Genomic DNA, 230686 nt, shown 5'->3' with positions numbered 1-230686 from the left:
ACCAATATTGCTTCCAGAAGATTTTCAAGGGTTAAAACTATAATTTTCGCTTAAGGCTCACCCAACCGCCACCATTAGTAGCCTCAATATTATGCAGATTCAAAAATTTTGCAGCTTTTGCCGAACGCACGCCACTGGCACAACATACTATAAAGGGCTTTTCTAAAGATTTAAGTTCGTCCACATGATTTTGTAAATCATTAAGGGGAATATGTCTGGCACCTTCAATATGGCCATGGTCCCACTCCCGTTGCGTTCTCACATCAAGAATTTCAGCACCATTTTCCATATAAAATTGTACCTGCCTCTTTTTAGCTCCAAACAAAAAATCTAAAAATCCCATAATCCTCCTTTTTACTTAAATTTACAATAAAATTATAGAATATAAAATTGAGGCAAGAAACAAGAAGAGAAGAAATCATCAATACAGCGGCTAAACTTTTTAAAGAAAAAGGCTATAGCGCTGTTACTATGAGGGATTTAGCTGCAGAAATGGGTATCAAAGCAGCCAGTCTTTACAATCATATTAGCTCTAAACAGGAAATTTTAAAGGAGATCATTATTTCTTTAGCTGAAAATTTCACGAAAGGCATGCAAAATATCAAGCAGGCTAATATTTCCAATATTGACAAATTGGAAAAGGTTGTCCAGCTACACGTTGATATTACGGCTAATAATACCTATGGTATGGCATCGCTGAATAATGACTGGATGCATTTAGAAGAAAAAAGAGATTACTATCTGGCTTTGCGTGCGGCCTATGAAAATGATTTTAGAAATGTTTTGATTGACGGTGTCAATAAAGGTGAAATTGTTAATGTCAACATTGAAGTTATGCTGTTTTCGGTCCTATCAACCTTACGCTCATTGTATCTTTGGATACCTAAAAAAGAAGATTTAGATACCCAATTACTATCGTCTCAATTGAGTAAGGTCTTGATAAACGGTATTAACATCTAAATTGAAAATTATTTTGTAAATTTGTCAAGCAAACTAACAAGTGTTAGTTTAATGGTTTTTTTAATTTGTATGGCAGACTTTCATAAAATAAAAATTAAAGATATTTACAAAGAGACAAAAGATACTTCGGTAGTAACTTTTGATATCCCGGAAGATTTAAAAGAGACTTTTAAATACGCACAAGGTCAACATTTAACGTTGCGAACCCTTATAGATGGTGAAGATTTAAGACGATCCTATTCCTTATGTTCAAGCCCTATGGAAGACCAATGGAAAGTGGCTGTAAAGCAAATTCCAGGAGGTAAATTCTCTACCTATGTCAATACCACACTTAAAAAAGGTGACGTGCTCGATATTATGGAACCGAGTGGTACATTTGGAGTAAAAACGAATACCACAAATGCTAAAAATTATTTGTTTTTTGCTGCTGGCAGTGGTATTACACCAATCATGTCCATGATTAAAACACATTTAGCAGCTGAACCTAATTCTACATGCAAGCTGTTTTATGTGAATAAGACCGCAAAATCCATTATCTTTAAGGAAGAACTAGAGCAATTACGAAACACCTATTTTGGGCGATTGGAAATCTATTATTTCCTAACTAAAGAAAGACGTGATATAGAACTTTTCAACGGTCGTTTTGATGATGAAAAAATGAAAGTTCTTACGGGAACATTTATTGATATTCCGGATACTAGCGAGGTGTTTTTATGTGGTCCGGAAGATATGGTCAATTACGTGAGTAATTATTTAGCCAATGCCGGTTTGCCAAAAGAGTTAATTCACTTTGAGTTATTTGTTAAAGGGCTGACTGAAGAAGACATAAAAAGGGCTGAACGTCTCTCACAACAAAATGTAGAAGGTACTCAAGTAACCATAATTGATGGTGGTAAAGAGTTTTTATTTACCATGACCAAGGAATATGATAATATTTTAGATGCTGCTTTAGGTGCAGGGGCCGATTTGCCTTTTGCTTGTAAAGGAGGGGTGTGTAGCACCTGTAAATGTCAAGTTAAGGAAGGAGCGGTAGAAATGAAAATTAATTATGCCCTAGAAGATAAGGAAGTGGCTCAAAACTATGTATTGAGTTGCCAAGCGGTGCCAACATCAGATAAAGTAGTCGTTGATTTCGATGTTTAAATAAAAAGATTTGTCATTCTCCACGGACATTGAGGTGCTCGAAATGTGATGTGGAATCTAAATACTGAATTATGAGTGAAGAACAAATAAAAAATTTAGAAGAACAATTTGAAGCGCGAATTTTACGTGATGATAAAATTGAACCTAAAGATTGGATGCCTGAAAAATACAGGCAAACCCACATTCGTCAGATTTCGCAGCATGCCCATTCTGAAATTGTGGGAATGCTACCAGAAGGTAACTGGATAACCAGAGCACCTTCTTTAAGACGAAAAGTGGCGCTTCTGGCAAAAGTTCAGGATGAAGGCGGACATGGTCTGTATCTCTATAGTGCAGCTGAAACATTAGGTATTTCACGTGATGAAATGTTTGATCAATTGCATACAGGTAAGGCTAAATATTCGTCCATATTCAATTATCCAGCCTTAACATGGGCTGATATGGGAGCTATTGGTTGGTTGGTTGATGGCGCAGCAATTATTAATCAAGTGGCGTTATGTGGAACATCTTATGGGCCATATGCCAGAGCTATGGTCAGAATTTGTAAGGAAGAAAGTTTTCATCAAAGACAAGGCTATGAAATCATGCTAAAATTAGCTAACGGAGCGCCAGAGCAAAAGGACATGGCGCAAGACGCATTAAATCGTTTTTGGTGGCCATCTTTAATGATGTTCGGTCCTAAAGATGATGAATCACCACATACGGCTCAATCCATGAAGTGGAAACTAAAAAGAAAAACAAATGATGACTTGCGTCAACAATTTATTGACCAAACAGTACCTCAAGCCGACATATTAGGATTGACAATTCCGGATCCGGATTTAAAATGGAATGAAGCCAAGCAAGGTTATGACTTTGGTGAAATTGATTGGGATGAGTTTTGGCAAGTGGTAAAAGGTCATGGTCCATGTAATAAAGAGCGTATGAAAGCAAGAGTTAATGCTTGGGAAAATGGCGCTTGGGTAAGAGATGCTGCCATGGCTTATGCCGATAAAAAGAGTGAATTAAAAAATAAACAAGCGGTTTAGATATGTCAGATAAAAAGAACTGGCCTCTATGGGAGGTATTTGTGAGAAGTAAAAATGGATTAGAACACCGTCATTTTGGAAGTCTTCATGCGGCTGATGCAGAAATGGCTCTTGAAAATGCTCGTGACGTCTACACGCGTCGTAATGAAGGCGTCAGTATTTGGGTAGTTGAATCAAAGCATATTACAGCTTCAAACCCAGAACACAATGGAGAATTGTTTGAGCCAGCTCAAGATAAGGTATATCGTCACCCAACGTTTTATGATTTACCAGATGAAGTAAAACATATGTAATGAAAAACGAAAATTTATACAATTATATTCTTGGTATTGCTGACAATAATCTGATTTTAGGTCAGCGTTTAGGTGAATTATGTGGGCATGGTCCAACTTTGGAAACAGATATTGCATGTACTAATATCTCTCTGGATTTGTTAGGTCAAGTGCGAAGCTTTTATCAATATGCTGCTAAAATTGCTGGAGATGGGCGAAAAGAAGATGACATCGCTATGCTACGAAAAGAGCGTGATTATTTAAATGTACTATTAGTAGAACAGCCCAATACGGATTTTGGCTATACCATAGCTAGACAATTTTTGTTTGATGTTTATCATTTCTTAATGCTAACGGAACTTGAAAAAAGTCAAGATTTAACACTTTCAGCCATTGCAACTAAATCACTAAAGGAAGTTAGTTATCATAAACGATTTTCTTCAGATTGGATCAAACGTTTGGGTGATGGGACATCAGAAAGTCATGACCGTATTCAAATGGCCATAAATGATTTATGGACATATACCGATGAGTTATTTCATCAAACAGAAGCCGATAAAGTCATGGTAGCTGAAGGTATAGGTGTAGATGTTACGAAGTTAAAAGATGACTATTACAATCAAGTTGGGAATATCTTGGAAGAAGCTACCTTGGAAATTCCAGAGAGGAAATATTTTCAAAAAGGCGGCAAACAAGGTATTCACACCGAACATTTAGGCTATTTATTGGCTGAATTACAATATATGCAACGGGCATATCCCAATATGGAATGGTAACCAATTCCTGTGTATACAGGAATCTTATAAAAAAATGTCACCTCGAGCCTAGTCGAGAGGTCTCAAAATGGTAACACAAGAACAACATATAGACGAAAACTTAATTCCAATTTTGGAACAAGTGTCAGACCCTGAAATTCCTGTGCTTTCTATTATGGATATGGGTGTTGTACGTTCAGCTGTTATCGAAAATAATCTAGTGAAAATTGAAATCACACCAACCTACAGTGGTTGCCCAGCCATGGATGTTATTGGTGATGATATTAAAAAGGCTTTAAAAGATGCTGGTTATGAGTCTGAAATTGATTTAATTCTGCATCCTGCTTGGACAACCGATTGGATTACACCAAAAGGAAGGGAAGCATTGGAAAAATATGGTATAGCGGCTCCATTGGAAGCTGAAGCTGATAAAGATGTTTTGCTTCATGGTAAGAAATTAGTGAAATGCCCTCAATGTGGAAGTAAAAACACTAAAATGGTCAGTCAATTTGGTTCAACAGCGTGCAAGGCACAATTTCAGTGTGAAGACTGCCAAGAGCCATTTGATTATTTTAAATGTTTAAAATAAAGATTTGTCATTCTGAACTAGTTTCAGAATCTAAAAATAAATAAAAGGTATGAGTAGCAATTCAATTGCATTAAAAATTGAAGACAACATAGCGTACATAACACTTAACCGACCTGAAGTTTTTAACAGTTTCAATCGTGAAATGGCTTTAAGGTTACAGACAGTTTTTGATGATTGTGAATCAAATAAAGAAGTTAGAGCCATTGTTTTAACTGGAAATGGAAAAGCGTTTTGCGCTGGTCAAGATTTAAAAGAAGTCACAACTCCAGAATTGAATCCAGGGTTTAAAAAGATATTGGAGGAGCATTACAATCCGATTATTACAAGAATAAGGAATATAAAAAAACCTGTAATTGGAGCAATAAATGGTGTGGCTGCTGGAGCTGGAGCAAATATTGCCCTAGCTTGTGATGTTGTTGTGGCCCACGAAAATGTCAGTTTTATTCAAGCCTTTAGTCTTATAGGACTGATACCTGATAGTGCGGGTACATTTTTCTTACCGCGTTTAATTGGGTTTCAAAAAGCATCAGCATTAGCTATGTTAGGAGATAAGGTTTCGGCAGAAGAAGCTGAAAAAATGGGAATGATTTATAAAGTCATTCCGTTTGATAGTTTTCAAGAGGAAGTGAACAAGTTAGCACTTAAAATGGCCAATATGCCAACATTGGCATTAGGAAAAATAAAAGAAGCCTTCAACCAATCGTTGACTAATAATTTGGAGCAGCAATTGGCGTTGGAATCAAAATTACAAATCGAAGCGGCTCAAACAGATGATTACACCGAAGGTGTTTCGGCATTTGTTGAAAAACGCAAGCCAACTTTTAAAGGAAAATAATGAATGTAGGAATCATCGGTTCTGGAACTATGGGAAGTGGCATTGCGCAAGTGGCTGCCACTGCAGGTTGCCAGGTCAAATTATACGATACCAACCAAGCGGCTTTAGATAAAGCCAAAGATAGTTTAGAAAAAATATTGAGTCGATTAGTGGAAAAGGGACGTATCGATTCTGATGAAAAATCAAGAATACAAGGACATATTACCTATGTGGATAGCTTAAAGGATTTAGGAGATTCCAACTTGACCATTGAAGCCATTATCGAAAACCTAGATATAAAAAAGAAAGTTTTTTCTGAATTGGAAAGCTATGTTGCAGACGAATGCATTATCGCATCAAACACGTCGAGTTTGTCAATAGCTTCAATAGCTTCATCATTGCAAAAACCGGAACGCTGTATCGGTATACACTTTTTCAATCCAGCACCATTAATGAAATTGGTTGAGGTCATTCCAGCTGTGCAAACCTCAAAGACGGTTTTAGATAAATCAGTTGATATCATTAAAAACTGGAAAAAAACAGTGGCTGTAGCCAAAGATACTCCCGGGTTTATTGTCAATAGAGTTGCAAGGCCGTTTTATGGTGAATCCCTCCGTATCTATGAAGAAGGTATAGCTGATTTTGCAACGATAGACCATAGTTTAAAAACTCTCGGTGGTTTTAGAATGGGACCATTTGAACTAATGGATTTCATAGGGAACGATGTTAATTATACAGTAACAGAAACTGTGTTTACGGCGTTCTATTTCGATCCAAGGTATAAACCAAGCTTTACTCAAAAACGATTTGCAGAAGCAGGTTATTTAGGACGAAAATCTGGAAAAGGCTATTATGACTATTCAGAAGCTGCGACTAAACCTGAACCAACGCAAGACCATGAATTATCACAATCAATTTTTGACCGTGTGTTAGTAATGCTTATTAATGAGGCGGCAGATGCCTTGTTTTTGAATATTGCTTCTGCTGAAGATATTGATAATGCCATGACAAAAGGGGTTAACTATCCTAAAGGCTTATTAGCATGGGCTGATGAAAAAGGTATTGATTGGTGTGTTGCAAAACTAGATGAGTTGTATAACGAGTATCACGAAGACCGCTATCGTTGTAGTCCGATGTTACGGGAAATGAATAGAGAAAATAAAACATTTTTTAACTAGCGTCAGTTCGATTGCGAAGCGTATCGAGAACAAGCGAAACTTCTCGATACAATTTTCTTTCGAAAATCACTCGAAGTGACAAATTCAAATATGAAAGGAGAATTAATTCCACATAAAATGTTGAGTCTAGATCCATTCAGCACATGGTTGGGTATAGAAATATTGGAATGTGAAATTGGTCGTTGCCGTGTTGCAATGACTGTCAGGAATGATATGTTAAATAGTATGGGGAAAGCTCATGGCGGCATTAGTTATGCATTAGCTGACACCGCTTTTGGATTTGCAGCCAATACACATGGTAAATTTGCAGTATCCATCGAAACTAGTATTAATCATATTGAAGCATTGGAAGAAGGTGATTATTTGGTTGCCGAATCAGTCATTGAAAAGGTTAATACTAAATTAGGATTTAATATCATAGAAGTCAAACGCGATGATGAATTGGTAGCCCTTTTTAAGGGAGTGGTTTATCGCACTCAAAAAGATTGGGAATAATGAATAGATTTTTTAAAGTTTTAATATGTCTATTTTTCGTTACAAATAGTTATTTGTCATTGGGTCAAAACGAGATATCTTTTGAAATAAATAGAAATGTATTTAAGGATCTAGGAGAGTTTCTAATCACGGAGGATGGAGCCATGCTGAAAACGATGATAGTCCCAGGTGATTTTCAAAATTTGATAAATGAAGCTAAAGGTGATAAATCCTTTGGAGAAAATGTTGAAATGGGATTCATTGAGGGAACTAAAATTTTCTTTATTCAAGAAGTTGAGCAAAAAAACGAAGAAGTTGTTTTTACATTATTGATAATGAAAAAAGCTGGAGAAAATCAAATAATAAATTTGATGGCATTCATGCCAAATGATAAAAAAGAGAATTATTATCAGATGATTGTTGAAGCTGCAAAATCTGCTAAAATAATAGAAGAATGAAAGAAGCATATATAATAGATGGTATCAGAACACCTATAGGAAATTACAAAGGGACCTTATCAGTCGTTCGTACAGATGATTTAGGAGCATTGGTCATTAAAGAAATTGTAAAGCGCAATCCTAATATCCCAAAAGAGGCTTATGACGATGTTATTTTAGGCTGTGCCAATCAAGCAGGTGAGGATAACCGTAACGTGGCACGTATGTGCTCGCTATTGGCAGGATTACCATATACCGTTCCTGGTGAAACTGTTAATCGCTTATGTAGTTCAGGATTATCAGCTATCATTCACGCTAATAGAGCTATTAAAGCCGGAGATGGCGATCTTTTTATTTCAGGAGGTGTGGAAAATATGACCAGAGGCCCATATGTCATTGCAAAAGCGTCAAGTGCCTTTGGTACAGATGCTAAAATGTATGACAGTAGTTTTGGCTGGCGTTTTATAAATCCGATGATGGAAAAAATGTATGGTACAGATGGCATGGGAAACACGGCTGAAAACTTGGTGGAAATTCATAATATTTCACGTGAAGATCAGGACGCATTTGCCTATTGGAGTCAAATGAAAGCAACCAAAGCGCAGGAAAATGGACGGTTAGCTAAGGAGATTGTTCCAGTGACCATTCCGCAACGTAAAAAAGACCCCATCGTGTTTTCAAAAGATGAATTTGTTAAACCAACAACCACAAAAGATATCTTAGCAAAATTACGCCCTGCTTTTAAAAGCGAAGGCGGAAGTGTGACTGCTGGTAATTCATCAGGATTGAATGATGGTGCAGTAGCTACCATTATTGCATCAGACGAAGCGGTTAAAAAATATAACTTAAAACCATTGGCAAGAATCGTTAGTTCCGCTGTGGTTGGGGTAGAACCCAGAATTATGGGCATAGGTCCTGTTGAAGCTTCAAACAAAGCATTGGCAAAAGCGGGTCTAACGATGGACGATATAGATATCATTGAGCTTAACGAAGCTTTTGCAGCACAAGCTTTGGCATGTACTAGAGCTTGGGGATTAGCCGATGATGATCCTAGATTAAATCCAAATGGAGGATCCATTGCTATTGGTCATCCATTGGGTGTTACAGGGGCAAGAATTGCTTATTCGGCTGCTTTAGAATTACAAGAACAAAATAAACGTTATGCTTTGGTCACAATGTGTGTAGGTGTTGGGCAAGGTTATGCTGCAATTATTGAAAATGTAAATATTAAATGATTTGTCATTCCACGTTTGATGTGGAGTCTACTATAAAGTTTCAAGTATGAACAAAATAAAACATTATGTCCAAGGACAATGGACTGAAGGCAAAGAAGAAGGTATGCCTATTTATGATGCCATAACGGGTGAACATTTTACTAACTGGGCAGTAGAAGGATTGGATATTCCGGAGGTTCTTAATTATGGACGAACAAAAGGAGGAGAGGAACTTCGTAAGATGACTTTTCAAGAGCGTGGAAACATGCTTAAGAGTCTCGCGTTATATTTGACCAAACGAAAGGAGGCTTTTTACGAATTAAGTTATCGCACAGGTGCGACAAAAGTAGATAGTTGGATAGATATTGAAGGTGGTTTCGGTAACTTGTTCGCCAATGCATCCTTAAGAAAGTTATTCCCCAACCAACCCTATCATGTTGAAGGTGATCCTATTGATTTATCACGTGGCGGACGATTTATGGCGCATCACATCATGGTCCCTAAAAAAGGGGTTGCTGTGCACATCAATGCATTTAACTTCCCAGTTTGGGGAATGCTAGAAAAGTGTGCGGTTAACTGGATGGCCGGAGTGCCAGCAATTGTTTTGCCAGCACCTTCGTCATCATATTTGGCAGAAGCTGTTGCAAGAGAAATTATTAATTCGGGTATCTTACCAGAAGGCGCTTTACAAATAATTAATGGTACGGTGACTTCTATATTAGATACAGTTGAATCTCAAGATGTTGTGACTTTTACTGGTTCTGCTTCTACAGGAAGATTATTAAAAGCGCATCCAAGATTAATTCAGGAATCCGTGCCATTTACTATGGAAGCTGATTCCTTAAATGCGGCTGTTTTAGGTGAAGATGCGGTTCCTGGAACACCTGAATTTGATCTCTTTATTAAAGAGATTAGAAAAGAAATGACGGTTAAAGCTGGTCAAAAATGTACTGCTATCCGACGTATTATTGTTCCGGAAAATTTAGTTGAAGATGTTCAGATTGCTTTAGGGAAAGAATTGGATAAAGTAACTATCGGTGACCCGCGATTAAAAGAGGTTCGCATGGGATCTTTAGTAAGTAAACAACAAGTCGAAGCCGTTAGAAATTCTATTTCAGATATCGCCAAAGAGGCTGAAATAGTATATGGCAATTTAGATAAATTGGAGACCATTGGTGCTGATGCTAATAAAGGCGCGTTCATAAGCCCAGTATTATTTAGAACAAATGAACCCTTTAAAAGTCACGCGGTTCATGAAAGAGAAGCTTTTGGTCCAGTAAGTACCATTATGCCGTACAAAACTCTGGATGAGGCAGTTCAATTAGCGCAAATGGGTAAAGGATCTTTAGTTTCATCAATCGCAACTTTTGATGATAAAATTGCAACCGAATATGTTGTAAATGCAGCGAGTCATCATGGACGTATTTTGGTGATTAATCGTGAAATGGCAAAAGAAAGTACAGGACATGGCTCACCACTACCTTATTTGGTTCATGGTGGTCCCGGACGCGCAGGTGGTGGTGAAGAAATGGGTGGATTGCGTGGTATAAAACACTATTTACAACGTACAGCTATTCAAGGTACGCCTTCAACTATTACTAAAATTACTGGTATTTATCAGCAAAACGCCAAGTATAAAGATGCCGAGGATCATCTGTTTAAATATCACTGGGAGGATATTCAACCAGGAATGTCTTTAAAAACGCACAAGCGTACACTAACAGATTCCGATATACAAAATTTTGCCAATTTAACTTGGGATCATTTTTATGCACATACCGATATTACATCACTGGATGGCAGTATTTTTGAAAAACGTACGGCTCATGGTTACTTCATTATTTCAGCTGCGGCTGGTTTATTTGTTTATCCCAACAAGGGTCCTGTCGCAGCAAATTATGGTTTGGATTCCATCCGATTTTTAAGACCCTTATATCACAACGACACCATTTATGTGCGATTGACCTGTAAAGAAAAAGTTGATAGAGATGTTAACGGTAAAGAACATCCAAGTGGTATTGTCAAGTGGCATGTTGAGGTATTCGATGCAAATTTTGAGAATAGGCCAGCAAGTCAAAAGACGGATAAGGATAGTCCATTAGTAGCAGTGGCTACAATATTAACCATGGTCGAGAAAAAGCAACAGACTTTTGTTGAAATGACTAATGATAAAATCCATGAATGCCTAAACAAATTAACAGAAGATTCTAAACCGCTATGGGGAACCATGACGCCACAACAAATGGTCGAACATTTAGAATATACCTATAGAATTGCATCGGGTGACATTCAAGATTTTGATATAGCAACACCAGAAAAGATATTGGAAAAAGTTCATGCGACTTTATACAATTATGATAAAATGCCGCGTCAATATGATTTTCCATTAGCCGAAAAATCAAAGATAAAAGAAACCAAATATGATAGTTTGGAAGCCGCCAAATCCAAACTAATCGAATCTCGCGAAGCCTATTTGGAGTTTTTTAAAGAACAGCCAGAGGCAGTATTGAAAAATGCGGTGTTTGGCAACATGAACCGATATGAATGGTATTTATTGGAGCGTAAGCACTTGAATCACCATTTTGAACAATTTGGATTAATATAATAAACTTAAATAATAATTGATAGTATGAGTGATCCTTACGTAAAGTTGGATATTGTAAATGAAGTAGGCTATATAGAATTTTTTCATCCTGCACATAATTCCTTGCCAGGTGATGTTTTGGCAGAATTAGCCCAAACCATAACCGATGCGGGAACAAATGATGCTATAAAAGTCATCGTATTAAAAAGTGGCGGAGACAGAACATTTTGTGCTGGGGCCAGTTTTAAAGAATTAATTAATATAAATGATGATGCCACAGGTAAAGTGTTTTTCTCTGGTTTTGCTAATGTCATTAATGCCATGCGAAAATGTTCCAAATTTATTATTGGCCGTATTCAAGGCAAAACGGTTGGAGGTGGAGTAGGATTGGCAGCCGCTACAGATTATTGCATGGCAACCAAGTTTGCAGCTATAAAATTAAGCGAATTGAATATTGGTATAGGACCGTTTGTAGTTGGTCCAGCTATTGAGCGTAAAATGGGGTTAAGTGCCATGTCTCAAATAGCCATTGATGCGAATACCTTTTATCCAGCCGAATGGGCAAAAGAAAAAGGTTTGTTTACGCAAGTATTTGAAAGTACCGAAGCATTGGACGAAGCTGTCAAGACTGCTGCAGAACATTTATGTACTTACAATCCTGAAGCCATGCAAGAGATGAAAGCCATTTTTTGGAAAGGCACTGAAGATTGGGATAACTTATTAGCTGAACGTGCTGCCATTAGTGGTCGTTTGGTATTAAGTGAATTTACAAAAGAGACCTTAAAACGATTTAAATGATAAGAGTGTAGCGGGTAGAGAATAGTTTTTTTTAGAAATAAATAAATGAAAAGTAAATATCATTTTAATTTTGAAGAGTTAAAAGTGTATCAAAAAGCTATTGAGTATGGTGAGTTAGTGCATCAACAGCTTAATGATTTTCCAAAAATTGAAGATTATAGGCTATCATCACAATTTGCGCGAGCAGCTGATTCTATTGCCTTTAATATTGCAGAAGGTTCAGGAAGTTCAGATGCAGTTTTTTTGAATTATTTAAGAATTGCAAGAGATAGTTCAAAAGAATGTGTAGCTGCTACCACAAAGGCATATTTGAGAGGTTACATTTCTTTTGAACAAAGCGAAAGTAACAGAGAGGTTTTAGTAGAAATCAATAAAATGTTATCTGCTTTGATGAAACATTTAAAAAGCAAATCTAAATGAAATACTACCCTCTACTAACTAGTTTCTACCAGCTATGATATATTCATTTAAAGATTACATACCAGTTGTTCACGAAAGTAGTTTTGTTCACCCATTGGCGGCAATTACAGGAAATGTAATTATTGGTAAAAACTGTTACATAGGTCCTGGAGCTGCTATTCGTGGTGATTGGGGACAGATCATTCTGGAAGATGGTGTAAACGTTCAAGAAAACTGTACCGTTCATATGTTTCCGGGTAAATCAATTACATTAAAAGAAAGTGCCCATGTTGGTCATGGTGCCATTATTCATGGTGCCAATTTGGGAAGGAATTGCTTGATTGGTATGAACTCGGTTATTATGGACGATGCTGAAATAGGTGATGAAAGTATAGTGGGAGCCATGGCTTTTGTAAAAGCCGAAACCAAAATTCCAAAGCGAAGTTTAGTGGTTGGTAATCCAGCTAAAGTAGTAAAAGAAGTGAGTGATGATATGATTGCATGGAAAACTAAAGGAACACAATTGTATCAACAGTTGCCTAAAGATTGTCATGCGAGTTTAAAGGAAGTAGAACCATTACGCGAGGTTCCAAAAAAAATGAAAATACAAGAAGGAGCTTATGATACCCTTCGCGATTTTATGAAACAATAAAGAATGTCAAAATTCGAATTTAAAATGCCCAAATTGGGTGAAAGTATAACCGAAGCCGCCATTATAACTTGGTTTAAGAATGTTGGTGATACGGTTGAGCAAGACGAAATGCTATTGGAAGTTGCCACAGATAAAGTAGATTCCGAGGTGCCTTCAAGCGTTACAGGTGTTGTTGAGGAAATTCGGTATAAGGCGAATGAGGTTATTAAAATAGGCGAGACTATTGCAATTATCAAAACAGACGGTAAAGTTTCTGCATCTAAAAAGAAAGAAACACCTTTGAAGGTTGAAGAAAAGCCTCAAGTAAAACAAAAGGAAAATAAGAAAAGAACAGTATCAAAGCCGTCTATAAGCATGCCTTCGAGCGGCACGTCATTTACAGTTTCTAACGAAGATCGATTCTTTTCACCATTGGTCATTTCAATTGCCAAACAACACCATATTAGTTTTGAAGAATTAGCTCGAATTCCAGCAACAGGAAAGGAAGGACGTTTACGAAAAAGTGATGTATTCAATTATATAGAAGAAGGTCGTCCGTATCAATTTGCCCAACCAATGCTTCAAGACCCTACGGCATATCGTATTCCACAGTTAAATTTTGATAAAGGCAAAGGTAAAATTGTGGAAATGGACAGAATGCGTCAAATGATAGCCGATCATATGGTGTACTCCAAGCACACATCACCACATGTAACGGCCTATGTGGAAGCCGATTTGACGAATATGGTTAACTGGCGAAATAAACATAAAAAGGCCTTTCAGGAAAAATATGGCGAACGTTTAACCTTCACACCGTTATTTGTTGAGGCTGTTGCCAAAGCCATAAAAGATTTCCCAAATATCAATGCTTCTGTAGATGGAAAAAATATCATTGTTAAAGATGATATCAATATTGGTATGGCGACCGCTTTGCCAAGTGGTAATCTTATAGTGCCAGTGGTCAGGAATGCGGATTCCAAAAATCTTCAGGAATTAGCTGCTAATGTCAATGATCTAGCTGAAAAAGCGCGTGATAATAACCTGAAAGCAGATGATATTCAAGGTAGTACATTCACTATTTCTAACGTTGGAACGTTTGGAAGTGTTATGGGTACGCCAATTATTAACCAACCAGAAGTGGCTATTTTGGCTTTGGGCATTATTAAAAAACGACCAGAAGTGATTGAAACTGAAAAAGGTGATGAAATTGCTATTCGTAGTATGATGTATTTATCCTTGTCTTTTGATCATCGTGTGGTGGATGGATTTCTTGGAGGTAGTTTTGTACGACGGGTAGCCGATTATTTTGAACAATTTGATGTAGATAGAAAGATATGAACAAAACAATATTAAAGAAGGCATTTACAAATTTGGTTACTGCCAAAACCATGGCGGAATTATACGAAGCTAATTTTAAAGTGGTGTCTAAATATGTGCATGCCACGTCTCGAGGACATGAAGCCATTCAAACTGCCTTGGGCATGCAATTACTTCCGCAGGATTACGCTTTCCCTTATTATCGAGATGATGCCATGCTTCTGGCTTTTGGTATGCGTCCACATGATTTAATGCTTCAAGTGTTAGCCAAAAAAGACGATCCGTTTTCTGGTGGTCGAACTTACTATGCTCACCCCAGTTTAAAAGATACCGATAAACCAAAAATCCCGCATCAATCTTCGGCTACAGGAATGCAAGCTATTCCAGCAACAGGTGTTGCCATGGGTATGCAATATTTAGAAAAGAAGAACCTAAAAAACCCAAATTTGAGTGATGCTAATTTATCTTCGGATTTACCAATTACGGTATGTAGTTTGGGAGATGCTTCTGTTACGGAAGGTGAAATTGCGGAGGCATTTCAAATGGCTGCTTTAAAGCAAATGCCCATTTTATATTTAGTGCAAGATAATGGTTGGGATATTTCGGCAAATGAAGCTGAAACTAGGGCACAAAATGCAGCTGAATATGCAAAAGGGTTTCACGGATTAGAAGCTATTTCTATAGATGGCGCTAATTTTATGGAAAGTTATATGGCACTTGAGAAAGTCATAAAAACCATTCGTAAGGAACGTCGTCCGTTTTTAGTTCACGCAAAAGTTCCCTTATTAAATCACCATACATCTGGTGTGCGCATGGAATGGTATCGTGACGATTTGGAAGAAGCTAAATCACGTGATCCATACCCGGTTTTAAAACAGCAATTATTGGATAATGGTTTTACACAAAAAGATATAAATAAGATTGAAGCTGATGTAAAAACGTTAGTAGAAAATGATTTTAAAAAAGCGTTAAAAGCGGAAGATCCAAAACCTGAAGATTTATTTACACATGATTTTGCTCCAACACCTATTTTAGAAGAAACAGGTGAGCGTTCACCAAAAGGAGCTGATAAGGTAGTGATGGTTGACTGTGCTTTATTTGCTGTTGAAGAACTTATGAAAGAATACCCAGAGTGTTTGTTGTATGGTCAAGACGTAGGAGGGAGACTTGGAGGTGTCTTTCGTGAAGCGGCAACACTGGCACAAAAGTTTGGCGATGACCGCGTTTTTAATACACCCATTCAAGAAGCGTTTATTATTGGCTCTACAGTTGGGATGAGTGCTGTTGGATTAAAACCAATTGTTGAGGTCCAATTTGCGGATTACATTTGGCCAGGACTAAACCAATTATTTACTGAAGTAAGTCGTAGCTGCTATTTAAGTAATGGCAAATGGCCAGTCAGTATGATTTTACGTGTGCCAATTGGTGCGTATGGTAGTGGCGGACCTTATCACTCATCTTCAGTTGAAAGTGTTGTGACAAATATTAGAGGTGTAAAAATAGCCTATCCAAGTAATGGAGCTGATTTGAAAGGCTTGATGAAGGCTGCCTATCATGATCCTAATCCAGTCGTGATTTTTGAGCATAAAGGTTTATATTGGTCTAAAGTTCCAGGAACACAAGGGGCTACGTCCGTGGAACCTGCAGAAGATTATGTGTTGCCTTTTGGAAAAGCTTGGTTGTTACAGGAAATCTGGAAACAGGAAGATGTAGAAACCTGTACGATTGTTACATACGGAATGGGTGTACACTGGGCTTATAATGCTTCGGGAGAATTAAATTTGAGGGATCAAATTGAGATTATTGATTTGAGAACATTGTATCCATTGGACGAGGATACCGTCATGAAGTCTGTTAAGAAAACAGGAAAATGTTTAGTTGTTACTGAAGAGCCTAGTAATAATAGTTTTGCAAGAGCTTTGGCAGGTAAAATTCAAGAAGAATGTTTCCAATATTTGGATGCGCCTGTTATGACTATAGGTAGTGAAAACATGCCGGCAATTCCGTTAAATTCTACATTGGAACAAACCATGATTCCTTCAACAGCAAAAGTGAAAAAGAAGATAGAAGATTTATTGAACTATTGAGTTTAAGTTTATCGATTTAGTATGGGCTATTGTTAGCATTGGTGTACTTTACCCGATATTTTGGTAGTATGAGGAATATTAAATATGTTCTTAATGTAATAGTGATATATTTTGTATATTCAACATCTTAAAATCAATAAAACAAAAAGTTATCATGAAAAAATACATTACATTATTTAGTGTTATTGCCTTGTTTTTTGTGGGAATGCAAAATTCAGTAGCGCAAGAAAAAAAACAGAGACCTGAAGAAATTGCTAAAATTAAAACACATGATCTTCACCAATTGGTAGATTTAACTGGTGAGCAACAAGGAGAGATTTTTAAGGTTTTTGTTGATGCTGAAAGTAACATGTCTGCAATTAGTTCACAAGGTCAAAATATACAGGCATCTCAAAAAACTAAATCAGCTGTTCTAGAAAATACAAATACTAGAATAAAGGCTATTTTAAATCCAGAGCAGTATGCTATTTATTTAAAATCGCTGGAAAAAGAAAAAGATAAGGTAAAAAAATAAGTTTGAGTTAACTACTAAAAAAGCGGCTTTAAGCCGCTTTTTTTATTTATTGTTTTTGAGGTGGATATTTTTCAAGTATCGTATTTACAAATTCCTTGATTCGCGCTTCTTTTTTATCTATGTTGTTAGAAACACTTAAGTAGCCTACACCTTGTCCTTGCCAAACCAGCTCCTTTTTATTCGCATCAATCAAATCAATGTATAAAACCCCTTCTGTTGAAGTAGATACAGTATTGTAATTACCGTAAAAATAAGGGTTCCAACCCCAACCCCAACCAGGGCCATAGAAATTGTTGTAAACATCAATTTTTTCTCGTGATGAGGCTATAATACTTACCAGTAAATCTGGATTTTCAGATTTCGTAAATCCTTTTGCCAATAATTCAGACTCAATGGCTTTTAAAATACGTCTTTTGTCCAAATCACTTATTTCAGCTTTGTCAATTCCGGTTTTGTAAAAAGCAAATGTTTGATAATTATCAAAATTCACTTGTTTATCGTAATCTGCAATAACCCTAACAGAACTACAAGATGTTATAAAAAGGGTCAAGACAACCAAGATAGGCAGGTTATAAAATTTATTTTTCATAGCGTTTGTTTTAAATTAAATTATAACGAGTTTAGTAAATCCTTGTCTACAATATTTGGTAACGTAACTTTTAAATCTGGATTGCTTTCCATAGCACGTTTTAAAGCGAAAATAGCACCTTCATTTTTTGCCCAACTTCTACGAGATATACCATTGTTAACATCCCAGAAAAGCATCGATTTTAAACGTCTTTGCGCATCATTACTACCATCAAGAACCATGCCGAACCCACCATTTATAACCTCTCCCCAACCTACGCCACCACCATTATGAATACTCACCCAGGTAGCTCCTCTAAAACTATCACCAATGACGTTATGAATGGCCATATCGGCTGTAAAACGTGAACCATCATAAATATTACTGGTTTCTCTGTAAGGAGAATCGGTTCCTGATACATCGTGATGATCACGACCAAGCACTACATAACCAATATCGCCTTTTGCTATAGCGTCATTGAAGGCTTTAGCAATTTTCATACGTCCTTCGGCATCAGCATACAAGATGCGTGCTTGTGAGCCTACAACCAATTTATTTTCTTGAGCGCCCTTTATCCATTGAATGTTATCGGCCATTTGCTGCTGAATTTCATTTGGAGAATTCTTCATAATATCCTCCAAAACACTACATGCAATGGCATCTGTTTTAGCTAAATCTTCTGATTTACCAGATGCACATACCCAACGAAAAGGACCAAAACCATAATCAAAACACATGGGTCCCATAATGTCTTGAACATAACTTGGGTATTTAAATTCACGCCCAATGGTTGGATTATCAGACATGACATCTGCTCCGGCTCGAGAGGCTTCCAGTAAAAAGGCGTTTCCGTAGTCAAAGAAATAGGTGCCCTTTTCTGTATGTTTATTGATAGCTGCCGCATGACGACGAAGACTTTCTTGAACTTTGGTTTTAAAAAGTTCTGGATTGTTAACCATCAAATCATTGGATTCTTCAAATGATAAACCCACTGGATAGTAGCCACCAGCCCAGGGGTTATGTAAGGACGTTTGATCACTTCCTAAATCAATATGGATATTAGCTTCATTAAATTTTTCCCAAACCTCAACGACATTGCCTAAATAGGCTATGGAAACTGTTTCACTATTTCTTTGTGCTGTATTCACACGTTCAACCAACTGATCCAAATCAGTTATTTTTTCATCTATCCAACCTTGATCTAAACGTATTTGAGTGATTTTAGGATTCACCTCGGCACAGATTGTAATGCAACCTGCAATATTACCGGCTTTGGGTTGTGCACCAGACATACCTCCCAAACCAGAAGTAACAAATATGTTCCCTTTGGGTGATTTATTTATTTTTCTAAAACCATTTAAGACGGTTATGGTTGTCCCATGGACAATTCCTTGTGGCCCAATGTACATATAACTGCCTGCAGTCATTTGACCATATTGGGTAACCCCAAGTGCATTGAATTTTTCCCAATCATCAGGTTTGGAATAATTTGGAATCATCATCCCATTCGTAACGACTACACGAGGTGCATCTTTATGAGATGGAAATAATCCCATTGGATGTCCAGAATACATCACTAACGTTTGCTCATTGGTCATGGTAGCCAAGTATTGCATGGTTAACAAATATTGCGCCCAATTGGAGAAAACGGCACCATTACCACCATAGGTAATCAATTCATGAGGGTGCTGGGCTACAGCATAATCCAAGTTATTTTGAATCATGAGCATGATTGCTGCAGCTTGTTTGCTTTTTGCAGGATATTCTTCTATAGGTCTCGCATACATTTTGTAATCTGGACGGAAACGATACATATAAATACGGCCAAATGTTTCGAGTTCTTTTTTAAACTCGGGAAGTAATGTAGCATGGTGTTTTGATTCAAAGTAGCGCAAGGCGTTTTGTAACGCTAATTTTTTCTCTTCATCAGAAAGGATATCCTTTCGTTTTGGTGCATGGTTGATGGTTGCATCAAAAGGTTTTTTATTGGGTAATATTTCAGGTATACCCTGAAGTATATGTTCTTGAAATGTCATTTAATTTGTGTTTTTATCAATATTATCATCTAAATTTTATGTCTGAATTTAGATAGAAACTAAGGATAGCGAATATCAACACGATGATGTGTGTTGGCAACTTTAATACGGTATGTCATTAAAAGAATGTCCAAATTCTTTATTGTGAATTCGTTTTTTTATTGTAGCCATACGGACAATGTCTACAACCACTTTCGCAACAATAACCACGTTTTAAATGGTATTGTTCGGTGAAACAACGATACCCTTCAGGTGTCCAATAAAAATCACCTTCTTCAATAGGTATTATTTTTTTCATACCACAAAGATAATGTAATTTGGATTGATTTTTGATTGTTGTAAAATATGATTTTGATTTCAAAATATCTGGTACCTAGAGGCTATATTGGAATTTCATTATTTCCATTTATCATCCTAAAATATCACACAAATAAACAGGATAGGGTATTGATTAATCATGAACGGATTCATTTACGTCAACAATTGGAATTACTTATTGTATTGTTTTATGTTTGGTATGTTATAGAGTTTTTAATTAGGTTTTTTCACTGTAAGAATTGGCGTTTAGCTTATCTTAATATTTCATTTGAAAGAGAAGCATATCAACATGAAAAAGACCTTGATTATTTAAAGTCAAGGTCCTTTTGGGCATTTAAAAAATATTTATGATTTTTATTTCAATACAACTTTTTGAATTTTTTGACTACCGTCCATCAAAGTAACTTTAATCAGTAAAACATTTCCTTGTCCGATATGATTTATTTTTAATTCATTCAGGTTTAGTTGTTTTTTATCAAGTAAGGTTCTGCCTAAAAGGTTATAAATAGTTACTTTATCAATAGTACTTGTGTTAGAGACAATTTTAATATACTCACTTTTAGGAGCGGAAATTGTCAATCCAGCTATATCATTAATGCTTTCAGTAGAAAGGGAATTGTTAGTATATCGCAAGACAAAACGGTCATGACGACCAGGTTCAACAGTAAAAGTATAAGGTTGTTCCCTTAAGTTATGAATAATGCCTAATTCTAAATCTTCCAAATAAATGGCTTGATTATCATTATCAAAAAGACCATCCACGCCATTAATAGCAATAGTATGTATACCGGAAACTTTAGTTATTACTCCCATAGGAACAAGGTCATTTGTATTAAAAGGCAAACTTCGTCCTTGAATGACCATGCGGTCATTATCAATCAATGAGTAAATGTTCATGCTATTTATTTGATTGGTTTCGGCGTCATATAATCTATCTTTTCCCATAGTTGCATTTTCGGTGTATGCTACAAGTGTTCCAAAAACCTGTTCTGAAGGAGAAATCAAACTTAACCATATACGATGGCGTTCCTCTGAACCACTATGGGAAGAATTGGAAGTTCTATAAAATTGGTTATTTCCATAATGGGTATATGGCGAAACACCAAAATAGCGCATACTGTTATCGAATGTAACTGTTCCATTATTAGGATATGAAGGGCCAACATGATTCATTAGTATCATAAACCCTTGCCCTGAAGCAATATTACCATGAAATCCATTTTGGATTTGAGGACCAGAGCCATTATAAGCTATGTAATCTGAAACAGAATAATTTTGTCCAAAATCATAATAAAAAGGATCATCAGTATCTCCTATTGGTGTTCCATGCGTCCAGATGTTTATGTAACCAGCGATATTGGTGTTGGTGCTTAAAAAATCGCTAGCACTAATAGAAGATGGATAAGGATTGCCAATTAAGTTCCAGTTATCATCATCAAAAGTTGCATTGGTGGTACTACCGCTTGTATTATAAGGACCTCCCGTATAACTTCCACTCGAAATAGGAGTGCTTATATTACCATTGTTAAGGTTGTTGTTTGTACCCGTAAATGTCGTTGTGATACTAGGCGTTGTTGATGCACGTTTGATGTATCCTTTTCCTACCTGCATAGCACCAGAAGCTCCTGCCCAATCACCATGATTTCCTATACCATATCCATTTATGGTAGGCGTCCATTGATAGGTTAAATCTCCAGGAATACTACCAACATTGAAACCAGCAATAGGTGTTGACCAATAAACATAATCTGAAGCATCATTGATAATGCTTTCTCTAACGACATTAGTGATTCCAGATCCAATATTAGCTACATTATCAATCTGAACCAAACTAGCATCATCTTGAATATTTAAGGTGCCATTATTATTTATGACATTTTGAATGGTTAATGTTGAAGCAGTTGGACTACCACTAAACGGAGGAGAAGAAGCTGTATCACCTTCTAATGTTAAAATAGCATCCGTAGCAATATACAAATTAAGTCCATATCCAGAATCCCCATCATATATAATTGGATCATAAGGTCTATCAGGAATAATTACACAGTCTGATATGGTAGGCACGGAATTACCTAACCAGTTTTCTGGATTCATCCAATCCTCTGGATCTGTATTACCACCAATAGTGGTGTCTCCACCCAACCATATTTTACCAGAAGGATTAACAGTCACTTCATCTGTAACTGTAATAGTGGATGCATCGCATAGTGTGTAGGTTATTGCTGCCGTGTAGGTGGTTGGTACTAAAGGTGAAACAGTAATGATATCAGTTGATCCCAAATTAGGGCCACTAGTACCAGAACCCTCGTACCATGTTAAGTTTGTTATGCTTCCACCATCTGGTGTAAATCGATAAGCTTCGTCGGTTGCTGTCCAATTAGCATCTTGCGTATTTCTTCCTGGTGCTGCTAAACCATCACTACCATTGGCATTTTGGATAGCAATAGTTGCATTTCCTTCATTCCAAATGACACCTGGGCTGGTTTCATCATCTAAAACTTTTTCTTTGATATAGACCTCAATGACATTCGTATCCTCGTAAAGGACGATCATGCCAGTATAGCGTTTTGACAAATCACCCGCGTTAGCATTTAGGAAATAAGGCACTTCATTCCAAGAGGCAACTAACGCACGACATCCTGTATCTAGAGTAATAAGTTCCCAACCAACTTCACCGCCAAAACGCGGATCAATATCATTATGTGCACCAAAAATTGAAGGACCATAATGAAATTGATATAAAAATGGAAAAACTACTTCATACGCATTCTCTGTCGGATGTGGAACATTTTCATAGGTTGCCCACGCTGAATATTGATTAGCTAAAGCGGTATCGAAACTAATAACTCCATTGGATCCAATAACACAAGAGTTATAGGTTTGTCCATAGAAACAGAAATTAAATGGTAAGCTAATGCTTGAAGACCAAACATCATCTTGATCTAAACTCACCTGATTGGCTAAACATCCAAAATCAAAAGGTGGGTCTGTCCCAGAAATATCAGTAACATTATAAGATGTGGTGTCGCCTAAATCCAGATAGGTTGCTTCTAAATTCACACTTGTGGCACCACTGCAATAATCTAAATTAACAGGATTGTTTCCTGTTATAGATTCAGCTGAAATAACTGAAGGACAAGCCAAATCAGAATGATTAGGCGTACTGGTAGGATTACAAGTATCTACACAAGTTCTTGAGATAGTAAAATCACCCGTGAATGTGGAACTGGCACCTGCAAAATAATCAGCGACATAAATATAATAATTGGTGCCATTAACGGTATCAAAGGTGTAAGATTCTACTTCACCATCAAGATTGTCATCTTCACAAGTAACTTGAGTAAAAGTTCCAGAACAATCACTACTGGAACTCATAATGGCCATTTCAGGATCAAATCCAGTTTCCGGTGTTACAATGATAGTCGTTTGGTTTCCATCACCAACAAACGTGTACCAAACACCGTAGTTACTTAAAGAACATGGTGTGTTTTCAGGTGTGTTTGATGTGCCAACCGTAGTTCCTGGAATATTGACATCATTACAATTTAATGTTGTGGCATCAGTACATAAGTCGTTTGAAAGAGGCGTGGGAGCCGTTATACAGATATCAAAAGTTCCTTGATCAATTCCATTACCCCAACTAAATACCCGAATATAATAGGTTACACCAACTGTAAATCCTGTGATGTCGCCCACTTCATCCGTACCGCCAAAAAAGTTGTCAACACATAAAGCACTTGTCAAACCACCACAAGATCCGACAAAAATCTCAAAAACAATATCGTTAATGGTGCCTTCTGAAACGGTGATGATATGGTCTGTATTTGTTGCTGTAAAGGAATACCAGACATCATCATCCGATGTCCCAGAACAACCAGCAGGCCCAGAATAGGTAGCACCAACTGTTGTGCCTGCTGTTGTAACACAAGTGGCATTGGGTGTCAGGGTAATAGCACCACTACAGTTGTCATTTGATGGTGGAGGTGTTGAATTGTATACACAAATGGTACCAGTCATATTATTATTTGAATTGTAACGCTGAATGCGTACAATATAAACTGTACCAATTGTTGTAGCATAATTTATTGTTTCCGTACCACCTGCAACAAAATTATCAGCACACGCTAAACTAGTCATATTGACATTACATGCACCGGTAAATAATGTTAAGATAGCATCTTGACTAGAGGTATAAGAAATGGTTGTATTGGTGCTTGTGGCGGTAAACCATCCCCAAGCATCATCTCGGTCTTGTGCATTACATCCAGAGGCGCCATTCCAGTAATCAGTACTGTTAGTACTGTTAAAGGAAACAGGCGTGCAGCTAGACCCAACGGTTAGTTCAAATCCTGTAGCAAGAGACGTATCACAATCATTAGATTGAGAATACCCCAAAAAAGGAATAAAAAAAGTTAAAAAAAGGTACTTAAGAAAGTTACCAGCAAATGTATTTTTCTTCATATTCCACCTCAATTGATTAATAGCTCATTTAAATTACTAAAAATTAAGCGTTTAAGCTAATTTTGTTAACAATTTTATGTAATTAATTCTCAAATAAAAATCAAATTCGGTGAACGACTAAAATTTTATTTGTAATACCATTTGTTGCTGAAAATCAACTATATAAAAAAAGGACCTTAAAATTTCAAGGCCCTTTTGAGGGAATTATGGATTAATTAGTATGTTATTGTCTTAACACTAATTTTTGGATTTTCTGTGCACCATTAGCCAAGGTTACTTTAACCATCAGTACACCATCACTCAAGGAACTATTTTCAATAATAAGTTCTTGCTCATTAACTTTATCAAAACTCATTAAGTTGCGGCCTAAAATATCATAGACTACAACCGAATCAATAACATCAGTAGTTGAATTGATTTTAATATAATCGCTATTTGGCGCAATTATCGATATAATGGTATCAGACGTAAATTCATCAACACCTAAAGAATTTGTTGTGAATCGAATTCTGAAACGATCAGTAAATTCTCCCATTTCAGTTGGTGTAAAGAAATAAGGTGATTCCTTAATATTATGGATAATACCTAAATCTAAATCTTCAATAAAGATGTTCTGAGAAAGTTCCATATCAAACAATCCATCAACATCTTCCAGATTTATGGCATATTCACCTTCTTGGTCAATAATTATTCCTAACGGAATAGTGTCTGACTCATCAAAAGGTAACGCTCTACCTTGAATGACATATTTTTTCTCATCATCATTAATGATAGAATATAGTTTTCTGCTACTGCCACTCATGAGACCAGCATCAAACATTCTATCTTTTTCCATGGTAGCACCTTCAATATATCCAACTAGAAGCGTGCTAACATTGTCAGAAGGTTGCACCAAACTTAACCAAATTCTATGACGTTCTAAATCGGAAGGTCTTTGAATTCTGTTTCTGTCAGGATTAGATTGTCTGAAGTACATTTCATCAGATCCCACACGCATACTATTGTTGAATGTAACCGTGCCGTCAAATTGGTTGCCATTTGGAGAACCATGACTATCTTCCATATATACAAAGAATCCTTGACCTGATCCAATTGTGCCATTAAAACCACCAGTTGAGCCAGAATAGTTGTAAGCTAAATAATCAGCTTCATCATAGGTAAATACGAAGTCACCAAAGAATGGACTATTCCCTCTTCTAATCTGAAGACCATGTTGCCATAAATAAACCACACCATCAATTCGAACATTGGAAACTGCATTTTCAAAAAGAAAATCATCAGCACTTAACCCAGAAGGGTAGGGGTTACCTAATAAATTCCAGTTATCATCTTCTGCGGTAGCATCTTCATCACCAGGATCACCATTGTTATTTCCATTTGAAGTACCAGATGTAAACGTACCTCTTGAAACAGTTGGTTGATATATACCATTATGAGGAACACCAGTAAATGAGGCCGAATTCCAGGTGCCTAAAATTGGAGTATTACCATTTCCACTTGGCCCACGTATAATATAACCTTTGCCGGGATCCATGATAGTATTAGTTGCTGAACTCCAATTTCCGAATTGGGTAGTTGCATTTGTGTAAATTGTTGGTATCCATTCATAAATATAGGGCGTAGTATAAATAGATGATGTATTCCAGTTTTCAACTGGTGATGACCAATAGACATAATCTCGTGATCTAACATATACGTGTCTTTCTATAGTGATTTCTCCAGAATTAGTGGCCGAATCATCATTTTGTATCAGGTTAGCGGTCAAACTTGAGTCAAATGTAGTTTGGTTACCACTTGTCGTTCCTGAAGCACCGGCTACTCCTTCCAATTCCAAAATAGCTTCATTTTCAACAATAACGTCATTATTAACAGTCAATGTACCACCAGCTAAAATTAACAGGCTACCATAATCGGTACCACCAGGAACGGTTGGTCCTTGAATGGTTAGCGTACCAGCTTGTGCATTATCATAGGTGCCGTCAATAATTGGGTATCTGGATAGTCCTTGAGGAATTAAAACACAATCCGTCAAATCTGGTTCAGCAGCAGGTGTCCAGTTATTGGCATCAGTCCATGCCGTACTAACTGAACCATTCCATAATTTCAATGAACTTGATGTCACTACAATATCATCAGTTAATGTCACCGTATTTCCACAAATAGTATATTCAGAAGTAGCTGTATAGGTATCTGCAGTAGTTACGCTTAATGTTGTTCCTGATCCAACAGAAGCACCACTGCTTGCAGCAACCCAATCTACAGAGTTTGGTGCAATAACTGCTCCGTCTGGAGTAAAACGCCACGCCTCGTTAAAGGTTTCCCAGTTTGGATCTAATGAATTACGGCAAGGGGCTACAACATATTCATTGGCAGGATTACCAGGGTTAGAATCCACATTATTACCTTGAATGGCTACTATAGCATTACCATCATTCCAAGGGCTCACATTACCATTCTCAATGAGTTTTTGTTCGATAAATACTTCAATAATGTTCGTGGTTTCATGCAATACTATCATACCTGTATATGTTCTGGATGAATCGCCAAACATGGGTATATCATGATATGTAATTTGGAATTGCCTGCATGGTGCTGTACCAATTGTTCTCGTTTTTACTGAATTTGAGGGTGCGCCTACGGGATAAATATCATGCATAACACCGAAAATTGTGTACTCGAGTAGTTTTGGAGAAAAGCCATTATCATGTCTTCCTGGCAAATTACTGTCAATTACCCAATCATGACCTGTGCCAGCAAAATTATTGGCTAAATCAAAGGTTACCATTCCATTTGCTCCCACAAGCAAATTAGAGTAACAGTTACCATAAAACTGGAAATCAAAACCAATGCTTGTAGTAGTACCTGCCCAAGTGTCATCAGAGGTATTTAATCCTTGATTAGTACCAGTCCCAAGACCATCTGTGAATTCATAATTAGGTGGAGTAGTTGGGTATTGTATTTGTTCAACAATATAATCTGTGGTTTCCCTCAAGTTAGCGTGCGCTTCTAGAGTCACGGCACTACTGTTACAATCTATAAATGCTGTTGGATCAGCATCAAATGGATCTGCATTAAAAGGGTCATTTCCAGCCTCATCTACAATAATTCCACAAAGTGTTGGTGTACTTACAGTTGTGGTACAACCGGTACTAAAAGTAGAACTTTGCCAGAGACCTTGATCTGTACCGTTACAATCACCTCTTACAAACACGTAATAAGTAGTTCCTGCTGAAAGCCCTGTTATCGTAACACTCGTAGAAAATGTTGTACCAGTAATATCTCCGCCTGGTGTGTTTGGGGTATTATCCAATGAAACAATGTATTCATAACCATTTCCTGGTGGTGGTGCGGGTGCCGTCCAACTAATGGTGCCCGAAGTTGGGGAGGTAGCCGATGCAACCACAGAAATAGGGTCAGCAGTACAATTCAAAGGAGAAACCCTTAATGTATAGTCATGGGTTTCGCTACGATCATTATCAAAGCACGAATTAGGATTTGTTGTATTTTCATCAGATCTTACACGCATTCTATAATCGCCTGCTACCGCACTGGCTAAAACTGTAAAGGAACCAGCTGTCGGGTTGCTATATCCTGTAGTTTGAAATACCAATTCATTGGCATCGTTAAAATCTAAATCATTGTTCCAGTCCACCCAAATATTAGTTTCAAAAGTACCACCAACAAAGGTCATATTAAAGTTAACATTACTAGCTGGCAGTTGTGTAACAACCATGCCAGTAAAATCACCATAACCAATTCCTGAAAAGCCTGAATTAGTATGCGTAATATTGGTAGAGCCACCTGAAGTTGTGAAGTCATCAATATAATATGATGAAGCGTTGGTAGTCGATTCTGGTATACAATAAGTGGGTATTATTGTTGTAGCACTACTACTTAAAGGCGGTGTGCTATACAGAGGTCCACCACCACAGTTGTCATTATTGAAAGCAAAAACGTAGAAGAAATAAGTTGTATTTTGAGTTAAGCCTGTTGCGGTAAAATTCACGTTACTATCATCATCAATTACGGTAGCACCTAATGATGTGTCTCCCACTGGATACAACACCCCATCTGTTGGTTGGATTGGAGGTGTTCCAGTAGTATTAATTAAAACCAAGTAATTGTCAGCAGCAGGAACGGATGGTGGAAATGTTCCATCTATTAGCGAGTCCGTTATGGTTCCAAATGTTATAGGTGCCGCTGGGGTGATAGGGGTTGTACAAGCAGGTGGTGTTCCTACACAAATATCAAAGGTTGTATTTTGGCCTCCTATCGATGTCCAGGTATACACTTGAACGTAATAGGTGTTTCCCGGAGTCAACCCAGTTAGATCAGATGTATTAGGATCACTACAAATAATAGGAGCAGCTAAACTACCACATCCTGGCGCAGCGTCATAAACTGCGTGGTACATATCGGTAGTAGAACCACTAACGTTTAATATAGATACTCTATGAGAGGTTGAGGTTGCAACAAAACTGTACCATACATCATCATCTTCAGTACCACCACAATTAGCGACGCCAGAAGGCGTAGCATACTCTACCGTGCCAGCAGTAACCGTTGTACAAGAATAATCTGGGTTAACCGTTAATGACGTTGCAGTTGTACACACATTGTTGCTAGGAGGAGGGGGAGGAGTCCCTATACAAATATCAAAATCAGATGTTTGAGCTATAGAAGACCAAGAATATATCTGTACGTAATAAGTTGCTCCTGGTGTAAATCCTGTAACAACAATATTTTCATCGTCCGAACATAAAAGTGCCGTATCAGGTCCTGAACAAGGATCACTACCATAAATGGCGATATACAGGTCGGAAGTACTTCCCACTATATTTAATAAATCAATGGTATGCGATGCACTAGTTGCTGTAAAGGTATACCAAACGTCGTCATCATCTGTACCACCACAAGCAGAGCTAATTCCTGAATTTGTTGCACTGTCAATGGTTCCTGAAGTTACCACACTACAACTTTCATCTGGGTTTACGGTTAAGACTTCGGCATTAGCACATTCATCATTAGGTGGAGCAAAACTAATGGTATAAGTTATTCTTATTTGACCATTGGCACCAGCGCCACCGGTTCTATTACCACCTTGTCTAATGGCACCACCACCACCACCACCAGGCGGCAATCCAGGATTTCCATTCCCACTTGTTGCACCAGCACCTCCAGCACCACCATTCGCACCATCACCACCATTACCACCATTGCCAGTAGTTCCTAATATACCTGGCTGCCCAACGGCATTAGTTGAACCTCCTGTAGCCGTTCCACCAGCACCTGGAGTCCCCATATTAGCACCACCACCAGCGCCACCATTGGCAGCTAGATTAAATGGAGCATTTACTGTCGTATTAGTACCAGCTCCACCAGCTGCTTGTGAAGCACCAGCACCACCAGATCCTACTCTATATGTCACTACTTGGCCAACAGTCACAGTAAAGGTGTTTATGGTGTAGCCACCACCACCACCGCCAGAACCACCGGAGCTACCACTCGAACTACCACCACCAGCACCACCAGCACCCCAACATTCTATAGTGATGGAAGATACTCCAGCAGGCACAGTCCATGTTTCTGCTGCTGCTTGAGGGGTATTATCTGTAAAAGTCTGTCCAAAACCCTGAAGGGAGAAAAACAGCATAAATACAGCGGACAATAATAGGTTAAAAAATAATGTTGTTTTAGTAAACGTGGCAAGCTTGTAATTGTGGCTCATTGTATTGTTAATTAAAAACGATATACTCGTTTTAGGGTTGCTAAAAATTAATTCTGACAAAAAATGTCATGTATAACAATAGTGGTTAAACCGATGTGTAGATTTTGGGGAAATCTATAATAAATTCGCAATCAAACGAATAAGGCAATAAAGTTACGAAAAATAGCAATTTTATTCTCTAAAAGATAACAATTTATTATTGATTTTACGCAAATTTATTAACATAAAAATATTATAGATTTTTGAATATACATACTAGTTCGGCAACAAATCGATATATGGACTATAATATTAGTTGAATAACTTTTCTATTTTGATAATCAGTAGTTTGTAGGATTTTTACAGCAATTAAAAGAAAGATAAAAAAAAGAAAAGCTGGACAGTTTTAACTGTCCAGCTTTTTTATTAATCAAACGATAAGAACCGATTGATTGATATTTATTTACAATTCCTAGTTGTTGGCTATCATTAACTTTTTAGTTGATACACCAGAAGGCGTTGCTACACGAACAAAGTACATGCCATAAGCCATACCTGACGTGCTTAAACGATATCTAGGAGTTTGTAAGTTTGGTTCATCTTTGTTAACCAATACTTTACCAGAGAAGTCCATCATTTGGATGCTAACATCTTGGTTTAAGTAATTGGAAAGATCTAATTGCACCTCACCGTTTGTTGCTGGGTTAGGATATAAGCTCCAGTCTGCCGTTGAACTAGAAATAGTTCGATTAGAAGAGCCACAAGTTATATCAGCAACCCAACCAGTTTCATTTACAGAACTATCAGAATCAAAAACAATCGTTAAGGCTCCAGAAGGATCTGTAGATGTAAATGACATCCCAACAGATAATAAACTACTTGCATTTGAAGGTGCACCACCATCACCACTTTCCTCACCACAAAGCGTTTGGGCTAAAACAGGAGAAGAAGTACTTGGTCCATTGTAAATTGTTAAGAAATCCCAACAACTATTAGTACCATTACCAAAAGAAGACGATTCAATATCAACGTATGTAAAAGTTATAGTCACTGCTTCGCCAGCAACATCTGGTGAAATTGTAGTCGTTCTAAGTTCGTTAGTCGAATAATTTCCTAAAACACCACCTGAATCTACATAAATTCCACCACATACATCTTCAGGAGCTGGAGGTTCTGAGCAAGTGACAGTTAAGTCAAATGTTCCAATATCACCAGAGTTAAACCCGGTTACATAAATGAAATATGTGGTTCCTGCTTCAGTTGGGAAGGCCACTTCTGAAGTACCTCCTGAACAACCTGAACTATCGTCATTTCCTGCTACACAAGTAAATAATGCGCAATCATCAGATGTGAATACACCTATTTTAGTGTCAAATCCGCTGCTTGCTGCATTACATGTACTAGCAATCAACAATTCACCTGTACCTTCAATTTTATAGAATACTCCTGGTGCGTTATTTGTGCTAAAATTAGTAGTACAAGTACCTAAATCATTAAAAACTGCACCACCTGCGTTAGTACCAGAAAGTGTTTGACCACATTCAATACTAGTAGCTGCCTCACAAGCTGGTAATACTGGTGGTGGGCCTGCACATGTTAAATTCAACGTAAATGGGCCTCTACCAGAAGTAGTTGGGCTGAAAGATGTTACAAAAACATAATATGTAGCACCTTCAGTTGTAGGAATCGTTGATGTAGAAGCTAGTGAAGAACCAGAACCTCCAAATGGACATCCGTCGTCATCAACATCTACACAATTAAGTGATGAGCAATCACCTTCATAAATACCAAGTGTTGTATCCCATGTAGCACCGCACAAGCTTACTTCAACATCGTATCCTGTACCAGTAAATGAATACCAAACACCTGGTGCATCGTTGATACTTGTAAATGAAGAACCTCCGCAAGAAGTTAAATAACTGTTTATTTCACCGTCATTAACATTTCCATCGGTTGAGCTATTACAATCAATAGGAGTTGCTACACACCATGGTCCAGATTCCGTTGTGAAGTAAGAAGATTCACAAGATTCACCAACACCAATGTTATTATAAGGTACAATTGTTACATGATAAGTCGTGTTGAAATCTAATAGACCATCTAAACTGTAATCTAATACATAACCAACATCTACAGCATTTAATACATCAGTACCACCTGCAGTTGTTCCAACACTTAAGAGGTAACCTTGAACATAACCTGTTGCCGCACCCCAAGAAATTTCAATAGATGCATCTACATCTGTTGCCATTGGAGCAGGTACTTTTAAACGAGCATCACATAATGGTATCGTGTTACAATCTACTAAATCATCACAAGCACCTAGTGAATCACCATGATTTAAGTGCGCTTGCACTGCATTGGTAGATACACATAATGGTTCACCATCATGGCATACATTAACTTTAGCATTATTTGGATTGCCATTGTCTTGACAAGAAATATCTTGAACAAGTACAGTAGTATTAATTACTTGAGTGCAACCAGCAGCATCAGTAACTGTTACCATATAATCAGTTTGAGAAGTTGGTGCTACATTTATTGTAGCTGTAGTTTCTCCTGTACTCCACTCATAGGTGTAAGGCGCCAAACCAAATTGACCAACAGCAGTTAAATCAGTGCTAGACGTTGGACCATATCCAGTGAATAATTTTACGCACTCACCCTGTTCAATATAAGCATCACAAATACAGTCAATAGAAATAACATAATCTCCAGAAGAAAAACTGCTAAAACCTGTTACATAAACATAGTATGTGGTTCCCATTACTGATCCAAAAGTCAATCTAGAATCCAAACCAGTTCCACCATCATCATCAGAAGCCTCACAAACTAATGCGCCACAACTTCCAGAGAATATAGCTAATTTGGTATCAAAATCAGATCCAGATAAGTCTACAACAATATCACCGCCTGTACCAACAAGTGAGTACCAAACACCATTTCCAGAAGAAATTCCTAAACCATCACAATCAGCAAGAGACTCGCTGTTTGCATATTCTGTTGAACCTGTTTTAACATCACCACAAACAATAGCTTCAGCATAGCCACAAGTATCATTAGGTGGTGGGCAGTTATAAACAAACTCTCCTAAATTGATATTACATTCTGCATCAGAGTGTACCACAGTTAATGTAACTGGTGTACCACTTGCAAATGGTCCTACTTGGTTGTTTCCTGTACTTAAAATAGGGAAGTTACTAACACCATCAGTAATTGAAACGGCATCAGCACCTTGCTGAACATCTACATTCACAAAGAAAACAGGGTTTTCTGGGTTACAATCAGGTTGAATTGTTGTATCTCCTATAGTAGCTGGCTGACATAAAGGTTCAATAATTTCAATAGCAGCATCTACAGTTACACCCCAGTTGCCATCGTAGCATGGGTCACCGTTGTAATAACCTGGAAAATCACCAGTTCCAATACGCATGGTGTGTGATCCTAAATCTCCTGGGAAAGTGAATGATGCATTAAACGTACCATTACCATTACCATCTGGCACAACCCCATCAAAGAATTGTTCGCTAGAATCAAATGTAAAATCATCGTTAACATCAATCCAGATGTCAACATCATACTCATATGAGCCAGTTGCAAATGTAATTATGACATTGCCTTGAAGACCTGCTTGGAATACAACTGGTGTTCCAGTTAAATCATAATAAGCAGCATCGGTTGAACTTAAGTCAAACGATTCAGATCCTAAGTCAAGAGCAGTAATACCTTGACCATCGGTTAGGTTACCTGGATCACGCTCGCAGTACGATGTTGCTACTGCACATACTGCTGTTGCAGAAACACCAGATTGAGCAGCACTTGCTACTGCATTACCAGTGTTATCCAAAATTCTGTAAGAAGTTTCATAGCCATATGATCCTCCACCGTTCCATACAACAGTAATTGCATCACCAGTGGTAACGCCAAAATTTAATGTTGCTTGATAGTTGCCAAAGCCACTAAACGTAGCATTATCCAGAACTAGTCCACCATTGACAAACAAATCAAGACTGTTTCCATTCCAACCATCGCCATACGAGTCATTCATTTCTAATGTAAAATTACATTGTGAAAAACCCGACAGCGCAAACATAGAGAACAGCACAAATGCAATCCCTCTAAAAAATGTGTTGATTTTTTTCATAAAAAAATAATTAATAGTTAATAAATTAGGTTAACGTAACAATTTGGGTAACAACATGTTAGGAATAAAATTTATTAAACGTAGCTTGGGGGGAGACGTTAAATATATAGATATTTTAACACAATGTTAAATTATTGATAAAAAATTCGACAAAATGCAAATTTTTAGTATCACATGTTTTAAATTTTTTTCATTTCGATTTTATGGTATTCGTTTTTAGTTAGTTATGGTTTAGTAGTTTCATTATTTTAAAATAACCCGTTGCTTTTTCTGTTTACCATTTTGTAAATTAACCGTTACTAGATAAACACCATTAGAAAAACTTTGGGTATTTGGTCTATAATTTAATTTATTGATGTTTCTGTTTTGAACCAACTCTCTTCCTAACATATCATAAATACTCACAGAATCAATTGGACTATTGCTCGATAGAATAGAAATGAATTCCGAACGTGGCGCTGTAATTAAAATATCGTTAGTAGTAACCAATTCCTCAACACCTAATGATTGCGAAGTATAACGCAATATGAAACGATCGTTAAACTCACCTTGATCGGTATTAAATTCATAAGGGGTAAGCCTTAAGTCATGGATTATATTTAAATAGGTGTCTTCTAAAAATATAGCTTGTTCTTCAGATTCGAATAAGCCATCTACCTTATTAATGGCTATGCTATAATGTCCACTTTGAGAAACTTCTATACCCAATGGAATTATATCGGTATCCATAAAAGGAAGTGCCTTACCTTGAATGGCCATTTTTTCATCTCCAATTAAAGAATAAAAGCTAGTGCTGGTTTCATTGAAATCTAAACCATCAAATAAGCGATCTTTTTGATTAGTAGCTCCTTCAATATAGCCAACCAATAAAGACGTTGCCATATTATTACTCGCAATGAGATCAATCCATATTCGGTGGTGTTCAGGTTCTCCTTCTGTTGTTCTATAAAATTGATCATTTCGATGGGTTTCATGACGCATGGAGTTTCCAAAAGTAACTTGACTTGATGCAGTTGGCGAATTATGATCCATCAAAATGAAAAAAGCTTGGCCAGCGCCAATATAACCTGAAAAACCAGCAGGTGATGACCCTGTGTGATTGAATTTTATATAATCATTTGGGTTGTAATTGTACCCAAAATCACCATAAAAAGGATCATCTATTGAAATACTAGGAGCACTTAAATGGCGCCACAAGTAAACTGTTCCCATAATACTCGCACTAACATCATCTGATAAGTCTAGGGCATTGGCTGTAATAAAATCTCTGGCCGATATAGATGAAGGATATGGGTTTCCAATTAAATTCCAGTTATCGTCATGAGCCGTGGCCATTGAAGAGCCTGCTCCAGGGTAGTCTATACCATTATATGTACCTCTTTGAATCGGGACATTTATTTTCCCATTGTTAGCTTTTCCACTAAATTCAGTAGTAAAGGCTGCTGCGGGTGGTGTTGGTGATGTGCCTGAAAGTCCTCGTATAATATAACCTTTTCCAGTGGTCATTCTTTCACCAGTTGGTATCCATTCACCATAATTACCAACACCATTTCCAGATTGCGTTGGAATCCATTTGTATATGCGATTCGATCCTGGTGAAACATCATTAACATCAAATCGATCAACAGGACTAGACCAGTAAACGTAATCTAAATTAGAGACACCACCAGGCACTGTGCGTTGCATTTTAATGTTTCCAGTGTTGTTATTAACGGTTACATTAGTAATTTGAATCAAGTTGGCACTATCTCTTATTAAAAATTCTGCAGTACTTGAAACATTAATCCAATCGGTAACGGTTAATGAAGTGCCTGAGGACAATTCTACTGAAGCGTTGGCACCTACTGTAAAGTTTTTGGCAAAGGCAGGTGTTGGCGGTATTGGAGCATTTGGATATGTTAAAACTGCTGAATTGGGTCCATTTTCTATAAAAACACAGTCATTTGCTGTTGGCTTACCAATGGGCTTCCAATTGTTAATGTTATTCCAGTCAGAATCAACAGTACCTTTCCAAATTTTTCCTATGGTAAATTCAGCTTTCACACGAGGCCCTGAACTACCGGGACAAGTTACCCAATAGGAGTAAACACCTGGTGTATTGGTGTCTGGCAAATTGGAACCACTAACGCCAACAGGGTTGAATGTAGCTCCAGATGCTATGGGGGAGCCACCAGTTTCAGTAGTATACCAGTCCACATCGGTAGGTGGCCCTAAAACATTCCATTGGTAAGGACCTACATGTGAAGTATCTTGAAAAGCAAATTTAGTAGTCACCAGAGTATATTGTACGCCAGCCGTAAGAGTTGCGGTTATTTGGGGGTTTAATGAAGGTCCATCGTCATCATCACCTGCAATAAAAATACCTGTGGCACATGATCCAGGGTTAAAATTACCATTATTAACATAGATATAACCCATAGCATCAAAAAATGGAGCTGGAGTATTCATAGTAAACACGTAAGTTCCTGTGGTTGTTACGGTAAAGTCAATAGATGAATAATTAGATGTATTGTCTGTGTCAAAACTGCATGGGTCTGAACTTGAAATAAAAATAATTGGTTGTAAAGCTACAGGATCAGAACTTTGCATTATACCACTTAACGTGTTTCCAAGATTAGTAGTTCCAGTACAGGCAAGTGTCGCATATAAAGGCTCACTTGGATTGCCAGGGCAGGTTAAAGTAACATCTATGGTATCTTCATTTGTGGGTGAGGTGACACAAATACCAAAAGTACCATTGTTGTCATTACCTTCCTCCCAAACTCGAATATAGATAATCTCACCAGGGGTTAATCCAGTTCTGGTAATTGATGGCATTAGTCCATTAGCACTACTATTGTCATCGCAATCTAATAGTGATAGAGCACTACAACTATTACCGCTATAAATGGCCATACCGCCATTAGTCATGTCTAGATCTTCTGTGTCAATCGTTATTTCTCCAGTGTCATCAACAACCACATAAAACCAAACATCTCCTCCTAAATAATTTGCACAACCTGGATTTGGTACACCAGTTGTTGCTGCCGCACCTGCATTGGTAAAGGTTTGATAGTTACATATAGGTGATACTGGTAAACCAATGGCGCTTGAGCAATAATTATTTGGTGGTGGATCAGGTGTAGTACTCACACAAATGTTAAAATTTACTTGAGCGGCATTTGGGCTGGCATCAAAGCCGTAAACTCTAATAAAATAAGTATCACCTACATTGAGTCCGTTTATTGTTAATGTTTGAGAATTGATACTAGTTACCAAATTGAGAGAAGAACAGTTAGTTGAAGGACTATTATAAACACCTATCCCCATATTAGTATTTGATCCAATTACAGGATTGACATCTAATAATGAGACTTGATGGTTGGTGTTGGTTGCAACAAACGAAAACCAAACATCATTATCAGGAACACCCACAACATTGTCGGGTTGTGGAGATTGTGTAGCAAAAGCAGTTGACCCAAAGGTAACATCATTACAAATTAGAGAAGGATTTACTACTAATCCAATAGCATTTGAACACTCATCATTACTTGGTGGTGGTGGTGGTGGTGTAACGCAAATACCAAAAGTGCCATTATTGTTGTTGCCATTTTCCCATACTCTAATATAGACTGTTTGTCCAGGGGTTAAATTAGTAACCATGATTTGAGGCATAAGACCATTAGAACTGGTATTGTCATCACAACTTAAAAGTGTTAACGAACCGCAAGTTCCAGAATACAATGCCATGCCACCATCGGTCATTTCATCTATTTGAGTATCTACAATAATCCCACCGCTGGCTGGGACTACGGTTCTAAACCAGACATCAGATCCACCATAATTTGCGCAACCTGGATTTGGTACAGAACTTGTGTCAGATGCACCATAATTGGTGTAATAGCTGTAAGTACAATTAGAATTTGATGATAAAAGAATAGCATTGCATGGTTCGTCATTAACCGGTATGGGTGGGAAATCTGATATTATTGAGATGTCATCAATAGCAGCTGGTGGATCTGCACCCGTATTATCATCATTAGCCCACTCCACTACAAATCTGAATGTTGTTCCAGCATAACTTCTAGGAATAGTTAGTGTGGGAGAAGCTGACCAAGTACTACTGCCACTGTAATTACCTCCTAATCTTATTCGATCTGCAGCAGGCGTAATTTCTGTACCATAGATTGGAGCGTAAGTAATTGGCACTATCCAAATACGCATACGGTCTCTAATGCTTTGGCCTTGACCAATCCATTTAAAGTCGACTGTTATTTCGCTTTCTCCAGCAGGAACAGAAATATCTCTATAAATATGTGCCACTCTTGCCGGACTGTATGTATACTTATGAGGAGGGACAGCAAATCCTGCATTGTTAGTTATGTAGGCACAGCCACGACCTGTAAAACCAGGCTCTGCACCTGCATTACTAACCCATTGATTATAAGTTTCTTCTCTATCACTTGTAACCCGCCACCCAAGATTATCAAAACTCAGGCTCTCAAAGCCACCACCACCCGTTGGTGATAATAATACTGTTTGCCCAAAACTTACATTTATGGCAAATGCAAAGACTACCAACAATACGAACTTGACCATAGGATTATGATAAGGAAGTATTTTTTCTTGTAAAAGAGTAAAGTTTAATTGCAGCATTTAAGCTTTTGAGTTTTTTTAAATGTATCCTTATAATAGCATTAAAAATGTATGAATTTCATACTTTCGTTAGGGTGTTAAATTATCACAATTTTAGAAAATGTGTAAGTATCTGTTTTTAAATTCGTTAAAATGATGAAAATCATAGACCAATTAAATATTAAAATTGATGAAAATCTATTTTTGAAGCCAGAATACAAAACAGACACGCAGATTTCTGGAAATAAGTATCGGAAATTAAAGTATAATTTGCTTGAAGCTCAAGCTAATAATTGTAAGACTTTATTGACTTTTGGAGGTGCTTATTCAAATCATATTGCCGCTGTGGCATATGCTGGCAAAAAGTATGGATTTGAGACCATTGGAGTTATAAGGGGAGAGGAGTTAATGAATAAATGGCATGATAATCCAACCTTATTTTCAGCTCAAAAGCATGGTATGAAATTAAAATTTGTATCTCGAGATGTGTATAGAAATAAAGCGAACAACGATTTTGTTGAAACTTTAAAAAAAGAGTTTGGAGATTTTAATCTTATTGCAGAAGGCGGTACTAATAACTTGGCAGTTAAAGGTTGTGAAGAAATATTAACATCGGTTGATTCAGAGTTTGATTTTATCTGTTGCCCTGTTGGTACTGGAGGTACTATTTCGGGTTTGATTAATTCGAGCAAGTCTCATCAGAAAATTTTAGGATTTCCGGCTCTTAAAGGTGATTTTTTAAAGCAAGATATTCGTAAATTTGCAAAAAAAAATAATTGGGATTTGATAAATGACTATCATTTTGGAGGCTATGCCAAAATAAATGAAGAATTAATCTGTTTTATAAATAGTTTTAAAGAAAAAAATGACATTCCATTGGATCCTATTTATACGGGAAAAATGATGTATGGTATTTTTGATTTGATGAAAAATGGTTACTTTCCTGAAAACTCCAAAATATTAGCAATCCATACTGGCGGTTTACAGGGAATAGAAGGTATGAATAAAAAGTTGGAACGAAATAAAATGACCCTTATATTGTGAAAAGAAGCATACTAATTTTTAGTTTGACATTGTTGATTTTAAGCTGTGGCTCCAAAAAAAGAGCAGTGAGTCAATCAAATAAAAATAAGACAAGAACGGAGCGTGTTGTTAAGCGCACACAAGAGCCTAATAGTCAAATAGGGAATGAGCCTATACAAACAAACAATTCAACAAAATTAACAGGGACTCCAACGGAGCAGTATATTCAATTATATGGGCCCATTGCTCAAAATGAAATGCGTTTATATGGTATTCCAGCGAGTATTACTTTGGCACAAGGTATTTTAGAATCTGGTTCAGGTCAGGGGCGTCTCTCAAAGGAAGCCAATAACCATTTTGGTATAAAATGTCACGAATGGACTGGAGCAAAAATCTATCATGACGATGATGCACACCAAGAGTGTTTTAGAAAGTATAACGACCCGAGATATTCGTTTAGAGACCACTCCTTATTTTTAAAAGAACGAAAACGGTATTATAAATTATTTGAATTAAAACCAGATGATTATAAGGGTTGGGCAAGAGAATTACGTGCAGCTGGTTATGCTACTGATAGAAAATATCCAGACAAATTAATCAGCTTGATTGAACGCTATGAGTTATATAAGTTTGACCAAGCTATTTTGGGCTATGAGTCTCCAACTGTAGATTCTGTAAAAATGGCTTTGACGCATCAAATTATCAAAGGGGATACCCTGTATTCGCTTTCTAAACGATATAATACTACTGTTGATGAGCTTAAGCGATTGAATAATTTAAAATCTAATGATTTGACCATTGGTAATGTTTTGGTAGTCAAATCACAATAATCTATTATATATGAATTATCAAAGAAGTAGTGCTTTATTTACTGAAGCTGAACTTGTAATTCCTGGCGGCGTGAATTCGCCAGTAAGGGCATTTAAGGCTGTTGGAGGCACTCCCATTTTTATAGAAAAAGCCAAAGGCCCTTATTTATTTGATGTAGATGGAAATCAATATATTGATTATATTAATTCTTGGGGTCCTATGATTTTAGGGCATGGTTATGAGCCAGTGGTTAAAGCTATTATAGATAAAACAAAATCGGGCACATCATTCGGGACGCCAACAGAGATTGAGACAAAAATCGCCGAATTAGCGGTTTCTATGGTTCCTAATATTGATAAAATCCGTTTTGTCAATTCTGGAACCGAGGCTTGCATGAGTGCTGTTAGGCTAGCTAGAGGTTATACGGGTAAAGAAAAGATAATCAAGTTTTCGGGTTGCTATCATGGACATAGTGACAGCTTCCTGATACAAGCGGGAAGTGGTGCTGTAACTTTTGGATCGCCCAATAGCCCAGGAGTAACTGAAGGAACAGCAAAAGATACGTTATTGGCTAAGTACAACGATATTGAGCATGTTGAAGAAATTTTAAATGCCAATAAACAAGCAGTTGCATGCATTATTCTAGAGCCTGTTGCAGGCAATATGGGATGTATTCCGCCTAAAAAGGATTTTCTGAATCAATTAAGAAATCTATGTGATAAGCATAAAGTGCTTTTAATTTTTGATGAAGTAATGACTGGTTTCAGATTGGCAAGAGGCGGTGCCCAAGAATTGTATGATGTTTCAGCTGATATTGTTTGTTTTGGTAAGGTCATTGGAGGTGGTTTACCAGTTGGTGCATTTGCAGCCCGTAACGACATTATGAATCATTTAGCACCATTGGGTTCTGTATATCAAGCAGGCACCTTAAGTGGGAATCCTTTGGCCATGGCGGCAGGATTGGCTATGCTTGAAGAGTTGAATGGCGATTCGGAAATTTATAATCGATTAGAAGAAAAAACAAAATATCTTCATGACGGACTGACTAAAGTTTTGAGTGCAAATGATGTTCAGCATACGATCAACAGAGTTGGTTCTATGATTTCGGTTCATTTTTGCGATACAGAAGTTATGGATTTTGAAACGGCTGCACTTGGAAATAATGAAACTTTCAAGAAGTTTTTTCATGGTATGTTAAAGGAAGGTATTTACATTGCACCTAGCGCGTTTGAGACCTGGTTTATTGCTGATGCCTTATCTTATGAGGATTTAGATAAAACCATAGATGCTTGTAATAAAGTAGCAAAAAGTTTATAAAATAAAAGCGGGTTGAACGCTTATTGCCCAACCCGCTTCAACAAACTAACCAATCTAACTAACTCAAATTATTTTCTAGACATCATTTGCTTTTTTTGATGACGACCTTTGCTCATTTTTTCTTTTGCCATAGCTTCCCACTTTTCATATTGTTCTTTGTTTAGAACTTCTTTCATTTGCTTTTTCATTTCAATTTTCCGATCAAGCATATCATTTTTCAGTTTTAACTTTTCCTCTTTAGAAATTGCTTTGACCTCTTTGTTCTCCTCCATGCGTGCTTTTCTGGCTTCCATCATAGCTTTTCTTGATTGGGCATTTTTAAGATTGATGGCCATAATTTGCTTTTGCTGGGCTTCGGTTAAGTCTAAATCCAAAGTCATTTTTTTGGTTTGCAGTTGCGCCATTTCTTCTGGGGTGTATTCGCTCATGCGTTCGGCACGTTCCATTTTTTGTTTTCTCTCATAGTCTCTTTTTTCTTGTGCTGTCATTTGTAGGCTAACAAATGCCAGAGCTATTAGGAATATTTTTTTCATCGTTGTTTTTTTTAAATGATTTATACGATTAGGACTTTGGAAAATGATTTTAGTTTAATCCATAGGATGATTTTAACCTGACATTAACATTTAAACTCATTTGATTTTAGAATCCCATATTGAAGTTGTTTTATTAAAATCCTTAACGTTTTGTATTCGAGATTCTTAACAAAAGCATAAAGTATTCTGCATCAGTGTTAAAGATTTCAAAATAGCTGTAACGATTTGAAATAAAATCAGTCACTTCAATATAAATTAAACTATTAAATCTTTACCACTATGAAACTAGTATTTTTTATGAGCAGCTTGATACTTGCAGCAAGTTCAGCTGTAGCCGATTCAATCATCGATGAACCAGACGATTATGCGTCTAATAAAACAGAAACTGTTTTAAGCGAGAAAAGTTACTTGGAGACTGTCTTATTTCACAATCCTGATAGTGAACCTGTTGCTATTGAAGACATTCAGGTATTGGAGTTAGAGGAAGATGTTTGTTTGCCTTTTGAGATTAGCAAGTACTTGCCAAAAAACTTTAATCCTTTAAAGGGAAAAGATGATTTAGATTGGAGTAAAATTACCCTGATTGAGTTGGAGGAGGACGTCAACTTGGGTTTTGATACGCGAAATTATCTTCCAAAACATTTTAATCCTTACAAAGGGATGCTAAAGCCATCCACATATATTAAATAAAAACAATATGGAGCAGAAAAAAGAATAAATCCAGTGATTTGAATTCAAATCACTGGATTTATTAATTATTGTAACGTTTGTAAATAAGATCTAATTAAAGAATACCCCTTGTCATGCACCATGGTTGTACCAATTAAAGGCATCGTGTATGGTGGGTTATAGGTACTCATTCGGGTATCTATTTGATCTCTCACTTCAAATATGTAAGAATCTGCAAACGGTGTTTCATAAGGTAAACGCAGTAAGGTTTGTACTTCACAAAAACCACCATCAGAATGGCAATGCGCACAGTTTACGTCCATGTAAGCTCTTGCACGTTCTTCAAGTGTGTAACTTTCATCCAACCAATTTGGCAATACAGAAACGGTATTGGGATCGGTTAAATTAGTTAAATGACCAGCGTCAATAAAATTTTGAAGCTGATTGTTGAAGTTCATGGTTCGTAGTTTAGGACCAATAGGTGTTACCTCGTCATAGCTGTTATGACAATCAAAACATTGATTTGCTGAAGGAATTACATAGTTAATATCAAAACTCTCACCATCGGCATCAATAAAACTCACAGGAACTGTTCCAGTAGTATTATCTAAAACTGCAACTGTTTGATCATCGTTCCATTTGTAGTTGCCAAGTTCCCAAACACCATCATTTTTAATTAATATTCTGGTTTCAATAATTTTCTTACCTAATGACTCATCGCGTTCATCATTGAAATAGTAAAATGTTTTAGCGATAACCGTTTTGTTTGGGAAATCAGGAAAACCATCATCAACATACTCCATGGTCGTGCCTTGAGGTAGTGCAATAATTCGCTGTTTGTGAGCAAAATCTGTAAACAACGGTGTGCTCAATTCATATTCAAAGGCATATGGGCTAGGCGTTAAGTCTTCAATATCTCCAATAAACAAATTAAGTTCAGACAATGTTGGCATAAACTCGGGTACAACCAAAGGCGCCGCAGTTGTAAAGCTGAATGCATCAGTGTACATACTGGTGTTTGATGAACTGCAATTGGCCATTACATAAACATCATAAGTGGTATTTGCTGTTAACCCCATTAAAGATAAATTATTTGTATTGGAATTGGTCGAATTACCCATACCTAAACTAAACCCTGAAGGGCCAAATTCAACAGTATAAGAGGTAGCATTCGTATCATCCCAAGACAGAGAAGCACTTTCATAAGTTATATTGCTAGCCGAAACATTGGTTGGTTTGGCACATTGCGGAACGGTTATGATGGTATTATCATCATCACTCGAGCAAGACATGACTAAAAACAGCATGAATGCTGAAAAAAGTAAGGATTTCATTATAGATTCGAATTTTAAGAGGTGTGAAAATAATAATTTTAGTTCAATACACCGTAAAAAAATCGGTAAAAATCTGATTCATAAGATTTAATGATGCTTATGGTTTTGCAAAAAATAGGAACTTTCGCTATTTTTTTGGAAGAAATAATGTCATATTATCAATTTCCAGAGCGTCCAAATGACCCATTTTTTGCTCGTCTTTAGTTACAAGATGCATGTGCAAAAATGAATCATGATGGGTGAAAATACCCTGATGTTCGGTTGAGAAAAACCCAATGATTTCTACTGTTTCATTTTTTAGTTTGTAATTGGTTTGACCTTGGTGAGCTTCATCAGGCGATGACACTTTTGTGCCTTTGGGTAAATTCTGAACGTGGATTATGGCATCTGAAACTTGACCAACTAATTTAAAGGTAAAAGGTCTTTTAAGATCCATTGTTTGCTGGTCAACAAATGTTTCTAATTCCTGGATGGTCTTTATGTTTTCTGGCAATTCAATGTTGTGCCATTCTTTCACATGACTATACACAAAGAAAGGCGCAGAAACATCATATCGTTTCTCAACAGTCATAGTCGAGTCCGAAGTTACTTTGGACAAATAGCTCACGCCATTGTTAATCATTAGTTCACCTGTTAAATAGCTTGTTGGTCCAAGCCCATAAAGATTAGATTTATTCATGATGGTGTCCAAATCAATGCTACTGCCCAATTCGCCTTTCCACATCACATGTTTCATGGCACCAACAACCTGAATGTCAGGATATGTTGTGCTTTCTTTTTTTTGTGATTGACAAGCTAAAGTTGTAAACGCCAAAACCACAATACCTACAAATAAAGGATGCTTATTTTTCTTGATTTCCATAAACCACATTAGTTTTTTCGTGTTCCAGTCCAAGGTGCGGTAAACTGTCGGTTCGGGCAGTAGGTCATACCATACAGTTTGTCATCTAATAAATAGCCGGAATGATAATACACATTACTCTGGTCTTTGGTGCTAAAGGCAAAATAGAGTTTGTCCCATTTGTTATTAATAAGGCCTTGCTCTAAACTACTGCCATAAAAAGTTCCAGTAAATGTGTTGTCGGATATGGATTGCACGACAAAATCTTGAAAATATCCTTCCGATTGTGGGGTGGGACGCAAGTCAATGAGCCATTCCCCAATAAGCTGACTGTTAGGAGATGTATCTACGCTGGTTTCTTGATTTTGAGCTTGACTATTTATGCCCATTAAGAGTAAAAACATAACGGAAGTGACAATCTTTTTCATAATTGTTTAAGTTCTAAATTTATGTGAGTAAGGTATTAATTAAATTCTTTGGAAACACGCCAAAATGTAATATCTGGAGGTCCAGCTAGAAAGTTATTAGAGCTGGCCATAAACGCTTTAATGTACTCCGTTTCCATGTGTTCATTATTGTAGTAGTCAACATCTTCCCATTCTTCGTAAAGTAAGATATTGGTATCATCATTGGGGTCCACATGAAGCGTAATACCTTTAAAGTAGGGTTCATGCTTTACCTGTTCAATCAATTTGGTTAATGCCGTTATGGTTTCGGAACTCTTATTAGGTTGGGTCTTAAACTTTAATAATACAATAGTGTTTGTTGTATTGTTACTAGCATTGTTTGTGTTTTTCTCACAGCCTAATGTCATTACAAACAAAGTTATCATGAGAATAAGATTCTTGATGCTTTTCATGGAAATGTGGTTTGATTAATTGGTTTATTTAACCACAAGTAGAGTTAAAGGTTTTTGGGAAGCGAATCCTAAAATTTACAAAATTTAAAATGGATGAGGAATTTTGGTTTAAAGAATCAGATTTAATACCCTGCAAATGTTGTTGTAAAAAGTGTTTTTTTCAATTATTTAGTAGAAAGAGAATCAATATCAAGAGAACGACTGACACAAAAATATAAACCAAAGCAACTTTTTTTGCTTCTTTCTTTGCACGAAGACGTATATCAGTTTTAATTCTTTTCAATTCTTCAGGAGTAACTTCTTTAAATTCAAGTTCAGTCTTTCCTGAATGGTATTTCATCAATGCTTTTGTGTCTTTAAATTTCCGACGCTTGAGTAATTTTCGATTTTCTCTACTGCTAACAACGGCATGAGCCATGCTTCCCTCTCCACCCATAATTCATTTTTTGGTTAACTTACTGTTCATCATTGATTTCATTGTTTGCAACGGTTGGTGTATGGTACGTATCCCAAAGGGTATGCACTATACACAGTGTTGGCAAACGTTTTTATTCTTTTAAATTGCTCAAAAATCAAAAAATAATTATTCCATCTTAATTTGATTTTTCAACTTCGGGAACCAAATAATCACCACTTAAAACTTCTTCTCCTGGCAGGTAAACTCTTAATAAAAAATTCCAACCTTCAGGAGCATCTAAACGGTTTGTAACATCGCCACAAACATCTTTTGATCCATAATGTACGGTAAAGGTGCCATCTCCGTTTAGTTGAACATTGGAATTATTTAACAGACAATTCTCTGTTTTGATATAACCGTCTTCTCCGTAAACGGTAATAGACCAAAACCCTTTATTCTCTGGTACTTTATAAGTGGCTTTGTAGCACTCTGAAGCAATTATTTCTTTTGGCTTATAATTTAAATAGGTTGCAGCTTCTTCAGGCAACAAGCCCCATGCAGCTGCTGCAGCAATGTGTCTTGTCTTTTCATTTACTTCACCTCTTTTTCCCATCATACCTTCCCAGCTAGAAAACTTTGCACTTTCCTCATTGTAGACTGCTCTTAAAGAATCCAGAGACTCTAAACTCCATTTAAATTCTGGAAACTCTTGTGCGGACTTGGACTTTACAATAAATTGACCTTGAAGATCATTGAGTTTTTCAATTTCTTCATTGTCATCTGCATTTAAGACCTGAAGTCTTATTATAATGTAAAGAAAATCAGTGTTGCCCTCTATTTTGTATTGACCAGGTTGATAAATCAAATCTTGTACGTAGTGGTCATTATCAATGATGAAAATAGATGCATATCGATCATCTGGCATTTCAGGAAATGTAATATCCAAGCCATCACTTGCATCAAACACTCCTCCTGAATATAGTACATCTCTATTCATACGAATCACTGTTTGCTTGTCTAACGGTGTTGGTTTTCGAAAGTGGAAAAACTTGTTAGTTTGTCCCGCATTTTTAATCATTTCCATGAAGGCACGATCCGTTTCGGCTCGAATAAATGTTTCCGGAGTAACCATTACTGGCTCATTTGCAGCTTTGGTTTTTTTCGGGTTTGATTTCTTGCTTTGATTGCATGCCAGCAGGGAGATGATTACAATAATAAATAATACTTTTTTCATATCGTCTTCTTTTAATGTTTGCCAACAATTGGATAAACGCAATGGCGTTTATTCCCATTATGTTTACATCTTTAAAAATAGCTAAAATTATGACTTTTCTCGAAGTTTAACCTATAAATTCCTGAACAAAAAACTGTAAGTTTGCAGTATGCAAGCACACCTACATCAGCACATACCTCAAGCAGCCATACAACAGCTGGAAAGCCTGCTGGATCATGACCATGTTAGTGTCCAAGTCAAACGGGAGCGTAAAACCCGACATGGTGACTACAGACGCTTGCCCAATGGGTGGCACCAAATTACTATCAACGCCAATCTCAATCCCTATCGGTTTTTAATCACCTTGGTACATGAGGTGGCGCATTTGGAAGCTTATCTAAAATTTGGGAGAGCCATCAAGCCACATGGCAAGGAGTGGAAGCGTACGTTTCAACGACTCATGTTGCCCTTTCTAAACCCACAGGTATTTCCGCAGGATTTATTACCATTACTGGCCAGACATTTTAAAAATCCCAAGGCGTCTAGCGACACCGACGTTCAATTGGCTTGGGCCCTCAAACAGTTTGATGCTCCCAATGATAAAACCTTTGTTTTCGAAGTCCCTTTGGGGCAAACTTTTAAGTTATATAATGGGCGAATATTCAAAAAAGGTGAAAAGCGTGTAAAACGTTATGAATGTGTTGAGGTTGCATCAGGAAAATTGTATCTTTTCAACCCCAATGCCGAGGTAGAACTAGTAAATTAAATTATGAATAAAAACTATTATGCCATACTCATGGCAGGTGGTGTGGGCTCAAGATTTTGGCCAGTAAGCACCCAAGACTTTCCAAAGCAGTTTCACGATATGTTGGGAACGGGCGAAACCCTGATTCAAAAAACCTTTAGCAGGTTGGCCAACATGATCCCCAAAGAAAATATATTCATTCTTACCAATGCGCGTTACAACGATTTGGTTTTGCAACAATTGCCAGATATTTCTCAACGTCAGGTAGTACTGGAACCAGCTATGCGTAATACAGCACCTTGCATTTTGTATGCATCACTTAAAATCCAAAAGGAAAATCCCAATGCGGTCATGATTGTAGCGCCTAGTGATCATTGGATTGAAGATGAGCAAGCCTTTACCCAAAACGTACAGCAAGCCTTCGATTTTTGTACGCAAAATAATACACTAATGACTTTGGGTATCCAACCCACTTTCCCCAATACGGGTTATGGTTACATTGAATATGATAAAAATAACAGTGAAGCAATAAAACCTGTAGCACAGTTTCGAGAAAAACCCGATTATGAAACCGCCAAACAGTTTATAGCCCAAGGTAATTTTTTATGGAATGCTGGTATTTTTATGTGGAGTGTCCACAGTGTTATTGAAGCTTTTAAGGGTAATCAACCCGAATTATTTCAGCTTTTTGAAAAAGGGATTGCTACTTATAATACATCAGACGAAGCAAACTTTATTGCCGAGAATTATGCTAAAGCCGAAAATATATCGGTAGATTATGCCATTATGGAAGCTTCCCAAAACGTGTTTGTGCTTCCGGCTAATTTTGATTGGAATGATCTAGGTACTTGGGGAAGTCTCTATGATAAAATAGACAAAGATGATCAAAATAATGCGGTGGTGAATGCTCAAGTTTTAATCCAGGATGCATCGGGAAACATGATCAGGACTCCTAAAAATAAGGTTGTGGTTTTAGATGGTATAAATGATTACATCATTGTTGATAAAAAGGAAGTTTTGCTTATCTTTCCTAAAGCAAAAGAGCAGGATATTAAAAAGATACTGCAGGGTGTGAAAGATAAGTTTGGTGATAATTTAGCCTAGATTATGGAAGAAAATAAATTCAATTTCTCTGACGAAGAAGAAAAAAAGCAGACATCAGCCGACGAAGCCAAAAAAGATGCGGCTGTTGAAGAATCTAAAAAAGCAGTTCAGAAAGATGCTAAAGGTTTATTTCAAAACATACGCAAATTCCTGAATGAACTGTTAGATTTTAGGGAAGATACTGATCGCGATGAAACTATAGAAGCCATAAAAAAAGACATTCCTTTTAAAGGTGCCACAGCCTGGATTTTGGTGTGTTCAATTTTTGTAGCCTCCATTGGATTAAATGCCAACTCCACGGCTGTAGTTATTGGAGCCATGTTAATTTCGCCCCTAATGGGACCTATTTTGGGTATTGGCTTGTCGGTAGCGGTAAATGATATTGATACCATGCGGAAGTCATTAATCAATTTGGCTACCATGATTGTATTGAGTTTATTAACTGCCTATTTATTCTTTTGGCTATTTCCTTTGAGTGAAGATACCTCCGAACTTTTGGGAAGAGTAAAACCTGATATTCGTGATGTTTTGATAGCCTTTTTTGGTGGATCGGCATTGATTATTGCCAAAACTAAAAAAGGAACAATTGCGTCGGTTATTTTTGGTGTGGCCATTGCTACAGCCTTAATGCCGCCCTTGTGTACGGCTGGTTATGGATTGGCAAAGGCTAACTGGACGTACTTTTTAGGCGCCATGTATTTATTCATAATCAATACTATTTTTATTGCATTAGCAACTTTTATTGTATTGAAGGCTTTACGCTTTCCGATGCTTAAATATGCCAATTCAAAAAAGCGCAAGCGTATTGCCAGAATTGCCTCATTATTAGCCATTATTGTGATGGTTCCTGCAGTCTGGACTTTTTGGTCGGTACTAAAAGAAAGTAATTTCAACACGGCAGCCAAATCATTCATTGACACCGAACTAAAAGGGTTAGCCCAATATGAATATATCAAAAAGAATGCATCTTATAATTTTAATGATGGGGACTCATACATAACCTTCAATACCTATGGTCTTGAAGAAATTCCAGAAACGACGATCAATTTATTGAGAAATAGAAAGTCAGCCTATCCTGCATTGGAAAATACACGCGTTGTCTTTAACCAAAGTCGTACGGAAGGTTTTGACAACTTAAAATATATGGAGCAGCTTCGATACCGTGATTCGATAGATTTAATTAGACAAAATCAAAAAATAGCCTATTTAGAAGAGCGCGAAAAGCAACTGACTGCTTTGGAGAAAAAAATGATTCCATTTAATCAGGTTTCCAAGGAAGTTCAAATTAATTACGAAGCACTATCAAGTTTTAGTTATGCCAATGAAATGACAACCAATTTTGAAAAAGCTGATACCTTATCGGTATTTACAGTTCAATGGGATATGTCTAAAATTAATGAACGCGATATTCCTACAGAAACCGATAAGTTGAGTCGCTGGTTAAAGGTGAAGCTGAACCTAGATACGCTTGTGGTAAGGCGTCAACGTTAAAGTTGTTAGATTTCTGAAGAATTATTGCCGTTCCTCAATATACATTTGACGCACCTTTTTAAATAACTCCGAAGAATACACAAAGTTTGTGACCGCTTCATTATCGGTTTTAAAAATGGTTTCATTGGAACCTTCCCAGGCTTTGTAGCCATCTTTTAAGAACACAATTTTTTCACCGATTTCCATCACGGAGTTCATGTCATGAGAATTGATGACTGTAGTGATGTTATATTCGTCTGTAATCTCTTGAATCAGGTTGTCAATGACTGTCGCGGTTTTTGGGTCTAAACCCGAATTGGGTTCGTCACAAAACAAGTACTTGGGTTTGTTTACTATGGCTCTGGCAATAGCTACCCGTTTTTGCATGCCACCAGAAGCCTCACTGGGCATTTTATTATGGGCATCGGCTAGGTTAACGCGTTTTAATACAAAATCCACTCGATCCATCATTTCACTTTTGCTTTGTTTGGTAAACATCCGCAGTGGGAACATAACATTTTGGGCTATGGTCATAGAGTCGAATAAGGCACTTCCTTGAAATACCATACCCATTTCGGCACGTAGTTCCCTTTTTTGATCTCTGGATAATTCAGAATATATTTTCCCATCATAAGAAATAGTTCCTTTTTCAGGGTGAAATAATCCTAACAAACATTTTAAAAATACAGTTTTTCCAGAACCACTTTGACCAATGACCAAGCTGGTTTTACCTTTTTCAAAAGTAGTCGAAATGCCTTTTAAAATATGGGCATCTCCAAACGATTTATGTAAATCTTTAACTTCAATCATTAGCTTAACATCAATTGTGTTAAAATATAATTTAACAATATAATCATCACACTGGTCCAAACAAAGGAGGTGGTACTGGCCTTTCCTACTTCCAGTGCACCGCCTTTCATATAATAACCATAATATGATGGAATGGTTGCCAGCAAAAATGCAAAAACAAATGTTTTGATAAAAGCATAGGTGATGTGGAATGGTATAAAATCCATTTGAACACCTGTTATATAATCTTCTAGAGTGCTAAATCCACCATAAATACAAGCTGCCATACCACCTAAAATTCCTAAAAACATGGCTATGGAAATAACAAATGGATAAAGCATCATAGCCACGAATTTCGGGAAAACCAAATAATTAATGGTATTGATTCCCATTACTTCTAAAGCATCAATTTGCTCTGTAACACGCATGGTACCAATGCTCGATGTTATGAATGATCCTACTTTACCAGCCATAATAATGGAAATAAAGGTGGGTGCAAATTCTAAAATGACCGATTGTCTGGTAGCAAACCCAACCAAGTATTTTGGTATTAATGGATTCGAGATGTTTAATGCCGTTTGAATGGTTACAACGCCACCAACAAAGAATGAAATAAAGGCAACAATACCCAAAGAGCCCATGATTAAATCATCAACATCCTTAAAAATCAAACTTTTCATAACCGACCATTTGGTAGGTTTGCGAAACATCTCCTTAATCATTAAGAAATAGGTTCCAATATTATGAAGGTAGGTCATAGATTTTATTGTTCACGCTAAAATAAAAAACTAAAACGTATTTAACCGTAATTTTAAATAGCGATATTTAAAAATGAGTATTTTTGAGGCCTAATTGTGTTAAGTCATTATGAAAAAGATTTTTTTGTCCCTTATTTTTAGTATCAGTCTAGTTTCTTGTAAAGCCCAGAATACGGTTTTAAACCAAAATGAACAATTCACTGAAGTTGATTCTAATCGACCCAAATTAGTCATAGGAATAGTGGTGGACCAAATGCGCTATGATTTTTTAACACGTTTTATGGATCGCTATGGAGAGGGTGGTTTTAAGCGTATGATTCGGGAAGGATTTAACTGTCAAAACAATCATTTCAATTACATTCCAACCAAGACAGGGCCAGGGCATGCTTCCATTTTCACAGGAACGACGCCTAAATATCATGGTATAATTGGTAATAATTGGTTTGATAAACAATTGGGAGAAGACGTTAACTGTGTTCAAGATGACAATGTTAAACCCATAGGAACGGAAAGCAAGGACGGTATGAAGTCGCCTATACGCATGTTGAATACCACATTTGCAGATGAGAATCGATTGTTTACACAAATGAAAGGGAAAACAGTGGGGATTTCATTAAAGCACAGAGGCGCCATTTTGCCTGCTGGACATACGGCCAATGCGGCCTACTGGTTTGATTATGATCACGATGGCACTGGTAATTGGATTTCAAGTTCGTTTTATATGGATGATTTGCCAGAATGGGTTAAGAATTTTAACGAATCTGATAAGGCTGAATCTTATTTTAAAGTTTGGAATACTTTGTACGACATCAAATCTTATTTAGCGAGTGGTACAGATTTAAATACGTTTGAAAGAATATTTAAAGGAAAGGAAACGGCAACATTTTCTTATGACCTAAAAGCCTTAAAAGACTATAATGGTGGGTTTAAGATTATTGCCGAATCACCATTTGGCAATAGTTTAACAACAGATTTTACAATTAAGGCCATTGAAGCCGAAGGTTTAGGAACAGATGCTATTACAGATGTTCTTACCGTAAGTTATTCTAGTACGGATAAAGTAGGCCATGATTTTGGCCCAAATTCAGTTGAGGTTGAAGATACCTATTTGCGATTGGATTTGGAATTGGAACGTTTGTTTAGTGCCCTAGATAAGAAGATAGGCAATGGTGAGTATGTTGTCTTTTTAACGTCAGACCATGCGGCCCCTAATGTACCATCATATTTGTTGTCCCAAAGAATTCCTGCTGGACTTTTTGATGAAAGTGCCATGAGAAAGGAAATGAATGATTATTTGTTACAGAAGTACCAACAGTCCAATTTAATTTTAAGTAGAATAAATAATCAATTGTTTTTGAACCATAACAAAATAAATGAGTCTGGGTTAAATCTTGAAATACTTAAAAATGATATAGCCAATAAATTATTGAACTACCCTTTAATTGATAAGGTTTATGTCACATCGCCTATCAATCAATTTATGGGGCCGGAAGGGTATTTGGAAACCTTGCTACGCAATGGCCATAATCAAAAACGTTCGGGCGATATTCTGTTTGTTTATGAACCAGCAGTATTTAAGGATACACCATGGAACAGAACAGGAACCGATCATCATTCGGGTATGAATTATGACACGCATGTACCGTTACTATTTTTTGGTAAAGGAATTGCACACGGTAGTACCTTGAAGCGTACTGAAATTACGGACATAGCCCCAACGATATCAGCATTGTTAGGTATTAGTTTTCCAAATGGGTCTATTGGCACACCACTTGAGTTTGTAATTAAGAATTAATTCTTATTTGCGGTACAGAAAATAGTTATTTACTAAATCAATGTAAGTTCTTTTGGCCTCTTCCTGCGAAATGTTTTTTACTTGAAACAGGGCATTGGTTTTAAAGGCATTGATTATAGGTTTTCGGCTACTGGGCCTGCCGTAATTATTAGTTGCCTTTTTATAGTAGGCATACAGACGTAATAAGAAATCAGCAGGAAATGGCTCTGTGTGCGCGTTGATGCGCTCAACGGCCTCTTCAAAAGCGATATCTAATTCTTCAGAAGTCATTTTTCAGCTATAATACTTTCGCCTCCTCGAACCTTGTCGTTAAGAGCTACTTTGATATTTGAATCTAAAGGTAAAAATAAATCAACTCTGGAGCCAAATTTAATAAATCCAGAATCACTTCCCTGGACTACCTGTTCTCCTTCAATAGCATAATTTACGATACGTTTGGCTAAAGCGCCCGCAATTTGCCGATATAACACCTTGCCAAATCCATGATTCTCGACAACAACGGTTGTTCGTTCATTTTCTTCGCTAGCTTTGGGATGCCATGCTACCAGATATTTTCCGGGATGGTACTTACTATATAGAATTTTGCCGCCAACTGGATAGCGAGTGACATGCACATTAATTGGAGACATAAACACACTGACTTGGATACATTTTTCTTTTAGATATTCCTTTTCAAAAACTTCTTCAATAACAACCACTTTTCCATCAACGGGAGACACCACATTATCATCATTAATGTGAACAAAGCGTTTTGGATTTCTGAAGAATTGTAAAATAAGCACTAAAAATACTAATAGTGCTATCATAACGGAAGTTTTAATCCATGAAGCTAGATTGAAGCCATCAATCAATAAAAACAAGCCAACAACTATAATAAGTGTTCCTAAAATTATTTTATGGCCTTCTTTGTGAAACATAGTTATAGAATTTGTAAGTACAGGTAAATAAATGGTGAAGCAAAAATAATACTGTCCAATCGATCTAAAAGACCACCATGACCGGGCATTATAATACCACTATCCTTAACATTCGCCTGACGCTTAAATTTGGACTCTATTAAATCGCCCAAAGTGCCAAACACACTAATAATAATGGCTAAAATAAGCCATTGATTAAAATGAAGTGTTTCTGTAAAGGTAGCAATAAAATAACTTGCTACACATGAAAAAAAGAGTCCGCCCAAAAATCCTTCAACGGTTTTTTTAGGTGATATTTTCGAGAATAACTTTTGCTTACCAAAATTCTTGCCCACTAAAAACGCAAAAGTATCATTGGTCCATACCAATATAAAGGACCCCAAAAGGATTAAAGGTTCGAAATTATGTTTAGGATTGGCAATGAGGATTAAAAAGACAAAGCTACTAGAAAGGTAAAACGTGGTGATAATAAACCGTTTCGAGATAAACAACGGAATTGTTTTCTCCGTAAACAAATCTTTAATGAGAAACAATTGAACAAAAATAGTGATGACTTGTAAAATTCTTGTGGCTTCTTCCAAGCCATTGTGGGAATTCATAAAAAACTGCCAATATCCAAAGACCAGATAAAGAACCGTAAAAATTATAAATGGGATTAGCGATTTGTAATCAATGAGTTTTTTAAATTCTGCCAGACATATCAATCCAAAAGCATAGAACAAGACAATTAAGGCATGCTCGTTTAAAAGAGAAACCATTAAAAGGCTTATGTAGAGTAATCCAGTAAATGATCGGGTGAGGATTTCTTTCATTTTAAAGATCTTCTAATAGCAACAAATATAGGTTTTTGGAGCTGCTACCATAAGTCATAAAATCTTTTTCTTCAATAGATTTGAAATGTTTGATAGTGGTAATGTTCGTTGGTATTTTTTTTCTGTTTTTAGATTTAATACCACGTAATCCCTCACCAATGTTGGCAGTAATCTGACTGGTTGTAGCAAATACTATAAAGTTATCAGGAAATTCCTTTAATTTTTTTTCGGCAATTTGGTTTGAAGAAATTAATAGAGAGCCATCGTCCGCTATCAAATTTTCACAAGTTGTAAAAAAATAGACAGATTCAGAAACTGTGTTGGTGGAAGTGATTTCAGAATCGCTAAAACGGTCTTTTAGGTTTTTATCTAGTATTAAACCTTTTTTTTCGTGCCAGTCATTTTCAGAAAGAATATTGTTGAATGATTCAAATACTTCATCCAGGTTTTCACAATACAAGAACTTGCCGCCATTAGCCTTAAAGTTTATTGTAAACCGTTCGTCTATAGGCAGTTTGATTTCAGGCATGTATTTACTACGTTCCCCTGATTTTACTTCTTCCTCTTTGTCATCAGATTTGGAACCAAAAAGTTTTCTAAACAGACTCATGTATTAAATAGCTATTAATCTGTGTAATTTAGGTGTTTTTCAAATATAAAAAATCTTAAACGAACCTTTAGGTTTATTTAAGATTTTTAGTTAAAGTTAACAGAATAAAAGATTATTCTTCTTCGTCAGTATCCGTATCATTTGATTTAAAAGGTCTTTTGCCAAATATTTTTTCAAGATTGTCTTTGAAAATAACCTCTTTTTCAAGTAATACCTCTGCCAATTGGGTTAATTTATCTTTGTTAGCTTCTAGCAGGCTAATAGCACGTTGATATTGCTCTTCAATGATGCTTGATATTTCTTTATCAATCAATTCGGCTGTTTGCTCACTGTAAGGTTTTGTGAAACCATATTCACTTTGTCCAGACGAATCGTAATAGGTTAAGTTTCCTACCTTGTCACTCAACCCATAGATGGTTACCATAGCACGGGCTTGTTTGGTAACTTTTTCCAAATCACTTAAAGCTCCCGTTGAAATTTTATTGAAAATGACCTTTTCAGCAGCACGACCACCAAGAGCAGCACACATCTCGTCCAGCATTTGTTCAGGTCTCACAATCAAGCGTTCTTCAGGTAAGTACCAAGCAGCACCCAATGAACGTCCTCTAGGTACAATGGTGACTTTTACAAGTGGCGCGGCATGTTCCAACATCCAACTGACAGTGGCATGGCCAGCTTCATGATAGGCAACTGCTTTCTTTTCATCTGGTGTGATGATTTTATTCTTCTTTTCCAATCCACCAACAATTCGGTCAACAGCGTCCAAGAAGTCTTGTTTGTCAACCGATTTTTTACCTTGTCTGGCAGCAATTAGTGCGGCTTCATTACAGACATTGGCTATATCGGCACCTGAAAATCCAGGAGTTTGTTTTGACAAGAAATCTATATCCAAGCCTTTGGCTTTTTTAAGCGGTCTTAAGTGAACCTCAAAAATCTCTTTACGCTCACGAACATCTGGAAGATCGACAAAAATTTGTCTATCAAAACGTCCGGCACGCATTAAGGCCTTATCTAAAATATCAGCACGATTGGTTGCAGCCAGAACAATCACATTGGTGTTGGTTCCAAAACCATCCATTTCTGTCAATAACTGATTCAAGGTATTCTCACGTTCATCATTACTTCCAGACATGGCATTCTTTCCTCTAGCACGACCAATAGCATCAATTTCATCTATAAAAATGATAGCTGGTGATTTTTCTTTTGCCTGTTTGAATAAATCACGAACTCTGGAAGCACCAACACCAACAAACATCTCCACAAAGTCAGAACCAGACAATGAGAAAAAAGGTACTTTAGCTTCACCAGCTACGGCTTTGGCCAATAAGGTTTTACCAGTCCCTGGAGGTCCTACCAGCAAGGCACCTTTTGGAATTTTACCTCCCAAAGACGTATATTTTTCTGGATTTTTTAGGAAATCAACAATTTCCTGAACTTCTTCTTTAGCGCCTTCCAATCCAGCAACATCTTTGAAAGTCGTTTTAACTTCGGTGTTTTGGTCAAATAGTTTGGCTTTAGATTTTCCAATATTGAAAATCTGCCCTCCAGCACCACCGCCAGCACCACCTGACATACGTCGCATGATGAATATCCAAACACCAATCAATAATATAAAAGGCAGGATTCCTATCAAGAAATCGCCCCAAAGGTTTTGTTCTGTTTTATATTCTATACGTGGTTTGGGATCTAAATTTTCAGAGTTGACAATTTGTGCAATGTCATCTTCAAAATTCTGTAGGTCTCCAAATTCAAAAGTGTAGTTTGGCAGTCTTGTTGCACTTGGCAAAAAGTTGGTAGGCTTTGACTTTTTATGCACATCTTTAGATTCGGCTTCTTTGGTCAAATAAACTTTAGCCTCACGTCTGTTTACTATTTCAACCTTTTCAACATCGCCATCCCTTAAATAATTCATAAATTGAGAAGGCGTTGTAGGATTGGCGTCCTGAAAACCACTACCGCCTAAAATGTTCAATATTAAGAATATACCAATAATGCCAGCGTAAATCCAATAGGGGCTAAACTTGGGTTTTTTATTTTTAGGTTTTTTGTTATCGTTTGTCATTAATCTGCTTAATAATTTGTTTCAATCACAGTTGTTTTGGCATCTCCCCAAAGACTTTCAATATCATAGTATTCACGAATATGCTTTTGAAATACGTGTACCACTACATTAACATAGTCCATAAGCACCCATTCGGCATTATCTTCTCCTTCAATGTGCCAAGGTTTGTCTTTAAGTTCTTTACTTACTTTTTTCTGAATGGAATTAACAATGGCATTTACTTGTGTGTTTGAGGTTCCTTCGCAAACAATAAAGTAGTCGCAAACCGTATTCTCAATTTCCCGTAAATCTAGAATGTTTATTTCCCTTCCCTTTACATCTTCAATCCCGCTTAATATAGAAGTTATTAATTGGTCTGCATTAGAATGTTTTTTCGCCATTAACTTGATTTAATTTGTGCAAAGTTATTATTTTTTAGTTCTTTATAGTGTAAAAAAATCATAAGATTTTACCTCTACGTAAGATTACAATTATATGCATATCATCAAACTTAATGCCACCGATTCCACGAATTCATATTTAAGGCATTTAAGTAATACTGAAACTTTAGAGGATTACACGGTTGTTGTAGCAGAATTTCAAGAGTCCGGTCGTGGACAAATGGGAACAGTTTGGGAGTCGGAACCAGGTAAAAACCTGATGTTTAGCGTATTGAAAGATGTTTCTTTTCTAAAGATACAGTCTAATTTTTACATTAGTAGGGTAGTGTCACTGGCATTAATAAAATCGTTACAGCAATTTTCTGTTCCCAAATTAAGTATCAAATGGCCTAACGACATTTTGTCAGAAAACAGCAAAATTTGTGGTGTTTTAATTGAGAATATGCTTAAGCAGGATTCTTTAAAATCAACAATTATTGGAATTGGAATGAATGTTAATCAAGTTAATTTTAATGATTTGCCTAGAGCTTCATCGTTGAAGCTTATTCTGGGAACCCAATTTGATTTGGATGAGTTACTCATTGCTGTTGTCAAGAACCTAAAGTACTATTTTAAAAAATTGGAAAAACAGCAATTCCATGTTCTAAAAACAGAGTATGAAAATTATTTGTTCAGAAAAGATAGGCCCTCCACTTTTCAGGATGTTCACGGGAATTTATTTTCTGGATATATCAAACAAGTCACTGAATCTGGATGTCTTCAAGTTCTTTTGGAGGATGATAAATTATCCGATTTCGATTTAAAAGAAATTACCTTACTTTATTAAATAGCACTTGGAATATTGGTTGATAAGGTCTCAATAAATTTTGATATTGGCCCTTTAATCATCATGGCCATCATAGGGTTGAAATCACCATTGAAAACTAATTGAACCGCACTTTTATCAGATTCAATTTCAGTAATATTGCCGACCAATGAAAAATCTATTTTACCACCAGCAGCTCCCAGAACTATTTGGTTTGGAGGAATGGTTTCTTTCTTTTTAAGGACAATTTCAGGCATCCCTTTCAAAGCAAACAAAAATGTGTCATCACTCAATACTTCAAATTTACTAATGTTTTCAGGCATTAATTTTTCAAAGTTCTTGACATCGGAAAGAAAATCAAATACCTCTTGTGGTGATTTTTTGACAGTTGTTTGCGGAGATTCTAAATTCATAAGTTTTGTATTGTTTTCTATTGGAATATCAATTAGCGTTCCATTCTGCAGGATTGGCATTCCAAGATGCTAAAATGTCTTGTTCTTTGCTGGAAATATAATTGGTGTGTTGAGCCTGTTCTAATAGTGATTCGTAATCACTCAATGTTAACAAGTGTACGTTTTCTTTTTCGAAATTGTCTTTGGCAACCTGAAAATCGTAAGAGAAAATAGCTATCATTCCCTTGACATTGGCATTATTTGCTCTAATGGCTTTAACGGCATTCAAGCTGCTTTTCCCGGTACTGATTAAATCTTCAACGACTACCACGTTTTGTCCACCTTCGAGATGACCTTCAATTTGATTTTGTCGACCGTGACTTTTAGCTTCAGGTCTTACATAAATAAAAGGCAAGCCTAAATACTCCGCCACAAGCATGCCTATTCCAATCGCACCAGTAGCAACCCCAGCAATAACATCCGGTCTTCCGTATTGTTTTTCAATTTGTTTAGCCATGGTTTCACGAATATAATTGCGAATAGGTGGGTAGGATAGTACAATTCTATTGTCACAGTATATAGGTGATTTCCAACCAGATGCCCAAGTAAAGGGATTTTTTGGTTGCAGTTTAATGGCATTAACCTGAAGTAAGACTTCAGCGGTTTTTCTGGCGGTGTGTTTGTTGAAGATCATGTAGGCAAAATTACATTTTTTTTGAAAATCTCCGTTTCAAAAAAGGAGATAAAATTATTTTTTAAAGTCTTTGCAGTGATTTAAAAATTGATATTTTTACAGAACTTAATTAAGATAAGTCTTAAGGTATGTATAAAGTTTTTGTTAATGATAAACCTATTATCTTAACAACAGAGGTTGAAAAAGAAAGTAAATTCAAAAACTATCTTTTAAAATCTGTAGATATTAGGAAAGTAATAAAAGAACTGAATACAACTTCAATCAAAGAGGTGCGACTCGTGCATCACAAAGAAGACAAACTTTTAAAACTATTTCTCAAAAAATTACCCAATGTTGTAGCTGGTGGCGGTAAAGTCATTAACAAAAAAGGAGAGGTTCTGTTTATTTTTAGAAACGGTAAATGGGATTTGCCTAAAGGTCGAACTGAAAAAAAGGAATCGATTGAAGTATCGGCCTTAAGAGAGGTGGAGGAAGAAACTGGTGTGATAGGGTTAGAAATCATAAAGCCTTTAGATACAACTTATCATATCTTTAAACGCAATAGTAGATTCCGCATTAAAATTACCTATTGGTTTGAAATGACAAGCGACTTCGATGGCGAATTCAAACCAGAAGAATCCGAGGGTATTACCAAAGTTGCATGGTTAAATTCTGAAGAACAACAGGAGGCGCTTAAAAATTCTTATGCTAACATTCGGTCCTTAATTTAAATTTAGAATTCTAATTACCAAAGTATTCAGATAATTTCACCAATAATTGTTCAGGTTTATAGGGTTTGGGTATAACAGCATTCATGCCAGACTCGATACATTTGTCAAGTTCTGATTTAACAATGTTTGCCGTCATTGCCAATATGGGAATTGGCATCATTTGATTGTTACTGCTTTCTATTTTCCGAATTTCAATTGTAGCTTCAATCCCGTTTAATACAGGCATGTGCATGTCCATTAAAATTATGTCAAACGAATTAGATTTGAAAAGTTCCAGTGCCTCATGTCCATTTTTAGCCTTTTTAAGCGAAAAATCCTTGATAAAATAATTCAAGTCATCTTCAATGACCATAGTATTAAATTCATCATCTTCTGCCAATAAAATGCGGATGCCTTTTAATTCTGTCCCAATTTTTAATAGTTCTGGTTCGGTATAAATAGCTTTTTCCATACTTTCGGTTGATTGATTAATCAATGGTAAGGTGAAACAAAATTTACTGCCTTTGTTTATTTCACTTTCCACCCAAATCTCACCATCTTGTAGCTCAACTAATTTTTTTGAAATACTCAATCCCAAACCCGTACCTTGAAATATTTGAGATTTTGATTTCTCGCCTTGTTCAAACGAATTAAAAATAGTTTCTAGTTTTTCTTGAGATATTCCTATCCCAGTATCTTCAACACAAAAGAGTAGGTTATTAGTTGTTTTTAGTGAGCAGGTTAATTGAATGGAACCTTGCTCGGTAAACTTGATAGCGTTTCCAACAAGATTCATCAAGATTTGATTTAATCGTAAGGAGTCACCAACTATTTGATCAGGAACGTTAGAATCTAATTTATAGCTTATTTTCAATCCTTTATCTTTTGCTCGGTATTGCAAGGTTTTAACGACGCTTTCTACCACTGACTTTGGATTCATTAAAACATACTGTATTTCGAGTTTTCCAGATTCAATCTTTGATAAATCAAGTATGTCATCTAACAAAACCAAGAGATTGTCGGAACTGGTTTTCATAGCCTCCAAATAAGGTAATTGTTCATTGAGGTGAGAATTGCGTAGTAGACTATTTGTCATGCCTGAAATAGCATGCATAGGAGTTCGAATCTCATGACTCATATTGGCTAAAAACTGTTCTTTATATTTTTCTGACTGTTCTGCACGTGCTTTTTCTTGAACAATGATTGTGTTTTGTCTTCTAATAAGTTTTAAACGATTGAAAATATAAATTAATCCTATGATTAAGATTATTAAACTACCAGAAATTATCCAAATTATCAGACGCTGATTAGCTAATTTTTCAGCATTTATGGCTTCTTTTATGCGAGTTAATTCCTTTTGTCTTTGCAAGTTATAGTTCCCTATTTTTTGGGCCGTTTTATAGGAGTTATGCTTCTCGCTAATTTTATAATATTCATTAAAATGGTAATAGGCCTGTTCAAAATCATTTAAGGCAGCATAGCTTTTTCTTAAGCTTTGATGAGCGTTGGCTCTATCAGCCATATGGCCAGTACTTACAACAGCATTATAAGCCTTTTTCGCATAAATTAATGCTGAATCAGGCTTGTTCAATTTTAAGTATGCTTCTGACATATTATTGTAGGTGGTTCGGACAAAATTGTTACTGAGTTTTAGGCATATATTTCCATATCTTATGGTTTCCGTATAATTTTCTTGAATAAGTGCCATCCAGGCTTTTGTTTCATATTGAGCTGCAAGGAATTCAGTATCGTTTTGAGATATTGCCCATTCTTGTATGTGTTGGAATATAGAATCTGATTTTTGTTTATTACCTAAATCATTTTCCAATATGGCCAGCCTTATTAAATGGGTTTTAGCTTGTTTTATATCCTTATCGTTATTGGCTGCTTGAATAGCTTTTTTTATATATACGATGCTCTCTTCGGTTTCTTCCTGACTTTGTAACAACCAACTTATATTGTCAAATAACTTGGATTTTAATTTGTTTGAAACATAAATTTGCGGATTTTCTTCAATTAAATCCTCAAGGTTTTTCGCATCGAAATAGCTAGATGTAAAATCTTGAAAGCTCCCTAATTTATGATATAATATATCATTTAAAATGTGTATTTCGGATTGGATATCTCCAGTAGCTCTAACGTTTTCCAATTCACTTTCAAGTCTTTCAAACTCAAGCAAATTAGCGTTCTGTAATGAGTCTTGATCATGTTGTCCAAAAGCCAATACAGATATTAATATTACAAATAGAGTTATGGTGTATCTCATATTAATTCATTATTGAACCAATTATTAAAAGTGTCTTTTTTTCGTCTTGAAATTGGAATTTTCATTCCATTTGATAAAAATAGTGTAGAGCCGTTAGGGTTTTCGGTAATATGCAACTTATTAATTAAATACGATTTATGACATCTAAAAAAGCCTTTGTCTTCCAGTAACTCCTCCAGATTACTTAACGTTTTTGACACTAATTCTTTCTTGCTGTTTACCATATTGATGTAGCTATAATTCCGTTCGCCTTCTATACTAATAATGTCTTTTAATTGTATATGTAATTCACCTTGCTGGGTTTTTAAAATTAAAATTTGATCGCTTGCTTGTTTTGATTTCAAATTTTGTAGAGCAATCGGAACATTATCTGATTTTTGATTCTTCTTAAAACGAAGTATGGCATTTTTTAATTCTTCTAAATCAAATGGTTTTAACAAATAATCCAAAGCATTGAATCTGATTGCTTTAATTGCATAATGCTTGTATGATGTAATAAAAATCGTTTTAAATGTAATAGCATCCAATCTGGAAAGCATCTCGAATCCAGTCATATCAGTCATTTCGACATCTAAAAAAACCAAATTAGGTTTTAATTGTTGGATTTTAAGAATACCTTCTCGACCATTATTCCCTAAACCCAGAATCTGAATTTCGGGGAAATATTGATTGAGTTTATCCTTCAATAATTCTTGAATAAATGGGTCGTCATCAATGATAACTGCCGAAATAGAATTCAATTGAATATTAGACATGATATTTTTGGATGGTTTTGGTGACTTCAATTAAAGCACCTTCCAATTTACTAATTATTTCAGTGACTAAAACTTCTAATTCCTGATTGGGCATCGTTTCGTATTCAAACTCCAAACGCTGAATAGGAATGATAATATTTTGAATACCAAAAAACTGTAACTGTGGACTCATTTTATGTAGTATCTGTCGTATTTGAGTTCGGTTGTCTTGGTTTTTTGCCTTTTTTAATTGATTTAATCGCTCAGGAATTAATTCTTGAAATTGAAATAAATACTTAAGCATGCGTTCAGTACTACCTCTTGAAACGGCTAATACATTTTCAAGATTAATATAGTGCATTTGTTGTTCAGCATTCATTTCAATAATTTTTTTGGTCATGCAATTTTATTTAAAGATACCTTATTTATTAATAACTTGATTATCAATTAATCAAACGGTTTATTTATGCGTTTTTTACCGTTAGATAAACCGCTTGTACAATTGTCATGGAGTTGGATAAAAAAACATAGGATGATCAAAATTGATATGTTAATATTGGTTTAAGATTTAGAAACGTAAATGCTAAATCAACTGAAAATTAATCTATTAATCTAAAACCAACTATTATGAAAAATTTAGTACTAATTTTTACACTTGCCCTTTTTACGATAAGCTGTTCAACTGAAGAAGTATCGGGACCAATCGAACAAAATGTTAATTTGGAAAAAAACACCAACTTAACGGAATCTCTAAACATTATTCAATCTGATTCTCAGATTATGGAGTTTATTAATTCAAATCAAACGCATCGAAACAACGGAAATGGCGTTATGCTATTGGATGACGGATTTAACTTATCCTATCTAGCAAATACAGGCGATTACTTTTATATTATTGGTGGAGCAGGTAGTATTGAGGCCATGCCAGATGGTAGAGCAAGATTTTCAATTCACACGAATTCGCCTTCAGCAGCTGTAATTAGTTTGCCATTTTTTGAAACGACGTATTCAAGTGATTGTATAGAAGGGCCACTAGGGACTTTTAATTATAATTACATAAGCGAATATGTGGTTGAAGTATTTGAGCCAATTCCTGGAATGGTATTTACTTTTTACTTGCCTACTGGTGAAAATGCTTCTAATGAAACAGTAAATGGTCATTGTAACATGAGTGACGCTCAAGTGATGTTTGATGAAAATTTTGAATTTACAGGTTGTACTGAAGCTACAGAATATAAAACTATGCGAATAAGACCAAATTCTGGTATATCTGTAGAATAAAGCTTTTCTAATTAACCAACCATTTTTTAGTTAAGAAAGATCTCGCCTCAATTTAATTGGGGCGTTTTCTATTTTAACCTAAATATGGGATATTGCAAATGAGCATTCTCATAATGATTGGAGCGTTCAAAAATCCAGTTGAGTTGAGCGTACCAATTATTGGCAAATTCTGAATCGGAATTCTTCTTATTTTCAAACTCTGATTTTAATTTAGGATTATCTCTTAATATAATTATAGCTTCATCTTCAAAAACATAAGGGGAAAAACCTTCCTTTTGTTGCAAAATAGTATCAAAGAAATTCCAATTAAAAAACGAATCGGGTGCATTAGGCTCTAATGTTTCTAACAAGTAACGCATGGCTGGTTGGTTGGTTGGTATCAAGTAGTCTCCTTTTCTAAAGGCTATAGATTCTTCATTGATTCTTACAACGGTATTATAATGTGGATAATGGCCTTCAAAGGAATTGTTTCTAGTTTCAAAGTCTTTAGTTTTATAAGACTGAACTGAAATAATTGTGTCTTTTTCAAAACGTTTCATTTCAACTTGATTTAATTTCAACAAATCAATGATATTATGCCAACCTTGAGGGATGATGTATGCTTTTGGAATGGTTACTTCTACAGATGGTTTAAAATAATTTTGGTAATCGACGTCTTTTGTAAATGGTTTATCACGATTGTATTTTAAACGATTGCTTCCAGTAATGTCACTTTCAACAAACTCCCCTTCATAGCCCTTAAATAGCAAGGTGCTTGTTTGGCTTTCATCTATTTCCCAATCCAATGGATATTTTTCGCCTATTCTAAATCCATTAAAAGCTGCTTCTCTCAACAAACCAATGGCTTCATGATTTTCTTCAATAATGTCAATCATGCTTATCATGAGTTCATAAGTGCCTTCAACACGTTGCTTGTAGGGTTTTAACATGTGGGTTTCCACCATCATGCCTAGGGTGTTCCAAAGCGTTGTATAGCCTGTAGAATATCTCGGGTAATCCATAAACTGATTAAAGCCTTTTTCGGGAACTTGATTAAAAACATTTACATAAGGCGTGATGTCCCAATTTTTTTCAGCCAATTTGTTTTCCAGTTGTGGCATTAATTCTCGGTGTAAAAATTCTCCAAGAGAACCACCTAGTTTATTATGCTGGGTGAATAAATGCGTTAAGGTGTATTGGTAATCAGCGCCATTGCTCACATGGTTGTCTATAAAAACATCGGGTTTTAATAAATGGAAAATTTGAGCAAAGGTTTTGGCGTTTTCAGTATCACATTTAATAAAATCACGATTTAAGTCGTAATTTCTAGCATTTCCTCTAAAACCGTATTCCTTTGGGCCGTTTTGATTGGCGCGTGTTCCTGAATTTCGATTCAAACTACCGCCAACATTATAAATTGGAATAGTTGCCAGAACGGTGTGCTTGGGTAGGTTAATTCTGCCTTGAACCATATCGCGAAAGAGCATCATAGTGGCATCAATGCCATCGCTTTCACCTGGATGGATACCGTTGTTGATGAGTAAAATGCGTTTATCGGTTTGCCTGATTTTATTAAAATCAAATTCTTTCTCTAGATTTAATGTCACCACATGCAAAGGTTCTCCGGAATCCGTTTTTCCAATAGCTTGAATAGAAATCTCTGGATATGCTTTAGCTAAACGTTTGTAATACGAAATGGTTTGGTGGTACGTAGCTGTTTCGGTACCCTTGCTTTTTTCAAAAACCGTCTCAAAATCTTGAGCATTCAAATTTTGGTACAGCAAACAAGAAATCAGAAAAACAAACAATCTATTCATAAAGGCAAGTTTTAAACTATAAACTTAATCAAAATCTAACAATATAAACTTGTGCTTGTTCATATTAACCGTATTTTTGCAGCCTGAAAAACGACCATCATGACAGAGTTTATTAGAAAACGAGCGGCTAATGCCAAAAACGATATTTTATCAGGTTTAACGGTTGCTTTGGCATTGGTACCTGAAGCTGTTGCCTTTGCTTTTGTAGCAGGTGTAGATCCTTTAGTTGGTTTATATGCAGCCTTTATGATTGGTTTGATAACCTCTATTTTTGGCGGCCGTCCAGGTATGATTAGTGGCGCTACAGGTGCTTTGGCGGTTGTGATGGTGAATTTGGTAGCTGAAGGAAATGCCATGGGAGCCGCTGATGAACAGTTAGGCTTATATTACTTGTTTGCAACCGTTATTCTTATGGGTGTCATTCAAATGCTGGCCGGAGTCTTTAAACTTGGAAAATTTGTTCGGTTAATACCACATCCTGTCATGATGGGCTTTGTGAATGGTTTAGCTATTGTGATTTTCCTGTCGCAGTTAGGAATGTTTATGACTACTGAAAATGGTAAAGAAGTTTGGTTGCATGGAAGTGAGTTATGGATAATGATTGGACTTGTAGCATTGACCATGGGAATTATGTTTGGTTTACCCAAGTTGACTAAAAAGTTACCAGAAGCATTAATGGCGATATTGGTTGTTTCTGCCATTGTGATTTTCGGAAATTTAGACGTGGCTACCGTAGGAAGTTTTATCAGAGATGGAGGAGGAGAAGGATTAAAAGGTGGCTTACCACAATTTCAGTTTGACATATTTAATAAGGTTTCTTTTACTTGGCAAACCTTAAAATTCATTGGACCTTATGCATTGATCTTGGCGGCCATTGGCTTGATAGAATCCTTAATGACCTTAAATCTGATTGATGAATTAACAGAAACTCGCGGAAATACCAATCGGGAATGTTTGGCACAAGGTGGTGCCAATATCGTTACGGGTCTGTTTGGTGGTATGGGTGGTTGTGCCATGATTGGCCAATCTATCATCAACATTAAAGCAGGCGGTCGAACTAGGTTATCTGGTATCGTAGCGGCTGTTGCTCTGTTGATGTTTATATTATTTGCATCAGGACTTATTGAGCAAGTGCCTATTGCGGCCTTGGTTGGTGTGATGTTTATGGTGGTCATCGGAACCTTTGCATGGTCTAGTTTTAGAATTGCACGAAAAATTCCGCGATCTGATTTATTTGTGTTGGTTTTGGTTTCTGGTTTGACGGTATTGTTTGATTTGGCCGTTGCTGTAATTGCTGGAGTTATTGTTAGTGCTTTGGTATTCTCTTGGGAAAATGCGAAACGTATTCGTGCTCGTAAACGCTTTAAGGATGATGGTACTAAAGTTTATGAAATTTGGGGACCATTGTTCTTCGGCTCCATAAAGGCGTTTAATGAAAAATTTGATGTAAAGAATGACCCTGAAACGGTTGAAATCGATTTTGTGGAATCGCGTGTGAGTGACCATTCGGCTTTAGAGGCTATTTTCAATCTGGTTGAAAAGTATGAAGCCGAAGGTAAATCCATTAAACTAAAGCATTTGAGTGAGGATTGTAAAATCTTATTATACAAAGCCAGTCCGAAATTCCGAGAAGTTATTATTGAGGCAATAGATGATCCGCGTTATCATTTGGCAGCAAATCCCGAAGAATTTCCAAAACCGCTTTCGGAATATAAGTTTTAATCTAAATTTCGAGATTGTCCGTTCAGGAGTTTCCAACCGTCAGTACGCTTAATAAGTGTGCCCGATTCTATTATTTTGAAGTTGGAAGTCGCATTAGCTGTATCAATCATTTTCCCTTTTACAATACCAGAATAGTTAGCAATTTCTGGTGACAAAGGAAATATTTCCAAAGTTTCAAATTCAAAAGAAATGGATTGTATGCTTTTGTTATTCTGGATAAGAATGGATTTTATGGAATCATACTTAATAACAGACTTGTAACCTGGTGGTACCCAGAAAAAATCATCAGAATCATCTAAATAATCAAATTCAGCAGGTAAACCATTTTGTTTGATCGCTTCATGATAATTATCAAACATGGATTTAATTTCGGTGATGGTTTCTTCTTTATTAAATACTTCAGCCTTTTCCTTTTGACATCCTAATAACACAAAAATTAGGAGTAAAGCATTTAGCTTGAGATATTTCATCAGTTTACTATTTAACGCGAACACTTTTTGGCACCAATTTGGTGTAATCACCGTTATTTCGGATGACATCACGAACGATTGAAGATGAAATATATGAGGTATCAGCAGCAGTCAATAAAAACACCGTTTCAATGGGCGCTAAATCCCGATTGGTATGGGCAATGGCTTTTTCAAATTCGAAATCAGCTGGATTTCGTAAGCCGCGTAAAATGAATTTGACATTATTTTTTTTACAGAAATCAACCGTGAGCCCTTGATAGGACACCACCGTTACCTTCGGTTCATTGGCAAAGGCTTCCTTGATAAATTGCATGCGTTCTTCTAAAGAGAACATATACTTCTTCTCTGCATTAATACCAATGGCCACAATAACTTCATCAAACAAATTGACAGCTCGTTTAATGATGTCGTAATGCCCTAGAGTAATGGGGTCAAATGACCCTGGAAAAATCGCGCGTTTCATGTTTTAAAATTACAATTTTTATTTCAAAGCTTCCTCAATGGCATTTTCAAAGAGTTCAGAAAGACTGATTCCAGCAGCTTGTGCCTGTTGCGGTAAAATGCTAGCCTGCGTTAATCCGGGAACGGTATTGATTTCCAATAAATGTGGTTCGCCATTTTTGAAAATATATTCACTCCTTGAAAATCCAGTCATTTTTAAAACCTCATATACTTTTTTGGCCAGTTCCTTTACCTTGTTCGTGTCTGCTTCAGAAATGCGAGCAGGTGTGATTTCTTGTGATTCACCCAAGTATTTGGCTTTGTAATCAAAAAAATCGTTTTCACTGACAATTTCTGTAATGGGAAGTACTCTTGTTTCGCCTTTATAGCTGATAACACCAACGGAAACTTCGGTGCCATCTAGAAACGATTCTATAATAATCTCATTATCCTCTTTGTAGGCAAAATCTACTGCTGCTTGTAAATCTTCTTTTTTATAAACTTTGGTTATACCAAAACTACTGCCGGCTCTGTTGGCTTTCACAAAACAGGGTAGGCCAACCGCTTTTACAATGGCTTCTTCATCAACCGTGTCACCTAAATTTAAATAATAGCTTTCGGCTGTTTTAATTCCAAATGGCTTTAAGACACTCAAGCAATCTCTTTTGTTGAACGTTAATGCCGCTTGATACATGCCACAACTGGTATGCGGTATGTTCAGTAATTTAAAGTATGCTTGCATATAGCCGTCTTCACCTGGCGAACCATGGATAGCATTAAAAATACAGTGAAAGTTTACTTTTTCACCATCAACCCTGATGGAGAAATCATTTTTGTCAATGGGATATTCTCTGTCGTTGTCATCAACATAAACCCATTTATCTGAAAAGATATGCAAGCGATACGCATGGTACTTTTCAGGATTTAATGTTTTGTAAACAACGTTGCCACTTTTCAGTGAAATTTCGTATTCACTCGAGTAGCCACCCATGATGATGCCTATGTTTTTTTTCATAGATAATTTCTGCAGTAGCAGAACCGTGTTAATTAATACTATCTATATAATCTGAAACGTGCAATAAAACGTATCTATTATTAGTTAAGCTAAAATATCACTTAAAAATCAAAACTAAAAACAGTTCTGTTTTTATATATTTGTTTCAGAAATTATCTTTCATGAGTTTATTAGGATTCCTTAAGAGTAAAGTATTTTTAAAACAATTGGCCTTGGCTGTAGTAGCTTTGGTAGTGATTGTTTTTATCATGTTAAAATGGTTGAATATTTCCACCAATCACGGTGAATTTGAAACGGTGCCTGATTTAAAAGGGAAATCCATTGAAGTAGCTAATATTGAGCTGAAAGAAAACAATCTTGTGATGGAAATTTTGGATTCTTCAAATTTCAATCCGGATTACCCCAAATTTTCAGTTATTGAGCAAGATCCTGATGCTGGTAAACAGGTTAAGGAAAATAGAAAAATATACCTAACCTTAAATCCTTCTGGTTACCGAAAAGTTATGGTGCCTGAATTAAAGGAACGAACGCTTCGTCAGGCAAAACCAACTTTGGAAGCCCTTGGTTTTAAATTGGGAGAGTTAAAGTATGTGGATAATATTGCCATTGATGTGGTTTTGAAAATGACTCATGACGGTCAAGAAATAGCAGCAGGCGATATGTTGCCTAAAACATCAAAAATAGATTTGGTCTTGGGTAACGGAAAACGTCCTGGTTCAACCGAATAATGATGGAGGACTACACACCCGAAAATCAAGAAGAAGATGATGACTTGTATGAGCATTATGCTTTTACAGCCGAAAAAGGTCAGCAACCACTTCGCATAGATAAATACCTTATGAATTTTATTGAGAATGCCACGCGCAATAAAATTCAAGCTGCTGCCAAGAATGGGAATATCTACGTCAATGATTCGCCAGTAAAATCCAATTACAAGGTCAAGCCATTTGACAAAATCCGTGTGTTGTTTGAGCATCCACCTTATGAGTATTTACTGACTCCAGAAAATATTCCGCTTGACATTGTCTATGAAGATGATGATTTGTTGGTGGTCAATAAAGAAGCTGGTATGGTTGTGCATCCTGGGCATGGTAATTATTCGGGGACGTTGATTAACGCATTGATTTACCATTTTGATAATCTGCCCAATAACTCCAGTAATAGACCAGGTTTGGTTCACCGAATCGATAAAGACACCAGTGGGCTTTTGGTGATTGCCAAGAACGAGGAGACTATGGCGCATTTATCCAAGCAGTTTTTTGATAAAACCAGTGAGCGCGAATATGTGGCTTTGGTTTGGGGCAATATTGAGGAAGATGAGGGAACCATTGAAGGCAACATAGGGAGACATCCTAAAAACCGCTTACAAAATACCGTTTTTGAAGGTGATGAAGCCGATAAAGGTAAACCTGCCGTAACGCACTACAAAGTTCTGGAACGACTAGGTTACGTGACTTTGGTGTCTTGTAAGTTGGAGACCGGACGTACACACCAAATTCGGGTGCACATGAAACACATTGGGCATACCTTATTCAATGATGAGCGATATGGTGGTGAAAAAATTCTAAAAGGTACCACCTTTACCAAATACAAGCAGTTTGTAGATAACTGTTTTAAAGTATTGCCAAGGCAAGCACTACACGCCAAAACATTAGGTTTTGAGCACCCCAAAACTGGTAAGATGTTACGATTTGATTCTGAAATTCCGGAGGATATGCAAGCTTGCATTGAGAAATGGCGTCAATATTCCAAGCATCAAGCTGACGAATAAATTTTAATTATCATTTCATAGGAAACAACTAAATTATAAAGTTGATTCTTACCAAGCGTCATTGTAAATTTGTTAAAAATTTAGATACTCATGAAACTCGTTTTATCTCCTGCCAAATCATTGGATTTTGAAAGTAAACTACCAACACCAAAAAGCACTGAAGCCTGTTTTTTAAATGAAGCTGAACGCCTGAACAAGTTGTTAAAAAAGAAATCGGCTAAAAGTTTATCCAAATTGATGAGCATATCTGATAATTTGGGACAACTCAACTATGAGCGTAATCAAGAGTGGCAGTTGCCTTTTACCAAAGATACTGCACGGCAAGCGGTTTATGCCTTTAATGGTGATGTGTATAGAGGCATGGATGCCTATACCATCCCAAAGGATCAGATTGATAGATTACAAGATACCGTAAGAATTCTATCTGGACTTTATGGTGTTTTGAAGCCCTTGGATTTGATTATGCCTTACCGCCTAGAGATGGGAACCAAATTCCCTGTTGGTAAAAACAAGAACCTTTATGAGTTTTGGAAAAAGAAAGTCACCCAAGCTTTAAATGATGAATTGGAAGACGATGAACTGTTTTTAAACTTGGCGAGTAACGAGTATTTTAAAGCAGTTGATACCAAAGCCTTGAAAGTTCCGGTTATACATATAGATTTCAAGGAGTTTAAAAATGGCGACTACAAAACCATTGGAATTTTTGCCAAAGTGGCTCGTGGATTAATGGCACGGTATATTATTGATACTAATGCCAAAACATTAGATGATATCAAGAATTTTAATGTAGAAAACTACAGATTCCATGAGCAGCTCTCAAAAGAAAACAATCTGGTCTTTACAAGATAACAAGCGTACCGAAGAAGAGCGCAATATTTTTAAGCCAACTGGAAAGAAGCCTAAAAACAAAACCTTGCAATACATCCTTGTTGCTATATTGGTCTTGTTTGTAATGAGTTTTATGCTTATTCAAATTTACGAAGAGCCTCTTGAAACCTGTGTTACAGCGCGTTTTTGCATCAATTCCAAAGAAGATGTCTTGCTGTATACCGGCTATGTTTTTGTGAATATAATAATCATACTGGTAGCTATAGCTGTTGCCTATAAAATTGGTAAACGATTAGGAAATAAAATCAAGGTTTAGCCTTCTTGTTGATATTGATTTTATCTTCAGGTTTTACTTTTTTCTTGATACGTGGACGTCTGACACCATAAGTACCTCGATTGATTTTGCCACGTTTTGTTTTTTTATCGCCTTTTCCCATAGTTTATTGCCCACGAAAGTGGGAATCTCATTTAATTAAACTTATTTTTATTAGCTATAAAATACGAAATTTGGTTCTCGATACAAATTTTTCTCATTTCAATCGAAAAATTCACTCGAATTGACGAAATTTATCAAAATGTACTTTAGATTCCTGCCTGCGCAGGAATTGTATTATGTTCCTACACAAACACCCATACGAACCTTTTATTCAAGAAAACACCACGAAATTGATTCTTGGCACCTTGCCACCGCCACGTTTTTCTACGGGCGATTTACTGGAAAAGGATGTTGATTTTTGCTATGGGAGTTACTACAACAGTTTGTGGTTGTTTATTGATGCCATACACCAACTGGGGCTGCGGTATGACAACTCGCAGGAAGCCATAGACCAACGAAAAGCGTTTTTAATTGAGCATCGAATAGGTGTCTGTGATATTGTAGCCTCTGCTGAACGTGACAAGATTGATGCGTCTGATTTGGGGATGAGAAACATTGTATTACGCAATTTAGTGGGCTATTTAAAGCAATATCCCAATATTGATACCCTGTTGTTTACTGGTGGCAACAGTAAGAATGGTCCGGAATATTTTTTTAGGAGGCATATAAAGGATTACAACCTAAAATTGGAATTGGTAGAACAAGAGATTCCTAGAATTCACAAATTTGAACTTGATGGTAAAATCATTCAAACCGTATCATTGACCTCGGCTTCTGGTTCTGCAAATAGGGCCATTGGTAGCAACCCACTTTATAAACAACTTAAAGCTAAAAATCCCAAGTTCAATACCTTTGATTTTCGGGTCATGCAGTATCGGGAGTTTTTTTGAACTATTTGATCGTTTTGTTAGCTAGGATTGACTCAATGTTTAACCCCTCACCAAAATTATAAATGGCGGACATAGCTTCTTTCATGGTAATGGGATAGTATTCAAATTCCGAATTAATCATATAACGGACTTCGCCAGCATCAATTTTAGGGGCATCAGGAATGTAGATAGTGGTGTGGTTTTCTTTTTTGTCGGTAATGAAAGCAATTCTGTAAGCATTGTCTTCCTTGAATACAATACCTTGCCAGACTTCGTTAATGACTTTGTTTTTGTCGCCAATTAGTCTAAACTTGAGCATTTGTAATGATGGGAAAAAGACAAATAGTTTTTTCTCCAATCGGGTATTCCAGTTTCTTACCAACCCTTTTTCAATGAGCATGCCTGCCAAATAGCAAACGAGAATGATAATAAGAATCGTGACTATGAGTACAGATGATTTACCAAAAATGGTATGCAAGTCTAACAGCGAACTTATTTTTTGACCTAATGGGTGAAGGATTTCAAAAAGCTGCTTGCCAGCAACAACAACCAAAAAGAACGGAATTATGAAAAACAGACCGCCAAAGATTAATGCTCTTGTTGATTTATTAAAAAGTGCCATAAGCTAATTAATTAAATTCCCATCCAAAGGTTGATTGAAACACATAGTCAGATACTGAAGCGCCTTCAACAGGTTTGCTATCGTAGTTATAGGTTAACCCGAGTTTTATAAAGAAATCCAGTGGTAAATCATACTTTAAGTTCAAGGTGTAGTCCAGCCTGTATCGACCACCTTCGGTCAAACTAGGGTAAAACGTGACGTTGGTGTTCAAGCTAAAGTCCTTAACATCAAAAATGTCAAGAGCTAATCCACCATAGGCCTCCAAAGAATTTCTGTTAGTGTTATTAACATCCGTAAAGCTTTCGTTGTTCCAAGCTAAACCAAATCCGCCACCAAAATATAATTTATTGGAATGGATGATATATTTACCGAGACCAGACTTGACGGTTGAACGTAGTTTTAGTTTTTGTTCATCGTTTGAAAGGAAATCTCCAGAAAGGGAATAAAACCAATCCCGTTTCATAAAATACTTAAGGCCTAAAGTAGCATCCGTACGGCTGGTGGCTTCGGTATTATCTTGATTACTTCTCACGGAATTATAGCTTCCGTTTAAAACCCATTTGTAAGCGGTATAGCTCAAATTACTGTTAATAGATAATTGACTCAAATTGTTACTTTTGGTAATGTTATACCCTACTGAAACCGAGGCTTTAATTCGAGAAATAAATTTATTTTTTACGGGATTGATATAAACGATATCCTTAATTTTTACTGTGGAATCATTGTAACCTTTAAGTGTTACCACAGCTGAATCGCCTTGTTGCGTGTACATGGAACTGTTTATGCGCGTGCCATCAGACAAGGTCATGAGATAGGTTTGCTTACTTTTAATACTGATGATGTCAATCCAAGTAATGGTAAAATCAGAATCGCTATAATCTGTTTCAATAGTTACGACACCACGATCCATTGATTTAATTTCCCCAACTAATTTGTCATTATTTTTTAAAACAATCGTGTCATTTTGAGCGCACAAAGTCAATGGTGTGAGGAGCAGTAAATAGGCACAAATTATTTTAAAGTATTTCATTAAAAATGATTTTGTATGTTTTTTATCCTTTTGGGAACAATAATACGATCATGGCTCTAAAACCCCAATCGGCTGTGTTGGCATTGCCGTATGGTATTCTTGGACCAATGGCAAATTGCGTTAACTGTTTACCAATGCTAAATACTTTTGCACCAATTAGATGAAGACTACCCGAAGTAGCATCAGCATCCCAATTTTGTGTAAGTTCGGTGTTGATGGTCAAGGAATAACCACCTTTAAAGTTTCTAGCTATAAAAGGTTGTAAAAATGTATTATTGACATCGGCTCTATTATCACTGCCAGCTACAGACCAAATGTGGTTTGCCAAAGCACCAATGGTAAATTGTCCGGCTTGTTTGAGCATCACCACTGTAGGACCCATGCCAAACTTTTCGGTGCCTAGACGATTATCGGTGGCAGTTGGAACCAAAAATACTGGGCCTGCTCCCCAAATAAGTCCACCAGAAGTTGGCTCTTTAGGCGAAAAGAAGCCACTAACAACAGCATCGCTTAATCCAAACTGACTGCCACTGTTTCCTTGCACATCTTGTTGTGAAATAACCGGTAATATAACCCGCCCAATTAAATTCCAATTCTCACTTAAGCTAATGGGGACAACAGGTTGAATGTTTAAAGTCATTCGTGAACCATTTGCAGCGCCAATACCAAAGTCAAAATTTCCTTGAAAGGGTACACTTATCAAACTGGCAACAGGATTCTGTAATTGCTTGGCTAGAGCATCTGCTTGGGATTCTTGAGGAGCTTCCTCATTATTTTCTGTGTTTTGTGAAAAGGTAAAACAATAACAGAATATAAATAAAAGTAGAAAATATGATTTCATTTTTTGGTTGTTGGTTTGTACTACTAAAATAGCCTTTTTTTTATTAAAGCTATTTGTTTAGGATAGAAACTACAAATTTTTCAATAGCCTGCAATGTATTTGTTTTAATGACCTTAATAAAAGCACTGCCAATTATGGCGCCTTTGGTAAACTGTGTGGCTTGTGAAAAGGTTTCATGGTTTGAAATACCAAACCCAACTATTAAAGGATTTTTAAGTTTCATGTTGGCAATGCGCTTGAAGTAGTCTAATTGCGTATCATCAAAACCTGTTTTGACACCTGTTGTGCTGGCTGAACTTACCATATAAATAAAGCTCTTGGAAATGGCATCAATATATGTAATGCGCTCATTTGAAGTTTGGGGTGTAATTAAGAGTATGTTGATCAGTCCATATTTTTCAAAAGTGGATTGGTACTGTTCGGTATACACATCAACAGGTAAATCGGGAAGTATTAAACCATCTATACCAATGTCCTGACATGTTTTACAAAAGGCTTCCACACCATATTGTAAAATAGGGTTAAAATAACCCATAATAATTAATGGAATTGAAACCGATTTACGAATGTCTTTTAATTGATTGAACAACACTTCGGTAGTCATACCATTTTTCAAAGCTTGCGTTGAACTGGCTTGAATAGTTGGGCCATCAGCTAACGGATCACTAAAGGGCAAACCAATTTCAATCATATCGACATCGCTTTTTTCAAGGGTTTGAATGATGCGTACCGTATCATTTAAATTAGGATAACCCGCTGTAAAATATATAGACAGTAGCTTTTTATCTTCTTGTAATTTTTGATTTATCCGATTCACAATTTAAAGTTCAAAATGTTTCATATAAGTCTCTAAATCTTTGTCACCACGACCCGACAGGCTCAATACCACAATATCTTCAGGGCTGAACGTTTTCTTATTAAAAACAGCTAGGGCATGTGCACTTTCAATAGCAGGAATGATGCCTTCCAGTTTACAGAGTTCAAGTCCCGCTACCATGGCTTCGTCATCTGTGACGGACAGAAACTGGGCTCTATTGGTTTGGTATAGATGGGCATGCATTGGCCCTACGCCAGGATAATCCAATCCTGCTGAAATGGAATAAGGTTCGGTAATTTGCCCATCTTTGGTTTGCATTAATAGGGTTTTGCTGCCATGTATAATACCGATGTTTCCTAAAGCAGATGTTGCTGCACTTTCTCCAGAATGAATACCTTTTCCTGCGGCTTCAACAGCAATTAAATGAACTTGGGTGTCATTTAAGAAATGATAAAAGGCACCAGCAGCATTGCTGCCTCCACCAACACAGGCAACTATATAGTTTGGTTTTGAAATGCCTTCTTGTTCTAGTAATTGTTTTTGTATTTCTTCTGATATAACTGATTGAAATCGGGCAACCATATCAGGATATGGATGTGGGCCAACAACGCTTCCAATGATATAATGGGTATCTGTTGGATTGCTTATCCAATCGCGAATAGCTTCATTGGTGGCATCTTTTAGGGTTTTGCTGCCTGATGTGGCAGGAATTACAGTAGCTCCCAACATTTTCATTCTAGCAACATTAGGCGCTTGCCTAGCAATATCTATTTCACCCATATAAACCACACATTTCAAACCCATTAAGGCACAAACCGTAGCTGTGGCAACACCATGTTGTCCAGCGCCAGTTTCGGCAATGATTCGGTGTTTGCCCAAACGTTTTGCCATGATAATTTGACCTATGGTGTTGTTTATTTTGTGTGCACCTGTATGATTGAGGTCTTCACGCTTTAAATAGATTTTTGTATGGTATTTTTCTGAAAGACGTTTGGCAAAATAGAGTGGAGACGGACGACCAACGTAGTCCTTTAATAATTGGTCAAACTCTGCTTTAAAAGAAGGGTCAGCCATTATTTTCAGGTAGTTTTGGCGTAACTCTTCTACGTTTGGATAGAGCATCTCTGGAATGAAAGCACCTCCAAATTCTCCATAATAGCCTTTTTCGTTGATGTTATAAGTTTTTTTCATAAAGCTTTGTCAATTCGACATGAGCAAAGTGATTGAGAAATCTCGTAATGAGATGTCTCAACTGCGCTCGACATGACATGTTAATTCTTTAAATGCCTTTAATTCTTCAATATTTTTTAATCCTGGTTTATCTTCAAATTTACTATTGACATCAATGGCATGACAATATTTAGATTCCTGCTTGCGCAGGAATGACAAGATAGCGTCAGCTTCATTTAAACCAATACCGCCACTTAAAAAATAGGGCTTGGTAGAAGGGTATTTATCGAGCACCTTCCAGTTGAATGTATAGCCATTTCCACCTGGGTGTTTTCCTTTGGTATCAAACAAAAAATAATCACAAACAGCCTCATAATCTTTTAAAACACTGAAGTCAAATTCGTTTTTAATTGAGAATACTTTGATGATTTGTTTCCCAATTGATTTAATTGAATTGCAAAACTCTGGTGATTCCTGACCATGCAATTGAATAAAATCGAAATTGTATTCTTCATTTTTTCTTTTTATCAAGCTTTCATCTTCATCAACAAAAACACCAACTTTTTTTATCCCTTTTGGTAATGCTGGAATAATACCCTTATAATGTCTGGGTGACTTTTCATAGAATATAAAGCCCATGTAATCTGGTTGCAATGCTGCAACTTCAGCAATATTATATTTCATGCCACAGATTTTTAGTTTCATGCTTCAAGGTTTCTTATGAATTCTGTTGCGCTTTTTCCAGGATTATTAGTTTTCATGAAATTCTCACCAATCAAAAAACCCTTATAGCCATATTGCTTAAGATCTCTTATGGCTTCAATAGTACTTAAGCCGCTTTCAGATATTTTTATAAAATCTTTTGGTATCATAGCACTTAACCTTTTGCTAGTCTCTAAACTAACTTCAAAGGTTTTTAAATTGCGGTTATTTACGCCAAGCATATCTACTGTTGATATGATTGATTTTTGTAATTCTTCTTCATTGTGTACTTCTAATAATACCTCCAAATGTAGCTGTTTTGCCAGTTCTGAAAATTGCTTAATTTCCTCTTTTGAAAGTACGGCAGCAATTAATAGAATGACATCAGCACCATGTGCTTTAGCTTCTATAATTTGATACTCTGATATTATAAAATCTTTGCGTAACAGAGGAAGTTTGCAACTGGCTCTAGCTAAAATAAAATCATCTAGAGAGCCGCCAAAATATTTACCATCAGTTAAGACTGATATACCCGAAGCACCAGCAGTTTCATAACCTGAAACAACATCTTGAACATTTGCGTTTTGATTGATAGTTGCTTTTGATGGTGAACGACGCTTATGCTCGGCAATGATTCCAGTTCGGCTTTGTTTTAAGTTTTTTACAAGAGAATATGTTTTTATTTCAAATAGTTTTGCTTGTTCCAATTGTTTTATGGGAACAAGTTGCTTTTTCAAATCAATTTCAACACGTTTATCGGTTATTATTTTTTGAAGGATATTCATGCTATTTACTTAATGCTATTAATGTTTCAAAAGAAGCTTTGGCTTTACCACTTAAAAGGGATTCCAAGGCTATTTCAAAACATGTATTTACTGGTTTTTGGGTAGCTGTTGAGATGGCTATGGCTGCATTGGCACAAACGACATGGTTTTGTGCATTGGTGCCATGACCATTTAAAATATGGGTGAATATTTTTGCCGATGATGCAATGGAGTTTCCGCCATGAATGTCGGCCTGTTTGAGTTGTTCAACACCAAATTCTGAAGCCGAAATCATATATTCAGTATGATTGGTAACGACTTTGGCAGTGTCTGTTAAAGACAGTTCATCATAGCCATCTAAAGCGTGAACAATGCTATAGTTTTTATTGGTGTCTTGATACAGGTAATTATAAAGTCGCAAAAGTTCCAAACTAAATACGCCAACCATCTGATTTTTTGGAGACGCCGGATTTACCATGGGACCTAGCATATTGAAAAAGGTTTTAACGCCTAGTGCTTTTCTAATGGGAGCCACCTCCTTCATAGCAGGATGAAATAATGGTGCATGCAGCACACAAATATTAGCTTTATCCAAGCATTGCTTTAAAAATCCCATTTTATTGGAAAACCTCACGCCAAGATATTCCATAACATTTGATGAGCCACAAGTTGATGATACACCATAATTGCCATGTTTGGTAACTTGAATACCAGCGCCTGCTGTTACAAATGAAGCCAAGGTCGATATGTTAAATGTATCTTTGCCATCACCACCTGTTCCGCAAAGATCTATGGTATTATACCCTCTTAAATTTACCGGAACGCAAAGCTCCAAAAGCGCATCACGGAACCCTTTTAATTCTTCAATAGTTATGGAACGCATCATATAAACTGTTAGAAACGAAGCCACAAGACTGGGGTTGTATTCCCCTCTGGAAATAGCAATAAGTACTTTTTTTGCTTCTTCGGTTGAGATGCTTTCCTGATTAATTAATCTGTTTAAAGTATCCTTCATCTGTTAATATTTATTTGTTTGAATGGTCAGGTGGAATACTCTGATCAACATGGTCGGTTGGTTTGCAAATTTTGTTAATGGGTATTTCATATTAGTTGTTTACCCAATTCTTTAAAATTTGTTTGCCATTAGGTGTCAATACCGATTCTGGATGAAATTGCACAGCTCTCACATCATACTCCAAGTGTTTTAAAGACATAATCTGATTTTGTTCATCATATGAAGTTACAACGAGACATTCGGGCAGTTTTGGATTAACCACCCAGGAATGATATCTGCCAATCGCTATGGTTTTGTCTAATCCTTCAAATAGGTAGTCCCCTTCATCGGTGATTGTTATGTTTGTTGCTACCCCATGAAAAACGGTATCTAGATTTATTAGTTCACCACCAAAAACTTCGGCTATCGCCTGTTGACCCAAACAAATACCCAAAATGCTTTTAGTTGTGGCATATTCTTTTATCAATGGTTTGAGTAAACCAGCTTCTTCTGGTATTCCTGGACCTGGCGATAGTAATATTTTGTCGAATTTCTCAACATCTTTTAAGTTGAATTGATCGTTTCTAACTACTGTGACCTCACAATCTAAATCTTCTAAATAGTGAACAAGATTATAAGTGAAACTGTCGTAATTATCTATAACTAGAATTCTTTTCATGATTTTAGAGTGTTTTAGCAATTTCAATGGCCTTTGTTAGCGCACCTAATTTATTGTAAACTTCCTGAAGCTCACTTTCAGGATTTGATTTTGAAACTAGACCGGCACCAGCTTGCCAGTGCAACTGATGGTCTTTGCTTAAAAAAGTACGAATCATTATTGCGTGATTAAAATTACCATTGAAGTCCATAAACCCAATGGCGCCACCGTAAAAACCACGATTGGTCTTTTCGTATTTATCAATTAACTGCATGGCTCTATGTTTTGGGGCACCACTTAATGTGCCAGCAGGGAAGGTATCGGCTACTACCTGAAAAGTTGGTGTTTTACTGTTTTTAATAGCCCTTACTTTACTTACTAAATGGATAACGTGTGAGAAGAATTGAACTTCTCGATAGGTCTCAACAGTTACCTGACTACCATGTCGACTTAAATCATTTCTGGCCAAGTCAACCAGCATCACATGCTCAGCATTTTCCTTTTCATCAACGGCTAATTTTTTTGCAAGTTCTGCATCCTGTTCATCATTTCCTGTTCTTTTAAATGTTCCTGCAATAGGATGTATTTCAGTTTTATTGTTATTAACAATAAGTTGAGCCTCTGGCGAGCTGCCAAATATTTTGAAATTGCCATAGTCAAAATAAAATAGGTAAGGTGATGGGTTAATACTTCTCAAAGCTCTATAGACATTAAAATCATCGCCTTTAAATTTTTGAGAGAATTTTTTTGAGAGAACCATTTGAAAAACATCGCCTCTTGCACAATGCTTTTTGGCTAACTCTACCTGCTCTTTGTACTCTGCATCCGTTAAATTAGAGATTGTTTTTCCATTAGTTGAAAAATTAAAAGCGGTAAAGTTTTTGGCTTTTATAAGTTGGAGAATCTCATCAATATTATTGTCTGCATTAAAACAATGTGCAAAAACATAGGCTTCGTTCTTAAAATGATTGATGGCGATGATATTTTGATATACAGCGTAATAGATATCTGGAATATCTAGTTTATTATCCTTGTCAGTAATTTCAATGTCTTCAAAGTACTTGACGGAATCATAATTCATATAACCAAAAATCCCATTATTAATAAATTTAAATTCATTTTTAGTTTTGGTTTTAAAGCGCTTTGTAAACCCATGTATTTTGTTAGTGATGTTTGTTTTGGATGTTATTTTGGTGTTTAGGGTGCTGCCATCGGGAAACGTTTGTTTTATGAGTCCATCTTTTATTTCTATTGAAGCAATCGGGTTACAGCATATATAGGAAAAGCTGTTATCATTTGTGTGATAATCACTACTTTCCAACAAGATACTATTGGGGTATTTGTCCCTTAGCTTTAGGTAGATACTCACAGGTGTAATAGTATCGGCCAATATTTTTTTATTATGTGTGTAAAGACTAAAAAGTTTCATGCTTATAAATTAAAAAAGGCTTGTCGTGAATGACAAGCCTTTTGAGATATTTTGTTTAAATATACGAATAGCGTTAATTCACGAAATGAGATTTCGAAATTTCCACCACCATGTATTATTTAATATTGTTTTCATTATTGGTTCAAATATAGAATGAATTTAGAAGTTTCCAAAATAAATAAAAAAAAACTACCATACAATGATGGTAGTTCTTCTAGTTACCAGATGTTTAAAGAGAATTAGTTAGCTATTAATCGAATCTTTTCCAGTAACTTGTTTAATTCTCGGGATTCTTCTTTGGTTAGTTGGCTTGTTATATCTTTTTCTGTGTTATCAATTAAAACATCCAAAATCTTTAAAGCCTCCAGGCCTTTATCCGTAATGTTTATGTTAATTTTTCGTTTGTTTTTAGCATTTACTTCTTTGGTCACATACCCTTTTGCAATTAATTTATCTATCAGGCGCGTGGCATTGCTGCTTTTGGTAACCATACGCTCTTGAACGTTTGCTAACGTTGAGGCGACACCTTTTTGACCTCTCAAAATCCTCAAAACATTAAACTGTTCAAGTGAAATACCATGTGACTTCAGAACATCATTTAGTTTATAGTTAACCAAATTAGCTGTATAAACTAAATTCACAACAGTTTTTTTTGAATCGGATAACGATTTACTTGTTTTAAGAATGTCTTCAATTCTCATTGTAACTGTTGTATATACAAATGTAAAAAAATAAATATATAAATGGCTTAAAATTAAATATTTGTTAAACATTATTGGGTTTCAGTAGTTATATCTAATTTTAGTGAAATGAAGTATTTAATTTTATTCCTTGGAATTTGTTTGTTCAGTTGCAATCAAGACAAAAAAAATGTTGTGGCTGATTACAAGACTAATGAAGTCGAAAAAGTTCAAACTCAAGAGCCTGCAATTTCCCTTGAGGTTCATGATTTTAATGGTATTGAAAAATATTTGAGTTTTTCTGATGAAAAGACTTATGTTGTGAATTTTTGGGCTACCTGGTGCGGACCTTGTGTGAAGGAACTTCCATATTTTGAAAAATTAGGAGCAACGTATCAATCTGATAATGTTGAAGTGATTTTGATTAGTCTGGACTTCCCAAAACAGTATGAATCCAAATTAAAACCTTTCATTGTTGAAAAGAAGTTACAATCTAAAGTTGTTCTGTTGAATGATGTGGATAGTAATTCTTGGATTCCTAAAGTTGATGAAAATTGGTCAGGAGCCATTCCAGCCACATTGATATACAATAAAGAGAAAAGACAGTTTTACGAACAGTCTTTTACCTATGAAGAACTAGAAACCGAACTCAAACACTTTTTAAACTAATTATTATGAAAACACTAAAAACAGTATTCGCACTTATAGCAGTTGTGACCTTATTTTCATTTACCGCAATCAATGACAGTGGCGGTTATGAAATAGGCGATATAGCTACAGATTTTAGTCTGGAAAACATTGATGGTAAGATGGTATCCTTGGCCGATTTTAAAGAAGCCAAAGGTTTTATTGTTGTATTTACTTGCAATACCTGCCCTTACGCAGTTGCCTATGAAGACCGTGTTGAAGCGTTGAACAAAAAGTATGCTGATAAAGGCTATCCGGTTATTGCCATCATGCCTAATAATACCGATGTGAAACCTGGTGACAATATGGAGGCTATGCAAGCCAGAGCCAAAGCCAAAGGCTTTACCTTTCCTTATTTAATGGATCAAGGACAAAAGATTTATCCGCAATATGGCGCTACAAAAACACCGCATGTATTTGTATTGCAAAAAACCAAAAAAGGTAATGTGGTAAAATATATTGGAGCCATAGATGATAATTACCAAGATGCCAATGCCGTTAATCAGAAATATGTAGAAAATGCTGTCGATGCGTTATTGTCAGGCAAAGAAATTACGGAAACCAAGACGCGAGCTATTGGTTGCTCTATAAAAGTTTAGAAAAATAAAGAATCCGAAGCGTAACACTTCGGATTTTTTTTCGTCTGTTAATCAATAAATCTTAATTTTGTTATAAATCAAAAAAAAGAGATATGGCAGATTTGACCCAAACCGAATGGCGCGAGAAATTGGAAAACGATTCCAATGCCGTCCTCATTGATGTCCGAACAGAGCAAGAGATAGATGAAGGCTATATTCCTAAAGCATTACATATGGATATTTATCAAGGTCAGACTTTTATGGACAAAGTTCAAGAACTTGATAAAGATAAGACCTACTATATTTATTGCCGCTCTGGCGGCAGGAGCGCCCAGGCATGTGCCATCATGAATCAGTTGGGATTCAATAAAACCTACAATCTTTTAGGTGGTTTTTCAGAATGGCAAGGAGCGATAACCCATAAATAATTTAGAGATGAAAAAAAATATTGTATTCGTTGCACTCCTTATGATGATTGGAGTTAGCAGTTGTAAAAAAGAAGAAAAAAAAGGTGAAGTAAAAGTGGTTTCTGTTGAAGAAATGCAGTCATTAATGGAGTTGGATGATATTCAATTGGTAGATGTTAGAACACCAGGCGAATATGCTGAAGGATATATTGAAAATTTTCAGAACATTGATTTTTTATCACCAACCTTTGATGAAGATATAGCCAAATTGGACAAAAACAAACCTGTGATTTTATATTGTAAATCCGGAGGTCGCAGTGCCAGTTGTGCAAAAAAAATGGTGGATGCGGGTTTTGTAAAAGTTTACGATTTGGAAGGTGGTATTTCCAAATGGCAACATGAAGGTATGGAAGTAAAAGTGGTGCAGTAAACCCTTTTAGTTAAAAATCTATTTTTTTGAAATTGCCGAAAACGAGATTTTATAAGTATTTATCTGAATATTTAGAAAATTAAATCAATCGTTTGTTTCTAACAGCCTTCCCCGAACCTGTTTTTAAATATCGTTCAAAATCATAAGCTTTTTGTTTGTCTTTAAATAATGATAGATGTACTAATTTTACAGGTAGTTTATCTTTTGTATAGTGCACTTCTTGATTATTGTGTGCTTTCAATCTACTTTTAATATTTGTTGTAAATCCTGTATAATAAGTCTTGTCATTACATTCTAAAATGTAAACAGCATAAGGTAATTCCATAATTATTTTTTTAAACAGTGGACGAGTCCACCGAAGCTCGTAAAAATCAAATTAAGGAATTTTGAGTGAAAGTAAAATAAAAAGCCCTCTTTCGCTTAAAGCTACAGAGGGCGTAGGTGGAGTCGGAGAGAATCGAACTCTCGTCCAAACAAGTAACCAAAGGGCTTTCTACACGTTTATTCTGTTCTTGTTTTTTCGATTGCAAGCTGGTTACAGACAACCTACTGACAACTTATCTTCTTTAGTTTCAAACGTAAATCGAAGCGCTTCACGTTCTATATTAACATTTACGATGCCTCTAATCGAACGCCGTTAATCAAGGCTTTCAGGAGACATTTAGCTTGTACACCTTGTGTACCTAGGCCAATCCTACTATGATTCGGATTAGGCAGCTAAAGCGTAGTTATTCTCGCCGTTTAAAAGTTTGACCTAGCCTTTTACGTGTTTCAAAGTCATTACACGACGTGCTTACCATTTCATTAATCTTGCTGTCAAAACCAGTCGACCCCAATTTTCAATTATCTAAAATGATAAAGGTCTGCAAAGTTATCAAAAAGTTTGTATAACCTTACCAATACACTTATTTTCGTGCAATAATTATTCCAATTTTCAACTTATGAAGTTTGCCATTATTAAAGAGCGCAAAAACCCACCAGATAGACGAGTGGTTTTTTCACCTAAAAAACTTGCTGAAGCCAGAGCGCAGTTTCCACAAGCGGAGTTTGTGGTTGAATCCAGCGATATTCGTGTGTTTCCTGACGCTGCTTATGAAGCTTTAGGTTTTCAGGTGACTGATAATGTGTCAGATTGTGATGTCATGATTGGTGTTAAGGAAGTGCCTATTGAAAATCTAATCCCCAATAAAAAATACTTTTATTTCTCACATACCATCAAAAAGCAACCCTATAACCGTAAGTTGCTTCAAGCGATGCTAAAGAAAAATATTGATATGTATGACCACGAAACTATAGTAAAAAAAAGTGGTGCGCGTTTAATTGGCTTTGGACGTTATGCTGGTTTGGTTGGTGCTTACAATGGATTTAGAGCACTTGGATTACGAGAAGGTTTGTTTGATTTACCAAAAGTGGAAACCTTGGCCGATTTAAATGAAGTCAAAGCAGAATTGGATAAAATAACCATTCCAAATATTAAAATTTTATTGTCCGGAACAGGTAAGGTAGCGCTTGGCGCCAAAGAAATATTAGATCATTTACAAATCAAGGAGGTTAGCGATGCCTTGTATTTAACTTCTGAATTTTCAGAACCAGTTTATTGTCGGGTGGATGTGATGGAATACAACAAACGCAAAGATGGTAAAGTAGGAGAGAAGTGGGAGTTTTATAAGGACCCAACTGGTTATGAAAGCAATTTTATGCCTTATGCCAAGCAAACAGACTTTTTTATTGCGGGTCATTTTTATGGAAACAATGCACCTTATTTGTTCACCAGGGATGACGCCAAACACCCTGAATTTAGAATTAACTTGGTGGCTGATATTAGCTGTGATGTTGATGGTCCTGTTGCATCAACCTTGAGAGCGTCAACAATAGCAGACCCATTTTATGGCTATGATGCCAAAACCGAAAAAGAAGTAGCTTATGATGCCAAAGGCGCTATAACGGTTATGGCAGTCGATAATTTGCCTTGTGAATTACCAAAAGATGCCAGTGAAGGATTTGGTGAGATGTTTTTGGAGCATGTGATTCCAGCATTTTTTAATAATGACGAACGCGGTATTTTAAAGCGAGCCAAAATAACCAATAAAGGTAAGTTAACCGAAAGGTTTGCCTACCTTCAAGACTATGTAGATGGGAAATAATAAAACAGCATTAATAACAGGAGGTGCTTCTGGACTAGGTTATGAGTTAGCATTGCTATTTGCCAAAGATGGCTATAATTTGGTTTTAGTTGATATTAATGCTGATAAACTTGAGGAAACGAAGCATGAAATTGAATCGGCGTTTGACGTGTCCATACAAATTATGGCGAAGGATTTAAGCATAGTCAATATTTCTCAAGAAATTGTTTCTGAATTAGGTGATATTCAAATAGATGCTTTGGTTAATAATGCCGGTTTTGGAGCCTTTGGTGCTTTTCATGAGGTTGATTGGGAGCGCCAATCGCAAATGCTCAATTTACATGTTCTAACTACCACACATTTAACAAAATTACTTTTGGAAGGTATGGTTGAACGCGGATCTGGAATGATTTTAAATCTATCATCTTTAGCAGCTTTTCAACCTGGACCATTAATGTCTTTGTATTATGCCACCAAAGGTTATATTCTGTCGTTTTCAGAAGCTATTGCCAATGAATTAAAAGGAACAGGTGTCACCGTTACGGCTTTGTGTCCTGGACCAACCAAAACCTCTTTTCAAGAAGTGGTGGCCAGTGCCTCTTCAGAAAATAAAATAACCTTTAATATGGCTAGTGCCAAGGCTGTTGCTGCATATGGTTATGAGGCCATGAAAAAAGGAAAAACCGTTGCTATTCCTGGTGGCTTGAATAAAATATTAGGAACCTTGCCACGCTTTATACCCAGAAATATGGCTACAAGAATTGTTAGACGTATTCAAGAAAAGAATAGGGAGTAAAGTAAATAGGTTAATGCTTCAATTTTTCAAATATTAGTATAAGCATACTACCTGTGGAATAGGCTACCAAATCAGATACTTGGAAGGTACTGCCTAAAATCAATGCTGCCATATTATTGTGTTGTAACCCTAAAAACTCTAAAAAATTGAACAGTTGTAGGAATTCAATAATGAATGCAAATAACAACACGCTTAAAGCAAGTGGTATTGGTCTGATGTCAATAAAACTTTTTACAAAACAGTAAATAAGTATCACGACTAAAACATCACCAAAAGTATGGCGGATAAATCCAGATTTTAAATATATAGCTATCAATACTTCTGTAATGAATAGGACTATGAAGTATATAAAATAGGATTTTTTAAAATGTAGTTTCATAAACTGTTTGCGTAAATGGAAATGTAAATAGGATATAAAAATAAAGAATGGATATTGGGATATTAAATAACATAATACCACATGTTTTTAATAGTTCCAAGCGATATTTCTGATTTAAAATTGCGGCTCCCAATAATACCGAAAACAATACGGTGTTGAAAATGATAGTCGCAATAATGAAACCAATCACCAATTCAACAGGAAAGCTGGGTTCACCAAAATATAAGTAAAAGGACAACAATATCGTTCCTAAAACAAAGCTGATTAATGCTGTTATTTGTCCTGTTTCTATTAAGTTTTCCATAATAAAACATTAATTTAACCTCACACATTACTAGAGCAAGCGGTGTGAGGTTACCAACTAAACTTATCCGTTATTCCAATCAATTTTTCGCGATACGTACATCACACTTGCCAAGATGAGGAATAAACCAATACTGCCTACTAAAAGCGCATAGTTTTCCAATTGAATGATAACGTATATAAATGTGTAAAGTGCTGTGAGTGAAATACCAATGAACAATGGGAATTTCCAATTTTTTAAAATGGATTTAGAATATAATGTAATGAGCACAATAACCGAAATTCCTGCAACCAAGTAAGCCTTTAAAAAATCACTATGTTCTGATATGGAAACCAATAGGGTGTAAAACATGGTTAGAGCCAAACCAATCATTAAATATTGAAACGGATGAATTGAAATTTTACTCATCGTCTGTATTAAAAAGAATATCAAGAAGGTCAATCCAATCACCAAAAACCCATATTTGGCAGAACGTTCACTTTTTTGATATTCATCGACCATAACCATAAATTTAGTTCCAAACGAGAAGGCGTCTAAATTGGGAATTTTGTTAAAATACTGCTGTGAAAATGCTCTGTTTATATGTAACACTTTCCAATCGGCTTTAAAGCCTTCTTTAGTAATCTCTTTTGTTTCGTCATTGGGCAGGTAATTTCCAATAAAACTAGGGTCTGCCCAATTCGATTCCATGTGCATGGTTGTTGTTTTTCCAATGGGAATGATTTGAATATCCTGACTCCCATTAAAGGCCATATTTATTTTGAAGCTTGATGACGTTAATTGCTTCAGAATATCTTGATTTAAGTAAGAGGATTCCAACTCTTCTAAATAGCCAGAATAGGTTTTAGAATCGTTATTAAAGTTGGTTTCAAAGTCTAGTGTTTGAGTATCAATTTTTAAATGAATAGCATCCTTGATGCCTTTCAGGTTTGAGGTCTTTATCAATAATGTGGCCTTATCCCAAATGATGTCTTCGTTTTTGATGTCCTTGGCTGATAAATCAAGAGTGTCAAATTTTCCACTGAAGTCCATATTGGTTGTAAACACAGCCGATTCAAAATTTCCTCGGTTTAATGTTTTGGAGTTTACATTGACATCAACATCTAGGTTTTCTGGAAAAATGTAGGCATGGTTGATGTATGTTTTTGTTTCCTTTAAATACGTTTTTGTTTGTTCGTTGTATGTAGATGTTTCAGTATACGTTTTATAGGGTAGCTTTAAAATAGGACCGTAAACCAGAACCTGGTGTCCCCATTTATCATTGATTTCATTTACTACATCCTGTTGCCTGTTGGCACGTTCAGCAATAAGACTGTTAATGTAAGATAAAGGAATAAGCAATACAATAACCAAGAAGCCTACCATGAGCATTCTTGCGGTTATAGAAGTTTTAAGCCAATTGCCAAATTTGTTTGTGTTTTGTTTTTCCGAGTTTTCCATGACGATTATATTAAAGTGAATTGAAATTGAGTGATTTAATATCTTCCATATAGGTTGATGGCAAAATGATATGCTTAATAATATTGTCTAGCTTTAACGTTTTAGATAGTTTATACGTTGGTATTAGAGGACTTAAAAATGAGAACCGGCGAAACTTGAGCTGTTTTCTAGCAATATTTGGCAAAAGCATAATTTGTGCTTCTTTCAATAATTGGTATCTAAACCGTCCTAAATGTTTACAATATTGTTTGTACAAATCTTTTGTGAAAGGTCCATTCAACAAATTTTCTTGTAGATGTTTGCTTCTCATGACTTTGAATTCTTGATAATTTTTGGGTAAATCATGGATGTTCATGAGTGTGCCAACTTTGTGAAAAACGCTAAAGACTTCTTCTTTTTCTTCTAGTTTTAGTGGTCGTTCCAAGAGTTCATAAGAGCGGATGGAATAATCAATAAGCATGAACAAAACATCTTTATATGCCCAATTTGGGATAGATTGTTCACGTTTTGTTTCAACGGCCTGATGTATGTTGTTGATGTTTTTTATAGCCAGTTTGGCTTTAGATTCTTCTGAAAAAACTATTTGTCTCGCATAGGCTACTGTTGAGAATAACCTACCTAAAGGGTCATTGGGCAGGCGACCTGTGTAGTAAAGCCAATCAACAGCTTTGTTGAGAGCAAATTCTGCGGAAGCTCCAGCAAAAATGAGCAATATCGTATCACTGTTGCCCCAAATAGTTCTAACAATAGAATCTTTTTGTGTGAAATATGCCATAGTCTTATTATTTTAAAGTACTTTGAAAAACAAAGTAAAATAATAAATTTTTTTATTCTTTATTGATTAATTTTTCTAAAGCATCTATGTGCTTTTTAAATTCAGCTCGGCCCAATTTGGTTGTGGCATAGCGTGTGTTTGGTTTTCTACCAATAAACTGCTTTTCAACTGATATATAATCAGCTTTTTCCAAGGCTTTGGTATGACTGGCCAAATTGCCATCAGTGACATCCAACAATTCTTTTAGGGTATTAAAATCGGCATATTCATTAACCATTAAAATAGACATGATCCCCAAACGAATGCGGTGATCAAAAACTTTATTTATGTTGGTTATGATGCTCATTAAAAATTAACTTCCGGCAAATGGTGTTCCAAAAATTCCTACTGCCAATTCGGCCCAAATTAATAAGAATGCCAATATTAAAAAAGCGATTAAAATAATGCGTCTTTCCTGATTTTTAACAATTCGTAGTATATATTCGGCTAAAACACCAATTGTTAAAAGTAATGCACCCATAATTATAAAATCGGTATAACTCCAATTTACTTCAGGGGTGAATTGAATGGCAATTAGAGGGATGAGTAAAAGTGCTTCTAAACACAAAATGATTGTGAGAAAGCGTTTGCTTTGTGCTATCATAATTTTAGTTTTTAATTAATAATTTATTGTTTGTCGTATTTAAAATGCATCCATGTGCCATAGACTATGTGCATGACACCAAAGCCCAATGCCCAAAGCCAGAAGCCATACCCAGGAAATAAGGCACAGATTAATCCCAATACAATTTCTATGAGGCCCAAATAGCGAATATCACCTAAACTATATTTGGAGGCACTAACTAAAGATAGGCCATAGAAAATGAGCATTAAGGCACCTGCTTGCCCATATTTTTGTTGATTGAGTATAATTAAAATGTATAAACCTCCAGTAATCAATGGAATTAAAAAGTTGAAGACTAAACGTTTTGAAGTATTATCCCAGATTTTTTCATGATTCTTTTTGGCTTTTTTAGTGGTTAGAATAATAGCAGTGACAATACTCAAAAAGGCTACAGCTGCTAAAATTACCAAACAGGTTCTGAAAACCCAACCATCCAATAATAAGGTGCCATAGCTGTAAGTTGTTACCAACCAGTAAGCAGTGGCAGCACCTATTAGGGCATAAATACCTGCTAATATTCCTGATAGCCCAGAAAGAGAGATAAAACGAGATGATTTATTCATCAAATTTTTAATCTCGGCTATGTCTTTTAGATAATCTTTAGATTCCATATAAAGTACTTTGAAATACAAAGTAAAATAAAAATATGTTTTCAAACAAGTAAAAAGTTGAAATATTTAATAGCGAAATTTAGTTATCAGATTTTGGACTTGATAGCTCAATTATTTTTTTCAGGGATTCTTGCAGTTTTTGTAATTCGCCACTGGTATTTAAGATTTGATCAAGAAAATCATATCTGCTTTTCATTAAATATTCAAACTCCAAAGTTTGAAGAGCATCAAAATTGTTTCTTTCGTCATTAAAATTAAAATTCCAATCAAAATTTTTAGACATATAAGGATCATATTGGTCCCAAAGATGATCTCTAGAACGAGATTCTTCTTCCTGATAATCTTTTACTAAATCATTCCATGAAATTAATAAATCACGTAACGTATCATTTTTAATGATATCAAAAGATGATGTACTGGCCAATGCACTAATACTGGTTTGCGAAGGATTAAACGTATGACCTCCATAAGTCCACCAAAGCTGAACTGTTAAAGAATCCAATACTTTTTGTTCAGGTTTTGATTTTATGGGAAAAAGATCGATTACTTTTTTACAATTATTAAAAACCCTTCTGTGTTCAAATAGTACGGAGTCCAGTTGTTTTTGGTTTTTCTTGAACTCGTTATGAATATTTTTAAGAATGGCAGTTTCCTTATTTGATTTTATGCGTTTCTCATTCCAATTATTAATTTGAAGGGCAATAAGAATCCCAATGACTACGAGTACAATTTCGCCTATGGCATATCTAGAATAGGCCGCAGCTTTATTTTCGGAAGCCAGTTTTTTGCGAATGTTTCTAAAAAATTTGATCATTTACCTTTCAATTTCTTTATTAATAAGTGCTATAATTTCTATTATATTTTCTTGTAGTGCTAGAGATTGGATATTAGCAATATTACTCCACGTAATAGCCATAGCTGCTAAACCTTCCAATTCAACATTATTTAAAATTTCTTCTATAGCGAGACTATGTTTTGAAGAGCCAATTTTAGTTTTTAGGTTTATTTTTTGGTTTAAAGCATGTATGGGAGTATAGCCATCTTTCCATATGTTGTTTGATAAGTCACGTGCTAATCCGTTGCTTACCATAAAAGGCATGACAACTTCGGTTCGAAACTTTTGCCATTCTAATTCATTTTCCTGAACTTGATAGACATCAGATGTCCAGTTTGATAGTCGTTGTTTTAGGCTTTCGTTATTTATTAAATGCAGGTTTCCTGATTCAATGAGGTCATTCTTGATAGGATCAAAGGTAGGGTCGGTTCCTATAAAATTTAGGTGATATAATAGACTGTCTTTGGAAACGTTGATTGGGTTATCAATATAGCTTAATACCTTTGAGGAAGCCGTAATTATATTGTTACGCATTGTGATTTTTTGCTGAAGTTGGGCGAGATTTTTTGTGTATTCTTCCTTAAGCTGTAACAATATTTTTTGTTCCTTCACTAAATCCTTTTGGTGGTTATTCCAGTTATTTATTTGGAGCGCGATGAGAATTCCAATCACGACTAAGATGATTTCACCAATAGCGTATTTAAGGTATTTGCCTGTTTTGTTTTCACTCATAAGGTTATAGCGTATTTTTCTAAAAAATTTAATCATTTTTCGTTGAGTTCTTTATTGATTAATTCAATGGTTTTATTTGTAACGTCTAAAAGCCCATATTTAACCCAAACTTCATCACTTATAAAGGTGAGGTATATTTTATTAAGTGTTAAGTAGGTTTCGGGATTTTTCACTAAAGTTGAAAGCTCCGTATCGGTCAGTAAAAATTCAGGATGGGTCGGAATTATGGGATGGATTTTTAATTCATCTGGTACTTCAGGAGACATGTACAAGCTAGTAGTTACTTTCTCTATTTGATTGTCAGTACCAAAATAAAATCTATTATAACCGTTTTCTAGTATAGAACTTCTAGAGTTGGTATAATCTTTTAATAAAGACAAACTTTGTTTAAGGTTATCGCTTAATAATTCAAATTTACCAGAACTAATGGCTTCTTCTTGGACTGAACTAAAAATTGATAAGGTCCTATCGTAAAGCATTTCAGAGAGATAGTATTTTAAGCTATCTATGGGAATCGTGTAGTCTCCAACTGAATAACGTAGCACTTTGTTAAATTTTGAATTAGTAAGGTTAATATTTTGGAGATAAGTCTCCAGCGTATTTTTGTTGTTAACCAATTCATTTTTTAGAGCCAGCATTAGTTTTTGTTTGCTGTTCTCCAGTTTCCTACTTTCATTCCAATTATTTATTTGTAGTGCGATTAGAATTCCAATCACAACTAATACAATTTCACCAATGGCATACTTGAAGTACTTGCCGGTTTTACCTTCGTTGAGTAAGTTTTTGCGGATGTTTCTGAAAAATTTTATCATTATTTAATTTTTATTGCAGAACTGTTTCGTGTTGAATCTTTAAGGTGATTTAATTTCATACCATTAACTCTGCCGTCAGCATCTCGAGTAAAAATATTCTGCCAATCTGGATAATCAATATACAGAAATGTGTCCCTTTTTATTTCTTTTAAAGCACCAGTAGTATTATATCCTTCAAACAGATGTCCGCCTATTTGCTGGATTCTAGTTGTATTATTGGTTTGTAGATTTTTATATTCTCCAACATATTCATTGGCGTTAGCTATAGGTTTTCCGTACTTATTGAGTATATCTTCATCTTTAAATTCATATGAATCACCTATTGTTTCAGTTAGCTTTTGTAGTAAACCAAAACCTCTGGATTGCAACATTTTTAAGGTGCCATACTTGCCTGCAGTATTATCCATTTGGTATTGTGATACCCAATTTTTATACATTGGGTTGTTAAGATAAAAATCAATCATTTCATCAGTGGTTTCTCCATTCCTCATTTTATAATACCAGTTGGTATTATTTACTAAATAGCTATGGTGGTCATTTATTCTTTCTCTAAAAATGCCATATATATCGTCATAAAACTGACCTAAATCAATATAATAATGATTGATGTCTTTAATAATGGAATCATATTTTGCGGGAACAACACCTTGGAAACTCTCAAATTTTTTAAAAGCCGTTTTTTGATAATCAAAAGGCGAAAACTGTAAACCTACCCAAAATAGATTCCGAGACCCTTTTTCTAAATAATCGTCTTTAGTAAACTTATGGTCTAAAACTAAATTAGACAAAGAATCAACTTTCAGATTATCTTTCAGTAACGGTTCAGAGTTTAGGATGTCTGTTTCTAAATCTTTGCGAAGTTCTTTTAGTATTTTTTTGAAACGTGCTTCGTTGTTTTTTGCTTCATTGATATTGTTTATTTGTAACGCTATCAAGATTCCAATAACAACTAATACAATTTCACCAATGGCATACTTGAAGTACTTACTGGTTTTGCCTTCGTTGAGTAAGTTTTTACGAATATTTCTGAATAACTTTATCATGGATTTTCTTCGAGTTCTTGCTTAATAATCTGTAATATTTCTTTAATCCTATTTTGTAGACTTAAGGATTGAATGTTAGCAATTTTGGCATTGGTTGCACAAGCTGCAAGATGATCTTCAAAATTTGCACTCTCAAAAATGTTTGAAAAATCGGTATGAGTCCGTGAGTTCTTTAGATCGAACTTAACGCTCGTTCCTTTGTCCAAATAAAAGGTTTCCATAGCATTGTCTTGCCAGTATTGATTGGTTATTGACCTTATTGAAGCTTCTTTGAGTAAGAAAGGTTGGTATTGATTGTATTTATACTCTCTCCAAGCAACCTCTTCTTCGGTAACCTGAATAATTTCACTTGTCCATAGGGTCAATAGTTCTTTCAATGTATTGTTTTTTAGTAACTGAATTCTTCCCGAACTCATAATGTCATTTATTATTGGATCGAAGGTAGGAACCAAAATTGTTTGAACGAGATAGCTATTTATACTATCTGAATGCCGTTTTTCAGGGTGGTCTATATAATCTAAAAGCTTAAAGGATGCAGCAATCATATTATTACGAATGATTATTTTTTCGTTCAGTTGCTTTTGATTGCTTTCAAATTCAGATTGCAACTGTTGTAACAGCGCTCTTTCCTCTTCGCGCTCTTTGCGGGTTTCATTCCAATTATTAATCTGAAGGGCAATGAGAATTCCAATAACTACGAGTACAATTTCGCCTATAGCATATCTTGAATAGGCCGCAGCTTTATTTTCGGATGCCAGTTTTTTACGAATGTTTCTAAAAAATTTTATCATTTTTTGATTTTTAGTTGTACACCATAAGTTAGTTTTCGCCAGAGCCATTCCATGGGTCCAAACTTGAAATAATTGAGCCAAATTTTACTACATACAATTTGTATGATAAATACACACAAACCAATCATCATGACATAAGTAAAGCCAAATTTTCCGACGAGGTTAAATCCAAATCCGTAAAAAATAATGGTAGAAATAGCTGTTTGAAACAGGTAGTTGGATAATGCCGTTTTCCCAACAGGTTTAAACCAATCAAGAAAATGCACTTTTTTCTTTACTAACAAGGCAATCCCAGCGGCATAACTCAACGCTAAAGGTAACGTTCCTAAAGCATATGCAAGAACATGAAACAGTTTTGTAGTATCTGTGCTATCAACAAAAAACTCGATGTAACCTCTAACAATATTTACAGGTAAGCCTACCAATAAGCCAATTAGAAACACTTTTTTTAAAAATGCGGTATTATCCAGAATATTTTCATTGAGAATTTTTCTACCTGCCCAAATGCCTATTAAAAAGATTCCAAAAACTTTAAACAATCGACCTTCATCTAAAATCCTACCTATTCTAACAAAGGTATTTCCCAAATTCATTTTAAAAAAATCAGCGATATTCTCATTGAGTTGGTAGGCAACAAAATCAGGAACTATCTGACCTTGGAATTCTATAATTGGCATCCCAAAATTTTGATAAATTTCTGTGCTCTTTTGAAAAGCCATTCCAGGATAATAGACGCCTGAAAAGTGCATGAAAGCCCAATTTACTAATGGAAACAAAATGAGGATAACAGCAGTGGTTAAAAGTGTTTTATTGGATTTTCTAACAAACCATATCAAGAAAAAACCAAGAACAGCGTAAAGAGTCAAAATATCACCTGGCCAAAATAGCACTAAATGAATGCCTCCAATAATTAATAGCCAAAACATGCGCCTTCTAAAAAAAGGAGCGAATGCCTTACCATGAGCCGTTAAGTTGTTAAATTGAATAACACAGCCAATACCAAAAAGAAGCGAGAAAATAGAGTAGAACTTACCATCAACCAAAACATAGTTTAAAAAGTCGAAAACTTCATCAGTAGGTAAGGTATATATCCTTCTAGGTGTGTCCTCTGGAAAAAACCATATGCCTGAAAACATGATTATATTTGCAGTATAAATAAACAGAATCGAAATACCTCTTAAGATATCTAGGTAGGCTATACGTTCACTTTTGGAGATTGGTTTTACATTGTCGCTTTCCATGGTTTGGCGTTTTAAACATTAAACAATTATTAATTACTAGATTGTATTTCGTCTTCAATAAAACTTAAAAGCTTTTTAATTTGCCCTTCTGTTCGTTTGGCTCTGTTTTGCACTCCAGCATTTTCAAATGCAATGGTTGCTAATAACCTGGAGAATGATTCGTCTACCTTGAGCCTTTCATAATCTGCTTGTGTTATTTTGTAATTGGCATACCAGGTGGCTGTACTATCAAAGTTTTTATAAAAATATTCCAATAACTTGGGTTGCGTATTTAGATTAAAGAAATCCAATCGCTCGTCTTCATATCGCCTGTAATAGGGATAGGCTCTTTCGTAAAGCAGCGAGATATTATTTCGCAAACTATCGTTTGAAATAACTTCAACACCTTTAGATTGTAGAAGTCCATAACCGCTTTTATTGGGATCAAAATGTGGTATAACTCTCAACAATGTCGCCGAATAATTAAATTTGGAATCAGGTGTTTCATGTGTTTTTATATAATCTTTTAGGTTCTTACAAGCTTTAACTATGGAATCCATAGTAGCAATATCATGTTGAATTTCTTTTAAGTCCAACATTAAATTACTTTGGAATTCTTTCAAGATTTTTGTTTCTAACTGTTTGGTCTTGTTTGCTTCATTCCAAGTATTGATTTGAAGAGCAATCAGAATTCCAATAACTACAAGAACAATTTCACCTATAGCGTATTTGAAGTACTTAGCCATTTTGTTTTCATTCATCAGATTGTAGCGTATTTTACGGAAGAGTTTAATCATAAATCAAGCTATTAATATTTGTCATAGTCAAAAACACTTACTCATTCCTAATATTCATCACAAAGCGCAATAATAGTTGTTAATCTATTTTTGGCATCTAAATAAAATCGGAGCATGAATCCATTGTGGGTTATACGTTGCGTCAAATTATTCTCAAATGAGCGCATTCTTAAAAGTTCTTCGTTTGATCCTACAAATTTAGATTTGCTAAATTTCATGGGTCCAGTTTTATCTAAATTTCTGTTTACTGAATTTTCTACCAAATAATTAAAATAATAATGTCCTCTTTCAACATAGAAATCGCCCCAATCCAATAAATTACCATAAAAACTTTCCCACTCTATAAGTTGTACTTTTAATGCTTCGTTTGACAGATTGGATAGTTTACCAGAATTCTTGATATTGCTTAAAGTGTAAAGGCTAGGATCCCAAACGGACATTCTTGGAGTCATACTAATTAAACTATCCACATTACTCAATGATCCAAATTCATAATCAGGATCTGTATGTTCCAATAAAATATTACCAGCTGAAATAATTTTTTCAATGGTATCAATATTGTCTTCGAGGTCTACGAGATTTTTTTGAAACTCCAGTTTTAAACTAGCGATAGTTGCTTTTTCCTGTTTTAGTATTTTTTTGTCTTCATTCCAGTTGTTAATCTGTAAAGCAATGAGTATGCCTATTACCACAAGTACGATTTCTCCAATGGCATATTTGAGGTACTTACCAGTTTTATTTTCACTCATAAGGTTGTAGCGTATTTTTCGAAAGAGTTTAATCATAGGTTGATACTTTCATTATTTATTTTTCTTTTAATTCTTGTTTGATGATGTCTTCCATTACCTCAATGTTTTCAAGAACTTGTTTTAAACGGTTACAGGTGTTTTTTTCAGTATATATTTTAATAATGAAGGCGCTTTCGGCAGTTAGAATAGTTTCAATAGGGTTGATATGGTTATCTATTGCTTGTTTGATATCTGGTTGACTATTTAATCGAGGAATAAAAGTGCCCAATCCTTTTTCTCCATATTTCAACAAACCAGTTACATATACATTTAGGTTGCCATTGTTAACGGTTGTCCAAGCATCTAATTTGCTTTTATGTGTAATAAGTTTATTTCGTAAATCTTCAGGAATAATCTTGATGTCTCCAGTAGATTGTAAGGTTTCCATGGTGTTGAAACGAAAGTTAAGATAGGGTGTTATTCTCTCTACTTTATTGAGCGCATCTAGAGCTTCATTAACAGTTAGGTTTTTAGTTTCAAATAATTTGGTGTAAACCTCATAAGAGGCGATACTGGAATCTAATTGCGTAATGGTTTCTGCCGAATATTTTTTTTGTTCATCTAAATCCTCCAGAATTTGCTTGTAATAGGTTTGTAACAGTCTTTGTTCTTTTCTACTTTCATTCCAATTATTAATCTGTAAGGCAATCAAAATACCAATGACTACAAGTATAATTTCTCCGATAGCGTATTTGAAATACTTGCCTGTTTTGTTCTCACTCATAAGGTTGTAGCGTATTTTTCTAAAGAATTTAATCATCTTCTATGTTGGCTTCTATTAAACTTAAAGTATCTTTCAAAAAACGCATAATCACATTTTCATTTACGGTAACGTAGGATTGATTCATATAATAATCAAACAACATGCTATCAACTTCTAGGCTTGACAAGAAAGCTACGTAATTTTCTTTTGGAACTTCCATAGGTTGAATAATAATATCACGTTTGTAATCAGATCTGTTCATTGAAGCGTCTACATTTCGCAGTGGAATGAACTTGTACAATATTCCAGGTACATTGTTTACCCAATATTCTCTTCTGATAATAATGTCTTCTTTATAATCGTCAAGTTCACCTGTCCACTGGTTAAGTGCATATTTTAATTTAGAGTCTCTTATGAGTTCCAGATTACCAGAAGATGTGATGTCGTTCATAACACCTAATCGCGCATCAAAGGTGGCGTAATTATACATTTGCCCTAGTAAGCTATCAATAGTTTTGGTTTTAAATGGATTTGTATGGTCAAAATTCATTAACGTAACAATGGCATTTAAACACCCTTCATTTAAGGTATGGTCAAATTCGAGCTCTTTTATATTTTGCTTGAATTCTTCCCTTAAACTCAAAAGGATTTGCTGTTCCTTTTCTATATCCTTTTGCTTTTCATTCCAATTGTTTATCTGAAGCGCAATGAGAATACCAATGACGACTAGAATGATTTCGCCGATGGCATATTTAAAGTACTTGGCTGTTTTATTTTCACTCATCAGGTTGTAGCGTATTTTTCTAAAGAGTTTAATCATTATATGTTTAGTATCAATTTGGAATTTTATTTAAAACGTTATCTATTTCATTACTTGTGAGTACAAGTACATTTTCATACCACTGTAGTTGTATAAAATGGAAGTAAAGGTCATCTAATGTTTTTGTAAGATATAGTGAGTCTGTTACATTGAATTTTTTTGAACGGCGTTCATGAATGTACATTTTACTAATGTCACTCCACCTAATGTCCAATATTTTACCGTTATCAATAACCCTTTCGTAAGAGGAATTGTAGAGTTTTATAATAGATTGCATTAATTCCTTGTTTTTGTATGTATTTATTTGGTTGCCTGAAATGGCGGCTTGGTAGGAACCGGAAATTGGGTAAAAGGTACGTTGTCCAGTATTGAGGTATACTTTGAGTAAGGAATCTATAGAAGCTTTATCTTTGGAAATATCCAAAGAGTCTGTGTTAAGTTTTTTGAAAGCTTGCATTTTGGGTTCCGTAATATTTAGAACCTGTTCAATAAATAACTTGTCTTGAGAGAGGTCGTTTTTAATACCTTTCAAAAACTCAATCTCGGCTTGTTTTTGTTTTCTGCTCTCATTCCAATTGTTTATCTGAAGTGCAATCAAAATACCAATAACCACTAAAACAATTTCACCTATAGCATACTTAAAATACTTACCTGTTTTGTTCTCACTCATAAGATTATAGCGTATTTTTCGGAAGAATTTAATCATGATTGCTGTTTATCTGTTGCTCCAATAAAATCTTTAAACTCTTCAAGTCTCTATCAAGTTTCCTGTAGCTTTCTTCTAGCAGTGTGTTATATATAAAATGGAGGTTGTCAATTTCATTTTCCCAAAATAACATGGAGAGTATTTGACGATTATCAATTTCTTTTATTTGACTTTTTCCAAGGTTTTCAAGGTTAGAGAATTGGTGGTCAACATTCCTTAGAGAGATGTAATTGTATAGAAACGGAATTAAATTGGTATTGGTGTCTTGTTCAATGTTTTGCTCTCGAAATTTGACTGTTTCCATGGTCGTTGGAATGCTGTAAATGATATTTTTTAAACTGTCATTTTCAAAACTGGACACTTGACCAGTAGATAAGGCTTCATTTAAAACAGCATCATTAAAATAATAGGTTGGTGTGCCTAAAATATCATAAATTAAACTGTCAACTTTTTTGGGATCAACGTCATGGTAATCTTCACCTGTAAGGTGTAACATCATAAGTAATGAGTTTATTGATTTTTCTATTGAAATGATTTCTTTTTCTAGTTCAATGATGTTTTTATCAGTTTCTACAAGTAGCCGCTTACTTAAGAATATATTATTGTTTTCTTGTTTTTTGAGAGCATTCCAATTATTTATTTGAAGTGCAATGAGAATGCCTATAACCACAAGGATAATTTCACCAATGGCATATTTTAGGTATTTGCTGGTTTTGCCTTCGTTAATAAAGGACCTACGGATATTTCTGAAAAACTTAATCATGGGTTAGCTCAATGATTTGTTTAATTAATTTTTCTAAACGTTTTAATACGATTCTATAATTTACAACAGCCCATCCAAGATTGTCCAAGTGGTTTTCAAATTCCAAATCATTGAAAACGCTTTCATAGTCAATCTCGAATTTTGATTTTTCCTCCCAAGCCATTAAGGAATATTTGTCAATATTTTTCATTGAAGCTTTTGTAGTTAAGTAAGGAATAACCATATGTTGGTTAAAGTCGTCTAGGGTTTCCCAGGCTTCATTTAATTCATTGAATTCACCAGACCAATGGAGTAATTGGTATTTTAAGGAATCATTCTTGATTAAATTTAAATTCCCTGTCGATAATATTTCGGTCAAGATATTTTGTGTAGGATGGTATTCATAGACATCAACTGCTGCAGCAAGGAGACTGTCTATATTTTCAGTTTTTAACTCTTCTGAAGACGCTTTTATTTTAGACATTAAAAACCGAATGGCTTGCTCGGTTTTGTCATATTGAACAATGCTGGTTTTAATTTTTGTCAGGTTGTTTTTGAATTCGGAATGGATACTGGCCATCATTTCTTTTTCAAACTTTCTGTTGTTATGTTCTTGATTCCAGGTGTTAATCTGTAAAGCAATGAGAATACCTATAACCACAAGAATAATTTCTCCAATGGCATACTTGAAGTACTTGCCTGTTTTATTTTCATTCATAAGATTGTAGCGTATTTTTCGAAAGAATTTTATCATATAGAATCAATTTTTGATTTTACCTTTTTTGCATCTGAATTTATACGCTCCATAAAATAGACAAAACCTCGCCAGTGTATGCCCATTCTAGAAAAAGTGTTGATAAAAAGAGTATCTTGACAAAGTTGGTTAAAGTCATATTTAAAAGTGATATTTAAAGTTTCTGGATTAGTATAAGCTCTAATTTGATAATTATAAACACTGAATTGGCTTTCAATGTCTTGACTTAATTTCTCATAAACTGATTCAACTTGCTGAAGATAACTGTAAAACTCTGCTAATTCATTTCTTAATTCAATATTCTCTATAAGATGTAAATCGCCACTTTCTTTCATTTCTTCATAGGTAAGCATACTTGGCATTTGGTAGGTCGTTCTGGGAAACCATAAGAAGGCATAGTCTACTGTTTTTTTCTCTTCATCATTAAGAGCAGTCCCTCGCTCCAACAGTTTTTGAGTGTCAGTTACGGATTTTAAAATTTTTTTATTCAGCTTCAGAAGATTTTCACTTCTTGAAATGGATCTATTTAAGTCTTCTTCAATTCTTTCCATATAATTGGAAGCTCTTATTTTTTCTTTTCTCTGCTCATTCCAATTGTTGATTTGAAGGGCAATCAATATTCCAATCACTACAAGAATAATCTCACCGATAGCATATTTAAAGTACTTACTGGTTTTGCCTTCAGAAAGAAGAGACTTTCTAATATTTCTAAAAAGTTTAATCATAGTGAATTCAAATTCTTTTTTAGGAAGGTTAACGTGTTGGATAATTCTTCCTTCAAATCTTTTCGACTTAAGTTTAATGAAAACTGACAGCCATTCATGATACCCAATAATGAATAAAATTCATTGTTTAGAGGGAAATCTGTTTTGTAATTTTTATCAATTTTGACAGTTCCAATATAAATTCCCAAACCAGATTTTGTGAAATACTCCATTACTTTGTTATTCCAAAATTCATCAACATATAATTGCGTATCGTCAGATCGATCATAGGCTTGTTTTAAGGTTCTCAATCGCGCGATGGTTTCATCATTTGAAATAAGTGCTCTAGAATTTGTTCCAAAAATTTCATTAATTATCGAAGTTTCGTATTTATTTGTGTTATAACCCAACGACTGAATTATCTCGGCAGGATTTGAATTATATTTTGGATTTAAAAGACTTTCATTTAATAGTCTAGAAGATATTTTCAGAATGTCATCGTTGTCTTTTATTGTTGTATCTAATGATGATAAGTTGGACTCAATTTCTTTTTCTAAAGCATGTAGGAGTTTTATTTCTTCTTTTTTTAGCTTTTGATTTTCATTCCAGTTATTAATCTGTAAGGCAATGAGAATACCGATGACCACGAGGATAATTTCGCCCAAGGCATATTTGAGGTATTTGCCAGTTTTATTTTCGCTCATAAGATTGTAGCGTATTTTTCGGAAGAATTTAATCATCTGTATGGGTTTCTTTATCTATAAGTTTCATGAGCTCTTCAGACATGGTTTTCATTTCACGCAATTGTCCATTCATAACCGTAAACTCGTAATCTGCCATAACAAATCCGTTTTTATGCTCTAGGTCTTTAAGAATGGTTTCAAAGTTTGCCCTAGGGATTTCGCGGTTTTCACCTGCTTGACCATTTGTAACATTATAGATGTATTTTTTAGTCAATGGGTTTAGGTCTAAAGTTCTGAATGAGGGTCCATAAAGGAGCTCTTCAGTATCAAAGCGATAGTGTTCTTCTTCGCCTTTTAGTTCCTTGTAAAGTGCATCTATGTTGAGCAATTGGTTTTTAATGGAATCGTTTGATATTAGAGCCAAATTCCCAGAATTGGTAAGCTCTAAAAAGGTGTTGTTTATTTGATAGAATTTGTGCCAAATATACACGTTCAAACAGTGGTTGTTAAAGTCGTCAAGATCCGTAAGAGGCTTGCCTTCATAATATTCTAAAACAACATTGGCCGATGCAATGGAGCTTTCTCTTTTTTCAATAAAACTATTAATGTTGTCAATGTTAAGCAGTAAATCGGTTTTGATGTTTTTAAGGTACTTTAGTTCTTTTTCACGTGCTTTGTTTAGTTCGTTATTATTATTTATTTGTAGTGCAATCAAAATACCAATAACCACTAGCACAATTTCTCCAATGGCATAAAGCAAATACTTGCTGACTCTGTTTTCTTTAATCATATTTTGACGTATTTTTCGGAAGAATTTTATCATAACATTAGTTTGTTATTTCCTTTTCCAGTAATTGGACTATGCTTTCGGTATCATCAATTAAAGTAAGTAGTTGATCGATAGCATCTTTATTAAGCCAATAGTGTACAGCGGCATTATTGATATATTCAATTTTTTTTGACAGTAAATGCTGTGCTAGCTCCCTTGTGTCTTGTTTACCAAATAAACTATTTGAATTAGGTTCAAAACGCATTATACTGTTTTGATAGGTGAAAGGCGCATCTACAGGTAAAGCCCAGTCGGTGCCTATTCTTATGCGTTCAGAAACTTGTTTGTGAAAGGCATAGTGTTTAACTAATTGGTCTCTTAAAATGGTGTTTTGAATAACTTTTAAATTTCCAGTACTTGATAAATCATCAAAAGTAGAAGTTGAAGAGGTAAAAATGGGGTAGATGCTACCGTAACCAAAAAAATCATTGGCTGCTGAAATAACCAGGGAATCTGAAGCGTTTGGGTTATTTAAGGCTTTGGATAGGGCTTCATCTGTTTCAATGCCTTTTTCGAGATTTTTAATGTTGTTTTTAAAAGTAACAAGGTCTTCATTGTTCTCTACAAGTAATCTTTTTAAATAAAGCTGCTCTTGGATATTGGATTTTCTATTTTCGTTCCAATTATTGATTTGAAGTGCAATCAAAATACCAATAACCACTAGCACAATTTCTCCAATGGCATAAAGCAAATACTTGCTGACTCTGTTTTCTTTAATCATATTTTGACGTATTTTTCTAAAGAATTTTATCATTTATTCAAGACTTTAATAAGGTGTCTGATTTCAGTAATTTTAATTAGAGCAGACTCAATGTGCCTAACATTTCCCTTTCGGTTATCGTTAAATAATTTAATTTGTGTTATGGTAGATGGCTTGGTAAAGAAAGCTTTAGAATCAATGGGCTCACAAGATACTCGCCACTGAAAATCTTTAAAGTCAGATTTTAATATTGGAACCCAATCCAGATTGAATGCACTTTCAACATCCTCCATTGCTTGATATACATTATACAGGCTTTCATCGTAATACGCTATTAATTCTTGTTGAATTGTATTTTCTGAAATAGTTTCAATACCCTTTGCTTTCAAAACTTCAAAAGCACTTGACTTGGCTCTAAATCTTTCAAAACAAATGATTTTTGCAAGCCAATGTTTTAAACTATCGTTGTATTTGTCGTTTGAAACTTGTTCAAGAATTAAATCAGTGGTTAGAATAGCATCTTTTGCTTTTTGTAATTCAATTGATAAGGCTATTGAGTCACTTTTAAGGTTTTGATTTATTAAGGATAATATTTCTTGTTCATATTTTTGGGTTTTACGATGGTCATTCCAATTATTAATCTGTAAGGCAATCAAAATACCTATGACGACCAAGACAATTTCACCAATGGCATATTTTAGGTATTTACCTGTTTTATTTTCGGCAAGAAGATTTTGCCTGATGTGGCGAAAGAATTTTAGCATTTACTGGTTAGTTCCAAGTAAATTAAATGGCGTGGTAGTTTTGGTTGGTTGTTTTCGATTAGTAATTTAGTAATTTCTTACAAAATAAAATCAATTCCGAGTAACTAAATGAAACCTGTTGATGCTTATTTTTTAGAACAGAAGGAACCCTATCGGTCCATAATGCTTTATGTCAGAGAGGTGATATTGAAGACGTTGCCCAATGTTCAAGAGCGATATAGTTATAAAATCCCATTTTATAACATAGGTAAAAAGCCTATGATTTACATAAATATTTTAAAAGGGACCGATTTTGTAGATGTGGCTTTTGTTCAAGGTATTTTGTTGGAAAAAGATTTCCCTGAATTGCAGAATTATAACAATCGCAAACAGGTGCGTTCAATTCAAATTAAACACATTGAAGATTTGGATGAACATCGCTTTGTTATGTTACTACAAGCTGCAGGCAAGCAATTGGAACAGAGTAAAAAAGCTTGGTTTATTTAGAGAGCTTTTGAAACTATATAGTTTTCAAAGGTCATGCCCTTAAGGACCTTTTTCTGCTTTTTAATGACATCGAAATAGTGATTTTCAAAAAATGGCAAAGCCGTAATACTGACATCAGATTTGATTTCACCAAAACCATCCATCATAACTTTAGATTCTATAATGCGCAGTAATTTTGAAGCAATACCTTGACGTTGATAATCTTTATGAACAAACAAACCATCAAAATAATTGCCATTCTTTAAATAGGCAAAACCAACAATAATGTCATGGCTTTCGGCAACCAAAAAGTAGCATTTGTGAATGCGCTCTTCCCATTTTTGGGTATCACTGGCACCAGCAGACCAAGTTTGAATCTGTTTATCCGAATAATGTTTTGAATTCACCTCGCGAACAGTATCTCGAAAGAGTGTGGTTATCTCTGGAATGTCCTCGATAGTTGCTTGGCGGATTTCAATATCCATAATAATAGCCTATTTTAAGCTGTTTATGGTTTTTCTAATGGCCACTAAATTGGTCAATAAATTTTCTAAATTATCCAAATGCAACATGTTGGCACCATCACTTTTGGCATTGGCAGGATCAAAATGAGTTTCAATAAACAGACCATCAACATTATTCACGACACCAGCACGAGCAATGGTTTCGATCATATCTGGTCTACCACCAGTAACACCTACAGATTGATTCGGCTGTTGTAAGGAATGGGTAACATCTAAAATAGTGGGTGCATATTGACGCATAGTAGGAATGCCTCGGAAATCAACAATCATATCTTGATAGCCAAACATGGTTCCTCTATCGGTTATCCAAGCCTTGTCACTACCAGTATCCTTAACCTTTTGCACAGCATGTTTCATGGATTCGGGACTCATAAACTGTCCCTTTTTTAAATTGACTACCTTGCCAGTTTCGGCAGCTGCCACAACCAAATCGGTTTGACGCACTAAAAATGCAGGAATTTGGAGAACATCAACATATTCGGCAGCCATTTTAGCATCTGATACTTCATGGATATCCGTAACTGTTGGTACATCAAAGGTTTCAGATACTTTGCGTAATATTTTTAGGGCTTTTTCATCACCAATACCCGTAAAACTGTCTATACGACTACGATTAGCCTTTTTAAAACTTCCTTTAAAGACATAAGGAATATGCAGGTTATTGGTAATAGTTATAACCTTTTCGGCTATACGCAATGCCATGTCTTCACCTTCAATGGCACAAGGGCCAGCCAACAGAAAAAAATTATTGCTATTGGTATGCATCAATTTTGGAACGTCTTTAAGATTCATCAGCTTAAAATTTAAGCCACAAAGATAGTCAAATTAAAACGCTTTTTTTAGACTATTTCGAATCATCCAAAGTGCCATTAAAAAATTGGTAAAGACAAAAATGCCACCATAAATAATAAAGGTTTTGGTTGAAGATGAAATATCAATGATATGTAGCAAATCCGATAAATAAGCTAGAATGAGATAGGACGAAAGGCACACAAAAATAATTCCTAATGAGAAATTGAGTTGTTTATTGGGTTTTATTAATTGCCAAACAAATGGTATTCCCAATAGTAGAATAGGATATGCTGTGAGTCCTTCACTTTTATTAATATCGGTAAACCAATAGGCTATAACCGCTAAAAAATATAAATAGGGAGTGAATTTAGAATATTTACTAATCAGTTTCATTCTTAAACAATTAAAGGGTTAAACATGTTATGATACATGAGTAAAACGCCTTGGGTGGTTATGAGCTGGTTAGTAATGGCTATTTACTATCAATCAATTACTTAACGAAGTATACTTGTTTTTATTTCAATATAAAATCACAATAACATTTAATTAACTAATTGAATAAAATATAATGGTTTAAATATTAAAATATAACGTACCTTTGCACGCTTAAAATACGGCACTATTATGGCTACAATAAAAAACATTGCAATTATTGCGCACGTTGACCACGGGAAAACAACCTTGGTTGATAAAATTATGTACCACTGTCAGTTATTTCGTGAAAACGAAAACACGGGTGATTTGATTTTGGATAACAACGATTTAGAACGTGAACGTGGTATTACTATCACGTCAAAAAACGTTTCAGTTGTTTACAAGGATACCAAAATTAACATTATTGATACACCTGGTCACGCCGATTTTGGTGGCGAGGTAGAGCGTGTTTTAAATATGGCAGATGGTGTTTTGTTGTTGGTTGATGCTTTTGAAGGGCCAATGCCCCAAACCCGTTTTGTATTGCAAAAAGCAATTGATTTAGGGTTGAAGCCCTGTGCAGTTATCAATAAAGTTGACAAGGAAAACTGTACGCCAGATGAAGTACACGAGAAGGTGTTTGACTTGATGTTTGAATTAGGTGCAGAGGAGTGGCAATTGGATTTTCCAACGGTTTATGGTTCTGCCAAAAACAATTGGATGAGTGACGATTGGAAGAATGAAACTGATAATATTGAGCCATTACTAGATATGGTTATCGAGCATATTCCGGAACCAAAAATTGAAGAAGGTTCAACACAAATGTTGATTACCTCATTGGATTTCTCATCGTTTACGGGAAGAATAGCGATTGGCCGTTTGACACGTGGTGAATTGAAAGCAGGTCAGAATATTTCGTTGGTTAAGCGTGATGGTCGCGTTGTAAAATCTAAAATTAAAGAGTTACATACTTTTGAAGGTTTAGGTCGTAAAAAAGTTGAAGAAGTTAAAGCAGGTGATATCTGTGCCATAGTAGGCTTGGAAGGTTTTGAAATTGGTGATACGGTTGCCGATTGGGAGAATCCAGAAGGATTAAAAACCATCGCGATTGACGAACCAACGATGAGTATGTTGTTTACCATTAACGATTCACCATTCTTTGGGAAAGACGGTAAATATGTGACATCAAGACATATTAAAGAGCGTTTAACCAAAGAATTGGAGAAGAATTTGGCGCTACGTGTTGAAGAAACAGATAGTGCTGATAAATTTATGGTATTTGGTCGTGGTGTCTTGCATTTATCTGTGTTAATTGAAACGATGCGTCGTGAAGGTTATGAACTTCAAATTGGTCAACCACAGGTTATCATTAAGGAAATTGATGGCGTAAAATGTGAGCCCGTAGAAGAAATGACTATTGACTTACCGGAAGAAGTTTCAGGAAAAGCCATAGAAATGGTGACCATGCGCAAAGGTGAAATGTTGAGTATGGAAGCCAAAGGTGATCGCATGGTTTGTGAGTTTATTGTGCCTTCAAGAGGTATCATAGGTTTACGTAATCAATTATTGACAGCTACAGCGGGTGAAGCTATAATGGCACACCGATTTAAAGAATATCAACCATTGAAAGGTGGTATTCCAGAACGTCAAAACGGTTCGTTGGTATCTATGGAAAATGGTCAAGCAATCCCTTATTCTATTGATAAATTACAGGAACGTGGCAAGTTTTTTATTGATCCAGGAGAAGATATTTATGAAGGTCAGGTGATTGGTGAAAATTCTCGAGGTGATGACATGGTTGTCAACGTGACCAAAACAAAAAAGTTAAGTAACGTGCGTTCAGCTGGAGCTGATGACAAGGCTAAAATTGTTCCGGCCATCAAATTTTCGCTAGAAGAAGCTTTGGAATACATCCAAAAAGATGAATATGTTGAGGTAACACCAAAACACTTAAGATTGCGAAAAATCCTTCTAAAAGAAGTTGATCGCAAGCGAAATAAAACAATTTAAAATTAAAAGTTAAAAAAGGGATTCTAAATAGAATTCCTTTTTTTTGCAATCTAAACATATATAAATATGGAACTATTGGGAGTTTCCTTAACGGAATGGGTTGGCTATGCTGCTATGGCAGCTTTATTGATTTCATTTATGATGAAAGATGTTAGAATGCTGCGAATTGTCAATTCTATTGGGTGTATATTGTTTGTTATTTATGGATTTATGCTTCAAACATCGTGGCCAATAATCATCTCTAATGCGGCTATCGTATTCATAAATCTCTATTATTTAGTGCTCAAGAAAAAATAGACTTCACTATATTTACAAAAGTAGCTTAAACAAGAGGTTCTTGATGGTGTTACTTTTGAAAAAAGCCTTTTAATGCGTGTAATTCATAATTTTTTTAAGGATAAAAACCTACTATACTTATTAATTATTGGCTTGGGTATTAGGTTGCTTTTATTTTTAATAGTCTATCCAAGTGAGAGTGCATTTCCTGATTCGGGCAGCTATTTTCGATTGGCTAAAAAATTATCTACGCTGTCATTGGAAGGTTATGATGGTAAGCGAAGTCCAGGCTATCCTTTGTTAATACTGTTTGCGGCAGGAAAAGTAAAAATAGCTGTAATATATCAGTTTATAATGGGAACAATTGCTTCCTTATTTTGGTATAAAACGTTGATTAACTTGAAGTTTAGTAGAAGACATAGTTTTTACGTTGTCCTTTTTTTACAGTCATTTCTAAATGTGTTTTTTTATGAAACTTCCATTCTATTGGAAAGTTTGACCTTGTTTTGCACCTCTTTTATTGTCTATTTCATAACAAGTCCTAGTTACAGAAATAGTAATACAATAAAGACGGAATTGATTTTGGGAGCCGTATTGGGTTATTTGGTATTGATCAAACCTTTTTTCGCCTATTGGCCATTCTTAATTTATGGATTGTATACCTTAAAAGATTTTAATCTTAATAGGATAATAAATAAAAAATTAATTCTTTTAATATTTCCTCTGTTGGTATATTTTGGTTGGTCCTATGTCAACAAATTAAATACGGGCTATTTTGTTTCAACAACATTTTTAGGGTTGAATATGTCTCAAAATTGTGTCTATTTTGCAGAAAAGGCGCCAGAGGAATACCAGTGGATTGGGCAACCTTATGCTCAATACAGAAATAAAACAATTGCAGAGAATAGGGATGTGGCTATGAGTATTTGGAATGCTTATGGAGAAGGAAGAGTTTTTGATAAATACAATTTAAGTTTTGAAGAACTGTCTCATGAATTGGGTGAATTTGCCAAAGCAACTGTAGCAGCCAACCCAAAAGATTACCTAAAACAGGTTTTTTTTCGTTCTGGTCTGGATTTCTGGAAGCCTGCTCTTGATTGGAATGAAGATAATTTCCGATTTCATTCGGCTTTTCAAGTTTTTGATAACATTTGGCGTGTGCAAAAAATAATCTTGTACGCAATTGTAATTGCATTCATAGGTATCAGTATAATGGTGTTTTATCGTTCAATTGTTAATAGGCAAGTGGACATAACTTTTATTCTTGTTTCTTTTGTCATGGTACCAGCTTTGTTGCAAGCTATGGTAACCTATGGAACTAATGACAGATATAGCTATCCATTTGATTTTATGATGTTTTTTGTTGTATTATTATTTGTTAGACAAAATAATATAATCCATAAAGTGAAAAGTTTTTTCAGATAACTATTCCATTACTAAACAACACCTGTATTAAATGAGCATATAAATTTTTTTTCAAGCAAAAGAACTTTATTTTTAGGCTTTCATATAAAATATAAATGAACGATTTAAGAGCTGTAGTGTATTCTTCCAGTTATTATAAGGATTGGAATAATTTTTTAGAAATAGCAAAGAATGCCACGTTTTTGTTTCATCGTAACTTTATGGAATACCATCAAGATCGATTTGATGATGCATCGCTTTTAATTTTTAAAAAAGATAAGTTAATTGCTATTTTTCCAGCATGTAAAGAAGGTTCTATTATATATTCTCATAAAGGCTTAACCTATGGTGGATTGGTTGTTGGAGAAAAGCTGAAATTTCAATTGATTCTGAAGTGTCTCCGCTGTGTACTGGAATATTATGATGAACAGGGCTTTCAAACGTTAGAAATTAAAATGATTCCAGGTATCTACTATAATTATCCAAGCGATGAATTATCTTATTTGATGAAGGTTTTGGATGCAGAACTATTCAGAAGAGATATGCTGTCGGTCGTCAAACAAAATACTCATGTAAGATACTCTAAAGATAGACGAGATGGTTTAAAGCGCGCTCGCAAGGCTGGCTTGACCATTAAATCTGACGATGAATTTGATACGTTCTGGAATGAGATATTGATTCCTAATCTTAAAAACAAACATAACACAGAACCTGTTCACAGTTTAGAGGAAATTAAATTGCTAAAAGAACGATTTCCTGAAAACATTGTTCAGTTTAACGTTTATGAAAAACAAAAGTTGGTTGCTGGTACAACTATATTTATTACCGAACAAGTTGCCCATTCACAATATATTTCAGCTGATGCCACAAAAAATCAAACAGGCAGTTTGGATTTACTGCATGATTTTTTACTGCAAGAGGTTTTTAAGGAAAAACCATATTTTGATTTTGGTATTTCCAATGAAAATAATGGTCTACAAGTAAATTCTGGTTTACAGTATTGGAAAGAAGGTTTTGGTGCTAGGGCAGTGACTCAAGATTTTTATAGATTGCCAGTGAGCAATTTTAAAAAGCTAGACGATGTTTTGATATGATACAATTTTTAGACTTAAAAAAAATAAATGCGCGTTTTGAAGAGACTTTCCAAAAGAAGTTTAAACACTTTTTGGATTCTGGAAGGTATATACTTGGTGACGAAGTTGAAACATTTGAAGCTGATTTTGCCTCATATTGTGGAACCAAATATTGTGTAGGAACAAGTAATGGGTTGGATGCTTTAACACTAATCTTTAAAGCGTATATAGAATTGGGCGTTTTAAAAGCAAACGATGAAGTATTAGTTCCAGCGAACACCTACATTGCTAGTATATTATCGGTTATTCATAGTGGTTTGACACCTATTTTTGTGGAGCCTGATGAACAAACGTTTAATATTTCAGTTGAGGAAATCAAAAGGCATATTAACAATAAAACAAAAGCTATTTTAGTAGTCCATCTATATGGTCAATTGGCTACTATGGAAGCCATTAATGATGTTGCAAAAGAACATAACTTATTGGTCATTGAAGACGCTGCTCAAGCACATGGTGCTATTAACAATAATGGAAAAAAAGCCGGTAATTTGGGACATGCAGCTGCGTTTAGCTTTTATCCGAGTAAAAATTTAGGCGCTTTAGGCGATGCTGGAGCGATAACAACTCAAGATAAACAACTAGCTGAAATGATTGTACAATTGAGAAATTATGGATCTTTAGAGAAATACTCAAACAACTACAAGGGCTTTAATAATAGATTGGATGAAATTCAGGCAGCTATGTTATCAATCAAGCTTCCGTTTTTAGATGAAGATAATGCCAGAAGACGAGAGATAGCCAATCGTTATTTAAACGAAATAACTAATAAGAGCATTCAACTGCCATATTATGATGAATCAGAAAATCATGTTTTTCATGTATTTGTTGTGAGAGTAACGGAAAGAGATAATTTTGCTACATTTCTTAAAAAAAACAGCATAGGTTACCTGATACATTATCCCAAACCACCCCATAGACAAGTGGCTTTGCAAGAGTACAGTCATTTACAATTACCGATAACGGAAACAATTCACGAACAGGTTATCAGTATTCCAATAAGCCCAGTTATGACAGATGAAGAAGTAACCCAAATAATTAACCTACTAAATGCCTATTAATTGAAAAGATTACTGAATTATATTAACAACAATGTATTAGTACAAGTTGCATCATTAAATTCTGCTTCGGTTGCTACTAGAATTATTGCTGGATTTTTAACTTCTAAGGCTATTGCATTATTTGTAGGTGCCGAAGGAATGGCGCTGATAGGTAACCTGCGAAACTTTTTGAGTACGGTTCAAACAGTTTCAATCCTCGGTTTTTACAATGGCATAGTAAAATATGTAGCCGAGTTTAAGGAAAACACCATTGAATTAAGTAAAACCCTTTCAACCATTTTCTATATGGGGTTCTTTTCAACCATTTTGGTGTCCTTTGGATGTTATTTTGGCGCAAACTATATCAATGATTATGTTTTTTCGTATTACAATGATTACGCTTATGTTATCAAAATTTTGGCAATAGCGCTACCATTTTATGCACTGAATATGTTTACGTTTGGTATTCTCAATGGATTTTCCAAATATAAAATCTTAATCATTATAAATATTATTGGGCAGATTCTGGGCCTTTCAATTACCATCTTATTGATATATAAAGAACGAATTGATGGCGCTTTGATTTCGGTGGCTATTTCAGAATCCTTAATTTTTCTCATCACACTTGTTGGAGTAGCCAATAGAAAGAGCTTGGCACCTTTGGTAAAAGTCAAAAATATTAGTCTAGATTATGTCAAGAAATTAAGTTCCTATTCTATGATGGCCATTTTTTCAGCCATTTTACTGCCCTTGGTTGCAATAGTTATTAGGAATTATATTACAGATTCAGTTGGAATAAAAGAGGCTGGTTTTTGGGAAACCATGAACCGTATTTCAAAGTACTATTTGATGTTTGTGTCTTCATTATTAACTCTTTATATTTTGCCAAGGTTATCTGAAATTGATAATAAAAAAGAGTTTAGGAACGAGGTCTTTAATTTCTATAAAACCATTATCCCAATTTTTGGAGCAGGATTACTTATCATTTATTTGTTACGAAAATATATTATCCTCCTAATTTTTTCAGACGAATTTTTACCTGTCCAAGATTTGTTCCTATGGCAGCTTTTGGGCGACTTTGTAAAAGTGTTATCCATAGTTATAGCCTATCAGTTTTTGGCTAAAAAAATGTTTTGGCACTACATAATTACGGAAGCTTTTTCGGTAATTATTCTTTATTTCACGAGTATATATTTTATTGATATATATGGAACTAAAGGAGCTAACATAGCACATTTTGTCACCTATGTAGCTTATTATGGGTTAATACTTTTGATTTTTAGTTCTTCATTGTTTGGTGTTTTACCTGAAGAGCCTAATTTGGAAGAATAGATTAGGAATGGGCTGTCCAAACATCAAGATAGCGTTGAGAAATATTTATGTAATTATGTTCTTTTTCAATAAACGCACGTGCATTTTTTGATATTTCCAGAATTTTATCTGGATTTTCAATGAGCATTGAAAGTTTATCAGCAATATATTTTGAATGTGGCAAGGCATTAATTGCAACAGTGTCTTCTTCCAAATTATAATATTCCAGCCATTCTTGTTCAGCACCTGTAAAAACCACTTTTCCTTTTGCCATAGCCTCCAAGGCATTGTAACCTTGGTCATAGGCATAAACCTGATCTAATACAATATGCGCTTGGTTATATGATTGGATGTATTCATCATAAGGTAGGTTTTCTGTTTTGATAACTGTAACCTTGTCTCCGTATTTTTGCGAAATAATTTCTAAAGCTTCATCAAAAAACTGAATCCCTTTTTTTATGTAATTGGGACTGTTAATACCCAGAAAAACAATTATTCTATAGGATGGTTTTAAGTCAATATATTCTATTTTATCAGTATTTATGGGGTTTGGTATTAGCCCTAAATAGTGGTTATTGCCTTTAAGCGGTAAGTGGTAATCTAGATCTGAAGCAATGACGCCTTCTGTGTTTTGGTATAAGTAATCATGTAGTTTTTTATAAGGCTTGGTAGTGTATTTTAGGGAGTAATTGAATTTAGATTTTAAATTGGGGTTTTCTTTATAAGGTGTTAAAATAGAATACTTTAAATTGCTTTTTAAATAATGGTTAATTGAAATATAATCATCACCGCATGATAATAAATAAGCACTTTTATTTTGTTTGAAAATATAAACAAGTAAGGGTATTTGTAGTTTTGGATGCATGAAAAAAGCATCTTCATTAATGAGCTGCACCACGTCAAAACCTTTCAAAATTGGTAGCTTGCTTTTGATTCTAAAATAAATTTCTATTTGTGCAATATCAAATTTAGTAAGTTTATGAATGAGTTTGCGAAAAAACAAGAAAGGTTGTCTATTAAATAATTTGCTGTCAATATCAATGTCAACTGGGTATTTTTTAAACTGGTCACCAGTCCCAATAATAACAACTTCATGACCAAGTGTTATTAAACCTTCTTTTAGTGAGTTATGCAATCGGCTAAATTCGCCAATCAAAAGTATTCGCATGCTTATTTTAATATCTTTGTTTCAAAGATAATTTTTTAAATGGATTATAAACAGGGAATGGAAACGGAGCTGGAAATTCTTGTGGCTACTATGAATAGAAATTCTTTAGGTTTTCTCGATTCTATGTTTATTAATAATGATATTTCTAAACTCCATATTTTGGTTGTTAACCAAACAACCCAAGACTGTTTACTGACCTCCCTAAAACCTAATATTAGAGTTGTTAATTCATTTGAAAAAGGTTTGAGCCGAAGTCGTAATCTGGCAATAAAAAATGCCATTGGAAAAATTTGCCTTTTAGCTGATGATGATGTGGTTTATGTTGAGGGGTTTGCTGAAAAAATAGTCAACAGCTTTAACAGATATAAAAGTTTTGATCTGATTACTTTTAAAACCTTAACAACTGAAGGAAGTCCTTATTGGAAGTATCCTGAATCCAATTCAGATATTCAATCGGTTTATAGAAAAATACTTTCAATAGAAATAGCTTTCAGAAGGCAAATAATTCTTGATAAGAATATAAAATTTGATGAACAATTTGGTTTGGGAGGGACATTTGAAGATGGTGAGAATGTTTTTTTTCTCCAAAGCGTTTTCGAAAATGAAGTAGGCTCACAATTTATTCCGGAATTTATTGTTATTCATAAAGCTTTTAGCTCTAGTGATGATGTAACTTCAGATAGGCATTTTTTTGCAAGAGGTGCCATGAATTATAAACTCCATGGATTTTGGGCATATTTTTTAATAATGAAGTTAATAGTTTCGCTTTTAAGAAAGCGATTAATATCTTTTTCGGATGTTTGTGATAAACTGACCGTTGGATTAAAGGGGATAAAAAAATACAAAGAGATTAATATGCATTAAATGGAAACATTAAAAGAAGTAAGAATCATAGAGATTCCAAAAATTGAGGACGTAAGAGGTAATTTGGCAGTTATTGAAAAGAATGTGATTCCTTTTGAAATCAAACGTGTTTATTATTTGTATGATGTGCCCAGTAATGCTTACAGAGGCGGTCATGCACATATTCAGCAGCAAGAGTTTTTAATTGCTTTAAGTGGCAGTTTTGATGTTGTTTTGAATGATGGTGAAGAACGAACCAAAGTAACTTTAAACAAGCCCAATAAAGGGCTTTTAATTCCAACAGGAATCTGGCGTGAGTTGGAAAATTTTTCTTCAGGTTCGGTTTGTTTAGTTTTGGCTTCCGATATTTTTGAAGAAGAGGATTATATTAGGGATTATAAAAAGTTTTTGGCTTATAAAAATCAGTAATAGTTTTTCTGTTTGTTCAAAGCATTATAAATTCTTACTACAAATTTTAAAATTGGGTTAGGCAAAGAGATTACTAACTTTTGCTTCTTGTTTAGATAGCTTAAATCGATTAGTGTTTTAAGTCTTTCACTGTTTTTTGTCTCACCTAATAACTTATACTTAATTATTGAGGAATAAATATTCTTATTTAAAAAAGGTTTTGATTCAGGTTGCTCGTTGGATACCTCAATGTATTTTTTGAAATCAATTGATTTATATGATTTTTTATTGGTTTTTGAAAGACCGTTTTCAATATTCAGATGATTGGCCAAATGTGAATTTATAAATACTACTGGATACTTAAAACCAGTTCTTATCCAATAATCAGTGTCTTCATTTGTTTTAAGGGATTCATCAAAAAAGCCAATATCTTTTATGGCATTTTTGCTAAAAACAGAATTTGCACAATGCAAGATAGAATGGCCAATGCTTGAGGTGAAATAATTCAATATACCAATACCATTAGGGGTTAAATCAATATTTTTATAAGGTGCAGGGTAGGTTTGGTTTGCCATTACAATATTTAATGCAGTAGCAAAAACATGTTCATTTGTATGTAACGCAATGAGACTACTTATAGCCTCTAAAAAGGTCTCTTCCCAAAAATCATCAGCATCCAAAAAGGCTATATAATTGGCTGTGGCTTTTTCAATTCCAAAATTCCTGGCCGCTGAAACACCATGGTTTTCGGTAGTAAATATATTTATTCTAGAATCTTTAAATGACTTTGCTATTTCCAAGCTGTTGTCTGTAGAGCCATCATTCACAATAATTATTTCAAAATCCGTAAATGTTTGGTTTAAGACACTACGTAACGTTTGGGCAATATGATTTGCTTTGTTGTAAAGTGGGATTATTATGGAAAATTTGGAACTCACTTCAAGTTATTTGAATTTAAATCGGTAAAACACATATAGCCAATCCTGTAAAATTGCAATAATTTAATGGAAGGGTTTTTTCCAAGTAGATTACTCTTTATTGGCGTTTTAGAAATACTAAACAGAAATGCAACTATATAGTTGAGTTTCCATTGCTTTAATTTTAAGAATAAGTGTAATAGATTATTATCGGAAGCTGAAATACTGTTGCTTTTTAAAAGATAGAGTAAGGTATTGGCAGCTTCTTCTTTCTTCTTAAGATAATTGGCGCTTTTTTCTAAACCTAAATGAAAAACAGGATTGTCAATATGATTAACAACAAACTGACCCTCTTTTAATTTGGAGCCAAAGTAGTTGTCCATGCCATATCCTTGATAGGTGATGGTTTTATTGATTGAATTAAAAACATCCTTTTTAATGAGCATATTAGCTGAAGCAATTAGTCTGTAAGGCTTTCTATTTCTTATGGCTGCTATAGTTTCCTCCTTTAGAATACCATATTTCCAACGAAGCATATAGTCTATTGGTGGTTTGGATTTTTTATAGGCAATACCTCCAAAAACAGCAGTGCTTTTTAAATCTAACTGATTAATATAATTAAGAATGAAGTCATTTGCTTTTGGCAGAACATCGGCATCCAAAAACAGTAACCAATCATATTGTGCATTATCCGAAAGAGCTTGTCTAGCTTTAATGCGTCCCAAATTTTCATTGGAAACAAGTAATTGAGTATATGGTAATTTGTTGATTTCATTATTGCAATCAATAAATTCGGAGCCAGAACCGTCTTCAAAACAAATAATTTCATAAGCAACATGACTTTCAGCCAATTGCTTACTTATTGAATTTACAAGTTCAAGAATACTATAGTTGTATGTGGGGATCAATACCGAAATCATCACTAAAAAAGTATGTCTAAAAATACATTTTTATATAGGTTTAACAACTCCTTTTTTGCAAAAGGTTTAAATTGCGGTATCTTAAAATTACAGATTGAATGAAAGGGGTTAGTGCTCAAGAAATATCAGAAATGATTTATGACAGAATTAGAAGTTGTCAATCTGATGTGTCTAAAACATATCTTGAAACCAAAGATAATATAGGTTATTTCTATATCGATAATGTTTTGCCCGATGAAATGGCCCAAAAGTGTTTTGAAGTGTTTCCCAGTAAATTGGACATGCGCCAATTGAAGAGCATTCGTGAATATAAGTACATATCGGCACAAATGGATAAACATCATGCATTGTTGGAACAGGTTATTTATGCATTTCAAGAACCAAAAATTGTTGAACTCATTGGGAATATTTGCAATATTGATTCCCTTTATGCTGATAGTTCCCTTTATGCTGGAGGTATTTCATTAATGGGTAAAGATAATTTTCTGCATCCACATTTAGATAATTCTCATGATGCCAACAGAAATCGATGGCGTGTGCTTAATTTGTTGTATTACGTATCACCAAATTGGAAAACAGAAAATGGTGGTCATCTTGAGCTGTGGCCAAATGGCCCCAAAAACAAGCCGGTAGTCATTGAAAGTAAATTTAACCGCCTTGTAGTCATGGCAACTCATGATACTTCTTGGCATTCAGTTAATAAAGTACAGCTTGACGCTAATAGATGCTGTATTTCCAATTATTATTTTAGCGATTTCCCTCTTAAAGAATCTGATAAATTTCATGTTACAAAATTTAGAGGTAGACCTGAAGATACATTCACTAATATTATTTTAGATTTTGATGCTAATTTAAGAATGTTTTTACGCCGAATATTTAAAAAAGGCATACGTAAAAATCCGCACGTTTATAAAAAGGAAGATTGACGCATTGAATATGAATAAGTTCTTGGTACGGTAATTGTAAATTTGTAATTATGAAATCAATTTTATCAATTATAAGTGTGTGTTTGATCGTTTTACAACTGCATGCGCAAAAGGAGTTTCATGTGTTCCCTAAAGATCATCAAATTATTAAAGGATCCGAAGAGGGAGATGGGAGTTTGCAAAATCCTTGGGATTTACAAACAGCCTTAAGCCAAAAACCCGATGTAGTAAATGGAGGTGATACCATTTGGTTGCATGGTGGTGTTTATTCGGGCAGATTTAACAGTCAGTTGTATAGCACTATAAATGGTAAAAACATAATCGTAGCTTCTTATGAAGATGAATGGGCAATTTTGAATGGAAATGTCCCTGGGCCTGCCGTTGCCACATTAAGTATAAGGGGTAAAAATGTTACTTATCAAAATTTTGAAATTTCACCAATTGGTTTGACCATTAGAGATGAAACTATAGAAGGTTTTCGTCAATTTGGTGGTATTAGCCATAATGCCGGTGCCAACTGCAAGTTTATTAACCTTATAATACATGGCAATAACGGTTTAGGTTTTGGTTCGTGGAACAAGACCGGAGGTACTATAATTTCAAATTGTATTGTTTATGATAATGGTTATATAGGGAAAGAATATCCCGGATTGGGTGAAGGTTTTTATGTTCAAAATGATAGTGATTCTGAAACTAGAATTTTAAAGGATAATATCATTTTCAATAACTATTACAAGGGTATTGAAGTATGGTCGGCCAATAAAAAAGCTGATAGAGAGTACGTGAAAAACATAACACTCGATAATAATGTGATTTTTAATAGTGGTTTGGTTTCAGGAAGAACGGTTGATAATATTATTGTAGCTTCCAATGATAGAAATGGAATTAATGTTGCCAAAAATATCAATGTTACAAATAATATATTGTATCACAACACCAATTATAAAGGAAACGAAGTAGATGGTGATGCACCTTCATTAACTATTGGGTACTACCATAAAGCACCTGTTGAGAATGTTATTGTGTCTAACAATGTTATTTTGGGAAGGAATAACCCATTGCGTTTACTTTATGCAAAATCGGTTTCAGTAACCAATAACATTCTTTATGGAGGTTATATTCATTTATTGTCACCAGCAGCAAGCAATCTCAAACCTAAAAGTTTGAACAAAAACATTTATTTTACAAAAAATAAGACTCCATTTCGTGTAGATAAGGAAAAATACTTATTTGGTAATTGGCAATCAGCATTTAAACAGGATACAGATAGTGAACATAGGAATATCAAAGAGTTTAATCTTAACCCAGTACTAGATATTACTAAAAATGACTTTAAACCTAATTCCTATAGAGTCGTGCTTTTTAGTAAGGAAGGATCTGCTGTAAATGTTGATTTTAGCGAATATTCAATTCCAGCAAATACTAAATATATCATTAAAGATGTCGAAAATCTTGACAGCGTATTGAAAAGGGGTGTTTTAAATGATTCTGCATTAATTGAAATTCCTATGAATTTAGAGAAAGCAGATAATAAAACGCTCAATAACTTTGGAGTATTTATTGTTGAGTTTGAAGTACCAAAAACAATTGAAAAATTAGAGCAGGAAAGTTTTTTTAAGCGTTTCTTTAAATGGCTGTTTTAATTTTTAGAAACTGTATTGGTGCGTTCTTTTATAAATATTATTTAATTTAGGCTTGTCGCGACTATTCAGTATGAAATTTTATAAAAACTTTATTGTTTTTTGGGCTTTTATTTATTTAACAATAGCTTTTGTTGGTCGATTCACCACATATAACAAGGAAATATTTCCTTTCTTTAGATGGTCTCTTTATTCTAAAACTCCTGATAATATTGAATTTCCCTATGTCATGGTTACAAAAATAGGAGATTCCATAATTCCACCAACCAATATTTTAGAGCTTAATAACATTCATCATGTTTCGCTTATTGACATGAATTTAAATGTGGCTAATTTCTATCAGGCCGTTTCCAATAACTTTAATAAAAACCAAATAGAAGAAACCAAGTTCCTTAAATTATTACCAAATGGAAGTAATTATGATTTATTTGTAAAAGAGTTGGACTTGAGTCAAACAGATTATTTGAATTCAGAAAAAGTGCGAAAGGTTTGTTCAATTGTAAATAACAAGATTGTAAATTTTGATTGAGTATATAAAAGATCATTACTTCTGGAAACATACAATTGGTAAGTTTTCAATTTTTGATAAGCCAATTGATAGATTATATGAAGACATTCAAATAATCATCAAGTTTTCATATATATTCTTCTTGGTGTTGGTTTTTAATAATGTTTTCAATGTACAAGAACTGGAGGTAGCCGAAAGAATCAATCCGCTTTGGCCTCTATTATTATTTAAGGGAGTCCCTTCGGTTTATATGGCCTTATATTTTAAATTGACTTTGCTGTTATCATTTGTATTGCTATGCTTTAAGAGCAATAATTTGTTTTTAAAGGTTTTTGCCTTTTTCAATTTCTTTTTGTTTGTGGCTTTCACCAATTCGTTTGGAAAGATAAATCATGGACTTTATTTGCCGCTCATGTATTTGTTTTGCTTGATGTTTATGCCCAATTCAAAAACCGAACATTATAAAGCAAAAACCATTTTAATGTTTGCAACCATGCAGTTTTTCTTGTTGTTATCTTACTCGTTAACTGGTTTTTGGAAATTATTTTGGGGAGTTATAGAATGTTTTAATGGTCAGGTGAGTTTATTTTCGCCTTTGTCCATGCGTAATATCATTATTTTACAAAACCAGTTGATTGAACCAACTTTGGTGGGTGCATGGCTAGTTGAAAATTACCACCTAGCTTGGCTACTGTATTTAGGAGCCGTTTATATTGAATTGTTTTCAATTGTTGTGTTTTTTAGAGCCAATCTTCACCGGGTTTGGGGTATTTTGTTGTTGTTTCTTCATGCTGGAATTGCCCTTACATTAGATGTGTCCATGTATGGAGCAATTATGTGCATAGGGCTGTTATTGGTTATGTCGCCATTTAATAAGGATTCCAATTTTAAGGAAATCATTAAAAATTTGCCAATAGTGAATGCACTGATAAAAATTCAGAAAAATATGAAAAAAGTATAGTTATCTATTTTTAACTCTTCTTCTGAACCACCTCATAAACCTGATTGTCATCACACTTAAGTGTTTTACTCGGATACTTTAAAAGTAAGGCATAATCGTGGGTAGCCATTAAAATAGTATTACCATTTTTATTAATATCCTGAAGGACTTCCATAACTTCAACACTGGTTTGTGGATCTAAATTTCCAGTAGGCTCATCAGCTAATATCAATTCAGGGTTGTTTAACAGGGCTCTAGCAATGGCAACACGCTGTTGCTCACCACCGGAAAGTTCATGCGGATATTTAAAGCCTTTGGTTTTCATGCCGACTTTGTCCAAAACCTCTTCAATTCTGCTGTTCATTTCTTTTTTGTCCTTCCAACCAGTCGCTTTTAGAACAAAACTTAAATTGTCATTAACTGTTCGGTCAGTTAAAAGTTTGAAGTCTTGAAAAACAACGCCTAGCTTTCTTCTTAAAAAAGGAATGTCTTTCTCCTTTAAGGTTCTTAAATCAAAATCTACAATACTACCTTCGCCTTTCGTTAAAGGTAAATCACCGTAAAGCGTTTTCATAAAACTACTTTTTCCAGTTCCAGTTTTACCTATGAGATATACAAAATCACCTTTGTTTATTTCAACATTGATATCCGATAATACCAAACTATCACCTTGAAAAATAGAAGCGTCTTTAAGATAAAGTACTTGCTGCATGATTACGATTTAGAGTTTTTAAAAGAAAAAATATTCGATATCACAAAGTAAACAATTAATGCGAAATAGGGAAAGCAGAATCGAGAATTTGTACCATAGGCTACCAATGCTTGAGCAAGTGAACCAGATAGAATTATTAATACCAAAAATAAATCGGAATCTAAAACTCGTAGCTTTCGTTTAAGTGCAACAATTCCCTTTTTGAAAGCAAAAATCAAGAATAACATGTTTATTAAAACTAATGCTGGTTTTTGAATGTAATTCCACAGGCCAACAAGGCTTTTTCGAATGAGTTTTAATTCAAATTTGTCTACATTCCATAACAGAGTAGAGGTGCCTCCCCAAAAGTCTTTCCACGATATGAAAACCTGTTTTAAATAGAGGCCTGGATATTCTTTAAAGAGGTTTATGGATATTTGACCAAGTTGATTAGATAATTCTGGTGGTGAAAGTTGCGTTGTTTCAATAAGCTCATCATATGCATACCATACTGTCATAGGATATTGATAATCAGGTTCGTTTTCAACGACATAACGGCGATGTTTTACGAAAATATCTCTAATAACGTGATGTTCGTCAGGAGCTTTTTCAAAAAAACTTGTGGCTGTTTGTGCTAAATTAATTCCCAAGTAATAGCTACTAGTAAAGTAGCCAATATTACGTTTGTTCAGTGAATTCCAACTATAAAAACTGAAGACAGGAATTATTAAAATAATAACAGCTTTAATGATAACAGCTTTGGTATTTACTTTGAAATTTTTTACTGTAAAATATAGAGAATACCCAATTGGGAAGTAGATGAATAAAGGCCTCGTTAAATACAATGCACTTAAAATAAGCGATAAAATAAATAGGTTTTTGACTGAAGCTGAAACTTCCAATAGTTTATATTTTTCAATAAACCAAAAAGCTAAAACCATTAATGTATAGGCAAGAGATTCTGTTAAAATGGCAAACTCGTAAAATACAACATGTAAAAAGGAAGTGGTTACAAACGCCGTAATAAACGCTAGGTGTTTATTTTTAGATTTCATCCAGCAGAAATCATAAAGTAAATAAGTACAAACGATACCAAGAATAACTTGTAGGAAAACGGTTATGTATAAGTTTTGTCCAACCAATGCAATAAATGACGGAAATCCAGGTGTTCTCTCACCAGTATAATTATCAAGGCTTAAATTACCTATAAAAGAAGCTAGTTTGACATAATCTTCAGTATCAGGAAATATGGTGATTGCATGATAAAAAACAAATACTAAAACCCTTAATAACACCGCATAAATCAATAGATTTCTAACTGGGTTTTGTAAAAGTATGTTATATGCCTTTTTAAGAAATATCACTTATAATGGTTATGTATTTTTATAAAATCTGAGGGCAATTTCAAAATATCTAAATAACTAATTTTAGATTGCCCAATGTCCTGCCATTCTAACAAGGGAACTTCAACTATATTTTCTAAACAATATGCTTTGCCATATTTGAGCTTGGTACGTAGAATTAATTCGACATCAAACAACCATTTTGTTTTAAAAGGGTCTTTGAATAGTTCTTTAGCTAACTGATAATCAATTATTTTGGCGCCACATTGCGTATCATAAATGCCTAACTTTAATATAAACGAATCAATAATAGTCGCAACAATTCGTCCTGAAATATGTCTTTTTAAACGTCTATCGATAGCATTTCCAACAATTTTAATGCGAGAACCCATCACAAAATTCTTATGATTGTCCTGGGCAAATTTCAATAAACGATCAATTTCTTTTAAAGGAGTTGAAAGATCGGCATCTAAATAGCCAACATAGTCATAGTCCATTTTCGAATTTAATACGCCTCGACGAACAGCTTCTGCTTTACCTACGTTTTTTTTAAGGTGTAATACATTTAAGCAATTTGAAGATTTACACAACTCATCTAAAATACCCTTTGTGTTATCAGTGCTTCCATCATTTACAAAATAAAATGTAATGGTTTTGTTTTGTTTTTCAACGGCTCTGAATTTTTCTGAATCAATTCTACTGGCTTCGTTAAAACATGGAACAATAATTGCGCAAGTGGTGTTCATAAAAGAGGGTCAGAGGAAACGGATTGGTTTCTAATTGTAAATGTATAGTTTTCTTTAAAAATTTACCCATGTTGCGGTTGGTAATTTTTGTGAAGCAGCAATTTTTATAACTCTGTTTATAATTATAAGTTAATTCCGCCGTTATGGAATACATATTGATTTATCTTTGATTTTGAATTAAAAAATAGCATTCATGTATAGAAGAATAGCCTTATTTTTCACACTGGTTTTTGGAATTTTTCAAATAACATTTGCACAGCAGACGGAAGCCTACACTAATGATTTGGTCGAGTATCAAAAAGCATTATCACTCTATAACAACAATCAGTATCTCGCGGCACAATCATTATTTAGAAGCATCAAAAAAGACGCAGAAACAGATGCCCTGAAATCTGATTGCGATTACTACATAGCGAATTGTGCAGTCAGGCTCAATCAGCAAAATGCCGATAAACTGGTAGAGGGTTTTGTTGAAAATTATCCTACAAGCACCAAACGCAATACGGCCTTTTTAGATGTTGCTGACTATTATTTTGTTAATGGTAAATATGCCTATGCTAAAAAATGGTATGATAAAGTTGATGAGAATTCTTTGGCAAGGAGTGAACGGGACAAATTTAGTTTCAACAATGGGTATGTAGCCTTTACTACAGGTGATTATAAAACGGCAAAGACTTATCTTTCTAGATTGGAAACATCCCAAAAATATGGTTCTCAAGCAAAATATTACATGGGTTTTATGGCTTATCAGGATGATGATTATAATCAAGCTAATGAATATTTTGATCAGGTAAGCGATCAGGAAAAATACAAGGAGAAACTGTCTTACTATCAAGCGGACTTGAATTTTAAGTTAGGGAAGTTTGAAGAGGCTATCAAATTAGCAAAAGAACGTTTGCCAGATAGTGACCCAAACGAAGTGTCAGAACTCAACAAAATTATAGGCGAAAGTTATTTTAATTTAGAACAGTATGCTGAAGCGATTCCTCATTTAAAGGAATTTAAAGGTAGACGTGGTAAATGGAACAATACAGACTACTATCAGTTGGGTTATGCCCATTATAAACAGGGTAATTATGAGGAGGCTATATCAGAGTTCAATAAAATAGTCGATGGTAATAATGGTGTGGCTCAAAATGCCTATTACCATTTGGGTGAAAGTTATGTGCATCTTGATAAGAAGCAAGAAGCGTTAAACGCTTTTAGGAATGCATCCCAAATGGATTTTGATTTAAAAATCCAGGAAGACGCTTGGTTAAACTATGCCAAAATTAGTTACGAAATAGGGAATCCTTATCAATCAGTTCCACAAGTGCTGACTTCTTATTTGGAAAAGTATCCAGATACGGCTTACAAGGAAGAAATAGAAACCCTATTGATAGATTCTTATATAACTTCAAAAAACTATAAAGAGGCATTAAGCTTACTTGAAGGAAAACGCAGTTTTGAAAATAAGGTTGCTTATCAAAAAGTAGCATTTTACAGAGGACTGGAATTGTACAACGAAGGCAATTACCAAGAAGCTAAAAATTTATTTGAGAAATCAATCAAGGAGCCACGAGATGATATGTATACGGCTCGTGCGACTTTCTGGAAAGCCGAAACCGAATATAATTTAACCAATTATGAAGATGCCTTAATTGGGTTCAAACAGTTTAAGCAGCAAGCCAGTTCAACTGATACACCAGAGTATACAAATATTGATTATAATTTGGCTTACACGTATTTTAAGCAAAAGAATTACGCCCAATCAGGTGAGCATTTTGAGGCTTTTATTAGTCATGTAAAAGAAGATGATATTCGTTTAAATGATGCCTATTTGAGATTAGGTGATGCACATTTTGTTTCCACTGAATATACAGAAGCCATTCAGGCTTATGATCAGGCAGTCAGGTTAAATATAGTTGATACCGATTATGCCTTTTTTCAAAAAACCTTGAGCCAAGGTTACGCCGGAAATACAAACCAAAAAATTTCAGGATTAGAGTCCTTTATTGAGAGATTCCCAAAATCCACATTACGTGATGACGCCATGTATGAATTGGGTAATTCCTATGTCAAAAAAGGTGAATCAGAGAAAGCCATTAAAATGTATGACCGACTGAACTCGGAATATCGTATGAGTGTTTTAACGCCTAAAGCCCAATTGAGACAAGGGTTGATATATTATAATGCTCGAGATAATGAACGCGCGTTAAGTAAGTTCAAAACCGTCGCAACAAATTATCCAGGAACACCTGAAGCTAATCAGGCGGTGGCAACAGCACGATTGATTTATATTGATTTAGGACGTGTAAATGACTATGCATCTTGGGTAAAAACATTGGATTATGTGGATGTCACGGATGCTGACTTGGATAATACCACCTTTGAATCAGCTGAAAAAAAATATATTGAAAACAAAACGGATGATGCCATTCGTCAATTTAACGGCTATTTAAATGAATTCCCTCGAGGTATTCATGCCTTGCAGGCACATTTCTATTTGGCACAATTATATTTCAAAAAAGATTTAAAATCGAATGCGGCACCGCATTATAAAGCGGTTATTGATGCTACCCAAAATGAATTTACTGAAGAGGCTCTGTCCAGGCTATCGCAGATTTATTTAGAAAACAAAAATTGGAACGAAGCCATTCCGATACTAAAACGATTGGAAGTTGAGGCCAGCTTTCCACAGAATGTCATTTTTGCCCAATCCAATTTGATGAAAGCCAATTACCAATTGGAAAAATATGATCAAGCTATTTCATATGCTGAAAAGGTTTTGTCGAATGGCAGCATTGATAATAAAATTAAAAGTGATGCGCATGTCATTATGGCTAGATCTTTTATTAAGCAAGGAAACGAAGAACGCGCTAAAATGGCGTATACTGAAGTAGAAAAAACAGCAACAGGAGAAACAGCTGCTGAAGCACTTTATTATAATGCCTATTTCAAACACCAATCTGGAAATTATGAGGCTTCCAATACAACGGTTCAACAATTAGCCAAAGACTTTTCGGGTTATAAATATTATTCAGCCAAAGGCTTGATCATCATGGCTAAAAACTATTATGCTTTGGAAGATGCTTTTCAGGCAACCTATATTTTAGAAAGTGTCATTGAAAATTTTCCAGATTTTGATGACGTCGTAGAGGAAGCACAAACTGAATTGAATACCATAAAATCCGAACAAGCTAAAACCAACGCATCTGTTCAAAGTGAAGATTAAATCAAACAATTTAGAGCAGAATAAAATCAAAGAAAGACATCAAACAAAAAACAAATCTATGCGTAAGCAAGTTTATCAAATCTTAATAGCGGTAACCGTTTTTTCAATCACAATTTCTTGGTCTCAAGAGCGTCCTAATGATACATTGGACACCAATGTTATTAATGTTGTGAAACCTTACGAACCAACTATTTCCGATGCGTTTAAAGTCAAAGAAGAACCCTCATTGGATGATGAGGTTACAACGACCAAAAAAAACATTCAGTATAATATTTTTTCCTTTCCAGTGGCTTCAACGTTTACGCCAGCTAAAGGTAAAGCTGCTGTAGTTGATAAGGAGAAACCACCTAAATTATATGATAATTATGCGTCATTAGGATTTGGAAATTATGTCAATATTTTAGGAGAATTATATCTCAATCATGCTTTGTCAAGAACGGAAAGCGTTGGAGGCTACATCAGTCATCATTCATCGCAAGGTGGCATTGATGGGGTTTATTTAGATGATAGTTTTTATGATACTAAATTAAATATCAATTATGCGCAAAACTTGAGGGACATGGCCTGGAATGTGGAGTTGGGAGGTCTGCATCAAAGTTATAATTGGTATGGTGTGCCCAAATCTATTTTTGAGAAATCGGATGTCGATAGATTACCGGTTTTACACGAGTTTTACGGTGCACATGTGTCGGGTGATATTACTTTTGAAGATTCATACATTAATTCAGGATCTGTATTTTTTAGACGCTTTGGAGATGATAAAGGTTCAGGAGAAAATAGGTTTAAGGCCCAGGCAACTGCCGATATTCCTATTTCCGATTTTGAAATAGCCACAGTTCTGAAAATTGATTATTTAGGAGGTTCGTTTGACCGTAGTTATAATGCGTTAGGTGAATTAAAATACGGAAATTTTAATATCGGTCTAGCACCAACTTATAGATTGACCCAAGATGATTTAACATTGGATTTGGGTGTGTCTTTATACTATTTGAATGATACTGAATTAGGCGGTAATAAGTTTTACATCTATCCGAACGTTTCTGCTTCTTATCGTGTGGTTGATGAGGTGCTTATTGCTTATGGTGGCATTCAGGGTGGTTTAATTCAGAATAGTTATTACGACTTCGCGCAGGAGAATCCGTATGTTTCTCCAACACTTTTTATAACACCAACCGATCAGCAATACAATGCCTTTGTAGGTCTTAAAGGGAAGCTATCCAATAGTATGGGTTACAACATTAAAGGAGGTTATGTTGCAGAAAGCAATAAAGCCTTGTTTTTAAATAATACCGTTTTAGCAATGGGTGAAAGTTATACCTATGGTAATTCATTTGGTGTGGTGTACGATGATGTGTCGACCTTTTCCATTGGTGGCGAATTAAGTGTGGATGTTAACCGAAATTTCACCTTGGGAATTCAAGGAGAATATTTTATTTATGATGTTAGTGATGAGCGTGAAGCTTGGAATTTACCAGATATTAAAGCATCGTTATTTATGGATTACCAAATTAATGAAAAGTGGTTTGTAGGAGCTAATTTGTTTTATGTAGGGGAACGTAAGGATAATATTTTCTATCCAAATCTTATTCAGCCATTTGAAAGAGTAGTCACGTTAGATAGCTATTTTGATTTAAATGCTCACGTAGGCTATCACATTACTGATAGATTATCAGCTTATTTAAAAGGAAACAATCTGGCTAATCAAGACTATCAGCGCTGGCAAAATTTTGATGTTCAAGGCATTCAATTGTTAGGAGGCGCAACTTACAAGTTTGATTTTTAACAAATACCCGCGAAAGCAGGAATTTCTCTTTCATTCTAATCTGCGATAAGGGGTTACATTGAATATAAGTCTGCATCCAGCGTAGTCGAGATGTCGAAAATGCTCTCGAAACGTGTTTCAAAAATCTTATTATCGTATAGTAACATCTCTATTTCTAATTATAATTATTAATTTAGATAAGATTTTATAAATAGCCATTTATGAAAAAACTCATACTGCCTTTTATCTTTTTAAGCATATTCTCTTGTCAAAAAGAAAAACCACAAGTTGATGCGATAGTTATTAATGCAAATATCTATACACTTTTGGACGAATTTGACAAGGCTGAAGCATTTGCCATTAAAGATGGGAGGTTTTTTGATCTGGCCTCATCAAATGAATTACAGGAAAAATATACTGCGGACACCATAATTAATGCAGAAGGGCTCACCATTTTACCTGGATTGATTGATGCGCATGCGCATTTTCTGACCCTTGGGCAATTGCAAAAACAGGTTAACCTGATAGGAACAACAAGTTTTGATGATATGATTATGCGTGTGTTGGATTTTCATAAAGAGCACAACATGCCATTTATAAAAGGCAGAGGCTGGGATCAAAACGATTGGGAAGATAAAAACATGCCTGATAAAACCATTTTAGACAAATTATTCCCCAATACACCTGTGGCGCTTACGCGTATAGATGGTCACGCATCTTTTTGTAATCAAGCGGCATTAGATTTGGGAAATGTTACTATTAACAGTACCATTGAAGGTGGTGAAGTGGAGGTGAAAGATGGAAAGCTAACAGGTATTCTACTAGACAATGCCGAACAGTTGGTCATGAATAATTGGCCGGAATTTAATCAGGAACAACTCGTTGAAGCGCTTTTAGCGGCTCAAAAAATCTGTTTTGAAAATGGATTGACTACCATTTCTGATGCTGGCCCAGATATTTTCACCACACCATGGATTGAAACCATTGACTTAATTGATAGCCTCCAGAAATCAGGTGATTTAAAAATGCGACTTTATATGATGGTGCCAGGTACAGAAACGAATTTGAATCATTATTTGAACAAAGGAATTACCAAAACAGATCGGTTGAATGTCAGGTCCTTCAAGTTTTATGCCGATGGTGCTTTAGGGTCCAGAGGAGCATTGCTACGTGAACCTTATTCTGACAAACAAGATACCTACGGATTACCTGTGATGTCTTTAAATCACATAAAAAATTCTGCGAGCCGCATTGCAGATTCTCAATTTCAAATGAATACGCATGCCATAGGAGATTCTGCCAATCATCAGGTTTTATTGGCCTACAAGGATGCCTTATTGGGTAAACAGGACAGACGTTGGCGTATCGAGCATGCACAGGTAGTGTCACCAGAAGATTTTCAATATTTTGACCATATTTTGCCTTCTGTTCAGCCTACACATGCTACTAGTGATATGTATTGGGCGGAAGATCGCGTTGGCGAAGAACGTATTCATGGAGCTTATGCATACAAAAAATTATTGGAGCAGTATGGGAAAATTGCTTTAGGCACCGATTTTCCTGTGGAGCAAGTTAGTCCCTTTTTAACATTTTATGCAGCTGTTGTCAGGCAAGATTTAGAGCATTATCCAGAAGGTGGATTTCAATCTGAAAATGGTTTGACACGCATGGAAGCCCTAAAGGGAATGACTATTTGGGCAGCCTATTCCAATTTTGAAGAAGAGGAAAAAGGCAGTATTGAAGTCGGTAAATTGGCTGATTTTATTATTATCGATAGAGATATCATGAAAGTGCCTATTGATGACGTTCCAAATACAAAAGTATTGCAAACTTATGTTGGAGGAGAACCACAATTAAACTAGGAGAGTTTTCCTAAATAATCAAAGTGTTCACCATCCATGATTTTTTCGCAGTTAAGTCCAGCACTTTTACAAGCCACGAATAGAGTTTCAAAATCCAGATAAAGCCATTTTATGGGTGTTTCTTCCTCACCCTTATAACTTAAAAAATAATCCAGTTCGCCATAGTAGCCAGCGTTGGTATCAATCCATAAACCGCCATCTTCATCTTGGTACATATATTGAATATCTGAAGAATCTATCAGGATTTGACCATTAGGTCTTAACAACGATTTTAAATGTTTTAAGTATTTAGCAACCTGATTGATTTCCTGAAAAATACCTGTACCATTCATCAGCAGTAAAATGGTATCAAACTGTTCGCTTTCATCCAGTAAATCTAATTGTTGAACTTTTTTGACTCCCCGTTTTTGACTGACTTCAACGGCACCTTTTGAAATATCAATGGCTTTCACAACTAAACCTTTGTTTTGAAGATACAAACTGTGGGAACCGGATCCACAACCCACATCCAAAATGGAGCCCTTTGCAAGCTGTAAGGCTTTTTGTTCCAGTTTAGGCATATTCTTAAAATCTCGGAAGAGGTAGGGTAAAGGCAGTTCATCTTCATCCGAAATGTTGGTTGCCGTTATAATATCTTCGGTGTAGTTACCATGATAATAATCCAATAAAGCTTTCCCAAAAAGATCTTTCATATTTTGTCATTCCTACGAAGGCAGGAATCCATTTTTTATAATTAGTTTGACTATTTTTACACCATGCAAGACTTTATTGATAATCTGCCACAGCTGGCCAAAGATAAACATAACGAGAATAAAGCCTTCTTTAAAAAACTAAAAAAGAAGCCACCCAAGCAACTAGATTATGTGATGCAGGAATTACATGATCGGGAGTTTCAAAAAACGGATTGTTTAGAATGTGCCAACTGTTGTAAAACGACTGGGCCTTTATTTACCGATAAGGATATTGAACGGATAGCCAAACATTTCAAAATGAAACCTCAAGATTTCATTGAAAGTTATTTGCGAATTGATGAAGAAAATGATTATGTTTTGCAATCGGTTCCGTGTACTTTTTTGGGAGCAGATAATTATTGTAGTATTTATGACGTCAGACCCAAAGCGTGTAAAGAATTTCCGCATACCGATAGAAAGAAATTCCAACAGATATCTAATTTGACACTCAAAAATGTGGCTATTTGTCCAGCGGCATTTAACATTGTTGAAGAAATGAAAAAAAGAATTAAATTGTAGAAAATATAGTAGGTATTCATGCAGGATTTAATTAATTATTTTGAAACCATTCCGTCACTTCATAGAAGTATCATTCTTGTGGGTGGTATTACTTTTTTTTGGTTGTTGGAAGGTTCGTTGCCATTATTCAAATTCAAATACAGAAAGTGGCAACATGCACTGCCAAATTTGTTTTTCACTCTTACTACAGTCATTATTAATTTTGCGTTTGCTTTTTTACTGCTTAAAACCGCTGATTGGGTTTCGGCGAATAATTTTGGACTTATTAATTGGTTACCTGAAATGCCACTATGGCTTTACGTTTTATTGGGTGTCTTATTGTTGGATTTTTTTGGTGCTTATTTGGCGCATTATGTTGAACACAAGGCGAAACCTTTATGGATGGTGCATTTGGTTCATCACACAGATCATAATGTTGACACGACTACAGCTAACAGACATCATCCTATTGAGAGTGTCATTCGTTTTGCCTTTACATTGTTTGGCGTTTTTGTTGTAGGAACACCCATAGGTATTGTGATGCTTTATCAATCGCTATCTCTTGTAGCAACACAGTTTACGCATGCCAATATTAAAATGTCTAAAAAGGCTGATAAGTTATTGAGTTATTTTATTGTATCGCCTGATATGCATAAGGTGCATCATCATTATGTGTTGCCTTATACCGATTCGAATTATGGCAATATTTTTTCAATTTGGGATAGACTTTTTGGAACCTATATGGAATTGGATCGCGAAAAAATAGTATATGGTGTGGATGTTTTTCCAGATGAAGAAGCCAATGGGAAAATAGGGGAGTTATTGAAACAACCCTTTCAAAAATATCAGAAGCCTACCATCTTGCCGGATAAATAAATTATGGAATTTGATATGATTAAATTAGTATTCCTTTTTATCAAAAACTGAATTTCATCCTGTTTATTTGCTGTTTATAGAGTAACTAGTATTTTAACTAGTTGATTTATATATGTTTACCGTCTGGGATTCATTAAAGTATGTTGTTTTAAACATATTAAATAATGATTGGGAAACATTCGTTTTATTTTGCTTTAGCTATTTGTTGCGCTACAGGAACTTGTTATCGCGCTTCAGCGCAGTCAAGTCATATTGGACTAATTGAAAAGAATTCCAATATCAGTGCATCCGATATTTTTCACGATTTAAATCAGTCTAAAGACACCTTGTTGTTGCAAAGTAATAAGCCAATTACTTATGTGTATTCCATAAATTCTGATTACAAGCGAGAGATAGATTCCTATGTCAATAAAAATGAGTTTAAGCTTCCTCTGTCAGAACTTTCAAAGGGGAAACATGTTTTAGTGGTCAGTCAATCTTCAAAAAAGATTGTGTTCGTATTACACATTTATGACTCGAAAAACTTGACCTCTGTCGAGCGCACAAAATTATCCTATTCAGATAATTAATCATACAACAGGTACGGTTTCCGCATGTTGCGATAATCCTTTAAGCCTTCAACCCAAGACGCTTTAATAGCTTCTTCAGTTAAACCATTTTCAATTTGCTGCTGAAGTTTTTTTGTCCCTGCCAGTTTGGTAAAGAAGTCAATAAAGAATTGGTTTTGGTTTGCAGTGTTTTTAAAGGCTTGAATTAAATAACTTAAATCCAATCGATCTAATTTTTTAGTATCACTTAAATCCATACCATAGCAAACTTTGCCCTCATGTTTGGGGTATTTTGCACCATCATTAGATTCGGGTGTATATTGAAATTTAAATATTTGATTATTCAAGTAAGGACTGCCAAAAACCTGAAATTGTTTATCGGTTCCACGACCAGCATTGACATTAGTACCTTCAAAAAAACATAAACTTGGATACAAATTGATAGCTGCATCATTTGGTAAATTAGGTGAGGGTTTTATGGGTAAGCTGTATGAGGATTCATGCGTGTAATTTTCGCAGCTAATAATTTTTAAATCACATATCACATTATTTTTCAGCCACTTTTCACCATTAATCATTTGAGCGTATTCACCTATGGTCATGCCGTGTACTACTGGTACAGGATGCATACCAACAAAACTTTGATGTTCAGGTTCCAAAATCGGACCGTCAATGTAGTGCCCATTTGGATTGGGCCTATCTAAAATCAATAGAGGAATGCGCTGTTCGGCACAAGCCTCCATAACATAATGTAACGTCGAAATATAGGTATAGAAGCGCGCGCCAACATCCTGAATATCAAAAATGACTAAATCAATATCGGCTAGTTGTTCTTTGGATGGTTTTTTGTTTTTTCCATAAAGTGAAATAATCGGTAATCCCGTTTTGGTATCAATGCCATCTTTTACGAGCTCACCAGCATCTGCGGTACCACGAAAACCGTGTTCTGGGGCAAATACTTTTACAACATCAACGTTTAAGGATACTAATGAATCTACTAAATGGGTGAAACCTGTTTCTTTAAAAATAACCGATGTTTGATTGGCAACAATCCCTACCTGTTTGCCGTTCAGTACTGACAGGTATTGCTCGGTAAGGTTTGCACCCACAATGATCTCCAGATTTTGCGGAATTTCTTTAGGATTTTCTTCAAAAGGTTTTTTACTAGCGGCTTGTTCTGTTTGCGAAAAGTTTCCACAGGAAATCAATGCCAAAACAAATAATAAAACTGTATTTTTGATTTTATAAAAACTTAATTGCGCCATTTGAACTTCGAGTATTTTACAGCTAAACGTATAATTGATAGTAAAGCGTATAAAAGTAGCGTTTCGGCACCAATAATAAAAATTGGCATCGCAGCTATAGCTATTGGTATGGTGGTCATGATGATTGCTATTGCTACGGGTATTGGCCTGCAACAAAAGATTCGGGATAAGGTTGTGGCCTTCAATGGCCATATTATGATTTCTAAATTTGGGAATAATAATTCCCAGGAAAGTGATGGATCCATATCACTGAATCAAGAGTTTTATCCAGAGTTTAAAACGGTTGAAGGTGTTGATCACATTCAAGGGGTGGCTACTAAATTTGGAATCATCCGAACCGAAACCGATTTTGAGGCGGTTATTGTAAAAGGAGTTGGTACCGATTTCAAGTGGGATTATTTTCAGGAATTTTTGGTGGCAGGTGAATTGCCTAAATATACTGACACTTACAGTGAAGATGTATTGATATCCCAATACGTTGCCAATAGGCTAAAACTCAATTTGGGTGATACCATTCAAACTTACTTCTTACGGGAAGACTACAACAAACAACCACGAATTATTCCTTATAAAATAGTGGGGATTTACAATTCGGGTTTTCAGGAGTTTGATAAAACCTATATCATTTCAGATATCAAACATTTGCAACGTCTTAATAAATGGAAGATAGGTGAAGAGGTTGGGCATTTTGAAGTCTTTGTATCGAATTATGATGATTTGGACCAAATTCAGAATGCTATTTATCAAAATACACCCTCTGAACTCAATACGATAACTGTAGAACAGAAATTTGCCTCCATATTTGAATGGATTAACATTTTTGACAAAAACATCTATGGTATTATTGGTATCATGATTTTGGTGGCAGGCATCAATATGATTACAGCTCTATTGGTCCTTATTCTGGAGCGCACGCAAATGATTGGAATCCTAAAGGCTCTGGGAAGTAGTAACTTGGGCATCCGAAAAATATTTCTTTACAATGCATCATACCTCATTGTATTAGGATTGTTTTGGGGTAATCTTATAGGTTTGGGTATTCTGCTGGCTCAAAAATATTTCAAATTATTCCCTTTAAATCCAGATGTCTATTACGTGACGGAAGCACCTGTTTATTTAAGTTTTGGTTACATGGTCGCATTGAATATTGGCACCTTTATAATGTGTATGTTGATGTTAATTGTTCCGTCCTATATCATTACAAAAATATCACCCGTCAAGGCTATACGTTTTGAGTAGTCTTGTCATTGCGAGGAGCGAGCGACGTGGCAATCTCAAAAATTGAGACTTGCTTTAAATAACTACATCATTTCTTTACTTTTCTAACTTTTACTGTAAATTTGCATCGCAAATAAACGACCATGAAATACGCTAAAAATATATTGGAAACTATTGGTAACACACCTTTAGTTAAAATAAACAAGCTAACTGCCGAATTACCATGTTTGGTATTGTCCAAATACGAAACCTTTAATCCAGGCAACTCGGTTAAAGACCGTATGGCTTTAAAAATGATTGAAGATGCCGAAGCCGATGGTCGCTTAAAACCTGGTGGAACCATAATTGAAGGAACTTCAGGGAATACGGGAATGGGTCTAGCATTGGCAGCCATTGTAAAAGGCTACAAATGTATTTTTGTAATTTCGGACAAACAGTCAAAAGAAAAAATGGATATCCTTCGTGCGGTTGGTGCCGAAGTAGTGGTGTGTCCAACGGATGTAGAACCAACAGATCCTCGCAGTTACTATTCCGTATCCAAACGTTTGGGTGAAGAAACACCAAATTCATGGTACGTTAACCAATATGACAACCCAAGTAATGCCAAGGCACATTATGAAAGTACAGGTCCTGAGATTTGGGAACAGACCGATGGCAAAGTCACGCATTTTGTTGTTGGTGTTGGTACTGGTGGAACCATTTCAGGTGTGGGTAAATATTTAAAAGAACAAAACCCTAATATTAAGGTTTGGGGTGTAGATACCTATGGTAGTGTGTTTAAAAAATATCACGAAACTGGTATTTTTGATGAAAAGGAAATCTATCCTTATGTAACCGAAGGTATTGGTGAAGATATTCTACCTGAAAATGTGGATTTCTCCATTATTGATGGCTTTACTAAAGTAACCGATAAAGATGCGGCGGTTTACACCCAGTTATTGGCTAAAGAAGAAGGGATGTTCTTAGGCAACTCGGCTGGTGCAGCCATAAAAGGGGTGTTGCAGTTAAAAGAACATTTTGGTAAGGATGATGTGGTTGTGGTCTTGTTTCACGACCATGGCAGTCGTTATGTAGGCAAAATGTTTAATAACGACTGGATGCGTAAAATGGGGTATATTGATTAGTTAATCAGAACTTTCTTTCGTTTCTATTTATTTAAATATTCAATAAGTTTTAAAACGGCCAATCCAACAGATATCAAAAAAGCAAATCGTGACAGCCATTTTGTCCATTTGTAATCATCCAATATTTTTTTTGTAAGCTCTAATCGACTTATTGAGAGATTATAATCAACTTCTTGTTTATGCTCATCTCTAGCCTTACTTGTTTGTTGATTTAATAAATAGGTAAATATACCTTCATTCTCATATACCTCTCTACCTTTGTTTGTTATTCGGTGTCTTTTTTGAGGCATTTCTTCTAGTAATCCATTCTCTACCAAAAAAAGTAATGCGTTTTTGTACTTAATGAAGTTTTCTTTGTTGGAAAAACTCATTGTTCCTTTTGGAATTAAAAAGGAAGTGTTGTAAGCATTTTCAAGAATTTTTGAATAAATTTCTAACATGATTTTATAATTAGTATGCTATAAAGCGTTAAGATATTTTATATCAGCAGTTACCTGCCTATCAACAGACAGAAACGGAGTTCTCTTTTTATCTTACAAAATAGAGTTTGAAAAATTATTTAACCAATTCAATTTTATCAATTAACAATTTAAACGATTGTGCTTTTTTATTACCGATTAGTATGCCAACCTCTTCAATGGTTTCACCTTGAAAATTAGGCAAATCTAAATCTCTGCCTCGAAAAACTGGCAATAAGGCTTCAAAAGGTATTTCAATAGTTCCCCAATTAGTATCAGACTGAAAATAAGCCGTATAGGAATAATAGTTGTCTCGTTTGTTTTTTATGCGCACTTGGTAAGTATTGCCGTCTCCTTTTACGTGCAACCTAATTTTCGAATAACCCTTAACTTCAATGGTTTGACATTCATGCTTTATAGAGGAAAAACCACCATTATTTTCTAATGATATAGTGCCTTCAAAAACCCCATGGCCGTTTTCGTCTATGTAAAAATTACCATCGGATTGCCCACCCATAACAACATCATCAACAACTAGCCAATCATTGGCTTGGCTTTTTGTATTAAAATCATAGAGTGTTGTGGTATTTTGAGTAATCATAATTAAAAGAATGAAAAGGACATACATAACAAGGCATGGCTTAATTGTGAACCTACAAAATAGTAAATTTTATAAAAGGCTCTTAAAATCAAAATTAATTTTTAGTAACTTGTTTTAATGCAAGAAACCCTGCTGCACCATATCTGGAAGTTCAACAAATTCCAATCTACCAACTTAAAGACAACCCAAAACCAATCGGTGGTTATCAAGTCATTGGGTCAGCACAATTTGGGTGCAGGCCCTGATTTTTTCAATGCTCAAATAAATATTGATGGGCAATTATGGGCAGGTAATGTGGAAATTCACATCAAATCCAGTGACTGGTATGTCCACCATCATGAAACCGATGCCAATTACGACAACGTCATCTTACATGTGGTTTGGGAACATGATACCGATGTGTTCCGAAAAGACAATACGGCTATTCCAACGTTAGAGTTAAAACCAATTGTAGATAGCAAGTTTCTAAACAATTATAATCAGCTTTTCCAAAAGCAAAACCAATGGATTTATTGTGAAAAAGATTTTGCAAACGTAGATGATTTCGTCCTTTCTAATTGGTTGGAGCGACTCTATTTTGAGCGTTTGGAACAAAAGTCTCAAGTTATTGAAAAACTGTTGCAAAAATCAAAGAACAATTGGGAAGCGGTGTTGTGTGCCATGCTAGCCAAAAACTTCGGGCTCAATATAAATGGCGAGGCTTTTTTGAGTATGGCCAACTCCATGGATTTTTCAATTATCAGAAAGTTGCAATCCAATCAGGCAGATTTGGAAGCCTTGTTTTTTGGACAAGCTGGATTGTTAGATAAGTCATATCAGGATAGCCATTATGATGATTTAATCAAGAGATATACTTTTATAAAGCATAAGTTTTCATTAGATAATACAAAGGTGTTGCCAGTGCAGTTTTTTAGATTGCGTCCCACCAATTTTCCAACCATTCGTCTGTCGCAGTTAGCTAGTTTGTACCATACACGTCAAAATTTGTTTTCTAGTATCATAAATTGTGATGATTTAGGAAGTATCTATAAGCTATTTGAAGTGTCTACATCCAACTATTGGGAAGCACATTATAACTTCGGGACACCATCAAGAAAATCAAAAAAGGGACTGACTAAATCTTTTATAAACCTATTGATTATTAACACAATTGTTCCTATTCAGTTTGCCTATGCCAAAAGTCAGGGACAGGATATAACGGAATCCATTTTTGAGCTCATCAATGAAATACCTGCCGAGAAAAACAGTATCGTTTCTAAATTTCAGGGTTTAAGGTTCATACCCAATTCGTCTGGATATTCACAAGCGCTCATTCAACTGAAAACAGCCTATTGTGATAAGAAAAAGTGTTTACAATGTGCAGTTGGAAACGCCTTACTAAACGAATAAATTGTTACATTGCGGCATGAACATTTTCTACAGGTCTTTACTCTATTTTCAAAAGCATGGATACTATGTGTGTCAGCGCATAGCTGACCGATTGGGAATCCGTGCCAAGGTGGTTAGAACCTCGTTCATGTATCTAACTTTTGTGACCTTGGGCTTTGGTTTTGCCTTGTATTTATTTATTGCATTTTGGATGCGAATTAAAGATTTATTGTACACCAAACGATCATCAGTTTTTGATTTATAAAACATGAGTAATAAAATATTACGTTTATTCCGATCTAAAATATACACAGCTATCATTCTGTTGGTAGCTTTGTTGTTCATTGGTGTTTTAGGGTTTAAGGTGCTTTCGGGTTACTCGTGGATCAATGCGCTTTATATGACCGTAATTACCATTACAACAGTTGGGTTCGGAGAGGTTAGGCCATTGGATGATGCTTCTAAAATTTTTACTATTTTTCTAATTTTAGCCAGCGTTGTTATTGTGGGTTATGCATTAAAGGTTATAACGGAATACATATTGAGTCAAAATAATATTGATGAACTAAAACAAAAAAAGATGCAAAAAAAGATTGATAGTTTGTCTAACCATATCATCGTATGTGGCTACGGGCGAAATGGCAAGCAGGCTGTTACCAAACTAATAGCCTACAAGAAACCTTTTGTTGTTATTGAAAGAGAGAAGGAGATAATTGATAAATACCAAAATGAATTGGTTCCATTTATACATGGTAATGCCAATGAAGATGAAGTCTTATTTCAGGCAGGCATCGAACGCGCCAGTACGTTGATTTCAGCTTTACCAAACGATGCTGATAATTTATTTGTCGTCTTATCCGCTAGGCAAATAAATGATAAATTGACCATTATCAGTCGCGCATCACAGGAAACCTCATATAAAAAACTGAAATTGGCGGGAGCCAATAACGTCATTCTTCCAGATAAAATAGGAGGCGACCACATGGCATCCTTGGTTGTGGTTCCTGATTTAATTGAGTTTATTGATAATTTATCCATCGTGGGTAAATCTAATATCAATATTGAAGAAATTCCTGTAAATAAATTGTATGATGCTTCTGAAATTAAAACTATTCGTGATTTGGATTTACGGAGAAAAACGGGTTGCAACGTTATTGGTTATAAAAATGGTGATGGCGAGTATATTGTGAATCCTGAAGCAGATCAGAAACTCCTGCCCAATTCAAAAATTATTGTTCTAGGCAGACCAGAACAAATACAGAGATTAAATTCCGAATACAATATCACATCGCATTTGTAGTGATTTAACAACTCTTGTTTTAAAAACTCAATTTTTTTTAGCATCTTGCTAGCTTTAAAACAAAAACTAAACTAACTTTTCAAATTATGAAGAAATATCTTCTGTTTCTATTGACCTTAATTGTCCCTTTTATAACCTTCGCTCAAGAAAAGGGAATTGATGAAAAAGTAAACGATGCCTTTATGCCTGTCGCATCTTGGTGGGAAGGGTTTATATTGACTTCAGTGCCCATAGCAGGTCTTAATGTGCCAGTAGTTGTAATTCTGTTGGTTGCTGGAGCGACATTCTTTACATTGTACTTTAAAGTTCCAAGTATTACAAAATTTCCAACGGCAATTAATACGGTTCGTGGACGATATGTAGACATAGAGAAGCACGGAGTTGATAAATTATATGATAATGATGAAGCGCTTGCTGAAGAAGATATTAAAGATACTATTCGTGATGAAAGTGCTCATGGTGAAGTTTCTCATTTTCAGGCTTTGGCAACAGCTGTGTCTGGAACAGTTGGCTTGGGTAATATTGCGGGTGTTGCCGTTGCAATTGCTACAGGAGGACCAGGAGCAACTTTTTGGATGATTGTTTGTGGATTATTGGGGATGTCAACAAAGTTTGTGGAGTGCACACTTGGTGTCAAGTATCGCGATGTCGGTGAAGATGGAACCATTTATGGTGGTCCTATGTATTATTTATCCAAAGGATTGAAAGCAACAGGAAAAGCCGGAATTGGTAAAGTTTTAGCTGTGCTTTTTGCTATATTATGTGTTGGAGCTTCATTTGGAGGTGGAAACGCATTTCAATCAAATCAAGCGACTGTTCAATTATCATCCCTAATGGGATTAGAAGGTGGCGCTACTGGTACCATCATTGGTGTCGTGTTGGCTATTTTGGTTGGTATTGTAATCATAGGAGGTATTAAGCGAATTGCAAAAATCACTGAAAAAGTGGTGCCTTTTATGGCTGGTATTTACATATTGGCAGCTTTAATAATAATTTTTGCCAATTACCAATATATAGATGATGCATTTAGTTTAATTATTGAAGGTGCCTTCACGCCAATGGCAGGATTAGGTGGTTTTATGGGAGTCTTAATTGTTGGTTTCCAACGTGCGGCTTTCTCTAACGAAGCAGGTGCTGGATCGGCTGCCATTGCGCATTCAGCCGTAAGAACCAAATACCCAGCATCAGAAGGTGTTGTAGCGCTATTAGAGCCTTTTATTGATACAGTAGTTATCTGTACAATGACAGCATTGGTTATTATATTCTTCAATATTGATGGTGCCAATATGCAGAGCGTATTTACTTATGGCGCAGTAGAAGGCAGTAACGTAATGATTAATGCCACTGGAGAACAAATAGGTGGTGTTGATTTAACATCTGAAGCTTTTGACTCGGTTATACCAGGCTTCTCTTATGTGTTGACGATTGCAATTGTATTATTTGCCTTTTCAACTATGATTTCTTGGTCTTACTATGGATTGCAGTCTTGGAAATACTTATTTGGAAGAGGTAAAGCGGCTGATTTAACATACAAAGTATTGTTCTTGTTATTTGTGGTTATTGGAGCAGCAGCAACTTTAGATGCTGTTATTAAATTCTCGGACGCCATGATCTTGGCTTTGGTATTTCCAAATATGATTGGTTTATTACTCTTGTTCCCTAAAGTACGCGAAGAAATGGCACGTTATCTAAATGCGATATCTATCAAAAAGGAGGCATTAGAGGATGGCCATGAAGACATTACAAAGCACATGTAATTAAAACTGTAAATATGCAACATATCAAATCCCATTTCACGTTTTCAAAAAAGCAGCGAAATGGGATTTTTTTATTGTTGGTTTTGATTATTACTTTTCAGTGCTTGTATTATTTTAGTGATTTTTCAAATGATGAACCATTTAAAAGTGGGTCAGAATTAATCGCCTTTCAGAATGAAATTGATTCATTAAAACAAGTGAAGACAGAAAACTCGAAACCTAAAATTTATCCGTTTAATCCCAATTACATTACAGATTACAAAGGTTATACTCTCGGGATGTCGTCAGAAGAAATCGATAGACTTTTAGCCTTTAGGGCCAAAGACCAATGGGTTAATTCAGCAGAAGAATTTCAACAGGTCACCCAAGTGTCAGATTCGTTATTGGAAATTATATCACCTTATTTCAAGTTCCCTGAATGGGTGACAAATCCAAAAGTTAACAAATCCTATAACAGCAAAACGTATGATAACACCCCAAAGACTTACAACCAGAAAATCGATTTGAATCAAGCAACAGCTAGCCAACTACAAAGTGTTTATGGTGTAGGTGAGAAATTGTCAGCAAATATTATAAAATACCGAAATCAATTCGATGGTGGTTTTGCATCCGATGTGGAATTACAGGAAGTTTACGGACTAAAGCGCGAGGTTATTGAAAACATTACCAATAGATTCACAGTAAAGACTCCAAGGAGCATTCAAAGAATAAATTTAAATACTGCCACACGTGACCAACTGGTCACCATTAAATACATAGACTACGAAATTGCGCATAGCATTATTGAAGAGCGAACCTTGCGAGAAGGCTTCAAATCTCTTGATGATTTAACAAAAGTAAAGGGTTTTCCACTCAATAAAATTGAGATAATTAAGTTATATTTGATGCTCGAATAAAACGTTAAAATTTGATTTATGAATAGTATGTACTTCACCGAAGAACATCAAATGTTTAGGGAAAGCCTGCAGGATTTTTTAAAGAAAGAAGTCACACCACATATAGAGAAATGGGAAAAAGATGGAGCGGTTGAGCGTTTTATCTGGAAGAAGTTTGGTGACATGGGCTTTTTTGGGGTCAATTACCCAGAGGCTTATGGCGGTTTGAATCTCGATTTGTTTTATACCGTTATTTTTCTTGAAGAATTACAAAAAATAAATTCAGGTGGTTTTGCCGCCAATATGTGGGCGCATGCCTACTTGGCGATGACGCATGTCAATGCAGAAGGAAGTGAAGCTATTAAACAAAAATATTTAACAGCCAGTATTTCTGGCGATATGATTGGCTGCTTGTGTGTAACCGAACCCTTTGGCGGAAGTGATGTAGCTGGTATGCGCACAACGGCTGTTAGGCAAGGTGATAGTTATGTAATTAATGGATCCAAAACATTTATCACCAATGGCGTTTATAGTGACTACTTGGTGGTTGCAGCCAAAACCAATCCTGAATTAGGAAATAAGGGTATCAGCATGTTTATCATTGATCGTGATACGCCAGGTGTTTCTTCAACAAAATTGGACAAGTTGGGTTGGCGTGCTAGTGATACTGCCGAAATAGCTTTTGATAACGTAAAAATTCCTGTATCCAATCTCATGGGAGAAGAAGGGAAGGGATTTCCATATATCATGCAGCATTTTGCTTTTGAACGATTAATTATGGGCGTGAATGCCCATGCACGAGCAGAATATGCTTTAGATTACGCAAAACAATATATGAGTGAGCGTCAGGCATTTGGAAAAACCATCAATTCGTTTCAAGCTTTACGTCATAGCTTTTCTGATGCATACAGTTACATGGAAGTGTGTAAGGAATTCAATTATTCTGTAGCATATAGAATGGATAAGGGTGAGTATGTTGTAAAAGAAGCGACCATTTCAAAATTACAGTCAACTAAAATGGCCGATGAGGTTATTTACCAATGCCTGCAATTTTTAGGCGGTTATGGTTACATGGAAGAATATCCTATGGCGCGATTACTTCGTGATAGCCGTTTGGGACCAATAGGCGGTGGAACTTCTGAAATTCTACGTGAAATTATTGCAAAAATGACTTTGGACGGAAAAGACTATAAACCTGCAACCAAATAGCTTAAGAATGAAGTCAGTTAAGTATTTTTTGGGAATTACCATCGCGTTGTTTTCAACTATGGCCTTTTCACAAACCGAATTAAAAAACACCGTTTTGGATGGCGAAACATTTATGCCTTTGGAAAGTGCCAATGTATATGTTCAAAACACCACCATTGGAACCATAACCAATACCGATGGTAAGTTTGTATTGGTTGTGCCCAATAAACATCTTAAGGATACTTTGGTGATTTCTTCTATTGGATTTAAAAGTTATAAGATTCCTGTAGGTGAGTTTGATAGTTCATTTGATGTATATCTAGACCCAGATGTAGCATCTCTGGATGAGGTCTTACTTGTAGCTGAAACGAGACCCAAAACAGGAAATGATATTATGCTTCGGGTCTTGGAAGAGCTTCCTGAAAACTTACCAGACTCGTCCTATTTGCAAAAAGGATTTCTGCGTCATAAGGAACGAAACAAAAAGGAGTTCAAATGGTTAATAGAAAGTGCCATTACATTATATGATCCTGGATTTGATTCTATTTCGCTTGGCGATGTTAAAGTTAATGTCGATCAGGTCAGAAAAAGTTATGATCTGCGTGACGTAGATAGTGTGTTGACTTATACGTCTTATTTACGTAACAAAGGCGTTCAGTTGAAATCCAGAAACTTAAACCGTGATACCATTAAAACGACCTCGCTAATAAAGGCTATCAAATGGAATGATAATCGAATTAATGGATTGGAAACCTTGTTTCATGGTAAGTTGAATATGGTTAGAAATTCTGGAAACCCGAATGCATTGTTTGATATAGAAGATGTTTTAAGCAAGCATCAATTTAAACTGGATACGGTTTTAGTTGAAAACGACAGAAAAATTTATAAACTTCAGATATCTGAAAGTTTTGAACATGTCAATTTAGAAACCAAAGGTGTGTTTAATGACGGATTTCAACCCAAAGGGTGGATTTATGTGTATTGGGACACCTATGCTATTAAGAGAATTGAGTATGAATTGCACGCTGCCTCTCAAGCGCAGCGCAATAGAAGTAAAACACTTTTTGATACCGATTTGAATCATAAACTAATCATTTCATACAAAGAGTATCAAGATAAAATGTATTTGAATTACATTTATTATGAAACACCAAAATTGGTGAATGTTGGTGTTGCTGTAGATGATCCGAGAACAGAAGTTGATGAATCGGCCGTCAATAAAGATGAGCGGTATTATTATACAGTGCAAGAAATTTTGTTTACTGAAATTATAACCGAACCAGAAGTCGTTGCAGATGCCCTAACCAAAATCTGGGATGCGGATATTTTTTCGCCGAAACCTTATGATAAAGATTTCTGGAAAAATTACAATACCTTGTTGGAAAGTGAGGAAGAGGAAAAGCTTATTCAAGATTTAACAAAGCGGTATTCATTATTTAAAGAATAAAAAAATATAATTTCTATTGCAGGATTTAAATTTGTTATTATTTTTGCATCCTGAAAATTCTAAAAGAGAGGAGGTTAAGAACTATGTTAATTATACCAATTAAAGACGGAGAAAATATAGATAGAGCGCTAAAGCGTTACAAGCGTAAGTTTGATAGAACGGGTACAAAGCGAGCATTACAAACGCGTAAGCAGTTTACAAAGCCTTCTGTTGCTCGTAGGGCACAAATTCAAAAAGCGCAATACATTCAGCGTTTAAGAGATCAAGAAGATATTTAGTATTTCACTAATTATGATATAAAATCCTGCACATATAATTGTTGCAGGATTTTTTTTGCATTAAAACGTGATTATTAAAAAAGATTGTAATTTTATAAAAATACAATGAAGTATGTCCTTGAAGTCTTTTTTAGAATACTTACAGTTAGAAAAGAACTATTCCAACCTAACAGTCAATGCCTATGAAAGAGACTTAAATGAATTTTCTAATTTTATAGTTTCGGAATATGACGACGACAGCTTACTTCTTGTCAATTATTCACAAATAAGGAGCTGGATTGTCTCTTTGGTAGAAAAAGGCTTGACCAATAGATCGATTAATAGAAAGATATCCTCACTGAATTCCTATTTTAAATTCCTCATGAAAGTAGGAGACATCACAACCAATCCATTAGCAAAACACAAAGCACTTAAAACAAGTAAAAAGGTTCAAATCCCTTTTTCTGAAAAAGAAGTAACAGCGGTTTTAGATCATTGGGATTTTGACAACACCTTTGAGGGCATGCGCGATAAGTTGATTATTGAATTATTTTATTCAACAGGGATTCGGCGTATTGAATTGATTGAAATCAAAATTGCGAATATTGATTTTTCAAAAAAAACATTAAAAGTATTGGGTAAGCGCAATAAAGAGCGTTTTATTCCGTTACTTCAATCTGTGATTGAAACTTTAAAAAGTTATTTAGAATCCAGAAATAATTTAGAAATAATCAAAGATTCTGATTACTTGTTTTTAACCCAAAAAGGCGTTAAAATTTATGAAACACTTGTTTACCGAATAATAAATGAGTATTTTAGTTTAGCATCTTCCAAGGTAAAAAAGAGTCCGCACATATTAAGACATTCATTTGCGACTCATTTATTAAATCAAGGTGCAGATTTAAATGCAGTAAAGGAACTGCTTGGTCACTCTAGTTTAGCCGCGACACAAGTATATACACACAATAGTATTTCGGAATTGAAAAAAGTATACCTGAAATCGCACCCCAGAAGTGACAAATAGGAAAATTTAATCTATTGTTTAACGAAAATTAGTAGAGTATGAAAGTAAACACGCAATCAGTCAATTTTAGCGCAGATAGAAAATTGATAGACTTCATTCAAAAACGAATGGACAAGCTGGATTTATTTTATGATAAGGTGATTCAATCAGATGTGTTTTTAAAAGTAGAAAATACCAGTGACAAAGCCAATAAAATATTTGAAGCTCGATTAAGTGTACCAGGTGATAGTTTTGTTGTAAAAAAACAATGTAAAACCTTTGAAGAAGGAGCTGATAGTGCTGTTGCCTCATTGGAAAGACAGCTTAAAAAGCGAAAAGAAAAATTAAGAGCATATTTATGATAAAATTTTTCGAAAAATGTTTTGAATAAGAAAATAAATATATACATTTGCAGTCCGTTAGAAATAGCGGGCTTTTTTTTAGCTAAAAAAGTGATGAAAAGCCGATGTAGCTCAGCTGGCTAGAGCAGCTGATTTGTAATCAGCAGGTCGTGGGTTCGAGTCCCTCCATCGGCTCAAGTTCTTTAAGAAACTGAAACATATTTTTTATTGGGGAGATACTCAAGCGGCCAACGAGGACAGACTGTAAATCTGTTGTTTTTTAACTTCGCAGGTTCGAATCCTGCTCTCCCCACAAAAAATTAAAATTGCGGGAGTAGCTCAGTTGGTAGAGCGTCAGCCTTCCAAGCTGAATGTCGCCGGTTCGAACCCGGTCTCCCGCTCTAAAATTTACGAGTTACGGTATGCGGTTTACGAATCGTAAATCTTAAATCGGCAATCGTAAATGAAAAGCCGGTGTAGCTCAGGGGTAGAGCGTTTCCTTGGTAAGGAAGAGGTCACGAGTTCAAATCTCGTCATTGGCTCTTTTCAAGATGCATTAAATTGAACACTAATATAAATTAAGATTAAAATAAATTAAACATGGCAAAGGCAACTTTCGATCGTTCAAAACCACACTTAAATATTGGTACTATTGGACACGTAGATCACGGTAAAACAACTTTAACTGCTGCTATTACTAAAGTATTAGCTGATGCAGGTTTTTCAGAAGCAAGATCATTCGATCAAATTGATAACGCTCCGGAAGAGAAAGAAAGAGGTATTACAATTAATACATCTCACGTAGAATATCAAACAGCAAATCGTCACTATGCTCACGTTGACTGTCCAGGTCACGCGGATTACGTTAAGAACATGGTAACTGGTGCTGCTCAAATGGATGGTGCAATTTTAGTTGTAGCTGCTACTGATGGTCCTATGCCACAAACTCGTGAGCACATCTTATTAGGCCGTCAAGTAGGTATTCCAAGAATCGTTGTTTTCTTGAACAAAGTTGACATGGTTGATGATGAGGAATTATTGGAATTGGTTGATATGGAAGTTAGAGATTTATTAAACTTCTATGAGTACGATGGTGATAATGGTCCTGTAATTTCAGGTTCTGCTTTAGGTGCACTTAATGGTGAGCAAAAGTGGGTTGATACAGTTATGGAATTAATGGAAGCTTGTGATTCATGGATTGAAGAGCCAGTTCGTGATATGGATAAGCCTTTCTTAATGCCAATTGAAGACGTATTCTCTATTACTGGTCGTGGTACTGTTGCTACTGGTCGTATTGAAACAGGTGTTGCTAACACTGGTGACCCAGTTGAAATCATTGGTATGGGTGCTGAAAAGTTAACTTCTACTATTACTGGTATTGAAATGTTCCGTCAAATTCTTGATAGAGGTGAGGCTGGAGATAATGCTGGTATCTTATTAAGAGGTATTGAGAAAACTCAAATCTCAAGAGGTATGGTTATTACTAAACCAGGATCTGTTACTCCTCACAAAAAATTCAAAGCTGAGGTTTATATCTTGAAAAAAGAAGAAGGAGGTCGTCACACACCATTCCACAATAACTACCGTCCACAGTTCTACGTACGTACAACTGACGTAACTGGAAACATCGCGCTTCCTGATGGAGTTGAGATGGTAATGCCTGGTGATAACTTAACAATTACTGTTGAGTTAATCCAACCAATCGCCATGAACGTAGGTTTACGTTTCGCTATCCGTGAAGGTGGTAGAACAGTTGGTGCTGGTCAGGTAACTGAAATTTTAGATTAATAAAATTCAATAAATAATAAAGTTAAGGTATTCCGTTTTTTCGGAATACCTTGACTTGTATTTACGGGTTTAGCTCAGTTGGTAGAGCACTGGTCTCCAAAACCAGGTGTCGGGAGTTCGAGCCTCTCAACCCGTGCAGAGTTAAACAAAGTACAGAGCCGTCGTCATTTTGAGGCTCTCAATATTGAAAAAAATAATATAATGGCTGGATTTGTAAACTATATAAAAGAATCGTTCGGAGAATTAAAAAATAATGTGACTTGGCCGTCATGGGCAGAAGCACAGAGTTTAACTGTTTTAGTAGCAGTTTTTTCAATTATTTTCTCGTTAGCAATTTGGGGAGTAGATACAGTGTTCAGCAAAGCCATAGGATTTTACTTTAAATGGATTAACGGATAAAATAAAATTGTATGTCTGAAGGAAATGAAAAAAAGTGGTATGTAGTTAGAGCTGTAAGTGGTCAAGAAAATAAGATCAAAACTTACATCGAAAACGAAATTGCCCGTTTAGGATTTGAAGATTATGTAGATGAGGTTTTAGTGCCAACAGAAAAGGTTATTCAAATTAGAAATGGCAAGAAGATAAACAAAGAAAAAGTTTATTTTCCTGGCTACATCATGATTAAAGCAAATTTGACTGGAGAAATACCTCATATCATTAAATCAGTAACGAATGTTATTGGCTTTTTAGGTGAAACAAAAGGAGGAGATCCTGTGCCGTTAAGACAATCTGAAGTTAACAGAATGTTAGGTAAGGTAGATGAGTTGTCTCTTGAGGCAGATGCTAATGTGGCAATTCCGTTTACAAAAGGTGAAACGGTTAAGGTAATTGATGGACCATTCAATGGATTCGATGGAACTATTGAAAAAATCAATGAAGAAAAGCGTAAACTTGAGGTCATGGTTAAAATTTTCGGAAGAAAAACACCATTGGAATTAAGTTATATGCAAGTTGAAAAAGTATAATAATTGTTACAAGATATAATACAATCTTACGCTTCCAATCATAAGAATTGTATAAACTAAATTATTAAAAATGGCAAAAGAATTAAGTAAAGTAGTTAAACTACAAGTTAGGGGAGGTGCAGCGAATCCATCGCCACCGGTTGGACCCGCTTTAGGTGCCGCTGGAGTTAATATCATGGAGTTCTGTAAGCAGTTTAATGCGAGAACTCAAGATAAGCCTGGTAAAGTATTACCAGTTGTGATTTCTGTTTACAAAGACAAGTCATTTGACTTTGTAATCAAAACACCTCCTGCAGCAGTACAATTATTAGAAGCGGCCAAGGTGAAGAAGGGTTCTGGTGAACCTCATATTAAAAAAGTAGCTAAAGTTTCTTGGGATCAGATTAGAACCATAGCTGAAGATAAAATGCAGGATTTAAATGCATTTACAGTTGAATCTGCCATGACAATGGTAGCTGGAACTGCTAGATCTATGGGTATAACTGTAAAAGGAGGCCAAGCCCCTAATTAATCTAAAAAATTTTTAAAAAATGGCAAGATTAACAAGAAAACAAAAGGAGGCTTTAGCAAAAATAGAAAAAGGGAAACTGTATTCTATTGATGAAGCTTCTTCATTAGTGAAAGAAATTACCAATACCAAATTTGATGCATCAGTAGATATTGCTGTTCGTTTAGGTGTTGACCCTCGTAAAGCCAATCAAATGGTTAGAGGTGTTGTTACACTGCCTCATGGTACTGGTAAAGACGTGAAAGTATTAGCATTGGTAACACCAGATAAAGAAGCTGAAGCCAAAGAAGCTGGAGCTGATTATGTTGGTTTAGATGAATACCTTGATAAAATCAAAGGTGGTTGGACTGACGTGGATGTTATCATTACCATGCCAAGTGTAATGGGTAAATTAGGTCCTTTAGGACGTGTATTAGGTCCTCGTGGTCTAATGCCAAACCCAAAAACAGGTACGGTAACTATGGATGTTGCTAAAGCTGTAAATGATGTGAAATCTGGTAAAATTGACTTTAAAGTTGATAAAACCGGTATCGTACATGCATCTATAGGTAAAGCATCTTTCAGTGCTGATAAAATTGCAGGTAATGCAAATGAATTATTACAAACATTATTAAAACTTAAGCCAACTGCAGCTAAAGGAACTTATGTAAAGAGCATTTATATGTCAAGTACCATGAGTCCTAGTTTAGCCGTTGATCCAAAAATTGGTTAAGTAGTTTAAAACTTTTATTATGACTAGAGAGGAAAAATCACAAGTAATTAAAGACTTAACTGCGCAATTAGCCGATAATGCAAATATATATCTTGCAGATATATCTGGATTAAATGCAGGAGCGACTTCAGATTTACGTCGTGCTTGCTTTAAGGCTAACATTAAATTAGCAGTTGTTAAAAATACCTTGCTTGAAAAAGCAATGGAAGCATCAGATAAAGATTTTGGAGATCTTCCTTCAACATTAAAAGGAAATACTTCAGTCATGTATTCTGAAACCGGTAATGCTCCTGCCAAAGTAATTAAAAACTTCCGTAAAAAATCAGATAAGCCACTTTTAAAAGGTGCCTTTATTGAGGAAGCTATTTACATTGGTGATGCACAACTTGACGCTTTAGTTGATATTAAATCTAAAGAAGAAGTTATCGGTGATATCATTGGCTTGTTACAATCACCAGCTAAAAGTGTTATTTCAGCACTTCAGTCTAGTGGCGGTAAACTTGCAGGTATTATTAAAACATTATCCGAAAAAGAAGGATAATCCAAAAAAGTACGCACTTTTTACACAATTATATTAAAATTAAAAATTTATTAAAACGATAGAAAAATGGCAGATTTAAAAGATTTCGCAGAACAATTAGTTAACTTATCAGTAAAAGAAGTTAATGAGTTAGCTACTATTTTAAAAGATGAGTATGGTATCGAGCCTGCTGCTGCTGCAGTAGCTGTTGCTGCTGGCCCAGGTGCTGGTGGTGGTGAAGCTGCAGAAGAAAAATCAGAATTCGATGTAATCCTTAAAGCCGCTGGTGGTTCTAAATTAGCAGTTGTAAAATTAGTTAAGGAATTAACTGGTTTAGGATTAAAAGAAGCTAAAGAATTAGTTGATGGTGCACCTAGCGCAATTAAAGAAGGTGTGTCTAAAGACGAAGCTGAAGGCTTAAAGACTTCTTTAGAAGAAGCAGGAGCAGAGGTTGAGCTTAAGTAAGCTTAACACCCCAAACACATAAAGGTTTAGGCCTGAAGTTAATCACTTCTGGGCCTAGACCATTTTGCGTATATAACCGTGACCTATACGCAGTCACATTTTTTTTAATCAAAATTCCGTCCATTGATGTTAGAAAAACAAGCTGAAAGATTAAATTTCTCATCTATTGTCAATAGAACTGAATATCCTGACTTTATGGATATTCAGATAAAATCCTTCCAGGATTTTTTCCAGCTAGAAACTAAATCTGAAGAACGAGGAGATGAAGGTTTATACAATACCTTCATGGAAAACTTCCCAATAACAGACACACGTAATCAATTTGTTTTAGAATTTTTAGATTACTTTATCGATCCACCACGATACACCATTGAAGAGTGTATTGAAAGAGGACTTACATATAGCGTTCCACTGAAGGCGAGGTTAAAATTGTACTGTACAGACCCTGAACATGAGGATTTCGAGACCATTGTTCAAGATGTGTATTTAGGGACAATTCCATACATGACGCCAAGTGGTACTTTTGTTATTAATGGAGCCGAGCGTGTAGTAGTTTCACAATTACACCGTTCGCCAGGCGTATTCTTTGGTCAATCATTCCATGCTAATGGAACAAAATTATACTCGGCTAGAGTCATTCCGTTCAAAGGTTCTTGGATTGAATTCGCAACGGACATCAATAGTGTGATGTATGCGTATATTGACCGTAAGAAAAAGTTACCAGTTACCACGTTATTCAGAGCAATTGGTTTTGAAAGAGATAAAGATATATTAGAAATTTTTGATTTAGCCGAAGAAGTAAAAGTATCTAAAGCTGGATTGAAAAAAGTATTAGGACGTAAACTTGCAGCACGTGTTTTGAACACTTGGCACGAGGATTTTGTGGATGAAGATACAGGTGAAGTCGTATCTATTGAGCGTAACGAGATTGTATTAGATCGTGATACGGTTCTTGATAAAGACAATATCGAAGAGATCCTTGAAACAAGCGTTAAAACCATTCTTTTACACAAGGAAAGTGCTCAACAAGGTGATTACGCTATTATTCACAACACATTACAAAAAGACCCAACAAACTCTGAAAAAGAAGCTGTTGAACACATATACCGTCAATTACGTAATGCCGAACCGCCAGATGAAGAAACGGCTCGTGGTATTATTGACAAATTATTCTTCTCGGACCAGCGTTACTCTTTAGGTGAAGTAGGTCGTTACAGAATGAACAAAAAATTAGGTCTTGATATTGGAATGGATAAGCAGGTGCTTACAAAAGAAGATATCATTACCATTATTAAATATTTAATTGAGCTTATCAACTCTAAAGCAGAGATTGATGATATTGATCACTTATCAAACCGTCGTGTACGTACTGTAGGTGAACAATTATCGCAACAGTTTGGTGTTGGTTTAGCACGTATGGCACGAACTATTCGTGAGCGTATGAATGTTCGTGATAACGAAGTATTTACACCAATTGATTTGATTAATGCTAAGACCTTATCGTCGGTAATTAACTCATTCTTTGGTACTAACCAGTTATCTCAATTCATGGATCAAACGAATCCATTGGCAGAGATAACACACAAACGTCGTTTATCAGCATTAGGACCAGGAGGTCTTTCAAGAGAAAGAGCTGGTTTTGAGGTTCGTGACGTTCACTATACTCACTACGGAAGATTGTGTCCTATTGAAACACCTGAAGGGCCAAACATTGGTTTGATTTCTTCGCTATCGGTTTACGCAAAAGTAAACTCAATGGGATTCATTGAAACGCCTTACAGAAAAGTAGAAGATGGTGTAGTTGATATTAAAGGTGATCCAATTTACTTAAGTGCAGAAGAAGAAGAAGAACAATTAATTGCGCAAGCAACTGTTGAAGTTGATGATAAAGGTAAAATTGTTCATGATAAGGTAATTGCTAGAATGGAAGGTGATTTCCCAGTAGTTGAGCCAGATAAAGTTCACTACACGGATGTTGCTCCTAACCAGATTGCTTCTATTTCAGCATCGTTAATTCCATTTTTGGAGCATGATGATGCGAACCGTGCTTTGATGGGATCAAACATGATGCGTCAGGCAGTTCCATTATTGCGTCCTCAAGCACCAATTGTTGGTACTGGATTGGAAAGACAGGTAGCTACGGATTCACGTGTTTTAATTAATGCTGAAGGAAGTGGTGTAGTTGAGTACGTAGATGCTAATGAAATTGTCATTAAATATGATAGAACTGAAGATGAGGCTAAAGTAAGTTTTGACAGTGAGACCAAAACATATCCTTTAGTTAAATTTAGAAAGACAAACCAAGGAACTTCAATCAATCTTAAATCCATTGTTAGAAAAGGAGATAAGGTTACAAAAGGTCAGGTACTTTGTGAGGGTTATGCAACTCAAAACGGCGAATTGGCTTTAGGTAGAAATATGAAAGTAGCCTTTATGCCTTGGAAAGGGTATAACTTTGAGGATGCGATTGTAATTTCTGAAAAAGTAGTTCGTGAGGATATTTTTACTTCTATTCATATTGATGAGTATTCACTGGAAGTTCGTGATACTAAACTAGGTAACGAGGAATTGACTAATGATATTCCTAACGTTTCGGAAGAAGCTACCAAAGATTTAGATGAACACGGTATGATTCGTGTGGGTGCTGAAGTAAAACCTGGTGATATTCTTATTGGTAAGATTACACCAAAAGGTGAATCAGATCCAACACCTGAAGAAAAGTTATTAAGAGCAATCTTTGGAGATAAAGCCGGTGATGTTAAAGATGCGTCATTAAAAGCGTCTCCTTCATTAAACGGTGTAGTAATTGATAAAAAATTATTCTCTCGTGCAGTTAAGGATAAACGAAAAAGAGCGCAAGATAAAGAGGATATAGCTCAATTAGAGGCACTTTATAATAAGAAGTTTGATGATTTACAAAGCATTTTAGTTGATAAACTATTTGCTATTGTAGGTGGAAAAACAGCTCAAGGTGTTTACAATGATTTAGGTGAGGAAGTGTTACCAAAAGGTAAAAAGTACACACTTAAAATGTTGAACGCGGTTGATGACTATGTTCACTTAACGAGCGGTCAATGGACAACAGATGATCATACTAATAAATTAGTTGCCGACTTAATTCACAACTACAAGATTAAAGAAAACGATTTACAAGGTTCGTTACGTCGTGAGAAATTCACGATTTCCGTAGGTGATGAATTACCAGCTGGTATTATCAAATTAGCTAAAGTTTACATTGCTAAAAAACGTAAGCTTAAAGTTGGTGATAAAATGGCAGGTCGTCACGGTAACAAAGGTATTGTGGCGCGTATCGTTCGTCAGGAAGATATGCCATTCCTTGAAGATGGAACACCTGTTGATATTGTATTGAATCCTCTTGGTGTACCGTCACGTATGAACATCGGTCAGATTTATGAAACGGTTCTTGGATGGGCTGGTCAAAAATTGAATCGTACGTATGCAACACCAATTTTTGATGGTGCTACTCTAGATCAAATCAACGAATTTACCGATGAAGCCGGAATACCAAGATTTGGACACACTTATCTATATGATGGTGGTACAGGAGATCGTTTTGACCAACCAGCAACTGTAGGTGTTATCTACATGTTGAAGCTAGGCCATATGGTTGATGATAAGATGCACGCACGTTCCATAGGTCCTTATTCATTAATTACGCAGCAGCCATTAGGTGGTAAAGCACAGTTTGGTGGTCAGCGTTTTGGTGAAATGGAGGTTTGGGCTCTTGAAGCTTATGGAGCCTCTGCAACCTTAAGAGAAATATTGACCGTTAAATCTGATGATGTTATTGGTAGAGCTAAAACATACGAAAGTATTGTTAAAGGTGAACCAATGCCAGAGCCAGGATTACCTGAATCATTCAATGTATTAATGCATGAATTGAAAGGTCTAGGATTGGATATCAGATTAGAGGAGTAGTTAATTAATAAAATTCATTTCAACCATATATTATGGCAAGAAAACAAGATAAGAATACAGTACAGAGATTTAACAAAATCTCAATTGGTCTAGCTTCACCAGAGTCTATTTTAGCAGAATCTCGCGGTGAGGTTTTAAAGCCAGAAACTATCAATTATCGAACTCATAAACCAGAGCGTGATGGTTTGTTTTGTGAGCGTATTTTTGGTCCTGTAAAGGATTACGAATGTGCTTGTGGAAAATATAAGCGTATACGATACAAAGGTATTGTATGTGATCGTTGTGGTGTTGAAGTAACGGAAAAGAAAGTACGTCGTGATAGAGTAGGGCACATTAATTTAGTGGTTCCTGTAGCGCACATCTGGTACTTCCGTTCGTTACCAAATAAAATAGGTTACTTACTTGGTTTACCATCTAAAAAATTAGATATGATTATTTACTACGAACGTTACGTAGTAATTCAGCCAGGTATTGCCAAAAATGCAGAAGGAGAGCCTGTTCAAAAGATGGATTTCCTTACTGAAGAAGAATACTTAAACATTTTAGAGACTCTTCCACAAGAAAACCAATATTTAGAGGATACTGATCCGAACAAGTTTTTGGCTAAAATGGGAGCAGAGTGTTTAATTGAGTTGTTATCGCGTATTGATTTAGATGAATTATCATTTGAATTACGTCATAAAGCCAATACGGAAACATCTAAGCAACGTAAAACGGAAGCGTTAAAGCGTCTACAGGTTGTTGAAGCATTACGTGAGTCTAACGAGAATCGTGAGAATCGTGCAGAGTGGATGATTATGAAAGTTATTCCAATCATCCCACCAGAATTACGTCCGTTAGTACCATTAGATGGTGGTCGTTTTGCTACTTCAGATTTGAATGACCTGTATCGTCGTGTCATTATCCGTAACAACCGTCTCAAGAGATTGGTTGAGATTAAAGCACCAGAGGTGATTTTACGTAATGAAAAGCGTATGTTACAGGAATCAGTAGATTCGTTGTTCGATAATACGCGTAAGTCTTCTGCTGTTAAAACGGATTCTAACAGACCGTTAAAATCATTATCAGATTCGCTTAAAGGTAAACAAGGACGTTTCCGTCAAAACTTACTTGGAAAACGTGTTGATTATTCTGCGCGTTCGGTAATAGTCGTTGGACCTGAATTAAAATTATACGAATGTGGATTGCCAAAAAACATGGCAGCAGAATTGTACAAGCCTTTTGTAATTAGAAAATTAATTGAAAGAGGTATTGTTAAGACTGTAAAATCTGCAAAGAAAATTATAGATAAAAGAGAGCCTGTGGTTTGGGATATTCTGGAAAATGTTCTTAAAGGACATCCAGTATTACTAAACCGTGCTCCTACATTACATAGATTGGGTATTCAAGCCTTCCAACCAAAATTAATTGAAGGAAAGGCTATCCAGTTACATCCATTGGTAACTACGGCATTTAATGCCGATTTTGATGGTGACCAAATGGCAGTGCATTTACCTCTTGGTCCAGAGGCTATTTTAGAAGCACAATTATTAATGTTAGCTTCTCACAATATCCTGAATCCTGCTAATGGATCGCCAGTAGCAGTACCATCTCAAGATATGGTACTTGGTTTATATTATATGACCAAGGAGCGTAAATCTACTGATGAAGTAAAAATTAAAGGTGAAGGCTTAACATTCTATTCTCCCGAAGAGGTTGTCATTGCTTACAATGAAAAACGTGTTGATTTGAACGCGGCTATCAAAGTAAGAACTTGGGATTTCAACGAGGAAGGAAAGTTAAAACTTCAAATTATTAATACGACTGTCGGGCGTGTACTTTTTAATGAGAAAGTACCTCACAACGCTGGTTTTATTAATGAAGTATTGACTAAAAAGTCTTTGCGTAACATTATTGGAGACATTTTAAAAGTTACTAGCGTTCCAGAAACAGCATTGTTTTTAGATGAAATTAAAACGTTGGGTTACAACTTTGCTTTCCAAGGTGGATTGTCATTTAGTTTGGGAGATATTATTATTCCACCAGAAAAACACGAAATGATTGAGAAGGCCAATGGATTGGTTGATGGTATTACTGCCAACTATAATATGGGTCTTATTACCAACAACGAACGTTATAATCAGGTAATTGATATTTGGACATCTACGAATGCTGAATTAACCGAGTTATCTATGAAGCGTATTCGCGAAGACCAACAAGGTTTTAACTCGGTATATATGATGCTTGATTCTGGAGCTCGTGGATCTAAAGAACAGATTCGTCAGCTTACAGGTATGCGTGGATTAATGGCAAAACCTAAAAAATCAACTGCTGGTGGTGGTGAAATTATTGAAAATCCAATTCTTTCAAACTTTAAAGAAGGTCTTTCAATTTTAGAATATTTTATTTCGACTCACGGTGCACGTAAAGGTCTTGCCGATACGGCTCTTAAAACAGCGGATGCAGGTTACCTAACCCGTCGTTTGGTTGATGTTTCTCAAGATGTTATTGTAAACAGTGAAGATTGTGGTACGTTAAGAGGTGTTGAAGTAACTCCATTGAAGAAAAATGACGAAGTAGTTGAAACGCTTGCAGAAAGAATTGTTGGACGTATCTCATTAAATGATGTTTACAATCCTTTAACTGATGAATTATTGGTAACCAGCAATCAAATGATTGATGAAGAAGTTGCTAATAGAATTGAAAATTCACCAATTGAATCTATTGAAGTGCGTTCTGCCTTAACATGTGAGGCAAAACAGGGCATCTGTGCTAAATGTTATGGTCGTAATCTAGCAACCGGTAAAATGGTTCAAAGAGGTGAGGCTGTTGGTGTGGTTGCTGCTCAATCTATTGGTGAGCCTGGTACACAGCTTACATTACGTACATTCCACGTTGGTGGTATTGCTGGTAACATTTCTGAAGAAAATAAATTAGTAGCTAAATTTGATGGCATAGCAGAAATAGATGAATTAAAGACCGTAAAAGGCGAAGATTCTGAAGGTAATGCTGTTAATATTGTTATTTCAAGAACATCTGAATTAAAACTAATTGATAAGAAAACAGGAATTACCTTAAGTACGAACAACATACCTTATGGTTCTACAATTTTTGTGAAAAATGGTCAGGAACTTAAAAAGGGTGAGGTAGTTTGTCAATGGGATCCATATAACGGTGTTATTATTTCTGAATTTGCTGGTAAAGTTCGCTATGAAAATATCGAACAAGGTGTTACCTACCAAGTTGAGATCGACGAACAAACTGGATTCCAAGAAAAAGTAATTTCTGAATCTAGAAATAAGAAGTTGATTCCAACATTGCATATTGATGATGCTAAAGGAAACGTTATCCGTTCTTACAACTTGCCAGTTGGTGCACACTTGATGATTGATGATGGGGAGAAAATTAAAGTTGGTAAAATTTTAGTTAAAATTCCTCGTAAGTCGGCTAAATCAGGTGATATCACGGGTGGTCTTCCTCGTGTTACTGAATTATTTGAAGCACGTAATCCATCTAATCCAGCTGTTGTTAGTGATATTGATGGAGTAGTTTCATTTGGTAAGATTAAGAGAGGTAACCGAGAAATTATTGTTGAATCTAAATTAGGAGATGTTAAGAAATACCTAGTTAAGTTATCAAATCAGATTCTGGTACAAGAAAATGATTTTGTGAAAGCTGGTATGCCATTATCAGATGGTTCTGTGACACCGAACGATATTTTAAATATCAAAGGTCCTTCGGCAGTGCAACAATATTTGGTTAACGAAGTACAGGAAGTATACCGTTTACAGGGTGTAAAAATTAATGATAAGCACTTTGAGGTTGTCGTCAGACAAATGATGCGTAAAGTTAGAATCATGGATTCTGGAGATACCACATTCCTAGAAAACCAATTGGTGCATAAAGATGATTTCATTGAAGAAAATGATGAAATATTCGGAATGAAAGTTGTTGAAGATGCTGGTGATTCTGAAAACATCAAAGCAGGTCAAATCATTTCCCCAAGACAATTGCGTGATGAAAACTCATTGCTACGTCGTGAAGATAAGAAATTGGTTGAAGCACGTGATGCACAACCAGCCACTGCAACGCCAATACTTCAAGGTATTACTAGAGCATCACTTCAAACGAAGTCGTTTATTTCTGCTGCTTCTTTCCAAGAAACAACAAAAGTTCTTAATGAAGCTGCTGTAAATGGTAAGGTGGATACTTTAGAAGGACTTAAGGAGAATGTTATTGTAGGTCACAGAATACCAGCTGGTACTGGTATGAGAGCTTATGAAAACATTATTGTAGGTTCCAAAGAAGAGTTTGACGAAATGATGCAAGCTAAACAAGAAGTTAATTATAACTAAACATAAAATAGCGTGGAGAAATTCACGCTATTTTTTTTACAATATATATTATGAGTGATAATAAAAATCAAAAAAAACAAGGGCAAATAAATATTGAAATTGATGAAAAAGTAGCTGAAGGAACATATTCCAATTTAGCGATTATAAATCATTCCGTTTCAGAATTTGTTGTTGACTTTGTAAGTATTATGCCTGGAACACCAAAAAGTAAGGTAAAGTCTCGTATCATTTTAACGCCACAACATGCTAAACGATTATTAAAGGCATTAGGTGAAAATGTTACCCGATTTGAAAATGCCCACGGAGAGATTAAGGACTATGAACAACCACCAATTCCGTTGAATTTTGGACCAACTGGTCAAGCTTAATCAATCATTTGATCAGAAATAAAAAATAAAAAAGAGGGCTGTAAATTAACAGGCCTCTTTTTTATTTAGACAAAATTGTAAAGCACCAGAAGGGCACTTTTTTACTTGATTAATAATTTCTGAAGTTGATGCACCATCCAAGTCAATCCAAGGAATAACAGAATTTCTAAAAACATTTGAAAGTTCACGAGCACATCGCTCTGCATTTATACATGCACTTGGGTTGTAGGTCACAGTAATATCACTATTACTGAAAACATTGTCGTCAGTTTCCATAAGTAGATCATTTTTGGGGTTATAATCTAGTTTAAATGTATGTATCTAAATAAATAGCATATTTAAAACATCGATTAAAAGTATTAAAAATTCGATTAAAAGCAAATTTTTTCCAAAATATTAGATGAACGACACACTTTTTAATTGAATTCCGATGTTAAATGGAATTTAATACTTGGATATTTTTGCTGAGTCATTTGTAATGAAAAGGGTGAGTCTGCCAGAAAAACCAACTGGTTTTGCTTGTCTTTGGCAAGAAAACGTTGTTTGACTCTTAAAAATTCTTGGAATTCTTCGTTCTTTTTATCTTCAGGGTCTACCCAACAGGCCTTGTGTACATTGAGATTTTCATATGTACATTTAGCGCCATATTCATGTTCCAGTCTATATTGAATAACTTCATACTGAAGGGCTCCAACGGTACCTATTACCTTCCTGCCGTTAAGCTCTAAAGTAAATAATTGGGCAACACCTTCGTCCATTAATTGGTCGATGCCTTTATAAAGCTGTTTTGATTTCAAAGGATCGGCATTATTGATATATCTAAAATGTTCTGGTGAGAAACTTGGTATACCTCTGTAATTTATTGTTTCACCTTCGGTTAAGGTGTCACCTATTTTGAAATTACCAGTATCGTGCAATCCCACAATATCTCCAGGATAAGAGACATCAACAATTTCTTTTTTTTCAGCGAAGAAAGCATTTGGACTGGAAAACTTCAACTTTTTGTTATGTCTTACGTGTAAATAGGGTTTATTGCGCTCAAATTTCCCTGAAACTATTTTCACAAAGGCCAATCTGTCACGATGGTTTGGATCCATATTGGCGTGAATTTTAAATACAAAACCAGTAAAGTTCTGCTCATCTGGTTTTACCAAACGTTCTTCGCTTTGCTTGGGTCTTGGTTTTGGAGCAATCTCAACAAAACAATCCAAGAGCTCACGAACACCAAAATTATTTAATGCCGAACCAAAGAAAACAGGTTGTTGTTTTCCGTTCAGATATTCTTCCTTATCAAAAGTTGGATAAATACCTTCTACCAGTTCTATTTCTTCACGTAAGGTATCAGCAGCTTTCTCACCTACCAACTTGTTAAGTTCAGGTGAAGCCAAATCATTAATCTCAATGGTTTCTTCAATATTTTTTCGGCTATCACCACTAAATAGGTTGACGTTCTTTTCCCATAAGTTGTAAATACCTTTAAAATCATAGCCCATGCCAATTGGAAAGCTTAATGGTACAACGCTTAAACCTAATTTCTGTTCTACTTCATCCAATAGGTCGAAGGCATCTTTTCCTTCTCGATCCAACTTGTTAATAAAGACTATCATGGGGATATTTCGCATGCGACAAACTTCCACTAATTTTTCAGTTTGCTCCTCGACCCCTTTAGCCACATCAATAACCACGATGACACTATCTACCGCTGTTAGGGTTCTAAAAGTGTCTTCAGCAAAATCTTTGTGACCTGGTGTATCAAGAATATTGATTTTGATACCATTGTATTCAAAAGCTAAAACAGAAGTCGCTACCGAGATACCTCTTTGACGTTCTATCTCCATAAAATCACTGGTAGCCCCTTTTTTTATCTTATTACTCTTTACGGCACCTGCTTCTTGAATAGCGCCGCCAAAGAGTAGCAATTTTTCCGTTAAGGTTGTTTTTCCGGCATCCGGATGCGAGATGATTCCGAAGGTTCTACGTCTTTCTATTTCACTTTTAAAACTCATAATATGCTTTGAAATATGGGTTGCAAAGATAGTATTATTAAACACAATTTAATCCATAGTTTTCATAGCTTTTTATTTTATTAAAACTTTGACATATATTTAATTCTAGGAATGGTATTTTTGTGTTATGATAGAAGAGCAAGTAATTCTCGTAAATGAAAATGATGAGCAAATTGGCTTAATGCCTAAATTGGAGGCTCATGAAAAGGCATTGTTGCATCGGGCGTTTTCGGTATTTGTTTTTAATGATAAAAATGAGCTCATGTTACAGCAACGAGCCATGCATAAATATCATTCACCTGGCTTATGGACCAATACTTGTTGCAGTCATCAACGTGATGGAGAAAGTAATATTGAAGCAGGGAAAAGACGTTTAAAGGAGGAGATGGGCTTCGTTACAGATTTAAAGGAAACTATTTCGTTTATCTATAAAGCGCCTTTTGATAATGGACTGACTGAACATGAATTTGATCATGTTATGATTGGTTATTATAATGATGAACCCCAGATTAATGTTGATGAAGTGGCCGATTGGAAATGGATGTCATTGGATGCTGTAAAGCAAGATATGGACAATGCTCCTGAACAATATACAGCATGGTTTAAAATTATTTTCGATAAATTCTACCAATACATTAATATTTCAAATTATGAGAGTAACGGTTAGTAGAAAAGCCCATTTTAATGCAGCCCATCGCTTATATAGAAAAGATTGGAGTGAAGAAAAGAATGATGCCGTTTTTGGAAAGTGTAACAATCCAAATTTTCATGGACACAATTATGAATTAATTGTTAGTGTTACAGGAGCTATTGATTCAGAAACTGGGTATGTAATTGATATGAAAGATTTGAAGGATATTATCAAGAGTGAGGTAGAGGATGCTTTTGACCATAAGAATTTAAATGTTGAAGTCCCTGAATTTAAGAATCTAAATCCTACAGCAGAAAATATTGTCGTGGTCATTTATAACAAAATGAAAGCCAAACTTCCTGACGATTTGGACCTTGAAGTGACACTCTACGAAACACCTCGGAATTTTGTAAGTTATTCCGGGAATTAAGTTATGAAAGACAAATTATATCCATTAATGTTCAAACCTATATTGAAGGATAAAATATGGGGAGGACAAAAATTAAAAACCTTGCTAAATAAACCATCAGATTTACCGAATGTTGGTGAAAGCTGGGAAATAAGTGATGTGGAAGGGGATACTTCAATAGTTTCCAATGGAATTCTCAAGGGGCAGTCTTTAAAACAATTATTGAGGACCTATAAAGATGAACTTATCGGGACTAAAAATTTTAAACAGTTTGGCGAAAAATTCCCATTGCTCATCAAGTTTATTGATGCTCGTGAAGACTTATCAATACAATTGCATCCTAATGATGAATTAGCTGCAAAACGCCATAATTCATTTGGTAAAACAGAAATGTGGTATGTTATGCAGGCCGATGAGGGTTCTAATTTGATTGTGGGTTTTAATCAAGATATGACACCAGATAAATATTTAAAACATCTTGAAGAAAAAACATTGACAGATATTTTAAATTTTGATCAGGTAAAATCAGGCGACACCTATTTTATTGAAGTAGGTCGTGTACATGCTATTGGAGCTGGTGTGATGCTCGCTGAAATTCAGCAAACAAGTGATATAACCTATCGCGTATATGATTGGGATCGTGTGGATGATCAAGGCAACGAGCGTGAATTACATAATGATTTGGCCATAGATGCTTTTGATTTTAATATGCCTGATAATTTTAGGGTGTCTTATGATGAAGAACTGAACACTTCAAATAACATGGTTAGCTGCCCTTATTTCACAACTAATTATTTACAAGTCAATCAAAATATCAAAAAGCGAAATACGTTTGATTCTTTTATTATTTATGTATGCGTGGAAGGTGAGGCCAAAATTGTAACGGATACTCATCAAGAAAGCTTAAAAAAAGGTCAAACAATCTTAATTCCAGCTGGCTTAAAAGACTTTGAAATTACTTCAGAAAAAGCCACGCTATTGGAAGTTTATGTGTAATTTTGTATACAATTAAATTATATAATCATGGCAAATAAGAGAGACCTTAAGAAGGATATTAATTATGTTTTAGGTGACATTATTGAGGCAGTTTACGTATGGGAATACAACAATACTGAAAAGGACACTAAAAAAAGTGATGCTATCATTGATGAAGCTATTGAGACTTTCGATTCATTAATTGCTAAAGTGAACGATAGAGCTGTCGAAGATAAAAAGGCTCATTTTAAAGCTATTAACCAAGAGCTTGAAGACAAAGGAAGAGCCTTAATCGAAAAAATCAATAAATTAGGCTAAATTCTAAAAAAAATATTTGCAAATGTTTTCCACAAGATTATATTTGCGAACTATTTTGCCGATATAGCTCAGCTGGCTAGAGCAGCTGATTTGTAATCAGCAGGTCGTGGGTTCGAGTCCCTCTATCGGCTCAAAAAAAACCTCTCATTTTGAGAGGTTTTTTATTCTGCTTTTCTTTTTGCAATAAAGGATTCAAGTTCCTTACCGTATTTCGAGTTTTTGATTTTAGGAGTTAAAGCGTTGTTGATAGTATCTAACCATTTTATTTGGGCATCGTAAATTTCTGTCAAGGCTAAATAAGGTGCTACTTCACTATCATTATTGGTTACTGCAAAATTCACAGTATACAAATATTTGCTCTTCACTAAATTTTCAAAATCTTTTTGGTTTTCCTCTAATAAAATGGAATCATTTGCGGCTTTGGCATCAAACTCATTCTTTATTAAGTCTAAATTTTTATCATTGAAGCGTTCCATCATTTTAAGGTATTCTTCCAATTTTTTCTGTTGCTCCGAACCATTTATTTTAGCATTGAATGCAAAGTCCTTTAATGATGTGTGAATTTCTGTAATACCCTTGTCAGCAAAGAAAACTATTTTACGGTCACTATCTTCATTCGTTTTATTTAAATGCAGAAAAAAGACTTCGGGTGATTCCAAATCACTGTGGAGCTCAAATTCAGCTTGACCACTAATGACTAATGAGTCAACATTGATTAATATGGAATCTTGCATTTTTTGCAAATACAGGGTTCCTTTTTTTAAATCTTTTACGGTTCCTTTTACCGTTAAATCATGTTGCTCTTTGGAACAAGATGCAACTATACCGATGAGAGCTAATAGCAATATTTTTTTCATGGAATTTTTTGAAATTTATGAGCGCAAATATCTATAAATATTTTTTAAAAACTAACTCACTGCTGCCAATTCCATTAAAATCGTGCAACCTATGGCAGCAATAGTGCCAATAGCATAACCAAAGACAGCCAATAACACCCCAACCGTAGCTAATGAGGGGTGAAATGCTGAAGCAACAATAGGGGCAGAGGCCGCACCTCCAACATTGGCCTGACTTCCAACAGCGAGGAAAAAGTAAGGAGCTTTAATTATTTTGGCAATAATAATTAAGAGGATAGCATGAATGCTCATCCAAATTAAACCAACAGCAATTAGTCCTGGATTATCAAAAATAGAACCCAAATCGATTTTCATACCTATGGAAGCTACCAATATGTAAATAAAGACACTTCCAAATTTACTGGCACCAGCACCTTCATAATTTTTAGCTTTTGTGAATGATAGCAATATGGCAACTAAAGTTGCGATACTTATCATCCAGAAAAACTGCGAATCTAAAAATGTAAATGTATTTCTTAATGTTGGAGATTCTATACCTCTCACTACACTTTTAAAGAATGGTGCTAAATTATTGGCGCCAATATGAGCAAAGCTTACCGTTCCAAAAGCAATTGCAACAATAATCATAATGTCAGTTAATGAGGGATTGCGCTTTACGCTTTTGGCAAAAGTGGTTACTTTATCCTTTAAGGCTTCAATAGCAGAGTTGTCAGCTTTTAGCCATTTGTCAATTATTTTAGAGCGACCAATGCCTATTAAAATAATGGCCATCCAAATATTAGCAACAACAATATCAACAAAAACCATTTTACCATATTCAGATTGATTATAACCATAAATTTCTAACATGGCTGTTTGGTTGGCTCCACCACCAATCCAACTTCCTGCAAGTGTGGATAAACCGCGCCATACCGCATCAGGACCTACGCCTCCAACAGTTTCTGGAGAAAACATAGAAACTAAAAGTATGGCAATAGGACCACCAATTACAATACCTAATGTTCCCGTGAGAAACATAACCAAAGCTTTCCAACCTAAATTAAAAACGGCTTTAAGGTCAATACTTAAGGTCATTAAGACTAGAGCAGCTGGTAACAAATAACGACTGGCAACATAATATAAATTTGTGCTGTGTTTTAAGACTTCACCAGATTCCGAAGTGGTTTCCCATTCGGGAGCAATAAGCCCTAAAGTAGTTAATACAGCGGGTAACATATAGGCCATAAAGAGGCCTGGTACAATTTTATAGAATTTAGGCCAAAAGCCTGTTTTTAAGGATTCTGTATAAAAAATAAATCCTAAAGTTAACATTAGGAGTCCAAAAACAATAGTATCGTCAGTAAATAATGGTGCCTCTTGCATAAGTGATTAATTAGTGTTGCAAAATACCAAAATAAATGGGTTAAAAAAAGCGACCTTATTGGTCGCTTTTATCATTGCTGTCTTTTTTGGATTTGGGTTCTCTTTTATTGTCTTTTAAATATTGCATCAGCATCCATTCAATCTGTCCATTGGTACTCCTGAACTCATCAGAAGCCCATTTTTCAATAGCTTTGAGCATATCTTCATTTATACGTAATGCAAAGGCCTTTTTTTTAGACATTTTTTTAAGACTTGTTTATTTTACGATTGTACAAAAGAATTCCTATTGGTAATAAAACACTTAGAGAAATTACAATGGGCAGAAACCAACTGCTAAACTGTAGGTCTCGCGCCTGGGCATTTTGTACAATATAATAAATAATGTAGGCAAACATAATAACTGTTAATGTATTTACAATCCGTACGATGCGTGTACTGAATCGATAGTTTTTAAAGGCGTTTTCTTCAGTGATGTTAATCATATAATTGTGTGCATGTGGATATTTGTTTAGCACAAACAATCCAATATACATAGCTGTGGATAATAAAGGAATAAACCATAAATAAACCTTGTTGCTATAACCATCTGCTTCACCTTTTGCATTAAAATGAGATGCAATAGTGTCAGGTAAATTTGGATATTCAACCAATAAATAGATCCACATCAATAATAGACAAGCAATTGAAAGTAATTCAAGAATAATATCAATACTCTCCAACGGTACTTTTATTCGAGGTCTATTGTTTATCATATCTATCTGTTTTTATCACGTTCAAAAACAATTCGTGTTGTTTGTTCACCTATATGAATAACACGCCAACCAGAAATGGCATGTTCGTTTAAGGTCATTTCTAATTTTTTATTATTGTTAGATAATCCCATTTTCCAATTGACAACTTTATATTCTTTCATAATCTAATTTGTGTTTTCTTTAAAAATAACCAATGCTAAAATGACACCGATAATGGTTCCTATAATGGAGCCATAAATGACACCTATAGCAACATTATTTGATACAGCACCAATAACAGTACCCAAACTTGTTCCTAGAGAACTGCCGACTGCAATACTATAGATTTGTTTTTTGTTCATTTTAATGGTTTAAAGTACCTGCATTAACAACAGGGGAAGCGTCTTTATCACCGCATAAAATAACCATAAGATTACTTACCATGGCTGCTTTGCGTTCTTCATCTAGATCTACAATTTGTTTTTTGCCCAATTCTTCCAAAGCCATTTCTACCATACTCACAGCTCCTTCCACAATTTTATGTCTTGCAGCCACAATAGCCGTTGCTTGTTGACGCTTCAACATGGCATTAGCTATTTCTTGCGCATAAGCCAAATAACCAATTCTAGCCTCTAAAACTTCAATTCCGGCAATAGATAGTCGTTCATCAATTTCCTTTTCCAAGGCATTACTCACTTCATTAACACTGGAGCGCAATGTGATATCCTCGTCAACACCTTCATCGGCAAAATTGTCATAAGGATACATGCTTGCCAATTTTCTTACGGCAGCATCTGTTTGAACGCGAACAAAGTTTTCATAATTATCAACATCAAAAGCAGCCTTGTAAGTGTCTTGAACACGCCAAACCAAAATAGTACTGATCATGACCGGGTTACCAAGTTTATCGTTAACCTTTAAACGTTCACTGTCAAAGTTGCTCGCCCTTAAGGAAATCTTCTTTTTAGTATAAAAAGGATTGACCCAGTAAAAACCGTTCTTTTTGACAGTACCTACATACTTTCCAAACAACAATAGCACACGCGAACCGTTAGGCTGAACCATAATAAAACCCGGAGCAATAAGAATAGCTATTAGTATTATGGGCAGATATTCTGGTTGTTCTTTAAGTATAGCTAGAGCTATGGTCCCAAAAAACAATATTAAAAATACAAATAGCATCAAGTAGCCATTGGCAGGGACGATGATTTTCTCTTCTTTCATGATTTAAAAATTTATAATGATATTAAAATGATATCACAAATATATCACAAAAGTTTTTATCATGCAAATCAAGTTTGGCACGCTAATTGAATTATATTAACTGTTATTGTAGCTAACTTTTAGTTAAAGTGTGGTTACTTTAATAAAAGGCAATAACATTTCATATTTTTGGTTGGTTAGTAAGTAAAAGCATCCCTCTCGGGATGCTTTTCTTTAAGGAAACCTAATGTGTTGTGCTTAGTGTTTTATAAAACTGGAAATAGCTTCTACAAGATCTGTTGAAATGGGTCTGAAGGATTCGTTGTAAGATTTGGAGTTCTCTAAATCATCACCTTCAATAATAAAGAGTACATGATTCATGTTCTCGATAATCACTAATTGTGCCTTTGGATTGGCTTCTTTTAATTGATTGGCTTCTTCAACTGAAACCTGCAGATCTTTGGTGCCGTTTACAATGAGAATAGGAATGTCTACTTTAGAAATGATTTCTTTTGGTTGGTATTGCATCCAATTAGAAATAAATGGTTGCGTGTCAATATTAAAAACCGAAGCTAAAGCAGGAGGGTAGTCCGTTGTTGTTTCCCCTTTTTTAAGAATTTCAAAGGTTTTCTTGGCATCTTCGGTAAGACCTGGTGCCATTTTTTGTATCTGTTCGGTAATAACCACATCAATGGATTGTCCGGCACCTGCCAGTGAAATAAAACCAGAAACTTCATCTGAAATTGACATCATGCCAACTAAACTTCCTTGGCTGTGACCAATAACATAAATGGACTTAAACTGATTCTTTTCAGAAAAATAGTTAATCACTGATGACGCATCGGTTACAAAATCATCAAACATGATATTCTTATCCACATTACCTTTGCGAATTTGTTTTACAATACGTTTATCATATCGAAAACTGGCGATATTTTCCTGGGCCAAACTTTGGGCCAACTTTTTAAGGTTGTTACTTTTTAAAAAATTCTGATTGCCGTTTCTATCCGTTGGTCCTGATCCAGCTATGATGATTGCCAAATAATCAGATTGTCCGCCTACGGGCAATAGGAGTGAGCCCTCAATGTGCTCATTAATGACAATATCGGTTTCCAAAGGATTACCTTCTTGAGAGAATCCAATAAAATTAAAAATCAGAAGAAAAACTAAAAGTGATAATCTCATTTCAATGATAGATTTTTAATTGATGAAATATTTTTAATAACCGTAAAAATAGCTTTTTATTATATAATTCTATTCTCTAAAACACTTGTCAATCATTTTACAAATTATGCATTTCGTCGATAAAATGTAATATTTTGACTTCAAATGTTAAAAAAAAGCGCATTTCATCGAAAATAAATGTCTTTAAACGTTGTTTTTAAAATATAATTCTACATTTGAAGTGTACTAAAAGACATACTTTTTAGTTCAATGGATTAATTAATTAATATTTGCATTATGTCGTTGATACTAGAGACCCTAAATCTAACAGCATAATAAAAGTGCAAATTAAATTAAACCGAGGTTGAGGGACCTCGGTTTTTTTTGTTCAATAAATTTGTCTAAATGTCAGATTAATTCGTTCTTTAATAATCTTTTTTGTTTTTGGAATCTGATGTAACCAATTGTGCTGCATAGCACCAGACATTATTAATAAACTACCATTTGCTAAAGTTATTTTGTGCCTTTCTGATTTGATTTGACGGTGTTTAAAATGGAAAACTCTGTCAGCGCCTAAACTCAATGATGCAATTGTGGGATTAGTCCCAAGTTCTTTTTCATTATCGGCATGCCAACCGTTACTATCTTGACCATTGCGATAGAGATTTAGCAATATCGAGTTGAATTTTGAATTAGAAATTTTTTCTATAGTTTGTTTTAATTCTAATAACTCTTTTGAAAATGCTTCCGGATACATGGTGATATTAGAGTAGGAGTATGTTTTACCTGTATTATTAAATAAGGCCGTTAGCCTGGGCTGGTTGTATGTTTTGCCGAATATGGAAATGGTATCCTGCTGCCAATTTGTATTCTTTTTAAGTGATTCAAATAAGTTTTCAGCTTTTTTCTTGGGCAAGAAATCAGCGATGTAAGTTAATTCAGCATCGGGCAGTTTTAAATGGGTTTTTTTAGTTGAAAACAAATCCATGGTATTTTTTTTCTAAATTAGCTTTTATCGTATGAAAAACAAACTCGTCATTTTTGTTTTGGTGATATTCTTTTTGGCATTTTCAAAACAGAATCACTTGCCAGATACTTTTGTTTATGCTAAATCAGTTATTCCCGATCTAGAAGTTGATTTGAGCTATTATGGTATCCATAATTTTGTTGGGGACACTATTGATGGATATCATGCTAATTCTCTTATAATAACTAAACCAACAGCTCAAGCCCTTAAATTGGTGCAAGAAGAACTACAACAACAAAACTTGTGTTTGTTGGTTTATGATGGTTACAGGCCACAACGTGCAGTCAATCATTTTATGCGTTGGGCAAAAGATTTGAATGATACAATTAACAAACAACAGTTTTACCCTGGTGTTCAAAAACGAAACCTGTTTAAGGAAGGTTATATAGCATCGCGTTCAGGTCATAGTCGTGGCAGTACTCTGGATTTAACCATTATCGATGCCAACACACTCCAGCCTTTGGATATGGGAAGTCCTTATGATTTTTTTGGAGAAGAATCATGGGTTGATTACGCAGAAATTTCAGAAAAACAAAAACAAAACCGCCAGTTATTGCAGGCGGTTATGCTAAAATATGGTTTTCGAAACTACCCTAAAGAATGGTGGCATTTTACGTTGAGAAATGAGCCATTTCCGGATACGTATTTTGATTTCGAAGTTAAGTAGTTACCATTTTTAAATTAGAAATCTAGAATAAACATGAGACCAACTGTGTTTAGATTTTTCAATCGCTGTTCATCATTAATGATTTGATTGTTTTTGGTTTCCAATTTAGACAAATCAGATTGTCCCAAATAATTCAGGCCTAGACTGAATCTGTCACTGACATCATATAAAAAGCCAAGACCTAATTGAAATCCAAAATTCCAACCTTCATAAACATCTTCAACCTTTGCATTTACAAAAGTATATTCGTCATTTACAATAGTTTGAGCATATGGACCCAAGTAAACAAAAACCTTAAAATTGTCACCAACATTTTGATCGATACTTAACAATAATGGAATTTTTATTAAGTCACGTTCGTGATAAAATTGTCCAGCACTATTAAATCCGTTACCACTTAATTGGTTTAAACCTAATCCGGTAGCAACACCAAAATTTTTGGAAAATTTGTAATTAATTACGAGATCACCTGAATTACTGTTTAGATTATAGTTTGATTGATTGTCATTATCAACAATTCCATAGCCAATACCACCATAAGCAATAACACTAATTTTTGAATTTGCTTTTTCTTCGACTTCTTGCGCAAACAAAGAGGTTGACATCAAAATCGCAAATAATAATGTGAAAGTTTGTAGTTTTTTCATAATGTAATTTTTTAGTTTATCTAAAGATACTAATAATGTGAGTTTCATAGTTCACTAAACTATTTGAAATATTAATAGCACAATTGAAAATCTGAATACAAAAAAACCACTTCAATTTTGAAGTGGTTTTTTTGTTAAGAGTATAATGAAATAGTTACTTTATCATATCATAACTTCGCTTAATGAAGTTTGTCAACTCTTCACCTTTCAAAAGCCCTTGACTTAATCGTGCCAAGTCCAAACTCTGATTAATTAAACGCTCTTGTTTTTTCTTAGTTTTGGTATTTAAAATTTCACCTACCAATTCAGAATTGGTGTTAACAACCAAGTTGTACATTTCTGGCATATTACCCATACCAAACATGCCACCACCACCGGTTTGCTGCATTTCTTTCATACGACGCATAAACTCTGGTTGCGTAATCATAAACGGAGCCGCATCACTATCCATAGTTTCTAGTTGAACCATGAATTTTTCAGAAGGAATGACTTCTTTCAATAATTCATCCAACTGTTTCTTTTCGTCTTCTGAAAGTTTTGAAATTTTGGTATCATCTTTTTTGATGAGGTTGTCAATATGATCGGCATCCACACGTGCAAAAGAAATATTTTCTTTACTACCTTCTAATTTCTGCATCAAATGCGAAACAATAGGTGAATCTAATAACAGCACTTCATAACCTTTGGCTTTAGCAGTTTCAATATAACTGTGTTGTGCGTCAGTATCAGAAGCATAAAGAATCACTAACTTATCGTCTTTATCTGTTTGCTTGGCCTTAATAGCATTGTACAATTCATCATAGGTGTAATACTTACCATCAACTGTTGGGTACAATGCAAAAGCATCGGCTTTTTCAAAGAATTTTTCTTCTGAAAGCATACCGTATTCAATCACAATCTTAATGTCATCCCATTTCTTCTCAAAATCTTCACGATTATTATTGAATAATGATTTTAACTTATCAGCTACCTTACGTGTGATGTAAGATGAGATTTTCTTTACCGCACCATCGGCTTGTAAATAACTTCGCGATACATTTAATGGAATGTCTGGTGAATCGATTACACCGCGTAACATGGTTAAAAACTCTGGAACGATACCTTCAACATTATCAGTTACAAAAACTTGGTTTTGGTATAACTGAATTTTATCACGTTGAATATTTAAATCATTCGTCATTTTTGGGAAATATAGAATTCCCGTTAGATTAAACGGATAGTCTACATTTAAATGAATGTGAAATAAAGGCTCCTCGAACTGCATCGGGTAGAGCTCACGGTAGAAATTATTATAATCTTCATCTTTTAAATCAGTTGGCTGCTTGGTCCAAGCTGGATTTGGATTATTGATAATATTATCAACCGTGATTTTTTTATGAGGCTCTGTGGTTTCTTTACCGTCCTTATCTGTTGTAGTTTTTGGCGTGAAATCTGGATCGTTTATTTCTTTGGTACCAAACTTGATTGGAACTGGCATAAACTTATTGTATTTCACCAATAACTCACGGATACGTGACTCTTCTAAAAACTCTTTGTCGTCTTCCGTAATATGAAGAATAATTTCAGTACCACGCTCTGTTTTTTCAGCTGGTTCTAAAGTGAATTCTGGAGATCCATCGCACGTCCAATGTGCAGCAGGTTCATCTTTATATGATTTCGTAATAATTTCAACTTTATTCGCAACCATGAATGCCGAATAGAAACCCAAACCAAAATGACCGATGATACCAGAATCTTTGGCAGCATCTTTATATTTGTCCAAGAATTCTTCAGCGCCAGAAAAAGCAACTTGGTTAATGTATTTCTCAACTTCTTCAGCAGTCATACCAATACCTTGGTCAATGATGTGAAGTTTTTTGCCTTTTTTGTCAATTTTAACCTCTATTTGTGGATTGCCATATTCTACTTTGGCCTCACCAATACTGGTTAAGTGTTTTAGTTTTAGAGTTGCATCTGTCGCATTACTAATTAACTCACGTAAAAAGATTTCGTGGTCACTGTATAAGAATTTTTTAATGAGTGGGAATATGTTTTCAACCGAAACATTAATATTTCCTTTTGTCATGATATGTCTATTTTAATTGTGTTTATTACTTATGACAACGAATAGACAAAAAAAGTACCAAGACAAAAAAGGTGACAAAGTGACATTTTGAGCAAAAAAAAAGCACTATTCGGTTTAATAGTGCTTTCAAAAAATAAAATTCAAAACTTAATTCTTTATAGTTGCTTCAGGCGTATTAACTTCTGCTTTATTTTTCACATGTTCTTCTAACCACTGGTCTTGTTCCCAAAGCATGTGCATAATGGATTCCTTGGCTGCATAACCATGACTTTCTCTTGGCAGCATAACCAAGCGTACTGGAGCACCTAATCCTTTTAACGCATTAAAGTAACGTTCACTTTGAAGAGGATAGGTTCCCGAATTATTATCAGCTTCACCATGAATTAACAGCAAAGGTGTTTTCATCGTGTCTGCATGCATAAATGGCGACATGTTGTAATAAATCTCTGGTGCTTCCCAATAGTTGCGTTCTTCGCTTTGAAAACCAAAAGGAGTCAAAGTTCTATTATAAGCCCCACTTCTGGCAATACCGGCAGCAAATAAGTTGGAATGTGATAGTAAATTGGCAGTCATAAACGCACCATAACTATGTCCACCAACAGCAACGCGATCTCGGTCTATATATCCCATGGCATCAACAGCGTCAATAGCAGCTTTACCATTGGCAACCAATTGTTTAATAAAACTGTCATTTGGTTCTTCGTCACCTTCACCTACTATCGGGAATGAGGCATCATCCAATACTACATAACCACGTGTTACCCAGTAAATAGGAGAACCGTAATAAGGATACGTAAATTCATTGGAGTTTGAGGTATTTTGACCTGCACTGTTCTTGTCTTTGTACTCACGCGGATAAGCCCACATAATCATTGGGTACTTTTTACCTGCTTCGTAATTGGTTGGCAAATACAGTGTGGCGCTTAAGTCTAAACCATCATCACGTTTGTAGTTTATTACTTGCTTTTCAACATCTTGAATGCTTTTAAACGGATTTTCAAATTGCGTTAAAGGGATTAATCCGATACGCTTTTTAATGTTTCTGATGTAATAGTTAGGATATTCATTTTTCGATTCTATACGAACAACGAATTCACCTTTTTTGGCATCTAAAGCGCTTGATATGTCTTCAACTTTGTCAGTAAGTTGCGATTGATATAAACGATTGGTTTTTTTGGTTTCTAAATCTAATTCATCTATAAATGGAAATTTACCTTCTTTGCTGTATCCATCACCAATTAAATAGGCCTTATTGCCATCAAGCTCCAAAACATATTCATTGAACGCATTTTTTGTTGTAACAAAGCTGCCAGGATCGCTATAACGGTCTTGATAGTTTCGGTCAAATAAAATGTTTACGTCACTCGGTTTGGAAGGGTTGAATACGTAAGTTCTTACATTTCTGGTGTTCCACCAATAATCATATGCAATTGCAGTATTATTGTCTCCCCAAATAATACCACTGAAACGGTCTTTTGTTTTTAGTATAGACCTAACAGGACCATTAAATGGCGCGTCTTGTTCAAATACTTCATCACGATATGGGACGTCATTTTCAGGGTCTCCTTCGTCTAAAACTTCTGCCCAAACCAACGTGGCAGGTCTGTCGTCACGCCATCTAAAATCACGTTTACCTTCACGTTCTGCCATAAATCCTTTAGGTAAATCTTCAATTAAAGGCACTTCGATTATGGTTTTAACAAAGTCCCCATTTTTATTGTACATGGTTGTTGCAAATGGGAATCTAGAATAGGGAACTAAATATGAAAAAGGTTTTTTAATAGTGGTTACCATAACATATTCACCGTTTGGGGAAAAAGATAAACCACGATACATATCGCTTGTCTTCCAAACCGATTTTGAACCATCTAAATTTACTTTGTAGATAACTGATTGTGCCAGTTGCTCAAAATTATGTTCGTCATTCTTATTTTTAAGTAAATCTTGATAGGTTCTATTTTGAGCTTTTACGCCAGCTTCACTAATCGAAATGGTTGGCCCTGTCGGAATGGCTTCTTTAGTGTTGATTAAAGGTTTTCTATTCTCAGGAAGCATTTTAATCAACATTGACTTACTGTCTTTAAACCAGGTTACAGGATTACCCATATTGGCATTTAAATTTGCATCGGTTATTTTCTTTACCGAAGCATTTAGGACATCCAATAACCAAAGCTCGGCACCATTAGATACCGTATTGGTGAATGTCATAAATTCTTGATCAGGCGACCATGAAAAATTAGCAAAACGCCCATTTTCAGGCATTCCTGAAATGTGTTTTGGATCACCATTTTTGCCATTCCTGACTTTTACATCGGTGTAATATGTTGTTCTACTACCAATATTTGTAACAGGATTTATCCGTAAACCACCTAAACGCAATTCGGTTTCAGAAAGTTCTTCAATAGTTTTATAGTTACTACGGTATAGAAACACAATGTTTTCACCTTTACTATCCATTCGAATACTTGGGGCAAGAGGCGCTTCGGCTAATTCTAAAATGTTTTGATGAGGTTTTTGATACGTCAGGTTTTCTTGCGAAAAACCAATGGAAAAACAAATAAATAAACAAAGAGTTAAAATACGCTTCATGACAATAGAATTTTAATTAGAGCCTTAAAGATACTTAAAAAGCTTACTATAAAAAGTTAAGAAAACTTAAATCTGATTTGTTATGCGTGCATAACGATTGCAATTAACATTTAAAATTATTTAGGTGCTAAATGGTTAAATTGCATGACTTATTTAAACTTAAAATATGTACAATTCAAAGATAATTGGGCTAGGATATTATGTTCCTGATAATGTGGTTACCAATGATGACTTATCTAAAATGATGGATACCAGCGACGAATGGATCCAAGAGCGTACGGGAATTCAAGAACGACGTTGGGTAAAACCAAACTCTGGTGAAACCACGGCTAGTATGGGTGTGGAAGCAGCCAAGGTTGCTATTGAACGCGCCGGAATAGATAAGGATGATATTGATTTTATAGTATTTGCCACCTTAAGTCCAGATATGTACTTTCCAGGACCTGGGGTACAGGTGCAACATGCTTTAGATATAAAAACTGTTGGTGCGCTTGATGTTAGAAACCAATGTTCTGGTTTCGTGTATGGGTTATCTGTAGCTGATAATTTTATTAAAACAGGTATGTATAAGAATGTTCTGGTAATTGGTAGTGAATTACATTCCCATGGTTTGGATAAAACAACCAGAGGACGCGGTGTATCCGTGATTTTTGGTGATGGAGCAGGAGCAGCCGTGTTAACGCGTGAAGAGGATACCACTAAAGGAATTTTATCAACTCATTTGCATTCACAAGGTGAGCATGCTGAAGAATTGGTTTTGATAGCACCTGGAATGGGCAAACGTTGGGTAAATGACATCATAGCTGACAATGATCCTAATGATGAAAGTTACTTTCCGTATATGAATGGACAATTTGTATTTAAAAATGCGGTGGTTCGGTTTAGTGAGGTGATTATGGAAGGGCTTATGAAAAATAAACTTCAGGTTGAAGATATTGATATGTTGATACCGCACCAAGCTAATTTGCGAATAGCCCAATTTATTCAGAAAAAATTTAAATTGAATGACGACCAAGTATTTAATAATATTCAGAAATACGGAAATACGACGGCGGCTTCCATTCCTATTGCGTTAACCGAAGCTTGGGAGCAAGGCAAGATTAATGAAGGCGATACGGTTGTTCTAGCAGCATTTGGTAGCGGATTTACTTGGGGGAGTGTGATTATTAGGTGGTAGTAAATTCTTAAGAAATAATAAATAAAAAACCCGAGACTTTTAGGCCTCGGGTTTTTCGCTATTAACCAATTTTAACTAACACTAACCGCGAGAAGTTCACAGTTATATTACTTAAAAACTTATCACTTATTTATATAGACGTGAAAAGCTGGATTTTATTTCAAACATTAACATTTTTAACGATCATTTAACATAATACAATCAAAAACCCAAGGCAGTGACACCTTGGGTTTTCTCATTTAATAGCCAAACAATAACACTAACCATCAACTATTATGAAGGCTACTAAATATATCTTACATAAAACCACCGCTACCTGAAGCTTCACGATCATCACGCTGTTTACGTTGTAATGCTCTGTATTTTCCGCCACCAAAACGGTATGATAGTGTAATATTCCATGTGTTACTTTCCCAGTTAAATTCTCCCTCACTTGGATAAGGGGTGTCACCTTCAAAAGCAAATCGCATGGTATTGAATATATCGTTATAATTGAACCCAAAAGTTGCTCGGTTATCTTCAAGGAAACTATATCGTAATCCTGTATTAACAAAATACATAGGCTCTCTTGTAAATTGGACACCTTTTTCTTTGCCTCTGTACATAGCAAAAAGAGATAGGTTTAATTTTTTAGTAACACTAAAATTATTGAACAGTCTAAAATTCCATACTAAATTCTCAACTTCGGTTTCTAATGAAACGATATCATTTTCGGTAGCGTTTTGTAAGTCGTCTGTATTTATAAATTCAGTTAAGCCTATTTGTGTTTGTGAATACAAATCGAAACTACCATTTAAATTCCACCATTTTGTAGGTCTGTAGTTACCAGATACTTCAACACCATAAGCAAATGTGTTATCAAAGTTACCGAAGGATAAAATTGAATTGGCATCCGAAATATTGGTACGGTCAATTCTAACAACTCTACTTATTTGGTCTTCAATTATTCTATAAAATACACCTGATGTTAAGCTACCTTTTCCTAAATTTCTAGTATAATTTAATTCAACAGAATTCGTGAATTGCGGTCTTAATTCTGGGTTTCCAAAGGAGGATACACGTGGCGTACTCCATTCTCTAATTGGGTTTACTTGCTGTAAACCAGGTCTATCAACGCGACGACTATAGCTTAACTGATATGAATTTTTTTCAGAAGCTGTATAGGTTAAAAATGCTGATGGATAGATTTGAAAATAATCATTTTCAAATGGTAATAATTCTGTTGTGCCATCATCGAAAATTCTCAATGGTTCAGCATCAACATTTACCTGTTCAAACCTAGCGCCAATTTGATAACTCCACTTCTCTAAAGTTTTTCCATAAGTAGCATAAAGTGAATAAATATTTCTAGTGTAATCAAAATACGTACTTGGGGTTGGAATTATAATCTCTTCATCATTAAAAGTTATACCTGTTGAATTATAATCTATTGCTGAATTAAATAATCGCACTTCACCTCCAAGCTCTAATTTAGTCTTTTCGTTTAACGGATTTACATAATCAATGTTAATAGTGGTTTGATCACGATTAGTATCTACAAAATCCATATAATCTTCAGGAAAACTGAAGTTTATAAAATCAAAGTCTGCTATTTGATCTTGGCTAAAATCATTGTAATCAATTTCAACATCAAGGGTTTCATTTTCTTTTTTGAAATTATGTTTATAAACCAAATTATATTGTCCTGAAGAGTTATCCGTATCGTCCCTAAAAACTTGTTCTCTTTTAACTAAACTATCGTCGGTTAGCAATGTATTACCAACACCATTGCCTTTAAATATATTTTGATTTGTGAAGATTGAAATCGTGTTTCTGTCATCGAGATAGTAGTCTAGTCCTACTTTAAACAAGTTTGATTTGTTATTGTTGAAGAATTTAAAATCCTGTCTAGAGTTATCGTCTAATCTATTTATCTCACCATAATTATCCCACTTTCCAACATTAGCACCATAACTACCATAAAAGTTGAATTTTCCATTTCGATAATTCATATCTATAGAGCTGTTAAATTTTGCATACACCTCCTTGGTTAAGCCTAAATTAATGTTTCCGTTAAATCCAAGTTTCGTGTTTTTATGTAAAATAATATTGATAATACCACTCATGCCTTCAGGGTTATACTTGGCTGAAGGATTGGTTATTAACTCAATGGTTTTAATTGAGGTAGAGGGGATTTGTTTTAGAAGTTGTGCAACAGGCACATTGCTTAATTTTCCATCGACCATCACACGAACGTTTTCATTCCCTCTTAAACTAATGTTTCCAGTTTGTTGGTCTACGTTTACGGATGGTAAATTGGTCATAATGTCTGATGCTGTAGCACCAGTTGTGGTTAGATCCTTTCCAACAGTTATGACCTTTCGGTCAACTTTTTGTTGAATGGTGGATACTTCAGCAACTACAGTTACCTCGTCCAGTCCCATGGCTTCTTCTTTAAGAAAAATATTACCTAAATCAACATCTTTGTTATTATTGTCTATGGTTATTGTTTGGCTAATGGTCTTATAACCCATAAATTGAACATTTACAGTATAAGTGCCAGCAGGAATTTTATCAACTAGAAACTTTCCGTCATTGTCTGTAATGGATCCGTTGATGGTTTCTTCTGCAGAATTTTTAACTACAATGGTTACATAAGGTAAGGGTTCATTTAAATTGGCGTCTATTACAGTACCCGTAATACTGCCATTTAAAAGTATAGCTACATTATTTGTAGATGTTTGAGCTTGCAGGATAATTGATAATAATAACAAGCATGTGGTTAGTAATTTTTTCATTGAGGTTGATTGTTTTTTGATTGATGTTACAATTTGTTATTATTATCATAGACGCTTACTTTTAGCAGCTGTTACTATTTTTAACATTACTTAACAACACTTTAACACATGGGAAAAAAAACATTGGTGCTAGGTGCATCATTAAAACCGAACCGATATTCATATTATGCCATTCAACGATTAGTGGCAAGCCATCATGAAGTAGTTGCTTTTGGCTTGAAATCTGGTCAGGTTTCTGGAGTGACTATTGATACCGAGTTACTTCAGTATGAAAATATTGATACTGTGACTTTATATCTAAATTCCATGAGACAACATGAGTACTATGATTATATTATCAGTTTGAATCCAAACAGGGTTATATTCAATCCAGGGACTGAAAATCCTGAATTTTATAAATTGTTGAAAGAAAATAATGTTGCTTTTGAAGAATCCTGTACTTTGGTGTTACTTTCTACGAATCAGTATTAGGCCCAGAAAAGTAAATAACCCATTTATGATTAATATTTCAAAACCAATTTGATAGCCACTTAATAAATCAACCGAGTATAAATTAAGGAAGTAAGACATTATTGGAGCTATAATAGCAATAAGCCAGACATACTTGTCTTTTATTTGAGCTTTCGTTAAGATGCCAAATGCAAACAATCCTAATAATGGACCGTAGGTGTAACCTGCCGCTTTAAATAATTCCCAAATAACCGATACATCTTTAAAGAGTGAATCAAATAGGATAATAACCAATATTAGGATAACGCTGAATAATACATGAACTTTTTTTCTGATACTTTTCTGTTGTTCAAGGGGCTTATTATCCAACTCCACAATATCAATACAAAATGAGGTAGTTAAAGAGGTCAATGCTGAATCGGCACTGGAATAAGCCGCCGCAATAAGCCCCAAGAGAAAGAAGGCTGAAGTTACCACACCAATTTCTGGAAGCATGGCAATGGTAGGAAATAAATCATCCTTTTTAGCAGTGATGCCGTTTTGTTGTGCATATTGTGTGAGCATCAACCCCAATACCAAAAAGAGTATGTTTACAAAAATCAACACTACACTGAACGAAATCATATTTTTTTGCGCTTCCTTAATATTTTTACAAGTCAGGTTTTTTTGCATCATATCTTGATCAAGACCAGTCATTGTAATGGTAATAAACATTCCTGCAAGAAAACTTTTGATGAAGTATTGGGCATCGTTTACATCTTCCAAAAAGAATACTTTACTTAATGCACTCTGTTTTACATTAGTATAAATCTCTGAAACACCTTGCAAATCCAGTGAGGAAGCCAAAAAAATGATGGTCACTACCACCGAAATCAACATAAACAATGTCTGTAAGGTATCTGTAAATATTATAGTCTTTATGCCTCCTTTAAATGTGTAAAGCCATATCAAGGCTATTGTAATGATAACCGTTACAAAAAATGGTACATCTAACTGATCAAAAACCAATAACTGCAATACTTTGGCAACAAGAAACAAACGAAAGGCTGCGCCAACCGTGCGAGATATTAAAAATGCTACTGACCCAGTTTTGTAACTGGTATTGCCAAATCGATCTCTTAAATAGGTATATATGGAAGTCAGGTTTAATTTATAATAAAGAGGTAGTAAAACATAGGCGATAATTAAGTATCCAAAAAAATATCCAAAAACAACTTGCAAATAGCCAAATTGTTTACTTTCAACCGCACCTGGAACCGATATAAAAGTTACACCAGATAGTGATGCTCCTATCATTCCAAAAGCAACCAGGTACCACGGAGCAGATTTGTTAGCCTTAAAAAAAGCGGCATTGGAATCTTCCTTACCAGTGAAATAGGATATTAAAATTAATAACCCAAAGTAGGCCGTAATGAGTAAAATAATTTGTGTTGGACTCATAAAAATCTAATGTTAAGCCAAAATACAAATTACGATTGTATATACAATTCTTAAATGTAAAATCGTAAATTCGCAGCAATGGAATTTTCATCAAAATTATTGGAACGAGCTGTGAATGAAATGTCACAATTACCTGGCATTGGTAAGCGCACAGCTTTACGTTTGGTATTGCATTTATTAGGTCAACCAGAAAGCCAATCATTGGAATTGGCAGACGCTTTAAAAACCTTGCGTTCTGAAATTAATTTCTGCAAAAAATGTCACAATATCAGTGACCATGCTATTTGTGAAATTTGTTCTAACCCTCATCGTACCGAAGAGATTATTTGTGTGGTTGAAGATATCCGTGATGTCATGGCTATTGAAAATACCAGTTCGTTTAGAGGGTTATATCATGTGTTGGGTGGTAAAATATCGCCTATGGATGGTATTGGACCCAATGATTTGAATATTGAATCATTGGTTGAAAAAGTAAAAGCAGGAAATGTTAAGGAGCTGATTTTCGCTTTGGGCTCTACTATGGAAGGGGACACAACCAACTTTTACATTTACAGACAAATCCAAGATTATGATGTTGTTACATCAACCATAGCCAGAGGTATTTCGGTTGGTAATGAACTGGAATATACCGATGAAATTACTTTGGGTAGGAGTATTATTAATCGTATTCCTTTTGTGGCGTCTTTAAAATCATAACTTTTTAATACCGTTTTTACAAACGGATATTTTCTTATCAATGGTCTCGGCCAGTATTCTATTGCCTTTATCGGTATCTCCTTTTTTTGCTTCTTTATGAAAAATATGATACTGTATTGCAGCATGTTTAATGCGTTTTGCTGCAAGACCGGAGTGTAATAACCGTTGGGCAAAATCAAAATCTTCATAACCCCAGCCAACATAATCCTCATTGTACCCATTTATATTAAGAGCGTCAGATGTCCAATAAGACATATTGCAACCTCGAAGTTTGCTTGAGTTTTTGTGCTTTGCTTTAATTGTCAAATTGTAAATTGGAAAATAGATAGCACGTGTTCTTCTTAACATACCACCATCAATCCATGAGAACGTAATCCGTTTTTCTTTAAGGATTTTTTGAGAATATTTTTTGGTTAAAGATGTACGCGAACCAAATAAATACATGCCTTTTTTCGCGAGCGTTAAGTGGTCCTTTATAAAGTAAGGGTGTAAAATAATATCACCATCAACTTGAATGATGTAATCTGATGTAATTGTTTTGAGAGCTTTGTTTAAAATGACTGTTTTGGTAAAACCATTATCTTCATGCCATATATGCCTTATATTTATTGGAAAATCTTTTTTAAACTTCTCAATAAGGTCTTTGGTGCTTTCTGTTGAGCCATCATCTGCTATCACAACTTCATTAGGTAGTAATTTTTGTTTTAAAACACTCATCAAAACAAGTTCAAGTGCTTCCGGCCAGTTATATGTTGATATTAACAGTGTTGAGGTCATATTCAAACATTTTCTAGATTAAACACCGTGTTAACCCAAGTTGAGATGTGATATTTCTTTACGATGTTTTCGTCGAGTTTTTTGTATGGCGAGGTAAAGAAATCATCTGGTATATAAATATCATTTGGATCAACAACAGCTATATTATTGTCATCATAAAAATCGTAGTTGACAATATCTTTGTTGGTTGTAATAATCTTCTTTTCTAAAGCAATTCCTTCAAAAATTCTGAATGAAAGCCCTTTTTGTTTGGGACGTTGCAAATCAAGTAAATATTTACTGTCTTTTACTAGTTCGAATACCATTTCTAAAGAGAAGGTTTCTTTAGTTTGTTCGATATTTAGGTTTTCCAATTCTTCGTAATATTTATCGGAAAAAGCAATGAGCTTATAATCAATTTGATGATCTCTAAAGTATCTTGCAAATTGAGGCATTGTTTTGGTTCGCTTATCTAGAGAACTAATATTGAAAACACCATATTTAGGTATAGATTTTTGGGTTTTTTGGTAGTCGAAATAAATATAATTAGTAATCAACTTGAAATGATGTTTTACGACATCATCTGGATCAAAGGAATAGATTTCATCAAAGTAAGGATATACCCGTTTCATTCTGGGATATCTAGCCATACTATCATTTAAAAAAGTAATTAATGTTTGTGTGTTTTTCTTGATAGATTTAATGGTTTTAACCGATAGGTTATCACCTTTTATTATCAAAATAGCATCTTGTCTTTCATCTTTTGATATGGCTTTTTCTAAAACTTTATTTAAGTGCTCTCGTTTTAGGTTATAGTTGAATAAATGTTTTATGAAAAAATTAATGGCTTTATGAAAAAACGTAGGATATGAATATTTTAATTTATAAAAATCGATATGCTTGACCTCTATGCCTCTTCTAGATAGCTCTTGTGCTATAAAATCATTATATCCCCATTTGTCAAGACTGATAATTGTAACTTTCATAGAACACTATTTAACTTTAAAAAACATGCTGAAGCAAAATATCATTTTTTTGAAGTAAGACTTTTTCAAAATTTTAAGTAGGGCATGACTGTTTAAGAGGAATACAGTCACACGTTTGATGTTGTTGACAAAAGAAAAGTTACTGTAAGAGTTGTCTATTTGTCTTAAAACTTTTTTAGCATAATGATTTTCAGGAATGGCTTCATGGAATTGATGTACTCGATGTTTTTTTTCTAAAAGCTTTGCTTCCTTATCAATATTTTTTTTGTCAGAAACAATGGTATTGTTGTCATGAAAACGATACTTCACCAGTATTTCGTCATGATAAGTGATACCATTATTGAGCGATGCCATAAATGTTAACCACCAATCATAAGGAATCAAATCAGGGAATGGAGTCGATTTATCAAATAATGATTTTTTTATTAAGCTTGCATGGCCAGAAACACAATTCTCTATAACAAAATTAAGGGGGTCATTAGAGCTAATTAAATTCTTAATTTTTGAGAAACTATTTCCTGAAGTTTCTAAATATTGGTTAGTAAATCCTGAATCACAATAAATAATATCGTGATCACCAATATTGTTTACTAATTTTTCAATTTTAGTCGGATCCCACCAATCGTCTTGATCACAGGTGGCTATGAGGCTACCTTTAGCTAAAGACATGCCACGTTCAAAATTTTTAATGTAACCTACATTTTTTTCATAATATTGTGTGGTTATGTTTTTGTATTCTTTAGCAAAAGTATTAACAATCTCCTTTGTGTTGTCGGTAGAGGCATCATCCACAACAATTATATCCAAGTTATTATAGGTCTGGTTTATCAAACTTTTTAATTGCGTTTCAATAAACTTTGAACCATTATAGGTACTTATAATTACAGAGACTAGTTCCATGTTAGGCTAAATCTTATATTTTTTTCTGTATTTTTTGTGGCTTATTTTCATCCGCTTGTATTTAAAGGTGGAATAACTGGAAGTAACAGGCGACAAAATAAAGTCACTTAATTTAGAAGATTTATAAAATGGAAACACATTTTTAAAACCATGTCTTCTATAAGATTTAATAACAAACCAATTTTTAATTTTTTCAACATCCTCATTGCTTATAAGTTTGTTCAATTCATTAAAAACAGGATTATTGATAATTTTGTGACATAACAGGATTTTTTCATAATAGTGTATGTACAAATACCGATCAAATGCCTTTTTATTTTCTTTATCAGATTGACTATTCTTCATGGATTCTGATTTACTATGAACCCTAAATTTCAGAAGTTTCTCACTAATAAAAACAAAATTGTGTGCTAAAATTTTATTTAAAATAAAATCGTAATCGACCAATTGGAAATACTCTTCAGAAAAGTCTTCTTTTGAATAAATGGCTTTATTGAAAAGCAAAGTAGGAGGTTCGCCAATGCAATTGTTGAAAAAGTGTGGAGCGATTTGTTTCGCTGTTTCTTTAGGAGTATAAATTTTTTGATCTTCAATAATCAATTCAGTTTTTGGGAGCTTTTCTTCATAGTCCCTTTTTATCTTCGGGTCAAAGTTTTCCTCGAAAAAGTATTGTCTGTTGCAAATAACTAAATCTACTTTTAAGTTCAAGGCCGCATGAATCATTTTTTCAACACAAGTAGGCTGTAGTAAATCATCTTGAAATAAGAACTTGATCCAATTAGAAGACGCCTTTTCAACACTTTCCGTCCAATTTCCTATGAGACCTAAATTAGAATCATTTTCAAATACTTTAATTCTGTTATCTTTTGACGCGAAATTTTTACATAATTCTACAGTATTATCTGATGATTTGTCATCAGTAATAATTATCTCAATATTCTTGTAGGTTTGATTGAGCGCACTTAAGAGCGTTTCTTCAATATATGAACTGCCATTATAGGTTGGAATACAAATAGATACTAATGGTTCGTTTTTAAAATCCATAAGTTTAGATTGACAGCAAAGTACGAATTTATAATCTATTAATTGGGCGCGTGGTCAAAATTATCAGTCAAGAAAACATCTATATTTCTCTCCACGATTTCATAAAGAACAATGTCAGGCTTTTCTATTTCAAACAGCGATTTATCAAAGTTATGTCTCCAAATACAAAGTGTTTCTCCAAAATCATTTGCTACGTATTCTTTGAGAGCTCCGAAGAATGAATCTCTCATGATTATAATTTTTAAATCATTGGTATCACTTGTGTATCGTGATTCATAATTTTCAGAACCAAAATGATAAGGTGATGGTATAGGAAGTTCTTTCGGCTGTTCGGTCCAACGATATTTAAATTTTGGTTTCGCGTTTATAAACTCTTCATTTTTTTCAATAAATAACATCCCGTTTAAATCGCCAATATTGGAATTAAAACGTTCTATCTCATAATCCTCAAGCGGGCGCATGTCAAAATGAGTTGAACTAAAATCATTTGAAATTTTGTTAATAATAGCTTTAGAGGCATAAAAACCACCAAGATGATTCCAATGGGAATCAGTTTTGTGATAAAGTCTGATGCTGTCTTTCGGGAAATACTCGCCAAGATTTATAAAGGGAACATCTATGGTTTTGCACAAGGAGTCAATTTGTTCGAATTTTGTTTTTTTATTGCTTTTGGCAATAGGAATCATATCCCCATAGATAGTATGTTTGTTGGGAGCAATTGAAATATAAAATTTGATGTTATTATCTTCAAACCACTTTTTCTTTTCAAGAATGTTGGTTTTAATGGTGTTAAGTTCGTTGTTATCAAAATTTAATATTCCTTTTGACTCTGAAAGGGCATTACTGAATTTATTCCCTAAAAATTTCCAGCCATTATTTATATCTATTGCAGAGTAAGGAATAGGATTAACATGAAAAACATTGACTTTAGCAAAGCAGTATAGTTCAAATAATTCAGCTTTTAATGGAAAATTCCGTTTAAAATTTAAACTAATTTTCTTTTCACCAGGATTCATGGGCTCTACTTTTATTTTAAGTAAAACAAAAACCAGAGGAATAGAAATCATCACCATGCTAACAGTGATAAATATTTTATGAAGTCTATTTTTCATCATGTTTTGGTGTTAATTTAAAATCTAAAATAAATAAAAGGGTTGTATGATCCCGCTGCAATATAAACGATACAAACAAAAAGCAATACCATTACAAAGATATATCTAAAAGGCAACAACATAGGATTTGTTAACTTTTTCTCTAAATAAGGATATATCGGAAAAGAAAATATGATACCCAAAATAAATATTAAGGCAACTTCACTATTATAATTAAAGTAAGAAATAAAATCATTTGAAGCGTGAACACCTTCGGTGGGAACGAACATGGTTTTTAAATAAATCATGGCATGGTTGAAATCTTCAGCCCTAAATAAAACCCAACCAACTACAACGATGAAAAGGGTATAAATGTGCTGAATTGGGTTCCACAATTTGTCGAGAATTTTATCAAATCCAACACGTTCAATAACAATAAACAGGCCATGAAAAAGACCCCAAATAACAAAATTCCACGCAGCACCATGCCATAGCCCTGTTATAAAGAATACAATAAATAGGTTTAAGTAGGTTCTATATTTACCTTTTCTATTTCCTCCTAATGATATATAAAGGTAATCTTTAAACCATGATGACAATGATATATGCCAACGTCTCCAAAACTCTTTGATACTTTTAGAAATGTAAGGGTAATTAAAGTTCTCCAAGAAGTTAAACCCAAACATTTTACCAAGACCAATGGCCATATCAGAATATGCAGAGAAGTCAAAATAGATTTGAAAGGTATAGGCAAGGATACCAATCCATGCATTCATGGTTGAGAAATCACCATTGCTTTCTGTAAAAATACTATCGGCAACACTGGCAAAAGTATTCGCTAGAATCATTTTTTTAGCTAAACCCAAAATAAAACGCTCGAGACCTTTTGAAAAAGAAACAAGAGTTACTTCACGCTTAACAATTTCTTTTTGAATATCAATGTATCTAACAATTGGTCCTGCAACTAATTGAGGAAACATGGTTACATATGTTGCAAATTCCAACAAGTTTCTACTTGCTTTCACATTGCCTCTATACACATCAATGGTATAGGACATGGTTTGAAAAACATAAAAGCTAATACCGAGTGGTAGGGCAATTTCTATAACACTGTCAAAGGCATTTGTTTGAATGCCTACCGAATCTATCAACGATTTAAAATTGTCAATAGCAAAATTGAAATACTTGAAAATTCCTAATGTCAGTAAATTGGCAAATAATGAAATACGAAGGCCTAGTTTTTTCTTACCTTCTTCAATCATAATACCACATTTATAATCTACCAAAGTAGAGAATATCATAATTAAAACTAGGAACTTCTCACCATAAGCGTAGAAGTACAAACTAGCTGCTAGTAGAACTAAATTTTTATATTTTTTTGTGACTAAAAAATAGAGTAGTAGTACAAAAGGTAAAAAAAGAAGTAAAAAATAAGCGCTGCTAAATACCATTATATTTTATAAAGCAGCAAATTTAATATTATTTGCCAATTAATTTCAACATCTTTTATTTTAAGTTGTTAGAATAGCGCTTTTATTATTTAAGTTTATATTTACGGCACTTTTAAGCGAGTTATTTGTTGAAATTATCAGTCGTCATACTAAATTATAATGTCCGTTATTTTTTGGAATTATGTCTCAATAGTGTTGAGGCTGCTATTGCCGATTTGGATGCAGAAATTATTGTGGTGGATAATAATTCTGAAGATGATAGTTGTCAAATGGTCAAAACACATTTTCCGAATGTCAATCTCATTGAACACAAAAACAACGACGGCTTTTCCAAGGGAAATAATTTGGGTGTAAAGCAAGCCAAAGGGGAATACATTTGTATTTTAAACCCAGATACAGTTGTGGCTGAAGATACGTTTTCCATGTTATTACAGTTCGCCGATTCACAATCCAATTTGGGTATTGTGGGTTGTCGTTTAATTGATGGTACAGGGCATTTTTTGCCTGAAAGCAAGCGGAATATTCCAAAACCAGTTATTGCCCTTAAAAAACTGCTTGGGAATCCCTATGATTATTATGCCAATCAAATAAATGAATTTGAAATTGGGGAAGTTCCGATTTTCGTTGGCGCATTTATGTTCATGAAGCAATCACTTTACAATGAGGTTGGTGGTTTTGATGAAGACTATTTTATGTATGGCGAAGATGTTGATATTTCCTATAAAGTTTTGACAGCTGGTTATACCAATTATTACAATGGCAATACTAGCATCATTCACTATAAAGGAGAAAGCACATTGAAAGATGTTAATTATGCCAAGCGCTTTTACGGTGCTATGCAGATTTTTTATAAAAAGCATTTCAAGAAAAATTGGCTATTCAATATGATGGTTTGGCTTGGAATAAAAGGCGCTTATCTCATGCGAACCGAACCGAAAAAACCTCATGTTCGAGTAGATAGATATGTGGTTTTGTCTAGTCGCAACTGTGAGTTTTTAAAAGCAATATTGAATAAACCATTTGAGGTTGTTACCGAATTACCAGACTTAAAAGCACACACTGAAATTATTTTTGATGCCAAAACCATGACCTATAAAGGCATAATAGAATTAATTGATAATTATAAAACACAAAAAGGAATTTCATTCAAGATATTGTCTGAAAATCATAACTTTATTTTAGGAAGTAATAGTTCTAAAAACCGCGGAGAAGTCATTCTTGTTAAAAATAATTAATTGAAGAAACTGCAATACTTTCAATGAATTTTCATTAATTTTGCAGGCGTAATTTAAAAAAACAGCGTTCCATTACAGATATGGCAAAATTTGAATTAAAACTCCCTAAAATGGGGGAAAGTGTCGCAGAAGCAACCATTACATCTTGGTTGAAAGAAGTAGGTGAAACTATTGATGCCGACGAAGCCGTTTTAGAAATCGCAACCGATAAGGTTGATAGTGAAGTACCCAGTGAAGTAGAGGGGATTTTAGTTGAAAAGCTATTTGATGTTGACGATGTGGTTCAAGTTGGGCAAACTATTGCTATTATAGAAACTGAAGGTGAAGGCAGTGTTTCGGTATCATCATCAGAGCCGGCAAAAACGGAAGCAGCTCTAGCAGCACCTGTTGTTGCCGAGGTTGAAAAAACTGTGGTAGCAGCTCAAGAAACAGCTGCGCCAATAGTGTCTTCAGGTGATCGATTTTATTCACCGTTGGTTAAAAATATTGCGAAAAAAGAAGGTATTTCTCAAAGTGAATTAGATGCCATGCCAGGAACGGGTAAGGATGGACGCGTGACTAAAAATGACATATTTGCTTATTTAGGAAACCGTTCAGAGACTCCAAAAGTTGAGTCACCTGCCACATCGACTGTTGTCGATAAGCCTCAACCAACTCAAGACACCGAAAAACCAAAAGCGGCACCTGTGGTAGCTTCTGGTGATGATGAGATTATCGAAATGACGCGAATGGGTAAACTCATCGCGCATCATATGGTCGAGTCTGTTCAGACATCAGCACATGTGCAAAGTTTTATTGAAGCTGATGTGACGAAAATCTGGAATTGGCGTAATAAAGTCAAAAATGATTTTGCAAAGCGTGAAGGCGAGAACTTAACTTTTACACCCATATTTATGGAAGCCGTTGCCAAGGCATTACGTGATTTCCCAATGATGAATATTTCAGTGCAAGGAGACAGCATCATCAAGAAAAAACATATCAATCTAGGTATGGCAGCAGCCTTACCAGATGGTAATTTAATTGTACCGGTAATTAAAGATGCTGATCAATTGAATTTGGTTGGAATGACCAAAAAGGTGAATGATTTGGCTAACCGTGCCAGATTAAACCAATTAAAGCCAGACGATATTCAAGGCGGAACTTACACAGTTACGAATGTAGGAACTTTTGGTAGTATCATGGGAACACCAATTATCAATCAGCCACAAGTGGGTATTTTGGCTTTGGGAGCCATTAGAAAAGTACCAGCAGTTGTCGAAACGCCAGAAGGTGATTTCATTGGTATCCGTTACCGCATGTTTATGTCACACTCTTATGATCATAGAGTTGTTAATGGTGCATTAGGTGGTCAGTTTGTGAAGGCTGTAAAAGATTATTTAGAAGCCTGGGACCCAAATAGAGAAATTTAAGAATTATATTAAATTATATAAATAAGCACCACAACTTGTGGTGCTTTTTTTGTTTAAAAACGGAATCTTAAGGCATCCAAGCATAGCCTCTTTTTGATTTCCATAGAAAGTATTTTTCCAATAGTATTTTGGTGAAATCATAAAAGACATTGGGTAGCATAATGGCAAAGGTTCTTGGTTTAAACAAGTTATTTGAAAAAATAAGCACCTCTTTCTTGCCGGCATCCATGACACAAAGTCCTGGGATTTTACCCCAAGGTTTTTTAACTAACTTGGTATTGCCATTAACGGTTCGTAAAATATTTTTAGCCACAATTTTACCAGTTTCATCAGATGGATATCCCGTTTTCGGTGCAGAGAATGGAATGTTTTTACATTCAAACGGTAAATCAACTTGTACAGCAATACCAGCAGCCCATACATTTTCTAACTGCTTATGACGATAAGTGTCTTCAACAGGAAGATAACCATTCTGATTGGCATAAAGTGACGGTGAGTTTTGGACAAAATCAACACCTACAAATGGCGGCATCAATTGCGTTAATGAACTTTTTATTTCTTCTCCGCTGGAGAGAATAACAGAGTTTGGTGTTACTTCTTTGACAGCAACTTGCGTTCTGTAATGAATGTTGAACATCTTCATAAAAGTCTTGAGCATGGTTTCGCCAAGTGGCATGCCATCGATTCCAAAATGGCCAAGGTAATCCTCTGGTGTTATCCAGTAGAGATCGACTTTTTTTCTGATTTTTTGTTCACGTAACCATTTTTCTACATTAAATAAAAATTCATAGGCTGCACCCATACAACCTGCGTTTTGGGTTGCGCCAATAACGATCGGACCTGGATTTTCTTTAAAAGCTTCCAAAGCACTTCTTAATTTCATAGCGCCATTTGGAGTTCCTACGTAATGTGAGTATTCGGCAACACCAGGAGCAACATCAAACTTGACTTTTGGTCCTGTAGCCACAACTAAATGGTCGTAGTTGAAATCACCTTCTGTGGTTTTAACGGTCTGGGTTTGAGTATCGACACTTAAAGCTTCCGCGTGAATAAAATCAACACCTTTCTTTCTTAAAATATGTTCTTTTTTAAATGATATATCTTTCATTTCCCGTCTTCTAAATGGAACCCAGATTAAAGAAGGTATAAAAAGGAATAATGGTGATTTATCTATGAGAATAACTTTGTGGTCTTTTTTGCCTTTACGCTTAATTTCTAAAGCGGCAGTCATACCTGCAAAACTGCCTCCAATTACTACTGTTGTTGTCATGATTAATTAATGTTTTAATTAATTCTAGTTTAAATGATAATTTTATAACAAATGTTGTAACAAAATCATAGTCAAAATTACTGTATTAATAAGATAAATTATATGACAATTATCAGTTACGAATAGATTCCCAATTTACTTATTTTGAGAAAAACATAAGAAATAAAAGTTTCTAATAAGGTGTTGATAAGGTATTTTAAATCTAAATTTTATTTACCAAGAAACTCCGTTATCTTTGTCAAAACATTCTTTTTTAATGAATTTAAACTTATCAAAACCCATTTGTTTTTTCGATTTAGAAACGACAGGTGTTAACATCACAACAGACCGTATCGTAGAAATTGCCATACTAAAAGTATATCCTGATGGGAAGGAAGAATCAAAGCGATGGTTGGTGAACCCAGAAATGCCTATTCCCAAAGAAGTGACCGCTATTCATGGAATATCAGATGCTGATGTCGCCGATGAGCCAACCTTTAAAGAATTGGCAAAAGAGATTCATAATATGATCAAGGACTCCGATTTGGGCGGATTTAATTCCAATAGGTTTGATATACCATTATTAGCTGAAGAAATGCTGCGAGCCGATGTGGATTTTGATATGAAAAATAGATTGTCGGTTGACGTACAAACCATTTTTCATAAAATGGAACAACGTACCTTGAGTGCCGCTTACAAATTTTACTGCGATAAGATTTTGGAAGATGCCCATACGGCGGAAGCAGATACCAAAGCTACTTATGAAGTTCTTAAAGCCCAAATAGCTAAATATGACGAACTGGAAAACGATTCTAAATTTTTGGCGGAGTTCAGTTCTCGTAAAAAGTTTGCAGATTTTGCTGGATTTATTATTTATAACAAAAAGGGTGAGGAGTGTTTTTCATTTGGAAAACATAAAGGAAAACGGGTAGAAGATGTATTGAATGAAGAGCCTGGTTATTTTGGCTGGTTACTGAATGCCGATTTTCCATTATACACAAAAAAAGTGCTAACAGCCATAAAATTACGGACGTTTAATAATAAGTTGAATTAGAATGAAACTCGTTTGTATAGGCCGTAATTATGCCAAACATATTGAAGAATTAGAGAATGAAAGACCAACAGAACCCGTTGTGTTTTTAAAACCAGATACTGCCATTTTATTAAAAAAGCAACCGTTTTTCATTCCTGATTTTTCAGATGAGGTGCATCACGAGGTTGAGGTGTTGGTCAAAATAAATAGAGTCGGTAAGTACATCGATAAAAAGTTTGCCCATAAATATTACGATGAAATAGGTTTGGGAATTGATTTCACGGCACGCGACCTTCAATCGAAACTAAAAGAAAAAGGCTTGCCATGGGAAACGGCTAAAGCCTTTGATGGTGCAGCTGTTATAGGAAAATGGCTTTCCAAAGAACAGTTTTCAGATTTAAACACTATCAATTTCTCGCTTCAAAAAAATGATGAAGTGGTTCAGATGGGAAACACCAGTCATATGATGTGGAAAATTGACGAATTAATAGAATATGTATCTAAATATTTTACTTTAAAGATAGGAGATATTATATTTACCGGAACACCTGCTGGTGTTGGCAAGGTAGTTGCCAATGATAGATTAAAAGGATTTTTGGAAGACAAAGAAATGTTTTCAATAACAATAAAATAAATGGAACAACATTACAAATTATACCGAGTACGTGAAATGGCTGATAATGATGAAGATTTTGTAGCGGCTTTGGCTGCTGCATTTTTAGAGGAAGTGCCAGAAGATTTAGAACGATTAAAATCCGCTGTTGCCAAAACTGATTACTACTCGGCTTACCAAGCAGCTCACAAAATGAAACCAACTGTCGATCTGTTCGAGTTGGGTGTACTTCAGGATTTAATTGAGGTGCAGGATTGGGGAAAGTTTGAGAAAACGGATATGGACCCAACTGAAAAATTACACATTGTCGCAACGGCTGTTGAGAATGCTGTTGAAGAAATAAAAGCTGACTTTGGATTGTAATGCAAGCTGAAATCATAACCATTGGAGATGAGATTCTAATTGGTCAGATTGTCGATACCAATTCAGCCTTCATTAGTAAGGAACTGAATAAAATAGGTGTTTCGGTATATCAAATCACATCGGTTCAAGATGATAAGGAGCACATTTTGAAATCGTTGCGTGAAGCTGAGGAAAATGCCGATATTATCATAATTACAGGCGGTTTGGGTCCAACCAAAGATGATATCACCAAACGAACCCTCGCTGAATATTTTAATGACACTCTAATTCAAAGTGATGCGGTTTTAAAAAACATCGAGCATCTTTGGGAAGTTTACATCAAAAAACCACTAGCGCAAGTTAATATTGACCAAGCACTAGTCCCTTCAAAATGTGCGGTATTGATGAATAAATACGGCAGTGCTCCAGGTATGTGGTTGGAAAAAAACAATAAATTTTTCATTTCACTTCCGGGTGTGCCCTATGAGATGAAAGCCTTGATGTATGATGAAGTCATTCCGAGACTTCGCAAGACCTATGAGTTTCCGTATATCAAACATGTCACACTATTAACCTATGGTATGGGTGAAAGTTCATTAGCAGCAAAAATAGAGGATTGGGAAGATAATTTGCCGAGTTTTATGAAGTTGGCTTATCTTCCTGGATTGGGTCGTGTGCGATTGCGTCTATCGGCTAAAGCGATGAGCAAGGAGTCGGTAGAAACCGAGATGCAGAAACAAATTGATGCGTTGTTACCACAAATAGAAGATATTTTTGCTGGTTTTGAAACCGATGAATCTATTGAAGCCCTAATAGGAAAACAATTAACCCACTTGCAAAAAACGGTAGCCACCGCCGAAAGTTGCACAGGAGGAAAAATAGCCGAGTCTTTTGCAGCCATTCCTGGTGCTTCCAACTATTTTAAGGGTAGTGTGGTAAGTTATGCCACCGAGGCTAAAATTAATGTGTTAGGAATTTCAAAGGAACTAATTGATGAACATTCAGTGGTTTCCAAACCCGTGGTCGAAGCTATGGCTGAAAGTGCTTTAAAATTATTTAACACGGATTATGCGATAGCTACAACAGGAAACGCAGGTCCAGATAAGGGAGATTCTGATGCCGATGTCGGAACAGTTTTTATTGCCATAGCAACAAAACAAACAGTTTTTTCTGAAGAATTTAATTTTGGAAACCATCGTACTAAAGTGATTGGAAAGGCTGTTAGTAAAGCTTTTGAAATGCTACAAAAAGAAATTTTAAAAAAGTAGTTATTTTAGTTTGTTGATATTCCAAAGATTTACTAAATTTGCACCCTGTTTTGAAATAATAGATTGATCAAAGCACATTAACATACTTAAAGTTAGAAAAATGTCAAGAGTTTGTGAACTTACAGGAAAGAAGGCAATGGTTGGAAACAACGTGTCTCATGCCATGAATAAAACGAAACGTAAATTCAATGCGAATTTGGTTAAGAAACGTTTTTACATTCCAGAAGAAGATAAGTGGGTTACATTAAAAGTGGCTGCTTCAACATTAAAAACTATTAACAAAATAGGTATTTCTGCTGCTTTAAAACAAGCTAGAGCAAACGGATACATTAAGTAATAGCTAAAAGTTTAGAAAAATGGCAAAGAAAGGTAACAGAATACAAGTAATATTAGAGTGTACAGAGCACAAGGAGTCTGGTATGCCAGGAACTTCAAGATATATTACAACTAAAAATAAAAAGAACACACCAGATAGAATGGAGATTAAAAAATTTAATCCTATTCTTAAGAGAATGACTGTTCATAAAGAGATTAAGTAATTAAAGAGATTTTCACCTGGTGAAAATGTCCTAAAACATATTTAGACATGGCAAAGAAATCAGTAGCATCGTTACAAACAGGATCTAAGCGTTTAACAAAAGCTATCAAAATGGTAAAATCTCCAAAAACAGGATCTTACACATTTGTTGAGTCTGTTATGGCTCCTGAATTGGTTAACGATTGGTTAAGTAAGCAATAATAAGTCTTTACTTAAGGAAAAAATATTCAAGCTGCTTTCGGTTTATCGGAAGCAGCTTTTGTTTTATATTTATTGACGAATGACAAATGGGCAGATTTTCAATTAAGGCAAGGCATTTGCTAGGATCTGTTTAGTTATTAATTGTACTATGAGTTTTTTTAAAAAAATATTTTCTTCAGAAAAAAAGGAAACCCTGGACAAGGGACTTGAAAAATCAAACACGTCTTTCTTTAATAAATTAAGTAAAGCGGTAGCAGGGAAATCTAAAGTTGATGATGAGGTTTTGGATAACCTAGAAGAGGTTTTAGTGACCAGTGATGTGGGAGTCAATACCACTTTAAAAGTCATTGAGCGTATTGAAGCCCGTGTTGCCAAGGATAAATATTTAGGCACTGATGAACTGAATAAAATCCTTCGTGAAGAAATCGCAGGATTGTTAAGTGAAACAAATTCGGGTGAAGAAACAGAATATACCATTCCAGCAGATAAAAAACCATATGTGTTGATGGTAGTGGGAGTCAATGGTGTTGGAAAAACAACTACCATTGGAAAACTGGCTTATCAATTCAAGAAGAAAGGATTAAAAGTAGTTTTAGGAGCTGCCGATACATTTAGAGCTGCTGCCATTGACCAATTGCAAGTTTGGGCTGATCGTGTGGATGTTCCGATGATTAAACAAAAAATGGGTAGTGATCCGGCTTCTGTAGCTTTTGATGCACTTCAGTCTGGTGTTAATCAAGATGCCGATGTCATCATTATTGATACGGCTGGTCGTTTACATAATAAAGTAAACCTTATGAACGAGCTAACCAAAGTCAAACGAGTAATGCAAAAAGTGGTTGGCGATGCACCTCATGATGTTTTACTAGTTTTAGATGGCTCTACAGGTCAAAATGCTTTTGAACAAGCCAAACAATTTACAGCAGCAACAGAAGTTACTTCTTTAGCTGTTACCAAATTAGATGGTACTGCAAAAGGTGGTGTGGTAATTGGAATTTCTGATCAGTTTCAAATACCTGTGAAGTATATTGGAGTAGGTGAGGGTATAGAAGATTTGCAAGTCTTCAATAAGTATGAATTTGTGGATTCATTCTTTAAATAGATAGCGTCTAATCAATCACTGCATTTATCCGTTCCCAAAGGTCATTATCAAAAGTCGAGAGCGCAAAATTTTCATCATCAGCAGCTTCTCCCATTCTGATGACCACTAAATTTTTACTGGGAACCACATAAATTTTTTGATCGTTTTTACCCAAAGCAGCAAACATATCGTTGGGAGCATTTGGAATCAATTCTCCAGGAAATTCAAATTGGGATTGTGGTAAATGAAAACTTGATTTACCATTCAACCACCATAAATAACCGTATGCTTCATTAATGTCTTGAGAGGTATTGGTAGCATCATTTAAAAAGGTTTCAGGGATAATTTGAGTTTCTTCCCATTGACCATTGGCAAGAATGAGTAATCCAAAACGCGCCATACTGCGAGTATTACTCCAATAAACACTTAAATCGTTCAATGGAATCCAATTACCTGACATTCCAATGACATCCCTTAAGTTTGTATTGAAATAGTTAGGCCAAGTTTGCCCACTAGCTTGCGAAATAACATCTTGCATTTTTACATAAACATTGTGGTATGCCCAACGCGTTCCAGCATCGGCAATATATTGTAAATTTTCAGGAGAAACATCATCGCCTAAACTATCATCCAATCCTGAATCCATAGACAACAAATTTTTACACGTAATCAGATTTTCCTTTTCCAAAGGAGCACTGGTCCAGGCGGTTCCAAGATAATCAGATACTTTATTATTGATATTGATGGTGCCATTGTCTTGAGCAATTGCTGCCAATGCAGTTGTCAGTGTTTTTCCGGCGCTTGCCCAATACCAAGGTGAGGACTCTGAATGACCGTTCATATACCATCCCACAGCAATTTTACCATTGTAAAGCATGATAAAACTTTTGGTATTTTTTTCTTCCAAAAAAGTCATCAGGTTTGAAAGCTCATTTTCGTTCCAATTTAATTCGGTTGGATCAGTCGTTACCCAAGTGTTAGAATTTACAGGTGGGAAATATACAGTTGAATTTTCGGGCGTGTTTGGGATATTGGGTTCAGAATCACTGGAAGAACAGGATAGCAATAGCGATAGACCAAAACATAACAAAAGGGAGGCTTTCATAGACAGATGTTTTATTTATGACTGTTAAAGATATAAAAGGTTTAAATTAGGTTGTATCTTTGCTGCCTGAAATTTAGTTATGAGAACAAAGTCGCTTAAAAAGAATAAGATTAATGTGGTAACCTTGGGCTGTAGTAAAAATGTTTACGACAGTGAGGTGCTTATGGGGCAATTAAAAGCTAATGGTAAGGAGGTTGCCCATGAGGAGGAAGGTAATGTGGTGGTCATCAATACCTGCGGTTTTATTAATAATGCGAAGGAAGAGAGTGTGAATACCATTTTGGAATTCATGCAGAAGAAAGAAGCAGGTGAAGTGGACAAGGTTTTTGTGACAGGTTGTTTGAGTGAACGCTACAAGCCCGATTTGCAAAAGGAAATCCCTGATGTGGATGCCTATTTTGGAACGACTGAATTACCACATTTACTAAAAGCATTGGGTGCCGACTATAAGCATGAGTTAATAGGTGAGCGCTTAACAACGACCCCTAAAAATTATGCCTATTTAAAAATAGCTGAAGGTTGTGACAGACCCTGTAGTTTTTGTGCTATTCCTTTAATGCGTGGTAAACATAAAAGTACACCAATAGAAGAATTAGTGACTGAAGCCGAAAAACTGGCAGCCAATGGTGTGAAGGAATTGATTTTAATTGCGCAGGATTTAACCTATTACGGACTCGATTTATACAAAAAACGCAATCTGGCAGAACTATTGGAAGCCTTGGTAAAAGTAGACGGTATTGAATGGATTCGTTTACACTATGCCTTTCCAACTGGATTTCCATTGGATGTATTGGATGTGATGAAACGAGAGCCTAAAATCTGCAATTATTTGGATATTCCGTTGCAGCATATTTCAGATGACATTTTAAAGAGTATGCGTCGTGGAACGACTAAAGAGAAGACTACCAAACTCATCAAACAATTTCGGGAAGCGGTTCCAGAGATGACCATTCGTACCACATTGATTGTAGGGTATCCTGGTGAGACCGAAGAAAACTTTCAGGAATTGAAACAATGGGTGCAGGATATGCGATTTGAACGATTGGGATGCTTTACCTATAGCCACGAAGAAAATACGCATGCCTATAATTTGGAAGATGACGTTCCAGAAGTGGTGAAGCAAGAACGCGCCAATGAGATTATGGAAATACAATCCCAGATTTCTTGGGAACTCAATCAAGCTAAAATAGGCCAAGAATTTAAAGTGGTTATAGACAGAAAGGAAGGCAACTATTTTATAGGCAGAACAGAATACGATTCACCAGACGTAGATAACGAAGTCCTGATTGATGCTTCTAAAACCTATTTAAAAACGGGCGAATACGCACAAGTCAAAATTACCGATGCAGCTGACTTTGACCTCTATGGGGAAGTGGTAAATTAGGAGGTTTCGTTATCGGTTTGGATATGGCTTGTGGCGGTTTCGAAGCAATTTACTGTCCACTGAAACCAAAGCTGGCTACGGAACAAAAACCTTGCTGGTAGCCGTTCACCCAGCATAAGCTATATATATTGTCGTGTACCGTTTTTTTTTTTTTTAAATTTATTAAAGGTATAGCAATCCTATATAAATAATCAATGCGACAATAAAGGATAGTCCATATTCATTTTTAATAAATTTCATTATCCCTATTTCTTTTTGTTTAGCATTGGTTCTATGTATCCAGTCTGTAATTTTTCTGAAGTGCTGAAATTCATAACTAACTATAGAGTGATATTTATTGTCTTTAGTCTTGAACTGTAATATTTCGTAAGCCATAAAAGGGTTTTCTTGCTTGAGTAAAACCTGAAAATGGTCAATATCGGATTGGGCATATGAATATTTTTGAAACAAGAACAATCTTGTTATTGTTAGGTTGCCATCGTTGAATTTTATTTTTTTAGCCCTAAAAAGAAGTGTCAATAAAAGCCAGAATCCAAGTATTCCGAATATAGTCATAAATATATACACTTCAGTTGGCGGTTTTTCTTTAGAATCAATAACGAGACTATAAATGAATCCGAATAAAGTCAATGCCAAAATTGGTAAGACAACGAATGCAATTATTATTTTCCAGTGAAATTTAGTCTTCATTTTAAATGGTACACAACTTCAAGATATGGTCTTTTTTAATTGACTATGTCGACAGATAACGAAGTTCGGTTATTTTTTTGATAAAGTCAATAAAAAAGGGAAGCCTCAAGCTTCCCTTATAATTAACCATAAAATAGTATGGGTTAATCCCATTGTTTTTGGGTAGTACTTAAGCCTTGATATAAAAATACGGCGTTAGTGTTATCTTCCGAATCTAGCATGTTACTATCTCCAGTAGCATACCAAAAGTTAGTATTTCCTTGAATGTTTTTATAACCCATTGAGACTGATTCATAAAAGGCCAAATAACCTGTTGAACTAATGGCATTATTGCTGCCTTTATAAACAAAGTGATTGTATTCAGAGTCATGTTCTGGAAGTGCGCCTCCTATATTTTCATAAGGCCCCGTTATACTAGAAGTTGAAAGTTTTACACGATTACTGACCACGTTATTATCCCAAGAATAGTATTTAAAAGCTATAAAATAGCTGCCTTCTGGTAAATTCTCACCATTGTTATTGGCTACAGTAAAAGGGGAGCCTGCTGGCGCTATGCTGGCACTAGAAAACATATCGGTATCAGAAGCACCACTTTTAGTAGTTTCATTTAAGTAATTCGCTAGGTCATTGTACTCGCTTTCAGTGATAATTACCCAATCGCCATTGGCAGCATTTTCATAATCAGTTCTTGATGTGTTTAAAAACGACCAGATGTCGTCCATATCATTTAGGTTTACATTTATGTTATAAGTTGATATATTGATACCATCCGTAGCAGTTACAATGGCTGTTATGCTTGAATTAGTTTCAAAATCAAATGCTTGCCAATCTGCTACACGTAATTCACCAGAATCATTGCCAATAGTAAATGCACCTGTAACCGATTCTGAAATCAAGGAGTAAGTAATATTTCCAACAAGATTTGTTGTAATGGTAGCAACAAGATCGCCACTTCTGGGGTTTTCGTCAATACTTGTATTTACATTATTTGACAGGTTTTGGTTGTCATTATCATCTGAACTACATGAATTTATCATGACGACACATAATAATAAAATAAAATAATTGTGAATTGAAGTTTTCATAATATAGTGTTTTGTGGTTTATGAAAGTTTGTAGCGAAATGCAATTGGAATTGTCTGCAGCCAAAACCATTGCAAGACACCACAAAACTGGTATGCTAAACTAATAGCACTCCAAACTTACAATGGGTTGTTTGGGTGTGATAATTTTTACTGTGGACAACTAGTGGACACTGCTAGTTAAACCGGTAGACAATAAGTGGACTTAACTAATTAAATAATTGATTATAAGCTTATTACTAAATCTTGTAGCGAATCGTCTGAAGACAAATCTAGTTTTTTGCGCAGTCTATATCGGGCTTTTTTAATGCCTTCGCTAGATATGTTTAAGATATTGGCAATTTCTTTTGAAGACAGGTTCATCTTTAACAAGGCCATCAATCGGAGTTCGTTAGCAGTAACTTCAGGGTACTTCTTTTTAACATTGTTGTTAAAGTCCTTATGGACTTCCTCAAAGTATTTTTTGAAGTTCTCCCAATTGTTATCATCTTTCAAATCAAAGTTGATGGTTTGGATAAGTTGTTGGTAACCACCGGATGAATTGGAAGATTTGAGTTCTTTGGCTTTGGCTTTTATTTCTTGGAGGACTTCATTTTTCTTTGCCAAATGTAAGGCGTGGGAAGTCAGCTCTTTTTTCTTGAAACTTAATTCATTATCCAATTTTTCTTTTTCGGCACGATTGCGTTTTATTTTTTGACGCAAGCTGTAGGCTGTCATTAACCCAATTAAAATGGCTGATATAAGAGCAATGATTAAAATCAACCTAAAGGAATCATCCTTTTTCTTTTGCGCTTCCAAAACAACAATGTCATTCTCTTTTTTTAAGAGTTCGTTTTCCTTTTTTTCTGTTTCATATTTTACTTTTAGCTCTTCAATTTCCTTTGTAGAATCTAGGTTAAAGATACTATCATGAATGGTTTGGTAGTTTCGCTGATCTAACAAAGCTTGCTTAAAGTTGTTATCTTTTTCATATGATAGGGATCGCCCTTGATAGGCCTCTTCCAGTAGTTTCAAAGCTGAAATGGAATCGGCCAATGACACAGCATTGTTATAACTTTCTATGGAGTTGCCATATTGCTTGTCGTTACGATAGATTTCTCCAAGCATATTATAGCCAACAATCATATTGTTTTTGGATTGAATAGTATTGGATATAAAAACCGATTCTTGCATACTTTTGAGGGCTTTCTTGTAATCGCCCTTATCAGAATAAGTCATGGCTATATTAGCTAAATTCATAATTTCCATATCTGGTCTGTTCAACTCTTTGGAATATGTCAAAGCTTTTTGATAATTTTCAAGAGCCAAGTCATAGTTTTCGTTTTCAATTTCCAAGTTTCCAATTTCATTGTATGTTATGGACAGCCATTCAGTATTATTAATTTCCTCAAATTTTTCAAGGGATTTGAGAAAATAAGCTTTGGCCTCATTACTGTTTCCTCGAAGCATTTCGATTCTGCCCAAATGACCTAAAGTAATTCCTTCACCTTTTAAACTAGGTTCTTTCAATGTATCCAAAATTTTTAAGGATTCTAATCCATACTGGGTAGCTAGATCAAATTTACCCATATCAATATATGTGGTGGTTTTTCTACCTACAGCACTAGCTATGAGCAAGCCGTTTTTGAGTCTTTTGGCCACGGCAATTGAAGAATCCAACAACATTAATCCTTTTTCAAAATTACCTTGTAAAATCTCCAATGTGGCATATTCCTCATAGTTCCAACAGGTTCGCTTGCCAGGTTTGGCTTGTTGCATGACATCAACTGCTTGTTGATAATAATATCTAGAAGAGTCAATGTTTGGCAAAAATCGGTAGTAATAGGCATGGTTTCTATAGAAATCTCCAATAGCTGTTTTAAGTTCCGTTTTTTTGGAAAGGGTTAATCCTTGTCTGGCATATTCTAAAGCATCTTTATTATTGGTATGCAATGTGGCGTTAAAAAGTTTTTGAAGAGCCTTTAAGCGTTGTTTGTCATCTTTGGAAGTGTTATAAACAGTTTCTAAACTATCCAGATAGTTTTGATTTTGAGAAAGAACGGTAATTGGGTTTATTAAGAATATAAAAAATAGTATGAACAATAAATTGTCCACTTTAAAGAATGACTTATTTGAATTTGTTGTTGGTGGGACAGTTTGAAGTACCAGTTTGGTTGCCATATTAAAAGTCATATTAGTTAGTTGTTATTCAATTAATAATATAATTAATTGTAAATCAGAAATATAGTAAATAAAAATGATAGTATTTACTGCTATTATAAAAGTCCATAAAAATTACCAAATTCTGGTTTCAGAAGGGTGGACAAAGGGTGGACATGGCCTTTTTTGCTTTTTTACTCGGCTAATACTAAATACATTAGCTGTAAGACAACCACAAAACCATGCACCGAATATTTTTGATTTCTATAATTGGCTGTTTGTTTTTCCAAACAGGATTGGCACAAATCAAAATGAAAGAGACGCTATCAAGTAAAGGGTCTTCGCATTTCATTTATGCCAATAACAAAAGCTATTTTATTCAAGAGAGTATCGGTCAATCTAGTGTCACGTTTGTTTATAATATAGATGGCTATTCCTTGCGTCAGGGTTTTTTACAGCCTATTTCACCTTCAGCTTTAAATGGTGATTCTAATACAGATTTGGACGGTTATTTTTATCCTAATCCATTTGATAACGACATTCATATTCGATTTAACGAAGCCATCTTTGATGTTTTACAAGTAACCTTGCTTGATGTGTTGGGAAGAACTATTTATGTTAATGAATTTAGCCCTGTACAAGCACTTGATCTTGATTTTGGTTCAGTGAGTTCGGGTAATTATGTGTTAGTTGTTAGGATGCGGTCCAAAACGTTTTTAGCCAAATTGATAAGAAAATAGTATGACGCGAAACTTACTTTTTTGGTGTTTTCTGTTTTTGGCAATAGACGGTTTTTCACAACAGTTATATGTGGAATTAGGACCGACGGTATCAGCTTTCGATTATAAAAACTCACAAGGAGAATCTTTGGATAATTTAATGTCAAAAACCAACATCTATTTTGGTATGGGCTACAGAAATGTATTGAATAATAATCAGACACTGTTTGTTTCTCTGGGAGCGTCTTACAACGGTTATGGTGCCATAGGAAGCGATAACAGGTTAGACAACTATTTTGAATGGGATGTGAGCTATTTGGGAGTCAATGCAGGATTGGATGTAAAACTGTTCAGTTTACGCGATTTTTCATTTTATATCAAAGGTTCTTTCGCTGCCGAATTCCTAATTCGAGGCACTCAAACGCTGAACAATCAGGTCTATAATTTGGTAGGTGAAGATGAATTTAACAATTATATATTTTTTACTCGAGGTCATTTGGGAATGCAATATCCCATTTCAAGAAATACATCACTATTTGTCAACTATACTTATGGGCGAACCGTGCTTATAGGAAAAGGAAATGGTGTTGACCAAGAACAATTAAAACTAATTACACACCAATTTGGATTGGGCCTGATTATCAATTTGCCTAATTGCAATTGTCCATTTTAAACGTATACATTATGAAAAAGTTTGCCTTATTCTTTATTTGTTGTATGATAATGCTTTTTGGTTTTTCACAAACCGACGGTATCAGTTACCAAGCAGTTATCATTGATAACAATCCACAAGAAATTCCAGGGGTTGATGTTCCATCTAATAACCTGCCCAATACCCCTTTACAGGTTCAATTTTCAATTATAGATAATAATGGATCTGTTGAATATCAAGAAACCCACAGCACTACAACCGATGCTTATGGTATGATTCATTTGATGATTGGTCATGGCCAGTCGTCAATCAATGCTTTTAATCAAATTTATTGGAACAATGAGAAGTTTTTGAAAGTTGAAATCGATTTAAACGATGGCAATGGTTGGATAGAGTTTAGCTATCAAGAACTCACGTACATTCCCTATGTAAAGCATCGTGAAATTATTGCCACATCCACTTTAGATGTAGATGGTGAAACCAATCTCAATAACAACTTTAATGTAAATAATGCGAGTCCCTCACACTTAACGGGTGATTTAACGGTAGATGGAAACACAAACTTAAATGGTACTTTGACGGTTTTTAATCAAGAACCAACGTTGCTCACAGGCGATTTAACCGTAGAAGGATTGGTTAGCTTTGATGGTGAATTGGCAGTTGGTGGCGATACTAATTTATATTCTGACTTAACTGTTGAAGGGAATACGCTTTTGAATGGTGATTTGACCGTTATTGGGCAAGCGAATTTCAATGATGGAAACTTTCAAAATATTACAGTAGCACAAAACTCAAACTTAAACCTTTTGGATGTTAGCGGTGTGAGTAATTTGAACAATACCTTAAATGTTAGCGGAACTAGCAATTTGAATAGCGCCTTGAACGTTTTGGGCATTAGTACATTGAGTAATACCTTAAGCGTGAATGCTTCCAGTAATTTGAATGGACGTGTAATTATAAATGCGAATGTTGATGGTAGTCAAAATAGCCCGAGTTCTTATCCATTGGAGGTAAAAGGATCTAATCAAGGAATTTGGATTGACGTTGATGGAGGCAGAAACAGCAATAAAAACTTTATTACATTTTCTGATGCTTTAGGTCAGCATGGTGCTGTTGAAGGTCAGACTTTAAATGAACTAAATAATAGTTTTCGTTATATCTGGGATGCAGCAAATGCATTGGCTGAAGAAGCTTTTATTGCGGCTGAAGGCGTAGCATGTGGAATACAGTTGGACGCTGCAGAAGCCACTCTTATGGGAATTCAAACAGTTGCAGCCTATGCCAGACTTATAGAGTTGGTTGTTTATGCAGAAAGCAATGTAGGTGTATCATTTAAAACGGGTGGAGCTGATTATGCAGAATGGTTATTAAAAATGAATGTCAATGAGCAATTCTATCCTGGAGAGGTTGTTGGTGTTTTTGGAGGTATGATTAGTAAAAATACCGTTGAGGCAAACCATATAATGGTTGTGTCTACAAATCCAATAATACTGGGTAATTCAACACAAAAAATGAATGAGAACCTATATGAAAAAGTAGCATTTATGGGGCAGGTTCCTGTAAGGGTTATAGGAGAAGTTCAGGTAGGGGATTATATTTTGCCTTCAGGTAATAACGACGGTACAGCAATTGCAAAACCAATATCCGAAATGCAGGGCGATGATTACAAAAATATTGTTGGTGTTGCATGGGAATCTTCAGAAACTGGAGCAATGGCGAGTATGATAAATGTAGCTATTGGAATCAATACAAATGATTTATCTGCTAAAGTGGCGGAGCATGATAGAGAAATAGAAGGTTTAAAAGCACAAATTAGAATCATCTTAAATCAAATTAACACAGAAAAAAACTCCGATATTACTGTTACTGAAGATGAAACTGTAAAAAACAATGGAGATGAAAAGGATCAGAAAGAACCATCGTTGGCTTCTAAACTTGTAAATCAACGTCCAAAAGTGAATGTTGAAAAATTAGATTTTGATCAATGGCTGAAGGATTATGGATACATTTTTGAAGAGCGTATGAAACCCTTACGGGAGCACTTTGAGGAAGCTGGAGTCGATTTGTCAAACTTTCCGGAGATTCAAAAACTCATTGAAAATCCAAGCGAAGTCTTGAGAGATATGCAAGACGGATCTTATTTGCCGTCAATATGGGAATCATTGAAAAAAAGATACCCAAATGCTTTCAAGGAGTAAGATTAAGAATCTACTTTTTATTGAATAATTATGTTAGTTTTTTTAAACTAAGTTCGGACTAATAAAGCCAAACTCGTGATGTTGGTACCTAGTTTGGTGGGCCATGGCAAATTACCCAAAGGAATAACTTTTAGATTAGCACCTTCATTTATTAATCTCTCGGTTGCCAGATATGGCCCTTCAACTAGGGAGCCGTTAGACCATAAGGGTTTCATATTAGGAAAGTAATCATGAAGTAGAATGACACCATTTTTATTGAGTATTTTAAGAGCAGCAGGAATTTCTTGATAAACGGTTCCGCCAGAATGATCACCATCCAAAAAAATAAAATCAAAGGTTTTGGTAGTGGATTTAATTAAGTCAAGCGACATCCCAGCTTTAAATGTTGTAAACTGATCATAGCCGAATTTGGCAATCATTTCTAAAGGTGAAAATTTAGTGCCATAATTTAGCCAGGGCTTCTCGCTGGTGCAATTGACATCTCGAATATCTACGGTTGTAAATTCTACTTGTTCCCCTAGTTTTACTTGGCTTATATAAAGTGCCGATGCTATATGTAGTGTAGATGCACCAATATGAGTGCCAACTTCCAGAATAGATGATGGTTTAAAATGACATAATAAATAATATAAGGCTCTTCTGTCACCAGGATTGACACCTCCTGTGCCATCTGGTATATCAAAAGAATCAATTTCTTTCTTTGACTCTTTCCATAAATCACCTATAGCTTTTGAATTCAAAATTTCGGAAAGATTAACATCCTTTTCGTGGATTAGGTTTTTGGCATCCAATGATTCTTCGGGCAAGGCATGAAATGCAGCCATTTCTTGTGATTTACGGGCTGCATGAATTTTATTGATAATGAATTTTGGCGTAATACTTTTGATTAGTTGTTTTAAACTCATATGAAGAATAGTTTAAGATGACGATTTTTCTAACTGTTTATTGATTTTTTTAATAGCAGACTCAATGGACTTTTCAGGCTCAATAATGTTGTACTGCCCCCAGAATTCTGGGTCTGAAAAGCCTGATGCTTCATCAATCAAAATACTGGTGGGTTTCAAAATCAAATTCTTGTCTTCAGGTTTTGTGAATTTTTCTTGAGATACCTTCCAATTAGTAATGGCCATCTCACTGTTTAAAGTATAATAACTGTTAAACAAACGACCTTTCCAATTAACTTTAAAAGACAATAAAATATTACTGTAACTAAAATACCATTTACCATTACTGGATCTGTAATTGACCCGATAATTGGCCTCTGTTGGGTAGACATGAACTTTATTGGGCTTTTTTCTAATGAACAATTCGCTGGCTAAAGCTCTGTTTTCAACATTAAGGCTATAAATCGCACTAGTAAGGGCAAAACTATCTGAATCGATAAACAATTTGCCATAATACAATGGTATTTTTAATTCTGGTTTTTGCTTAAAGTTTACAACATATACCAATTGATCATTGATGTAAGTTGATGTGTCAAAAGTAAAGATATATTGTGATAGGTTATCTTCCGTAAAGATGTATTCCGGGTATTTAATAATATCGGCGTACAAATTACTAAATGGTCCACCTTGAAGTTTGAGTGCAATAGTGTCCAATTTAGAATAGTTGGTACTTTTTCGAACCTTAACAATGTTAACGGCATCGCGTTTTCTATTAGTATAGGCTTGTTTTTGAACTTCAATAACAGCTTCAGAAAGTGAAGCATTAGTGCGTCGTTTTTTAATGGTTTCCCTGTAGAATGCCGTCATGGTCACATTGTCATTTATATAGTTTACACCACTTTTTTCCAACATTAAACGAACAAGAGATTCGGCATTTTTAGGTCTTGATATTTTTATTTCATCCAATTGTGTGAAAGAAGGTTTCAAACCTATAGAACTGGTTTTTTGAAGCTCCAAGACTGTTACAGTAATATCAGCATAACCTAAAAATTGAATAGTAACCGATGCATTTTTGAATGCATTTGGGATTTTCAATAAAAACTCTCCTTCGGTATTGGTAATGGTAGCTATGTTGGTGTCAACCACAATAATATCAGCAAAAACAAGTGGGTCGTTATTTGAAGTGTCGTAGACAGAACCTTTTATTTCAATAAAACTATTTTGGTCCTGAGCCCATACAGTTGGTGCCAACATAGCAAGTATAATAGCTATTGCAAGTGATATTGAATTTCTTAAAGGCAATTCCATATTCAATTTAATTAATTCCACACATGATTTACGAGCCAATCTGAAGCGTTTTGCAAATAGGACACATATTCACAAGGTTCATAATGGGTCAATCCTGGAGCGACATCCAATGTAATATCGCTACCTACATCGGTAGTTTCCATAACCCAGTCTTGTATATCGGCTAAAGGAAACAAATCATCATTCTCTCCATGTATAACATACATAGGTATAGGCATGGTTCTAGCTGTACCATTCTGATGATAGGAACCATAAGCGCTTGCCATTGGAATAGCTGCACTAAAAAAATTAGGGCGAGTTTCTCCCAAATACCAACTTCCATTACCTCCATCACTGTATCCATTAATGACAATTTTGTTTGGATCTACAGGTAAAAATTCTTTAGCTAAATCAACAAGAGATAGTACGAATTCAACATTGTAGGCATGAAACCAAGATAACTGATCAGCATTAGGGCTAATAATAATTGGATCTAGTGCTGAAAAGCCAGGTTCTGCAAAGCAATCGGTATGCTTGTGTGCATTAGGATCACTAATAGAGACTCCTCCATGCAACGTCACAATCAATGGTCTATTATTGTTAGTAAAATCAACATCAGGCATCACAACCCTAAAGTTCCAGATAAAATTAAAGTGATTTCTAAGGGCAATATCATTATTTCCCGTAGTAAAATCTATTTGACTAAAATCCTGTCTGACATCATCAAAAGTTCTACTGGGTGGAACAGGAGATGAATCATCTGAATTCCTGCAGGTAAATAGTAATAATGTGCAGAGTAATAGTGTGGTTAATTTTAAATGTTTCATAATAATGGTTTTTTCTTTTTGATTAAGCAATATTTTAATTTCAAATAAAGTTAATAATAATATAGATACAATTGCCATTCAATTGAGTAAAGTGAACGTTTTAGCACTTAAAGTACCCAATTCATTGAGGGAGTATGATAAATGGAGAATATTTATTTGGCTAGTTAAAAAAGCGGGTGTTAAAAAAAAGCTAAAAACACAATATCTGTTTAGAATCTGTAAAAGATGGTATCTTTACATAAATTTTGAAGTGAAACTATGCATTCCGAATGTATTCCGTTTAAAGAAACCGGTTATTTTTCAGATTTAATTTGTGATTATCTTGAAGAGTCTGCACAACTAAAACCATTTTATAATAGGTTCCCTAATATTGAAAACTTCAAAGCACAAATTGTAGAAAAGCAATCAAATTACAGCAAGCAGTCAAGACAAGTATTGGTTGATTCAATTAAAAATCAATATCAAAATATTCATGTTTCAAAAGAAACCGAATTAAATATTGAGTCTCTTAACCAAGAAAATACCTTTACAATTACTACAGGTCATCAACTAAACTTGTTTACAGGACCACTTTATTTTTTCTACAAAATTGTATCTGCCATTAACTTGTGTAAGGATTTAAAAAAGCAATATCCAGAATATAACTTTGTTCCTGTTTATTGGATGGCAAGTGAAGATCATGATTTTGAGGAAATAAATTTCTTTAATTATCAAGGAAAGAAAGTACAATGGAGTAAAAATGTATCTGGAGCGGTTGGTGAGTCAAGTTTAGAAGGACTCGATGAAGTTTGCAAGGTCTTTTCAGGGGAGTTGGGGCCTGGAAAAAATGCAGATGCCCTAAAAAATCTATTCAAGGAATCTTATTTAAACCACAATACGTTAACTGGCGCTACGCGGTATTTAGTTAATAGTCTCTTCTCTAAGCATGGACTCGTGATTCTGGATGGAAATGATGCTGATTTGAAACGTTTATTCGTTCCGTTCATAAAAGAAGAACTAATAAATAACATATCATTCAAGAATGTTTCCGAAACCAACGAGCGTCTAAATAAGTTGGATACCAATTATAAAATTCAAGTAAACCCCAGGGAAATCAATCTATTTTATCTGGATAAAAATCTACGGGAGCGGATTGTTGAAGAGGATGGTAAATATCATGTTTTGGAAACTGACCTATTTTGGAGTAAGGAGGAATTGATGACCGAAGTTGAAAAGCATCCGGAGCAGTTTAGTCCAAACGTTATTACTAGACCATTATATCAGGAGGTAGTTCTTCCGAATTTATGTTACATAGGTGGTGGTGGTGAATTGGCCTATTGGTTTCAGTTAAAGTCTAACTTTGAAAGTCAAAATATTCCCTTCCCAATATTGTTGTTGCGGAATTCGGTGTTGCTTTTTTCAAAAAAGCAAAAAGGGAAACTGGACAAACTGGATGTGACTATCAAAGATTTGTTCTTGAAACAAGACCATTTGATATCGAAAGTTACCAAACAGCTTTCAAAAATTGACATCGATTTTTCTTCACAAAAGGAATTCCTAAATAAACAGTTCAAAGATCTCTATGCATTGGCTGAACAAACAGATAAATCTTTTGTAGGAGCCGTTGCTGCTCAAGAGCGGAAACAAATTAAAGGATTGGAACACCTTGAAAAACGTCTTTTAAAAGCGCAAAAACGGAAGTTTCAAGATCATATTGAACGTATTACTGAAATTCAAAAAGAGTTGTTTCCTAATCAAAGTTTACAAGAACGTCAAGCCAATTTTTCTAGCTTTTATTTAGAGTTTGGAGACCAATTAATTGATGAGTTAGTGTTAAATTTGCAACCATTAAAAGGCGAATTTACAATACTAAATCTAGACTGATTCATGCATAAAATTGATATTGAGCTAATTGAAATGACCCTGGATGTCATGAAATATGCCATTGGTAGAATTTCAGCTACGGAGCATCATATAGGGAAACCCAAAAAATCAGAAGAATTAAAGGCACTTGTAGGAGAAACGATTACCGAAAATGGTATCGGAGGTGAGTATGCTTTTAATCTATGGAAAGAGCATTTGTCAAAAGCCAATGTACCCGTAGATCATCCCAGAAATCTGGCGTTTGTACCTGCATCACCAACGCGTGCTGCTATTATGTTTGATCTGGTTACTTCGGCTTCAAGTATACATGGTGCTTATTGGATGGAAGGTGCCGGTGGAATTTTTTGCGAGAATGAAGCCATGCAATGGATTGTGTCGCTCACAGGGTTACCTAAAGGTGCATTTGGTGTGTTTACCAGTGGCGGTACAGCAGCAAACTTATCGGCCATTGTGACGGCAAGAGAATACTGGCGACGCGACGATACCTACAAGCGTGAAAAGGGTTTGATAATCACTTCTATTGGTGCGCATTCATCAATCAAAGCGATGGCGAAGGTTGCGGATGTGGATATCCTTTTGGTGGACACGGAAGAAAAACTAACGGGTCAATCATTAAAGGAGACCATTGAAAACTTAACCTTTCATCAACGGAAACGATTATTTGCAGTGGTAGCAACAGGAGGTACTACGAATGCGGGAATTATTGATGATTTAGATGGTATTGCAGAAGTATGTCAATCCGAAAAATTATGGTTTCATGTGGATGCAGCTTATGGTGGTGGTGCTTTAGCAGCGGATTCAGTAAGACCGCTATTCAAGGGCATAGAAAAAGCAGATAGTATTACCATAGATCCTCATAAATGGATGTTTTCACCCTATGACTGTGGAGCAGTTATTTATAAACATCCCGAATTGGCAAAGGAGGCTCACTCACAACAAGGTTCTTATTTGGATATTTTCAAGGATGAAGGGGCTCATGGATTTAACCCAACCGATTATCAAATACAATTAACCCGTCGCGTTAGGGGATTACCTTTATGGTTTTCACTGGCGACACATGGTACGGATAGATACAAGCAATCGGTCGAACGTGGTATTGAATTGGCCAAAATTGCAGGGCGAATGATTGAGTCAGATCCTAACTTGGAACTGGTTAGGGAACCTAGTCTCTCTTGCGTGTTATACAGAAGAAAGGGTTGGAAACCCGAAGATTACACGCATTGGACCTATGAAAATCATAGAAAAGGGTTTGCTTTGGTAACACCAACCAAATGGAAAAATGGCGACACATTTGAAACGGTTTCCAGATTTTGTTTCATCAATCCAGATACTACTGAAAAAGATATTCAGATGATATTGGATTCCATGGCCTAATTTTTTAAAATATATAAATACATTTTTGGTATTAAATATTACTTTTGCGCATGCAACACAACAACATACTTATTTTAGATTTCGGTTCGCAATACACACAGTTGATTGCCCGACGAGTCAGGGAGTTGAACATTTATTGTGAAATTCACCCTTACAACAAAATTCCAAATAACATTGATGAATATAAAGCCGTAATCCTTTCCGGTAGTCCCAATTCTGTAAGAGGAGAAGGTGTTTTACATCCCGATTTAAAAAACATTCGCGGTAAAAAACCGCTGTTGGGTGTTTGTTACGGAGCACAGTATTTAGCCCATTTTTCTGGAGGCGAAGTGGCACCATCTAATACCCGTGAGTATGGTCGTGCCAATTTATCCTTCGTCAAGGAGAAAGAAGATTTTTTTCATAATATCTATGAAGGTAGTCAAGTATGGATGAGCCATAGCGATACCATAAAAAAACTGCCAGAAAACGCAGTTTTATTGGCGAGTACCCATGATGTTGAAAATGCGGCTTATAAAATTGAAGGCGAACCAACTTATGCCATTCAATTTCATCCAGAAGTGTATCATTCAACGGATGGGAAACAATTACTAGAAAATTTTTTAGTACATATAGCAGGTGTCAATCCCGATTGGACGCCGCAATCCTTTGTGGAAGAAACAGTGGACGAATTGAAGTCTAAACTAGGAAACGATAAAGTGGTATTAGGACTTTCAGGAGGCGTTGATTCGTCGGTGGCAGCTATGTTATTGCATAAGGCTATTGGAAAAAATCTGTATTGCATTTTTGTGAACAATGGTCTTTTACGAAAAAATGAATTCCATGACGTTTTAGAGCAATACAAGGGTATGGGACTAAATGTAAAAGGGGTTGATGCTTCGGCACGCTTTTTGGATGCATTAGCTGGATTGAGCGATCCAGAGCAAAAACGTAAGGCTATTGGTCGCGTATTTATTGAAGTGTTTGATGATGAAGCTCATGAGATTACCGATGTTAAATGGTTGGCACAAGGAACTATTTATCCGGATGTTATTGAAAGTGTATCGGCAACTGGTGGACCAAGTGCGACTATCAAAAGTCATCATAATGTCGGAGGGTTGCCAGACTTTATGAAGCTTAAGGTGGTTGAACCGTTGAAGGCATTGTTTAAGGATGAAGTACGTAGAGTGGGAGCCTCTATGGGAATGGATAAGGCGCTTTTGGGACGTCATCCGTTTCCAGGACCTGGTCTGGCTATCCGAATTTTAGGTGATATTACTGCTGAAAAAGTTCGTATATTACAAGAGGTTGATGCGGTATTTATTGGAAACTTAAAGAAGTATGATTTATACGATAGTGTGTGGCAAGCTGGCGCTATTTTGCTTCCAGTGAATAGTGTTGGTGTTATGGGCGATGAGCGTACCTATGAAAAATGTGTGGCTTTGAGAGCAGTGGAAAGTACGGATGGTATGACGGCTGATTGGGTGAATCTACCCTATGAATTTTTACAAAAAACGTCCAATGAAATAATAAATAAAGTTAAGGGCGTTAATAGAGTAGTATACGATATTAGTTCAAAACCACCGGCTACAATTGAATGGGAATAGTCCAATAAGTTGTAGTGACCGTATATTAATAAAATAAATTTATGAAACAGTTTTTTTACCTTCTGGCTTTTATTTTGACAATTGGTTGTGCCTCTGCAAATGCACAAAACTATAAAACCCATAAAGTAAAAGCAGGTGAAACCATTGAGGAAATAGCCAAACTGTATAATGTCACACCATTTGATATATACACCCTCAATCCGGATGCTAAAAAAGGATTGAAACGCAATGCCGTGTTGATCATTCCAAAATCAAAAATTAGTACATCTACACCACAAGCGGCAATTACAAAAGAGTTGTCTGGTTTTAAGGAATATAAGGTCAAAAGAAAAGAAACACTGTATAGTATATCCAAAAAATTTGATATAGAGCAAGAGGATATCAAAAAACATAATCCCTTTTTGTACGCCGATAATCTCCGAAAAGGAGATCGACTAAAAATACCAGTTTATAAACGCGTGTTGGAAGTCAAGGAGCCAGAATCTACAACACAACAATACACAGTTTTACCCAAAGAAGGTAAATGGCGCATTGCCTATAAATATGGTATTACGGTTGCCGAATTGGAAGCATTGAATCCAGGCATGGCCGAAGTTTTAAATCCAGGCGACAAAATCAACGTACCTAACATTAAGGCAGCTGATCAAAAAGAAGTCGATAATCAATATTCTTATTACGAAGTATTACCAAAAGAAGGATTTTATCGACTGAAACTTAAATTGGGACTGGAACAGGAAGAGTTGGAAGCATTAAACCCAGAACTTAAGGAAAGTGGCCTTAAAGTAGGTATGGTTCTAAAAATACCTTATTCTGAAGGGGTTGATGCTGCTTCTTCAGGTTTGGAAGAAGTGAATTTGGGTCATTCCATCAATACGAGAGAAACGAAACGTATTGCTATAATGCTACCGTTTAAGTTGAATAAAATTGATATAGACTCGGTGGCCGATACCAAAGCACTAATGAAAAAGGATCCTTTTTTGAAAATGTCTATGGATTTTTATTCAGGAGCCATAGTAGCATTGGACTCTTTGGAAAAAATGGGAGCTTCATTAAAAATTGATGTTTATGATACCAAAAACTTGGCCAGTGAAGTTTCTAGCATTTTAAATGATAATGATTTTGAAGAAGTCTCGGCTGTTATTGGACCATTTATGCCCAACAATGTTGAAAGAGTAGCTTCCGAATTAAGAAAACATAATATTCCTGTAGTGTCGCCAATTACCAAAAACGTCACATTATCGGAAAATGTGTTTCAATCCAGACCATCTGAAGATTTATTGTATGATAAAATTGTCAACTCCATAAAACAAGATGACAGCATTGATCAAATCATCATTATAGCCGATAACGATCATGTCAAAGTCAGTGATAATCTTAAAAGAGAGTTCCCATCAGCACCACAAGTGTATTCCCGAAAGGATAAAGAAGGTGAAGAGGCTTATTTTATCTATGATGATGATATTCTTCCAAAGCTAAAACCTGGTAAAAATGTGGTTTTTTTAGAAACATTGAGTCCTGGATTGGTTTCTAATGTATCTAGTAAATTGAATGCGTTTATTACAAAGGAACGTCAAATCATTCTGGTGACAACCAATATGAATGATGCCTTTGAAGATGATGAGGTTTCTAACTACCATTTATCCAATTTACAATTGGAATTTGCAGCTATTGCTAAAATGTACAATGAGGATGATGCCAATAGCTTTGCCAAAAATTATGTCAATCGATTTGGAGTGACTCCCAACAAAGTGGCAGTACGTGGTTTTGATATAACCATGGATGTTATTTTGAGAGTATTGAATTATGAAAACCTTTATGAATCGGTTAATCAAGCGCCTCTAACCGCATATGTAGAAAATAAATTTGCCTACAAAAAGAAATTCATGGGTGGTTACTACAATAACTCGGTTTATTTGGTTAAGTATCAGGATTTGAAAATTGTTGAAATCCAAGATACAGCCGAAAACCAAGACTAAAATGTATAATATTGACCTGGTTAATACGTTTCTATTATATCATTTTAAATAGGTATTATGTATAAGGGGTTACTGCTTTTATGGGTGTTTTTATCACTTCAAACCAAAGAATCTGAAATAGCCTGGTCGGCCGATTATAAACTACAATGGTCTAATTTTAAGGGTGCACCCAATATGAATTCTGATGCTGCCGCTACAACCGCATCAGGAATAACGTTTGGTTATAGAATGAGTGAGACTGATGGTCAAATAACCCAATTTAAAGCCGATGTTACAGCCCATTTTTATCCGGATAAATCATGGTATAAACCAGAAGAAGTAAGTAATCACATTTTGGAACACGAGCAATTGCATTTTGATATTACCGAATTACATGCGCGAATCTTGCGTCAACATATTAGTAAACTTCAGGTGCCCAATTCGGTCAATAAAGAACTGGAAAATTGGCATCAACACGTTCTGAAAGATTTGGGAGCTATGCAAAATGCCTATGATGCAGCTAGCGATTTTTCCAGAAATAAGGAACAGCAAACGCATTGGAAAGAAACAGTCACTAAACAACTAGCGGAACTAAAAGCTTTTGCAAAACAAGATTAATGCTGCAGCCCGATAAAGATTTTCTGATTAAACTGGCTCATACCAAAATGCCCTACGGGAAATATAAAGATCGTTATATCATAGATTTACCAGAATACTATATCGTCTGGTATCATAACAAGGGATTTCCAAAAGGAAAATTAGGTGAATACTTGCAAACAGTTTACGAATTAAAGGTCAACGGACTGGAAGATATTATTAGAAATATCAAATCCAATTTTCCAAAAAGGTAAAGAAAAGTTTCCTTCAAAAGCAACTAATCTATTTTGTGAAAGCGCATCATAGTTACATCGTCCAACATTAAATTCAATTTACCATCTGTAACGGTAAATTTAGTTATCTGTTTCATGGTCTTTAAAAATACATTTTCGCCTTCGCCACAGTACATCAGAGTGCTTGGGCCAGGTTCTCCAAAAGAAATAGCATTGCCTTCTAGCGTGTAATCGGCAGAATACCCGTTGCAACTGTTATTGCCTGTTACTTTTTTTGTTTCCTGATTAAATGTTATTTGTGGTTTCCTATCGGGATAAAGTCCTTCAAAAGCAATGCGTGGACCTGAAATATATTCCAGTTCCCAAGTAACATCATAAAGCTCCTTGTTGTTGGTTTTCGCGTTCTGGTTACATGAACCTAAAGTCATGCACAAAATACTCACAAAGATTAATTGAATAGTTTTCATCTTGATACAGGTTTTAATGGTTGTAAGCAATTAGCTTGCCAAACAGTATGAAAATAGGTAATAGTAAAATAGCTTCCTAAAAAATACCTAATATATAATTGCTAATAGTTTGAAATCCAAAACTGTCTCAAGCTAATTTTTACCACCCTTGACCAACAACCAAATGGCAAACGACATCTCTCCAACAATACTTGGCACCGCTACAAAGGCTAAAAATATATCACTATAGTCGTCGTAATTGGACATTAAAAAATGGGCAGACGTGTCAACGATATACATAATTCCTGCGATCAAAAGGAATAAGGCAATAAGTTTAGGTTTGCCAATTATCTTGCCCAGCAATATTAAATGTATACCAAAAAAGAATAGCCCAATGAGCCAGATAGTATTAAATTGGTTCACTTGATCAAGAATAGCATCAGCATGGTTCAAACCTAGAGTAATAGGAAGAGCAAAAACGGCAACACCCATAATGGCAGCATGCATCAATCTAAAATACGTACTCAATACTGTAAGTGGATGTTCTTGATATAACAGCTTTAAAGCCCAGGCAACCACCACATCAAACACAACGGTTATTAAAAACGCCATGATGCCCAATCTCACCAATAAAGGATTATGCTGTATGGTGTCTAACGGATTCAGACTTAAAGACTCTAAAGCAAGGAAATTAGCAAATATGGCTGCAAAAAAAATAATCAGGTAACTACCGCCAGCTATTCTGGCAAGGGTTCTGGATTTCATAATTCGGTTTTGGTTGGTGTGTTGATATCTAATTTAGGCACTCTGATGACCTCTATGGTTGCCGAAGCTAATTCTACTTTGCCATTTGTTTTGGCTATTTCTTGACCTATCAGCGAATTCAATAAGTGCTTGGTCATACGTCTTTTTTTGTAGTCAACAATGTACCGCAAATTAAAACGCACCCAATTATCAGTCATGGTCAAGGCCAAGGTTGGCTGCACTTGGGCATCTTCAATATAATATTTGTCAACGACGGTTTTCCATTCGGCTATGGAATTCTCAACATAATCCGATAATTGTTCGGAAGCAATGCGAATAATAATTTCTTTGGCCAATTCTAAATCGGAGCCATAACGTATGGGTAAATCAATTTCATCCCAAATAAACGGGAAATCTCTAGAGTAGTTAAAGACAGGACCTTTAAAAACAAAGGCATTGCTCAACTTCACAATCCGTCCACTGTAATTATCACTGCTTACCCATTCACCAATTTCCATCATTGTGGTATAAATACTGTCAATATCAATCACATCCCCTTTAATGCCATTAATTTCAATGCGATCACCTGGTTTATAAACCTTAACTAAAAATATATAGACAGAACCCGCAATGCTCAATATCAATTCCTGAAGGGTAATGGTAATACCTGCCGTTAATAAACCAATAGCTAATGCAAAATCTTTGATATTACCAGTAAAATAGGATACAGTTAAGAGAATGATAAATACATACCCAAGTACTTCAATGCCTTTTTGCGTTCGGTAGCGTGTATCGGTATCTGGCAATTTTTTCCGAAGCAATCGTCTTAAAAACTGAACCAAACCAACAACAACAATTACCCATAATAAATAGGTAATCACTGATGCTGTTGTTGGATGAGCAGTCATCCACTCTCTGATAAATTCAATTGACTCCATTGCGAACGTTCAGTCAGATTCTACATTATTTTTAAATTAAAGTATCATAACTAAATATACAACAGTTTACTCATAAACCGAACGTTCCACCTTATTGTGAATAGGTGGAATAGTTTGCAGGTAATCAAAAATGGCTGCAGCCTCGTTATCTGTGAGTTGTGTATAAGGCGTCATTGGGTAGGATAGGGCATGTTCACCATCCTTAAGACCATATTTTACCGCTCTTATAAAATCGTTTTGAGTCCAGTTTCCAATACCTGTTTCCTTATCTGGAGTAAGGTTCGATGTTAGCATAACCCGACCTTCCAGGTCTAGTGGCTTGTTGCCACCTCCAAAATAGCCTTTACTCAATTCAGGATTTAAAAAATCGTTGGTTTTAAAATCAGCCGAATGACACGAAAAGCAATCCAGATTATGGGCCAAATATTTTCCTAAAGCCACCGTATTCGTACTGTTAGGTAATTCAATTTTTGCTGTTGGCATAGGAAATGGTTTAAATGCCACACGACATAATACTTTAGTCAGCAACGAAGGATTACTAGGCGTGTCGGGTACGGCTTTGGCAGCAACCATCGGGTCATCCGAGCGTAAAAAGGCTATAATCGCATTAATGTCCTCGTCGGCAATAGTTGGTAATTTAGCCATATACGGCGGACTGTATTGTCCGTCACGTTTAATACCGGTTCGCAATAAATAAACCAATTCGCCATCAGTCCATTCGCCAATACAATAGGTTTTGTCTTGCGTAATGTTGGCCGAATAAATATCCCCAAATTCAGGAGGCGCATCCAGCATTCTAACACCAGTTAACGATCGGGTTTCTTTGTTCATGTGGCAATTGGCACAAAGCATGGTGGCCAGTTTCTTGCCACGTTCAATGGACTCTGGTGTGCTTTCTACTTGATAATCAATCGTAGCTACCTCGTACGATGGAATGTCAGACATGCCAATATAGAGCAGCCCTAGGCCTATGAGTACCACTATCGCAAGTAATCCAATACCAATGATTTTTAAGAGTTTTTTCATGATGTCATACGTTTTAGTTGGTTTAGTTAGTCATCACGTAGTGTTAAGATTCTGTTTTTGCAGAAATAGGGAAGCTTGATAAATATACTGATTTTTGGGTTAACATTTAACGAGTAATAATGCAAGTAGGAAGAGCAAACTGGCGGATAAAAGTCATAAGCAATGAACTACCAAATTGTTACCTGCTGGCTTTTTTATTTTTCACTGTAAGTGCACATAGCATAATCCATAAGACAAACGTTAATTCAACTATTCTTTGAATCAGTCCAACATAATCAGAATCGACACTTATAAATAAAACAATTATAAATAATAATGCCATTCCACCAAGTGCAAAGGATTGCATTGCAAAGGAATTAGAGCCAAACCTTTTTTCACCAAATCCAATTAGCACGATAGATAACGGAACGATAGCATAAGTTAATAATCCTGTTAAATTATGAATTAGTTGGGATGTACTTGGGTTAATTAGTTCTTTGTTACATCCGCTATCGCAAGGAAAAATTGCAACAACAATAGTCGCCAGCCCATAAAATATACCAACTCCATAAAAGCCGATTTTGGTCCATCTTGAATTTTTGAAATAGTCTAATGAAAGAAAGCAGAATATTGTAAAAAGTATGCCACTTGGGATATAACCAAAAATCCTTAAAATAAATCCATATTTTGTATCAACCGCATAAGTTTCGCTTATAAACTGTTTATTAATATCGTAACCGTCAATCAGAAATCCACCAATAAGCGATGTAATAAAGAATAAAAATGCACCAAGTATTCCAATAAAAAAAACATGTTTATTTTTCATATATATTTTGTTTTCAAGTGCTTACTATGCACAACTGGAGCTGTTGTTGTGCTTTTGTTATTTATTCAAGAGCTTTTAATTCCTTATCAATTAATTCGATAAGACTATTTAAATGTTTTTCTAATTTTGCATAAATGTTGCCTCTTAAATTGGCACTTGGGCCCATATATCTCAAAAGATAATTTTCAAATTTATTTGATTTTAAAATAGGGATGTTACTAACAGATTTTTTTCCTTTTTCAATTTTGACATATTCATTGAAATCTATAGAATCATACCAAGTCCTTACACTTCCATTTTCTAAAATAATTTCGCTTGTAACCAAAAACATATCTATCACAAATTTTTCACTATCAGCAACTGATTTAACTAAAGGTTCTAAAGCAACTATTTTTCTGCGAATGCTATCATTTTTAATATTCTTTATCTCCCCAGAAATCTTCAGTTCAGATAGTACACTGTTTTCAAAATCAAATCTCGGAACACTACCAAAAGCCTCAAACATTACCTTTGAAAAGTAATTTTCTGAAATAGTGTCTAAGTTACTATCAATCAATCTAATCAGTTTTTGTTGTCCGTTGGTTATGGATTGAATAGTGTTTTGTGCACTTTTTAGTTCGTTTAGATTATTAAGTGTCTCGTTTTTTAATAAAAGTAGATATTTTTCTTGGTTGTTCTGTGTAATTCTATTTTGATTCCAGTTGTTAATCTGCAGTGCAATTAAAATTCCTATAACAACAAGAATAATCTCTCCAAGAGCATATTTAAAATACTTTCCAGTTTTGTTTTCTGAAAGCAAGTTTTGTCTAATTTTTCTAAAGAATTTTATCATTGGTTAGTGTTGGTTATATTGATGTATAACGGTTTGGCTATGAGTAGTTGCTTGGGTTGGCACTTAACTTCACAAGTACACACCAAACTGAAAATCCGCAAGGATTTTCAGAAGTAGGCGAGAACAAGCAATTACCTATAGCCATCTTAAGTTTACAAATCACTAAATTTATTATATAATCAGAAAGAACAAAAGAGAGGAATAAGGTTAATATAGCCGTAGAACATTTAAGTTCGTCAACATTGATAATCCCCTCTCTTTTCTACTTAAA

Annotated in this window: 230 protein-coding genes, 6 tRNA genes and 1 other RNA gene (1 of these 237 cut by a window edge); 117 read left to right on the top strand and 120 right to left on the bottom strand. The window is 35.2% G+C overall.

The features are described from left to right. Positions 1–43: the 3' portion of a DUF4230 domain-containing protein gene (locus C1T31_RS05805; protein ID WP_103051540.1), read on the top strand. It extends 572 nt beyond the left edge of the window; 43 of the gene's 615 nt are visible here — the last part of the coding sequence; its start codon lies beyond the left edge, outside the window; the stop codon is at positions 41–43. On the opposite strand, the gene C1T31_RS05800 is transcribed toward C1T31_RS05805, so the two are convergent. Further along, positions 38–343 carry a rhodanese-like domain-containing protein gene (locus tag C1T31_RS05800; RefSeq protein ID WP_103051539.1) on the bottom strand — a complete coding sequence of 102 codons (306 nt, stop codon included), beginning with the start codon at positions 341–343 and terminating at the stop codon, positions 38–40. The genes C1T31_RS05805 and C1T31_RS05800 overlap by 6 nt on opposite strands. A 47-nt stretch (positions 344–390) precedes the next feature. Between C1T31_RS05800 and C1T31_RS05795 the strand changes: the two genes are divergently transcribed. From C1T31_RS05795 to C1T31_RS05710, 18 genes are all read left to right on the top strand, one after another. Next, positions 391–960 carry a TetR/AcrR family transcriptional regulator gene (locus C1T31_RS05795; protein ID WP_103051538.1) on the top strand — a complete coding sequence of 190 codons (570 nt, stop codon included), beginning with the start codon at positions 391–393 and terminating at the stop codon, positions 958–960. 69 nt (positions 961–1029) lie between these two features. After that, positions 1030–2103 (top strand): 2Fe-2S iron-sulfur cluster-binding protein, encoded by a 1074-nt coding sequence (locus tag C1T31_RS05790; protein ID WP_103051757.1) that lies wholly within the window; start codon positions 1030–1032, stop codon positions 2101–2103. 71 nt (positions 2104–2174) lie between these two features. Continuing rightward, on the top strand, positions 2175–3131 hold the full coding sequence (gene paaA / locus C1T31_RS05785) for a 1,2-phenylacetyl-CoA epoxidase subunit PaaA (RefSeq protein ID WP_103051537.1): 957 nt from the start codon (positions 2175–2177) through the stop codon (positions 3129–3131). Positions 3132–3133: 2 nt separating this feature from the next. Continuing rightward, positions 3134–3424 carry a 1,2-phenylacetyl-CoA epoxidase subunit PaaB gene (paaB, locus tag C1T31_RS05780; protein ID WP_103051536.1) on the top strand — a complete coding sequence of 97 codons (291 nt, stop codon included), beginning with the start codon at positions 3134–3136 and terminating at the stop codon, positions 3422–3424. Beyond that, on the top strand, positions 3424–4179 hold the full coding sequence (paaC, locus tag C1T31_RS05775; RefSeq protein WP_103051535.1) for a 1,2-phenylacetyl-CoA epoxidase subunit PaaC: 756 nt from the start codon (positions 3424–3426) through the stop codon (positions 4177–4179). Before paaB ends, paaC begins: the two co-directional genes overlap by 1 nt. Before the next feature lie 67 nt (positions 4180–4246). Beyond that, entirely contained in the window at positions 4247–4747 is a 501-nt protein-coding gene (paaD, locus tag C1T31_RS05770; RefSeq protein WP_103051534.1) for a 1,2-phenylacetyl-CoA epoxidase subunit PaaD, read from the top strand. 49 nt (positions 4748–4796) lie between these two features. Continuing rightward, the gene (locus C1T31_RS05765) at positions 4797–5582 is read left to right on the top strand and encodes an enoyl-CoA hydratase-related protein (protein ID WP_103051533.1); all 786 of its coding nucleotides are present in this window, start codon (positions 4797–4799) and stop codon (positions 5580–5582) included. Next, positions 5582–6739, top strand: coding sequence for a 3-hydroxyacyl-CoA dehydrogenase NAD-binding domain-containing protein (locus C1T31_RS05760; RefSeq protein WP_103051532.1), 1158 nt, complete (start codon positions 5582–5584; stop codon positions 6737–6739). Before C1T31_RS05765 ends, C1T31_RS05760 begins: the two co-directional genes overlap by 1 nt. A gap of 90 nt (positions 6740–6829) precedes the next feature. After that, on the top strand, positions 6830–7234 hold the full coding sequence (locus C1T31_RS05755; protein ID WP_103051531.1) for a PaaI family thioesterase: 405 nt from the start codon (positions 6830–6832) through the stop codon (positions 7232–7234). Continuing rightward, on the top strand, positions 7234–7671 hold the full coding sequence (locus tag C1T31_RS05750; protein ID WP_103051530.1) for a hypothetical protein: 438 nt from the start codon (positions 7234–7236) through the stop codon (positions 7669–7671). The genes C1T31_RS05755 and C1T31_RS05750 overlap by 1 nt, the downstream gene beginning before the upstream one ends. Then, on the top strand, positions 7668–8885 hold the full coding sequence (pcaF, locus tag C1T31_RS05745; protein WP_103051529.1) for a 3-oxoadipyl-CoA thiolase: 1218 nt from the start codon (positions 7668–7670) through the stop codon (positions 8883–8885). Before C1T31_RS05750 ends, pcaF begins: the two co-directional genes overlap by 4 nt. Positions 8886–8931: 46 nt before the next feature. After that, a complete protein-coding gene (paaZ, locus tag C1T31_RS05740) occupies positions 8932–11469 on the top strand; it encodes a phenylacetic acid degradation bifunctional protein PaaZ (protein ID WP_103051528.1) in 2538 nt (845 codons plus the stop codon). Positions 11470–11493: 24 nt separating this feature from the next. Beyond that, on the top strand, positions 11494–12246 hold the full coding sequence (locus C1T31_RS05735) for an enoyl-CoA hydratase/isomerase family protein (RefSeq protein ID WP_103051527.1): 753 nt from the start codon (positions 11494–11496) through the stop codon (positions 12244–12246). Between the two features lie 45 nt (positions 12247–12291). Next, positions 12292–12666 (top strand): four helix bundle protein, encoded by a 375-nt coding sequence (locus tag C1T31_RS05730; RefSeq protein WP_103051526.1) that lies wholly within the window; start codon positions 12292–12294, stop codon positions 12664–12666. Positions 12667–12700: 34 nt separating this feature from the next. After that, positions 12701–13297: an acyltransferase gene (locus C1T31_RS05725; protein WP_103051525.1), complete on the top strand. Its 597-nt coding sequence runs from the start codon at positions 12701–12703 to the stop codon at positions 13295–13297. A 3-nt stretch (positions 13298–13300) separates the two neighbouring features. Further along, a complete protein-coding gene (locus tag C1T31_RS05720; RefSeq protein ID WP_103051524.1) occupies positions 13301–14614 on the top strand; it encodes a dihydrolipoamide acetyltransferase family protein in 1314 nt (437 codons plus the stop codon). Continuing rightward, positions 14611–16680 carry an alpha-ketoacid dehydrogenase subunit alpha/beta gene (locus tag C1T31_RS05715; protein ID WP_103051523.1) on the top strand — a complete coding sequence of 690 codons (2070 nt, stop codon included), beginning with the start codon at positions 14611–14613 and terminating at the stop codon, positions 16678–16680. The genes C1T31_RS05720 and C1T31_RS05715 overlap by 4 nt, the downstream gene beginning before the upstream one ends. Before the next feature lie 154 nt (positions 16681–16834). Further along, complete coding sequence (locus C1T31_RS05710) at positions 16835–17194, top strand: hypothetical protein (protein ID WP_103051522.1); 360 nt, start codon at positions 16835–16837, stop codon at positions 17192–17194. A gap of 46 nt (positions 17195–17240) precedes the next feature. Here C1T31_RS05710 and C1T31_RS05705 read toward each other — a convergent pair whose 3' ends face one another. The 7 genes from C1T31_RS05705 to C1T31_RS05675 form a co-directional block, all read right to left on the bottom strand. After that, the gene (locus C1T31_RS05705; protein WP_103051521.1) at positions 17241–17783 is read right to left on the bottom strand and encodes a DUF4136 domain-containing protein; all 543 of its coding nucleotides are present in this window, start codon (positions 17781–17783) and stop codon (positions 17241–17243) included. A 20-nt stretch (positions 17784–17803) separates the two neighbouring features. Further along, on the bottom strand, positions 17804–19798 hold the full coding sequence (locus C1T31_RS05700) for a urocanate hydratase (RefSeq protein WP_103051520.1): 1995 nt from the start codon (positions 19796–19798) through the stop codon (positions 17804–17806). Positions 19799–19937: 139 nt separating this feature from the next. Then, complete coding sequence (locus C1T31_RS14035; protein ID WP_165780073.1) at positions 19938–20096, bottom strand: DUF5522 domain-containing protein; 159 nt, start codon at positions 20094–20096, stop codon at positions 19938–19940. A gap of 374 nt (positions 20097–20470) precedes the next feature. Continuing rightward, on the bottom strand, positions 20471–24577 hold the full coding sequence (locus tag C1T31_RS05690; RefSeq protein ID WP_103051518.1) for a T9SS sorting signal type C domain-containing protein: 4107 nt from the start codon (positions 24575–24577) through the stop codon (positions 20471–20473). Between the two features lie 223 nt (positions 24578–24800). Next, positions 24801–30305 carry a fibronectin type III domain-containing protein gene (locus tag C1T31_RS05685; RefSeq protein ID WP_123912635.1) on the bottom strand — a complete coding sequence of 1835 codons (5505 nt, stop codon included), beginning with the start codon at positions 30303–30305 and terminating at the stop codon, positions 24801–24803. Between the two features lie 451 nt (positions 30306–30756). Continuing rightward, a complete protein-coding gene (locus C1T31_RS05680; RefSeq protein ID WP_103051516.1) occupies positions 30757–34428 on the bottom strand; it encodes a T9SS type A sorting domain-containing protein in 3672 nt (1223 codons plus the stop codon). Between the two features lie 243 nt (positions 34429–34671). Beyond that, positions 34672–39063, bottom strand: a complete 4392-nt coding sequence (locus C1T31_RS05675; protein ID WP_103051515.1) for a T9SS sorting signal type C domain-containing protein — start codon at positions 39061–39063, stop codon at positions 34672–34674. A 132-nt stretch (positions 39064–39195) separates the two neighbouring features. Here C1T31_RS05675 and C1T31_RS05670 point away from each other — a divergent pair, with 132 nt between their 5' ends. The 3 genes from C1T31_RS05670 to hemL are packed head-to-tail and all read left to right on the top strand — an operon-like array spanning position 39196 to position 42192. Then, positions 39196–40086, top strand: coding sequence for a 1-aminocyclopropane-1-carboxylate deaminase/D-cysteine desulfhydrase (locus C1T31_RS05670; protein ID WP_103051514.1), 891 nt, complete (start codon positions 39196–39198; stop codon positions 40084–40086). Then, entirely contained in the window at positions 40083–40895 is an 813-nt protein-coding gene (locus C1T31_RS05665; RefSeq protein ID WP_103051513.1) for a glucosaminidase domain-containing protein, read from the top strand. Before C1T31_RS05670 ends, C1T31_RS05665 begins: the two co-directional genes overlap by 4 nt. 10 nt (positions 40896–40905) lie before the next feature. Next, on the top strand, positions 40906–42192 hold the full coding sequence (gene hemL / locus C1T31_RS05660; protein WP_103051512.1) for a glutamate-1-semialdehyde 2,1-aminomutase: 1287 nt from the start codon (positions 40906–40908) through the stop codon (positions 42190–42192). Between the two features lie 68 nt (positions 42193–42260). On the opposite strand, the gene C1T31_RS05655 is transcribed toward hemL, so the two are convergent. After that, positions 42261–42725 carry a DUF4890 domain-containing protein gene (locus C1T31_RS05655; RefSeq protein WP_123912634.1) on the bottom strand — a complete coding sequence of 155 codons (465 nt, stop codon included), beginning with the start codon at positions 42723–42725 and terminating at the stop codon, positions 42261–42263. Between the two features lie 279 nt (positions 42726–43004). Between C1T31_RS05655 and C1T31_RS05650 the strand changes: the two genes are divergently transcribed. After that, a complete protein-coding gene (locus tag C1T31_RS05650) occupies positions 43005–43415 on the top strand; it encodes a hypothetical protein (protein WP_123912633.1) in 411 nt (136 codons plus the stop codon). A 65-nt stretch (positions 43416–43480) separates the two neighbouring features. Here C1T31_RS05650 and C1T31_RS05645 read toward each other — a convergent pair whose 3' ends face one another. The 6 genes from C1T31_RS05645 to C1T31_RS05620 all read right to left on the bottom strand — a co-directional run bounded on the left by C1T31_RS05645 (position 43481) and on the right by C1T31_RS05620 (position 48059). Further along, positions 43481–44728, bottom strand: a complete 1248-nt coding sequence (locus C1T31_RS05645; protein WP_123912632.1) for a fibronectin type III domain-containing protein — start codon at positions 44726–44728, stop codon at positions 43481–43483. A 127-nt stretch (positions 44729–44855) separates the two neighbouring features. Further along, a complete protein-coding gene (locus C1T31_RS05640) occupies positions 44856–45590 on the bottom strand; it encodes an acetolactate decarboxylase (protein ID WP_103051755.1) in 735 nt (244 codons plus the stop codon). An 8-nt stretch (positions 45591–45598) separates the two neighbouring features. Continuing rightward, positions 45599–45997, bottom strand: coding sequence for a hypothetical protein (locus C1T31_RS05635; protein ID WP_123912631.1), 399 nt, complete (start codon positions 45995–45997; stop codon positions 45599–45601). Between the two features lie 35 nt (positions 45998–46032). After that, the gene (locus tag C1T31_RS05630) at positions 46033–46428 is read right to left on the bottom strand and encodes a putative quinol monooxygenase (protein WP_103051508.1); all 396 of its coding nucleotides are present in this window, start codon (positions 46426–46428) and stop codon (positions 46033–46035) included. A 160-nt stretch (positions 46429–46588) separates the two neighbouring features. Further along, positions 46589–46864, bottom strand: coding sequence for a hypothetical protein (locus C1T31_RS05625; protein ID WP_103051507.1), 276 nt, complete (start codon positions 46862–46864; stop codon positions 46589–46591). 157 nt (positions 46865–47021) lie between these two features. Next, positions 47022–48059 carry a DUF1214 domain-containing protein gene (locus C1T31_RS05620; RefSeq protein ID WP_207764260.1) on the bottom strand — a complete coding sequence of 346 codons (1038 nt, stop codon included), beginning with the start codon at positions 48057–48059 and terminating at the stop codon, positions 47022–47024. 148 nt (positions 48060–48207) lie between these two features. Between C1T31_RS05620 and C1T31_RS05615 the strand changes: the two genes are divergently transcribed. Genes C1T31_RS05615 through C1T31_RS05605 form a run of 3 tightly spaced genes read left to right on the top strand, consistent with a single transcriptional unit; the run spans position 48208 to position 51378 of the window. Then, on the top strand, positions 48208–48804 hold the full coding sequence (locus C1T31_RS05615; RefSeq protein ID WP_103051506.1) for a SprT-like domain-containing protein: 597 nt from the start codon (positions 48208–48210) through the stop codon (positions 48802–48804). 3 nt (positions 48805–48807) lie between these two features. Further along, positions 48808–49887 carry a mannose-1-phosphate guanylyltransferase gene (locus C1T31_RS05610; protein ID WP_103051505.1) on the top strand — a complete coding sequence of 360 codons (1080 nt, stop codon included), beginning with the start codon at positions 48808–48810 and terminating at the stop codon, positions 49885–49887. A 3-nt stretch (positions 49888–49890) separates the two neighbouring features. Next, positions 49891–51378 (top strand): DUF389 domain-containing protein, encoded by a 1488-nt coding sequence (locus C1T31_RS05605; protein ID WP_103051504.1) that lies wholly within the window; start codon positions 49891–49893, stop codon positions 51376–51378. Between the two features lie 21 nt (positions 51379–51399). On the opposite strand, the gene C1T31_RS05600 is transcribed toward C1T31_RS05605, so the two are convergent. Together C1T31_RS05600 and C1T31_RS05595 are read right to left on the bottom strand one after the other, a co-directional pair. Further along, positions 51400–52167 carry an ABC transporter ATP-binding protein gene (locus C1T31_RS05600; RefSeq protein WP_103051753.1) on the bottom strand — a complete coding sequence of 256 codons (768 nt, stop codon included), beginning with the start codon at positions 52165–52167 and terminating at the stop codon, positions 51400–51402. Continuing rightward, positions 52167–52904: an MlaE family ABC transporter permease gene (locus C1T31_RS05595; RefSeq protein WP_103051503.1), complete on the bottom strand. Its 738-nt coding sequence runs from the start codon at positions 52902–52904 to the stop codon at positions 52167–52169. The genes C1T31_RS05600 and C1T31_RS05595 overlap by 1 nt, the downstream gene beginning before the upstream one ends. A gap of 109 nt (positions 52905–53013) precedes the next feature. On the opposite strand from C1T31_RS05595, the gene pafA reads away from it, so the two are divergent. Continuing rightward, on the top strand, positions 53014–54699 hold the full coding sequence (gene pafA / locus C1T31_RS05590; RefSeq protein ID WP_103051502.1) for an alkaline phosphatase PafA: 1686 nt from the start codon (positions 53014–53016) through the stop codon (positions 54697–54699). A 3-nt stretch (positions 54700–54702) separates the two neighbouring features. Here pafA and C1T31_RS05585 read toward each other — a convergent pair whose 3' ends face one another. The 6 genes from C1T31_RS05585 to rsfS form a co-directional block, all read right to left on the bottom strand. Further along, entirely contained in the window at positions 54703–54969 is a 267-nt protein-coding gene (locus C1T31_RS05585; RefSeq protein ID WP_103051501.1) for an acyl-CoA-binding protein, read from the bottom strand. Further along, complete coding sequence (locus C1T31_RS05580; RefSeq protein ID WP_103051500.1) at positions 54966–55616, bottom strand: phosphatidylserine decarboxylase family protein; 651 nt, start codon at positions 55614–55616, stop codon at positions 54966–54968. The genes C1T31_RS05585 and C1T31_RS05580 overlap by 4 nt, the downstream gene beginning before the upstream one ends. Before the next feature lie 2 nt (positions 55617–55618). Further along, on the bottom strand, positions 55619–56428 hold the full coding sequence (locus tag C1T31_RS05575; RefSeq protein ID WP_103051499.1) for a phosphatidate cytidylyltransferase: 810 nt from the start codon (positions 56426–56428) through the stop codon (positions 55619–55621). 1 nt (position 56429) lies between these two features. Then, positions 56430–57038: an LUD domain-containing protein gene (locus C1T31_RS05570; RefSeq protein ID WP_103051498.1), complete on the bottom strand. Its 609-nt coding sequence runs from the start codon at positions 57036–57038 to the stop codon at positions 56430–56432. Positions 57039–57150: 112 nt separating this feature from the next. Further along, positions 57151–59100: an ATP-dependent zinc metalloprotease FtsH gene (gene ftsH, locus C1T31_RS05565; RefSeq protein ID WP_103051497.1), complete on the bottom strand. Its 1950-nt coding sequence runs from the start codon at positions 59098–59100 to the stop codon at positions 57151–57153. Between the two features lie 8 nt (positions 59101–59108). Continuing rightward, positions 59109–59480, bottom strand: a complete 372-nt coding sequence (rsfS, locus tag C1T31_RS05560; RefSeq protein WP_103051496.1) for a ribosome silencing factor — start codon at positions 59478–59480, stop codon at positions 59109–59111. 94 nt (positions 59481–59574) lie between these two features. Between rsfS and C1T31_RS05555 the strand changes: the two genes are divergently transcribed. Further along, positions 59575–60306 (top strand): biotin--[acetyl-CoA-carboxylase] ligase, encoded by a 732-nt coding sequence (locus C1T31_RS05555; RefSeq protein WP_103051495.1) that lies wholly within the window; start codon positions 59575–59577, stop codon positions 60304–60306. Here the strand turns inward: C1T31_RS05555 and C1T31_RS05550 are convergent. Further along, the gene (locus C1T31_RS05550) at positions 60303–60698 is read right to left on the bottom strand and encodes an SRPBCC family protein (protein WP_103051752.1); all 396 of its coding nucleotides are present in this window, start codon (positions 60696–60698) and stop codon (positions 60303–60305) included. The genes C1T31_RS05555 and C1T31_RS05550 overlap by 4 nt on opposite strands. 28 nt (positions 60699–60726) lie before the next feature. After that, a complete protein-coding gene (gene pyrE, locus C1T31_RS05545; protein WP_103051494.1) occupies positions 60727–61371 on the bottom strand; it encodes an orotate phosphoribosyltransferase in 645 nt (214 codons plus the stop codon). Between the two features lie 128 nt (positions 61372–61499). Here pyrE and C1T31_RS05540 point away from each other — a divergent pair, with 128 nt between their 5' ends. Further along, complete coding sequence (locus C1T31_RS05540; protein WP_103051493.1) at positions 61500–62081, top strand: NUDIX hydrolase; 582 nt, start codon at positions 61500–61502, stop codon at positions 62079–62081. A 10-nt stretch (positions 62082–62091) separates the two neighbouring features. Here the strand turns inward: C1T31_RS05540 and C1T31_RS05535 are convergent, their stop codons facing one another. From C1T31_RS05535 to C1T31_RS05525, 3 genes are read right to left on the bottom strand one after another with little or no spacing between them, the layout of a single operon-like run. Continuing rightward, positions 62092–64326, bottom strand: coding sequence for a tetratricopeptide repeat-containing hybrid sensor histidine kinase/response regulator (locus C1T31_RS05535; RefSeq protein ID WP_103051492.1), 2235 nt, complete (start codon positions 64324–64326; stop codon positions 62092–62094). Beyond that, on the bottom strand, positions 64323–65081 hold the full coding sequence (locus C1T31_RS05530; RefSeq protein WP_103051491.1) for a LytR/AlgR family response regulator transcription factor: 759 nt from the start codon (positions 65079–65081) through the stop codon (positions 64323–64325). The genes C1T31_RS05535 and C1T31_RS05530 overlap by 4 nt, the downstream gene beginning before the upstream one ends. After that, positions 65074–65460 (bottom strand): hypothetical protein, encoded by a 387-nt coding sequence (locus tag C1T31_RS05525; RefSeq protein ID WP_103051490.1) that lies wholly within the window; start codon positions 65458–65460, stop codon positions 65074–65076. Before C1T31_RS05525 ends, C1T31_RS05530 begins: the two co-directional genes overlap by 8 nt. A gap of 227 nt (positions 65461–65687) precedes the next feature. Here C1T31_RS05525 and C1T31_RS05520 point away from each other — a divergent pair, with 227 nt between their 5' ends. Further along, on the top strand, positions 65688–66341 hold the full coding sequence (locus C1T31_RS05520; RefSeq protein WP_103051489.1) for a hypothetical protein: 654 nt from the start codon (positions 65688–65690) through the stop codon (positions 66339–66341). Between the two features lie 68 nt (positions 66342–66409). Here the strand turns inward: C1T31_RS05520 and C1T31_RS05515 are convergent, their stop codons facing one another. Beyond that, the gene (locus C1T31_RS05515) at positions 66410–68137 is read right to left on the bottom strand and encodes a M14 family metallopeptidase (RefSeq protein WP_103051488.1); all 1728 of its coding nucleotides are present in this window, start codon (positions 68135–68137) and stop codon (positions 66410–66412) included. 99 nt (positions 68138–68236) lie between these two features. On the opposite strand from C1T31_RS05515, the gene C1T31_RS05510 reads away from it, so the two are divergent. After that, positions 68237–69859, top strand: coding sequence for a SulP family inorganic anion transporter (locus C1T31_RS05510; protein ID WP_103051487.1), 1623 nt, complete (start codon positions 68237–68239; stop codon positions 69857–69859). On the opposite strand, the gene C1T31_RS05505 is transcribed toward C1T31_RS05510, so the two are convergent. Genes C1T31_RS05505 through C1T31_RS05495 form a run of 3 tightly spaced genes read right to left on the bottom strand, consistent with a single transcriptional unit; the run spans position 69856 to position 71785 of the window. Beyond that, positions 69856–70329: a nuclear transport factor 2 family protein gene (locus C1T31_RS05505; protein WP_103051486.1), complete on the bottom strand. Its 474-nt coding sequence runs from the start codon at positions 70327–70329 to the stop codon at positions 69856–69858. The two genes, C1T31_RS05510 and C1T31_RS05505, sit on opposite strands and share 4 nt — an antisense overlap. Before the next feature lie 7 nt (positions 70330–70336). After that, complete coding sequence (coaD, locus tag C1T31_RS05500) at positions 70337–70792, bottom strand: pantetheine-phosphate adenylyltransferase (protein ID WP_103051485.1); 456 nt, start codon at positions 70790–70792, stop codon at positions 70337–70339. A gap of 18 nt (positions 70793–70810) precedes the next feature. Further along, the gene (locus C1T31_RS05495) at positions 70811–71785 is read right to left on the bottom strand and encodes a D-alanine--D-alanine ligase (RefSeq protein WP_103051484.1); all 975 of its coding nucleotides are present in this window, start codon (positions 71783–71785) and stop codon (positions 70811–70813) included. Positions 71786–71946: 161 nt separating this feature from the next. Here C1T31_RS05495 and C1T31_RS05490 point away from each other — a divergent pair, with 161 nt between their 5' ends. The 4 genes from C1T31_RS05490 to C1T31_RS05475 all read left to right on the top strand — a co-directional run bounded on the left by C1T31_RS05490 (position 71947) and on the right by C1T31_RS05475 (position 74700). Continuing rightward, the gene (locus tag C1T31_RS05490; RefSeq protein ID WP_103051483.1) at positions 71947–72513 is read left to right on the top strand and encodes a PASTA domain-containing protein; all 567 of its coding nucleotides are present in this window, start codon (positions 71947–71949) and stop codon (positions 72511–72513) included. A gap of 2 nt (positions 72514–72515) precedes the next feature. Next, complete coding sequence (locus C1T31_RS05485) at positions 72516–73556, top strand: RluA family pseudouridine synthase (RefSeq protein ID WP_103051751.1); 1041 nt, start codon at positions 72516–72518, stop codon at positions 73554–73556. A 90-nt stretch (positions 73557–73646) separates the two neighbouring features. After that, positions 73647–74405: a peroxide stress protein YaaA gene (gene yaaA / locus C1T31_RS05480; protein ID WP_103051482.1), complete on the top strand. Its 759-nt coding sequence runs from the start codon at positions 73647–73649 to the stop codon at positions 74403–74405. Next, positions 74362–74700 carry a hypothetical protein gene (locus C1T31_RS05475; protein ID WP_103051481.1) on the top strand — a complete coding sequence of 113 codons (339 nt, stop codon included), beginning with the start codon at positions 74362–74364 and terminating at the stop codon, positions 74698–74700. Before yaaA ends, C1T31_RS05475 begins: the two co-directional genes overlap by 44 nt. On the opposite strand, the gene C1T31_RS05470 is transcribed toward C1T31_RS05475, so the two are convergent. Then, on the bottom strand, positions 74690–74821 hold the full coding sequence (locus tag C1T31_RS05470) for a 30S ribosomal protein THX (RefSeq protein ID WP_103051480.1): 132 nt from the start codon (positions 74819–74821) through the stop codon (positions 74690–74692). The genes C1T31_RS05475 and C1T31_RS05470 overlap by 11 nt on opposite strands. 175 nt (positions 74822–74996) lie before the next feature. On the opposite strand from C1T31_RS05470, the gene C1T31_RS05465 reads away from it, so the two are divergent. Then, positions 74997–75650 (top strand): uracil-DNA glycosylase family protein, encoded by a 654-nt coding sequence (locus C1T31_RS05465; protein ID WP_103051479.1) that lies wholly within the window; start codon positions 74997–74999, stop codon positions 75648–75650. 1 nt (position 75651) lies between these two features. Here the strand turns inward: C1T31_RS05465 and C1T31_RS05460 are convergent, their stop codons facing one another. The 11 genes from C1T31_RS05460 to C1T31_RS05410 form a co-directional block, all read right to left on the bottom strand. Then, positions 75652–76251, bottom strand: a complete 600-nt coding sequence (locus C1T31_RS05460; RefSeq protein ID WP_103051478.1) for a hypothetical protein — start codon at positions 76249–76251, stop codon at positions 75652–75654. A 7-nt stretch (positions 76252–76258) separates the two neighbouring features. Then, positions 76259–77281 (bottom strand): DUF481 domain-containing protein, encoded by a 1023-nt coding sequence (locus tag C1T31_RS05455; RefSeq protein WP_103051477.1) that lies wholly within the window; start codon positions 77279–77281, stop codon positions 76259–76261. 22 nt (positions 77282–77303) lie between these two features. After that, a complete protein-coding gene (locus C1T31_RS05450) occupies positions 77304–78122 on the bottom strand; it encodes a hypothetical protein (RefSeq protein ID WP_103051476.1) in 819 nt (272 codons plus the stop codon). A gap of 49 nt (positions 78123–78171) precedes the next feature. Beyond that, positions 78172–78939: a tryptophan synthase subunit alpha gene (trpA, locus tag C1T31_RS05445; protein ID WP_103051475.1), complete on the bottom strand. Its 768-nt coding sequence runs from the start codon at positions 78937–78939 to the stop codon at positions 78172–78174. 3 nt (positions 78940–78942) lie between these two features. Next, positions 78943–80130 carry a tryptophan synthase subunit beta gene (trpB, locus tag C1T31_RS05440; RefSeq protein ID WP_103051474.1) on the bottom strand — a complete coding sequence of 396 codons (1188 nt, stop codon included), beginning with the start codon at positions 80128–80130 and terminating at the stop codon, positions 78943–78945. 57 nt (positions 80131–80187) lie between these two features. Beyond that, entirely contained in the window at positions 80188–80814 is a 627-nt protein-coding gene (locus C1T31_RS05435) for a phosphoribosylanthranilate isomerase (protein WP_103051473.1), read from the bottom strand. After that, positions 80811–81596: an indole-3-glycerol phosphate synthase TrpC gene (gene trpC, locus C1T31_RS05430; protein WP_103051472.1), complete on the bottom strand. Its 786-nt coding sequence runs from the start codon at positions 81594–81596 to the stop codon at positions 80811–80813. Before trpC ends, C1T31_RS05435 begins: the two co-directional genes overlap by 4 nt. Before the next feature lies 1 nt (position 81597). Beyond that, entirely contained in the window at positions 81598–82590 is a 993-nt protein-coding gene (trpD, locus tag C1T31_RS05425) for an anthranilate phosphoribosyltransferase (protein WP_103051471.1), read from the bottom strand. A gap of 91 nt (positions 82591–82681) precedes the next feature. Beyond that, positions 82682–83248 carry an anthranilate synthase component II gene (locus tag C1T31_RS05420; RefSeq protein ID WP_103051470.1) on the bottom strand — a complete coding sequence of 189 codons (567 nt, stop codon included), beginning with the start codon at positions 83246–83248 and terminating at the stop codon, positions 82682–82684. 4 nt (positions 83249–83252) lie between these two features. Further along, on the bottom strand, positions 83253–84656 hold the full coding sequence (locus C1T31_RS05415) for an anthranilate synthase component I family protein (protein WP_103051469.1): 1404 nt from the start codon (positions 84654–84656) through the stop codon (positions 83253–83255). Between the two features lie 239 nt (positions 84657–84895). After that, the gene (locus C1T31_RS05410) at positions 84896–85357 is read right to left on the bottom strand and encodes a MarR family winged helix-turn-helix transcriptional regulator (RefSeq protein ID WP_103051468.1); all 462 of its coding nucleotides are present in this window, start codon (positions 85355–85357) and stop codon (positions 84896–84898) included. A gap of 108 nt (positions 85358–85465) precedes the next feature. Between C1T31_RS05410 and C1T31_RS05405 the strand changes: the two genes are divergently transcribed. The 4 genes from C1T31_RS05405 (at position 85466) to C1T31_RS05390 (ending at position 87438) form a co-directional block, all read left to right on the top strand. Continuing rightward, on the top strand, positions 85466–86005 hold the full coding sequence (locus C1T31_RS05405) for a TlpA family protein disulfide reductase (RefSeq protein ID WP_103051467.1): 540 nt from the start codon (positions 85466–85468) through the stop codon (positions 86003–86005). Between the two features lie 5 nt (positions 86006–86010). After that, on the top strand, positions 86011–86622 hold the full coding sequence (locus C1T31_RS05400) for a thioredoxin family protein (protein WP_103051466.1): 612 nt from the start codon (positions 86011–86013) through the stop codon (positions 86620–86622). Between the two features lie 92 nt (positions 86623–86714). Then, positions 86715–87029 (top strand): rhodanese-like domain-containing protein, encoded by a 315-nt coding sequence (locus C1T31_RS05395; RefSeq protein WP_103051465.1) that lies wholly within the window; start codon positions 86715–86717, stop codon positions 87027–87029. A 7-nt stretch (positions 87030–87036) separates the two neighbouring features. Continuing rightward, entirely contained in the window at positions 87037–87438 is a 402-nt protein-coding gene (locus tag C1T31_RS05390) for a rhodanese-like domain-containing protein (RefSeq protein ID WP_103051464.1), read from the top strand. A gap of 79 nt (positions 87439–87517) precedes the next feature. Here C1T31_RS05390 and C1T31_RS05385 read toward each other — a convergent pair whose 3' ends face one another. After that, positions 87518–87763 carry a GIY-YIG nuclease family protein gene (locus C1T31_RS05385; protein WP_103051463.1) on the bottom strand — a complete coding sequence of 82 codons (246 nt, stop codon included), beginning with the start codon at positions 87761–87763 and terminating at the stop codon, positions 87518–87520. 114 nt (positions 87764–87877) lie between these two features. Beyond that, positions 87878–88272: a transfer-messenger RNA gene (gene ssrA / locus C1T31_RS05380) on the bottom strand. A 107-nt stretch (positions 88273–88379) separates the two neighbouring features. Here ssrA and C1T31_RS05375 point away from each other — a divergent pair. Both C1T31_RS05375 and C1T31_RS05370 read left to right on the top strand, forming a co-directional pair. Continuing rightward, positions 88380–89582 (top strand): NAD(P)-dependent oxidoreductase, encoded by a 1203-nt coding sequence (locus C1T31_RS05375; protein WP_103051462.1) that lies wholly within the window; start codon positions 88380–88382, stop codon positions 89580–89582. After that, positions 89572–90357, top strand: a complete 786-nt coding sequence (locus tag C1T31_RS05370) for an SDR family NAD(P)-dependent oxidoreductase (protein WP_103051461.1) — start codon at positions 89572–89574, stop codon at positions 90355–90357. The genes C1T31_RS05375 and C1T31_RS05370 overlap by 11 nt, the downstream gene beginning before the upstream one ends. Before the next feature lie 10 nt (positions 90358–90367). Here the strand turns inward: C1T31_RS05370 and C1T31_RS05365 are convergent, their stop codons facing one another. The 25 genes from C1T31_RS05365 to C1T31_RS05245 all read right to left on the bottom strand — a co-directional run bounded on the left by C1T31_RS05365 (position 90368) and on the right by C1T31_RS05245 (position 108953). After that, positions 90368–90736, bottom strand: coding sequence for a ribosomal maturation YjgA family protein (locus C1T31_RS05365; RefSeq protein ID WP_103051460.1), 369 nt, complete (start codon positions 90734–90736; stop codon positions 90368–90370). Continuing rightward, positions 90720–91040: a hypothetical protein gene (locus C1T31_RS05360; protein ID WP_103051459.1), complete on the bottom strand. Its 321-nt coding sequence runs from the start codon at positions 91038–91040 to the stop codon at positions 90720–90722. The genes C1T31_RS05365 and C1T31_RS05360 overlap by 17 nt, the downstream gene beginning before the upstream one ends. A 63-nt stretch (positions 91041–91103) precedes the next feature. Then, complete coding sequence (gene creD, locus C1T31_RS05355; RefSeq protein ID WP_103051458.1) at positions 91104–92480, bottom strand: cell envelope integrity protein CreD; 1377 nt, start codon at positions 92478–92480, stop codon at positions 91104–91106. A gap of 10 nt (positions 92481–92490) precedes the next feature. Next, positions 92491–93255 (bottom strand): oxygenase MpaB family protein, encoded by a 765-nt coding sequence (locus C1T31_RS05350; protein ID WP_103051457.1) that lies wholly within the window; start codon positions 93253–93255, stop codon positions 92491–92493. A 52-nt stretch (positions 93256–93307) separates the two neighbouring features. Then, positions 93308–93601 (bottom strand): winged helix-turn-helix domain-containing protein, encoded by a 294-nt coding sequence (locus tag C1T31_RS05345; RefSeq protein ID WP_103051456.1) that lies wholly within the window; start codon positions 93599–93601, stop codon positions 93308–93310. Between the two features lie 6 nt (positions 93602–93607). Further along, on the bottom strand, positions 93608–93898 hold the full coding sequence (locus tag C1T31_RS05340) for a hypothetical protein (protein WP_103051455.1): 291 nt from the start codon (positions 93896–93898) through the stop codon (positions 93608–93610). A 23-nt stretch (positions 93899–93921) separates the two neighbouring features. Beyond that, positions 93922–94530, bottom strand: a complete 609-nt coding sequence (locus C1T31_RS05335; protein ID WP_103051454.1) for a hypothetical protein — start codon at positions 94528–94530, stop codon at positions 93922–93924. Between the two features lie 79 nt (positions 94531–94609). Then, the gene (locus C1T31_RS05330; RefSeq protein WP_103051453.1) at positions 94610–95344 is read right to left on the bottom strand and encodes a DUF6090 family protein; all 735 of its coding nucleotides are present in this window, start codon (positions 95342–95344) and stop codon (positions 94610–94612) included. Further along, a complete protein-coding gene (locus tag C1T31_RS05325; RefSeq protein ID WP_123912630.1) occupies positions 95345–96097 on the bottom strand; it encodes a DUF6090 family protein in 753 nt (250 codons plus the stop codon). A gap of 32 nt (positions 96098–96129) precedes the next feature. Continuing rightward, complete coding sequence (locus C1T31_RS14130) at positions 96130–96909, bottom strand: DUF6090 family protein (RefSeq protein ID WP_207764264.1); 780 nt, start codon at positions 96907–96909, stop codon at positions 96130–96132. Further along, positions 96909–97952, bottom strand: coding sequence for a DUF6090 family protein (locus C1T31_RS05315; RefSeq protein WP_103051451.1), 1044 nt, complete (start codon positions 97950–97952; stop codon positions 96909–96911). The genes C1T31_RS14130 and C1T31_RS05315 overlap by 1 nt, the downstream gene beginning before the upstream one ends. Continuing rightward, a complete protein-coding gene (locus tag C1T31_RS05310) occupies positions 97949–98743 on the bottom strand; it encodes a DUF6090 family protein (RefSeq protein ID WP_103051450.1) in 795 nt (264 codons plus the stop codon). The genes C1T31_RS05315 and C1T31_RS05310 overlap by 4 nt, the downstream gene beginning before the upstream one ends. Continuing rightward, positions 98740–99984 carry a DUF418 domain-containing protein gene (locus tag C1T31_RS05305; RefSeq protein ID WP_103051449.1) on the bottom strand — a complete coding sequence of 415 codons (1245 nt, stop codon included), beginning with the start codon at positions 99982–99984 and terminating at the stop codon, positions 98740–98742. Before C1T31_RS05305 ends, C1T31_RS05310 begins: the two co-directional genes overlap by 4 nt. 29 nt (positions 99985–100013) lie before the next feature. Continuing rightward, positions 100014–100760, bottom strand: coding sequence for a DUF6090 family protein (locus C1T31_RS05300; protein WP_123912629.1), 747 nt, complete (start codon positions 100758–100760; stop codon positions 100014–100016). A gap of 47 nt (positions 100761–100807) precedes the next feature. Next, a complete protein-coding gene (locus tag C1T31_RS05295) occupies positions 100808–101509 on the bottom strand; it encodes a DUF6090 family protein (protein WP_207764263.1) in 702 nt (233 codons plus the stop codon). A 55-nt stretch (positions 101510–101564) separates the two neighbouring features. Beyond that, positions 101565–102308 carry a DUF6090 family protein gene (locus C1T31_RS05290; RefSeq protein WP_103051446.1) on the bottom strand — a complete coding sequence of 248 codons (744 nt, stop codon included), beginning with the start codon at positions 102306–102308 and terminating at the stop codon, positions 101565–101567. Continuing rightward, positions 102301–103071: a DUF6090 family protein gene (locus C1T31_RS05285; RefSeq protein ID WP_123912628.1), complete on the bottom strand. Its 771-nt coding sequence runs from the start codon at positions 103069–103071 to the stop codon at positions 102301–102303. The genes C1T31_RS05290 and C1T31_RS05285 overlap by 8 nt, the downstream gene beginning before the upstream one ends. 13 nt (positions 103072–103084) lie before the next feature. Next, positions 103085–103777: a DUF6090 family protein gene (locus C1T31_RS05280; RefSeq protein ID WP_103051444.1), complete on the bottom strand. Its 693-nt coding sequence runs from the start codon at positions 103775–103777 to the stop codon at positions 103085–103087. After that, the gene (locus tag C1T31_RS05275) at positions 103770–104540 is read right to left on the bottom strand and encodes a DUF6090 family protein (protein ID WP_103051443.1); all 771 of its coding nucleotides are present in this window, start codon (positions 104538–104540) and stop codon (positions 103770–103772) included. The genes C1T31_RS05280 and C1T31_RS05275 overlap by 8 nt, the downstream gene beginning before the upstream one ends. Continuing rightward, entirely contained in the window at positions 104533–105273 is a 741-nt protein-coding gene (locus C1T31_RS05270) for a DUF6090 family protein (protein ID WP_103051442.1), read from the bottom strand. The genes C1T31_RS05275 and C1T31_RS05270 overlap by 8 nt, the downstream gene beginning before the upstream one ends. Beyond that, on the bottom strand, positions 105270–105998 hold the full coding sequence (locus C1T31_RS05265; protein ID WP_103051441.1) for a DUF6090 family protein: 729 nt from the start codon (positions 105996–105998) through the stop codon (positions 105270–105272). Before C1T31_RS05265 ends, C1T31_RS05270 begins: the two co-directional genes overlap by 4 nt. After that, entirely contained in the window at positions 105995–106681 is a 687-nt protein-coding gene (locus tag C1T31_RS05260) for a DUF6090 family protein (RefSeq protein WP_207764262.1), read from the bottom strand. Before C1T31_RS05260 ends, C1T31_RS05265 begins: the two co-directional genes overlap by 4 nt. A 28-nt stretch (positions 106682–106709) precedes the next feature. Next, positions 106710–107483, bottom strand: coding sequence for a DUF6090 family protein (locus C1T31_RS05255; protein ID WP_123912627.1), 774 nt, complete (start codon positions 107481–107483; stop codon positions 106710–106712). Between the two features lie 4 nt (positions 107484–107487). After that, positions 107488–108210, bottom strand: coding sequence for a DUF6090 family protein (locus C1T31_RS05250; protein ID WP_103051438.1), 723 nt, complete (start codon positions 108208–108210; stop codon positions 107488–107490). 29 nt (positions 108211–108239) lie between these two features. Further along, entirely contained in the window at positions 108240–108953 is a 714-nt protein-coding gene (locus C1T31_RS05245) for a DUF6090 family protein (protein WP_103051437.1), read from the bottom strand. Positions 108954–109061: 108 nt separating this feature from the next. On the opposite strand from C1T31_RS05245, the gene C1T31_RS05240 reads away from it, so the two are divergent. Beyond that, entirely contained in the window at positions 109062–109439 is a 378-nt protein-coding gene (locus C1T31_RS05240) for a DUF1801 domain-containing protein (protein WP_103051436.1), read from the top strand. Here C1T31_RS05240 and C1T31_RS05235 read toward each other — a convergent pair. The 3 genes from C1T31_RS05235 to C1T31_RS05225 are packed head-to-tail and all read right to left on the bottom strand — an operon-like array spanning position 109436 to position 111127. Beyond that, the gene (locus tag C1T31_RS05235; protein WP_103051435.1) at positions 109436–109903 is read right to left on the bottom strand and encodes a GNAT family N-acetyltransferase; all 468 of its coding nucleotides are present in this window, start codon (positions 109901–109903) and stop codon (positions 109436–109438) included. The genes C1T31_RS05240 and C1T31_RS05235 overlap by 4 nt on opposite strands. Before the next feature lie 9 nt (positions 109904–109912). Continuing rightward, positions 109913–110734 (bottom strand): 3-deoxy-8-phosphooctulonate synthase, encoded by an 822-nt coding sequence (gene kdsA / locus C1T31_RS05230; RefSeq protein ID WP_103051434.1) that lies wholly within the window; start codon positions 110732–110734, stop codon positions 109913–109915. 33 nt (positions 110735–110767) lie between these two features. After that, positions 110768–111127 (bottom strand): hypothetical protein, encoded by a 360-nt coding sequence (locus C1T31_RS05225; protein WP_103051433.1) that lies wholly within the window; start codon positions 111125–111127, stop codon positions 110768–110770. Positions 111128–111358: 231 nt separating this feature from the next. Here C1T31_RS05225 and typA point away from each other — a divergent pair, with 231 nt between their 5' ends. From typA to C1T31_RS05195, 6 genes are all read left to right on the top strand, one after another. After that, on the top strand, positions 111359–113158 hold the full coding sequence (gene typA / locus C1T31_RS05220) for a translational GTPase TypA (protein WP_207764259.1): 1800 nt from the start codon (positions 111359–111361) through the stop codon (positions 113156–113158). 66 nt (positions 113159–113224) lie between these two features. Next, the gene (locus tag C1T31_RS05215; protein WP_103051431.1) at positions 113225–113455 is read left to right on the top strand and encodes a uroporphyrinogen decarboxylase; all 231 of its coding nucleotides are present in this window, start codon (positions 113225–113227) and stop codon (positions 113453–113455) included. Positions 113456–113527: 72 nt separating this feature from the next. Next, positions 113528–114859: a hypothetical protein gene (locus C1T31_RS05210; protein WP_103051430.1), complete on the top strand. Its 1332-nt coding sequence runs from the start codon at positions 113528–113530 to the stop codon at positions 114857–114859. 95 nt (positions 114860–114954) lie between these two features. After that, positions 114955–115932 (top strand): GNAT family N-acetyltransferase, encoded by a 978-nt coding sequence (locus C1T31_RS05205; protein ID WP_165780072.1) that lies wholly within the window; start codon positions 114955–114957, stop codon positions 115930–115932. Next, complete coding sequence (locus tag C1T31_RS05200; RefSeq protein WP_103051429.1) at positions 115929–117029, top strand: DegT/DnrJ/EryC1/StrS family aminotransferase; 1101 nt, start codon at positions 115929–115931, stop codon at positions 117027–117029. The genes C1T31_RS05205 and C1T31_RS05200 overlap by 4 nt, the downstream gene beginning before the upstream one ends. Beyond that, on the top strand, positions 117030–118340 hold the full coding sequence (locus C1T31_RS05195; RefSeq protein ID WP_103051428.1) for an O-antigen translocase: 1311 nt from the start codon (positions 117030–117032) through the stop codon (positions 118338–118340). A gap of 1 nt (position 118341) precedes the next feature. On the opposite strand, the gene C1T31_RS05190 is transcribed toward C1T31_RS05195, so the two are convergent. Further along, positions 118342–119487, bottom strand: a complete 1146-nt coding sequence (locus C1T31_RS05190) for a glycosyltransferase family protein (RefSeq protein ID WP_103051427.1) — start codon at positions 119485–119487, stop codon at positions 118342–118344. A 39-nt stretch (positions 119488–119526) separates the two neighbouring features. On the opposite strand from C1T31_RS05190, the gene C1T31_RS05185 reads away from it, so the two are divergent. Next, complete coding sequence (locus C1T31_RS05185) at positions 119527–120351, top strand: glycosyltransferase family 2 protein (RefSeq protein ID WP_103051426.1); 825 nt, start codon at positions 119527–119529, stop codon at positions 120349–120351. Beyond that, entirely contained in the window at positions 120352–120759 is a 408-nt protein-coding gene (locus C1T31_RS05180) for a sugar 3,4-ketoisomerase (protein ID WP_103051425.1), read from the top strand. Here C1T31_RS05180 and C1T31_RS05175 read toward each other — a convergent pair. Together C1T31_RS05175 and C1T31_RS05170 are read right to left on the bottom strand one after the other, a co-directional pair. After that, positions 120753–121676: a glycosyltransferase family 2 protein gene (locus tag C1T31_RS05175; RefSeq protein ID WP_103051424.1), complete on the bottom strand. Its 924-nt coding sequence runs from the start codon at positions 121674–121676 to the stop codon at positions 120753–120755. The genes C1T31_RS05180 and C1T31_RS05175 overlap by 7 nt on opposite strands. After that, the gene (locus C1T31_RS05170) at positions 121673–122575 is read right to left on the bottom strand and encodes a glycosyltransferase family 2 protein (RefSeq protein WP_103051423.1); all 903 of its coding nucleotides are present in this window, start codon (positions 122573–122575) and stop codon (positions 121673–121675) included. The genes C1T31_RS05175 and C1T31_RS05170 overlap by 4 nt, the downstream gene beginning before the upstream one ends. 98 nt (positions 122576–122673) lie before the next feature. Between C1T31_RS05170 and C1T31_RS05165 the strand changes: the two genes are divergently transcribed. The 4 genes from C1T31_RS05165 to C1T31_RS05150 all read left to right on the top strand — a co-directional run bounded on the left by C1T31_RS05165 (position 122674) and on the right by C1T31_RS05150 (position 126610). Further along, complete coding sequence (locus C1T31_RS05165) at positions 122674–123501, top strand: 2OG-Fe(II) oxygenase (RefSeq protein WP_103051422.1); 828 nt, start codon at positions 122674–122676, stop codon at positions 123499–123501. A 50-nt stretch (positions 123502–123551) separates the two neighbouring features. Then, positions 123552–125144, top strand: a complete 1593-nt coding sequence (locus C1T31_RS05160; protein WP_103051421.1) for a right-handed parallel beta-helix repeat-containing protein — start codon at positions 123552–123554, stop codon at positions 125142–125144. 70 nt (positions 125145–125214) lie between these two features. Further along, the gene (locus tag C1T31_RS05155) at positions 125215–125670 is read left to right on the top strand and encodes a hypothetical protein (protein WP_103051420.1); all 456 of its coding nucleotides are present in this window, start codon (positions 125215–125217) and stop codon (positions 125668–125670) included. After that, positions 125663–126610, top strand: a complete 948-nt coding sequence (locus tag C1T31_RS05150; RefSeq protein WP_103051419.1) for a hypothetical protein — start codon at positions 125663–125665, stop codon at positions 126608–126610. The genes C1T31_RS05155 and C1T31_RS05150 overlap by 8 nt, the downstream gene beginning before the upstream one ends. A gap of 10 nt (positions 126611–126620) precedes the next feature. Here the strand turns inward: C1T31_RS05150 and C1T31_RS05145 are convergent, their stop codons facing one another. From C1T31_RS05145 to C1T31_RS05135, 3 genes are read right to left on the bottom strand one after another with little or no spacing between them, the layout of a single operon-like run. Continuing rightward, positions 126621–127301 carry a cell division ATP-binding protein FtsE gene (locus tag C1T31_RS05145; RefSeq protein ID WP_103051418.1) on the bottom strand — a complete coding sequence of 227 codons (681 nt, stop codon included), beginning with the start codon at positions 127299–127301 and terminating at the stop codon, positions 126621–126623. A 2-nt stretch (positions 127302–127303) separates the two neighbouring features. Beyond that, entirely contained in the window at positions 127304–128644 is a 1341-nt protein-coding gene (locus C1T31_RS05140) for a hypothetical protein (RefSeq protein WP_123912625.1), read from the bottom strand. Next, on the bottom strand, positions 128641–129369 hold the full coding sequence (locus C1T31_RS05135) for a glycosyltransferase (RefSeq protein WP_103051416.1): 729 nt from the start codon (positions 129367–129369) through the stop codon (positions 128641–128643). The genes C1T31_RS05140 and C1T31_RS05135 overlap by 4 nt, the downstream gene beginning before the upstream one ends. Positions 129370–129562: 193 nt before the next feature. Between C1T31_RS05135 and C1T31_RS05130 the strand changes: the two genes are divergently transcribed. The 3 genes from C1T31_RS05130 to C1T31_RS05120 all read left to right on the top strand — a co-directional run bounded on the left by C1T31_RS05130 (position 129563) and on the right by C1T31_RS05120 (position 136207). Continuing rightward, entirely contained in the window at positions 129563–132583 is a 3021-nt protein-coding gene (locus C1T31_RS05130; RefSeq protein WP_103051415.1) for a tetratricopeptide repeat protein, read from the top strand. 58 nt (positions 132584–132641) lie between these two features. Then, entirely contained in the window at positions 132642–134366 is a 1725-nt protein-coding gene (locus C1T31_RS05125; protein WP_103051749.1) for a TonB-dependent receptor, read from the top strand. Positions 134367–134566: 200 nt separating this feature from the next. Next, complete coding sequence (locus tag C1T31_RS05120) at positions 134567–136207, top strand: amidohydrolase (RefSeq protein ID WP_103051414.1); 1641 nt, start codon at positions 134567–134569, stop codon at positions 136205–136207. Here the strand turns inward: C1T31_RS05120 and C1T31_RS05115 are convergent. Beyond that, on the bottom strand, positions 136204–136899 hold the full coding sequence (locus C1T31_RS05115) for a class I SAM-dependent methyltransferase (RefSeq protein ID WP_103051413.1): 696 nt from the start codon (positions 136897–136899) through the stop codon (positions 136204–136206). The genes C1T31_RS05120 and C1T31_RS05115 overlap by 4 nt on opposite strands. 63 nt (positions 136900–136962) lie before the next feature. Here C1T31_RS05115 and C1T31_RS05110 point away from each other — a divergent pair, with 63 nt between their 5' ends. The 3 genes from C1T31_RS05110 (at position 136963) to C1T31_RS05100 (ending at position 138881) form a co-directional block, all read left to right on the top strand. Continuing rightward, a complete protein-coding gene (locus C1T31_RS05110; protein ID WP_103051412.1) occupies positions 136963–137457 on the top strand; it encodes a YkgJ family cysteine cluster protein in 495 nt (164 codons plus the stop codon). A gap of 18 nt (positions 137458–137475) precedes the next feature. Then, a complete protein-coding gene (locus C1T31_RS05105; RefSeq protein ID WP_103051411.1) occupies positions 137476–138312 on the top strand; it encodes a sterol desaturase family protein in 837 nt (278 codons plus the stop codon). Between the two features lie 164 nt (positions 138313–138476). Beyond that, positions 138477–138881 carry a hypothetical protein gene (locus C1T31_RS05100; RefSeq protein WP_103051410.1) on the top strand — a complete coding sequence of 135 codons (405 nt, stop codon included), beginning with the start codon at positions 138477–138479 and terminating at the stop codon, positions 138879–138881. Here C1T31_RS05100 and C1T31_RS05095 read toward each other — a convergent pair. Further along, a complete protein-coding gene (locus C1T31_RS05095; RefSeq protein WP_103051409.1) occupies positions 138878–140125 on the bottom strand; it encodes an exo-beta-N-acetylmuramidase NamZ family protein in 1248 nt (415 codons plus the stop codon). The two genes, C1T31_RS05100 and C1T31_RS05095, sit on opposite strands and share 4 nt — an antisense overlap. On the opposite strand from C1T31_RS05095, the gene C1T31_RS05090 reads away from it, so the two are divergent. Beyond that, entirely contained in the window at positions 140126–141364 is a 1239-nt protein-coding gene (locus C1T31_RS05090; protein WP_103051408.1) for an ABC transporter permease, read from the top strand. Positions 141365–141486: 122 nt separating this feature from the next. Further along, a complete protein-coding gene (locus C1T31_RS05085; RefSeq protein ID WP_103051407.1) occupies positions 141487–142467 on the top strand; it encodes a PLP-dependent cysteine synthase family protein in 981 nt (326 codons plus the stop codon). Between the two features lie 23 nt (positions 142468–142490). Here C1T31_RS05085 and C1T31_RS05080 read toward each other — a convergent pair whose 3' ends face one another. Beyond that, complete coding sequence (locus C1T31_RS05080) at positions 142491–142907, bottom strand: hypothetical protein (protein ID WP_103051406.1); 417 nt, start codon at positions 142905–142907, stop codon at positions 142491–142493. Positions 142908–143022: 115 nt separating this feature from the next. Continuing rightward, on the bottom strand, positions 143023–143526 hold the full coding sequence (locus C1T31_RS05075; protein WP_103051405.1) for a CIA30 family protein: 504 nt from the start codon (positions 143524–143526) through the stop codon (positions 143023–143025). Between the two features lie 117 nt (positions 143527–143643). On the opposite strand from C1T31_RS05075, the gene C1T31_RS05070 reads away from it, so the two are divergent. The 25 genes from C1T31_RS05070 to C1T31_RS04950 all read left to right on the top strand — a co-directional run bounded on the left by C1T31_RS05070 (position 143644) and on the right by C1T31_RS04950 (position 166661). Beyond that, positions 143644–144915: a DUF2851 family protein gene (locus C1T31_RS05070; protein ID WP_103051404.1), complete on the top strand. Its 1272-nt coding sequence runs from the start codon at positions 143644–143646 to the stop codon at positions 144913–144915. 16 nt (positions 144916–144931) lie between these two features. After that, positions 144932–145159 (top strand): PspC domain-containing protein, encoded by a 228-nt coding sequence (locus C1T31_RS05065; RefSeq protein WP_103051403.1) that lies wholly within the window; start codon positions 144932–144934, stop codon positions 145157–145159. 3 nt (positions 145160–145162) lie between these two features. Continuing rightward, complete coding sequence (locus C1T31_RS05060) at positions 145163–146194, top strand: potassium channel family protein (protein ID WP_103051402.1); 1032 nt, start codon at positions 145163–145165, stop codon at positions 146192–146194. A gap of 86 nt (positions 146195–146280) precedes the next feature. Beyond that, positions 146281–147951, top strand: a complete 1671-nt coding sequence (locus C1T31_RS05055; RefSeq protein ID WP_103051401.1) for an alanine/glycine:cation symporter family protein — start codon at positions 146281–146283, stop codon at positions 147949–147951. A 14-nt stretch (positions 147952–147965) separates the two neighbouring features. Then, positions 147966–148847 carry a ComEA family DNA-binding protein gene (locus C1T31_RS05050; RefSeq protein WP_103051400.1) on the top strand — a complete coding sequence of 294 codons (882 nt, stop codon included), beginning with the start codon at positions 147966–147968 and terminating at the stop codon, positions 148845–148847. 18 nt (positions 148848–148865) lie between these two features. Next, a complete protein-coding gene (locus tag C1T31_RS05045) occupies positions 148866–150035 on the top strand; it encodes an acyl-CoA dehydrogenase family protein (protein WP_103051399.1) in 1170 nt (389 codons plus the stop codon). 7 nt (positions 150036–150042) lie between these two features. Beyond that, positions 150043–151461, top strand: coding sequence for a carboxypeptidase-like regulatory domain-containing protein (locus C1T31_RS05040; protein ID WP_103051398.1), 1419 nt, complete (start codon positions 150043–150045; stop codon positions 151459–151461). Positions 151462–151544: 83 nt separating this feature from the next. Continuing rightward, the gene (gene rpsU / locus C1T31_RS05035; RefSeq protein ID WP_103051397.1) at positions 151545–151739 is read left to right on the top strand and encodes a 30S ribosomal protein S21; all 195 of its coding nucleotides are present in this window, start codon (positions 151545–151547) and stop codon (positions 151737–151739) included. A gap of 112 nt (positions 151740–151851) precedes the next feature. Beyond that, the gene (locus C1T31_RS05030) at positions 151852–152742 is read left to right on the top strand and encodes a tyrosine-type recombinase/integrase (protein ID WP_103051396.1); all 891 of its coding nucleotides are present in this window, start codon (positions 151852–151854) and stop codon (positions 152740–152742) included. A gap of 38 nt (positions 152743–152780) precedes the next feature. Continuing rightward, complete coding sequence (gene hpf / locus C1T31_RS05025) at positions 152781–153083, top strand: ribosome hibernation-promoting factor, HPF/YfiA family (RefSeq protein WP_103051395.1); 303 nt, start codon at positions 152781–152783, stop codon at positions 153081–153083. 100 nt (positions 153084–153183) lie between these two features. Continuing rightward, positions 153184–153257: transfer RNA gene (locus C1T31_RS05020), tRNA-Thr, on the top strand. Between the two features lie 35 nt (positions 153258–153292). Beyond that, a tRNA-Tyr gene (locus tag C1T31_RS05015) sits at positions 153293–153375 on the top strand. Positions 153376–153390: 15 nt separating this feature from the next. Then, a tRNA-Gly gene (locus tag C1T31_RS05010) sits at positions 153391–153463 on the top strand. A 69-nt stretch (positions 153464–153532) separates the two neighbouring features. Then, positions 153533–153604: transfer RNA gene (locus tag C1T31_RS05005), tRNA-Thr, on the top strand. Between the two features lie 58 nt (positions 153605–153662). Then, positions 153663–154850, top strand: a complete 1188-nt coding sequence (gene tuf, locus C1T31_RS05000; RefSeq protein WP_103051394.1) for an elongation factor Tu — start codon at positions 153663–153665, stop codon at positions 154848–154850. A gap of 63 nt (positions 154851–154913) precedes the next feature. Beyond that, positions 154914–154986, top strand: a tRNA-Trp gene (locus C1T31_RS04995). A gap of 65 nt (positions 154987–155051) precedes the next feature. Next, complete coding sequence (secE, locus tag C1T31_RS04990; RefSeq protein ID WP_103051393.1) at positions 155052–155249, top strand: preprotein translocase subunit SecE; 198 nt, start codon at positions 155052–155054, stop codon at positions 155247–155249. Positions 155250–155260: 11 nt separating this feature from the next. Next, positions 155261–155815: a transcription termination/antitermination protein NusG gene (gene nusG, locus C1T31_RS04985; RefSeq protein ID WP_103051392.1), complete on the top strand. Its 555-nt coding sequence runs from the start codon at positions 155261–155263 to the stop codon at positions 155813–155815. A 70-nt stretch (positions 155816–155885) separates the two neighbouring features. Next, entirely contained in the window at positions 155886–156326 is a 441-nt protein-coding gene (rplK, locus tag C1T31_RS04980; protein ID WP_103051391.1) for a 50S ribosomal protein L11, read from the top strand. 19 nt (positions 156327–156345) lie between these two features. Then, a complete protein-coding gene (rplA, locus tag C1T31_RS04975) occupies positions 156346–157035 on the top strand; it encodes a 50S ribosomal protein L1 (protein ID WP_103051390.1) in 690 nt (229 codons plus the stop codon). 19 nt (positions 157036–157054) lie between these two features. After that, positions 157055–157576: a 50S ribosomal protein L10 gene (gene rplJ / locus C1T31_RS04970; RefSeq protein WP_103051389.1), complete on the top strand. Its 522-nt coding sequence runs from the start codon at positions 157055–157057 to the stop codon at positions 157574–157576. Between the two features lie 66 nt (positions 157577–157642). Then, entirely contained in the window at positions 157643–158020 is a 378-nt protein-coding gene (gene rplL, locus C1T31_RS04965) for a 50S ribosomal protein L7/L12 (protein WP_103051388.1), read from the top strand. A gap of 126 nt (positions 158021–158146) precedes the next feature. Then, positions 158147–161959 carry a DNA-directed RNA polymerase subunit beta gene (rpoB, locus tag C1T31_RS04960; protein WP_103051387.1) on the top strand — a complete coding sequence of 1271 codons (3813 nt, stop codon included), beginning with the start codon at positions 158147–158149 and terminating at the stop codon, positions 161957–161959. A gap of 32 nt (positions 161960–161991) precedes the next feature. After that, positions 161992–166293 carry a DNA-directed RNA polymerase subunit beta' gene (gene rpoC / locus C1T31_RS04955; RefSeq protein WP_103051386.1) on the top strand — a complete coding sequence of 1434 codons (4302 nt, stop codon included), beginning with the start codon at positions 161992–161994 and terminating at the stop codon, positions 166291–166293. Between the two features lie 50 nt (positions 166294–166343). Further along, the gene (locus tag C1T31_RS04950) at positions 166344–166661 is read left to right on the top strand and encodes a DUF3467 domain-containing protein (protein WP_103051385.1); all 318 of its coding nucleotides are present in this window, start codon (positions 166344–166346) and stop codon (positions 166659–166661) included. Between the two features lie 45 nt (positions 166662–166706). Here C1T31_RS04950 and C1T31_RS04945 read toward each other — a convergent pair whose 3' ends face one another. Both C1T31_RS04945 and C1T31_RS04940 read right to left on the bottom strand, forming a co-directional pair. Then, positions 166707–166937 carry a (4Fe-4S)-binding protein gene (locus C1T31_RS04945; protein ID WP_103051384.1) on the bottom strand — a complete coding sequence of 77 codons (231 nt, stop codon included), beginning with the start codon at positions 166935–166937 and terminating at the stop codon, positions 166707–166709. A gap of 140 nt (positions 166938–167077) precedes the next feature. Further along, a complete protein-coding gene (locus C1T31_RS04940) occupies positions 167078–168667 on the bottom strand; it encodes a peptide chain release factor 3 (RefSeq protein ID WP_103051383.1) in 1590 nt (529 codons plus the stop codon). Positions 168668–168794: 127 nt separating this feature from the next. On the opposite strand from C1T31_RS04940, the gene idi reads away from it, so the two are divergent. The 5 genes from idi (at position 168795) to C1T31_RS04915 (ending at position 171131) form a co-directional block, all read left to right on the top strand. Next, the gene (gene idi / locus C1T31_RS04935; protein ID WP_103051382.1) at positions 168795–169334 is read left to right on the top strand and encodes an isopentenyl-diphosphate Delta-isomerase; all 540 of its coding nucleotides are present in this window, start codon (positions 168795–168797) and stop codon (positions 169332–169334) included. Further along, positions 169318–169728 carry a 6-pyruvoyl trahydropterin synthase family protein gene (locus C1T31_RS04930; RefSeq protein WP_103051381.1) on the top strand — a complete coding sequence of 137 codons (411 nt, stop codon included), beginning with the start codon at positions 169318–169320 and terminating at the stop codon, positions 169726–169728. Before idi ends, C1T31_RS04930 begins: the two co-directional genes overlap by 17 nt. A 3-nt stretch (positions 169729–169731) precedes the next feature. Further along, positions 169732–170703, top strand: a complete 972-nt coding sequence (locus C1T31_RS04925; RefSeq protein WP_103051380.1) for a type I phosphomannose isomerase catalytic subunit — start codon at positions 169732–169734, stop codon at positions 170701–170703. 27 nt (positions 170704–170730) lie between these two features. Beyond that, positions 170731–171000 (top strand): hypothetical protein, encoded by a 270-nt coding sequence (locus C1T31_RS04920; protein WP_103051379.1) that lies wholly within the window; start codon positions 170731–170733, stop codon positions 170998–171000. Positions 171001–171057: 57 nt separating this feature from the next. After that, a tRNA-Thr gene (locus C1T31_RS04915) sits at positions 171058–171131 on the top strand. A 30-nt stretch (positions 171132–171161) separates the two neighbouring features. On the opposite strand, the gene C1T31_RS04910 is transcribed toward C1T31_RS04915, so the two are convergent. The 9 genes from C1T31_RS04910 to C1T31_RS04875 all read right to left on the bottom strand — a co-directional run bounded on the left by C1T31_RS04910 (position 171162) and on the right by C1T31_RS04875 (position 177305). Next, on the bottom strand, positions 171162–171857 hold the full coding sequence (locus C1T31_RS04910; protein ID WP_103051378.1) for a DUF4369 domain-containing protein: 696 nt from the start codon (positions 171855–171857) through the stop codon (positions 171162–171164). Between the two features lie 51 nt (positions 171858–171908). Continuing rightward, positions 171909–173219, bottom strand: a complete 1311-nt coding sequence (locus C1T31_RS04905) for a DUF819 family protein (RefSeq protein ID WP_103051377.1) — start codon at positions 173217–173219, stop codon at positions 171909–171911. Between the two features lie 55 nt (positions 173220–173274). After that, entirely contained in the window at positions 173275–173460 is a 186-nt protein-coding gene (locus C1T31_RS04900; protein ID WP_103051376.1) for an Arc family DNA binding domain-containing protein, read from the bottom strand. A 4-nt stretch (positions 173461–173464) separates the two neighbouring features. Beyond that, positions 173465–173971: a DUF1648 domain-containing protein gene (locus C1T31_RS04895; RefSeq protein ID WP_103051375.1), complete on the bottom strand. Its 507-nt coding sequence runs from the start codon at positions 173969–173971 to the stop codon at positions 173465–173467. A gap of 2 nt (positions 173972–173973) precedes the next feature. Next, complete coding sequence (locus C1T31_RS04890) at positions 173974–174132, bottom strand: DUF4177 domain-containing protein (RefSeq protein WP_103051374.1); 159 nt, start codon at positions 174130–174132, stop codon at positions 173974–173976. Positions 174133–174135: 3 nt separating this feature from the next. After that, entirely contained in the window at positions 174136–174312 is a 177-nt protein-coding gene (locus tag C1T31_RS14030) for a hypothetical protein (protein ID WP_165780071.1), read from the bottom strand. Position 174313: 1 nt separating this feature from the next. Then, positions 174314–175174, bottom strand: a complete 861-nt coding sequence (locus tag C1T31_RS04885) for an SPFH domain-containing protein (protein WP_103051373.1) — start codon at positions 175172–175174, stop codon at positions 174314–174316. Positions 175175–175411: 237 nt separating this feature from the next. Continuing rightward, a complete protein-coding gene (locus C1T31_RS04880) occupies positions 175412–176338 on the bottom strand; it encodes an alpha/beta hydrolase (RefSeq protein WP_103051372.1) in 927 nt (308 codons plus the stop codon). Between the two features lie 367 nt (positions 176339–176705). Beyond that, on the bottom strand, positions 176706–177305 hold the full coding sequence (locus tag C1T31_RS04875; protein WP_103051371.1) for an alpha-ketoglutarate-dependent dioxygenase AlkB family protein: 600 nt from the start codon (positions 177303–177305) through the stop codon (positions 176706–176708). A gap of 31 nt (positions 177306–177336) precedes the next feature. On the opposite strand from C1T31_RS04875, the gene C1T31_RS04870 reads away from it, so the two are divergent. Then, the gene (locus C1T31_RS04870) at positions 177337–178011 is read left to right on the top strand and encodes a M15 family metallopeptidase (RefSeq protein WP_103051370.1); all 675 of its coding nucleotides are present in this window, start codon (positions 177337–177339) and stop codon (positions 178009–178011) included. Positions 178012–178025: 14 nt separating this feature from the next. On the opposite strand, the gene C1T31_RS04865 is transcribed toward C1T31_RS04870, so the two are convergent. The 3 genes from C1T31_RS04865 to C1T31_RS04855 all read right to left on the bottom strand — a co-directional run bounded on the left by C1T31_RS04865 (position 178026) and on the right by C1T31_RS04855 (position 183312). Next, positions 178026–178658, bottom strand: coding sequence for an outer membrane beta-barrel protein (locus tag C1T31_RS04865; RefSeq protein WP_165780070.1), 633 nt, complete (start codon positions 178656–178658; stop codon positions 178026–178028). Between the two features lie 154 nt (positions 178659–178812). Then, positions 178813–180723 carry a molecular chaperone HtpG gene (gene htpG, locus C1T31_RS04860; protein ID WP_103051368.1) on the bottom strand — a complete coding sequence of 637 codons (1911 nt, stop codon included), beginning with the start codon at positions 180721–180723 and terminating at the stop codon, positions 178813–178815. A gap of 147 nt (positions 180724–180870) precedes the next feature. Beyond that, complete coding sequence (locus C1T31_RS04855) at positions 180871–183312, bottom strand: alpha/beta hydrolase family protein (protein WP_103051367.1); 2442 nt, start codon at positions 183310–183312, stop codon at positions 180871–180873. Between the two features lie 166 nt (positions 183313–183478). Here C1T31_RS04855 and C1T31_RS04850 point away from each other — a divergent pair, with 166 nt between their 5' ends. Beyond that, complete coding sequence (locus C1T31_RS04850; RefSeq protein ID WP_103051366.1) at positions 183479–184489, top strand: 3-oxoacyl-ACP synthase III family protein; 1011 nt, start codon at positions 183479–183481, stop codon at positions 184487–184489. Between the two features lie 296 nt (positions 184490–184785). Here C1T31_RS04850 and C1T31_RS04845 read toward each other — a convergent pair whose 3' ends face one another. Continuing rightward, positions 184786–187266 carry an outer membrane beta-barrel family protein gene (locus tag C1T31_RS04845; RefSeq protein ID WP_103051365.1) on the bottom strand — a complete coding sequence of 827 codons (2481 nt, stop codon included), beginning with the start codon at positions 187264–187266 and terminating at the stop codon, positions 184786–184788. Between the two features lie 108 nt (positions 187267–187374). Here C1T31_RS04845 and C1T31_RS04840 point away from each other — a divergent pair, with 108 nt between their 5' ends. Continuing rightward, positions 187375–187737: a CoA-binding protein gene (locus C1T31_RS04840; RefSeq protein ID WP_103051364.1), complete on the top strand. Its 363-nt coding sequence runs from the start codon at positions 187375–187377 to the stop codon at positions 187735–187737. Here the strand turns inward: C1T31_RS04840 and C1T31_RS04835 are convergent. Continuing rightward, a complete protein-coding gene (locus tag C1T31_RS04835; protein ID WP_103051363.1) occupies positions 187714–189156 on the bottom strand; it encodes a sodium:solute symporter in 1443 nt (480 codons plus the stop codon). The genes C1T31_RS04840 and C1T31_RS04835 overlap by 24 nt on opposite strands. A 78-nt stretch (positions 189157–189234) precedes the next feature. Here C1T31_RS04835 and recR point away from each other — a divergent pair, with 78 nt between their 5' ends. After that, positions 189235–189852 (top strand): recombination mediator RecR, encoded by a 618-nt coding sequence (gene recR, locus C1T31_RS04830; RefSeq protein WP_103051362.1) that lies wholly within the window; start codon positions 189235–189237, stop codon positions 189850–189852. Here recR and C1T31_RS04825 read toward each other — a convergent pair. From C1T31_RS04825 to C1T31_RS04800, 6 genes are read right to left on the bottom strand one after another with little or no spacing between them, the layout of a single operon-like run. Next, positions 189847–190629 (bottom strand): glycosyltransferase family 2 protein, encoded by a 783-nt coding sequence (locus tag C1T31_RS04825; protein WP_103051361.1) that lies wholly within the window; start codon positions 190627–190629, stop codon positions 189847–189849. The two genes, recR and C1T31_RS04825, sit on opposite strands and share 6 nt — an antisense overlap. Positions 190630–190631: 2 nt before the next feature. After that, complete coding sequence (locus C1T31_RS04820; RefSeq protein ID WP_103051360.1) at positions 190632–191594, bottom strand: hypothetical protein; 963 nt, start codon at positions 191592–191594, stop codon at positions 190632–190634. A gap of 6 nt (positions 191595–191600) precedes the next feature. Continuing rightward, positions 191601–192494 (bottom strand): glycosyltransferase, encoded by an 894-nt coding sequence (locus C1T31_RS04815; RefSeq protein ID WP_103051359.1) that lies wholly within the window; start codon positions 192492–192494, stop codon positions 191601–191603. Positions 192495–192500: 6 nt separating this feature from the next. Then, entirely contained in the window at positions 192501–193538 is a 1038-nt protein-coding gene (locus C1T31_RS04810) for a glycosyltransferase family 2 protein (RefSeq protein ID WP_103051358.1), read from the bottom strand. A gap of 38 nt (positions 193539–193576) precedes the next feature. Continuing rightward, positions 193577–194653, bottom strand: a complete 1077-nt coding sequence (locus tag C1T31_RS04805; RefSeq protein WP_103051357.1) for an alginate O-acetyltransferase AlgX-related protein — start codon at positions 194651–194653, stop codon at positions 193577–193579. Between the two features lie 14 nt (positions 194654–194667). Next, the gene (locus tag C1T31_RS04800; RefSeq protein ID WP_103051356.1) at positions 194668–196080 is read right to left on the bottom strand and encodes an MBOAT family O-acyltransferase; all 1413 of its coding nucleotides are present in this window, start codon (positions 196078–196080) and stop codon (positions 194668–194670) included. 128 nt (positions 196081–196208) lie between these two features. Here C1T31_RS04800 and C1T31_RS04795 point away from each other — a divergent pair, with 128 nt between their 5' ends. Then, the gene (locus tag C1T31_RS04795) at positions 196209–197315 is read left to right on the top strand and encodes a glycosyltransferase family 2 protein (protein ID WP_103051355.1); all 1107 of its coding nucleotides are present in this window, start codon (positions 196209–196211) and stop codon (positions 197313–197315) included. Between the two features lie 80 nt (positions 197316–197395). Beyond that, positions 197396–198724 (top strand): dihydrolipoamide acetyltransferase family protein, encoded by a 1329-nt coding sequence (locus C1T31_RS04790; protein WP_103051354.1) that lies wholly within the window; start codon positions 197396–197398, stop codon positions 198722–198724. Between the two features lie 67 nt (positions 198725–198791). On the opposite strand, the gene C1T31_RS04785 is transcribed toward C1T31_RS04790, so the two are convergent. Beyond that, the gene (locus tag C1T31_RS04785; protein WP_103051353.1) at positions 198792–199994 is read right to left on the bottom strand and encodes an NAD(P)/FAD-dependent oxidoreductase; all 1203 of its coding nucleotides are present in this window, start codon (positions 199992–199994) and stop codon (positions 198792–198794) included. 256 nt (positions 199995–200250) lie between these two features. Between C1T31_RS04785 and C1T31_RS04780 the strand changes: the two genes are divergently transcribed. The 8 genes from C1T31_RS04780 to ftsY all read left to right on the top strand — a co-directional run bounded on the left by C1T31_RS04780 (position 200251) and on the right by ftsY (position 205070). Next, positions 200251–201027 (top strand): 3'-5' exonuclease, encoded by a 777-nt coding sequence (locus tag C1T31_RS04780; protein WP_103051352.1) that lies wholly within the window; start codon positions 200251–200253, stop codon positions 201025–201027. A 1-nt stretch (position 201028) separates the two neighbouring features. Beyond that, complete coding sequence (locus C1T31_RS04775; RefSeq protein ID WP_103051351.1) at positions 201029–201640, top strand: fumarylacetoacetate hydrolase family protein; 612 nt, start codon at positions 201029–201031, stop codon at positions 201638–201640. Then, positions 201641–201982: an Hpt domain-containing protein gene (locus tag C1T31_RS04770; protein WP_103051350.1), complete on the top strand. Its 342-nt coding sequence runs from the start codon at positions 201641–201643 to the stop codon at positions 201980–201982. Beyond that, positions 201982–203229 (top strand): competence/damage-inducible protein A, encoded by a 1248-nt coding sequence (locus tag C1T31_RS04765; RefSeq protein ID WP_103051349.1) that lies wholly within the window; start codon positions 201982–201984, stop codon positions 203227–203229. The genes C1T31_RS04770 and C1T31_RS04765 overlap by 1 nt, the downstream gene beginning before the upstream one ends. A gap of 100 nt (positions 203230–203329) precedes the next feature. Beyond that, positions 203330–203566 carry a 50S ribosomal protein L28 gene (gene rpmB / locus C1T31_RS04760; protein ID WP_103051348.1) on the top strand — a complete coding sequence of 79 codons (237 nt, stop codon included), beginning with the start codon at positions 203330–203332 and terminating at the stop codon, positions 203564–203566. 19 nt (positions 203567–203585) lie between these two features. Further along, entirely contained in the window at positions 203586–203768 is a 183-nt protein-coding gene (gene rpmG, locus C1T31_RS04755) for a 50S ribosomal protein L33 (protein WP_031444791.1), read from the top strand. Between the two features lie 47 nt (positions 203769–203815). After that, positions 203816–203968, top strand: coding sequence for a DUF4295 domain-containing protein (locus C1T31_RS04750; RefSeq protein ID WP_103051347.1), 153 nt, complete (start codon positions 203816–203818; stop codon positions 203966–203968). 148 nt (positions 203969–204116) lie between these two features. Beyond that, on the top strand, positions 204117–205070 hold the full coding sequence (ftsY, locus tag C1T31_RS04745) for a signal recognition particle-docking protein FtsY (RefSeq protein ID WP_103051346.1): 954 nt from the start codon (positions 204117–204119) through the stop codon (positions 205068–205070). A gap of 7 nt (positions 205071–205077) precedes the next feature. Here the strand turns inward: ftsY and C1T31_RS04740 are convergent, their stop codons facing one another. Continuing rightward, positions 205078–206154 (bottom strand): serine hydrolase domain-containing protein, encoded by a 1077-nt coding sequence (locus C1T31_RS04740; protein ID WP_103051345.1) that lies wholly within the window; start codon positions 206152–206154, stop codon positions 205078–205080. Between the two features lie 79 nt (positions 206155–206233). On the opposite strand from C1T31_RS04740, the gene rimO reads away from it, so the two are divergent. Next, positions 206234–207538 (top strand): 30S ribosomal protein S12 methylthiotransferase RimO, encoded by a 1305-nt coding sequence (gene rimO, locus C1T31_RS04735; RefSeq protein WP_103051344.1) that lies wholly within the window; start codon positions 206234–206236, stop codon positions 207536–207538. A 162-nt stretch (positions 207539–207700) separates the two neighbouring features. Here the strand turns inward: rimO and C1T31_RS04730 are convergent, their stop codons facing one another. From C1T31_RS04730 to C1T31_RS04720, 3 genes are all read right to left on the bottom strand, one after another. After that, positions 207701–208228, bottom strand: a complete 528-nt coding sequence (locus C1T31_RS04730) for a hypothetical protein (protein WP_103051343.1) — start codon at positions 208226–208228, stop codon at positions 207701–207703. 143 nt (positions 208229–208371) lie between these two features. Beyond that, the gene (locus tag C1T31_RS04725; protein WP_123912624.1) at positions 208372–209313 is read right to left on the bottom strand and encodes a cadherin repeat domain-containing protein; all 942 of its coding nucleotides are present in this window, start codon (positions 209311–209313) and stop codon (positions 208372–208374) included. Positions 209314–209535: 222 nt separating this feature from the next. After that, positions 209536–211470, bottom strand: a complete 1935-nt coding sequence (locus tag C1T31_RS04720; RefSeq protein ID WP_165780069.1) for a tetratricopeptide repeat protein — start codon at positions 211468–211470, stop codon at positions 209536–209538. A 221-nt stretch (positions 211471–211691) separates the two neighbouring features. Between C1T31_RS04720 and C1T31_RS04715 the strand changes: the two genes are divergently transcribed. From C1T31_RS04715 to C1T31_RS04705, 3 genes are read left to right on the top strand one after another with little or no spacing between them, the layout of a single operon-like run. Then, positions 211692–212189, top strand: a complete 498-nt coding sequence (locus C1T31_RS04715) for a T9SS type A sorting domain-containing protein (protein ID WP_103051340.1) — start codon at positions 211692–211694, stop codon at positions 212187–212189. Between the two features lies 1 nt (position 212190). Continuing rightward, positions 212191–212841: an outer membrane beta-barrel protein gene (locus tag C1T31_RS04710; protein ID WP_103051339.1), complete on the top strand. Its 651-nt coding sequence runs from the start codon at positions 212191–212193 to the stop codon at positions 212839–212841. A gap of 11 nt (positions 212842–212852) precedes the next feature. Beyond that, the gene (locus C1T31_RS04705; RefSeq protein WP_123912623.1) at positions 212853–215018 is read left to right on the top strand and encodes a translocation/assembly module TamB domain-containing protein; all 2166 of its coding nucleotides are present in this window, start codon (positions 212853–212855) and stop codon (positions 215016–215018) included. A 47-nt stretch (positions 215019–215065) separates the two neighbouring features. On the opposite strand, the gene C1T31_RS04700 is transcribed toward C1T31_RS04705, so the two are convergent. Genes C1T31_RS04700 through C1T31_RS04690 form a run of 3 tightly spaced genes read right to left on the bottom strand, consistent with a single transcriptional unit; the run spans position 215066 to position 218016 of the window. Next, a complete protein-coding gene (locus C1T31_RS04700; RefSeq protein ID WP_103051337.1) occupies positions 215066–215923 on the bottom strand; it encodes an O-methyltransferase in 858 nt (285 codons plus the stop codon). Positions 215924–215935: 12 nt separating this feature from the next. Next, a complete protein-coding gene (locus C1T31_RS04695; RefSeq protein ID WP_243398896.1) occupies positions 215936–217249 on the bottom strand; it encodes a carboxypeptidase-like regulatory domain-containing protein in 1314 nt (437 codons plus the stop codon). Then, the gene (locus tag C1T31_RS04690) at positions 217222–218016 is read right to left on the bottom strand and encodes a dienelactone hydrolase family protein (RefSeq protein WP_165780068.1); all 795 of its coding nucleotides are present in this window, start codon (positions 218014–218016) and stop codon (positions 217222–217224) included. The genes C1T31_RS04695 and C1T31_RS04690 overlap by 28 nt, the downstream gene beginning before the upstream one ends. 258 nt (positions 218017–218274) lie before the next feature. Between C1T31_RS04690 and bshC the strand changes: the two genes are divergently transcribed. From bshC to C1T31_RS04660, 6 genes are read left to right on the top strand one after another with little or no spacing between them, the layout of a single operon-like run. After that, positions 218275–219879 (top strand): bacillithiol biosynthesis cysteine-adding enzyme BshC, encoded by a 1605-nt coding sequence (bshC, locus tag C1T31_RS04685; protein ID WP_103051335.1) that lies wholly within the window; start codon positions 218275–218277, stop codon positions 219877–219879. 3 nt (positions 219880–219882) lie between these two features. Further along, on the top strand, positions 219883–221253 hold the full coding sequence (locus C1T31_RS04680; RefSeq protein ID WP_103051334.1) for a pyridoxal phosphate-dependent decarboxylase family protein: 1371 nt from the start codon (positions 219883–219885) through the stop codon (positions 221251–221253). Between the two features lie 50 nt (positions 221254–221303). Further along, entirely contained in the window at positions 221304–222839 is a 1536-nt protein-coding gene (gene guaA / locus C1T31_RS04675; RefSeq protein ID WP_103051333.1) for a glutamine-hydrolyzing GMP synthase, read from the top strand. 41 nt (positions 222840–222880) lie between these two features. Continuing rightward, positions 222881–224815: a LysM peptidoglycan-binding domain-containing protein gene (locus tag C1T31_RS04670; RefSeq protein ID WP_103051332.1), complete on the top strand. Its 1935-nt coding sequence runs from the start codon at positions 222881–222883 to the stop codon at positions 224813–224815. A 57-nt stretch (positions 224816–224872) separates the two neighbouring features. Then, entirely contained in the window at positions 224873–225412 is a 540-nt protein-coding gene (locus C1T31_RS04665; RefSeq protein ID WP_103051331.1) for a DUF922 domain-containing protein, read from the top strand. Beyond that, positions 225412–225645: a DUF3820 family protein gene (locus C1T31_RS04660; protein WP_103051330.1), complete on the top strand. Its 234-nt coding sequence runs from the start codon at positions 225412–225414 to the stop codon at positions 225643–225645. Before C1T31_RS04665 ends, C1T31_RS04660 begins: the two co-directional genes overlap by 1 nt. Positions 225646–225668: 23 nt before the next feature. On the opposite strand, the gene C1T31_RS04655 is transcribed toward C1T31_RS04660, so the two are convergent. From C1T31_RS04655 to C1T31_RS04630, 6 genes are all read right to left on the bottom strand, one after another. Further along, positions 225669–226091, bottom strand: coding sequence for an META domain-containing protein (locus C1T31_RS04655; protein WP_103051329.1), 423 nt, complete (start codon positions 226089–226091; stop codon positions 225669–225671). 132 nt (positions 226092–226223) lie between these two features. Then, entirely contained in the window at positions 226224–226835 is a 612-nt protein-coding gene (locus C1T31_RS04650) for a DUF4386 domain-containing protein (RefSeq protein WP_103051328.1), read from the bottom strand. Then, positions 226832–227752: a mechanosensitive ion channel family protein gene (locus tag C1T31_RS04645; protein ID WP_103051327.1), complete on the bottom strand. Its 921-nt coding sequence runs from the start codon at positions 227750–227752 to the stop codon at positions 226832–226834. Before C1T31_RS04645 ends, C1T31_RS04650 begins: the two co-directional genes overlap by 4 nt. Before the next feature lie 66 nt (positions 227753–227818). After that, a complete protein-coding gene (locus C1T31_RS04640; RefSeq protein ID WP_103051326.1) occupies positions 227819–228778 on the bottom strand; it encodes a c-type cytochrome in 960 nt (319 codons plus the stop codon). A 178-nt stretch (positions 228779–228956) separates the two neighbouring features. Beyond that, positions 228957–229583 carry a DUF998 domain-containing protein gene (locus C1T31_RS04635; RefSeq protein ID WP_103051325.1) on the bottom strand — a complete coding sequence of 209 codons (627 nt, stop codon included), beginning with the start codon at positions 229581–229583 and terminating at the stop codon, positions 228957–228959. A 61-nt stretch (positions 229584–229644) separates the two neighbouring features. Further along, a complete protein-coding gene (locus C1T31_RS04630) occupies positions 229645–230415 on the bottom strand; it encodes a DUF6090 family protein (protein ID WP_103051324.1) in 771 nt (256 codons plus the stop codon). Between the last annotated feature and the right edge of the window lie 271 nt (positions 230416–230686).

Source organism: Hanstruepera neustonica (assembly GCF_002895005.1).
GTDB classification, from domain to species: Bacteria; Bacteroidota; Bacteroidia; order Flavobacteriales; family Flavobacteriaceae; genus Hanstruepera; species Hanstruepera neustonica.
The sequence above is the reverse complement of the archived record's forward strand: the minus strand, read 5'-3'. Positions and strand labels throughout refer to the sequence as shown.

Excerpts from the sequence above, each read along its gene's own strand:
- pyrE (WP_103051494.1), bottom strand. The coding sequence starts at position 61,371 with ATGATCTTCAACAAACACACCGCCAGAAAAACCGCTGAAGTCTTACTT.
- C1T31_RS05290 (WP_103051446.1), bottom strand. The coding sequence starts at position 102,308 with ATGATTAAATTCTTTAGAAAAATACGCTACAACCTTATGAGTGAGAAC.
- C1T31_RS05650 (WP_123912633.1), top strand. The coding sequence starts at position 43,005 with ATGAAACTAGTATTTTTTATGAGCAGCTTGATACTTGCAGCAAGTTCA.
- C1T31_RS05705 (WP_103051521.1), bottom strand. The coding sequence starts at position 17,783 with ATGAAAAATAAATTTTATAACCTGCCTATCTTGGTTGTCTTGACCCTT.
- C1T31_RS04850 (WP_103051366.1), top strand. The coding sequence starts at position 183,479 with ATGTACAATTCAAAGATAATTGGGCTAGGATATTATGTTCCTGATAAT.
- C1T31_RS05190 (WP_103051427.1), bottom strand. The coding sequence starts at position 119,487 with ATGCGAATACTTTTGATTGGCGAATTTAGCCGATTGCATAACTCACTA.
- C1T31_RS04650 (WP_103051328.1), bottom strand. The coding sequence starts at position 226,835 with ATGAAATCCAGAACCCTTGCCAGAATAGCTGGCGGTAGTTACCTGATT.
- C1T31_RS04825 (WP_103051361.1), bottom strand. The coding sequence starts at position 190,629 with ATGACCTCAACACTGTTAATATCAACATATAACTGGCCGGAAGCACTT.
- C1T31_RS05285 (WP_123912628.1), bottom strand. The coding sequence starts at position 103,071 with ATGATTAAACTCTTTAGAAAAATACGCTACAACCTGATGAGTGAAAAT.
- C1T31_RS05715 (WP_103051523.1), top strand. The coding sequence starts at position 14,611 with ATGAACAAAACAATATTAAAGAAGGCATTTACAAATTTGGTTACTGCC.
- C1T31_RS05125 (WP_103051749.1), top strand. The coding sequence starts at position 132,642 with ATGCGTAAGCAAGTTTATCAAATCTTAATAGCGGTAACCGTTTTTTCA.
- nusG (WP_103051392.1), top strand. The coding sequence starts at position 155,261 with ATGTCTGAAGGAAATGAAAAAAAGTGGTATGTAGTTAGAGCTGTAAGT.
- C1T31_RS04680 (WP_103051334.1), top strand. The coding sequence starts at position 219,883 with ATGCATAAAATTGATATTGAGCTAATTGAAATGACCCTGGATGTCATG.
- rpoB (WP_103051387.1), top strand. The coding sequence starts at position 158,147 with ATGTTAGAAAAACAAGCTGAAAGATTAAATTTCTCATCTATTGTCAAT.
- C1T31_RS05635 (WP_123912631.1), bottom strand. The coding sequence starts at position 45,997 with ATGAAAAAGATTGTCACTTCCGTTATGTTTTTACTCTTAATGGGCATA.
- C1T31_RS04750 (WP_103051347.1), top strand. The coding sequence starts at position 203,816 with ATGGCAAAGAAATCAGTAGCATCGTTACAAACAGGATCTAAGCGTTTA.
- C1T31_RS05170 (WP_103051423.1), bottom strand. The coding sequence starts at position 122,575 with ATGATTTCGGTATTGATCCCCACATACAACTATAGTATTCTTGAACTT.
- C1T31_RS05110 (WP_103051412.1), top strand. The coding sequence starts at position 136,963 with ATGCAAGACTTTATTGATAATCTGCCACAGCTGGCCAAAGATAAACAT.
- C1T31_RS05410 (WP_103051468.1), bottom strand. The coding sequence starts at position 85,357 with ATGAGAATTGAAGACATTCTTAAAACAAGTAAATCGTTATCCGATTCA.
- C1T31_RS04835 (WP_103051363.1), bottom strand. The coding sequence starts at position 189,156 with ATGAGTCCAACACAAATTATTTTACTCATTACGGCCTACTTTGGGTTA.
- hemL (WP_103051512.1), top strand. The coding sequence starts at position 40,906 with ATGAATTATCAAAGAAGTAGTGCTTTATTTACTGAAGCTGAACTTGTA.
- C1T31_RS05240 (WP_103051436.1), top strand. The coding sequence starts at position 109,062 with ATGAAACCTGTTGATGCTTATTTTTTAGAACAGAAGGAACCCTATCGG.
- C1T31_RS05450 (WP_103051476.1), bottom strand. The coding sequence starts at position 78,122 with ATGAAATCATATTTTCTACTTTTATTTATATTCTGTTATTGTTTTACC.
- C1T31_RS05585 (WP_103051501.1), bottom strand. The coding sequence starts at position 54,969 with ATGACTTCTGAAGAATTAGATATCGCTTTTGAAGAGGCCGTTGAGCGC.
- C1T31_RS05225 (WP_103051433.1), bottom strand. The coding sequence starts at position 111,127 with ATGAAACTGATTAGTAAATATTCTAAATTCACTCCCTATTTATATTTT.
- hpf (WP_103051395.1), top strand. The coding sequence starts at position 152,781 with ATGAAAGTAAACACGCAATCAGTCAATTTTAGCGCAGATAGAAAATTG.
- C1T31_RS05730 (WP_103051526.1), top strand. The coding sequence starts at position 12,292 with ATGAAAAGTAAATATCATTTTAATTTTGAAGAGTTAAAAGTGTATCAA.
- C1T31_RS05435 (WP_103051473.1), bottom strand. The coding sequence starts at position 80,814 with ATGAAACTAAAAATCTGTGGCATGAAATATAATATTGCTGAAGTTGCA.
- C1T31_RS04725 (WP_123912624.1), bottom strand. The coding sequence starts at position 209,313 with ATGAAAACTTCAATTCACAATTATTTTATTTTATTATTATGTGTCGTC.
- C1T31_RS04630 (WP_103051324.1), bottom strand. The coding sequence starts at position 230,415 with ATGATAAAATTCTTTAGAAAAATTAGACAAAACTTGCTTTCAGAAAAC.
- C1T31_RS05300 (WP_123912629.1), bottom strand. The coding sequence starts at position 100,760 with ATGATTAAACTCTTCCGTAAAATACGCTACAATCTGATGAATGAAAAC.
- C1T31_RS05700 (WP_103051520.1), bottom strand. The coding sequence starts at position 19,798 with ATGACATTTCAAGAACATATACTTCAGGGTATACCTGAAATATTACCC.
- C1T31_RS05625 (WP_103051507.1), bottom strand. The coding sequence starts at position 46,864 with ATGGGTGGAGAGGGAAGCATGGCTCATGCCGTTGTTAGCAGTAGAGAA.
- C1T31_RS05725 (WP_103051525.1), top strand. The coding sequence starts at position 12,701 with ATGATATATTCATTTAAAGATTACATACCAGTTGTTCACGAAAGTAGT.
- C1T31_RS04665 (WP_103051331.1), top strand. The coding sequence starts at position 224,873 with ATGTATAAGGGGTTACTGCTTTTATGGGTGTTTTTATCACTTCAAACC.
- C1T31_RS05260 (WP_207764262.1), bottom strand. The coding sequence starts at position 106,681 with ATGAGCGAAAATAAAACTGGCAAATACCTCAAATATGCCTTGGGCGAA.
- pafA (WP_103051502.1), top strand. The coding sequence starts at position 53,014 with ATGAAAAAGATTTTTTTGTCCCTTATTTTTAGTATCAGTCTAGTTTCT.
- C1T31_RS05340 (WP_103051455.1), bottom strand. The coding sequence starts at position 93,898 with ATGATAGCACAAAGCAAACGCTTTCTCACAATCATTTTGTGTTTAGAA.
- C1T31_RS05630 (WP_103051508.1), bottom strand. The coding sequence starts at position 46,428 with ATGAAAAGCATCAAGAATCTTATTCTCATGATAACTTTGTTTGTAATG.
- kdsA (WP_103051434.1), bottom strand. The coding sequence starts at position 110,734 with ATGAATCTTAAAGACGTTCCAAAATTGATGCATACCAATAGCAATAAT.
- C1T31_RS05270 (WP_103051442.1), bottom strand. The coding sequence starts at position 105,273 with ATGATAAAATTCTTTCGAAAAATACGCTACAATCTTATGAATGAAAAT.
- C1T31_RS04945 (WP_103051384.1), bottom strand. The coding sequence starts at position 166,937 with ATGGAAACTGACGACAATGTTTTCAGTAATAGTGATATTACTGTGACC.
- C1T31_RS04845 (WP_103051365.1), bottom strand. The coding sequence starts at position 187,266 with ATGAAAAAATTACTAACCACATGCTTGTTATTATTATCAATTATCCTG.
- C1T31_RS04740 (WP_103051345.1), bottom strand. The coding sequence starts at position 206,154 with ATGAAAGCCTCCCTTTTGTTATGTTTTGGTCTATCGCTATTGCTATCC.
- C1T31_RS05420 (WP_103051470.1), bottom strand. The coding sequence starts at position 83,248 with ATGAAAAGAATTCTAGTTATAGATAATTACGACAGTTTCACTTATAAT.
- C1T31_RS05510 (WP_103051487.1), top strand. The coding sequence starts at position 68,237 with ATGACAGAGTTTATTAGAAAACGAGCGGCTAATGCCAAAAACGATATT.
- C1T31_RS05615 (WP_103051506.1), top strand. The coding sequence starts at position 48,208 with ATGCAAGCACACCTACATCAGCACATACCTCAAGCAGCCATACAACAG.
- C1T31_RS05640 (WP_103051755.1), bottom strand. The coding sequence starts at position 45,590 with ATGGAAATCAAGAAAAATAAGCATCCTTTATTTGTAGGTATTGTGGTT.
- pcaF (WP_103051529.1), top strand. The coding sequence starts at position 7,668 with ATGAAAGAAGCATATATAATAGATGGTATCAGAACACCTATAGGAAAT.
- C1T31_RS05580 (WP_103051500.1), bottom strand. The coding sequence starts at position 55,616 with ATGTTTCACAAAGAAGGCCATAAAATAATTTTAGGAACACTTATTATA.
- C1T31_RS04705 (WP_123912623.1), top strand. The coding sequence starts at position 212,853 with ATGAAAAAGTTTGCCTTATTCTTTATTTGTTGTATGATAATGCTTTTT.
- C1T31_RS04710 (WP_103051339.1), top strand. The coding sequence starts at position 212,191 with ATGACGCGAAACTTACTTTTTTGGTGTTTTCTGTTTTTGGCAATAGAC.
- C1T31_RS05280 (WP_103051444.1), bottom strand. The coding sequence starts at position 103,777 with ATGATTAAATTCTTCCGAAAAATACGCTATAATCTTATGAGTGAGAAC.
- C1T31_RS04805 (WP_103051357.1), bottom strand. The coding sequence starts at position 194,653 with ATGATGAAAAATAGACTTCATAAAATATTTATCACTGTTAGCATGGTG.
- C1T31_RS05115 (WP_103051413.1), bottom strand. The coding sequence starts at position 136,899 with ATGAAAGATCTTTTTGGGAAAGCTTTATTGGATTATTATCATGGTAAC.
- C1T31_RS05375 (WP_103051462.1), top strand. The coding sequence starts at position 88,380 with ATGAAGTTTGCCATTATTAAAGAGCGCAAAAACCCACCAGATAGACGA.
- C1T31_RS04910 (WP_103051378.1), bottom strand. The coding sequence starts at position 171,857 with ATGAAAAAAATATTGCTATTAGCTCTCATCGGTATAGTTGCATCTTGT.
- C1T31_RS14130 (WP_207764264.1), bottom strand. The coding sequence starts at position 96,909 with ATGATAAAATTTTTCAGAAACATCCGCAAAAACTTACTCAACGAAGGT.
- C1T31_RS04770 (WP_103051350.1), top strand. The coding sequence starts at position 201,641 with ATGGAACAACATTACAAATTATACCGAGTACGTGAAATGGCTGATAAT.
- C1T31_RS04765 (WP_103051349.1), top strand. The coding sequence starts at position 201,982 with ATGCAAGCTGAAATCATAACCATTGGAGATGAGATTCTAATTGGTCAG.
- C1T31_RS05685 (WP_123912635.1), bottom strand. The coding sequence starts at position 30,305 with ATGAGCCACAATTACAAGCTTGCCACGTTTACTAAAACAACATTATTT.
- C1T31_RS05330 (WP_103051453.1), bottom strand. The coding sequence starts at position 95,344 with ATGATCAAATTTTTTAGAAACATTCGCAAAAAACTGGCTTCCGAAAAT.
- C1T31_RS05075 (WP_103051405.1), bottom strand. The coding sequence starts at position 143,526 with ATGATTACTCAAAATACCACAACACTCTATGATTTTAATACAAAAAGC.
- rplJ (WP_103051389.1), top strand. The coding sequence starts at position 157,055 with ATGACTAGAGAGGAAAAATCACAAGTAATTAAAGACTTAACTGCGCAA.
- C1T31_RS05760 (WP_103051532.1), top strand. The coding sequence starts at position 5,582 with ATGAATGTAGGAATCATCGGTTCTGGAACTATGGGAAGTGGCATTGCG.
- C1T31_RS05055 (WP_103051401.1), top strand. The coding sequence starts at position 146,281 with ATGAAGAAATATCTTCTGTTTCTATTGACCTTAATTGTCCCTTTTATA.
- C1T31_RS05540 (WP_103051493.1), top strand. The coding sequence starts at position 61,500 with ATGTATAAAGTTTTTGTTAATGATAAACCTATTATCTTAACAACAGAG.
- C1T31_RS05670 (WP_103051514.1), top strand. The coding sequence starts at position 39,196 with ATGATGAAAATCATAGACCAATTAAATATTAAAATTGATGAAAATCTA.
- C1T31_RS05305 (WP_103051449.1), bottom strand. The coding sequence starts at position 99,984 with ATGGAAAGCGACAATGTAAAACCAATCTCCAAAAGTGAACGTATAGCC.
- C1T31_RS04800 (WP_103051356.1), bottom strand. The coding sequence starts at position 196,080 with ATGGTATTTAGCAGCGCTTATTTTTTACTTCTTTTTTTACCTTTTGTA.
- C1T31_RS04950 (WP_103051385.1), top strand. The coding sequence starts at position 166,344 with ATGAGTGATAATAAAAATCAAAAAAAACAAGGGCAAATAAATATTGAA.
- secE (WP_103051393.1), top strand. The coding sequence starts at position 155,052 with ATGGCTGGATTTGTAAACTATATAAAAGAATCGTTCGGAGAATTAAAA.
- C1T31_RS05600 (WP_103051753.1), bottom strand. The coding sequence starts at position 52,167 with ATGATTGAAGTTAAAGATTTACATAAATCGTTTGGAGATGCCCATATT.
- C1T31_RS04940 (WP_103051383.1), bottom strand. The coding sequence starts at position 168,667 with ATGAGTTTTAAAAGTGAAATAGAAAGACGTAGAACCTTCGGAATCATC.
- C1T31_RS04660 (WP_103051330.1), top strand. The coding sequence starts at position 225,412 with ATGCTGCAGCCCGATAAAGATTTTCTGATTAAACTGGCTCATACCAAA.
- C1T31_RS04655 (WP_103051329.1), bottom strand. The coding sequence starts at position 226,091 with ATGAAAACTATTCAATTAATCTTTGTGAGTATTTTGTGCATGACTTTA.
- rpoC (WP_103051386.1), top strand. The coding sequence starts at position 161,992 with ATGGCAAGAAAACAAGATAAGAATACAGTACAGAGATTTAACAAAATC.
- C1T31_RS05100 (WP_103051410.1), top strand. The coding sequence starts at position 138,477 with ATGATTGGGAAACATTCGTTTTATTTTGCTTTAGCTATTTGTTGCGCT.
- rpmG (WP_031444791.1), top strand. The coding sequence starts at position 203,586 with ATGGCAAAGAAAGGTAACAGAATACAAGTAATATTAGAGTGTACAGAG.
- C1T31_RS05520 (WP_103051489.1), top strand. The coding sequence starts at position 65,688 with ATGAAAAATTTAGTACTAATTTTTACACTTGCCCTTTTTACGATAAGC.
- C1T31_RS05315 (WP_103051451.1), bottom strand. The coding sequence starts at position 97,952 with ATGATAAAGTTATTCAGAAATATTCGTAAAAACTTACTCAACGAAGGC.
- C1T31_RS05095 (WP_103051409.1), bottom strand. The coding sequence starts at position 140,125 with ATGGCGCAATTAAGTTTTTATAAAATCAAAAATACAGTTTTATTATTT.
- C1T31_RS05555 (WP_103051495.1), top strand. The coding sequence starts at position 59,575 with ATGCATATCATCAAACTTAATGCCACCGATTCCACGAATTCATATTTA.
- htpG (WP_103051368.1), bottom strand. The coding sequence starts at position 180,723 with ATGACAAAAGGAAATATTAATGTTTCGGTTGAAAACATATTCCCACTC.
- C1T31_RS05485 (WP_103051751.1), top strand. The coding sequence starts at position 72,516 with ATGGAGGACTACACACCCGAAAATCAAGAAGAAGATGATGACTTGTAT.
- C1T31_RS05085 (WP_103051407.1), top strand. The coding sequence starts at position 141,487 with ATGAAATACGCTAAAAATATATTGGAAACTATTGGTAACACACCTTTA.
- C1T31_RS04920 (WP_103051379.1), top strand. The coding sequence starts at position 170,731 with ATGGCAAATAAGAGAGACCTTAAGAAGGATATTAATTATGTTTTAGGT.
- C1T31_RS14030 (WP_165780071.1), bottom strand. The coding sequence starts at position 174,312 with ATGAACAAAAAACAAATCTATAGTATTGCAGTCGGCAGTTCTCTAGGA.
- C1T31_RS05470 (WP_103051480.1), bottom strand. The coding sequence starts at position 74,821 with ATGGGAAAAGGCGATAAAAAAACAAAACGTGGCAAAATCAATCGAGGT.
- C1T31_RS05535 (WP_103051492.1), bottom strand. The coding sequence starts at position 64,326 with ATGAGATACACCATAACTCTATTTGTAATATTAATATCTGTATTGGCT.
- rimO (WP_103051344.1), top strand. The coding sequence starts at position 206,234 with ATGAGAACAAAGTCGCTTAAAAAGAATAAGATTAATGTGGTAACCTTG.
- C1T31_RS04775 (WP_103051351.1), top strand. The coding sequence starts at position 201,029 with ATGAAACTCGTTTGTATAGGCCGTAATTATGCCAAACATATTGAAGAA.
- idi (WP_103051382.1), top strand. The coding sequence starts at position 168,795 with ATGATAGAAGAGCAAGTAATTCTCGTAAATGAAAATGATGAGCAAATT.
- C1T31_RS05415 (WP_103051469.1), bottom strand. The coding sequence starts at position 84,656 with ATGAAACTTTTTAGTCTTTACACACATAATAAAAAAATATTGGCCGAT.
- C1T31_RS05505 (WP_103051486.1), bottom strand. The coding sequence starts at position 70,329 with ATGAAATATCTCAAGCTAAATGCTTTACTCCTAATTTTTGTGTTATTA.
- C1T31_RS05550 (WP_103051752.1), bottom strand. The coding sequence starts at position 60,698 with ATGAATTTAGAATCTCCGCAAACAACTGTCAAAAAATCACCACAAGAG.
- C1T31_RS05070 (WP_103051404.1), top strand. The coding sequence starts at position 143,644 with ATGCAAGAAACCCTGCTGCACCATATCTGGAAGTTCAACAAATTCCAA.
- guaA (WP_103051333.1), top strand. The coding sequence starts at position 221,304 with ATGCAACACAACAACATACTTATTTTAGATTTCGGTTCGCAATACACA.
- C1T31_RS05185 (WP_103051426.1), top strand. The coding sequence starts at position 119,527 with ATGGATTATAAACAGGGAATGGAAACGGAGCTGGAAATTCTTGTGGCT.
- C1T31_RS05690 (WP_103051518.1), bottom strand. The coding sequence starts at position 24,577 with ATGAAGAAAAATACATTTGCTGGTAACTTTCTTAAGTACCTTTTTTTA.
- ftsH (WP_103051497.1), bottom strand. The coding sequence starts at position 59,100 with ATGACAAACGATAACAAAAAACCTAAAAATAAAAAACCCAAGTTTAGC.
- C1T31_RS04875 (WP_103051371.1), bottom strand. The coding sequence starts at position 177,305 with ATGGATTTGTTTTCAACTAAAAAAACCCATTTAAAACTGCCCGATGCT.
- trpC (WP_103051472.1), bottom strand. The coding sequence starts at position 81,596 with ATGAATATCCTTCAAAAAATAATAACCGATAAACGTGTTGAAATTGAT.
- rplL (WP_103051388.1), top strand. The coding sequence starts at position 157,643 with ATGGCAGATTTAAAAGATTTCGCAGAACAATTAGTTAACTTATCAGTA.
- C1T31_RS05255 (WP_123912627.1), bottom strand. The coding sequence starts at position 107,483 with ATGATAAAATTCTTCCGAAAAATACGTCAAAATATGATTAAAGAAAAC.
- paaA (WP_103051537.1), top strand. The coding sequence starts at position 2,175 with ATGAGTGAAGAACAAATAAAAAATTTAGAAGAACAATTTGAAGCGCGA.
- C1T31_RS05245 (WP_103051437.1), bottom strand. The coding sequence starts at position 108,953 with ATGCTAAAATTCTTTCGCCACATCAGGCAAAATCTTCTTGCCGAAAAT.
- C1T31_RS05325 (WP_123912630.1), bottom strand. The coding sequence starts at position 96,097 with ATGAGTGAAAACAAAACAGGCAAATACCTTAAATACGCTATTGGTGAA.
- C1T31_RS05610 (WP_103051505.1), top strand. The coding sequence starts at position 48,808 with ATGAATAAAAACTATTATGCCATACTCATGGCAGGTGGTGTGGGCTCA.
- C1T31_RS05295 (WP_207764263.1), bottom strand. The coding sequence starts at position 101,509 with ATGAGTGAAAATAAAACTGGTAAGTACCTCAAATATGCCATTGGAGAA.
- C1T31_RS04885 (WP_103051373.1), bottom strand. The coding sequence starts at position 175,174 with ATGAAAGAAGAGAAAATCATCGTCCCTGCCAATGGCTACTTGATGCTA.
- bshC (WP_103051335.1), top strand. The coding sequence starts at position 218,275 with ATGCATTCCGAATGTATTCCGTTTAAAGAAACCGGTTATTTTTCAGAT.
- C1T31_RS05570 (WP_103051498.1), bottom strand. The coding sequence starts at position 57,038 with ATGAGTCTGTTTAGAAAACTTTTTGGTTCCAAATCTGATGACAAAGAG.
- C1T31_RS05105 (WP_103051411.1), top strand. The coding sequence starts at position 137,476 with ATGCAGGATTTAATTAATTATTTTGAAACCATTCCGTCACTTCATAGA.
- C1T31_RS05655 (WP_123912634.1), bottom strand. The coding sequence starts at position 42,725 with ATGAAAAAAATATTCCTAATAGCTCTGGCATTTGTTAGCCTACAAATG.
- C1T31_RS05575 (WP_103051499.1), bottom strand. The coding sequence starts at position 56,428 with ATGAAAGAAATCCTCACCCGATCATTTACTGGATTACTCTACATAAGC.
- C1T31_RS05145 (WP_103051418.1), bottom strand. The coding sequence starts at position 127,301 with ATGCAGCAAGTACTTTATCTTAAAGACGCTTCTATTTTTCAAGGTGAT.
- C1T31_RS04865 (WP_165780070.1), bottom strand. The coding sequence starts at position 178,658 with ATGAAAAAACTACAAACTTTCACATTATTATTTGCGATTTTGATGTCA.
- C1T31_RS05165 (WP_103051422.1), top strand. The coding sequence starts at position 122,674 with ATGAAAGGGGTTAGTGCTCAAGAAATATCAGAAATGATTTATGACAGA.
- C1T31_RS05405 (WP_103051467.1), top strand. The coding sequence starts at position 85,466 with ATGAAGTATTTAATTTTATTCCTTGGAATTTGTTTGTTCAGTTGCAAT.
- C1T31_RS05135 (WP_103051416.1), bottom strand. The coding sequence starts at position 129,369 with ATGAACACCACTTGCGCAATTATTGTTCCATGTTTTAACGAAGCCAGT.
- C1T31_RS04905 (WP_103051377.1), bottom strand. The coding sequence starts at position 173,219 with ATGCAAGAGGCACCATTATTTACTGACGATACTATTGTTTTTGGACTC.
- C1T31_RS05595 (WP_103051503.1), bottom strand. The coding sequence starts at position 52,904 with ATGACCTACCTTCATAATATTGGAACCTATTTCTTAATGATTAAGGAG.
- rsfS (WP_103051496.1), bottom strand. The coding sequence starts at position 59,480 with ATGGCGAAAAAACATTCTAATGCAGACCAATTAATAACTTCTATATTA.
- C1T31_RS04930 (WP_103051381.1), top strand. The coding sequence starts at position 169,318 with ATGAGAGTAACGGTTAGTAGAAAAGCCCATTTTAATGCAGCCCATCGC.
- yaaA (WP_103051482.1), top strand. The coding sequence starts at position 73,647 with ATGAAACTCGTTTTATCTCCTGCCAAATCATTGGATTTTGAAAGTAAA.
- typA (WP_207764259.1), top strand. The coding sequence starts at position 111,359 with ATGGCTACAATAAAAAACATTGCAATTATTGCGCACGTTGACCACGGG.
- C1T31_RS04720 (WP_165780069.1), bottom strand. The coding sequence starts at position 211,470 with ATGGCAACCAAACTGGTACTTCAAACTGTCCCACCAACAACAAATTCA.
- C1T31_RS05345 (WP_103051456.1), bottom strand. The coding sequence starts at position 93,601 with ATGAGCATCATAACCAACATAAATAAAGTTTTTGATCACCGCATTCGT.
- C1T31_RS04790 (WP_103051354.1), top strand. The coding sequence starts at position 197,396 with ATGGCAAAATTTGAATTAAAACTCCCTAAAATGGGGGAAAGTGTCGCA.
- C1T31_RS05790 (WP_103051757.1), top strand. The coding sequence starts at position 1,030 with ATGGCAGACTTTCATAAAATAAAAATTAAAGATATTTACAAAGAGACA.
- C1T31_RS05710 (WP_103051522.1), top strand. The coding sequence starts at position 16,835 with ATGAAAAAATACATTACATTATTTAGTGTTATTGCCTTGTTTTTTGTG.
- C1T31_RS05310 (WP_103051450.1), bottom strand. The coding sequence starts at position 98,743 with ATGATAAAATTTTTTAGAAACATTCGTAAAAAACTGGCATCCGAAAAT.
- paaC (WP_103051535.1), top strand. The coding sequence starts at position 3,424 with ATGAAAAACGAAAATTTATACAATTATATTCTTGGTATTGCTGACAAT.
- C1T31_RS04640 (WP_103051326.1), bottom strand. The coding sequence starts at position 228,778 with ATGAAAAAACTCTTAAAAATCATTGGTATTGGATTACTTGCGATAGTG.
- trpD (WP_103051471.1), bottom strand. The coding sequence starts at position 82,590 with ATGAAGGATACTTTAAACAGATTAATTAATCAGGAAAGCATCTCAACC.
- C1T31_RS04925 (WP_103051380.1), top strand. The coding sequence starts at position 169,732 with ATGAAAGACAAATTATATCCATTAATGTTCAAACCTATATTGAAGGAT.
- C1T31_RS05200 (WP_103051429.1), top strand. The coding sequence starts at position 115,929 with ATGATACAATTTTTAGACTTAAAAAAAATAAATGCGCGTTTTGAAGAG.
- tuf (WP_103051394.1), top strand. The coding sequence starts at position 153,663 with ATGGCAAAGGCAACTTTCGATCGTTCAAAACCACACTTAAATATTGGT.
- C1T31_RS04900 (WP_103051376.1), bottom strand. The coding sequence starts at position 173,460 with ATGTCTAAAAAAAAGGCCTTTGCATTACGTATAAATGAAGATATGCTC.
- C1T31_RS04700 (WP_103051337.1), bottom strand. The coding sequence starts at position 215,923 with ATGAGTTTAAAACAACTAATCAAAAGTATTACGCCAAAATTCATTATC.
- C1T31_RS05215 (WP_103051431.1), top strand. The coding sequence starts at position 113,225 with ATGGAACTATTGGGAGTTTCCTTAACGGAATGGGTTGGCTATGCTGCT.
- C1T31_RS05040 (WP_103051398.1), top strand. The coding sequence starts at position 150,043 with ATGAAGTCAGTTAAGTATTTTTTGGGAATTACCATCGCGTTGTTTTCA.
- C1T31_RS05060 (WP_103051402.1), top strand. The coding sequence starts at position 145,163 with ATGAGTAATAAAATATTACGTTTATTCCGATCTAAAATATACACAGCT.
- C1T31_RS05390 (WP_103051464.1), top strand. The coding sequence starts at position 87,037 with ATGAAAAAAAATATTGTATTCGTTGCACTCCTTATGATGATTGGAGTT.
- paaZ (WP_103051528.1), top strand. The coding sequence starts at position 8,932 with ATGAACAAAATAAAACATTATGTCCAAGGACAATGGACTGAAGGCAAA.
- paaB (WP_103051536.1), top strand. The coding sequence starts at position 3,134 with ATGTCAGATAAAAAGAACTGGCCTCTATGGGAGGTATTTGTGAGAAGT.
- rplK (WP_103051391.1), top strand. The coding sequence starts at position 155,886 with ATGGCAAAAGAATTAAGTAAAGTAGTTAAACTACAAGTTAGGGGAGGT.
- C1T31_RS05335 (WP_103051454.1), bottom strand. The coding sequence starts at position 94,530 with ATGGAATCTAAAGATTATCTAAAAGACATAGCCGAGATTAAAAATTTG.
- C1T31_RS04670 (WP_103051332.1), top strand. The coding sequence starts at position 222,881 with ATGAAACAGTTTTTTTACCTTCTGGCTTTTATTTTGACAATTGGTTGT.
- C1T31_RS04815 (WP_103051359.1), bottom strand. The coding sequence starts at position 192,494 with ATGGAACTAGTCTCTGTAATTATAAGTACCTATAATGGTTCAAAGTTT.
- C1T31_RS04870 (WP_103051370.1), top strand. The coding sequence starts at position 177,337 with ATGAAAAACAAACTCGTCATTTTTGTTTTGGTGATATTCTTTTTGGCA.
- rpsU (WP_103051397.1), top strand. The coding sequence starts at position 151,545 with ATGTTAATTATACCAATTAAAGACGGAGAAAATATAGATAGAGCGCTA.
- C1T31_RS05750 (WP_103051530.1), top strand. The coding sequence starts at position 7,234 with ATGAATAGATTTTTTAAAGTTTTAATATGTCTATTTTTCGTTACAAAT.
- C1T31_RS05275 (WP_103051443.1), bottom strand. The coding sequence starts at position 104,540 with ATGATTAAGTTTTTCAGAAATATCCGTAGGTCCTTTATTAACGAAGGC.
- C1T31_RS04780 (WP_103051352.1), top strand. The coding sequence starts at position 200,251 with ATGAATTTAAACTTATCAAAACCCATTTGTTTTTTCGATTTAGAAACG.
- trpB (WP_103051474.1), bottom strand. The coding sequence starts at position 80,130 with ATGAAAAAAACTTATAACATCAACGAAAAAGGCTATTATGGAGAATTT.
- C1T31_RS05395 (WP_103051465.1), top strand. The coding sequence starts at position 86,715 with ATGGCAGATTTGACCCAAACCGAATGGCGCGAGAAATTGGAAAACGAT.
- C1T31_RS05065 (WP_103051403.1), top strand. The coding sequence starts at position 144,932 with ATGAACATTTTCTACAGGTCTTTACTCTATTTTCAAAAGCATGGATAC.
- C1T31_RS04645 (WP_103051327.1), bottom strand. The coding sequence starts at position 227,752 with ATGGAGTCAATTGAATTTATCAGAGAGTGGATGACTGCTCATCCAACA.
- C1T31_RS05050 (WP_103051400.1), top strand. The coding sequence starts at position 147,966 with ATGCAACATATCAAATCCCATTTCACGTTTTCAAAAAAGCAGCGAAAT.
- C1T31_RS05360 (WP_103051459.1), bottom strand. The coding sequence starts at position 91,040 with ATGGAAAACTTAATAGAAACAGGACAAATAACAGCATTAATCAGCTTT.
- C1T31_RS05680 (WP_103051516.1), bottom strand. The coding sequence starts at position 34,428 with ATGAAAAAAATCAACACATTTTTTAGAGGGATTGCATTTGTGCTGTTC.
- C1T31_RS05620 (WP_207764260.1), bottom strand. The coding sequence starts at position 48,059 with ATGAAAAAAGTATTATTTATTATTGTAATCATCTCCCTGCTGGCATGC.
- C1T31_RS05130 (WP_103051415.1), top strand. The coding sequence starts at position 129,563 with ATGTATAGAAGAATAGCCTTATTTTTCACACTGGTTTTTGGAATTTTT.
- paaD (WP_103051534.1), top strand. The coding sequence starts at position 4,247 with ATGGTAACACAAGAACAACATATAGACGAAAACTTAATTCCAATTTTG.
- C1T31_RS05385 (WP_103051463.1), bottom strand. The coding sequence starts at position 87,763 with ATGGAATTACCTTATGCTGTTTACATTTTAGAATGTAATGACAAGACT.
- C1T31_RS05645 (WP_123912632.1), bottom strand. The coding sequence starts at position 44,728 with ATGAAATCCTTACTTTTTTCAGCATTCATGCTGTTTTTAGTCATGTCT.
- rplA (WP_103051390.1), top strand. The coding sequence starts at position 156,346 with ATGGCAAGATTAACAAGAAAACAAAAGGAGGCTTTAGCAAAAATAGAA.
- C1T31_RS05265 (WP_103051441.1), bottom strand. The coding sequence starts at position 105,998 with ATGATTAAACTTTTTAGAAATATTAGAAAGTCTCTTCTTTCTGAAGGC.
- C1T31_RS05455 (WP_103051477.1), bottom strand. The coding sequence starts at position 77,281 with ATGAAATACTTTAAAATAATTTGTGCCTATTTACTGCTCCTCACACCA.
- C1T31_RS05675 (WP_103051515.1), bottom strand. The coding sequence starts at position 39,063 with ATGCTGCAATTAAACTTTACTCTTTTACAAGAAAAAATACTTCCTTAT.
- C1T31_RS04635 (WP_103051325.1), bottom strand. The coding sequence starts at position 229,583 with ATGAAAAATAAACATGTTTTTTTTATTGGAATACTTGGTGCATTTTTA.
- C1T31_RS05800 (WP_103051539.1), bottom strand. The coding sequence starts at position 343 with ATGGGATTTTTAGATTTTTTGTTTGGAGCTAAAAAGAGGCAGGTACAA.
- C1T31_RS04855 (WP_103051367.1), bottom strand. The coding sequence starts at position 183,312 with ATGAAGCGTATTTTAACTCTTTGTTTATTTATTTGTTTTTCCATTGGT.
- C1T31_RS05080 (WP_103051406.1), bottom strand. The coding sequence starts at position 142,907 with ATGTTAGAAATTTATTCAAAAATTCTTGAAAATGCTTACAACACTTCC.
- C1T31_RS05400 (WP_103051466.1), top strand. The coding sequence starts at position 86,011 with ATGAAAACACTAAAAACAGTATTCGCACTTATAGCAGTTGTGACCTTA.
- C1T31_RS04730 (WP_103051343.1), bottom strand. The coding sequence starts at position 208,228 with ATGAAGACTAAATTTCACTGGAAAATAATAATTGCATTCGTTGTCTTA.
- C1T31_RS05605 (WP_103051504.1), top strand. The coding sequence starts at position 49,891 with ATGGAAGAAAATAAATTCAATTTCTCTGACGAAGAAGAAAAAAAGCAG.
- C1T31_RS05530 (WP_103051491.1), bottom strand. The coding sequence starts at position 65,081 with ATGTCTAATATTCAATTGAATTCTATTTCGGCAGTTATCATTGATGAC.
- C1T31_RS05045 (WP_103051399.1), top strand. The coding sequence starts at position 148,866 with ATGAATAGTATGTACTTCACCGAAGAACATCAAATGTTTAGGGAAAGC.
- C1T31_RS04890 (WP_103051374.1), bottom strand. The coding sequence starts at position 174,132 with ATGAAAGAATATAAAGTTGTCAATTGGAAAATGGGATTATCTAACAAT.
- C1T31_RS05465 (WP_103051479.1), top strand. The coding sequence starts at position 74,997 with ATGTTCCTACACAAACACCCATACGAACCTTTTATTCAAGAAAACACC.
- C1T31_RS05495 (WP_103051484.1), bottom strand. The coding sequence starts at position 71,785 with ATGAAAAAAAACATAGGCATCATCATGGGTGGCTACTCGAGTGAATAC.
- C1T31_RS05765 (WP_103051533.1), top strand. The coding sequence starts at position 4,797 with ATGAGTAGCAATTCAATTGCATTAAAAATTGAAGACAACATAGCGTAC.
- C1T31_RS04820 (WP_103051360.1), bottom strand. The coding sequence starts at position 191,594 with ATGAAAGTTACAATTATCAGTCTTGACAAATGGGGATATAATGATTTT.
- C1T31_RS05490 (WP_103051483.1), top strand. The coding sequence starts at position 71,947 with ATGAGTTTATTAGGATTCCTTAAGAGTAAAGTATTTTTAAAACAATTG.
- rpmB (WP_103051348.1), top strand. The coding sequence starts at position 203,330 with ATGTCAAGAGTTTGTGAACTTACAGGAAAGAAGGCAATGGTTGGAAAC.
- C1T31_RS04810 (WP_103051358.1), bottom strand. The coding sequence starts at position 193,538 with ATGGATTTTAAAAACGAACCATTAGTATCTATTTGTATTCCAACCTAT.
- C1T31_RS05460 (WP_103051478.1), bottom strand. The coding sequence starts at position 76,251 with ATGGCACTTTTTAATAAATCAACAAGAGCATTAATCTTTGGCGGTCTG.
- C1T31_RS05120 (WP_103051414.1), top strand. The coding sequence starts at position 134,567 with ATGAAAAAACTCATACTGCCTTTTATCTTTTTAAGCATATTCTCTTGT.
- C1T31_RS05370 (WP_103051461.1), top strand. The coding sequence starts at position 89,572 with ATGGGAAATAATAAAACAGCATTAATAACAGGAGGTGCTTCTGGACTA.
- C1T31_RS05155 (WP_103051420.1), top strand. The coding sequence starts at position 125,215 with ATGAAATTTTATAAAAACTTTATTGTTTTTTGGGCTTTTATTTATTTA.
- C1T31_RS05205 (WP_165780072.1), top strand. The coding sequence starts at position 114,955 with ATGAACGATTTAAGAGCTGTAGTGTATTCTTCCAGTTATTATAAGGAT.
- C1T31_RS05235 (WP_103051435.1), bottom strand. The coding sequence starts at position 109,903 with ATGGATATTGAAATCCGCCAAGCAACTATCGAGGACATTCCAGAGATA.
- C1T31_RS05720 (WP_103051524.1), top strand. The coding sequence starts at position 13,301 with ATGTCAAAATTCGAATTTAAAATGCCCAAATTGGGTGAAAGTATAACC.
- C1T31_RS05475 (WP_103051481.1), top strand. The coding sequence starts at position 74,362 with ATGAGCAGCTCTCAAAAGAAAACAATCTGGTCTTTACAAGATAACAAG.
- C1T31_RS04880 (WP_103051372.1), bottom strand. The coding sequence starts at position 176,338 with ATGAGATTATCACTTTTAGTTTTTCTTCTGATTTTTAATTTTATTGGA.
- C1T31_RS05350 (WP_103051457.1), bottom strand. The coding sequence starts at position 93,255 with ATGGCATATTTCACACAAAAAGATTCTATTGTTAGAACTATTTGGGGC.
- C1T31_RS04785 (WP_103051353.1), bottom strand. The coding sequence starts at position 199,994 with ATGACAACAACAGTAGTAATTGGAGGCAGTTTTGCAGGTATGACTGCC.
- C1T31_RS05515 (WP_103051488.1), bottom strand. The coding sequence starts at position 68,137 with ATGAATAGATTGTTTGTTTTTCTGATTTCTTGTTTGCTGTACCAAAAT.
- C1T31_RS04895 (WP_103051375.1), bottom strand. The coding sequence starts at position 173,971 with ATGATAAACAATAGACCTCGAATAAAAGTACCGTTGGAGAGTATTGAT.
- ftsY (WP_103051346.1), top strand. The coding sequence starts at position 204,117 with ATGAGTTTTTTTAAAAAAATATTTTCTTCAGAAAAAAAGGAAACCCTG.
- C1T31_RS05180 (WP_103051425.1), top strand. The coding sequence starts at position 120,352 with ATGGAAACATTAAAAGAAGTAAGAATCATAGAGATTCCAAAAATTGAG.
- C1T31_RS04715 (WP_103051340.1), top strand. The coding sequence starts at position 211,692 with ATGCACCGAATATTTTTGATTTCTATAATTGGCTGTTTGTTTTTCCAA.
- C1T31_RS05525 (WP_103051490.1), bottom strand. The coding sequence starts at position 65,460 with ATGACCAAAAAAATTATTGAAATGAATGCTGAACAACAAATGCACTAT.
- C1T31_RS05250 (WP_103051438.1), bottom strand. The coding sequence starts at position 108,210 with ATGATTAAAGAAAACAGAGTCAGCAAGTATTTGCTTTATGCCATTGGA.
- C1T31_RS05755 (WP_103051531.1), top strand. The coding sequence starts at position 6,830 with ATGAAAGGAGAATTAATTCCACATAAAATGTTGAGTCTAGATCCATTC.
- C1T31_RS05365 (WP_103051460.1), bottom strand. The coding sequence starts at position 90,736 with ATGAAACTACATTTTAAAAAATCCTATTTTATATACTTCATAGTCCTA.
- C1T31_RS14035 (WP_165780073.1), bottom strand. The coding sequence starts at position 20,096 with ATGAAAAAAATAATACCTATTGAAGAAGGTGATTTTTATTGGACACCT.
- C1T31_RS05160 (WP_103051421.1), top strand. The coding sequence starts at position 123,552 with ATGAAATCAATTTTATCAATTATAAGTGTGTGTTTGATCGTTTTACAA.
- creD (WP_103051458.1), bottom strand. The coding sequence starts at position 92,480 with ATGGAAAACTCGGAAAAACAAAACACAAACAAATTTGGCAATTGGCTT.
- recR (WP_103051362.1), top strand. The coding sequence starts at position 189,235 with ATGGAATTTTCATCAAAATTATTGGAACGAGCTGTGAATGAAATGTCA.
- coaD (WP_103051485.1), bottom strand. The coding sequence starts at position 70,792 with ATGAAACGCGCGATTTTTCCAGGGTCATTTGACCCCATTACTCTAGGG.
- C1T31_RS05210 (WP_103051430.1), top strand. The coding sequence starts at position 113,528 with ATGCGTGTAATTCATAATTTTTTTAAGGATAAAAACCTACTATACTTA.
- C1T31_RS04840 (WP_103051364.1), top strand. The coding sequence starts at position 187,375 with ATGGGAAAAAAAACATTGGTGCTAGGTGCATCATTAAAACCGAACCGA.
- C1T31_RS05030 (WP_103051396.1), top strand. The coding sequence starts at position 151,852 with ATGTCCTTGAAGTCTTTTTTAGAATACTTACAGTTAGAAAAGAACTAT.
- C1T31_RS04690 (WP_165780068.1), bottom strand. The coding sequence starts at position 218,016 with ATGAAACATTTAAAATTAACCACACTATTACTCTGCACATTATTACTA.
- C1T31_RS05735 (WP_103051527.1), top strand. The coding sequence starts at position 11,494 with ATGAGTGATCCTTACGTAAAGTTGGATATTGTAAATGAAGTAGGCTAT.